This window comes from Mycoplasma feriruminatoris, from assembly GCF_000327395.2.
Classification (GTDB): Bacteria; Bacillota_I; Bacilli_A; order Mycoplasmatales; family Mycoplasmataceae; genus Mycoplasma; species Mycoplasma feriruminatoris.
Window position 1 is genome coordinate 1 of record NZ_CP091032.1, and the last position, 230,686, is coordinate 230,686.

Here is a 230,686-nt window from a genome sequence, read left to right on the forward strand (position 1 = left end):
ATGAACGTAAACGATATTTTAAAAGAACTTAAACTTAGTTTAATGGTTAACAAAAATATTGATGAATCAGTTTATAACGACTATATAAAAACAATTAATATTTATAAAAAAGGTTTTAATGATTATATTGTTGTTGTTAAATCACAATTTGGTTTATTAGCTATTAAACAATTTAGACAAACTATTGAAAATGAGATAAAAAACATTTTAAAAGAAGATGTTAATGTTAGTTTTACATACGAACAAGAGTATAAAAAACAACTAGAAAAAACAGAAATAATTAATAAAGATCACTCAGATATTATTAATAAAAAAGTTAAAAAAATTAATGAAAATACTTTTGAAAACTTTGTAATTGGATCAAGTAATGAACAAGCTTTTATAGCAGTTCAAACAGTAAGTAAAAACCCTGGAGTTACTTATAATCCACTGTTTATTTATGGTGAGTCTGGAATGGGTAAAACTCACTTATTAAAAGCTGCAAAAAACTATATAGAAACTAACTTTTCTGATTTAAAAGTAGGTTATATGAGTGGTGATGAATTTGCTAGAAAAGCTGTTGATATATTACAAAAAACTCATAAAGAAATAGAACAATTTAAAAATGAAATATCTCAAAATGATGTGTTGATTATTGATGATGTACAGTTTTTAAGTTATAAAGAAAAAACTAATGAAATATTTTTTACTATTTTTAATAACTTTATTGAAAATGATAAACAATTGTTTTTTTCAAGCGATAAATCACCAGAATTATTAAATGGTTTTGATAATAGATTAATTACTAGATTTAATATGGGGCTAAGTATTGCTATTCAAAAACTAGATAATAAAACAGCTACAGCAATTATTAAAAAAGAAATTAAAAATCAAAACATAAAAGCCGAAGTTACTAGTGAAGCAATTAATTTTATATCTAATTATTATTCTGATGATGTTAGAAAAATTAAAGGTAGTGTTTCAAGATTAAATTTTTGATCTCAACAAAATCCAGAAGAAAAAATAATTACTATTGAAATTGTTAGTGATTTGTTTAGAGATATTCCAACTTCTAAATTAGGTATATTAAATGTTAAAAAAATTAAAGAAGTTGTTAGTGAAAAATATGGTATTTCAGTTAATGCAATTGATGGAAAAGCTAGAAGTAAGTCAATTGTAACAGCAAGACATATAGCTATGTATCTAACAAAAGAGATTTTAAATCACACTTTAGCTCAAATTGGAGAAGAATTTGGTGGTAGAGACCATACAACAGTTATTAATGCTGAAAGAAAAATTGAAAGTATGTTAAAAAAAGACAAACAATTAAAAAAGACTGTTGATATTTTGAAGAATAAAATTTTAACAAAATAATAAAAAATCTTTATTAATTTAGGTTTTTGTAAGTTATCCACAAATTAACTTCATACTAATAATAATTTAGAAATAATATTAGAAATAGTAATATAATACAATCTCTTATTTATATAAAATAAACTTAGAGAAAAAAGGAGTAGTTATGAATTTTTCAATAAATAGAATGGTTTTGTTAGACAGTTTATCAAAAGCAGCTAAAGTTATTGATCCTAAAAATGTTAATCCTAGTTTAGCTGGTATTTATTTAAATGTTTTTTCTGATCAAATTAATATAATTGCAACAAGTGGTATTCTTTCATTTAAAAGTATTTTAAATAATCAGAACTCAGATTTAGAAGTTAGACAAGAAGGAAAAGTGTTATTAAAACCTAAGTATGTTTTAGAAATGTTAAGAAGACTAGATGATGAGTTTGTAGATTTTTATATGGTTGAAGATAATGAATTAATTATTAAAACTGATAATTCAGATTTTAGTGTTGGGGTTTTAAATTCTGAAGATTATCCTTTAATTGGGTTTAGAGAAAAAGGAATTGAGTTTAACTTAAATCCAAAAGAAGTTAAAAAAACAATTTACCAAGTTTTTGTTTCAATGAATGGAAATAATAAAAAATTAATTCTTACAGGGTTAAATTTAAAACTAAATAATAATCAAGCGATTTTTTCAACAACTGATTCATTTAGAATTAGTCAAAAGGTTTTAGAAATAGAAAATGATAACAACGAAACTATTGATATAACTATTCCTTTTAAAACTGCTTTAGAACTACCTAAGCTTTTAGATAATGCTGAAAATTTAAAAATAATAATTGTTGAAGGATATATTACATTTATAATTGATAATGTTATTTTTCAATCTAATTTAATTGATGGAAAATTCCCAAATGTTCAAATTGCTTTTCCAACAAGATTTGAAACTGTTATTACAGTTAAACAAAGATCAATTTTAAAAGTTTTATCAAGATTTGATTTAGTAGCTGATGATGGACTACCTGCTATTGTAAATATTAAAGTTAATGAAGATAAAATTGAGTTTAAGACTTTTATTTCAGAAGTTGGTAAGTATGAAGAAGACTTTGATGATTTTGTAATTGAGGGAAATAAAAATCTATCAATTAGTTTTAATACAAGATTTTTAATTGATGCTATTAAGACTTTAGATGAAGATAAAATTGAACTAAAATTGATTAATTCAACTAAACCAATTGTTATAAATAATGCTTATGATGAACAATTAAAACAAGTTATTCTTCCAACATTTTTATCAAATTAATCCACTTAGTGGATTTTTATTTGTAAAAGATAAAATAATATTATGAAAACAATAAAACAAATTATAATTGTAGAGGGTAAATCAGATACAGATAAGTTAAAAAAGATTTATGGTAATGATTTAAAAACAATTCAAACAAAAGGGTTAAGTTTAAACAAAAAGACTTTAGAAATGATAAAAGAACTTAACAATAAAACTGGTGTAATTATATTTACTGATCCTGATGGAGCTGGTAAGAAAATAAGACAAACTATTATTGATTATTTAGATAATAAAGTTTTAAATGCTTTTATTAGTAAAGATGATATTAATAAAAATAGTAAGAAAATAGGTATAGCTGAAGCTAGTGATCAAGCTATTAAAAAGGCTTTAGATAATTTAATTAGTTATGATAAAAATAATAATTCTTTAAGTTGATCTGATTATGTAAATAATGATTTTTATTTAAAAGAAAATAGAATAATTATTTGTAAATATTTTAATTTTGATGAAAATATAAGCTCTAAAACTTTATTTAAGTGATTAAATTGAATGAACATTTCTATTAATGATATTAAAAAAATAATAGGTGAATAATGAAAGCTAAAAAATACTATGGGCAGAACTTTATATCAGATTCTAATTTGATTAATAGAATAGTTGATGTTTTAGATCAAAATAAAGATCAATTAATTATAGAAATAGGACCTGGAAAAGGTGCTTTAACAAAAGAGTTAGTTAAAAGATTTAATAAAGTTGTAGTTATTGAAATTGATCAAGATATGGTAGAAATTTTAAAAACTAAGTTTGATAATCCTAATTTAGAAATTATTCAAGCTGATGTTTTAGAAATTAATTTAACTGATCTTATTAGTAAGTATGATTTTAAAAATGTAAGTCTTATTTCAAATACACCATATTATATAACTAGTGAAATTTTATTTAAGACTTTACAAATAAGTAGTTTGTTACAAAAAGCTGTTTTTATGCTACAAAAAGAAGTAGCTTTAAGAATTTGTAGTAATAAAAATGAAAATAATTATAATAATTTATCAATTGCTTGTCAGTTTTATAGTCAAAGAAACTTTGAGTTTATTGTAAATAAAAAGATGTTTTATCCAATTCCTAAAGTAGATTCAGCAATTATTAGTCTTACTTTTAATGATTTATATAAAAATAAAATTAATGATGATAAGAAGTTTATTGAGTTTGTAAGATTACTTTTTAATAATAAAAGAAAAACAATTTTAAATAATTTAGCTAAAATTACTAATAACAAAAATAAAGCATTAGAATATTTAAATACTACAAATATAAGTAGTAATTTACGACCTGAACAACTAGATATAGATGAATATATAAATTTATTTAACCTAATTTATGATAATGAATTTTAAATTTATATAATCAAAATGTATATAAAAAAACTAATAAAATACGGAGAGTTTATGGCTATGATTAAAGATTTTAACAATCAAGAAGTTAGCTTAGATGATCTAGGTCAAAGTGCGATAAAATCAGATAAACCAAAACCCAAAGTTCAATTTTTAATGCGTTTTTCTTTAGTGTTTTCTAATATTTTTTCTCACATTTTTTTAGGTATATTAATAGTTATTACTGTTTTATTTTCTGGTCTTAGATATACTTATTACACTTATAAAGTTGATTTAATTAGTAACGCTGATAAGATAAAACCTTCTATTCCTAAGTTAAAAGAAGTTTATGATGAAGCTTTAGAAATAGTTGAAGAAATCAAAAGAGAAACAGATAGAAATTCAAAAGACAGTTTACTAAACAAGATTGATGAAGTTAAGGTACTAGTTAAAGAAGTTACTGATTTTGCTAATGAATTTAATGATAAAAGTAAAAAAGTTGAGCCAAAAGTAAAAGAAGTAATTGAAGATGGAAAACAAGTGACTACCCATTTGGATCAAATAACTAAAGAACTTCAAAAATTACAACAAACAGGAAATGGAGCTGTTTCAAGAGTGAGAAGAGACCTTTCTAGTTCTCTTAATAATATTGGTGGATTAATAGGTAGTGTTAACAATGATCTAAATTCAATCAATAGCTCAATTTCAAAAATAACAATGTTAGCTAACAAATTGTCTGATGAAGGCAAAAAAATAACTGCTAATGTTGAAATTATTAAAAAAGAAGTAGAGTACTTTTCAAAGAAAAGTGAAACTCCTTTAAAAGATATAGATAAGATAAAAGATATTTATAATAGAAAACTTCCAATTTTTGAAAGAAATAATAAAAAACTACAGGAAATCTGAAACAAGTTAATGGGTATTTTTAACCAATTTACTGTTAAAGAAACTCAAAGAGATTATTATGATTTTGTGTTATATATTTTAATTTTCTTAATGATTGACTCATTGATTATATTAGTACTTACTTATATGAGTATGATAAGTAAAACTATGAAAAAAATATTCCTATTCTACATATTTGGAATATTAAGTTTTAATCCATTTGTATGAGTTTCAGTAGTTATAAGTTTCTTTTCAAGACCTATAAAAAATAGAAAAAATAAATTTAGTTAAAAATAGGTATTGCAATAATTAAAAAGAGTGTTATATTAAATATTGTAAAAAGATATTTGGGTATCTTTTTACAAAAAAAACTTAGTTCGCAAACTTTTTTCTTTAATATGAAATTAGAGTGCCATAAAATAGGTCGTACTCAAGCCCATCGATTAATTTCAATTTAAAGAATTCTATTCAATTTATAAATACTTTCGGCCCTGTGTTTTTTAACAAAATACAGGGTTTTTTATTTGCTTTTTAATCTAAGGTTTTAGTTAAAAATAAGGGTGTTTTTAAGGTATAATTATATTATTGTAAAAGAGCTTTTTAGTGTGCAAAATTACTGAGAGGGTGAAATAGATGTCACATGAATATAGTGCAGAATCGATTAAAGTTTTAAAAGGTTTAGAAGCTGTTAGAACACGTCCTGGAATGTATATTGGTTCTACTTCAAAAACAGGTTTACATCATTTAGTTTGAGAAATTTTAGATAACTCTATTGATGAAGCTATGGCTGGGTATGCAAACTTAATTAATGTAACAATTACAAAAGATAACGAAGTAATAGTTCAAGATAACGGGAGAGGAATTCCTGTTGGAATTAATTCAGATACAAATAAATCAGCTTTAAGTTTAGTTTTTACTCAATTACATGCTGGAGGTAAGTTTGATTCAGAAACTTATAAGATTTCTGGAGGACTTCATGGAGTTGGGGCTAGTGTTGTTAACGCTTTATCTTTATTTGTTGAAGTTGATGTTTATAGAGATAATACTCATTATCATCAATTATTTAGTGAAGGTGGAACTAAAGAATCAGCATTAGAACAATTAGGACATACTGAATTACAAGGAACAAAAGTTAAATTTAAACCTGATCCTGAAATTTTTAAAGAAACTGTAATTTTTGATTATGAAATTATTAAAAATAAAGTTAAACAATTAGCCTTTTTAAACAAAGGGTTAAAAATTACTTTAACTGATGAAAGAATTGAAAAAACAGTTGAATATTTATTTGTAAATGGAATTTTAGATTACATTAAAGAAAAAAATGAAACTAAAAATAAAATAAATCCTAATATCTTTTATGTTGATTCAAAATATGAAGATATTGAAGTTGAAATGGCTCTTCAATATAATTCTGATTATCAAGAAAACATTATTACTTTTGTAAATAACATTAATACTCATGAAGGTGGAACTCATGAAGATGGCTTAAAGCAAGCTTTAATTAGAGATATTAATAGATATGCTGATACAGTTATAAAAAACACTAAATCTCCTTCTAAATTCTCTTGAGATGATATTAAAGAAGGTATGATGTGTATTTTATCTGTAAGACATACAGATCCACAATATGAGGGACAAACTAAAACTAAACTTTCTAATCCTGATGCAAAAGAAGCAGTAAACATAATTATTGGTAATGCGTTTGAAGAATTTTTATTAAAATCTCCAGAAGATGCAAAAGCAATTTTAGATAAAAACGTTAATGCTCAAAAAGCAAGAATTGCTGCTCAAAAAGCAAGAGAAGAAACAAGAAGAAAATCTGCATTAGATTCATTTTCATTACCAGGTAAATTAGCTGATTGTGAAACTAAAGATTCAAGTATTGCTGAACTTTATTTAGTCGAAGGAGATTCAGCTGGTGGTAGTGCAAAAACTGGAAGAAATAGAAAATTCCAAGCTATTTTACCTTTAAGAGGTAAGGTTTTAAATGTTGAAAGAGTAACTGAAGCTAGAGCTTTTTCAAATAATGAAATTAAATCAATTATTACAGCTGTTGGTACTGGAATTAAAGAAGAATTAGATCTATCTAAATTAAGATATAAAAAGATAGTTATTATGACTGATGCTGATGTTGATGGTGCTCACATTAGAACATTATTATTAACTTTCTTTTATAGATATATGAAACCATTGGTTGCAAATGGTCATATTTATATTGCTCAACCTCCTTTATATAAAATTGAAGCTGGTAAAAAAATAGCTTATGCATATACTGATGCTCAATTAGATGAATTAAAAAACAATGAATTTAATAATTTAAAATACACAATTCAACGTTATAAAGGTTTAGGAGAAATGGATCCACTACAATTATGAGAAACAACAATGGATCCACAACAAAGAACGATGTTACAAATCTCTCTTGAAGATGCAACTTTAGCTAATGAAGTATTTTCAGATTTAATGGGTGAAGATCCAGAATTAAGAAAAAATTATATTCAAGATAATGCTAAATTTGTTGAAAATATAGACTTTTAGGAAGGTAGAAAATTATGAATAATGAAAATAACAACAATGATTCTTTAAATGAAAATCAAGATCATTATCATGGTAAGATTTCTCCTATTGATATTTCAACAGAAGTTAGAAAAGATTTCTTAGAATATGCAATGAGTGTTATTGTAAGTCGTGCTCTACCTGATTTAAAAGATGGATTAAAACCTGTTCATAGACGCATTATTTATGCTATGAATGATTTAGGAATTACAAGTGATAAACCACATAAAAAATCAGCTCGTATAGTTGGAGAAGTAATTGGTAAGTATCACCCACATGGAGATAGTGCTGTTTATGAAACAATGGTAAGAATGGCTCAAGATTTTTCTTATCGTTATCCTTTAATTGATGGACATGGTAACTTTGGATCAATTGATGGTGATGGTGCTGCTGCTATGCGTTATACTGAAGCAAGATTAGCAAAAATATCAAATTATCTTATTAAAGATATTGATATGGATACTGTACCATTTATTGATAATTATGATGCAAGTGAACGTGAACCGGCTTATTTAACTGGTTATTTACCAAACCTTTTAGTTAATGGAACTATGGGTATTGCAGTTGGTATGGCAACTTCAATTCCACCACACAACTTAAAAGAAGTAGTAAGTGCGATTAATGCTTATATTGATAATAATGATATTAGTATTGATGAAATACTAAATGATCATATTTTAGGTCCTGATTTTCCAACTGGAGCATTAATGACTAATGGGTCAAAAATGCGAGAAGGTTATAAAACAGGACGTGGTAGTGTTATTATTAGAGCAAAAATTGATTTTGAAGAAAATAAAAAACACGATAGATTTGTAGTTACTGAAATTCCTTATCAAACTAATAAAGCTAAAATTATTGAAAAAATAGCTGAGCTAGTTAAAGATAAAACTATTGAAGGAATTTTTGATATTAGAGATGAATCTAATTATGAAGGAATTAGAATTATTATTGAATTAAAAAAAGATGCAAATCCTGATGTAGTATTATCAAAACTTTATAAATATACTGCACTACAATCTAGTTTTTCAATTAATTTATTAACTTTAAATAATAATTTACCTGTTTTATTAGATTTAAAAACTATTATTAAAAACTATGTTGAGTTTCAAATTAGTGTAATTATTAAACGTTCTTTATTTGAAAAAAATAAATTAACTAAACGTTATCATATTTTAGAAGCTTTACATATTGCTTTAGATAATGTTGATGATGTAATTCATATTATCAAAAACTCTAAAACAAGTGAAGAAGCAAAAATAGAATTAACTAATAAATATAATTTTGATGAAGAACAAAATAAAGCTATTTTAGATATGCGTCTACAAAGATTAGTTGGTTTAGAAAGAGATAAAATCACTTTAGAAATGACTAATATAAAAGAACGATTAGCTTATTTAGATATTTTAATTAATACAAAAGAAGAACAAAATAATGTATTAAAAAACCAATTAAATGAAATAGCTGATAAGTTTGGAGATAATAGAAGAACAGAATTAATTGATGAAGAATTAATTAATATTGAAGATGAAGAATTAATTCCTGATCTAAAATGAATGATTTTATTATCTCAAGATGGATATATTAGAAGAGTTAATCCAGATGAATTTAGAATTCAAAAACGTGGTGGGCGTGGAGTTAGTGTAAACTCAGAACCAAGCGATCCTATTGATATTGCTACAATGGGAAAAGCTAAAGATTGAGTGTTATTCTTTACAAATTCTGGAAAAGTTTATAGAACTAAATTATATAACATTAGAAGCTATTCAAGAACAGCTAGAGGATTACCAATAGTTAACTTTTTAAATGATCTAACTAATGAAGATAAAATTACAGCAATTCTACCATTAAGAAATAATAAAGAAAAATTCAATTATCTAACTTTTGTTACTCAAAAAGGAATGATTAAAAGAACTAAGATTTCTGAATTTGAAAACATTAATAGAAATGGTAAAAAAGCTATTAATTTAAGAGAAAATGATCAATTAGTTTCAGTATTTGCAACAACTGGATCTGATACTGTGTTTATTGCAAATGAATCAGGAAAAGTAATTAGAATTAAAGAAAGTATTGTTAATCCACAATCAAGACTTGGTTCTGGAGTTAGAGCTTTAAAACTAGAAGATGATGATGTTGTAGTTGGAGCAATTAGTTCATTTAAATTAACTCATATTACTACTGTTTCAAATAAAGGTTTATTTAAAAAGACACCAATTGATGATTATAGAATTAGTGGAAGAAATGGTAAAGGAATTAAAGTAATGAACTTAAACCAAAGAACTGGTAAGTTCAAAGCTATAATTGGAGCTAGAGAAACTGATTTAATTATGATTATTTCAAGTGATGGTAACTTAATTAAAACTAAAGTTTCAAACATTCCTTCACTTTCAAGAAATGCTTCAGGAGTAAAAGCAATTAGATTAGCTGATAGTCAAGAAATTAATGCTATTACTTTAGAATACCGTAAACACGGATTAGAAAATGAAGATTTTGAAGAAGATTAAAATATAATAACAAAAAACCGAATCTTATAGAATTCGGTTTTTTTATTATTATTAAGTTTATTTATTTTAAGCTATCTTTTTTGCTTTATCAAAAGGTATACCAACTGCTGCTGGGGCTCTTGATGTTTTACTAAACACAACCATAGCTACTATTGTTAGAACAAATGGTAAAGTGTTAAATAGAGTTGAAACTGCTTGAATAGTTTTGTTAGTTGAAAGAGTTCCAATTTGTTGACCTAGTGCAAATAGTCATGAAAAGATAATTGATCCAATTACAATAAAACTAATTCTTCATTGTCCAAATATCATAATTGCAATTCCTAAAAATCCATAACCTAACATATTTCCACTAAATAAACCACCACCACTAACAACTGTTACAACAAATACTCCACCACCAATTCCAGCTAAAAATCCTGATAAAATTACAGCTACATATCTATATTTAGTTACACTGATTCCAGCTGCATCGATTGCGTTTGGGTTTTCTCCAACCATTGCATATCTCATACCTTGTTTAGTGTATTTAAAGAATATAAATATAGTGATTGCTAAAATGATTGCTATAACTGTTCAAATCGGTAACATACTTGCTACTAGTTGAGTTTTACCATTAACTGTTGAAGTTATACGAATAACATCTATTGATGAATATCCACTTGCAATAACTTGAGATTGTTTACCAAATCAGTTTGAAGTTGATAAGAATATACCTAAACCTAAAGTTAAAATGTTAATTGCTGTTCCTGAAATAATTTGATTTGCTTTTAAAGTAATTGATGGAAATGCATGTAATAATGCAAATGCTCCTGTAATTACTCCAGCTAGTAAAACTATTGGTATTTGAGTGTAATTACTTTTTGGATCATTTGTTGTTATATAAGTTCCTAGAATTGAAACAACTAATGCTCCAATAATCATCATACCTTCAACTGCAATATTAACTACTCCTGCTTTTTCACTTACAAGTGATGATAAAGAAGCAAATAATAACACACCAACTAAAGCTAATGCTCAAGTTAAAATACTAGTATTAAATAAAATTCCCATTTATTTAACCTCCTTTAACATTGTATTTTCTAAATTTAGAATTTTTAAATTAGTTTGTTCTTTTAAAGATTTTTCTAAATTAAATAATTGTTCTAAATCAGATAATGTTTTTTTAGGTGCTTTATTGATTTGTTCTTGATAATTAGTTTTATCATCATTTACGATTTGTTTAGCTTTAGTAATTCTATTTTTATAATCACTAATTAATTCTTGTTCTTCAGCTCTTGTAGTTACATAAGCAATTTCTTTTTTAAGATTAGTTATTAGTTTAAAACAAGTTAAACTAATTTTTGATTTTTGTTTGATGTGTTCTGGTGCATCATAAACACTAATGATATTAGTTGTAAAGATATCATCTATTTTAGAACTAATTTCTAATGCTTTATTTAAAGTTTGTTTGTTAGATTGAATAGCTTGTTTGTTTAGGTTTAGATCTAAATTATCTTTAATTAAAGTTTTTAAATCATTTAATAAAACAACGGCTTTATTAACATCATCTTGAGAATGATTCATATCAATTAATTCTAAATGTTTTTGTTTTAAAATAAGTGCATCTTTTTTAGCTTGACTAAAGTTTTGTTGTTCTTCAGCTCAATAAGTATTATATTGATCTAAAATAGCTTGTAGTTTAGTTTGTTCTTGTCTAGCTAAAGCTTTTTGTTCTTTATACTTAGCTTTTTGTTCTAAGATTTTAGCATTAGCTTGTTTTTTAATAGTTTTAATTTGTTCTTTTAATTGTTTGATTTTTTCTAGTTGTTCAGAATGATTAATATTATTTGAAGTTTGATTTAAACTAGAAATTTGTTTATCTAGTTTAATATCAGATTTAATGTTTTTAATTTGTTCTTTTAACTGAGCAACAGTTTTTAATTTATTTGCTTTGATTTCAATAATGTGATTATGAGAATCAAATTTATAAGTAAGAATTCCGATTTCACTTTCTTTAAACATTTTAATCTCTTGAATTCTTAATTTATGAGCATCTTTTATTTTTTTAATGTTTGTTTGATATTTGTTTAAAATGTTTGAACTAGCTTGTTTGATTTTATATTTATGATCTGCTAATTCTAAGTCAAGTTCACGTAATGTTTGAATGTAGTTAGAACCTAGTTGGTTAACTTGTTTATTTAAATGAGTTTTTAATCCATCAACATTAAGTGTAGTTTTGTCTTGATTAATGAATTTTTTGATTTCTTGAATTTTAGTTTGAATTGTTATTATAGATTGTTTGATATCTTTTTTTAGTTCTAGTTTAATATTTTTTCTACCATTTCAAAATAAGTGTGGTTTTGAGATTTTGTTTGTAACTTGATTTTGAGTAATGTAGTTTTCATATTTGTCATTAACTTGTTGTTTGTAGTCTTTTGTAAAGATTAAAAAGATTTTTTTAAGTTTAAGTTTAAAAGCATAAAGTTGTAGTTTTCAAACAATTTGTTTATTAACTTTTGAAGTGTATAAATAGTATTTATTTTTTAATAACTCTCAAGGTTTAAAGGCAATAAACACTGAAACAATAGCTGTAAAGTAGATTAAAATACCTGAGATTAAACCACTAATCTGAGTTGAAATACTATAAAGTGATGAAATAGGACCTCCACCAGTTTTAATAATTGCTCATAATCAACCTATAACAATAATTCCTATTGGATTATTAAAAGCAACTAGTGAAACTGCAATTGCATCAAATCCTAAAGTAGGTAAACTATTTGAAGCAAAGAAGTTGTTTGGTGCAACTGTGAACATTGAAATAAATCCAGCAATTCCAGCAACAGCTCCTGATAATGTTAATGAAGTAATGATTTGTCTTTTAACATTAATTCCAATATATTTTGATCCAGTTAATGATGAACCAACTGCCTTTAATTTAAATCCTAAAACTGTTTTTGAAAATAGTACTCAAATCACAACTACACAAACTAAAGCAATTAATAATGGAATAACTACTGTATTTGATCCAATGCTTAATTGATCTGATGGAATGTTTTTTGAAGTATAAGATAGACTTGATGAAAAGTCTTTGAATTGTCCAAAAACTCATTTAAAGATATAAAACACTGATCAATTTAATAATATAGTTGAAACTACTTCATGAATATTAAATAAGGCTTTTAAAATACCTGCAATAAAAGCAACAAATGCTGCTGATATTACACAAACTATAAGCATTAAAATAATCATTAAAGGACTAACTGAACTAGCATTATTTCCTGCTATTGCAAAAAACACAATTGTTGAAACACTTGTTGCAGCTAGTATTTGACCAGGAGCTCCAATGTTAAATACTCCTGATTTAAAAGCAATTGCCATTGATAAACCAGCAACAATATATACAGCCATTCAGTTTAGACTAATTTGATAAAAGTTTTTATCAAAATTAATTCCAAATAAAAGCCCAAAATATGTGAATGGATTAATTCTTAAAAATGATAAGAAAATTCCTGAAACTATAAATCCTATTAAAATTGAAAATATTGAACCTTTAATGAATTTTAATTTTGTTTTTGTAGAATCTGAACTAAATAAATATTTTGTTTTTTTAGATAATGTTCAACATGTTTTAGATTGCATCTACTTTCATCTCCTTTCTAGTTTTTGTGCTTTTTGTTGTTTTTGTAGTTTTACTGCTTTCTTTTGGTTTAGTTGTTTTTGTAGATTTTGATTTTGAACTAGTTGATTTTGAACTAGTTGATTTTGTACTAGTGGTTTTTGATTTTTCAGATTTTGATTTAGTTGTTTTAGTTGAACTTGCTTTTGGTTCTTTTGATTCTTTTGGTTCATTTGATTCTTTAGCTTTTTTAATTTGTTCTAAAGTTTGACCTGTCATTAAAGCACCAATTTCTTCTTTTTTAGCGTTTTTGGCAGGTAGTTCACCAATTAGTTTTCCATCATTAATAACAACAATTCTATCTGCTAAAGCAATTACTTCATTTAGATCATAAGAAACTAGTAAAATACCTCTACCTTTTTCTTTTTCACTTAAAATGTGAGAATGAACGTTTTCTATTGCTCCAACATCAAGTCCTCTAGTAGGTTGAACAACCACTAATAAATTATGATCTTTTTTAATTTCTCTACCTACAATAGCTTTTTGTTGGTTTCCACCAGATAATCCTCTTGCTATAGCTGTTCCATTTCTAGAACCTCTAATATCAAACTCTTTAATAATTAATTGAGCATATCTTGAGATTGCTTTTTTGTTTATAAATCCAAGTGAAGAAAATGGTTTTTTATCAATTTCTTGACTTACAATATTTTCTTCAACTGAAAAATCTAATAACAACCCATATTTATGACGATCTTCAGGAATATGAGCTAACCCCATATCATATCTTGTTTTAATACTACTATTAACGATATTAATTTTGTTATAAATAATACCACCTGAAACTGGTTTAACTAGTCCTGTAATTGCTTGAACTAATTCGTGTTGACCGTTTCCTTCAACTCCAGCAATTGCTACAATTTCTCCAGGTCTTACTTTAACATTAAAAGTTTCTAGTCCATAAACTTTATGATTAGTATCTTTTTTAACTGTTAAATTAATAACATCTAAAACAGGTTCTTCAGATAATGGTTTTTCATATGTGTTTTTTACTTCAACAAGTTTTCTACCAACCATAGCTTCAGCAATTTCATTTCCTGTAACTGTTGAAACATCTAGATCGATAATCTTTTTACCTAATCTTATAACTGTAGCAACATTTGCAACTTGTTTAATTTCATCCATTTTATGAGAAATAAAAATTATGGTTTTTCCTGCTTTTTGCAAGTTTTTCATAATTTGTAAAAGGCTTTGAATTTGTTGAGGAGTAAGAACAGCAGTGGGTTCGTCAAAAACTAAAATATCAGCTTTTCTATATAAAACTTTTAAAATTTCTACACGTTGTTGTAATCCAACTGAAATATCTTGAATTTTTGCATCTAGATCAACATATAGATCATATTTTTTCATTATTTCAATTAACTCAGCACGCATCTTAGTTTTGTTTAAAAATATATTAGATTTAGTTTGTTCAACACCTAAAATAATATTTTCTAAAACTGTATTAACTTCAACTAGTTTAAAATGTTGGTGAACCATTCCAATACCTAATTTATTTGCTTTAATTGGATTTGAAATTACTTCTTCTTTTCCATTAACTTTAATTGTTCCAGAAGTTGGTTGGTATAAACCAAATAGAATTGACATTAATGTAGATTTACCTGCACCATTTTCACCAACCAAAGCGTGAATATCACCTTTTTTAACTTTGATTGTTATATCATCATTAGCAACTATAGCACCATTTAAAAATGTTTTAGTAATGTTTTGCATTTCAATAGCATAATCAATTTGTTTTTCTATGTTCATAGTTATGCTCCTTATTTTTTAGTTGATTGAATCAACATTTCTCAATAATTTTTAATTCCTGCAATTCCATTACTACTTAATGTTAATTTTTCTCATTCTTCATCTTTAACACTTTTACTAATCAAATCTAGCGCTTTGTCTAATGATGTTTTTGTTAGATATTCTTTATATGTTTTCCCTGATTCATCTAGTGCTTTTTTAAGATCTTCTTCAATTAAATCCCCTTTACCTTTTGAATAGTCAACTGATTCAATAGCTAAGTTAGCTGCATTTGTTAATGAACCGTTAACTTTTTCAACACTTCATTTAGTATCAGCTTTTCTTGATGATGAAATTGATCAATCTGGTTGTTCTCCAACTAGAGTTTTTCCGTCCTTAACTTCTGATTTATGTTTTGATTCATATTTTTTGTCATCAACAACTGCTTTTTGTAAAGATCTAGCTCTATTTAAAGCATAAATTGAAGCTGAAACAATATTTTTCTTAGCGCTTGTAAGAAATCTAAATTCATTTCCTTGTTTTGATGAACCAACACTTGTTACTTGATCAGTATCAACTCCAATTACAAAAGGTTTATGACCAGTTGCTTCTAGAACATCATTAATTTGAGGTCCTGCAACTGGGAAAATAATATCAGCTTGGTTCTTAACTAAAGCATCAACAATTCCTGATTTTTTAGCTCCACCAACCTCAAAACTTTTTGAAAATCATGAACTTTCACTAACGTCTTTTAATCCTTCAACTCCTGCTTTTTTTCCTAGATTAGCATAATAAACAGGTTGTAATTTGTATTTAACTTTTTGACCTTTATTGTCTTCTAGTTCAATTTCTTTTCCTGCAAATTTGTTGTTATAAACATGCATTGCAGCAAGTAATCCTCACATATAATTATCAACAGCATTTTTATCTGTAATTCCACCAAACATACCTATTGATATATATTTATTTCCAGCTGTTGATCCTTGTAAAGGCATATCAGTTTTAGAATTTGAAGCACTAAGTGCTTCTTTTGAAAATTCACCACTATTTAAACTAGTCATTTTTGGAAGATTTGCTCACAATATAGCATCTCATCCTGCATTAAATCCAGCTAATTCTGAATTAAATAAAACTGAAATAACGTTATCTTTTTGATATTGAGCATCTAATAAAACAACTGTTTTATTACCAGCTTTTTGCATTCTATCAGCAGCATAATCAACTGCTCCTAAATGACCAAACCCAGCTAGTAAAAAAGCATCAGCTTTTTTATAAATTGCTGTATTATAAGAAGTTCTAAATGCATCAATTGTATGATCGGGCGTTTCAACATAATTATTACTATTTGACTTAGCATACTCATAATCTTCATTTATAAAAGAATGAGTTTTTTCATCTCATTTAGTATGTCCACCAATTGAACTTTTGTAATTAAATTTTCTAGCTGTTAATTCATCTGTAATATTAAAATTACTATGAATTTGAGAACCATATTTAATTACACCTTCTCAAGAACTTTCATTAAAAGTTTTATCTCTAATGTTACCACCATCAGTAACAACTAAAACTTTTTGACCTAAAATTCCTTCAGCAAAAGTTGGAACTTTACATGAAACTACTGCTGAAATAGATCCACTTGTTCCAATTAATGTTGTTAAAATTGTTAAAAGTTTTTTCATTATAACCCCCCTTTATTAATATATTTAAATAAAATTTTATGCAAATATTTTTTAATAACGATTAGTATTCCAATTTTTAAGAAAATTTCTAATTTTAAAACTTTTATGTTATTTTATAAAGCTAAGAAATAGTTTTAAAGCATCAAAAAAATCTCAGAAAATTTCTGAGATTTTATTCTTTAATTCTATTAAATATAACTTTTTTATTTCCTAATTTATTAAATTTAATACCTAAAAAAGTCTTTAGATTACTAAAGTTAATTTCAATATTTTCTAATCCACATTGTTCAATCATATCACTATATGAATCAACTAAAACAGGTTTTAATAAATAAGAAATAATCGCAATGTTTCTTTGTAAAGTAGCTAAAACAGTTTTTAATTCATCAATTTTATTTTCTTTTTCTAGATTTCAAGGTGCTTTAACTTCTATGTATTTATTACATGCATTAGATAGTTCTAAAACATTTTTAATAGCTTCACTAATTTTGTATTGATCCATATTAAAAACGTAATTATCAATTGTTTTAATACCTAAATCAATTAATTCTTGATCGTATTTAACATTATTTAAATCAATAATTCCATCAAAATATTTAGTGATCATATTATTAGTTCGGCTAATTAAATTACCTACGTTATTTGCTAAATGTGCATTAAATGATTCAATAAATAATTCAACGCTAAAATTACCATCTTTTTCAGTTGGTAAATCATTTGCAATATAAAATCTTAAAGCATCAGAAGAATATAATTCAATGATTTTAATTGGATCAACAACATTACCTAAAGACTTACTCATCTTAGTGTTTTTGTTTAAAATTCACCCATGACCTAGTAAGTGAGTAGGTTGTTTTAATCCTAAAGCTTCTAACATAACTGGTCAATAAATTGAGTGAAATCTAATGATCTCTTTTCCAGCTAATTGTAAAATTTCACAATCATCATTTTGTCAGAATTTTTTAAATAACAAATCATCTTCTTGTAGATAACCTAAAGCTGTTATATAGTTACTTAAAGCATCTAATCACACATAAATAACATGTTTTTCATCTTGAGTAATTGGAATTCCTCATTTAAAACTTACTCTAGTTACTGAAAGATCTTTTAACCCAGGTTCAACGAAATTTTTTAACATCTCATTTCTTCTATAATCAGGAATTAAAAATTCAGATTTTAAAACATCTTCAATGAAATGTTGAAATTGACTAACTTTTAAAAAGTAAGTGTCTTCGTTAACTAATTGAGGTTTAGTGTTTGAAATTTTACATAATCCATTTTCATCAATTTGTTCACTTGTTAAAAATTCTTCACAACTAACACAATAAATACCTTCGTATTGACCTTTGTAAATATAACCTTTTTCAAGTAAAATAGTAAAGATTTTTTGAACTGCTTTTTCATGATAATCATCTGTAGTTCTAATAAATTTATCATAATTAATATTTAGTTTAGTTCATAGATCTTTAAAGGCTTGTACTTTTGGTTCTAGATATTGTAAAGGTGTTAGGTTAGCTTCTTTAGCTTTGTTTTCAATTTTTTGTCCGTGTTCATCACTACCTGTTAAAAAGAAAGTTTCATATCCTTGTTCTTTTTTATATCTGTTTAAAATATCAGCTAGTGTTGTTGTATAAGCATGGCCTAGATGTAAATTTCCGCTAGGATAGTATATTGGTGTGGTTATATAAAATTTCTTTGACATATTATCCTTTCATAACTATTATTTTACCAAGAATATTTTTTATATATTTTTATATATTTAAACCTATTTAAAATATATTGTAAAAAAATAATATTTAAAGTAAAAAAATTAAGTTTTTTTGATAATTTATGCACTAATTCTAGATAGTTTTATTGTGTTGTTATAATATTGTGAGAAAAATTGTAGGTACTGTTATGAAAAAAGCAACTAAATTATTATTATCTATTTTACCTATTTCATCTATTGGTTTTTTAAGTGTAGTTTCTTGTTCAACTACTAAGAAACCTGATAATCAAAACAAACCAAACAACAATAATCCTAATCCAAATAATTCAAGCAGTGGTAATCAAACAAATCCAAATGATTCAACTGCTCCAAACGAAAATAATACCCCATCTCAACCAGAAAATCAACCTAATAATGGTGAAAATGGAACAAATATTGATCCAAAAAAACCTGAAGAACCAAAAGGTGATGATCCAAACGCACATAATTATCAACCACCAGCAGATCAACCTACAGAACATAGAGTAGACTTTTCTGATTTAGAAAAATTATCAAAAGAAATCTCTTTTGAAAACTTTACTTTTTATAAAAATAAAGATGCGAAAACCGCTTGAAACGAATTGTTAGTAAATCAAGAAAGATCGTTTAAAGAGGTTATTTTTAACAAAAATCTTGATATATTGAGTAAATATAAAATTAACTTTGAATCTGATTTTTCAAATGTAATATTTGCTCAAGAAAAAGGAACAATTGATAATGTTAAAATTAAATTTACTAAAGAAAAAGAATCTAAAATAAAAGTATTTATTTTTACTGGTTTTAAAAAAATAACAAATGAGTCTAAAGATAAAATCAACAACAAAGATAACTACATAAAAGCTAAAACTACATTAGATAAAAGAATAACTGCAGTATATCCTTCGTTACTAGCAAATATGTTATTATACGTAGAAGATAGTAAAAAGTATGAAGAGATTCAATTAAGTAGAAATTCTATAAATTTTGATGAGTTAAAAAATAAAAATACCGATCTATTTGAAAATGATTTTATTGGTTTTAATATAGGAACTAAAGAATTTCTTTTTGAATATAATGAGAAAGATAGAGAAAAATATAAAGATAAAATAGTTGCAGCTAAATATGATGATATCAATGGTGAACTTGGAGTAGAAGTAGAAATCACAAATAGAAAAGAATCAAATATAACAGAGCCATTAATAAAAAAGACTTTTAGCTTCCCCCGCTACCTTAAACACGGACTAAAAATTTTCAATATTATAACAGGATTGTTTTCTGAATTGTACAGGAGACAATCCTTTTAATTTTTCTTTTATTCTTATATTGTTGAACCAATAAATATATTTATGTATTGCTTTAGTTAAATCTTCTATTGAATTGTATTTCTCACCATAATAAATTTCTTGTTTTAATAAACCAAAAAAATTTTCTATAATAGCATTATCTAAGCAATTACCTTTTCTAGACATACTTTGTATTATGTTATTTTCTTCTAGCGTACTTACTCAACTCATGTGCTGATAATGAAATCCTTGATCAGAATGAATTACTAAACCATTTGTATTTTTAACCTTCTTAAGCGCTTTTTTTAGCATTGAATTAGTTAGGTTTAAGTTAGGTCTAGATTGAATTGAATATGAAATAATTTCACTGTTATAAAGATCAATAATTGGTGACAGATATAGTTTTTGACCATTAACTTTAAACTCTGTTACATCAGTACATCAAACTCTGTTTGCTTTTGTTGAAGAAAAATTTCTTTTTAAAACATTGTCTGCGATTTTCCCAACAGTTCCTTTATAAGAACTATATCTTCTGTTCTTTGTTCTAAATTTGACACACTGAATACCAAGTTCTTTAGTTAGCCTTAAAATTTTTTTGTGATTCACAATATATCCCATTGATTTTAAGGTCATTTTAGCCGTCTATAGCCATATCTTTCAAATGATTTGTTGAATATATCAACAATTATATTTTTAATTCCATATCCTTATCTATTGAATTTTCTAATTTCTTTTTCATTCATAAAAGAGGATTTAGGTAATTTTGCTATTTTTAAAAGAATAGAAACTTTAGCTTTTTTGTGAGTTTTAGCATTTCTAAAATTACTTTTGTTTTTCCTTGTTGATTCTTCTTCTGTCAACAAGGTGTTTAACTTTTCAGAATTCAACCTCTAATTTGTAGTATTCAACTTCTTCTTCTAATTGTTTTATTCTATCTTCATTATTAGTTGTTATTTTTGTTTTCTTTTTTTTAACTGGTTTTTCTTAGAGTTTTTCATAATTTTTTAGGTCTTCCTATATTATTATTTAACCCTAAAATTCCATTTTCTTTATACTTTTAACTCAACCAGCTATAGTTGATGAATGTATAATATTAAATTTTTTTGCAATTTCCCTGTATGATTCTTTAGTTTTAAGTTTATATAATACTATTTCTTGTTTTGCTTCCAAACTATAATGAGGTTTTGTTTTCTTGTGGGTAAGCGCTTCTATTCCAAACATTTCATATTTGTAAATTCAACCCTTTAAAGTATTAGCCGAGACATTATGCCTGTCTGCCAAATAGGTGCTATTTTTAACATTAAGTCTTTTAGCTTCTTTGACAATTTTTAATTTTTTTTCTAAGCTTCATTTAGTATATAAAACCCCACTTCCTGGATTTTTAGTCCGGAATATGGGGTTCGGGGGACTTTAAAGGGTTTAGAAAAGCTGACTTTGCTAATCAAAACAATAATGTTTTATCTTTATCATTACTACCAAATGATTTAAAAGAAATTTCTAATAAAGAGCCTTTAAAATCTACTATTGATTCTATTTTAATGTCAAAACAAACAGATAGAAAAATTCCTCTTTTTGATAATGGTGGATTAAAAAACTTGTTGTTTAGGAAAATAATAGTAAATATTGAAGATAATAAGAATCACATATATAGAGGAACACAAACATTGAAATTAGCTTTTAATGATAAATCTAATACAAATAAAACAATTGTCGCTTTTAATGATGGGACATCTCTATATCCATTACACACTAGAATTAACAAAGACTCAATTAAAGATATATTCATAACAGTTTCAAACGAAGACAAACAAAACAAATTAAAAATTGAATTTACAGTTAATATGCCTATATATGCTTCTACAATGAGTGATTTAACATCACACTCATTAAGTAAAGAGAAGATATTAAAATATAATATTACTGCAATTAGCAAAATTAATTAAATTAAGAGATAGCTATGAAAAAAATAACTAAATTATTATTATCTATTTTACCTATTTTGTCTATTGTTTCTTTAAGTGTTATATCTTGTTCTACTACTAATGGTGCAGATAAAAAACCAGACAATAGAGTAAATAATGAACCTAAAAAGGATCCTGAAAATCCAAGATCTGATCGCAAACCAGAGGACAATCACTCAAGTAAACCTGACGGTGCTCCCAAAGAACCAGAAAATAAAAATCCAGATAAACCCGAGAAAGATTCTGATAAAACCCCTAAAAAGCCTGACTCGCCTGGACATAAAGAAGAAAAAGAACCCTTTAAACCAAAACCAGAAGAAAAACCTCAAAAAGATGAACCCGGAAAGTCTGAAGATATTTTTTCAGATTTAGATGGAATAAAAAAAGAAATTTCTTTTAAAACAATCTCTTTTTATACTCAAAGGGATTCTAGAACTGCACTTGTTGATTTGCAAAAAGATCCTTCTATAATAGATACTATTTTTTCTAAGGATTATAAAGTTATATATGAAAAGTACTATATTCAATTTTTAACTAATAGTGGCGAAATGCCTAATATTCAAAAAGGATTAATAGAAAAAGTAAAGCTTAAATTTACCAACAAAAAGGTTGGAAAATCTAAAACACTAGATTTTACTTTTATTGGGTTTAAGCCATTAGATACTACAAATAATAAGAAGAATAATAAGGAAAATTATCTAAAACAAAGAGATAAAGTAGTTGGATTATCTGGTTTATTCCCTTCATTAGTTGCATACATGTTACTATATAGTCAAAACCCTAATGAATATAAAAATCTAATGGAAACTAATAACGCGATTAATTTTGAAGAATTAGTAAACGGCAACTCTAATTTATTTGTGGATCCAAATTTAATACTTAATGCAGCAGCTATCAAATCTTTATTGTTCGAATATGATAATGAATTAGGAAAACTTTATAAAGAAGAAATTGCAAGAGTTAGTTATGATGACTATAATGGTATTTTAGGTGTTGATGTAAAAATAGAAAATAGAGAATATAACGATAAAACTAATAACGAGCCCTCTATTAATAAGAAGTTTACTTTTACTGGTTTTAGAAAAGTTAATGTAGATGAACCAAATAAAAGTGTTTTTTCGATATTTTTACCACAAAATAAATTTAGAGAATTGTTAGCTAAACCCCCTTTAAAAACTAGAACACAAGATATTAAAAAGAAAAACGAATTAAACAAAAAACTTTTAATAGATAATAGGATTAGCGAATATTTAAAACAACAGATATTCAATAATTTATTGGTTGGTATAAATGATAATGAACTTAAGGTGTATAATTCAAGTTCTACATTAAGTTTACATACTAATAAGGATTATAGTTCAATTTTAGGTTTAATAGGTAATATGTCAATATACCCTTTCCATACTATACTTACAAAAGATTCAATTAAGGAAATGTATCTTTTGGTTACTAAAGATCAAGAAAAATATATGGCCGAAATAGAATTTGAATTTCATATTCCTATTTTCGCTTCTTACAATACCGACTTGAAATCTCATATAACAAGTGGTGAAAACAAAACTTTAGTATTAAAGGTTTCAACAAATGCATCTATAGATTAGTAATCCATCAAAAAACCTAGACTACATCTAGGTTTTTTGTCTTTATTTATTATTTTTTAAATATTCTAATCCATTTAAATAACTTAATAAAAGAGTGTCGTGTTTTAAACTATGAGTTTTTGCATAATCTAGAACAGTTAAAATTCTTTCGTTTTTACTTAATTTTAATTCACTATTTCTAGTTAATCTTTTAAGATCATCTTTTATAAAAGTGTTATTTAACCTTTTAATTATTTGGTTTTTATAATCGTTTAATTCATCTAAACTAACATTATATTTATGATTTAAAACTAAAATAACTTCATTTAAATAATTATTAACAAACTCTTTAACTTTAGTATTTTGTAAAGCTTGATAAACATATAGATACTTATCAGTACTAAAGTTTTTAAAAACAAACCAAGCTATAGAACAATGTAATCCATTTAACATATAGATCTTTTTTGCTATTTGAACATCAAAATTAGTTGTATAAGTTAAATTACGTATCTGTTTAAAATCAACTGGTCATTGTAGTTGATCAACAATTCATAAATAATAATCTTCACATTCTAAATAGTCATTTAGAATGTTTTTATTACTAACTATTCTATCAACTAAAACATCAACAAAATAAATATTAGAAGTTAAACTAGTAAAGTTAGTTTTAAATAAGCTACTAACTCTAATTCCATTTTCACAACACATAATGATTAATTTTTGATTATTTTTAATTTTATAATCAATTAATTCTTGAACATAAGAAACAATATATTTTAGGTTTTTAACACCAATTGAAATAGTTAGTAAACTAACTGTATCTCATTTATTCTTATAATTTAAAAAATCATCTAATAGTCAAGCTGAAATGTTATTTATATGTATGTTTTTATTATCTGAAGTATGTATTTTAATTAGTTTTTGTTCATTTATTTTGTTAACAATTTGTATGTTGTTATCAACAAAATAAATGTGATCAACAATAGATTTTAAAATTGGAGCAATAAACCCACAACCGATGTTTCCTGCTCCAAAGTGTATTAAATTCATCTATTTTCTTTTAGTGCTTTTTAATCATTTAACATAAACAAAATCTAGTAATTGAATTGTAAGTTGAGCTTTAATTGAATTAATACTTCATAGTTCTGACTCATCAGTTTGAAAATATAAATATTTATCAAATAAATTAATCATTGAACTTTGTTTTGGCCCAATTCCTATAATTTTTACTTTATTATTTAGTGATTCAGCTATTTTTTTGATGTATTCATTTTCACCAGATATTGTAATTAAAATTACTAAATCATCAGGTTTAATAATGTTTAAATAAGTTTTTATAGAAATATAATCTGATTCACTGATTGCATCTTTTTGATATCAACGTAAACGTTGAATAAAGTTTTTTGAAACATTATAAGAAAGATTAAAAGCAAATAAATATACTTTATTAGCTTTATTAATTAAATTAACAACTTCATTAATTGGTTGATTTTTTAAATTAATTTGTTGTTGTTTAATTGAGTTTAAAAGTATTTCAAAATAATCATTATAAAACTTATTTTTATCATCAATTCTTGAACTAATTGGAATTAATTCATTATCTATAATAATTGAATTAGAAATATCATTTAATCTAAATTTCAATTCATTAAAACCTTTTAAGTTCAACTTTTCAGCAAATCTTGTGATTTTATTTGGGCTCGTATTACATTCTTTAGAGATTGTTGTTATTGTTAAATTCTTAATATTTGCATAGTTTTTTAATAAGTAAGTACCAATATTTTTATAATCTTGACTACAGTCAGTTTGAATGAAATCTTTAATTTTTGTTAACAAATCTATACTCATGTAATCACCTTTATTGATACTTATTATTAATTATTCTTTTGTACTAAAATCTATAATTTTTTCTATTGTTGGATTTTTTAATAAATCATTAAATAAATCATCATTCATAGCATTAATTGCGATCTTTTGTAAAACATCGATCTGATCTTCTTGTTTTAATGCTAAACCTATTACTAATTGTACTTCAGAATCATCTCAAATAAGTGGTTTTTGTAAGTGTAAAACAATAATTAAAGAACTTTTCAAACTTAACATACCTTCATAAGTTCCATGAGGTATTGCAATTCTACTACCAATATTAAAAGAACAGGCTTCTTCTCTTTTATCAATTGAATCAATGTATTCTAAACTAACGTTTTGTTGTTTAAAAAGTTCTTTTAAATAACTTAAACATTCTTGTTTAGAATTAAATTCTTGGTTTAAATATATGTTTTTTGTTTCTATCATTACATTACTTGACCTCCTGTAATGTTAATAGATTGACCAGTACAATAACTAGCTTTATCTGAAATATAAAATAATAAAACATTTAATACATCATCAAACATACAACCTCTTTTTAAAGGAACTTTATTAATATAGTATTGTTTAACTTCTTCTTGTTTTATATTTAATTTTTTTGCATATTCTGGAATTAAACTCTCAAACATTTCTGAATCTAAAAGATTACCTAACATTAATGAATTAACTCTAATATTATGTTCAGCTAAATCTAAAGCAAGACTTTGAGTTAAACCAACTCCACCAAATTTAGCTGCTGAATAACCTGAATTAAATTTTGAACCAACTCTTCCTGATTTTGAATTGATTTGAATAATATTTCCTTTAGTATTGTTTTTAATCATTATTCTTGCTGCTTGTCTTGCTGTTAAAAAATACCCATCTAAATTAATCTTGATACTAGTAATAAAATCTTGATATTCAAATGAAGTAATTTTTGCTGATTTTGCTCATCCTGCATTATAAACTAGTGTATCAATTGTTTGATATTTAGCTTCTATTTGATCAAAAACATTAATTACATCATTTTCATTAGTTAAATCACATACATATGTATCAATTTGATTATTTTCTGATTTTAATTCTTCAAGCTTTTCTTTATTTACATCTAAAACAACAACTTGATAATTATTTTTATCAAGACCTAGTGCTAAGAATTTACCTAAACTTTTTGCTCCCCCTGCAACAATAGCAACTTTTTTCATTATTTTTCTTCTCCAACTTTATTTTGTTGTTTATTTTCTATTAGTTTGTATAACTCATCATAAGTATTTTTACCAATAAATTGTTCAACAGGATAAACATGAGCACTTGGGGCTTTTTGTTGTGCAAAGTCTTTAAAACTTTTCATAGTTACAATTACATCATATTCATCTTTTAGATCTTTAACTGCTATATTTGTAACTTCTATATCGTAATTATTATTGTTAACTCATTTTCTGATTAATCCAGCAGCCATTGCAGATGAACCTACTCCTGCTTCACAAGCAACAACTATTTTTTTAATATTTGGATTAATCTTTACTTCTTGATTTGTAGTAATGTTACTAAATTCAATACCTTCATCAGTAATCTTAAATCCTTGATCTGATTCTGATTGTAAATGTTTTCTATCTTTTAATAGTAATAAAACACTAATACCAAATGCAATTAATGTACCAACAACAAATGCTAATAAATTAATTAATAATGCATGAGTTCCATTTGATAAAGCAATTAGTGAAATTAAACTACCTGGACTTGGAGTTCCAATAGTTCCACCACCTAAATAAGAAGTAATAAATTGTGCACCAACTACTCCTAACATTGTAGCTAATAACATTTTTGGTTTTTTAATAATAAACACAAAATATACTTCGTGAATTCCACCGATTGTGTGAATTAATGAACTTGCAGTTGCATTATATCTATCTTCTCTTTTTGTAAAAATAATATAAGCTAGTAATAAACCTAATCCAGGTCCTGGATTTGGATCATATAAGAAAAAGATTGATCTAGGATTTGCAACTCCATTATTTTTTTGAATTTGAATTTCATTATATCCAATAGGACCTAATACACCGTGATTTAAAGCATTATTTAAAAATGATACTTTAATTGGTTCAGTAAAGAACCCTAATAGTGGAGCTACTCATTTGTTGTCTCCAAATAATTTAATTATTGAGATCATTACAAAAGTGATTCCCCACATTATTCAACCTCAACCTCAAAATACAACTAAACCTAAAACTATAGCATAAATTGCTAACCCAAAGTTTTTAACTAACATTTCTAAACCTGGATTAATTTTATGAAGATACAATTTTTCTACTTTTTTTAAAAATAGTGCTGATAAAGGTCCAACGATCATAGCACCAATAAATTGATTAGGTGAACCTGGATGAACTCATTTATCTCCTACTTGTTGAACAATATATTTTCCATAAATAAAATCAGTACCAGTAATTGTAGCAACGATAATAAAAGTTGCTATCATTCCACCTCTTAAACCATAAACCAATCTACCACCATTAAATGCAATTAATATTGGTAGAAGTCATTTAATTCCTGGCTCAACTAATCTACCTAGCATTGGAGCATCGAATCAACCTAATTTCTTATTATGATCAAAATCATATAAAAACATAGCTGTTCAAAGTCCTCAAGCTAGTAGAACACCAATTGCTGGCATAATCATTCCAGCCATAAAAGAACCAGTTTTTTGAATTTTAAGCTTAAATTTATTAGCTCATTCTTTATGTGTCATCTGAACTTTTGTATTCATCAATAATTTGCCTCCTATTATTATATTAACGCTATTTGTAAATATTTACAATATGTTGTAAATATTTACTTAGGCAAGTATTGAGAAAAAGAAATGATCTTTTTAACTGCTATTCCTGATATATTGTAAATATATCAGGATAGAGATATAGCAGTTTATTTATTAATCGAATTTTACCCCAAAAAAAATTTTAAAAAATATATAGCATATTTTAAAAACCTGTGATAAACTAAAATTGCTGGAAACAGCAAGCTTAGATATAAAATCTTTGTTTTTTAAAAGTTATTATATTTATTTAGCTAAATCTGATTTATTAGACATAAAAAAGCTGCCCTTCTATCAGGCAGCTTTTTTATTTGTATTTATTAAATTAAATTATTCAATTACGTATGGTAATAAAGCCATTTGACGAGCTCTTTTAATTGCTAAAGCTAATTGTCTTTGATCTTTTGGAGAAGTACCTGTAATTCTTCTTGGTAAAATTTGACCATTAGGTGAGATGAATTTTTTTAATAATTCAACATCTTTATAATCGATGTATTTAATATTGTTTTTTTGGAAAAAATTAACTTTTTTTCTTTTTTTAATTTTTTTAACTTGCATGAAAATATCCCTTTCTACTTATTCTCATAAAATTGAAAGTTCATCATCATCTGAAACTACTAAATCATCAAATGATGAATCACTATTTTGTTGAACATGTTGGTTAGGTGTTGTATCGTTTTGTTCAGTTACTAGAGCATTTCTATTTTTAGCTGGTTCTAAGAAATTAACTCTTTCAGCTAGTACATTTACAATAGTTTCATATCTACCATCAGGTGTTTGATTATTTCTAGTTGTAATTCTTCCTTCAACTGAAATTAAACTACCTTTAGATAGAAACTTAACCATATTTTCAGCAGTTTTATCAAAAGCAGAACAAGGTATATAATTTGTTTTTTCTTCTCTACTTGAATATTCTGAAACAGCTACAGTAAAAAAAACAAATTTAGACCCGTTTTTAGCTACTCTTAATTCTAAATCTCTTGTAATTCTACCTACCAAGTTTACTCTGTTCATAATTTTCCTTAATTATTTGCTTTCTTTTGTAGCAGCTTCTTCTCTTTTAATAAATGGCTTTCTAAAGTTTTTCTTTTCACGTTGTTCTTCTTCATATTTAGTCATATCTGTTTTTGAAAGAACAACTGATTGTTCGTAATTTTGGATGTTTTGTGTATTTAAAACTAATGTTCTAACTACATTTTTATCAATTTTAGCAACACGTTCAAATTCTTTAACAGCTTGAGTAGTTGCTTCAACGATAACTACATGATAGTAACCCTTTTTTTTGTGATTAATTTCATAAGTGAAATCTAATAATCCTAAATCACTAGCTTCTAGGATTTGTCCACCTTCAGCTAAAATTGCATCTAATTTAGTTACTAATTCTTTTGTATCTTTAACATCTTGATCCAAAATATACATTACTTCGTATTTTTTAATCATTGAGATTATTCCTCCTTATGGTCTTTTGGGCTTAAATAGCCAAGGAGCTAATTACTTTAAATTAACTCATATGAATTATATAAAAAACATACTACTAATACAACTTAAAAACATAAACAAGTAATATATTATAACTAAAATAATTTATTTAGAAAATAAAAAATATCAGATATTATCTGATATTTAATTAATTATTAATAAATAACTATTTATTTGTGATTGTAACATTAAAAGCTTCTAGCCCTTTTATTGTTTTATTTAATTCATATGTTACTTTTTGACCTTGTTCTAAAGTCTTATAACCATTTATATTAATGTTTGCAAAATAAACAAATACATCTTTATTATCAGAATCATTTGTTATAAAGCCAAACCCTTTTTCATCGTTAAATCATTTAACTATACCAGTGTTCATATTACCTCCAATCTAAATTATTAATAGATTGAGTAATACAAAATCTTTTTTAATAATAGTTCTATTATACATTAAATAATTATTTATACTAGTAATAAAATATAAGTTAGATTATTAATAATTAATAACAAAATAATAATATTAACTATAAAATAACAATAGGAGGTAAAACATGAGTAAAGTTCTTGTTTTAAAAACAACTGTTCAAGCAGACGAAGTATCAAATTCTGTTGCTTTAACTAATAGATTTTTAGAAGAATATAAAAAATTCAACCCAGATGATGAAATCATTATTGTTGATTTAAATAAAGATGAAGTAGGAACTAGTATTTTAACTTCTGAAACATTTTCAACTTTTTATCAACAAGAAGTTACTAAAAAATATATTAATTTATTAAAAAGCGTAGATAAACTAGTTATTGCTTGTCCAATGTATAACTTTTCTACTCCAGTGACTTTAAAATCATTTATTGATCACGTTTCAGTAGCTAATGAAACATTTTCATACAAATATTCTAAAAAAGGAGATGCAATTGGTTTAATTACTAATTTAAAAGCTCAAATTTTAGGAGTTCAAGGTGCACCATTAGGATGATATCCTTGAGGTCAACATACTCAATATGTTGAAGGAGCAATGAGATTTTTAGGAATCGAATTTAATAAAACTGTTTTATTAGCAGGAGTAAAAGTAGCTCCATTATTACAATTAACTCCAGAACAAAGAGTTGAAACAATTATTGATGAAGTTATACAAGCTGCTAAAACTTTTTAATAAGTAAACAAAAATGCACCAAGTGGTGCATTTTTTTATTATTAAGCTCATTCAATTGTTTGTGGATCAGCTGGATGAGGATTGTGTTCTAAATTATCAATAATTCCGTTTTTAATATGAATTACAGTGTTTGCAATTTTAGCGATGTTTGGGTTATGAGTAACTACAATAACAGTTGTTTTATATTCTTTATTAACTTTAACTAAAATTTCTAGAACTTTACGTCCCATTTCTTCATCTAAAGCCCCAGTTGGTTCATCAGCAAATAAAATATCAGGGTTTTTAGCTAGAGCTCTTGCTATTGAAACACGTTGTTGTTGTCCTCCTGACATTTGGTGAGGATATTTATGCATTTGTTCTTTCATACCAATTGTTTCAAAAATTTCTTCAATTGACATTCCGTTTTTTTTGTTTGAAAGATTTTCTCCAACTTCAGCATTTTCTTTAGCAGTTAAATTAGTTAATAAGTTATATTGTTGAAACACAAACCCAACAGTTCTTCTTCTAAATTTAGTCATATGAGAATCTTTTAATAAAGAAAGATTTGAACCTAAAACAAAAACATCACCCTGACTAGCTTTATCTAGTCCTGAAATGATATTTAAAAAAGTAGTTTTTCCTGATCCAGATGGTCCTAAAATAACAATGAAATCAGATTTATCTAACTTAATATCAATTCCTTTTAAAACAGGAGTTTCTAAATCACCAGTAATATAAGACTTTTGAACATTTTTTAATTCAATAATGTGTTTGTTTAAGTCTGGTTTATAGTTTTGAGTTGTGATTATATGTCCTTTGTTTAAAATGTCTTTTGAGTACTTATTAGTTAGTTGTTTTTGAAGTTTTTGTTTTTGTTTTAACCCTTTGATTCCTGGTTCAAATTTTTGATCATTTGGAATAATTATAAATTCTCTTTGACTATCATCTATTTGATCATTTGATTCAATTTTTACAGTTTTAACTTTTTTAACTCTTTTAGGTTTTTCTATTTCTTCATAATCTACATTAGATTTACTAATAGGTTGGATCTGTTCAATGTTAATAGACACGTCTGTATTTTTTTTGTCTTTAGCCATAATTACCCTCTTATAAAAACAATAATTCTAATAGATTTTAACATAATTTAGTTTAATAATGTTAGTACGTCTGGTATCTGTATATTGTATTTTTTATTACAAAAATCACAAACAACTTCAACAGGTTTATTATCTTTAATAATATCTTTTAAATCATCTTGATTTAAAAGATTTAATGTAAATAGTACTTTTTGATATGAACAAGTACATTCAAAACTAATAGTTGATTGATCTAAAATAATTGCATCTTCAGCTATTTCTTTAACAACAGCATAATAGTTAGTAGATTTGACTAATACATCTTTTACATAACTAGTATTACCTAGTTTTTCTGAAATATATTCTAAATCTAAATTAGTATGATCTGGAAGCATTTCAACTAACATACCAACTACTTTTTTAATTTGCAAGTTATCATCAAATTTAACTTCAGTTGTAATAAATGATTTAGTTTGATTTGATTGATTAAAATATTTCATAAAATCATAATCAATATTTCCATATTCAATTTCAACATTTGAAACATATGGTTCTTTTAAATTTAAATCTCTACTTACTAATAAATTACCTTGATCTGAAGCAATTAGTTTAGTTATTTGATCTAGATCTTTATTATTAAAATCAGTGATATTTACATTTTTATTTTGCACATAAGCTCTAATTTTACTATCATGATATTCAGCTATCATAGTTTTAATTAAAGAACTTGGCGCTGTTCAATTTACATAAGTTTTTTCTTTGTTTTTAAATTGCATACCAATTAAAGCTGAACAACAAATAAACTTTGCAAAAACCATGTTTGCTAGTACATTTGATTGTTGTAAATCTGTAATTTCTTTTATAGTTTCAGAAAGATCAACAATTGAAACTCTTAAGTTATGCTTATTACTAATTGCTCTTATTTTTAGATCCATAAAACACCTTCTAACTAATTAATTATACCAAAACCACAATATTGGCTTATATAAAATAAAAAGTGTTTATAAACTAGTTTTTAATAAAATTTAATTTAATGATATTAAACAAAAAAGCAGCTTATGCTGCTTTGTAATTTAAAGCTATAATTCTATTAATTTTTCAATAAGGATTATTTTTATTTTTTAATAGTCTAACTTCAAATCTGTTTCCTAATTGTTTTGATCTATTAGTATTTGAAACTTTTAATCTTATTAATTCATAATTAATTTCATTGTCATTACTATTAAGTTCTTTAGTAGATCAAGCGTTTTTATTATAATATTGTTCAGCTATTTGTTCTTCTCGTTTTTTAAGTTCTATATCTTTTTTATCTAAAAAGTAATTAAAGACATTTAAAATACCAACTGCATCTTTTTTATTTTCAATTGATAAATTATAGTTAGGATCATTTGAAGTTAAACCACCAAATAAAGTACCAATCACATAACCAATAGAATCTTTTAAATATGAAGATTTATCAGGATTAATTCCTAATAACATATGTAGTGGTGAATAAGATAAATCATCTTTTAGTTTAGATCTATATAGACTAACAGGTTTATTTGATCCATTGATATAAAGTTCAATTTTATCTCAATTATAATAAGATTCTCTAGGTCTATATTTGATTGCATTAGCTCCAGTATCACTACTATTATCGTGAGTATCAAAACCATAAGCTAATGCTTTTAATACAGTTTTAGTTTGATCTTTTTTTGGATCATAATCAAATAAGAAGTTAAGATCGCTTTGTTCTTTTTTATAACGAACACTAACTCTTATTGTTAAAGCTGAAAGAATTTTTCCTAAACTTGAAATGTTAATAGCAACAATTTTATCAGGATTTTTAGATGAATACTCACTTAGGTATTTACCTAAAGTTTCTAGAAGTTGAGTAATAGTTTGATTGTTCATTTTTTCTAATCCAAAATGTTTTAATAACAACTCTGGAATAGTTATTTTAATATCTCTAATTTTTGAAATGTTTTTAAATTTTTCGATTTTTTGAGATACATTTTTTATTTTCAACATTCATTTATTTTTAATTTCATCTAGTGATTCTAATTTCTCATTTTTAGTAGCTATTCTAATTAAAGGTAGAAAAGGATTATCTTTATTTTTAGAGTCTTGAAGAACAAAATCAATTCACTTTTCAGCAATATCTGTTGTAACATCTCCACTATATAAACTATCTAATAAATTAACTTTTATTTTTCTTGGTTTTTCATATAGTTTTAAATGATTGATTAGTTTTTCTAGATATGATGAAAATTCAGTTTTTACATTTTCTTCTTTAGATATAAATTTATATTTTTGAAGAGTTTGAGAAACTTTTTTAATTTTGTTTAATGTTGGGTCAATTTTACTTTTTGCAAAAAATCTAATAGTATTTGTTAAAAAACTTCCTTCATAGGGTAATTCTAAAAGATCATATATTGAATTTAATCCAAAAACTTTACGATAAAAAGGACCAGTGATAATTAAATTTATTATTGTTTGGTCTCCCAAAAAGTCTTTAAACATCTTTACTAAATCAGATAAACTTTTTGAAGCTATTGATAAATCAAGATCGTTGATATCTTTTAAAAGAAAAATATTTTTTAATTGACTAATTATGTTTTGTTGAGAATTTTCTAAAGATTCTTTAATCTTTTTAATAATAGTTAGTAATTTAGGTATTAAACCATCATTACCAAAAAACTTAGCTTTAATAGTTATCATAGCTCAAAAACCACCTGATGTAATAATGGCTGTACCATTTTCAAAACTTACATTTCATTTTCCTAAAGGTTGGCCTGTTTCATTAAGTTTTGTTTTTATCGTGTCTATTATTTTATATTCTAGTGTTTCTCGAATATATTGATCATTAATAGATAATTCAGCAAATTTAATAAGAGTTCCTAAAGAATTTATAATAGTTGATAACTTACTTTCAAGTCAATTAACTATATCAATTATTAAGTTTCCAACCCCATTTTTTGAAACAATATTATCAGGATTAAAAATTTTGTTTTCATCAAATCTTTTAAAAATAAATTCATAAAATCTTTTAAAACTATTTTTGTCTTTTAACACTTTTGCTATACCATTAAACAAAATATTTAGATCAAGTTTATTTTGAGTTAGTGCTAAAAATTTATTATTATCGGCTTTTAATTTTAACAATTCACTTGGATTTTTAATTTCAGTATGAATTGTATAATATAGTCCAAAGAAAATTTCTGAATATATATAAGTTGTTAAATAAGGTGTTGCTTTTTTTAAAAGTTCAACCGCTTTTTGTTTAATTTTTTCAATGTTTTTAGGATTAAAAACATTTTGTATTTTGGTAAAGATTTGTTTTATATTTTGGGTTTGATTTTCAAAATCACCTAACTCTGCAATTACTTGACTTATAGAATCTAAACCTAGTTCAGCTAATAGTTTATCTAGTGCTTCAGGTATTTTATCAGCATCAGTTTCACTTTCAAACTCTTGATTATTTGAAATTACTGCAGCTATTTGATTAATGTTTTTAGTTAAAGCCTGGTTTACTGTTAGATCTTTATAATAATCTTTTTCTAAATCAGCTGGTGTTAAAACTTTTGCTAAAAAACTTAAAATATTTTTATTATTTTCAATAACATCAGCAAAACTATTTAAACCATTTTTATATTTTATAAAGTTAGGATCATCTCTATCATGTAAGATTGTATTTTGTAAAAAAGACAAACCTAAAGAAGCTAAACTTGGAGCAAATCCATTTAAAAATCTTTCTAAAGACTTACTTATAGTTAGTAAAAAATTAATGTTTTGTGGAGTAATTTCTCCTTTTGAATGCTCAATATCTTTTAACTTATTATTATCTTTATTATCTTTATATTGTATTTGTAAATTGTCATCTAATATGTCACTACTTAAACCAAAATAAGTTTTTCATAGATCTGAAATAGTATCTGTTGTTGTAGTTTTACTATTATTTGGTCTTCATACAAAATTATTATCAAATTCATCTAGTATTGGTTTTTTACCTATTTTTTGATTTAAATAATCTTCATTAAGATTTTCTGTTTCTTTTAAAATTCTAGATTCAACAGCATAAGAACTTGCTTTTATATAATTTTCAACTTTGTGAACTACTTTTTGTTTATTTGACTCTACATAGCTTTTTGAAAAAATTCCAAAACTACTAAAAAATAGAGCAAAAACTGAAAGTATAATTACTCACCACTTGTTATTTTTAAAAAACTTTAACATTATAGTCACCTTGCAATTAACTCCAACTTCATACAAAGTACTAATTAAACATTCATAAACTTACTATGATTAATATAACACAATTTTTATTTTTTGAAAGTATAGACAAAAAAAGCAGCTTATGCTGCTTTATAATCTACTGCTATAATTTGAGTAATTTCTCAATAAGAAGAATGTTTCTTTTTAGCTAATTTTACTTTAAAACGACTTCCTAATTGTTTTGATTCTTGAGTTTTTGAAGATTTTAATCTTATTAATTCGTAATTAATTTCATCTTCACTACTATTTATAACTTTAGTTTCTCAAGCATCTTTATCATAGTATTGAGTTGCAATTTGATCTTCATGTTTTTTAAGTTCTTTATCTTTTTGATCTAGAACATAGTTAAATACATTTAAAATACCAGTAGCATCATTTTTGTTTTCAATTGATAAATTATAATTTGGATCAGTTGTGTTTAGACCACCAAATAAACTACCAATAGCATAACCTATTGAACCTTTAAAATAAGTAGTTTTATCAGGATTAATTCCTATTAGCATATGTAGTGGTGAATAGGAAAATTCTTCTTTTAGATTAGTTCTATCTAGAATATAAGGTTTATCAAATCCATTGATGTAGAAATAGATTTTATCTCAGTTATAGTAAGACTGATCTTTTCTATTTAAAGTAGAATCACGTCCTACATCACTACTATTATCATGACTATCAAAACCATCAGCTAGTGCTTTTAATACAGTTTTAGATTTGTCTTGTTTTGTGTTTTTGTTGTATAAGAAATTATTTTTTGAAAGTTCTTTTTTAAATTCAACACCAACTTTAACTGTTAAAGCATAAAGCATCATTCCAATACTTGAAATATTAAATCCAATTACTTTATTAGGATTTGCTTTTAAATAATCTTTTATATAATTACTTAATCCTTCTAGAAGTTCAGTAATGTTTAGTCCATCTAAACTTTGTAATCCAAATTGTTCTACTAATTCTTTTGGTAATTGTAGTTTTATATTTCTAATTTTTGAAATGTTTGAATAGTTATCTATTTTTTTAGCAAGATCAGAAACCTTAGAAGTTCATTGATTTTTAATCTGTTCTAATTTTTCTAATTTGTCACTTTTATTAATTGCTCTTAAAATAGGTAGTATTGGATTATCTTCTTTGGTTATATCTTTAGTTAAGAAATTGATTCATTTAGAAATAAAATCACTAATTATATTTCCTTCATAAAGACTATCTAAAAGGTTGAAGTTAAGTAGGTCATTGTTTTCATAAGTGGCTAGATGTTTTGAAAGGTTTTCTAGATATTGTGGGAATTGTTCTTTTAACTTTTCTGGTTCTTTTATAAATCCATAGGTTTTTAATGATTCTAAGAACGCTTTTATTTTGTCTAATACGGGTTGTAAATCTTTTCCTGCATATTTCTGAACCAAACTATTTAAAAATTCTTTGTTATAAGGCAAAGTTATAAAGTCATAAATAGTTTTAATTTCTAGATCTCCAATAAGTCCTTTAGCAAGACTTATATAAACATTTTTGTCATTTTTTAGAAAAGCATTCAGATTATTTACTAATTCTACAAAAGGAGAAAGTGTAAATTTTTTATTGGTATTTAAATATAAAGTATTTTTAATATATTTAAAAAATTCTTCAAATGCATAGTTTATAGAACTGTTAAAGGATTTTAAGATATTAATTAGATTATTAATTAGCCCTGTTTTCCCGAAAAAATCTGCTTTCAATTGCAATGGAGTTCTTAATGGTATAAAACCAAGATATATTTTTAGTGATACCTCTAGTTCATCTTTATTGAAATTAACTATTCAAGAACCCACGCTAATTTTAGGTAATTTACTTTTTATAAATTCAACCAGCTTTTCTTTTATAGTTTTTTGAATATTAGCATCATTTAACGCTAGTTCAGCAAATCTAATAATTGTACTTAAGGTATTTGAAACATTATATAACTTCTTTTCTAATCAATTAATTAGATCGTATAATAAGCTATCAGTACCAGTATCAGTACCTAATGTATTTATATTATTAAATATCTTATTTTGATCAAATCTTTTAAAAATGAAATCATATAGTCTTTCAAAATCTTTTTTATTTTTTAATACTTTTACAAGTCCATCTACTAAAACATTTAAATCTAATTTATTTTTAGTAAATGCTATAAATACACTATCATCAACTTTTTGTTTTAATAAATCTTCAGGATTTTTCAGATCACTATTAGCTACATAATACAATCCAAAAAATAGTTCTGAATATAAATAAGTAGCTAAATGAGGTGTAATTTTGTTTAATATTTCTAAACTTTTTTGTTTAAGTTTAGTAAATGTACCGTTGTTAAATAAATTTTTGATTTTTGGAAAAATCTCACTTATTTTTTCAGCTTTAAAATTTTTAAAATCAATGTCACTAAATATATTAGTAATTGAATCTAGTTCTAAATCAACAAGTAATTTGTCTAGTGCTTCAGGTAATTTATCTACATCAGTTTGACTAGCAAAATCCTTATTATTTGTAATTACTGAAGCTAATTTATTAATGTTTTTTGTTATAGCTTGTTTTACTGTTAAATTTTTATAGTAATTTTCATCTAAATTAGCTGGTGTTAAAACTTTTCCTAAATAATTAAAAGTCTCTCTATTATCTTCAATAGCATTAGCAACACTAGTTATTCCACTTTTATATTTTTCAAAGTTAGGATCATCTCTATGTTGTAAAACTGTACTTTGTAAAAAAGATATACCTAAAGAAGCTAAACTTGGAGCAAATCCATTTAAAAACTTTTCTAAAGATTTACTTATAGTTAGTAAAAAATCAATGTTTTTTGGAGTAATTTCTCCTTTTGATGATTTGATATTTTCAAGTTTATTATTATTTTGATATTGAATTTGTAAATCTTTTCTCAATACATTATCAGTTGAACCAAAATAGGTTTTTCACAAATCTGAAATAGTGTCTAATGATGTAGTTTTATTATTGTTAGGTTGTCAAATAAAATTATTGTTAAATTCATTTAATAAGGTTTTTTTACCTATTTTTTGATTTAAATAATCTTCATTAAGGTTTTCTGTTTCTTTTAAAATTCTAGATTGAACAGCATAAGAACTTGCTTTTATATAATTTTCAACTTTGTTAACTACTTTTTGTTTATTTGAATCTACAAAGCTTTTTGCAAAAATTCCAAAACTGCTTAAAAAAACAGCAAATACAGAAATTATAGCTACTCATCATTTATTATTTTTTATAAACTTTAACATATTGATTTACCTATCAAGTTAACTAAAAGTTATAATTGTATTAATAAAATACATTTTATTATAATATTATATTATTATGGTTTACTATGTTTATTATCACATAGTTTTTAGCTTTTAATAATTAGCAATAGGAAAGAAGTTGTTATGAAAAATCTATATCTAATGTTAAAGCAAGGAGTAAAGTGAATTTTAAAGTTCAAACTTCAATTAGTGGTTATTGTGGTTTTAACTTTCATTGCTTCAAGCATTCTAACAATTTCTTTTACTACTAATAAAAGATTAACTTCTGCTTATGACCAAGTTGTTAATAATCAAAAATCTCCAAAATTTGATACAACATATCAAATAACTGTAGGAAGTAAGGCTAAACCTCAAAAAGGCGATCCTTTATTTATTCCTATTTTTGATTTTGTAAATAAACAATATACTGGTTTTAAAGATGAAGGTTATGATAATTTTAACTTAACTTTTAATGATATTTATGGAGAAAAAAATCTTTTAACAATAGCAACAAGTTCTAAGGAATTTAAAGATGCTTGAGCAATTAAAAAAGATATTTTTGTTTATAAAGAAAATCCTGATGATAGAAAACAAATAGCAAAAGATCAAGAAAAATTTGATTTTGCAATAAACGATGCACTTTTTAATACAATGGCTGATTTATTATCTAAAAATGATCCAGCTATTAGAGATACAGTAATTGGAAGATATACCAAAGCTAATCCAAGTTGATATAAACATTTTTATGATAGTTCAAAAAATATTAAAAGTAATTGAGCAAATTTTATTAAAGATAAGAATAAAATAGAGAGTTTAAAAAAGACTAATTCTGATGATTTAAAAACCTATTTTTATTCATATTATGCTTTTGAATCTCTTTCACAATATTTCTTTAAAACAATTCAAACATTTGCTCAAAATAAAGACAGTGAGTTAAGCCAACAGGCAGGAAATGATGAAAATAATGCTCACAAATTTTTCTATGAATTTTTATTTGGTAAACCTTTTGATGAAGATAAAAAACATTCTTATAAAGAAGAATACATTGCAACTAATGAAAATGCCTATACTTTAACTTTTAATTCATCAGTTCCAACTAGTGAATTTCAAAAAATGAAATTCTTGATTAAAGTTATAAACAAAAATGATAAAAAACAAGATCAAAACTTCTTTAATGAGTTAGTTAAACAAGGGTTCAAAGGTATTTTAAGACCACTTCAAGTTACTTATAGTGATGATGGTAATGAAACTGATATTAAAGATGTAATTCAATATAGTGAAACTCAAGAATTAAGAGGATTTGTTTCAAATTCAAATATTTATTCTCAAGATGTAAAAGAATTACCTGAAATTTTTAAAAACAATAGTTTTGTAGATATTTTAGCTATGAATGCTGATCCATTTGCAAATATTGGTGAAAAATCAATTAATTTTTATACAAGTAAAGCTAATGAACTTGAAACTACAGTTGCATTAGATTTTCCAATTACAGCAGCATTTCTAACTCATCATAATTTAACAGCACAAGCTAATGGATATGATTTATATATAAGACCTGAAACTATATTTAATGATCCAATTACTAAAAAAACTTTTAGAATTGTTGATATTACTAATAAGAATTTTACTAATTACATAATATTAGATGGACAAGTTCCAACTAGTGCTAGTGAAATTACAGTAAGTAAACAATTTGCAAAAGCTAATAAAATTGAGATTGGAGATCGTTTAACTTTAGGTAATGCCAAGGCATTAATTGTTACAGGATATGCTGTTGATACTTATTCATTTTTCCCAACTTCAGATCCAAATGTACCTTTACCAAAATCTGATTCTGGTGGGTTAATTTATGCTGATTTTTCAACAATTAATCAAATTTTAGGAGATGGAAATTCAGCAACAGCAAACGATCAAACTGCAACATTTAATTTCTTTTTAATTAAAAAGAAAGATGCACTACATATAAATAATGTGTTTTATGATCATTTTTCAGTAGCAAATAAAATTAGAGATAACATTTTAGCAAAACAAAAAGGTTCTGAAATTCAAACATTTTATCAAAGTCAAGATTTTAGTAATTCTTGATATTCATTAAACTGAACTTTATATCAAAAAATTACATTTTGATATTCACTAGCAACTTTTCTAACGGCTAGTTTAATTGCTTTGGTTTCTGCACTAGCTGTATTTGTTGGAGTTATTAAATCAATTCAAGCTAATTCAAAACAAATTGGTATTTTAAAAGCAAATGGAGCTTCAAGTGCTACTATTTCTTGATCATATGTTTCTTATGCTGTGATTTTAGTATTTATAGCAATTCCATTAGGTTGAATGGCTGGAACAATGCTTCAAGTTCCATTTGTAGCTATTTTTAAAGATTATTTTAGTTTTCAAACAAATGTATTAACTTATGATTGATATGCTCCATTAACAGCTGTTATGATATTTGGAGTTTTAATTGGAGTATTTTCATTCTTAGTTGCTTTATTTCATATTAAAAAACCAGTTTTAGATATTATTAAAAGTTCTAAAAAATGATCAAAACCTAAAGCTACAGATTGATTACATAAACATATTTTTAAAAAACCTAGATTTGCTACTTTATTGATGTTAAAACTAACTGAATCTGGTAAAAAACCATTTAGTTTATTATTAGTATTAATATTTGTTGGAACTTTATTTGTTTCAGCAGGAATTGCAATTCCTAGTGTTACTAAGTATGCAAAAGATAATTATTTTAAAAAAGTAAATTATGATAATCAATATGAAATTTATAATAGTTTAGCAAATAGTCCTTTAGGAAAAGATACATTTAACTTTTGAAATGGTCATGAAGAAATTGATAATACTTATAAACTAGCAAAAGATGTATCTGGAAATATTAACTATTATGAAGATCCAAATAGTTATACTTTATCAAACCAAAACTCATCAGTTTTACCTGAACTAATTTATAAGATTAATAGTGATCAAAATAATAATGCTGAAATTCTAACTCCTTATAAATCATTTATTAAAGAATATACTAAAACTGGAGTTTCAGATCTATATAAAAACTTATTAGATTGAGCTTCATATCAAATTGGGATTTCTAATGGTAAAAGTATTTCAATTGGTACTATAGAACAGCTTTATTCTTATATATTAAATGATGCTGATTTAAACCAACGTTTTAAATCAGATATAGATAAAATTAAAGAAACTAATCTTGTTACCCAACCTTTAACTCAATTTGTTGGACAACTTTTACAAATAATTTTTAAAGACAAAGTGCAAACTACTGGTGAGTGAAAAGAAAAGATTTTAAATTTAATTTTAGGATATTCTCCTTCATTTATTAAATCTTATCTAACTAGTGATTCTAGAAAAACTCAACTTTCATTTGGTTGACAAAAACAAACTATAATTCCTAAAAAAGATCAATTAGCAACTATTTTTAAACCTAAATCAAATAATAAAGTTGCTGATTATAGTATTTTAGGTTTAGATAAAAATCAACAATCTTATAAACTTTCTGATAAACAAAAAGAAAAACTATTTTTACCAACTAATAAAGTTCAACAAATATATCAAATTATTAATAATCCTCATGCTTTAAACTTTAGAGATGTTTATTTAAATGATAAATTTAAGCTTTATGATAGTAAAACTAATACTTTAACTATTCCAACTATTGTTAATAAAAACTTGAATTATAAGTTAAGTAAATATGGAGATAGTATTATTTCTAATTTATCTTCAAATAGTGTTCAACTATCATATAAAACAAGAAATGGTGATTTTAATGCATTACCAAAACAAGCTTGATTATATGATGATAGTGATTATTTAAAAACTAAATATGTTAATAAACATGAAAAATGAGAAGATAAACCAATTCAAATGGTCAATCATCATAATAATTATTCTTCTTATGGATATGAAATAGTTCATCAAGGAGATAAAGATATTCATTATTATTTAAATCCTTATAATTTAGATGTTAATAAGTTTACTCAAAGACAAGTAATAGATATTTGATCAGATAAAAATAAAGAAAATAAACTAGTTGCAAAACAACATGACAACATAGTTGATGAATCTCCTTTATTTGGTGATTTTGTAGTTAATAATGATGGACAAATTATTAAATCATTTATTAGACCATATTATCAATTAAGAAACTTATTGTTATTTATTCCTATAACTGATAAAGTTAGTTGAGAAGATTTTGCTTTATATGCAAGTGGTTGAGATAGTTCAACTGAACACGGTTTAGATATAAAAAAAGTTATTGCTGATTTAGATAAAAATGATCCTAATACTAGAAATTATAGATATCCAGCACTTAAAAAACTTAAAGCTCATTTAGTTCCAAAATCAGTTAGACAAGCATGACATTCTGTATTAAAAACAAGTGGTTTAGCTTCTGATTATCTAGTGATTAGACCTTATGATTTTTCTATTCAACAAGAAAAATGAGCAAATCATCGTTATGAATATTTTATTTTAGATAATAACACTAAAGAAATTCTTGGAGTTAACCCACCTTCAGCTGATAAATCAATTCCAAATATTTTATTAAACTCAGTTCCACATTTTTATAGAAGAGCTGTTGGAAAAAGAAAAAGTATTCCAGCAATTATTCAACTACATGATAAAGATGTTAGATATGTAAATAGGAATTTAAAAATCAAATTAAAAAAAGTTGATGATATTGATATTTATGGAAAAGCTTATGCGTTAGTTGATTCTGATTTAGCTAATATGTTATATGGATTTGATATAAGTAGATCAATTAATTATGATTATCGTCCATTTGATACTTCAAAAATCATTACAAAAGGTGAGCTATTTAATACTTATAAAACTACAAATTGACAAAAAGTAAATACAAAAGATCCTTGAAAACAAGCGTTTATTAATCAAAATGATACGTTTAGTTATTCACCTCATTACTACTATAATACGATCTTTTCAAATTCTAGTGAACCTTTAATTATCACTAGTTCAGTGTCATTGATTTCTGAACAAAGAATAGGATTAGCTATTTTAGATTTAATGAATTTAAGTGATTATAAAGCTGGAATTGTTGATGTTGATTTTACTTTTGAAACTAAACAATTATTAAATCAAATTGCAAAAACAGCTATTTATATTGCAGTTATTATAATTACAGCTATTATGTTGTGTGCTTCATTATTGATTATGCTAATTACAGATATTTATATTTCTCAATATAAATCATTTATGATAATGTTGCGATCAATGGGATATACAAATACTCAAGTAATGTTTTATACACTTGGAATAGCTACGATATTTAGTTTATTAATTTCATTCTTTACAACAATAATTGTTTTTAGTAGTACAACAATAATTGATAAAGTGTTTAGTGCAAATGGATTTTCAATACCAATTGGAGTTTATTGAATATCAGTTGTAATATGTATTTTATTAATTTTAGTATCATTCTTTACTTCTTTATGAGTTTCAACAAAAAGAGTAAGAAATGCTGAACCAAGTACTATGTTAAGTGAAGTTGATGAATAGAAATATATTATTAAAAATCAAATGCTTTAGTGTGCATTTGATTTTTTTATACTAATTTTCTAGTTTTTAGTTGTTATAAAAATTTAGAAAATGTGAAATTATATAATTTTAATATATGGTAGATTGCTAAATTAAGACATGATGTATCAGATGAAGCTATATGATAAAAATACTAACTTATTTAAATGTTTAATTAGATATTTTATGTCTAAATTTAAAGTACCTAATTAAACAGGAGAATATATGAAAGTTATATTTTTTGGGGTAAGAGAATCAGAAATTGAATTTTTTGAAAAACTAAAAAATAAATACAACTACGAATTAACACTAGTACAAGGAACTTTAACACTAGATAGAATTGATTTAGTTAAAAATCATAATTGTGTTGTTGTTAGAGGTGCTGATAAACTAGATAGAGTTTTATTAGAAAAACTAAAAGAACTAAATGTTGAATATGTATTTACTAGAACTGTTGGGTTTGATCATATTGATATACCAGCAGGTCATGAACTAGGATTTAAAATGGCTAGAGTAGCTTCTTATTCACCAACTGCTATAGCTGAATTAGCATTTAGTTTAGCTCATAGTTTATCTAGAAAATCAGCTTATTGAGCTTATCAATCAGTTAATAAAAACTTTAAAATGGATCAATATGGATTTTCTAAAGAGTTAAAAAATAGTGTTGTTGGAATCATTGGAACTGGTCGTATTGGATATGAAGCAGCTAAAATGTTTAAAGCTTTTGGATGTGAAGTTTTAGGTTATGATATTAAACCAAATGATAGTTTAAGTGATGTTATTAAATATGTTGATTTAGATTATTTATTAGCTAATGCAGATATTATAAGTTTTCATATGCCTTATATTAAAGGTCAAAATGACAAAATGATTAATAAAGAATTGATTGATAAAATGAAAGATAAAGCTATTTTAGTTAATACTTCACGTGGTCAAATTCAAGATGAACAAGCTATTTTAGATGCTATTAAATCTAATAAATTAGCTGCTGTTGGATTAGATGTTTGAAATACTGAAAAAGATTATTTATTTAAGAAATTAGACAGTATTGAAGATCCTATTATTAAAGAATTATTAGAACTATATCCAAGAGTTTTAATAACACCTCACATTGGTTCATATACTGATGAAGCAGCATCAAATATGATCGAATATTCACTAGATAATTTAAATGAATATTTAACAACAAATGATTGTAAAAATAAGTTATAGAATAGTTGGTAAAAATATATGAATGGTGTTAAAGAAGCATTTTTACAAACTATGACTAATCAAAAACTATGAGGAGCAATTATTGCTACAATAGTTACTATTTTACTAAGTTATGGTTTAACAAAAGCAAATATTTTAAAAAAAGAATGAAAAGCAGGATTAGTAAAAGTAGTTATGACAATAGCAGTACCAGCACTTGTTTTAACTGGATTTATGAAAACTGCAAATATTAAACAACTACAAGAACAAGGTGTTATTTTAGGTATTTCATTTGCTTTTTATATTGTTTTAAATTTAATAGCATTTTTATGGTCTAAATATGCACCAAATTTAGCTAAAAAATCAGCAGAAATGATTCAAGATAATAAGGCATTAAATTCAGATGGGTCAATGAGTCAGAATCGTGCTTTAATTATGTGAATGATGATTATTTTTGGATCAACTACATTTTTTGGATTTCCAATTATTCAAGCAATTTATCCAAAATCAGGATTTATAGCAGCAAACATTTGAAATATTGCTTATAGAGTATTTTTATATTCATTTTGTTTTATGTTAATATCTGGAGTTAAATGATCAAAAGCAAACTTTAAAGATGCAATGAAAAAGACATTTGTTAACCCTATAGTTATTTGTACATTCTTAGGATTAATATTATGATTAACAACTTTAATTCCAAACCAAAGTTATGGATTAAACTTTAAATATGTAGAAAAAGGTGTTGCTTGATTTGAATTTGAAAAAACTCTTCCACTAGTTCACACAACATTTTCAAAACTAGGTGCTTTAGCTGCTCCTATTACTTGAATTGCAATTGGTATAACTTTAGCTAGTTCAAACTTTAAAAAAGCAGTTAAAGATAAATGAGTATGAATCTTTAGTATTCAAAAATTAGTAATATTGCCTTTATTTGTATTTTTAATTTTCTTAGGATTAAATCAAGCTGGATTAGTTTCAAAAGAAGTGGGTGTTTCAATGGTAATACTTGCAGCAACTCCTCCAGCAACAGTTGTAATTCTATATGCTATTCAATATAAAATGCATGAAGAATTTGCAGCTCAATGTTCAACATTAACAACATTATTAGCAGTTATTATGTTACCTTTATGAGTGGTAATTAGTAGTATAGCTTTTATATAAAAAAAATAATTATTTTAAAAGTGAAGTTAAAAAACTTCACTTTTTTTGTTGTTAATTTTAGTTGTGTTAATTGAATATGATTGTTGTAAAATATTACTAATTGTTAAAAGGATGTGTGTGTATGAAGAAATTGTTATCAGTTTTAAGTAGTGCACTTCTAGCTATTTCTACTTCTATTTTTTTAATTGCTTGCAAGTCAAAAGACACTAGTGATCAGCAAGTAAATAAAACAAATGATACACATAAGGAAATAGATCATAAAGATGAATCAAAAAATAATTCAGATAAAGATCGAGATAAAAACTCAAAAGATAATCCTACTAGATCTAATAAAAATTCAAATGGTAATGATTTTGGAAAAGATAAACCACCAAAAGATCAATCTGATCAAGAATTAAATGATGATGTTGTTGAAGCCATTCCTGAAGAGAATGAAACTGATCACGAATTAAGAGATATCACTTTAAAAGATAATTCGGGTAAAGAAATTAAAGGAAGAGAGATTACTAAATTAGGTTTTTATAAAACAAAAGATGGTAAGTTTGGATTGCAACAAGTACAACCCGATGTTATAAAAGTTCCTTCAAAATTACCTAGTTATTTTACTATTTTAAAAGGTGCATTTTATCGCAGCGAAAGCTCTTATATTCAAGGTATTGAATCTTGAGATACTTCTAGAATTACAGATATGAACGCATTGTTTGAAGATGCTGAGAATTTTAATCAAGATATAAGTAAATGAGATGTATCGTCAGTTCAAGATATAGAAGACATGTTTAAAGGGGCAAAATCTTTTAATCAAAATTTAAGTAGCTGAACATTTAAAGATTCTGTAAAACATAAAGATTTTGCTAAAAGTTCGGGCATTGTGAATAACAAAGAAAAATGACCTAAAAACTTAAAAAAAACAATAATTAATGTTTAATTGTTAACCGTTTTAAAGAACCATAGGTTCTTTTTTTGTCGAATTTGGTAAACTTTTTTTGTTGTTTTTTCCTAATTTGGTAAACTTTTTCTGCCAATTTTCCCTAATTTGGTAAACTTTTTTTGTCGTTTTTTCCTAATTTGGTAAACTTTTTCTGCCAATTTTCCCTAATTTGGTAAACTTTTTTTGTCAATTTTGTCGAATTTGGTAAAGTTTTTACTTTAAATCTTGTAAACTTTTTTAATTAAATTTGGTAAAAATAATACTAAGGAGAGCTCGGAATTATGAATAAAGAAAAGTATAAACCTAGAATAATGGACAAAATAATATCATCATATTTTGATGTTGCGAGTTCTATTTGTATTGAAGGAATAAAGTGATGTGGTAAAACTACAACAGCTAAAAGAATTTCTAAAAGTCAGTTTTATATAGGATTAGAAGAAAAAAATTCTTCTAATAAAGAGCTCGCTATAATAAATCCTAAATTTGTTTTAGATGGTAAAACTCCTAGACTTATTGATGAATGGCAAAATGTACCTGCACTTTGAGAAGCAATAAGATGAGAAGTAGATTTAAGATCAAAAAAAAACCAATTTATTTTAACGGGTTCATCAACTCTAAAACGTAAAAAAGTTTTACATAATAAAGCAGAAAGAATTGTGACATTAAAAATGAGCACTATGAGTTTATTTGAATCAAATGATTCTGAAGGCTTGATATCTATAAATGAACTTTTATTAAATAATATAGAAACAAGATTTGTTGAAAGCTTAACATATGAACAATTAGCTTATCTTATTGTTAGAGGTGGGTGACCAGAAAATTTAGATTCTAATAGTAGTAATTGTCATGAGTTACCTAAAAAATACATTAATAAAATTCTAGAAGAAAAATCAGCAGAACAAAACATTAAGTACAACTTTAAAATTTCTAAGTTAATTCTAAAATCATTAGCTAGAAATTTTTCAACAACAATTAGTGAGCGTTCAATAATAACAGATATTTTAAAAAATGAAAATAAAACTATCTCAAGACCAACACTAGCTAAATATATAGAATTCTTAAACCGCTTATTTTTATTTGATAACCTAAAACCTTATCATCTTGAAAAATCAAAAATAAGAACAAAATGATTAGAAAAAAGATACTTTAGTGATCCATCTTTAGTTTGTGCATTATTAGATTTAACAGCTGAAGAATTAGAAGACAACTTTGCTTTATATCAAGTGTTATTTAAATCATTAGTAATAAGAGATTTAAAAGTTTATGCACAAGCTAATGAAGCAAAAGTCTTTCATTATGAAGATTATTTAAATAACAAATTAGATGTTGTTATTGAATTTAAAAACGGTAGTTGATGTGCAGTAGATATAATTCTTGGTTGAAGTCAATTAAATACAGCTGCTAGAAAATTAAATAAAACAGTTGCTTCTATAACAAAACACAATCCTAAACCACCAGTTAACAAATGCATAATAGTTGGATTTGGTAATATAGTTTATAAAAGAGAAGAAGATGGAATTATAGTTATTCCAATTAATGCATTAAAAGATTAATAAAACATTAAAAAACCAAGACTTAAAATGTCTTGGTTTTTTGTTATATTAATTATTTATCTTTATTTTCTTCTTTAATATCATTAATATCTAAATCAATGATTTTTCCAGAATTTATTTTTTCTTGTTCTTCTTTATATTTTTCTTTTTCATAAATTACAGCTTCAGGTAATTTATTGTTTTTATTAATGTAATCAATTTGTTCAGCGGTAATTGTTTCTAAAACTCTTAATGATTCAGCTAATAATTCTAAAGTTTCCATATTTTCACTAATTACTTTAATAGCTAATTTATATGATTCTTCTAGAATTTTTTCAACTTCAGCATCAATTTTAGCAGCAGTTTTTTCTGAATAACTACCTTCAGTTTTTCCATAAGCTTCATCAGCCATAGTTAAGAATTTAGTTATTCCTAAATCTGACATACCAAATTGCATTACCATTCTTCTAGCAATAGCTGTAGCTTTATCAAAATCATCATGAGCTCCAGTTGTAACTTTATCTTTACCAAATTTAATTTCTTCAGCAGCACGACCACCTAAATATCCAGCAATCATAGCATATAGATCAGATTTTGATGAGAATAAAGTTTCATCTTTTGGAGTCATAATAGTATAACCACCAGCATTACCACGAGGAATAATTGTAACTTTTTGTACTTTTGAAGCACTTTCAAGTTTTAATCCAATTAAAGCATGACCTGATTCATGATAAGAAACAATTTCTTTGTCATGCATTGTCATTGCACGTGATTTTTTAGCAGGACCACCAACAACTCTATCAATAGCTTCATCGATTTCATTAATACCAATAACAGTTTTACCTTCTCTAACCATTAAAATAGCAGCTTCGTTTAAAACGTTTTCAAGTTGGGCTCCTGAAAATCCTGGAGTTCTTTCAGCAATTCTATGTCAATCAATTGATGGATCAATTTTTTTGTTTCTTGCATGTAGTTTTAAAATTTGTTCACGTTCTTTAATATCTGGTAGAGAAACTTGAATAACTCTATCAAAACGACCTGGTCTTAATAAAGCAGGATCTAGTACATCAACACGGTTAGTTGCAGCCATTACAATAATTCCTGAATTAGTTTCAAATCCATCTAATTCAACTAGTAATTGGTTTAAAGTTTGTTCATTTGTTCCAGTTCCAATTGCTGAATTACGTTTTCTACCAACAGCATCAATTTCGTCAATAAAAATAATTGCAGGAGCAGCTTTTTTAGCTTCATTAAACATTTCTCTAACTCTGCTTGCACCAACCCCAACAAACATTTCTTCAAATTCTGAACCAGCTATAGAAAAGAAAGAAACATTAGCTTCACCAGCAACAGCTTTTGCTAGTAAAGTTTTACCTGTTCCAGGAGGGCCTTCCATTAAAACTCCTTTTGGAGCTCTAGCACCAGCTGAAGCATATTTTGCAGGTTGTTTTAGATAGTCAACTAGTTCTACTAATTCAGATTTTTCTTCTTCAATACCAGCAACATCACTAAATTTAACATTAGATTTTTCTCTACGTGCTCTATTTTTACCCATTCCAAATAGACCATTAGCACCAGCTCCGGCACCTCCACCTTTAGCCATGAAGTAAAATAAACCAATGTAGAATAAAATTAAAATTAACATTGGTAATAATGATGAAAGTAATGAGAATCAAGATGATTCAGTATAACGAGTAGTATTAGAATGTCATACAAAGTTTTTAAAGGCTTCACTATAACTATTAATAGCAAATGAGTTAGTATTAACAGTAAATTTAGTTCAACCACTTCCATTGTTATATCATCCAGTGATTACTTCAATACCTTGGATATTATTACGTTGTAAAACAACATTATTAAAAGATTTACCTTGAGTAAATAAATTATTAAGTTGTTCAATAGTTAAATTTTGAGTAGTTCCTCTAGAAGTTATACTAATAACTGATAGTAAAATTATAAAACCTACTATTAGAATTATTCAAAACCAAAACGTAGATTTTCTCTTCTTTTTGTTCATCTGTTTCTCCAGTCTATTTAATGTCCATAATATTTAATATTATCACATTGATGAGTAAATAATGACGGCTTTATCATTGTAGTTTTTAAATTAGTATTTTCTATGATATTATATTATTGGTAAGACGTAGGGATTGAAGAATATCTTAATCGTATGCACTATAAAGTGTAGAGTACGGGCACCCCTATGCTGGAAGGAGACTATGTCTCCTTTTTTTAAAGGTGTGAATATATGACTTATTATTTAAATTTTTATCTTGATGAAAGTGGAAATGCAATTTCTGATTTTTTTGTTGTAGGTGGATTTTATTTAAATGATTCAGAGTATCAAAATATTCAAATTAGTGAATCTAAAATTAAGTCAAATATTTTAAAAACAGAAAAATCAATTAGAGATTATAGAAATAATTTTGAAAAAGATCTTAAAGCTTATGATCTTAAAAAAGAAGTTAAATGAAATAATTTATCTTTAAGTAATAAAAAAGCATTATCATCAAAAATTAGATTTAATAATCAAACTAATGTTGCAATGATTAGTAGTTTAAAAAACTGAAATTCAAAGCATAGTAAAGAAATTAATTTAGATGCTATTTATAATATGATGGTTAAAAATCTAATTGAAAGAACTATTAAATCTATTTCAAGTAAAAGTGTTATTAAAAACCAAGATATTTTAAATATTAAAGTTTATATTGATCAAAGAAAAACTATGATTAAAACTAATAAAAGACAAAAACTAGAAACTTTAGAAGGTTATTTAAAAACCTCATTTTTTTGAGAGTTAAACTTTAAAGAGATTTTAGTTAAAGTTATACAATTAGAATCAACTTCTTATCCTTTAATTAGATATGCTGATTATTTTGTTGGTAGTGTTGCTAGTATGTGCAACTTTTTAAATCACTCAACTAGATCTTGATATCAAGAAGCTGATGTAGTTTTTGAACAAATGCATAAAAAAGTACCTTGCATTTGTAACCAAGCAATTATTAAACAATCTAATGTTATTGAACAACTAGTTGGTTTTTGTCAAAATCACAATCATGTTAGAGAACAAAAAACTAATAATGTTTTTTAATTTTATTTAAAATAACTTTATCTTTTATGTTAAATACAACTGGAGAAAAAAACCTAGTTTTATAACTAATTTTTCTTTCTATAAAAAACCTATTAGTTTTTTTATTTTTAATTGTTGTAATTGATTTGTAATAATCATAATCATTACTAATTACATAACTAAAGTTTCTTTCTTTTAAAATGATCTGTTCAATTTCTTTAATATTTTTAAAACTAGTTTGATTAATTAAATCATCTATATTGTTAATAGTTATAGTTTTAACTTCTAATAAACTATTTTTTATAATAAATAACTTGTTATAGTCTTTAATTAAACTATGATCATTAAGATTAATTTTTCAATAGCCTTTATTTGAACTAACTAGTCTTTTTGCAATTTCACTAATAGTTTTATTACTTCTATTAAGCAATAAATTTTCTTTATTAACTAATTTAAAATATTGATAAATAATTCTTTTAATACAATCATCATCTAATAAGAAAAGATCTTTATTTAAAATTAATTCATTATCTATAATATTTTCATTTAAATAGTTATCAACTATTTTTTTTATGTTTTTTAAACTATCATTAGCTTTATTGATTTGATTTTTTATTTTAGTAAAGCTATTTTCATTTAAAGTTGCTCTAATTTTATTTCTTTGATATTTAGTATCACTATTAGTTGAATCAATAGCATAACTAATTTTATTAGTATGTAAATAGTTAAGAATTTCAGATTTTTTAACATCTAATAAAGGACGATAAACTACTAGATCTTTATACATACTAACTGTTCTTAACCCATAATAATCAACTAAATTATTTCTTTGTAATTGTAGTAAATAAGTTTCAATTAGATCATTTAAATTATGAGCAACTAGTAGATTGTAGATATTATATTTTTTAGCTATTTTATTAAAAAAATCATAACGTTTTTCTCTAGCTCAAGATTCAAAATTTTCTTTTAATAAATCGTAGTTTTTTTGTACATTTAATAACTCTAGTTTTAAATTAAATTTTTTACATAAATCAGAAACTATTTTTTGATCTATATTCGAATCAGATCTAAAGTTATAGTTAACATGACAAACTACTAAATTATTTGGATCAATGATTTTTATAACATTACATAATAAAAAAACACTATCAGGTCCACCTGATACTGCGATTAAATATTTTTCAAATTTATTTATATTAGATAAGTTCATAATTATTCAATTTTTAAAGTTTTAATTACCTTTTCAAAACGTTTAGGATCGTTAGTTAATATTCTATTAAATATAACTTGAACAACATATAGTAAAGAAAAGTTCGCTGAGTGTTTAATTTTTTGTAGTGGATCATCATCACTAACTGCATATTTAACTCAATAATCACAAACACTAGAATATTTATTTGCTTTATTCATTGAAATTAAACCTATTCTTGAACCATTCTTTTTTAGTTGTGAAATTGCTTGAAAAGTTAAATTGTTTTCTGCAAAATGAGAAACTACAATAAACACTCAAGCAGAATCAGATATTTTTGTAAAGTAATCTAGATCTTCTTGTTGATTAATAATAACTGGAGGAATTCCAATTAAATTCATTTTTTCAGCAAGTTCAGTAACAGCGTGATTAACACTATTATCATAAGAAATTAAAGCAACAGTTTTAGTGTTATAAATAGCTCTAACTAGTTTATCAACTTCGTTAATATCAATTAAAGCATCAGTTGCAATTATTGCGTTATTTATTTCATCAAATTTGGTGATTTTTTTATTTTTATCTAAAGATGTATTTTTGATTTGTTCTTCTTGTTGATTTAAATAAACTCTTAATAAAGTTTGAAGTTCACTAAATCCTGAAATATCTAAATATTTTTGACAAAAACGAGTTATTGTTGCTGGAGAAGTGAATGTAAGTTGTGCTACTTTTGAAATTGTTGAATTTGTAATTAATTCTATATTATTTAAAATTACTCTACTAGTAACACCAATTGTACTAGTTTTTTCTTTTGATAGTTGATCAAGTTTTAATATTAATTTTGTAACATCCATATACTTATTCTTTCTAATTGAATTATATAATACTTACTAAGATTTAATTAACTAGTCGTGAAAGTATTTTAACAATTCATCAGTATAAGTTTCATCATCATTATGTGTAATTAAAGTAGGTAATATCTCCATTCCTTCATTTCCTTGATAAATTCCATCAATTAAAATCATTTTTGCATTATCAGTTTTTTTAGATTGAATTAGTCTTAATCTTTTTGGATAAATATTGTATTTATAAAATAAATTAATAATTTCACTTAGTCTTTCACTTCTATGAACAATAGTAAAATTACCACCATTTTTTAAACATCTAGCTGCACTTTTGATTATTTGTTCTAGACTAATTAATAATTCATGTCTAGCGTTTGCTATTTCTATTGATGCTTCTTTTAATTTGGGATTATTAGTTGTTTTAAAAAATGGAGGATTACATACAACTAAGTCAAATTCTTGGTTATGTAATTTACTAAATTCTTTTATATCAGCATGAATGATTTCTATTTGATCTTCTAAGTTGTTTAATTTTATATTTTCTTTTGCAATTTCAACAGCTTGAGCTTGAATTTCAACACCCGTTATTTTTGCTTTTGTGTATTTAGATAAAATTAAAGGAATCACTGCATTATTAGTTCCAAAGTCACAAATCTTTTTTTTCTTACTGTTTAAATTACAAAATCTAGCTACTAAAACACTATCTAAAGTAAAATTAAACATTTTATTGTGTTGATATAATTTTCTATTTTTATATCCTAATAAATCATTTAAAACTTTCATTAAATTTGTTCTACAATTCTAATTAAATAATTATCAATTACAATACTAGTTATTGGTAAAAACTTTAAATCATCTAGTATTTCTAAAGTTGGAGAAATTAAATTAGTAAACTTATAAACAATTGTTCTATTATAAGCATCATCTATCATTTTAACTAATTCTGATTTATCCATTGATTTCATTTCTTTATTAAACAATAAGATTTCATCTTTATTTTTTGATAATAATAATTCTTCAAAACGATTAAGTTTATCATCTAAATTAATCTCATTATCAATATTAATTAACTGACAACGAGATCAAATAGTATTAATAATTTCACTATAGTTATTAGTTAATAAAATTCCATAAGTATTAATAGGTGGTTCTTCTAAAAATTTTAATAAAGAATTTGCTGCAGTTTGTTTTAAGTTTTGAGCATTTTTAATTATAAAAAACTTAATGTTTTGTTTTCCAGTTGCAGATAGTGACATTTTATTAATTAGATCTAATACTTCTTGATTTGTAATATTTAAATTATTTCCAATTGTTAATATATCAATATGAGTATTATTTTTGATTTGTTCTTTTAGTTTATTAAAATCAAGATTATCTAAATTTTTACTAAATGCATAATAAATAATTTGATCAACTACATCTAAACTAATTTGTTCATTTTTACAATTTAAAATAATGTTAGAAAATAAATTATTATTATCAATAAGTTTTTTTAAACGATTAATTACTTGTTCTTTTTTCATTATCTTTAAGCTTTTCTAAAATTATTTTAATAGCTTGATCATAGACTTGATCAATATCTTTATTGGCATCAATTACTTTAATACGTTCAGGGTTATTTTTAACTAGTTCTAAATATCCTTGATAAACTTTTTGTTTAAAATCACTTTGTTCTTTATCTAAACGGTTTTTTGAATTTTCTCCTCTTATTTTCATTCTTTTTTCAGCTTCACTAAAAGAAACATCAAAAAATAAAGTTAGATCAGGTAAACAGTCTTTTAAAACTATTTGTTGAACTTGATTAACTAAATTAACTCCAATGTTTCTAGCACTTCCTTGATAAGCACTAGTTGAATCAATAAAACGATCTGAAATAACAATAATATTTTTTTGTAAAGCTGGTTTAATTACTTTTTGTAAATGCTGATTTCTTGAAGCTATAAATAATAAGGCTTCAGTTCAAGCATCCATATTTTGATTTTTATTATCTAAAATGATTTGTCTGATTTGTTCAGCAATCATTTCTCCACCAGGTTCTCTTGTAACTAGAACTTGATAATTTAATCTTTCTAATTCTTCTTTTACTTTTAATAATGCTGTAGTTTTACCACTACCATCCATTCCTTCAAACGTAATAAACATTTTTATTCTCCATATTTTTTTCTATTGATAAATGCACTTTGTAAAGTAAATTCATCCATATAATCTAAACTAGCTCCCATTGGAATACCTTTAGCTAATCTTGTGATTTTTATGTTTTTTGTACTTAGTAATTTGTATAAATAATTAGCAGTTAGTTCTCCTTCAAAAGTTGAGTTTAAAGCTAATATTATTTCAGTATTATCATTAATTCTTTTAAAAATAGAACTAATGTTTAATTTATCAAATGTGATGTTTTTATTAAGATTAATTTCACCATTTAAAATATGATAAACACCTTTATATTTATTTGTACTTTCTATGTTTTTAGCATCTAAAATTGTTGCAACTATACAAATTGTGTTTTGATTTCTATTATCTAAACTACATACTAAACATTTATTATTTTCACTTAAATATCCACATATTTTACAAATTGAAATTAATTGATTAGCTTTATTTAATTGGTTAACAAATTCATTTAATTTATCTTTATTTAATAATAAATCTACTAATAATCTTTCTGATGTTTTTTTAGTTAATCCTTGATTAGTTCTAATTGAATTAATAATTTCATCAAATATATTTTCAGACATTTTAATCACCTATCATAAAGTCATCATTAAATAGATCTTTAGCTTTATTAATTAAATCTTCATCAACTTCATTATCAATTGTTAAATATTTTTCTTTTAGTTTATTTATATTAATTTCTTGATATTTAGATAATTTGTTTTTAATTTTTAGATCTAAAAATATAGTTTTAATTTCATCTCATTTCATTTTATCAATAGCAAAAATTAAATAAGGTTTTTTAAATCAATGATAAATTGCTTGTAAAACATTTTTATCTAACATTGAATCATTAATTAAATTTGCATGTGTTTTAGTTTGAGTTTTTAAAACAATTAAATCATTAGTTAAAGAAATAACTTTACTATCTAAAAGCATAAATAATTTTGAAGCTTGATCAGTATTTATTAATTTATCATTATGATTTTCAAATAGATCCTCTAGTTGTTGTTCAATATTATTAATTTGAGCTTTATAGTTTTTAGTTTCAATTAAAATACTAATTAAATCTTCATTTAAAAGCATTCTAACTTTACTATCAATTGCTTGAGAAACATGAATATTAAACTTAGATTTTAACTCACTTAAAGTTGAACAAATTTCTGTTGGTTCACTTTGTTCTTGTTGAAAATCAAATTCATTAGTTAAAGTGTTTTCTGGTTCATCAAAACTAGTTTTTATCACTTCTTGTTGAATAAAAGTTTGATTACTAGTTTGAGAATCAATAGATTCTTCAATTATGAATTGATCATTAAAATCGTTGTTTGAAATTGAAAAATCATCATCAAAAGGATTAAAGTCAGGATGAGTTGTATTCTGATCATCTACTTCTTGTTTTTCATATTTTGGTTTAACAACTTCAAATTCTTCAGGGATTTGGAACTCTTTTGTTTTCTTAGTCTCAATTGTAGTTGTAGTTGTGTTTGTTGTTGTAGTTTTTTGTTGATTATTATTTGAGTTAATTGTTTTTAATAAGCTTAATAATAAGTAGTTAAAACTAATATTAGCAGCCTTTGTTTTAAAATAAGCTTCAGCTAAATTATCAGATAGTAAAAATAAATTATCTACATTAATCAAATCAAATTGTTTAACTTCTTCTACTTCTAATATATTTAAAAATTCAGAGTTTTTAGTTAATTTATATTCAATAATTTCTTTTAAAATTTCAATTAAACCTAGTGCAAAAACATCTCAGTTCATCCCTTGGTCATTTGCTTTTTGAAAATATGAAATTATAAAGTTAGTATCATTATTTAAAGATTGTTTTATTACTTGTAATTGCTCTTGTTTTGTTGCAATTAAAAAAATTGATTTTAAATTATCAATAGTAATTAGATTATCAGTAGCTAACATTAATTGTTCTAAAATGTTAATTGCATCTCTTAAAGAACCTTCAGATAAATAAAAAATTTCATCTAAAACTTGTTTTTCAATTTGATAATTTTCTTGACTAGCTATATATTCTAAACGGTTTTTTAAAGAGTTTTTATCAATTTTTGTAAAGTTAAATATTTGACATCTAGATAAAATGGTTTGAGGGATTTTATTAAATTCAGTAGTTGCTAGAATAAAAACAGCATAAACAGGAGGTTCTTCTAAAGTTTTTAATAATGCATTAAAAGCTTGTTTAGTTAACATATGAACTTCATCAATAATATAAACTTTATATTTACTGTTTAATGGTAATGTTGAAACTGAGTTTTTAATTTCTCTAATTTCATCAACACCATTATTTGAAGCAGCATCAATTTCAATAATATCAATTGATTGATTTTCATTTGCTAATTTACAATTACTACAATTTTCACAAGCTTTAGAACCATTTAAATTTAAGCAATTAATAGTTTTTGCAAAAATTCTAGCTACACTAGTTTTTCCAGTACCTCTTTGTCCAGAAAATAATAATGCGTGATTAATTCTATTATCTTTTATTTGTTTTTCTAATATTTCTTTAATGTTATTATGACCAGCAACGCTATTAAAATCTTTTGGTCTATATGTTCTGTATAAAGATTGTTTATTTGTATTCATTTGACCCTCCAACTAATATAATTTTATCTTATATTAGTATTCTATTAGATAAACAAATACTAGTAGTTAATATTAGAAAATTAATATTTATCTTTTAGTAATAAAAAAATCGTTAAGTAATTTAATGTATTGTTCTTGTTTATTGTGGTTTTTTATTTGAATTAAATTTAAAGTTTGATCATTAATACTATAATTGTTTGAAATTCCAAATTTATAACTATCTACAAGATAATAAATAGTTTTAATCTTTACTTGTTTTATTGCTGAATAACACATCATACAAGGTTCAAGAGTTGTTATTAGTTTATATTCAGATAAATTAAAAGTATTTAATTGATTAATTAGTTTATTGATTACATTAATTTCAGCATGTTGAGAAATATCTTTATTTTTATATCTTGTATTAATATCTAAACTAACAATATTATTATTTTTATCAATAATACAACTACAAACTGGAATATCATTATAAGTTAATGCTTTTTTAGATTCATTAATCATTAGATCTAATATGTTATTAAAATCATTCATAATTTTTTACCAAATAAAAAACCGCAATACAGAACACTTTTCCTTATAGCTGCTACCTTCCGGTCCTAACTCGTTCAGATGTTATTCTTATCGCGGCTTTATAATTATATTATATTTTTAATTGTTATTCAATTAAGTGTACTTTAATCTTTATAATCTCCTAATAAAACATAATCAACACGTTTTATTGCTTGTAAATCTTTTCCACCAGCATAAGAAATTGATGATTGTAGATCTTCAGTCATTTCTTTTAAAGTATCAAAAATACTTCCTCTGATTTTAATTAATTCTTTTTTACCTTCAACATAACGTTTTTCACTTTTATTATATTCACTAGCTGAACCATAGTACTCTTTATAGATACAATTATCAACTACAACTTCTTTTCCAGGTGATTCTTTGTGAGCTGCAAATAAACTTCCAATCATACAAAAACTAGCACCCATTCTAATTGATTTTGCAATATCTCCATGAACTCTTAATCCACCATCAGCAATAATAGGTTTTGATGCAGTTTTTGCACAATATCTAAGAGCTGATAATTGTCATCCACCAGTTCCAAATCCTGTTTTAAGTTTTGTAATACATACTTTTCCAGGACCAATTCCAACTTTAGTTGCATCAGCTCCTCATAGTTCTAAATCTCTAACTGCTTTTGGAGTTGCTACATTTCCTGCAATTATAAAAACATCATTTTTCATTTTTTCTCTAATATAACTAATCATATTTTTAACACTTAAAGCATGACCGTGAGCTATATCAATTGTTATATAATCTGGAATTAAATTTTGTTCTACCATTTGATCTACTAATTTATATTCATCTGGTTTTACACCTAAAGAAATAGAAGTTATTAAATTCTTTTCTTTCATATTTTTAATGAATTTTATTTGATCAACATTAAATCTATGCATTACATAAAAATAACCATTTTTAGCTAATTGTTCAGCTAATTCTTCGTTAATAATTGTTGCCATATTAGCAGGAACTACAGGTAATTTAAAAGTGTGTTTTCCTAAAGTTGCAGATGTGTTGCATTCTTTTCTTGAACTAACAACACACATTTCAGGAATCAGTTGCACATCATCATAATCAAAAGTCTTCATAAAATACTCCTTTAAAAAATATATTATAAACAATTGAATCAATTGTAGTTAAATAACCATAATAAAAACGGCTTAGCCGTTTATTTAAACCTTAATAACTTATTTAGAAATTATTATTCTATTTACATTTTTTGATCTTTTAAAAACATTTTTATTTAAACCAATACCTAACCCACAAATAGCAATTGCTAGTAAAGTTAAACCTGCTCCAATACTAATTGCTATTTGTTGAGATTTTTCTAATTTATGAACATTATCTTTACTTTTTGATTCGTTAATTAAATTAATGATTTTTGAAGGATCATTATGTTTAAAATAAGTAACATCAGCACCAATAGATTTAAATAATGCTTCATATTCTTTTAGTTTTGCTTCTGTTTTTTGTTTGTATTCTAATAAGTTATTAGTTTTAGTATATTCTTTGTCATAAAGTTCTTTATAATCTAATAACTCATTTTTAAGTTTTAGATAATCTTTTAGTTTAGCTAAAAGTTCTTTATTTTCTTCTAGTGTTTTGTTGTGATCAGTAAATTCCTGATTTAACTCTTCTTTTAGTTCTATTAGTTCTTTTTTAAGTTTTTCAATTTCTTCTTTAGCTTTTTTTAATTCTGTACTTTCTGAAGATTCCATTTTCAAAACAATATTATTGTCTTGATTATTATTTGTTAAATAAACACCTGTAATAATTGTTGAAATTAATAAAAAATTAAGACCCAATATATTAAATAATTTCTTCATTATTTAACCCTCACACATTTTAGTATCTTATTACGAATTTATTATATTAATGATTTTTATATATTACAATGTGTTTTAAATTAGTATTAGACAATAAAAAAAGAAGTATAAAACTTCTTTATGCAATAATTGTGAAATTATCAGCTTTCTTTTCTGCAAGTGTACCTTTTTTAAGAATAATTCTAATAAAGTCAACGATTAATAAAATACCAACAGTTAAGAAACGTAATAATCAGAATAAAAGTCTTCATAATGCAAGTCTTCCCATTCTATTACTACTATATTTAGTACCTGTTAGTCTCATTCCTCAAGATGGACTACCTTTGAAAAATAAAATAATAAAAATAATTAAGTAAATACCTAAAGTAAATACTAATGCAAGAGAGTCAACAAGATTTCTAAAGACTCTTCTTCAAAAACCAGCTATTTTCATATTTGTCCTTCTATTTTTTATTTTTTTTACTGTCTAATATTAAGTATATTGAATTTAGTTTTTAATAAAAGATATAAAAATAAAAAACATAGTAGTTTACACAAGTTTATGGATTTAAATTAATAGTTTTTAAGTTATCTTGTTTTAATTTATCTATTAAACCATCAATTATTTTAGGAGCTTTGTTATTTGAATAATCATTACTTAATGAGTTAAATAAAACAACTCCATTAGTTTGAACACGCACAGGTAGGGTGAATGTTTGATCTTGATATTGAAATAAAGGAATTGAAATGTATTTAGAATTAGGAACATCTTCAACTTCAGTATTTAATATTCCAATAACATTAAATGATGAATCAATTACCATTGAGCCTGATGCACCTTGCTTTAAAGCAATTTGACCAAAAGGAATGTTTGTATATAATGTTGAAAATTGATCAGCAATTGTTAGTTTCATTCCGTGTTCATTGTCAATGAATGGCTTTTCGTATTTTTCTCATTCTTTATTTAGTGAGTTATATTCCATATTTTTTAGTTTGTCATATTTTAATCAGATATCTCTAAAATAAATATCTTCTAAAATTTTTCTTTGACTTGAAACTATTCCACCTTCAGATTTAAGACCTCTAAATTGAGTTCTTCTATAGAATGGATTTCAATGTTTTGGATAACCTGCATAAAATTGAGTTTGTAAAGGACTAAATTTATTTTTATTAAATTTTATATATCAATCTTTTTCTTCCTTTTTACCAATAACTTCAGCTAAACTTGGAAGGAGTTTTTTTAGTCTTTCTTTTTCAATTTTCAATCTTAGAGTTACAAAATCAGCACCCGAATTATTTGTTTTAGAAAAGTATCCATCATCTACTAGGTATTTTGACATTTTATTAGAATTTTTGAAATAAAAATTACTAGTGTTATATCTAGGTATATAGTATGGAGCAGTTAGATATTGAGAATAAATCTCAAAAGCATCAACAGACTTACCTGCATCAACATCAGTTTCTACTAAACCTTCTTTATTATCAATTTTTTCTGTTCTATTTGCTTTTAAATAGATTTTCATTTGTCTATTATCATCAGTATTTTTTGTATCTTTTCCATCATAAAAACCTACTGGAAATTCTTTTCATTTATCATCAATTTTGTTATTAAATATACTTTTATCAAATGTATTTCTAAGATTAAAAACGTGAATATTTGTAGCTAATAAAAGTTCATAATTTTCTTTATCATTATCGTTTTTAATTCGATCTATAACTCAAGCAGTTCCTGAAGCATTAGCAAAATTTAATCTTTTAATTTCAGCAAAAGTTTTTTCATCTCTTTCAATAACTCATTGTTTAACATTAATTTCTAATTGAAAACTACGATCGTGAATATATTTAAAAAAATCATCATTAGTTTTTAATGCATTATTTTTATCTTTAGTAACTTTATAGTAATACTTATTATCTTTTGTAGTAATTAGTAATTCAAAAGTACCATTAATATCATCGTGTTTTGATTTTAAAGAAGTTATATCATTTAGGTTAAACATTTTTTCTAAAGAACTAAAACTAGCATAAGAAAGTAATTGACTTAAATTAGATGGTAAAAAACCAAAAGGATTTGTTTTTATTAAGTTAGTAAAATCAAAAGTTTGTTCAGCTAAATCTTTAATTTCTTCATCTTTTAATTCTTCTAATTTTTGTTGTTTTATTGAATAAGAAAGTGGGATGTTTGGATTATAAAATTTAGTTCTATCAACTTTATTATTTCCAATGTTTCCATACTCTCCAAGTTTAGAAGCAAATTCTCAATATTGTTGATTGTATTCTTTGTGATCATTAAAAGTAAAATCAATATTATTATTTGTTAAAAATTTATTAAATTCTTTTTCTGATTTTATAAAATCTTTAGTTTTTTTATGGATCTCGTATGGGTTAGATTTTAGTAAATCATTAATATCTAAAAAATGTGAATTATATAAATTAGCATATTCAGATTGATTATTTTGATCTTGTTGATTATTTGAATTATTTTGATTATTTTCTCTATTATCATTATTATTTTGTTCTGGTTTATTAGAAGTTGTTCTACTACAAGATATTGTTAAAATAGTTGGAAAAACAATAGAATTTAGTAATAGTAAGAATTTAAGTTTACTAGTAAATTTATTCATATAAGAACTCTCCAATTTACAATTTAATTTTATCAAGTTTTTATAAATTTAAAGTAATTATTTTTTTAAAAAATGAAATAATTTTGACAAAATAAAAACCTTAATAAAATTAAGGTTTAATTACAAATAAATTATCATAAGTTATAGTAGAATTTAAAACTTACTAGTCGTTCTTTTTTAGATATTCTAAAAGATCACAAACGTGTTCAATATGATCAACATTTCTAAATTCTTTTAATAAGTTTAATTGGTTATCTAAAATGAATGTTGAACGTTCATATTTAACAAATGGTTGATCATCTAATGTAATTGTTTCACTTGTTAAATTAAATTCATTTACTAGATCTTTATTTAGATCTGAAAGTAGTAAAAAGCTTAAATTTTGTTCACAACAAAACTCATCGTTTTTAGTAGGTTCATCTTGACTAACACCAACAACATTAAATCCTAATTCTTTAAATTCATCTAAATGTTTTTGGTATTCTATAACTTCTAACGTACATAAAGAGGTTTTAGCTTTAGGATAAAAAAAGATAACAAGACCCTTTTGTCCAACTAAGCTGTTTAATTCTACTAAGTTATTTTTATGATCTGTTAATTGATAATTTCTCATAACTTCCTCCTTTGACCATAAGAATATTTTAGTCCTTTTTTTAAAAAATGCTAATCTAAAATATTTAATCAGTGTTTTATATAATTTAAGTATAGAAATTAACAAAATTTTAAGAATAAAAAATATTAAATTTAATCGAATTTAAATGTTGAATTATTATTTAAAAATTAGTTAAAAATTTTAGTGATTTAATAATAAAATCACAAATAAACTTGTACACATAATAAGTTACAAATTTTTTATTAAAATTACTTATTGTAATAGATAATATATTGTGCTATGTTATTATAGTTTTAGAAAGAGTGTAATATATGTTTAGAAAGATTTTTAAAATACTTATTTCTTTAGTTTTAGCAGCTATTATTATTTTGATTGGAATTATTGTTTTAGGATTTTCTATGCAAAAAGCCGATCTAAACTTCTTACAAAGAGCAACTGAAGTTCTTAAAAACACTAGTACTATGGATCTATTAAAACTAAATTTATCAACTATACAACAAAAAATTGGAGTTGCATTAGTTATTTATGTAGGACCTCTAATCTTTATAACTGGGTTTATTTGAAACTTCTTTAGATTATTATCTACTATATTTAAAAAATAAAATAAGATAAAATAAATTAATGAATAAAATAAAATTAATTATCAATTGAATATCTTATTTTAAAAGTATTAAATACATAGTTTTAACAGCAATATTGTCAAGCTTATTAACAGTTATAGCCTTAACCACTTCTATGATTCAAATAGCAGGAACTGCTTTGTTTCAAGTTGCAGATGGGCTGTTTTTGAGTTTGACTTTTTTTATTCCAGGACCTATGATGTTAGTTGCTGGATGTGTTTATGCAATGATTTTTGATCTAGTATCTGGAGCTGCTTTTTATGTTCCAATTTCAATTATTATTCATATATTAATGTTTGTTTGTGTTAAGTTATTAATACATAGATTACCATTTTATTTAAATATAATGATTAGTGAATTATTTATATTTTTATATGTTTTATATGCTTATGTAATTAATTATTATTCAAATTCTAGTGATGTTAGTCAAGCAAATATTAAAGCTGTTATATCTTTAGTTACTGATTTTATTCAATATTTAGTTTCAGTAATTTCAGCAATATTCTTATATAATGTATTTAATACTCAAAGTTTTTTAAACCTATTTAAAAAATTAGATATTGATATTTATAAAAGAAATCAAACCTCATATTAGATATGAGGTTTTTATATGGTTTTTAATATTTAATAAGCTTTTTGTAATTTTAAATTTGATTTATATCAAGTGATAAAATAAAACCGTAAATGCCAATCTTAAATAATATGACATTTTATTATAAATTTGTTTGATTAAGGAGAATAATATGAAAATAGGATTACCTAAAGAAATTAAACAAAATGAAAATCGTGTTGGTATTACTCCTATGGGAGTTGTTGAATTAGTTAGAAATAATCATGAAGTTTTAGTTGAATCAGGAGCTGGATTAGGTAGTGGTTTTAGTGATTTAGAATATCAAAAAGCAGGAGCAAAAATCACTACAAATGTAGAAGAAGTTTGAAAACAAGAAATGATTGTTAAAGTTAAAGAACCTTTAAAATCAGAATACAAATATTTTTATGAAAATCAAATTATCTTTACTTATTTTCATTTAGCAGGATTAAAAGATTTAACTAAAGAATTAATTAAAAATAAAGTTATTGCTATTGCTTATGAAACTGTACAAACTATAGATAAAGCTTTACCATTATTACGTCCAATGAGTGAAGTTGCTGGAAGAATGGCAGTTATTATTGCTTCAAATTTATTATTAAAAAACACAGAAAAAGATGCTTTAGGAATACTTACTAGTGGAACTCCTGGAACTCCAAAAGCTAACTTTACAATTATTGGTGGAGGAGTTGCTGGATCTTCAGCTTTAAGATTAGCAATAGCTATGGAAGCTAATGTTACTATAATTGAATATAATGAAAATAGAATTAGACAATTATATGAAACATATGGAAATAAAGCTAATATATTAAAATCAAATTATGCAAACATAGCAAAAGCTGTTAAAGAAAGTGATGTAGTTATTTCAACTGTATTAATTCCTGGTAAATTAGCTCCAAAATTAGTAACAACAGAAATGGTTAAAACAATGAAACCAAATAGTGTTATTATTGATGTTGCTATTGATCAAGGTGGAAGTGTTGAAACTGTTGATCATATAAGTTCACATGCTGATCCTACTTTTATAAGACATAATGTTATTCATTATTCAGTTCCAAATATTCCTGGAGCAGTTCCAAGAACTTCAACAATTGCATTAACTAATGCTACACTTACTTATGTAGTTGAAATCGCTTCAAAAGGTTGAAAACAAGCTATTTTAGATAATAGTGCATTAAAATTAGGTGTTCAAACAGTTAATGGTAAATTGGTTTATAAAAATGTTGCAGATTCATTAAATATGATGTACACAGAAATAGATAAAGCAATATAATAAAAGACAAAAATCTAGCAAAATTGCTAGATTTTTATATCTATTTTTTAATTTAAATATAATAAATTGTTTTAGTCAAGGTTTGACTTTTTATACTATTAATTCTATTATGTTAGTAGTGTGTTGAGTTTATGTAATAATTTTGTTTAGTAATAAAACTATTTAATTACTATTTAATTTCTAATAATTTAATCAATATGTTTATTATCTAATTACTGTTAATTCAACGTTTATACAATGTATTTATCGAAGTTTATTTAATTTATTTAAAAATTAGATTCAATGTTTATAAAATAACTTATCAAAAAAAATGTTAAAATAAATATTTCTTAGGTTATAATATTAGGAAAACTAAAAAGGAGATAGAGAATGAAAAAATATTTTTGTAATTTAAAAACAAGTATTAGTCAAAACAAAAAACAATACTTAATTAGGTTAGGTTGTTTACTAATTGGATTGTATTTGTTTTCATTATCAATTGCTTTATATGTGCCAACAGCAGCAGGAGCAAGCCACGTAGATTTTACAAACTTTAGTATATTAGCATTGTTTAAAGATTGAGCAAAAGTTAATGGTCAAGAAGTACCAGGGTTAGTTGCAGCAACTAATTATAAATTAGCCCTATTGTCATTATATGGATTCTTATTACTAGTTTCAGTTGTGTTTCTAGTTTTATCAATTATTAGAGAATACAGAGTAACAAAAGATAAAAAACTATGATTACAATTAATACCACTAATTGTTTTAGATATGATAATTAACGTTGGATTATCATATGTAATCGATGGTCAAATCGAAATGTTAAAAGTAATTAAATATTTAGATTGAATGTTTAGTCAAACAACAGCTTACCAATATAGAACAATATTTTTCACAATAGCATTTGTTTTATATATTGCTGGATTAACATTTTGAATTCACTCAGGTTGATTATTAGGATCATATAACTCAATCAACACAAACTTTATGAGATTAACTAAATTACCATTTAATGTTTCAAGAGTATTAATGGATGTATTAATTATTGTTCCTGGGGTTATTATGTTTTTAGTAAATCCTATATCTTGAGATATTAAAGCTAAATTCTTGTTAAACTATGTAAATATTGGTACTATAGGGTTCTTATTCTTAGCAGGACCATTATTAGGAAAAACATTAGGATTACTTAATAAAATTACAAAAATATATCAATAATTAAAAACAAGCCTATGGCTTGTTTTTTTGTTTTGATAATTACTTATAATATAATTAGTGTTACAAAAGGAGTTTTTTATAATGCTAGACATTAATTATATTGAACAGAATCTTGATGAAGTAATCAAACGATTAAATATGCGTAATCAACAAGATTATAGTGCAGATCTAAAATATGCAGTAGAAAAAAATCTTAAAAGAAAAGAAATATTAGTTAAATCTGAAGCATTAAAATCTAAAAAAAATCAATTATCAAAAGAAATAGGAATTTTAATAAAAGATAAAAAAATTGAACAATCTGAACAAGCTAAAGCCGAAGTTGTTAGTTTAAATGAACAGATTATTAAATTAGATGAAGAATTAAGAATTGTAAATGATCAAATTTTAGAAAAATTATCATACATTCCTAATTTACCTCATAAAGATATTTACTTTGGTAAAAGTGATGAAGATAATGTAGAAATTAGAAAAACAAAACACGACCCTTTATTAGTTCATTCAACTCCTCACTGAGAAATTGCAACAAAATTAGGTTTAGTTGATTTTGAAAAAGGAGTTAAATTAAGTGGTTCAAGATTTTTAGTTTATACTGGATTAGGTTCAAAATTAGTTAGAGCTGTTGCTGATGTTTTATTAAAAAGACATGAAAAATATGGGTACAAAGAAATTTTTTGTCCTTTAATAGTTAATAGAAGTGCAATGTTAGGAACTGGACAACTTCCAAAATTTAGTGAAGATATGTATCAAGTTGGAGATCAATATTTAATTCCAACAAGTGAAGTTCCCTTAACCAATTTACATGCTAATGAGATTTTATCTTATGATGTTTTACCTTTAAAATATACTTCATTTACTCAATGTTTTAGACAAGAAGCAGGAAGTGCTGGAAGAGATACTAAAGGAATGATCAGATTACACCAATTTAATAAAGTTGAATTAGTAAAAATTGTTCATCCTGATGAATCAATGAATGAGTTAGAGCTATTAGTAAAAGACGCTGAAGATGTTTTAAATATGTTTGATCTACCTTATAGAGTTGTTGAGTTATGTAGTGGAGATATTGGGTTTAGTTCAACTAAAACTTATGATTTAGAAGTGTGATTCCCTGAACAAAACAAATATCGTGAAATTTCATCATGTTCAAATTGTACTGATTTTCAAGCAAGAAATATGCAAACAAGATTTAAAGATAAAGATTCAAAAGTTAGATTAGTTCATACATTAAATGGAAGTGGAGTTGCAATTGATAGATTGATTGCAGCTATTTTAGAAAATTATTGAGATGGTGAAAAATTAGTTTTACCAACAGTTTTAAGACCATATTTTGATAACAAAGAATTTTTAAAATAAAGTTCAAACAATTTTAAGTTTTGAACTTTTTGTATTTATCATTATTTTATTTATTTTTTAATTTGTAATAAAATTACATAGAAAAAAGGAATAATTATTATGCCAATTATTAAGTTTAGTGGTTTAGAAAAAGAACAAGTAAATGAGTTTTCTAAAAGTATTGAAAAAATTGCAGAACTAGTAAAAGCAGATCCAAAAAACATTTTTGTTATTTGAGAAAATTCTCAAGTTTTTGTAACAGAACCAAGTGTTAATCCAATTTATGTAACAGTTGAATGAATGTCAAGACCAGATAAAGAACAACTATTAGCTGATTTTATTGTTGATTATTTTAAAGATTATTCACAAAAAGTTTGAGTGTTCTTTACTGATGTAAATTCAAAACTATATGCACATAGAAAAAAACTGGGTTAAGATGAAAATTAGAGACATACAAATAGATGGTAAAGTAGTTCAAGGGCCAATGGCTGGAGTTAGTAACGAAGCTTTTAGAATTATTTCAAAACAACATGGGGCTAGTTTAGTTTATGCTGAAATGGTTTCAGTTGCTGGAATGGTTCATGATAATAAAAAAACTCTTGACATGTTAAATGTTAATAAAATTGAACACCCAATGAGTATGCAAATTTTTGGAAATAATGTTGAAGAATTTATAAAAGCAACTAAATGAATAGAAGAAAATGTTGATTGTGACATTATTGATCTAAACTTAGGTTGTCCAGCACCAAAAGTTGCTATACGTTCACAAAGTGGCTCAGCTTTATTAAAAACACCTGAATTAATTTATGAAATCGTAAAAAATGTTGTTTTAAATACTAGTAAACCAGTTACTGCTAAGATTCGTTTAGGTTGAGATAAAAATAGTGTTAATGCTGTTGAAGTTGCTAAGTTAATTGAAAAAGCAGGAGCTAGTGCAATTGCAGTTCACGCTAGAACTAGAAGTGATTTTTATACAGGTCATGCTGATTGAGAAAAAATTAAAGAAGTAAAACAAGCTGTCAATATTCCAGTAATTGGTAATGGTGATGTTGTTGATGCTAAATCAGCTAAAAAAATGCTAGATGAAACTGGGTGTGATGCTGTTATGGTTTCTAGAGCTTGCCAAGGTAATCCTTGAATTTTTGATCAAATTAATCATTATTTACAAACAGGAAAAGAACTAGAAAAACCTAGTTTTGAGGAATGAAAATCAACAGTTTTACTACATTTAGATTTATTAGTTAAACTAAAAACTGAAGCAATTGCTATTAAAGAATTTAGAAAACATTTAACTTGATATTTAGATGTACTAAATAATAAGCCATTAACAAAAATCTTAAAAGAAAAAGCTAATAAAATAGAAACTATTAAAGATGTAGAAGATATTATCAAGGAGTATAAAGAAGATTAAATATGTTAGATGATAGAAAATTTAGTGAACAAGAGTTAGTCAGAAGAAATAAACATAAAAGTTTAGTTGAACAAAATAAAGATCCATATAAAATTACAAATTGAAAAAGAAACACTACATTATTAAAACTAAATGAACAATACAAAGATTATAGTAAAGAAGATTTATTAAATTTAAATCAAGAACAAGTAGTTGTTGCTGGAAGAATTAAATTATATAGAGAAGCTGGGAAGAAAGCTGCTTTTGTTAATATTGATGATCAAGATTCAAGTATTCAATTATATGTAAGATTAGATGAAATAGGACAAGAAGCTTTTGAAGATTTTAGAAATCTAGATCTTGGAGATATTATTGGAGTTAAAGGAATCATGATGAGAACTGATCATGGTGAACTTTCAATTAGATGTAAAGAAGTTGTTTTATTATCTAAAGCTTTAAGACCATTACCAGATAAACATGCTGGAATTCAAGATATAGAAGAAAAATACCGTAGAAGATATGTTGATCTAATTATGAATCATGATGTTAGAAAAACATTTCAAGCTAGAACTAAAATTATAAGAACTTTACAAAACTTTTTAGATAATAAAGGTTATATGGAAGTTGAAACTCCTATTTTACACTCACTAAGAGGTGGAGCTACAGCAAAACCATTTATTACTCATTATAATGTTTTAGATACTGATGTTTATTTAAGAATAGCTACTGAATTACACTTAAAACGTTTAATTGTTGGTGGATTTGAAGGGGTTTATGAAATAGGTCGTATTTTTAGAAATGAAGGTATGAGTACTAGACATAATCCTGAATTTACAAGTATCGAGTTATATGTTGCTTATGAAGATATGTTCTTTTTAATGGATCTAACAGAAGAAATCTTTAGAGTATGTAATGCTGCAGTTAATTCAAGTTCAATAATTGAATATAATAATGTAAAAATTGATTTATCAAAACCATTTAAAAGATTACATATGGTAGATGGTATCAAACAAGTTACAGGTGTTGATTTTTGACAAGAAATGACTGTACAACAAGCTTTAGAACTTGCTAAAAAACATAAAATTCATGTTGAAAAACACCAAGAAACAGTTGGCTATATAATTAATTTATTTTATGAAGAATTTGTTGAATCAACTATCGTTGAACCAACATTTGTTTATGGTCATCCAAAAGAAATCTCACCACTTGCAAAATCTAATCCAAAAGATCCAAGATTTACTGATAGATTTGAATTATTTATTATTGGAAGAGAATATGCTAATGCGTTTAGTGAGTTAAATGATCCAATTGATCAATACGAAAGATTTAAAGCTCAAATTGAAGAAGAGTCTAAAGGTAATGATGAAGCTAATGATATGGATATTGACTTTATTGAAGCTTTAGAACACGCAATGCCACCAACTGCTGGAATTGGTATTGGAATAGATAGATTAGTAATGCTTTTAACTAATTCTGAATCAATTAAAGATGTATTATTATTCCCACAAATGAAACCAAGAGAATAATTAAGTAGAACTAAAATGTTCTACTTTTTTATTTGTATAAATTTAATAATAAAAAAACCAACTGTTAAAATAGTTGGCTTAATATTAATCAATTAATTTTTTTAATTGGTCAGGAGTAGCAAATCCTATGTGTTTATTTACTTGATTTCCATTATCAAAAGTTATTAATGTAGGAATTGACATTATTCTAAATTCTTCAGCAACTTGACGATTCAAATCAACATCAACATCTAGAATTTTAACACCATCAACTTTTTTTGCAAAATCGTGTAAAATTGGGGCTAACATTTTGCAAGGTCCACATCAAGTAGCATTAAAATCTACAAGTACTTTTCCTTCTTTGATTTCGTTATCAAATTGTTCTTTTGAAGTAATTTTAATTATATCTGCCATTATAATATCTCCTAGTCTACACTTAAAATTTTATCACAAATATATCTTGCAACACCATCTTTATCATTTGTGTAATCAGTAATATCATCTGCTATTTCTTTTAATTCAATTATTCCATTTTTCATCGCAACACCTGTTGTACAAGCTTTTAATAATGAAAAATCGTTTGGCCCATCACCAAATCCATATGAGTGAGTAGTTTTTTCATCAAGATTTAAGTATTTCATTACTTGAGCTACTCCACAACCTTTATCTACACCTTTAACTGAAATATCAAACACCCTATTGTTATAACTATCTACTTTATAACTATCTGAATAATTGTTCATTAAATATTTATATTCATTAAGATTTTCTTCTGGTGTAGCTTTACTATTTGTAACTATATAAAAATGAGTTATTGGTTCATCAATTTGATCTGGAGAATCAACTGAAATGTATTTTAATCCCATTACTTGATGAGCTCAATATTTACTATTTTTACCTTCAGCAAAAACATAGCAACAATTTGGAGAATAAAAAATCATCTTAGCAAAGAATTTATTATGATATCTATTAAACATTTCTTTAATAAATTCTTTAGGTAATGTTTGATCAAAAATAAGTCTATCAGTTTTATAATCATAAATTTGAGCACCATTACTTGCAACAATAATTCCTTTAAACTTATCAATTTGTAATAAGCTAGCTTTTTGTTTTAAATCTTTAATTGTTCTAGCAGTGATTGGAACTAAATATATTCCTTGGTTGTATAATTTTTCAACAACTTCGATAGTCTTTGGTGAAAAAATGTAATCATCATGTAATAATGTACCATCTAAGTCTGAAAAAATAATAATATTTTTCTTATCCATTTTATTCCTCCTTTGCTTTTTAATAATTATACCTAGAAATTACTAAATAAATATTCTATAGTATTTTAATCTTATTTCAAGTATATATTAAAAAAGAACCACTAGGGTTCTTAAAACTGGCAGCTTGCTATTTTCTCACATAAGTAATATCTTCACCGTAATAGAGCTTAACTTCTGTGTTCGGCATGGGAACAGGTGTGACCTCTATGCTATAACCACCAGATTGTTTTTTTGATTGTTCTTTGAAAACTGATTATTAGCTTGAAATGTAGTTAAAATTGCATTTTCTAAAATTCACTCGATCTATTAGTAATGGTTAGCTTAATGCCTCACAGCACTTACACATCCATCCTATCAACCATGTGGTCTACATGGGATCTTACATCTAAAAGAATGGGAAAATTCATCTTAAAGGAGGCTTCTCGCTTAGATGCCTTCAGCGATTATCCTTTCTGCACATAGCTACCCTGCTGTGCCACTGGCGTGACAACAGGAGCACCAGGGGTGCATCCATTCCGGTCCTCTCGTACTAGGAACAGCTCTTTTCAATTTTCCAACGCCCACAACAGATAGGGACCAAACTGTCTCACGACGTTCTGAACCCAGCTCGCGTACCGCTTTAATGGGCGAACAGCCCAACCCTTGGAACCGACTACAGCTCCAGGATGCGATGAGCCGACATCGAGGTGCCAAACCTCCCCGTCGATGTGAACTCTTGGGGGAGATAAGCCTGTTATCCCCGGGGTAACTTTTATCCGTTGAGCGACGGCCCTTCCACACGGGACCGCCGGATCACTAAGTCCTACTTTCGTATCTGTTCGACTTGTAAGTCTCGCAGTTAAGCATCCTTCTACCTTTGCGCTCTATGTATGATTTCCAACCATACTGAGGATACCTTTGAGCGCCTCCGTTACTTTTTGGGAGGCGACCGCCCCAGTCAAACTACCCACCAGACACTGTCCTTAATCTAGATAATAGATCCAAGTTAGAAATCCAATATAACGAGGGTGGTATTCCAAGGTTGACTCCTCTAGAACTAGCGTCCTAGTCTCATAGTCTCCCACCTATCCTCTACACGTCATACCAAATTTCAATATCAAGTTATAGTAAAGCTCCACGGGGTCTTTCCGTCTAGTTGCGGGTAACCGGCATCTTCACCGGTACTAAAATTTCACCGAGTCTGCAGCCGAGACAGCGAAGGGATCATTACACCTTTCGTGCGGGTCAGAATTTACCTGACAAGGAATTTCGCTACCTTAGGACCGTTATAGTTACGGCCGCCGTTCACCGGGGCTTCAATTCAAAGCTTCGCTTGCGCTGACTTCTCCTTTTAACCTTCCGGCACTGGGCAGGTGTCACCCCCTATACATCGTCTTGCGACTTAGCAGAGAGCTGTGTTTTTGTTAAACAGTTGCCCCTCCCTCTTCACTGCGGCTCATCATAGATGAGCACTCCTTCTTCCGAAGTTACGGAGTTATTTTGCAGAGTTCCTTAGCTACAGTTATCTCGCTTGCCTTAGGATTTTCTCCTTGACCACGTGTGTTCGTTCTAGGTACAGGCAGTTAATTATTAAGTTAGAAGCTTTTCTTGGAAGCATGGAGTCATATACTTCGTTACTAGGCGAACCGTTCACTCCCCTATTTTCACACTTCAATGTTAATACAATGCGGATTTGCCAACATTGCCATCTTTGTGCTTAGCCCGGGACATCCAGCACCCGGGATATACTATCCTTCTTCGTCACTCCATCACTAATTAACTGGTACAGGAATATCAACCTGTTGTCCATCGACTACGCTTGTCAGCCTCGCCTTAGGTCCTGACTAACCCTGGGTGGACGAACCTTGCCCAGGAAACCTTGGTCAAACGGCATGGAAGATTCTCACTTCCAAACGTTACTCATGCCGGCATAATCACTTCTAAACACTCCACCAGTCTTTACAGTCTGACTTCATTGTATTTAGAACGCTCCCCTACCACTGTATTTACATACAATCCGTAGCTTCGGTGGTAAACTTAAGCCCCGGTACATTTTCGGCGCAGAATCACTCGACTAGTGAGCTGTTACGCACTCTTTAAATGATGGCTGCTTCTAAGCCAACATCCTAGCTGTCTGTGCAGTTCCACATCCTTACACACTTAGTTTACACTTAGGGACCTTAGCTGACGATCTGGGCTGTTTCCCTCACGAGCATGGACCTTATCACCCATGTTCTGACTGCTGTGCACAAATTATGGCATTCGGAGTTTAATTCTAATCAGTACCGCTAGGTGCAGCCATCATAGATTCAGTGCTCTACCTCCATAACAATTCACACAACGCTATCCTTAAAGATATATCGGGGAGAACTAGCTATCTCCAGGTTCGATTGGAATTTCACCGCTAGCCACAAGTCATCCAAAGTCTTTTCAACGAATACTGGTTCGGTCCTCCATTAGGTTTTACCCTAACTTCAACCTGCTCATGGCTAGATCACCTGGTTTCGTGTCTACTACTGCATACTAAACGCCCTATTAAGGCTCGCTTTCACTACGGCTCCATTTATATCAACTTAACCTTGCATGCAATAGTAACTCGCCGGCTCTTTCTACAAAAAGCACGGTATCACCCATTAACGGGCTCTACCTTCTTGTAAGCATATGGTTTCAGGGACTATTTCACTCCCCTTTCGGGGTGCTTTTCACCTTTCCCTCACGGTACTGGTTCACTATCGGTAAAATGGTAGTATTTAGGCTTACCAAGTGGTCTTGGCAGATTCCGACAAAATTTCACGTGTTTCGCCGTACTCAGGATACTTCTTTGAGATCATTACATTTCATATACGGGGCTATCACCCTCTATGGCGCTACTTCCCAGTAGCTTCTATTATATAATGATTTTCTAACTCGAACAAAAGTCCTACAACCCCACCCCGTAGGATGGTTTGGCCTGTTCCGCGTTCGCTCGCCGCTACTAACAGAATCATTATTATTTTCTTTTCCTCTAGGTACTAAGATGTTTCAGTTCCCTAGGTTCCCTTCATATAAGCTATGTATTCACTTATAGACAATATGAGATAAATCATATTAGGTTTCCCCATTCGGAAATTCCGGGATCGAAGCTCACTTCCAGCTCCCCCAGACTTATCGCAGGTAGTCACGTCCTTCTTCGGCTCCATTTTCCAAGGCATTCACCATATGCTCTTACTATTTTTTAGAAAATCTTTCTAGCAATTTGTAACTCAATTAATTTTAGTTAATTGTTTTGATGTCATTACGAAATAAAAAAAATCGTAATAATTATCTAATTATAAATATGTTGTTATAATCAGAAAATTGCATTTCATCTAATATTCAGTTTTCAAAGAACAATCTATTTTTAGAGATGTTTGACGATCTCTGAAAACTAAATAGAATTAAATAGTCAGTATAATAAATATCTCCATAGAAAGGAGGTGATCCATCCGCACGTTCCCGTACGGATACCTTGTTACGACTTCACCCCAATCGCTAGTCCTACCTTAGGAAGCGCTCTCCTTGCGGTTAAGCTACCTACTTCTGGTATTACCAACTCTCATGGTGTGACGGGCGGTGTGTACAAGACCCGAGAACGTATTCACCGCGACATAGCTGATTCGCGATTACTAGTGATTCCGGCTTCATGAAGTCGAGTTGCAGACTTCAATCCGAACTGAGACTGGTTTTTTGAGATTAGCTCCCCTTCACAGGATTGCAACTCTTTGTACCAGCCATTGTAGCACGTGTGTAGCCCAGGACATAAGGGGCATGATGATTTGACGTCATCCCCACCTTCCTCTAGCTTACACTAGCAGTCTCGTTAGAGTTCTCAACTTAATGTTAGTAACTAACGACAAGGGTTGCGTTCGTTGCGGGACTTAACCCAACACCTCACGGCACGAACTGACGACAACCATGCACCACCTGTCTCAATGTTAACCTCTACTATATTTCTATAGCTTTGCACTGGATGTCAAGCCCTGGTAAGGTTCTTCGTGTTGCTTCGAATTAAACCACATGCTCCACCACTTGTGCGGGTCCCCGTCAATTCCTTTGAGTTTCACTCTTGCGAGCATACTACTCAGGCGGAGTACTTAATGCGTTAGCTGCAGCGCTGAGTTTCCCCAACACTTAGTACTCATCGTTTACGGCGTGGACTACTAGGGTATCTAATCCTATTTGCTCCCCACGCTTTCGTGCCTCAGCGTCAATAACAAGCCAGTAAGCCGCTTTCGCCACAGGTGTTCTTCCATATATCTACGCATTTCACCGCTACACATGGAATTCCGCTTACCTCTCTTGCATTCTAGTAAAACAGTTTTCAAGGCGAACCGGAGTTGAGCTCCGGACTTTAACCTCAAACTTGCTAAACCGCCTACGCACCCTATACGCCCAATAAATCCGGATAACGCTTGCCACCTATGTATTACCGCGGCTGCTGGCACATAGTTAGCCGTGGCTTTCTGGTAAGGTACTGTCAAGATAAAGTCATTTCCTACTTTATTTTTTCTTCCCTTACAACAGAGCTTTACAACCCGAAGGCCGTCATCACTCACGCGGCATTGCTTCATCAGACTTTCGTCCATTGTGAAAAATTCCCTACTGCTGCCTCCCGTAGGAGTCTGGGCCGTATCTCAGTCCCAATGTGGCCGATCAACCTCTCAGTTCGGCTACGTATCATCGCCTAGGTGGGCTATTATCTCACCTACTAGCTAATACGCCGCATCCCCATCTCATAGTGAACCAAACGGTTCTTTTGATCTTTTCTCATGCGATAATAAGATCTACATGCGGTATTATCTTTCGTTTCCAAAAGTTATCCCCCGCTATAAGGTAGGTTAGATACGTGTTACTCACCCGTTCGCCACTGAAGTGCAAGCACTTCCGTTCGACTTGCATGTATTAGGCATGCCGCCAGCGTTTATCCTGAGCCAGGATCAAACTCTCATTTTAAAAATTGTTAAATAAAAGCGATTCTGACTATTTTTATTGTTATAAGTTTTTTTATTACTCAAATAAATCTTTTGACAAGATTTGTACAATAATTATTCTATTTAGTTTTCAAAGATCGTCATCGCTAAGATATTTATATCTTAGTCATACAATATAGAGTATATAATTATTTAAATTTTTTTGCAATAATTAACTACTCTTTTTTTAACTTTTTTATTTTTTAAAATCAATTGTTGATTTTTCAAATAAAAAACCAGAAATATCTGGTTGTTTTCAAAATAATGGTGGGGAATAAGGGACTTGAACCCTTACGTCAAAGACGCTAGATCCTAAGTCTAGTGCGTCTGCCAATTCCGCCAATTCCCCAATGGTGACTCGTCGGGGATTCGAACCCCGGACCCACTGGTTAAAAGCCAGTTGCTCTACCTGCTGAGCTAACGAGTCACAATTGCCTATATAATAATAGCATTCTTATATTTTAATTTCAATTAAACTAATTAAGAATTTATTTATATATTAAATAAAAAAAATTAACTTTAGTTAAAAAATAATAAAAATTAATAAAATTAGCTTTTTTAAACAAATAAGTTAAGAAATTTTTAAAAAATAGTACTTTTTAGATTCATTTTTTCTAATACCAAAATGAGGATTAGATATGAAAGCTACAAAGTTATTTATTATTGATTTTTATAACTTCTTAATTTTAAAACATTATTTTTTATTGTTTTTATTATTAAGTATTTGTATGAGTACTAGTTTTATACTAAGTAAAAATATTAATTATTTAATTCTAGCTATTTTCTTTTTTAGTTTAACTATTATTTTAAATTATAAAAATACTTTAACAATAGTTTTAATCTTTATATCAATTAATTTAATATTTGTAATCTATATGTTTTGATTTAAACAAACTGATTTAACTTATTTAAATAACAAAACTTTAATAAGTAAAGTAATTGATAAAAAAACTAACTATGCAATTTTACAATATAAAAACATTAAGTTCTATATAAATGACTTTAATAATAATTTTTTATTAGACCAAACTATACAAATATCTGGAGTATTTAACAAACTAGAAAGTAACACTAGTTTTTATCAATTTGACTTTTTTAATTATTTAAATAAACAATTTATAGATTTTGAACTAACTAATTATAAAGTAGAAAAAATAAGTAATGGTATTAGAAGTAATTTGTTTATTACTAATTATTTTTATACAAATAAACTTGCTAGTATGTTTTTATTTGAAACAATTGATAGATCTACTAAGTTAGGTGAATTAATAAAAGATCTTAATTTAGGATTTTTAGTAGTTATTAGTAGTTATAATATTAGTTTTTTTACTAAGTTTTTTTATAAATTAAATGCTAAGTATAAATGAACAAATGTTATTACTTATTTATTTTATTTAATAGTATTTTTATTATCTTATTTATCTAATTTTTCTTATGCTAGTTTAAGAATAGTTATCTTTTTTATAGTTAGTTTATATTTTAAGTATTTTAAAAAATCAAGCTTGTTAGTTTTTAAAAGGTTTATTACTTTACTAGTTTGTTTTGCAATTACTCCTAGTTTTTTAACATCTAGTGCAGTTATTTTTGTAATTATTAGTTTTATGTTTTATTATGATCAAATATTTAAAAATAAGTTTATAGATTTAATATTTAGATCATTAATTTTTACTTTTTATTTTATTCCAATACAGATCTTTTATTTTTATAGTTTTAGTATTGTTGTTCAAAGTTTATTAATTATTTTAAGACCTTTATTTAGTTTTTTATATTTTAGTATTTTTATATGAGTTTGATTTGATCATAATTATTTAACTAATTTATTAATTAAGTTATTTGAGTTTATTAAAACAATTAATTTTAATTTTAATATTGGTTATGTTAATGTAGGCTTATTAATATTAGTTTATTTAGCAATTTTAATTATTATTAAATATAACTTTAAATCAATATTAAGTTGAATTAATTTATTAGTTATTCTTTTATTAAGTTATTTAGTTAGTTGGTTAATTAAACCTAGTGTGTTTTTAGTAATGCTAAATGTAGGAAACGGTAACTGTTTTGTTTTTCACGACAAGTTTAAAAACACAACAATTATAAATGATTGTGGAGTTGGAAAAGGTTTTTCTAAAAACTTAGGTTATGAGTTTTTAAAATATTTTGGAATTAATCATGTTGATTTAATTATTGTTTCTCATAATCATGCTGATCATTATAATGGAATTGATGCTATTAAAAAAAATATCAAAGTATATGAAACAATAACTTATAATAATTTCTTACCTTTTAAAAGTATTTCTAATGTAAATATGTACTTTTTTTGAAATAACTTAGAAAATGAAAATGATAAATCTTTAGTTTATTTATTTGAATATAGAAACATAAGAATTTTATTTACAGGAGATGTTGAAAAAAAAGCTGAAAATCTTTTAGTAAATAATGATTATTTTAAGTACGTAATTAATTTAAAACCAATAGATATTTTACAAGTACCACATCACGGTTCTAATACTAGTTCAACTAATGAATTTATTAATTTAATAAAACCTAAATATGGATTAATTTCAGGAAATAAAAGAACTTATAATTTCCCAAGAATCCAAACTCTAGAAACCTTATACAAATATAATGTTAAATATTTTATCAGTCAAACTGATGGAAATACTTTTTATAATTTTTTAACTAATAGTTTTTGATTTGAAAAATAAAACCTGGATTTTTAAATAACCCAGGTTTTTTATTAATAATCTAAATTTCAAAGTTTGATAATTCTAGTTTGTTTAGTAAATAAAACAGTTTTTTTATAATCTTTTTTTAGTGATTTTAATAAATCTTTTATACTTATTAATTTAGCTTTTTGATCTTCTAATAATTGGTTTAATTTATTTGAATCAGTTTGAGTTTTAAGTTGTGATTCTAAACTTTTAATTTCATTTTTTAAATCAACTAGTTGTGTGTCTAGTTCAAGTTTAGAGTTTAAATAATTAGTTTTAGCAGTTTTTAAATAATTCTTAGATTGATTATTAATGTTATTAACTAATAATTTTCTATTATTTTTAAACTCTTTAATATATTGTTTATGTATTTTAATTAGCTCTTTATATTTTTGATTAACTAAAGTTTTATCATTATAGTCAATATCAATATTTAGATTTTTTAAAAAGATAACTTTTTTAGAGATATGTTTATCGTCTAACTTATCTAAACTTATTTTACTTTTTACATAACTATTAAAAGCATTGGCTTGTTGATAGTTCATAGTTTGTTCTTTTTTAAATAGTTTTAAAGTAGCTTTGTAAGTTGCAAAACAATAGTGTTGATATTTATTAATTAGTCAATCAATTCATCTAGGATTTTTATTTTCTAAAAACTTTACTCTTAATGTATTTGAAATACTTTCAACAATTAAAGTAAAAATAATTAATCCAAATACTAAAGCACCAAATTCAGAATACAAACCTTCTTCAAAATAACCTTTTATAAGTTTTCCTAAAGTTCCAGCTCCAACTACTCCTAAAGTTGCAACTTCTTTAAAGTTAATTTCAAAACGATAAATAATATAAGAAATTATTTCATTTTGAGTTTGAGAAAATATTCCATATCTAAACACTTGAAATTTATTTAATCCTAAAGCTTTTAATTGGTTAACTATTTTAAAGTTAATTGTTTCATAAACTTCTCTATAGTATTTTGTAAGCATTCCAATTGTTCCAACAGCTAAAGCTAATGATCCAGCAAATGGACCTATACCAACTGCAAAAACAAAGATATAAGCATACATATAAGTTGGAATTGCTCTAATTAAAGTAGTTAAACATAAAATTGGTTTTGCAATAATTGGATGAACTATTTTTGATGAACTTAATAATCCTAGTATGTAAGCAAAAACTGCTCCAATTACTGTACCTAAAATAGCGATTGTTAAAGTTTCTCAAAGAATATACATAACTGAATATGATTGAGCTGTTTTGTTTGTTGAACTAAGTGGATTAGCATAATATAAAGATTCTCAGTTAATATTTAAAATACCTAAAACCTTTTCATTTGCTAATTTAACTGATGAACCACTTGCTAATGAAAAATTAACATCTTTAATCAAGAAAATAAATAAGAATAGAATAATTGCAAAAAACACAATTCTTTTAATATATGTTTTTGGCATCTTTTTTAACACTGATTCAGGTGTTAGTGTTTTTTTGAATTTTTCAGTTTCAATTTTTATTGTATTTTCAACTTGAGCTTTGATTTGTTCTCTAACAATTAAACATTCATTTGCAATTTTAGTTTTAGTGATTTTATCGATTCTAACTAAATGATCTACAAAATCAACTTTTACAAATAAACTTTCTTTATTTTCTTTAAATAATTTTTTGTATTTTTCTTTATCGTTTTTAACATCAAGTTTATATTGTTTTTTAAACTCATATATTAATTTTTTCTTTTGTAATTTTAAAACTTCAAGTTCTTTTATATCAGTTGTGTTTGCTATTTTTTCATTGATTTGTTTTGTAAGAATGTAATTAATATAAAATTGAACATTACTTAGTCTATCAATGTTTTTATAAGGTTTTTGAATTTTATTTATTAGTTTTTTTTCTAATAAAAAGTCTTTTTCTTCGATTATGTAATTTCTAATTAAAAAGATAAATAATTCAATTAATAGAATAGTTATAGCAAAAATTGTTAGTAAGAATCCTGATTTATTAAATTCAGAAGAATCTAAAGTTGATCTAATTAAATCTCCATAACTATCTAACCCAGTAACAATAGCAATAACTGAAAAGTAACGAATATTAGTTTCTAAAGTATATAAAGAAATTGAAAGTAAATTAGTTGAGATTTGTGGAAGCACAGCTTTTTTAAATGACTGAAATTTATTAGCTCCAGTAGCTTGCATTGTTGTAAATACTTTTGTATCAATTTGTTCTATTTTTTCATAAAACAATTTACCTGCTACTGAAAATGAAAAGAAGATAATTCCGATTACTGATGATCCATAACCTGTTAAAAAATAACCAGCTATAATCATAGCCATTGCAAAACTTGGAATTGTTCTAAAGATTGCTAAAAATCCTCTAGAAATGTTATTTACATATCTATTTGAAACAATACTTCTTGATGCTAGTACTGAAAAAGGAAGACATAGAATAATTCCTAAAAAAGTACCAACAAAAGCAAGTTTAATTGTTTGTCCTAGATTATAAAAACTAGTTTCTAAAAAAGAATTTGGCAACCCGTGTTTTTGTGTTCAATCATTAAAATCTCATTTAAAAAAATCACCAAAAAGATTAGTTAGTTTATCAAAATTTCCAAAAAACTCGTCTCATCTTTCTTCAGCTAAAGCAAAACCTAAAATTACAAAAATTATTATTCCAATAGTAAAACTAATTGCAAAAACTCTTTTAGGTGGTTTTGTATAATGATTATCTATTTTAAATAAATTTCTGTCTTTAATTATTTTTCTATTAAGCATAATCTATTCTCCATAGATTCTTTTCATTGCATCAGCATCTAATTTACTTGGAACATCATCAAAAACAATTTCCCCATTATTTAATCCAATAACTCTTGTTGCATATTTTTTTGCAAGATCAACATGGTGGATGTTGATTAACACAGTAATTCCATCTTTTTTATTAATGTTTTTAAAATCTTTCATTACTTGATTTGCAAGAATTGGATCTAAAGCAGAAACTGGTTCATCTGCAATGATTAAAAACGGTTGCTGAGCTAAAGTTCTAGCAAGTGCCACACGTTGTTGTTGACCACCACTCAAATTATCAGCTCTTATGTATGCATAATCTAACAGACTTAATTTATTTAAAGAATTTAAAGCAATTAATTTATCTTCTCTTTTAAATAATCCAAGAATTTTATAAATTCCTTTTTGACTACTTACTCTTGCATTTAAAACATTTTGAATAACTGTTTTATTTGGTATGTTGTTATATTCTTGAGACATTAAACCAATTTTTTGTCTAAGTTTTTGAAGTTTTTTTCCTCTAGTTTTAGTTACTTCATAGTGTTCTTTTGTTTTATCAAAATCAATGATAATTTCACCTGAAGAAATATCATTTATTTTATTAATAGTTTTTAGTAGTGTAGTTTTTCCAGCTCCAGATAAACCAATAACAGCTACTAATTCACCACTATTAATTTCTAAATTTATATTTTTTAAAACTTGTTTACCATTAGGTCAAACTTTGTTTACATTATTAAAAAGTATCATTATTTACCAATTTCTATCAATTAATATTTTTTACCAATTTCTTTATTGATTCAATATTTACATTAGATTTTGAAATTTCTTGATCTATTTCTTTTCCAGGAACTATATATCTTTCATGGTTATAGATTTTAAAGACTTTTTTAGCTTCAGAATTTTCATTAATCAAATCAACAAATGATTGTCTTACATCTTCTAATAGTTGTTTGTCTTTAAATACTGATTTATTAGATTTTGAATATGAAATACCGTCATTATAAATTGATTGTGAAGCTCCAATAACCATTGAATTTTCAAATATTTCTTTTTCTTTATTACGTTCTTTTTTTACTTCTTCAGGAGTTTTACCATCAGTTTGTCTATCTCTAAAACGAATATCTGAGAATCCAAAAGTAATTGCATATGGACTGCTTTCTGGTTTTGCGTCCTTATCACCTATAGCTGTAGCAGAATCTGTAAAAGATAAGGCTTTTACAAGTCTTCTATCTGTATCTTTTTCAGTTAGCATTTTAGTTATTTCCTGTTCATTTAATCCTACAAAATTTTTAAGTCATAAAATTGGGTATAAAAATCCAGAACTTGAGGTTTTAGATTTACCAATTCCAATTTTAACCTTTGGATTTTGTATTAATTTTTTAAGAAGATTTTGGTATTTTCTTGCATTACCATTTCCGTTGCCATTCTTAAATAGACTCTCTATAGTTTCATAATAGTTTTTCCCACTAAACTCACTATCATTTTCAACTTTAATTGATTTCAAAATTGGAATATTTGCAAAAACATATGATCTATAGTAGCCCGCAGGATTTGATGAATCATACATTTTCTTTGAATATCCATCTTTATCATCTGTAGGTTTTGCAGCTTCTACAGCTTTTTTATAATTTTTAACTAAATTAAATGCAACTTCATTGCTAATTTCAGCAATTGCTTTGTTATTGTCAAATTTTTGATCAGTTCCCTTAAAATCTTCAAGTGTTGTTTCAGGAGTTACTCCAGATCTACCAGCAGTTAATAAAACACCTAATTTATTATAAGTTCCATCTGATTGTTTTTCACCTCTATAGGTTGAATAAGTGTTTATAGGTAAAAAACCAATATCTTCATTACCATTAGCTAAAGATTGACCAGCGATTTCATAGTTTTGACTAGTTGTTACTTTAACACGTTTAGTAAATTTAGAACCTCTTTTATCTGCTTTTTTCTTTAGCTCTTCTGTTAATAACTTTTCTAGTGAAGCTGTTGTTGATTCAACATCAGTTTGATTTTGTGATGGAACGAACACAACTCTTAACTCGTTATTTCTTTTACCACAAGCAACAGTAACTACAGTAGCACTAGTAGCTAGCAAGCTTATTCCTATCAACGATATTAATTTTTTCATAATATTATTCTCTTTCTTTGTTTTTTATTTACAAACTAAATTGATTATTAGTTAGTAAGATATTTAGTTACATAATTTATTATATAAGAATTAAAATGGCCAAAATACTAATAAAAGGCTCTTTATAAAACCTATTAAAACATAAAATAAATTTCACAATATAAAAATATTTTTACTTTGAATAAGGTATTTATGCTTTATTTTTTAATATTTTGTGCTTAGAGTTATAAAAATTAGAGAATAAAAACAAATGCAACAGTGATTTGGTTTAGTGTTGCATTTGTTAATTAAAAATTAAAATAATAAGTTTTTAGGTGTTCTTGGGAATGGAATTACATCTCTAATGTTTGAAGCACCAGTAATATACATAATCAATCTTTCAAATCCTAAACCAAATCCAGCTGATTTGTAGTATCCATATAACCTTAAATTGTTATATCATTCTAATTGATCAATATCAATATTTACTTCATTACATCTTTTAATTAATTTTTCATAATTATCTTCACGTTGACTTCCACCAACTAATTCACCAATTCCAGGAACTAATAAGTCAACAGCAGCAACTGTTTTATTATCTGGGTTTTGTTTCATGTAAAATGCTTTAATTTCTTTTGGATAATCAGTTACAAAAGTTGGAGTTTTGTTTACTTGTTCACAAATATATCTTTCATGTTCGGTTCCTAAATCTAATCCAAATTCAATATCTGAAACTTCAAATTTGTGACCATCAGCAACAGCTTGTTTTAAAATTTCAATAGCTTGAGTATATGTTGTAACTTTAAATTCTGAATTTCTAACATTATTTAATTTATCAATTAATCCATTTTCTAAATGTTCATTACAGAATTCTAATTCTCTTCTATTGTGTTTAAATATGTAATTAATAATATATTTAACCATATCTTGAATTAGTAAGATATTATCTTTTAAATCAGCAAAAGCAACTTCAGGTTCTATCATTCAAAATTCAGCAGCATGTTTTGCAGTATTTGAATTTTCAGCTCTAAAAGTAGGACCAAATGTATAAACTTTTTTAAATGCTTGAGCAAAAGCTTCAGCGTGTAATTGACCAGAAACTGTTAAGCTTGCTTTTTTTCCAAAAAAGTCTTTTTCATAATCTGCATCTTCTCTAGTTGTTACTAGAAAAGCTTCTCCTGCACCTTCAGCATCATTTGAAGTAATAATTGGTGAATGTACATAAACAAAGTTTCTTTCATTAAAGAATTTATGAATAGCATAAGCAGCTGAAGATCTAATTTTAAAAATGGCATTAAAAGTTTTTGTTTTAGCTCTTAAGTGAGCAATTTCTCTTAAATATTCAGTTGTGTGTTCTTTTTTTTGCAATGGATAATCTTCAATTGCTTGATCAATAAGTTCGATACTATCTGCTTGTAATTCGAATTTTTGTTGTTTTTCTGGAGTTAAAACAACTCTTCCAATTACTTTAACAATTGAACTTACTCTTGCTTGAAGCGCTTGTTCATATCCATTAGTTTTAGTTTTATAAACTACTTGTAAATCAGTAAAAGTAGTTCCATCATTTAAAATCATAAATGAAACAAATTTACCTTGTCTGTTTGATCTTACTCTACCTATAATTTCAACTTCTTGATCAATTAGTTCAGAATGTTGTTCAAATATTTGTTTGATTTCCATAATATCTCCTAATTTAATATGTATTTTTCTATAAATTGTCCAACTCCACCATTAATGTTTGTATCAGTGATATATTTGGCTTTTTGTTTAATTTCATCAACAGCATTACCAACAGCAACACTATTTGGAATTTCTTCAAACATTGTTATATCATTCATATTATCACCAAATACTACAACATCATTAATATCAACATTTAATATTTCAGCCATTTTTTTAATAGCTGTTCCTTTAGTTGCTGTAATATTTGTAAATTCATAAATTGGAATAGTTTCAATATGATTTCTCATACTTGTTAAATAATTATCTAATTTTTCAGCTTTAAATCAGTCTTCAAAAATTTTATTTTTTTCTTGTGGAACAAAAATCATAATTTGAACTGGATCAATAAAATTAAAGTTTCCATCAACTGAACATATAGTTTTATTAAATCTTTCAAATCAATTTCTTTTGATCATACTTTCAACTTCAAAAGGTATATTATTTCAATAAATATCTGCAGGAGTTGCTGTAAAAACAACTGTACAAATATTTAGTTCAGTTAATTTTTTAACCATTTTATTAACAATAGCGTTATCAATTTTATTAACATAAACAGGTTCAAAATTACTAATTTTTGAAATTAAAGCCCCATTAGCTAAAACAACTAAATCAACGTGCTTTCCTATATCAAATAAATCTGCTCTTGGTTTTGCTGATTTATAAGGCTGACCAGTTGCAATTGTTACATGGATATTTTTATCAATTGCTTTTTGTAAAATTGGTTTATCAATATCATTTGCTAGTTTTCCATGATGTAGAACAGTACCATCTAGATCTGTAACAATTAGCTTAATATTTTTTAACATTTACTACTCCTTAGTCTTTGTAAAAAAATGTTGAAATTTCATTTTTTTCGTTAAAGTTATTTAAGATGATTTTATCAGTAATACCCATCTTTTCTAATGCTATGCTTGTTTTAATATCATCTTTAATAATTTTGTTTTCAAACTTTAAAATTCTATAAATATTTTGATAATAATGCTCTTTTAAACTTAAACAATGTTTAGAAGTTTCATATATTAAAATCTCATCATTTAAATTAAATTTTTTCCTATTTAAATACAGTCTTATTGAATCATTATGAGATGTAATTTTATCTTCAATTGAGTGAATAAATAAAATAGGAATTTTTGCTGGAATAATATGTTGCTTTTCATATTTATTAAACAAATTCATATTATTTCAATCAGATAATGTAATATCTTTTTGTTTTTTTAAAATTTGTTTAATTATATGAATGTCATATTTTTTTGAAAAAAATCTTTGTATTGTTAATTTTTGTAATTGATGTAATAAAGAACTAATACTTGCATAAGTACTATCACTAATAATAAATTTAACTTTACTTTCTTCTAAAAACTTTTGTTTTGTTAAAGTTAAATAGTTAATTACAAAAGCTCCCATGCTCATTCCAACTAAACCTATAGCTTGAATTTTTTCAGTTTTATTTAAATAATCGATTGCTGCAATTAGATCTTTACTTTCTAATAGACCCATTGTTACAAAAGGTGTTTCTTCTGAATCACCGTGATTTCTAAAATCATAAACTAAAACATTATATCCAAGTTCAATAAAAGCTTTAGATCAATATAAACTTCAATATTTATCACCTAAAAATCAGTGGCTAACAATAATTCATTTTTTAGAATTATGATCAGTTATATATTTAAGTGCTGAAATTGTTATACTATCACTAGTTTTAAATTTAATTGGAATTAAGTTATCATTGATTCTAAATTCTAGTTCTTTATGTTTAAAAAATGATCTCATAATCTTATTCATTTTATTGATTTCAGGATTCATATAAATATGCTTTTTAGATTGAGATTTTTTAAAAGAAACTGAACTTTCTAATAACTTAGAAAACTTAGAAAATGAAACGTTTATCGATCGAAATATCTTATTACCAGTTTTTTTAATAAGAGCTCTTTTTTGTTTAGATGTCATAATAATCTTTCTTTTAAATTATTATAGTTCTTTATTTTTTAAAAGAATTTTTTCGTATGCTAATTTAGCAATCATTGCAGCATTATCAGTACAATAACTCATTTTAGGAACAAATGTATTTTTAATATTATATTTTTGACCTAAGTTTAAAATTATTTTTCTAATTTCACTATTAGCACTTACTCCACCAGCTACTGTTAAAGTTTTTGGATTAAATTCTTTAATAGCTTTTTCTAATTTTTTTTCAATAATACTTGTTGCTGTATATTGAAAACTTGCTGCAAAATCTTCTAAATTAATTTCTTGATTTTTTTGATTTAAATTATGAATCAAATTAATACATGCAGTTTTTAATCCAGAATAAGAAAAATCATAAGTATTATCATCTTTTAAAATAGGTAATAAATAAGCATCTTTATTTCCTTTAGCTGCTAATTTATCTAAAATAGGACCACCAGGATAACTTAATCCTAAAACTCTAGCTACTTTGTCATAACACTCACCAATTGCATCATCTCTAGTTGAACCAATGATTTTAAAATCATCTGCTGAATTAATTAATTCAATTTGAGTATGACCACCAGAAACTACCATTGCTAAAACTGGATAAACAAACTCATTTTCAATAGCAGCACCAAATATATGACCTTGAATATGATCTAAAGCTAATAATGGTTTATTAATATATAAACTAATAGTTTCAGCTACTAATTTTCCAACAATTAATGATCCAATCAAACCTGGAGATTTAGTATAAGCTACATAATCAATATCTTCTATTTTTAAATTAGCTTGGCTTAATGCTGCTTTTAAAACTCAATTAAAATTTTGAACATGTAATCTTGCTGCTAATTCAGGAACTACTCCACCAAACATTTGATGATCTTTTATTTGTGAAGAAATAACATTAGTTAGAATTTTATTATTATCTATAACTGAAACTGAAAATTCATCACAGCTTGACTCAATAGCTAAAATTTTCATTTTTCTCCTTTTTAAAACTATTTAAAGACCATAAAAAAATAAAAATAATAAAAAAAGAATACTCTAGTTAAAGTTATGAAATTTTGAGTAATCTTGTTTTTATTATTTTTTCTTTTCTTTGTTATTAATACTATCTCTAACTTGTCCTGTTGTTCTGTGAATAATTACTGAACCTTGGCGTTTTTTTGTTAGTTCATTAGCATAAGCAATGGCTTCTTTTTGTGTGTCAAATAATTTAGTAGGACGTGAGTTTCCTACACCTTTTACTTGTCATTTACCATCATATGGTGTCACATGATAAACTGTTGCTTGTTGTTTTTCAGCCATATATCTCCTTTATTTTTTTATTAATATATATTTTATTTTACTATACAGTCTTTTTAAATACTTTATTTTTTAGTGCAATTTATTTGACAATGAGTATAAAATTGTTCATATTTATTTTATTGTTTGTCAATTACAAGTTTATGACTATAAAACTTATGAATTTAAATAATATAATTAAGTAGAGAAAAGAGATGATTTTATGTTAGTAAATGATACTATAGTTGCTCCAGCTACAAATATTTCAACACAAGCAATTGCTTTAATTAGAGTTAGTGGATCTGATGCTTTTTTAATTGTTAATAAGTTAATTAAAGATAAAAAACTAGAAGAAAAAAGAGGTTTATTTTTAAGAAAATTATATTTTGAAAATGAATTAATTGATGAAGTAGTTTTATCTTGTTTTGTTTGTCCTAATTCTTTTACTGGTGAAAATGTTGTTGAAATTGCTTGTCATGGAGGAATTTTAAACACTAATAGAATCATCAATATTTTAATTCAATCTGGAGCTAGAATGGCTTTAAGAGGAGAATTTAGTCAACGCTCTTTTTTAAATGGAAAAATAGATTTAATTCAAGCTGAAGGAATCAATAATTTAATTCATGCTAAAAATGAATTAGCTTTAAAAATTGGTGTTGCTAATATGAGTGGATCGAATAATAAAGCAATTATTGAATTAAAAGATAATTTATTAGATATTATTAGCCGTATTCAAGTTTCAATTGATTATCCTGATTATGATGATGTTGAAGGATCAAGTATAGAAGATCTAACTAAATTATTAGAAGTGATTAATGATCAAATTAATAAACTTTTAATAAGATCTAAAATGGCTTTTAAAAACTCTGAAGGTATAAAAACTGCAATTATTGGTCAAACTAATGTTGGAAAATCATCAATTTTAAATGCTTTGATTAATGAAGATAAAGCAATTGTTACAGATATTCCTGGAACTACTAGAGATATAGTTGAAGGACAAATTAATTTAGAAAATGTTAGTTTAAATTTAATTGATACAGCAGGAATTAGAAAGACTAGTGATGTTGTTGAAAATTTAGGAATTATAAAATCTAAAAATTTAATTAATGAAGCAGATCTAGTTTTGTTTGTTGTTAATAATGAAAATATTAATGATTCTGATAATCAAGAAATTTTTGAACTATTAAAAAATAAAACTTATATTTTAATTGTTAATAAAGCTGAAAATTTAACTAAAACTCAAAAAACTGATTTAGAAAAAAAATATGAAAATATTGTATTTACTAGTGCTATAAATCATGATATTGATCAATTAGTTACAAAAATTAATCAAATGTATTTAAATGAAGAAATTAGTAAAAATGATGAATTAATTTTAATTGGATTAAACCAAATTACTTTAGTTGAACAAATTAAAAATAAACTTTCAACAGCTTTAGGTGTAATTAAATCAGGTATGCCAATTGATATAGTTAATGTTGATTTATATGATGCTTGAAATTTATTAAATGAACTAATTGGTGTTGAATATGAAGATGAAATTATTGATAACATCTTTAGAAAATATTGTTTAGGTAAATAAAAAAAATCAACCTATAAAGGTTGATAAATATTATTTTATGGATTGAAAAACTAAGCACTCATTAAGCGTGACTTTTCTCTAGCAGCTTTATTATCTTTAAAGATTCCTTTTTTTAAACCTTTATCTACTAAACTTACTGCATGATTAACTAATTCAGCTTTATTTGCATCATCATTAGATTTTGCATTTAAAGCTTTTTTAATAGCAGTTTTGATTTCTGATTTAAATGCTTTATTTGCTAATCTTGATTTTTCATTAGTTAAAACACGTTTTTCTTGAGATTTGATATTTGCCATTTTTTCAACTCCTTTTATAAACAATAATTTATAATACAAAAATAAGTATAACAAAATTTAAGTCAATTTAAAAAAATATTAGTTTAAATGGGTAGATTATTATAATACATTTTTAAAAATTCTTAGAAATTGTTAGTATCTAATTTTAATTATCCTAGTTTTTCAATAGATTTAAATAAATTACTAATTCCAGATTTAGTAATTTCATAACCTAAATTATTCATTTCTTCAACTAGTTCGTTGTATGAATAATCAGGAAATTTTAACCTTAAATTAGCTAAAACTTGAGCTTTTTTACTTAGCAAATGAAACTGATTTGTTTGTTTTAAATAATTAATAGTTTCTATTTGTTTTTGACCTGTAACTAAAGTTTTTGTTTGATTTGAGATATCAAAATTATTAACTCTATTTATACTATTATAAACATCTCTTGAAATACGTTCGTTTTCAAATTCCATAACAGAACTTGAAGCATCAATTAATTTTAAAAAATCAGATACCATAATTGATTTTTTAATATAACAAATAAAACGATTTGCATTTCTTTCTAATAGTTTAAATTTAAAACCTAAATCATTAGTTAAATTAATAAAATAAGTGGCATCAATTTTAGTTTTAAATTGTAAGTCTAAATGATAGTTACTAGTTTTTGGTGAATTTACTGATCCAATGGCAGTAAAGATTCCAGCAATATAAGCTCTTAGTATTGAAGTTTTGTCTTTAACATCACTACTTACTTTAAAACCATAAACTTTTTGATTATTTTGATCATAAATTCTTAACTTTTGTAAAAAACTATTAATATCTCCAATTAAAGTTAAAACAAAATTTTTATGTTTTTTTAATACTTGAGATTGAATAATTGAAATTTCAACTTGACCTTCAAAAAGCTGTCTACAAAAACTTAATAAAGTTCTAGCTATTTTATTACTAATTGTTGAAAATCTGATTTTAGAAGTATTATTAGAAAAAATTATATCAGAGCTATATCTAATAAAACCTGAAAGATAAGCTAGTTTTTGTTCTTCATTAAAACTATGCATTACTATTTCTTCTTTTACTTCTAAAGCAAATGACATAATTTTCACCTTCTAATTTGATTTTCTTACTTTAAAGTAATCAACTTCGTACAATCAACCTGGTTTTCTAAATAATCTACAAAATACAAGTTGAGAACAAACAATTCCAACAAAACCAATAACAACTGATAATCCTACAATAGCTAATGATAAATCCTTATTATTTGAAATAAATAGATTGTCATTTGATCTAGTTAATTCTAAGACATATCTAACAACATTTCATAACATAAAATAACTAAACATAGCTACCCCACTTCTTGTAATAGGATAATTATTTTTATTATTTAAATCTAATAAAACTTGATTAGTTTGTCATTTTTTAACAATAAAGTTTTTATTTGAAGAATTTATTTTTTCAGCTTTTAATTTAAATTCTTCAACAGCATCAGGTTTAGTGTTATTTTCTAAAGCTTGTTTTCAAGCGTCTTTTCTACTTATTTTTTGATCACTTGATTTAATTCAAGGTTTGAAAAATTGAACAAAACTAAATAAATTATCAATTTTAATTACATTATTATTAGCATCCATTGGTTTTGAAAATACTTTATAAATATTAGGAATAATAAAAGTAATTACAATTCAGCAAATAAGTAATAGTATTGATTCATAGAAAAATATTGGAGAAAGTAATACTAAATTTCCATATTCTAAACTAACACCATTAATTGTTGTAGAAGATCCAGTATAAACTGATAGAGAGTTTTTTAGAATAATATCAGGTAGTCATAATGGTCTTGAATGATTTTGTAAAAAAGCACCAAATAATTGATCAATAGTTGCATCATTATAATTTGATGGTATTGAATCAGCTATTTTTACAACAGGATGACCTAAAACTTCATGGTTAAAAAAGTTTCCTCATCTTCCAACTACTTGACCTAATAAAATATTTGGAATAATTGCATCTCCATAAACTAATAAAGAAATTTTAGTTCTTCTTCCAACAATGTAAAAAAAGATTAATCCTACAAAACTTCCAGCAAAAACACCACCATGAATTGCTAGTCCACCTTCTCAAAATGCAAATCTTTCAAAAAATGAGATATCTTGATCAATTTTTCCAAAAAATGAAGCACCAAATAATGAAGAAGGAATGATAAAAATTACTGAAAGTGATAAGTCGTTTATTGATAATCCTTTTTTATAAAAGTTAAATAAACTAAATCCAATAGCTAACATCATTCCAAGTGTCATGGTAAGAGAATATATTCTTATTTTTCCATATTCTGGTTTTATATTGTTATAAGTTAAAGAAGTGTGATTGCTATTTGATGGATCAGAAAATGAGTTTCCATCAATTCAGTTTTGTCTTAAAAGTGAAGTTGTTAAAATTAAAAATAAAGTTATACAAAATCCAAATAACAATCATAAACTAGTAGCAATAATTGTTCTTTTATCATTAGCTAATTTTAACTTAAATTTATCAATTAATTTGTTTGTCTTTTTTTCATTCATAAAATCACCTTACTTTACTTCTTGAACATATTCAACTGCCATTTGTCCAGCAATAGCACCATCACCACATGCAATAGCAATTTGACGTAATGGAACATCTCTAACATCACCAGCAACAAATAAACCTTTGATTTGTGTTTCCATTTTATCATTTGTTGGAATATAACCTTTTTCATTTTCAATACATAAATGTTTTACTGAATCAATTAAAGGAGTTGATCCAATGTATGGGAAAATCGCACTTACAATTAATTCTTTTTCTCCATTAGGTGTTGTTATAGTAAGTGATTCAACTTTATCAGTTCCATGAATTTCTTTTACTTGAGATTTTAATAAAAATTCAACATTACTTTGAGCTTTTAATTTAGCAACTTTATTAGCATCAGCTCTAAAAACATCTCTTCTAACAATTAAATAAACTTTATCAACTAATTGAGATAAATACATAGCTTCTTGAACAGCAGAATATCCTCCACCAACAACAGCAACTGGTTTATTTTTATAAAAAGCCCCATCACAAACTGCACAATAACTTACACCTTTACCATACAATTCTTCTTCACCTTTAATACCTAATTTATTTTCTAAAGTACCTGTTGCTAAAATTACTGAATAAGCTTTTTTAACTTCATTATTTGTTAAAGTAACTTCAAAAATATTATCAGAATTTTTAAAAATACTTTCAACTCCAACAAACTCAACACTAGCATTTAAACTTAAAGCTTGAAGATACATTTTAGAAGCTAATTCAGGTCCTTGGATTGTTTCAAATCCAGGATAGTTTTCAATTAAATCAGTTTTAATTAGTTTTCCACCTGGAGCTGAGTGTTCATAAATAATTGTTTTTAAACCTGCTCTTGCTGTATAAATTGCACTAGTTAAACCAGCAGGCCCACTTCCAACTATAATAACATCATAAATTTCATTAGTAAGATTTTTCATACAACCATCCTATCTGTCTTCATTTATATGGAGAAATAAATTGCGTTAATAATATTATAAAGATTCCACTTAGTAAAATTATACTTAAAATTATAAAATTAATTGTTCTATGATTTTGAATAAATAGTTCATGATTTTGTCTAAATGTTTCTAAAATAATTCTAATAATTAAATAACCTAAAACATAACAACCAGTTAAAACACCACTTCTAATAACTTTAAACTGATTTGGATTATTTAATTTTTCTATATCTTTGCTAAAAACATTAACATTAAAAAATAAGTTTCAAAAACCATATTTTTGATAGTAATTATTTTTACTATTGATAAATAAATCTTTGTTTTTTTTAAGTTCTTGGGTTTTTAAAATAACTGCTTTTTGATACTCTATAGAGTATTTATTTAAATTGTTTAACTTAAATTTATATTTTTTATTAATTAAATCTAATTGGTGTTTGTAATTAGATTTTATGTTTTTATAATTTGATCTATCTTTTTGTTTTAAATTGTTAAACTCATCTATTTTATTTTCTAATAATTCAACTTGTTTATGATCTGGTTCATAATAATAAAATGCTTTATTTCAAGCTTGATAAAATGAAAGTTTTAACATAACTACATTTTGATTATCAAGATTAACTAACACTTTTTTATATTTAATTGGAACAATACTATTAAAGTTAATGATTTGATCTTCATTTAAATATTTATATTGTTTATTAAATCAACCAGGATAAGCTTTAGGTTCTAGATCTCAAGGTTTAGGGTGATTAATTCATCTAGTTAAATTATTAATAACAAACATAATAATTAATCATAAAAAGAAATTAGCTATTGATTCATATAAAAATAAAGGTTGATGATAAGTAATTTTTTGATTTAAAACATCTTTAATAGTTTGATTATTATGATTAACAAAGTTTTGTACTTCACTTCAAGTATTTGAATTAAAATCTCATCAATTATGATGACTAATTAATAGATCTGTTGGATTATTTATATGGTGAAAATCAATAAAATTAGGAAAGTAAAATAAGTTATTTTTAATAGATTCAGGTAATCAAAACAAACTATTATAATCAACGATTTGACCTAAAATCTCATGATTATAAAAATTTCCTCATCTTCCAATTACTTGACCTAGTAAAATATTTGGAATAATACAATCAGCATAAACTCATAAAGAAATCATTGTAGTTTTTGAGCGTTTTAAAAACCATCCAATTCCTGCTAGAATTCCAAATAATAAAGAACCAAATAAAGACATTCCCGGTTCTCAGAAAAAAAAGATTCTATATCAGGTATTTAGATGTTGATAAAAAGGTAAAAATGCTTTTCCAAAAATTGTAGCTCCAAGTATACCAAAAGGAACTATTATAAAAATAGAAATTTCAAATTCTTTAAGTGGTATAGCTTTTAATTTTAAACAAATAATACTAGCTATAATCACACTTGAAATTCCTAAAAACATAAAAATTGGATAAGCTGGAATTAATTGAAAAAATGATCTAGCTAAAGATGGATCACCATTTTGTTTTATTCATTCAAAATAAGTAGTTGACATTATAATCTTTCTATTTTTTAGAACTTAAAAATTCTTTTGTTCTCTTGTGAATTACATCAAAGACATCTTCAAATTGTTTTGATTTATTAATTTTAAACTGTGCAACAGCAGATTCAATAATATTTACTAAACTTCTACCTGCACTAACTGGAATTTGAATATGTTCTATTTCAACATTAAGAATTTTAGTTTTTCCTCAATCATTTCCTAATCGATCACTATTATCTACATTTTGTTCTTTATATTCAACTAATTCAATTACTAATTCAACTGGACTTTCATTCATAATTGCTTGATATCCATTTGACTTAACAATATCAAAAATCCCAATTCCTCTAATTTCAATAAGGTTTTTTAAGATTGGATGCACTCTTCCAATAATCTTATTTGATTTGTTAGTTAAAATAATTCGATCATCACCAACAAATAAGTGGTTATGCTTAATTAATTCTAAACATAACTCTGATTTTCCAATTCCAGATTTACCTTTAATTAAAACTCCAGTTCCAAAAATATTCATCAAAGCAGCATGAACTTCAGTAGATGGTGAAAAATAGATATCATAAATATCTTGAATTTTTTGAACTAATTGCACTGTAATTGGTTCATCGCTTCTTAATAATGGAAAATCTAATTTTTTTGCAACATCAATTAAAGTTTTATCTTTAAATTTGTTTGTAATTATTAAAACTGGAATACCACATGTCATTAATTGTGTGTATTTTCTAATTTTAGTTTTTTCATCAAATTGTAACATGTACCCATTTTCTTTAGTAGACATTAAAGTAGCACGTCATTCACTTTGGTCTTTAAATGGTTTTAAATAATCAGCTAATTCTAATCCAGCTCTATTTACACCATAACTTTTAATCTCTGTATCTAATTTATCTTCACCTGAAATAATTTCAAATTTTAAATTATCAGTTAAGTCTTTTATGGTAAATTTTTCCATATTAACTCCTTTTAAACGTTACTATAATTTTACTATATTAATGTTTAAACATAAAAAAAGTGCTTAGTAAGCACTTTTATAAATTAGAATAAAACTGTATCATTTCTTAAAATTCATTGTTTGTTTTTTGAGTTTAAATCTTTTTTAATTAGTATATAAATTACTCTTATAGAAGTATAAGTTAACAAAGGATATAGAACTAATTCAACTGGATAAACTATAAATTTAGTTACACTATAAGCAACAGCTAAACTAGGTCCTCCAACTGTTGCAAAACTAATTGGATGGATTATAAAAATCACTATGAATAAACCTATTGCATAAGCTCAAATCATTAATCAAACTCAGTGTTTATTGTTTTTAAAAATAAATACTAATGATCCTAAAAATCCTAATAAGCATTTTGCAAAAACAAATCCAATATGTCATCCACCAGCCCCAACTATCATTGTTCCAATTAAATCAGTTGCAATTCCTGCTAGTATTCCTGCAAGTGGACCAAAAATCATTCCTATTAAAAAGTTAACAAAATAACCTAAAGTAATTCTTGATCCTAAAATTTGTAAAAAGTTTCTATTTACAACATAAGATAAAATTACACTTAATGCTACTAAAGTACCAATTATTGTAATGTTTTTAATAGTAAATGTTTTTAACTTAAAACCTTCCATTCATAAACCTAAAATTCATAAACCAATTAATAAAACACCAAAAACAACAGTTGTTATTAAATATACAGAAAGACTGTTCATTTCCATTTCAGCACCTTCTTTTTAATTATCGTTGTTATTTAAAAAATTATATACAAGAGGTATAAAGTATAAACTTCCACATATAATTATATTTTTTGTATTGTTATTTAAGAATCTTTTTCAATCTTTTATTTTATTTTTATGATCAATATCTTTTATAGATCATGATTTTATAAAATTAAATTCACATATATATACCTCTTTAAAGTTTTGATCCAGTAATTCTAATGATTTTAAATATTCTTTTGTATTAATACTTGCATATAATACAATAAACTCTTTATTTAATGCTTTAACTGATTGAATTAATTTTTTAATTCCATCAACATTATGAGCTCCATCAATAATAATATGATTTGGATAAGTTCTAAGTGTTGTAAATCTACCTAAGGGTGGTTCTAATTTAAAAATATCAGTATCAAAAATATTTAGATATTCTAAAACTTTTTTAACTAAACCTTTATTTGCTTTTTGATAAATAATTTGATCATCATATAAATCTGTATAAATTAATTCAACATTTTTATTAATTAATTGCTCATTAATTTTATCTTTATATTTTAAATTATCATAACTTATAAAAAGTTTAGTATTTGGTTTTGCTATATTAATTTTATTATAAATTATTTCATCAATACTATTACCTAAAAGATCCATATGATCAAAAGAAATTGAAGTACATAAACTAAATAATTGGTTAGTTAAAAAACTAGTTGTATCTTTAACTCCACCAATTCCAGCTTCACAAACTACAATATCTACATTTTGATCTTTAAAATATAAAATCATAATTAAAGTTCAAATCTCAAAAAAATGTAGTTGATATTTTTTAATTAGATAATCAATTTTATTTAAATAATTAATTAGATCATTATCACTAATTGGTTGGTTGTTAATTTGAATTCTTTCGTTTTGATATAAAAAAGCAGGAGAAATGAATAAACCGACTTTTTTATATTTTTTTAATAAACCTTTTGATAAATAAAATGAAATAGAACCTTTACCATTTGTACCAACTACATTAATTACTTTTAAACTTTTTTCAGGATGATTTAGTTCAGTTAAAACTTTATCAAAAACAACTTCTCTATTAGGTCTTTGATTAATTGGAAATAATTCTTGATCAACACTAATCATTAATTATATAGTCCTTTAGATATTTTGCTGTATAAGAAGTTGGATGATTAATTACTTGTTCTGGAGTTCCTGTAACTACAACATTTCCTCCATACTCTCCACCATCAGGTCCTAAATCAATAACATAATCTGAAACTTTAATAAAGTCTAAATTATGTTCAATACATAAAACTGTATTTCCTAAATCAACTAATTTATTTAAAACACCAATCAATCTTTTAACATCATCAACATGTAATCCTGTTGTTGGTTCATCTAATAAAAACATAGTATTTCCGGTTTGTTTTTTTAATAAATAAGTTGAAAGTTTAATTCTTTGAGATTCACCACCAGAAAGTGTTGTTGCATTTTGTCCTAATTTAATATAACCTAATCCAACTTCTAAAATTGTTTCTAGTTTTTGTTTAATTTGTGGAATATTTTCAAAAAACACATAAGCTTCATTAATACTCATATTTAAAACATCAGCAATTGATTTATTTTTATATTTAACTGTTAATGTTTCATCATTATATCTTTTACCTTCACAAATTTCACAAACTACTTCAACACTTGGCATAAATTGCATTGAAATTGTTATAACTCCATCACCTTGGCAATGTTCACATCTACCACCTGGAACATTAAATGAAAATCTACCTTTTTTATATCCTCTAATTTTTGCTTCAGGTAAATTAGTAAATAGATCTCTAATATCATCAAAAACTGAAGTATAAGTTGCTGGATTAGATCTTGGAGTTTTTCCGATTGGTTCTTGAGAAATATAAATAGCTTTATTAATGTTTTCAACACCTTTAATTTCTTTAACTTTTCCCATTGGTAAATATTCTTTTGATAAATTATTATGAATACCTTTATAAACAATATCTTCTAATAAAGTAGATTTTCCAGAACCACTAACTCCTGTAATAGTTATGAATTTATTTAATGGAATTGTTACATTAATATTTTTTAAATTATTTTCACTAGCACCAATAATTTCAATTTTTTTACCATTACCACCACGTCTAGTTTTAGGAACCATAATAGCTTCTTTTCTAGATAAATATCGCCCTGTTATAGTATCTGATTTTAAAATATCTTGATAAACTCCACTAAAAGTTACTTCTCCACCAAACTCACCTGCTCTAGGACCAATATCTACTATTCAATCACTTGCTTTCATTGTATCTTCATCATGTTCAACAACAATTAAAGTATTTCCTAGATCTCTTAAATGCTTTAAAGTTTTAATTAATTTATCATTATCTTTTTGATGCAATCCAATTGATGGTTCATCTAAAACGTATAAAATTCCAGTTAGTTGTGATCCAATTTGTTTTGCTAGTCTAATTCTTTGAGATTCTCCACCAGAAAGTGTTGTAGCTGTTCTTGATAAGTTTAAATACCCTAATCCTACTTCATTTAAAAAGTTAGTTCTTGAAATAATTTCATCTAAAACTAGTTTTGCAATTGTTGCTTGAGTTTGAGTTAAATTAATATTTAATAAAAAATCTAATTGATCAGAAATACTCATATTAGTGTAGTCAAAAATAGATTTTTCGTTAATTTTTACTGATAATGCAATATCGTTTAATCTGCTTCCTTTACATTGTTTGCATTCTTTTGAAGACATGAATTTTGCATATCATTTTCTTGCTTCTTCAGATTTTGATTCAAAATATCTTCTTTTAATTAAAGCGGCATTTCCTTCAATAAAATCGTATTTTTCATACTTGTTATTATTTTCAGTAACAATCTTAATATCAATTTCTCGGTCACTTCCTCATAAAATAATGTCTCTTTGTTTTTGAGTTAAATTTTTTAAAGGAGTGTTTAAGTCAATATAGTAATAATCACACAAAATTCTAAACTTTTGTCATTCAATATTTTTTGTGTGCATAAAGTTTTTATAATAAACTACACCACCTTGATTAATTGATAAATTAAGATCAGGAAGTATTAAATTAATATCTGGTTCTAAACTAACACCTAACCCATTACATAATTCACAAGCACCTAATGGAGCGTTAAATGAAAATAATCTAGGTTCTAGTTCTGGAACTACAAAATCACAAACTTTACATGAAAAAGAAGTTGAAAATAGTTTTTCAGACTTATTAGAATTAGGATAAACTATTTTAATTAAATTATTTGAATATTTTAACCCCATTTCAACAGCCATAAATATTCTTGAATTAATTTCATCAGTGTTATGATAAATAATTCTATCAACAACAATATCTATATTATGTCTTTGGTTTTTTTCTAAAATAATTTGATCATCTAACATTCTTAATTGATCATCAACAACAACTCTAATAAATCCATCATTTCTTAGCTTTTCTAAAGTATCAATATGAGTTCCTTTTTTATCTCTTATAACTGGAGATAATATATGGATTTGCTCATTATCAGTAGTTGATTGTTTAATGTTTTCAACAATTTCTTTAATACTTACTGCTTTAATTTCTCCATGATTATTAATACAATAGGGTTGACCTATTCTTGCATATAATAAACGTAAATAATCATAAATTTCAGTAACAGTTCCAACAGTTGATCTTGGGTTATGACTTGTAGTTTTTTGATCAATTGAAATAGCAGGAGATAAACCTTCAATAGAATCAACATCAGGTTTTTCATTACCACCTAAAAATTGTCTTGCATACGCTGAAAGTGATTCAATATATCTTCTTCTTCCTTCTTGATAAATTGTTGAAAAAGCTAAAGAAGATTTTCCAGATCCACTTAAACCAGTAAATACAATTAATTTATTTTTAGGTATTTCTAAATCAATATTTTTTAAATTATGTTCTCTAGCACCTTTTATTATTATTTTATCTGTTGACATGTTATCTCCTAATTTGAGTTTTTCTCATTTTCAAGCTCAATAATTGTATCTCTTAAAACAGTGGCTCTTTCAAAGTCAAGATCTTTTGCTGCTTGTAACATTTCTTGACGTAAATTATCAATAGTTTGTTGAATAGTTTGAACTTTTTGTTTTTTATCTTTAATTTTTTTAGCTTTAGCTAATGTTTTTTTAGTTTGTTCACTTAGTATTGATTCAGTAATTGCTTTTGAAATTGTTTTTGGAATAATATTATGTTCTTGATTGTATTTTTGTTGAATCTCACGTCTTCTGTTAGTTTCTTTAATTGCTTCATTCATTGCTTGACTAATAGTATCAGCATACATTATTGCTTTACCATTAACATTTCTAGCAACTCTTCCTATTGTTTGAATTAAAGAACGATAGTTTCTTAAAAATCCTTGTTTATCAGCATCTAAAATACATACTAAACTAACTTCAGGTAAATCTAATCCTTCTCTTAATAAGTTAACTCCAACAACAACATCATAAACTCCTTTTCTTAGATCATTTAAAATCTCACTACGTTCTAGAGTTTTTAATTCTGAGTGTAAATAAGCTACTTTAATATTTTTTTCTTGTAAAAAAGCAGTTAAATCTTCACTCATTCTAATTGTTAAAGTTGTGATAAATACGCGTTCATTTTGTAATTTTCTTAAATGAATTTCATTAATAATATCATCAATTTGATTAGTTGTACTTCTAACTTCAATTTGTGGATCTAATAGTCCAGTTGGACGAATAATTTGTTGAACAACATTATTTTTAACTAATTCTAATTCATAATCTCCAGGTGTTGCTGATGTATAAATTACTTGTTTAATTAAACTATTAAATTCATTAAAATCTAAAGGACGATTATCTAAAGCTGAAGGTAATCTAAAACCATATTCAACTAATGTTTGTTTTCTTGATCTATCGGTGTTATACATTCCTCTAATTTGAGGAAGTGTAATGTGTGATTCATCAATTATAGTTAAAAAATCATCATGAAAATAATCTAATAAACAATATGGTCTTTGACCAGGAGCTCTAAAATCTAAATGAGAAGAATAGTTTTCAATACCACTGCAAAAACCAAATTCTTCAAGTGATTCTAAATCATATTTAGTTCTTTGTTCTAATCTTTGCGCTTCTAAAAGTTTATTTTGTGATTGTAATTCAGCTAGTCTTTGAACTAGTTCATTTCTTATATTATTACAAATTGTTTTTAGTTTATCTTGTGGAGTTATATATGATTGAGCAGGATGAATTGTTACAACTGTAATACTATCTAGTATTGAATTTGTAATTGTATTTAAAGTATGAATACTTTCAATTTCATCATCAAATAATGAAATTCTAAACATAATATTATTTACTCATCCAGGAACAATCTTAATAACATCACCTTTAGCTGAAAAACTTCCTAATTGATTTTCAATATCATTTCTAGTATATCCAGATCTTACTAATCAAGTTAGTAATTCATTTTTTTTGATTTTTTGACCAATTTTTAATTCAATAAATGCTGATGAATATTCTAATGGATTTTGTAAAGCAAATAAAGCTGCAACACTAGCTACAACTATAGTATCATTTCTTGTTAATAAAGCATTTGATGCACTTAAACGCATCATATCTAATTCCATATTTTGTCTAGAATCTTTATCAATATATAAATCTTTTGATGGAATATAAGCTTCTGGTTGGAAAAAATCGAAGTTTGAAACAAAATATTCAACTCTATTTTCTGGAAACATTTCTTTTAACTCATAATAAAGTTGCATTGCTAAAGTTTTATTATGTGCAATTACTAGAGCTTGTTTATTATGTTTTGCTATTATATTTGCTATTGTAAAAGTTTTACCAGTACCAGTTGCTCCTAATAAAACTTGATGTTTTTTATTTTCCAAAATACCTTTATTTAATTGTTCAATTGCTTGAGCTTGATCTCCTGAAGGTTTATATTTGGTTACTAGTTTATATTTATTATTTTGTATAAACATTAGTTCACCTCCATAACAAAAACCCAGAATTTACTTCTGGTTTTTTTGTCTATCTACTTTTTATTGTATCACTATAGTTATACTACTATAGTTATTCATTATTTTTACTATATATTAACGTATTAATGTATTAATAATAAGTTAGATATGATTTTTGTTATTGTGTGAACAACAATTACTACTGCATTTATTTATTTGATAATTTATTTAAAATATTTTTAATAATAAGTTGTTTTAAATTATCATATTGATTTTGTTTAGACTCATCATAAATATCGTCAATTTTTTGAATAACAGTTAAAAAATCAAGCTCATCTATATTTTGAAATTCATTAGTATTTAACCCGACATTTAAAACCTTTTTAAAATTTTCAAAACTATAAGTTTTATTTTCATTATTGAAAATTAGATCATTAATTAGTGTATTAATTTTAGCTAATAAACAAATATATTGAAAATCTTTATCTACATAATGAGTATGGTTTTTAGGATGAGCCATTAAAAAGTGTTGATCTGGAGTTAAGACTATTAAATTTTCTAAATAATTTGCAATTTCTTGAAACTCAGATTCAGAAAAAATATGATGAGCTTGAGTTGCTTTGATATTATTTATAGATGGTTCAATATTATTTATATTAATTTCAGATAGTGAATTATGAAATTTTTCATTATACTCTTTAACTAATCTTTTAGCTTTTTGAATACTATATTTTGTATATGCATTCATTCTTTGTATAAGTTCAACTTCATATTCTTTTCTACTTAAAGATTTAGCTTTTTGAGTTTTTAGATCTCTAAAATTAAAATTGTTATATCTTAGATCAGATAAAGTAATAGCATTATTTGAAAGAAACCCTCGTTTAGTACCTAACTTTTTTAATTTATATGAAATCGGATTTATAACTTTAGTAAATATTCTACTACACTCTCTTTTATTATTAATTGCTGTATTAGTGATTGTAAAATCTATAAATTTTGTTTTTAAATTAATAAAAGAATCTTTATTTTGTAATGTATAAAAATTTTCAAATTCTTTTCATAAATCACTATCTTTTAATACTTTAACAATATAAACATACAAAAACTCAACAGCTTGAGTTTCTCTAAAAGCTATGTTTTTTAGTATTTCTAAATTGTTTATATAATAATAATTTTTATTATTAATTTTTTTAGATCCCAATATTTTAGAATATTCTAATAATTTTATTGGTTGTGAAAAATATTTATCATATTCATTTTTAGATTTAGATTTTGGATCTGGTTTTGAAAATATTTGAATAACATTATTAACGGCATAATCACTATATCAAATATCACGAATAGTAAATTGATTATTATTTTTACAATACTCAACAATGCAATCAGCAACTAAACTTAAAACATCAAAAGTACACTTTTGATCAATTTATCTAGCATTTTTAGTTTTTCTAATATCATAATCATATTGATTAACAAACTCTTGATAAATATTCATTTTAAATTTCCTTATTAATTCCAAATCAAAAAACACTTAGATTATCAATGTTTAATGAACGTGTTTGGTAATTTCTAGCTATTGTATAAAAATCTCTAAACTCTTTACTTGAAATATATTCTAATTGCTTTTGAGTTATTTTATAATCAGATTTATTTTTTAATATAGCAATAGAACCATTAGTAATATAACCTTTTTGTTTTTTTAATAATCTAGGTTTATAAGTCATATTAGGTGTTAAATACACATTATCATTATCTAAATAATCAAATACAGCTAGATTTTTTGCAATGCTTTTATCTATATAACTATCATAATCTTTTAAATTAACAATCTCTGTTCCAGTATCATTTATATTTCTTGATTTTAAGACTCTAATTTTATTTACACCACTAGAGTTTTCTAGATATTTATTAGTAATCTGGCGATCTCTAAAAACACTAAAAACATCAAAAATTAATTTACTAGATACATCATCAAAAAAGTGATTTCTATAAATTACTCAATAAGGTAACTTATCATCAAAAATATAATTTCTATCTTGATATATTTCAATGTTTTTAACTATTGATTTGATAAGTACTTTATTTTGTTTAGTTATACAAGTAGTTAAATTAATTGTTTCAATTAAAATATCTTTAAAGCCCATTTCATTAAAATCTATAATTGAACTAATTAAATCTTTTAATTTCAAGCGTGTTTGACTAAATTCTTTAATACTTAAAAAGTTTTTAGGAACTATAAAAGAAACATTATCAGAATTATTTATTGATTTTTCTAAAAATAAACCAACTACATTTGTTAGTGTTTGGCTATATGAATTATGTTGAGTATATTTTTTTAATTCAGTTGAGCTTAGTTTACCAAAAGGTGGATTACCAATAATTAAATCAAATTTGATATTAAAATCTGTAGTTAAATAATCACTATTAATAAAGTGTATTTCTACATTATTTGGAACATTATCTTTGTTAAATAGTAATTTTAAAATTTCAATATTATTTGAATTAATATCAACAACATAAAGGTTTATTTTTTCAATTTGCTCATATTTTTTAAAGATCAAATTTAAAAAACTACCTGCTCCTGCACTTGGTTCTAAAACATTTATTTCTTTTTTATTAATTTCAGGTAATACTGAATAAATATGATTTAAAAGTATAGCAGGTGTAAAAAAAGCTGCGTGTTGTTCTTTAAATGAATTTGCTGATTCAATAATTCTAACTAAACTAGAAAAACAAATATCTTTTTTATTGTTATTAATAAACTCTATTAAATTATTAAGATTATCTAATTTATTTACTTTAATTAAATGTTCAAGTTCTTTGTTAGTCATTTTCTTTTGAAGCAAATATCTTTTAATATTAAACGCAATTTGTCTAAAAATTTCAGTTGGTACAGCTTCACCAATACTTTGTCTTATATTTAATTCTTCTTTTTTTGAAAGTTTTTGTTTTTGTTCTTGAGTTAATTTATTTAATTCTTCTAAACTAAGATTTAATCACTTAAATTCAAAAGGAATAGTCATTAATTTCATTAATTCACGAATTGAAAAAACTCTATTTTGATTAGGATGAATAGTATTTTGACTTGCTAACTGATCACTTCTTGTATGAATACAAGGCCCAACTTTTTCAAATGATTGTCTTTTGTACTTATCACCATTTTTTGATTTATTAATAACAATTTTTCCATTAATTATTTTATGAGGTTTTTTACTATCTAATAGATTATCAAAAGCAGATTCGTTTTCCTTTAAATCTTTTATTCATTCTTTCATATGAATAGGATAAGTTCTAAAACTGTGATAAAAATCATCTGGATCATATTCAGCTCACTTTAGTTCTTTTAAATCTCCTATTACTTCTTTTAAGGTCTTTTCTTTTTGAAATGATGGAAATAACTCAAAAGTTGAAATGTATGAAGATTCATTTTTATCAACTCCAATTACTAAAGTTCTTGTTCTTGAAGAATTTGAACCATAGTTTTTAAAATTTAAAACTTTATGTTCTATTGCATAGTTATTTGACAGTTGATTTGTAATCATTTCTCCAATACTAATAACCTTGTCATTATAAACACAACCAGTTTTTCAAAAAGCTGAAACATTTTCAAAAATAAAAAATCTAGGTTGAATTTGTTTAATCATTTCAACACTTTGAACAATTAAACTGTTTCTATTAATTTCATCAACTTTTTTCTTATCATTAGCAACACTCATTCCTTAACAAGGTGGAGTAGCAATTATTACGTCAACTTTGTCATTGCCTAATTTTTTTCACAAATTAATTTCGTTATAAATCAAGTCTTTAGTTTCTTTTAGAGTTATATCTCCTTTTATATAACCTGAATTGTATTTACATTTATTATTTAACTTTTGAATATTTAATCTTTTTTCTAATAATTCATTAGTTGCAATACATTCAAAGTCTTCTAGTTTAAAACCATAACATCCAACTCCAGCAGATGAAAATAATGATATATATGTAGGTTTGTTATTAATCATATTTCTTCTCCTAGATTTGTTTTGATGAGTTAATTATAACATTTTGGTATTTATAAATAGTTAGCTTTATGATAGGTTAACCATATTTTTTATATTAAAAAATCCTCTATAAAGAGGATATGTTTTAAGCTTCAACTAATTGTAAATGACCCTTTTTAATATCGTATTTCTTTCAAAATCCTAATATTAAACTCATTACAATAGTTCCTATTAAAATTGCAAGAACAAATAAAGCGATTCCCATACCTTTAGCAACACTAGCTTGGCTAAATAATTCAGAATTTAATAATGGAAAAACAAATATACCACCATGAGGAGCTGGTAAAGTAATTTTAAATGCTCCAACTAACAAACCAGTTACAAAACCACCACTTAAAGCTGAAACTGAAATATGTTTAGGATCAGTTACCATAAATGGTATTGCTCCTTCACTTATGAAAAATGAACCCATTAATCAGTTTGCTTTAGCTGCATCACGTTCTTTTGAAGTTCAAACCTTTTTAAATAAAACTGTACATAAAGCAATTCCTAATGGTGGAATCATTCCTCCAGCCATTGAAGCTGCCATAATGTTTGTAAATATAGGTTCATGTCCAAATGCTCCACTTACTGAAGCTGTTCCTAAAACATAGGCAATCTTGTTAATAGGACCACCCATATCAACACACATCATAAACCCAATAATAGCTCCTAAAATAATTAATAAATTATTTTTAGCCATATAAGTTAGTCCTAATTTAATACCATATAATAAGTATCCTAATGGTATATTTAACACAAACATAGTTATAGCAATTCCTAATAAAGATAAAATTGGAATAAATACTATATCTCTTACACCATGAAATGGCTTTTTAAATTTTTGCATACCTTTTGTTAGACCAAAAACAATAAGAGCTGCCAAATAACCACCAACCATTGCACCAATAAACCCTGAGCTAGTTGGTAAATCTTTAGGTAAAATTTTTGTTCATAACCCACTTCAAGAACCAACTGTTCCATAAGCAAAACTACTAGTGTTATCCGCTAATAAACCAGCAACAACCCCAGGCATTAAACCTTGTGGTCCTACAATTGCATAAGCAATATATCCACCAAGTATTGGAACCATCATCATCATTGCAGTTTTTCCAGCTGCTGCAAATCAACCTGAAACTTGATTAACTGTTCCAAAATCTCCTTTAGCATTTCCATTACCTAAAATAAAGTCTAATAAAAATGCGATCCCTAAAACTATACCACCAGCAACAACAAAAGGTAGCATTCTAGAAACTCCACCTAATAAGTTACCTTTAAAATCTTTAAATTTCTTTAAACTTAATTCTCCAATATTTGAATCATCATTTTTAACATTTTTGATTTCTTTTAGTTTTGGATGATTTTCAAAGTTTGAAATTAATTCTTTTCCATTATAAATAGCATCTTTTGTGCTTGTGTCAATAACTTTACAATTATTAAATCTTGACATTCCTTCAATGGCTTTATCGTGAGCAAGAATAATAACTTTAGCATTTTTAATTTCATCTTCAGTTAAGCGGTTTTCGATTCCTCTTCTTCCTTGAGTTTCGATCTTAACACTTAAATTTAAACTCTTAGCATATTCTACTAACTTATCACTAGTTAAATATGTATGAGCTATTCCTGTAGGACAAGCAGTTATTCCAACTACATCAAAATACTTGTTTTCTTCTTTTTGTTCTTCTTTATTTTCTTTGTTTATTTCTTTTTTCATATCATCATCTGAAAAAAGTTCAATTAATTGATCAAAATTATCTATTTGTTTTAATTGTTCTAATACATTATCATCTAATAGTTTAGAAGAAAGACCAGCAATAGCATCCATATGATCATTAGTATCACTATCATTTGTAGCAATCATAAAAATTAAATCAACTAATTGGTTATCATTAGAATTTCATTTAATCGGAGTTTTTAAACTCATAAAACAAATTGTTGGTTTTAAAACTACTGAGTTTAAAGCATGAGGTATAGCTACATTATTACCAATAGCAGTTGATTCTTGATTTTCTCTTGTTTTAATTGCATTTAAAAACACAGTCTTTTTACTAATAATCTTTTCTTCTTTTAATTTAGAAGCTAAAAAATCAATTATTTGTGTTTTAGTTTTAAATTCTTGTTTAAAAAAAGAAGTATTTTGATTAAACAATTCTTTTATTTGCATAACTACCTTTCTATTTTTTAAAGTTTAGTAATTTTAATAGTAAAGTTTAAATAATTGCTTAAATTATTAACTTTCAATTAGTTCTAAGTCTGAAGTTGAAGCAAATTTGTAAAATGATCTAGAATGTTTTTTAGATTTATCAACTAATCCATAAGCTATATTTGAGTTTTTAATTACTTGAATTTTTAATTGAGCATGTTCATCACTAGTTGTATAAATATTATTTTCATCATCAATAGCATTAATTCCTATAAAACTTGCATCAAAAGCATAATTTTTTAAATCATTAATAGCTTGATAACCTAAAATAGAACTAGTAACAGGATCATATTTGCCACCAATTAAATAAATATCTTTATGATCATTTTGAGCTAATTCTTGAACATTTAAAAATGAATTAGTAACAATTTTTAAACGCAGATCTGGATTTAAAATTTTTGCTAAATAATAAGCAGTTGAACCAGAATCTAAAAAAATACAAGTTCTTGGTCTAATTTTTTTTAAAGCTTTTAAAGCGATTAATTGTTTAGCTTGAACATTTATAATAAGCTTGTTATCTAAATAATCTTCAACAATCAAACTAGTTTTATTTGATCTTACTTCACCATGGGTTTTAATAATTTTGTGTCTAAACTCTAGTTCTTTAAGATATCTTCTTAAAGAGGTTAAGGGGATATTCAAACTAGTAGATAATTTATCTACAGAAATTATTTCTTCTTTTTCTATTATTTTTAATATTTCTTTATATCTTTGTTCTCTTATCATAAAATCCCTCGCTTTTATTATAACTATGAATTGTTAAAATAAACCAGAAAACTCCACATACAACCAATATGAACCAATATTAGTTTATTTGTTTAATTTTTAATATTTACTTATTTTTTGTTAAATTTATTATGAGAAAGAAATTATTATGTTTTATTATTCAACACACTCTGTTTTAATTCAAATTAATAAAGAAAATGATTACTATTTGATTGGTGATCAAAAGTATTTACAAGTTCCAAGTTATGTTTTAAATAGTTTATATACTTCAGCTAATTGAAATAGAGCTTTAAAGTATTATTGTTTAAAAGGTGATTTAATTGGTTATTATATGTTAAAGGTTGATATTTATTTAGACTTTAAAACTAATTCATTAAACCTTTTAACTAAAAATAGTTTTTTTAATCAAATAATTAATCAAACAAGATTTCAAACTGAATTTATTCAAAAAGTTTTAGATCATAAACACAGACATCGATTAGTTTTAAACGATAACATAAACATAGATGAACAATTTATTGATGATCATAATCCTATAATTTTTCAAGATATTTTAAGAATGCAATCTATAGATCGATTTTTAATAACTGATCAAATTGATTTAGATAAATATAAATTCAAAGATCTTTTTGTATTATCAGATAAATTTGAATTTGTTATTACTAATAAAAACCAAAGAATTTATAAAATACCAAGAACTTTACTAAACATTGATACTAAACCTATTTTTATTGATCTAACTAACTATAAAGCTTATTTAAACACTACTTTAAATTGGTCACATCAAATTGTTTTAGAAATAGAATATGAAGATTTTATTAACATTAATAATCTAAAAAATCAGTTAATAGAACTTTTTAAAACTAACTTTAAAACTAATTCAAATTGACATTTATATAACTTAACTTTAGATCAAATCTATCTAGTTCTTGCTATTAAAGAGGTTTTTGAAAATAACTCTTTTGTAGTTTCTATAAAACTATTAGAAGATACTTTTAAAAAATTACTTATAAACTACTTTTTTATTATCTTTAGATCAAAAGAACTAATTAGTCTTTTAAAAACTTATATTAAAACTGATGAAGATAATTTAATTTTTAATAACTTAATAAATAGGTATAATAAATAACTCTCATAATAAAATAAGAATTTAATAATAATTTGATATAAAACTTATTAACTCATACTTACCATTTTTCCTTTCATAATAGTATTAGAAATAAATTTTAAAAAGTGACCAAAAATTTTAAAATTTTTTTTAATTTATAGAATTGATGCCTATTTTACACATTAAATTATTTTATTAGATCTCAAATGATTCAATTTATAGAACTACTTTTAGTAGTTCTTTTTAATATAAAAAAGATATTTATTTTGATTACTTTCTGATAAACTTTTTAAAATTAATCACAATATTTTCTTTTTATTAAAAAGTTATTTAAATTATTTATTAATAATAATTCTAGTTTTTTATTAAAGTATGAAAATATAGATTCAAATAAGTACAATAATATAAGTATTAATACTTGTTTTTTATATTGATGATGGAGTTGTTATGAGTTATTATTATAGACACAATTTTAGTTTTAGTTATCATGGTCTGCAAAGAGCTAAAGAAAGACTTAAACTAAAAGATAAAAAAGATTATGAAGTAAAAGAAATCTGTTTAGAACATATTAGAAATTCAACTAAAAGTTTTATGTCTGGTAATGAAATCTATATTTCAGCTTCTAATACTAATATCTTTTTTGTTGTTAATAAAACAAATAACTTAATAATAACAGTTACTGAAATTTCAGCTGAAAAACAACTTAGAATGCATGGTATATAAAATGATAATTGGTATTTATGGAAAAATTGGATCAGGAAAAACTTATATTTCAAATAAGTTTGTAGAATTTCATCCTGAATTTAAAATAATTGATGCTGATGTTGTTAGTAAAAAACTTTTATTAGATGAAAATATTAAATCTAAATTATTTGAAATTGATAATAACATCATAAAAGAAAACAAAGTTGATAAAAAGTATTTAAGAAAAAAACTCTTTACTAATAAAAAATTAAAAAAGCAAATAGATAATTTGTTATGACCACTAATTAGTGAACAAATACAACTTGAAATTTCAAACAACCCAAATACTAGCTTTATAATTGAAGCTGCTTTATTATTTGAATTAAATTTAACTAATTTAGATTTAATAGTTAAAGTTAAATCTAGTTTTTTAAAATCTTTAATTAGAGTTTTAAAAAGAGATAAAACTAGCATTAGAGATATTTTAAGAATTAGAAGAAGTCAAAATAAATCAATTAAAAGAAAAAAACCTGATCTAGTTATTAGCAAGTTTTACCAATTAGAATTATACATACAAAAAAATAGGTTACTTTCATAGAAAATAACCTATTTTTTTAATTCTTTTCAAGCTATATTTACTAGTTTATCAATTTGATCTTCATTTCAAATTTTATAATTGTTTTCTTTTTTAATAATATATGCTAAATATTCAATATTTTGTTTTTTGTTTCCTAGAATTGGAGAATAATCTAAGTTAATAACATCAAAATTATTGCTATTAGCATAACTAATTACTTTTAAAATAGCTTGTTTATGATCTAGTTTAGAATTAATTCTACCGTTTTTAATTTGATTTGGTTGTGATTCAAATTGAGGTTTTATTAAAAACACACCAGTTGTATTTAATTCAACTATATCTTTTAAAGGTATTAGAATTTTTTCAACTGATATAAAACTAACATCACAACACACAAAATCAATATTTTCTAAAAAGTCTTGTTTTTGAGCATTTCTAAAATTATATTGACTCATATTAATTACTTTTAAATTATTTAAAAGTAATGAGTGTAATTGGTTAGTTCCAACATCAACTGCATAAACTAATCTAGCGTTATTTTCTAAACAACATTGAGTAAAACCACCAGTTGAAGCACCAATATCTAAACAAACTTTATTAGTTAAATCGATTTTTCATTTATTTATAGCTTTTTCTAGTTTTTCATAAGCTCTTGAAACATGTTCTAATTTTGTTGATCTAATCTCAACAACATCACTAATATCTACTAAAAAACTAGGTTTAGTTATGTTTATATTATTTACATAAACATCTTTTTTATTAACTATATGTTCTTTTGCTTTGCTTCTAGATTCAGTTAAATTGTTTTTATAGATATATTCATCTAATCTTTGTTTCATTTTAATCTTTAAATTCTTCTAACTCATCATCTTCTATTACTTTATTAACTTGACCTTTATATTGAGTTAGTAGTTCTTTAGCTAGTTTAATTTTTTTAATGTTTTGTTCAAAAATTTGCATAGCATCTTCAATTGAAATATCATTACTTGATAATTTTTTAGTATCTTCTTTAATTTCAGATATTAATTGATCATAGTTTTTATTTTGATTGCTCATTAGCTTTTACCTCTTTTATAGTTACTAATAGTTTACTATCAGATAGAAAAACTTTTAGATCTTCATTTATTTTTACTTGTTTATATGATGTTATTTTTTGATCATTTAAATTAGTAATTATACTAAACCCATTTTCTAAAGGTTTTAAAGGATTTAATAGTTCAACTTTATTTTCAAGTGATTTAAAATCAGATTCTTCTAATCTTATTATGCTATTAATTAAGCCTTTAAAAGTAGAAACCATAAAGTTAAAATCAGTTATTTGTTCTTTTAAATAATCAGATATTTTTTGTCTATTAGTATTTAAATAGCTATTTATTGATTTATCATTTATATCAATAATTTTTTTAATTGATTGAAAAACAAAGTGCTTTTTATCATCTAAATTATCAATTAATCCATTAATTTTAGTTTGAATTAAATTTGGATTATGACTACTTAATTGATTAAGCTGTAAATATTGATTATTTAAATGACTGTTTATAATTTTATTTTGTTCACTTTTAACACTAGTTAATTTGTCTTTTAGTTTTTCTAATCTATTTAGTATTAATAAATTAGAAGTTTTATAATAGTTCTTTAATTGATTTTTAATTTCATCAATGTTTTTACTTACAAGTTCTGCTGCAGCAGTTGGAGTTGCTGCTCTAATATCAGCAACATAATCTGATAATGTAACATCAGGTTCATGACCAACAGCACTAATTATAGGAATTTTACTATCTTTAATTGCTTGTAATAAATCTAGTTCATTAAAAGCTCAAAGATCTTCATAACTTCCTCCACCTCTTCCAACAATTAAAGCATCTAATTTAATTTTAAAATTATTAGCCTGTTTAATTTTATTTGCAATATCACTTGAGGCTTGATTACCTTGAACTTGAGCAGCAAATAAATAAATATTAATTAAAGGTAATCTTCTTTTAATTGTTGTAATTATATCTTTAATTGCAGCTCCACTATCAGCTGTAATAATTCCAACGTTTTTTATAAATTCAGGAAGTGGTTTTTTTAAACTAGGATCAAATCAACCAGCTTGTTCTAATTGTTTATATCTTTGTTCATAAAGTTTTTGTAAATCACCAATACCATCAATTTTAATATCACTTACTTCAAAACTAACTCTTCCAGTTGGTATATAATATGTTATTCTTCCATAACAAATAATTTGTACACCATCTTTAAGATTTAATGATTCTATTTTTGAAGTATTTCATTTTCACATCATGCAATTAATAGCAGCATTTTGATCTTTTATTGAAAAATAAATATGACCTGATTTATTAAATGTTAAGTTAGATAACTCACCTTTTACATAAATATATTTGAAGTTATCTTGACTTTCGATTAAAGATTTTAAATTTTCATTTAGTTGTTGAACTGTTAAAATTGCTTCCATTATTTATTAAATTTATCTAATACTGCATTAACAAATTTATAGTCAAAATCAGGTTCAACATCTTTTATATAATTAACCATTTCATTAATAGTTACTGGTTTTGGAGTATCAGTATATAAAATCTCATAAACTCCAACTATTAAAATAGCTCTAATTAGTGCAGGAATTCTATCTCATTTTCAATTTGAAGAAATATTTAATTTAATTTGTTTTATAAGTTCAATTTGTTTATCAGCAATTTGATTAGTTAGTAATGATAATTGTTCATTATTAAACTCTTGAACATCATCTAAAATATCTTGATGAATATAATCTATACTAGCATTTATTAATTGATATTTATAAAAGGCTTGGATCAGTAGTTTTCTTTTTTTAGAAAGACTTATTTGAGTTTCCATAATAGCTCCTTTTATCTAGTGGTTGCAGGTGCAGGTGCGGGTGCAGGCGCAGCTGGGGTAGGTGTTGCAGCTGGTGTAGTTGTAGAACTAGAAGAATTATTAGTTGAAGTTTTTATTATCTTTGTAATTATTTTTTTATCAGTTTTATTAGGTTCGTTAGCATCAAATTCAAAATTATTAAATACATCTAAGAAATTGATTTTAGTAAATTCTGTTTTAAATACTTTTTCTAATCTCTTGTACAATTCATCTTTTTGATTCTTAGTTATATAGTCATAAATATGTTTACTTCTAGTAGTGTATGAAAAACTAGGTTGAGTTGTAACTATTCCTGATTCAGAATTAAAGTATTTAACAGCATTTGCTAAATAAAGTGATAATTCTTTTATTACATTATTAAAGAATTCAGTTTCCTTAAGGTTTTCTTTATTACTATTTGGTCGATTATTAGTTCTATCGTTTAGAAGTGTAGAAATTTCTGATAATGGTTTTCTTAAAACTTCAACAATACTTTTTTGATTAGCTAATTTTAGATTTTCAGGCTTTTCAAAAAGATCTAAATGTAGATTTTCATCTTTTATAACTTCATTACCTGAACTGATTTCAGGTAATAATTCAACTTCTAATTTTTCACTTTCCCTAGTATCATTATTATATTTAAATACTAAAAATACAGTTTTTAATCCTTTATCTAGCTTATCAACATTTTCTTTATTTATTTCTTCATACCCTAAAACATTAACAGCACTTGGTTCTACTTTTTTATAAAAAATCATTGAAGAGTACTCTAGCTGAGTTCAAGCTTTTTGTTGATTTTTAGTAAAGTTATTAACAGCTAATGCTTTTAATCTTTCTATAGCGTACTTACCATTAGTATTGTTTTGTGTAGTTGTTCCGTTTCCTGATGCTCCACTATTTGTTGCTGCTGTTGAATTATTTATTACTCTACCACTTGCTAATCCACTATCTAATATTTCTTTTAATTCAGTTCTACTAATAAATGCTTGATTATTTTTAAATACACCAACATTTTTAATTGATGTTATATCATCAAAGTTTTTTTCAACTTGAACTTTTGGAGTACAACTTATTGCAAATAAACTAGGTGTAACAATAAATGAAAAACCTGTTATTATTGATAATAATTTCTTCATATAATTCCTTTCTAGAACTATAACCTATTTGTAAAAGTCTTATTTAATAAATCTTCTATTTCTATTTTATAAGGAGCGTTTTTATCTATAAAAGGAGTTTCTAAAATTTTTGAAATATTAGAAAAATCTTTATCAAACACTACATTAACTAAATTATCAAAACCAATATATCCATAACCAATATTTGCATGACGATCTTTATGAGAACTTATCATATTTTTTGAATCATTTAAATGAATACATAAAACTTTATCTAAACTAAAATTGTTTTTTATTTGATTTTTAAAATCTTCTCATTTACTTAAATCATAACCAGCATCATGTAAATGACAAGTATCTAAACAAACTCCAATTTTATCTTTATTTTTAACATTATCTAAAATGTATTTAAAATCTTCTAATTTAGAACAAACTTCAGTACCTTTACCACTCATAGTTTCTAATGCAATTTTTACATTAGTTTGATGATAACTTACTATATCTAAAGCTTTAATAACTTGATTTAAAGAATCTTTATAATTACCAGTTGTATAAGATCCAGGATGTAAAACTAAAGTTGGTATTTTAATTTCTTCACATCTTTTAACTTCTTGAATTAAAAAATCTACACTAAATTTTCATTTGTTTTCATCAACACTATTTGCAATATTAATAATGTATGGAGCGTGTACTATTAAATCTTTTGCATTAATTTTATAACTATTCATTAATTCATGCATTTGATCTATATATAAGTGTTTAGTTGAAGTTCTTAATGTACTTTGTGGTGGTCCTGTAAAGATCATAAAAGTATTTGCTTTATAACTTATAGCTTCATTAACACTTCCAACTAAATAGTTATTTTGTCTATTCATACTTACATGACAACCTAGTAATACTTTATCCATTATATTTCTCCAATCTTTTTAAACATTCGTTTTTATCATTATTTAATAATGCTTTTAGTTGATCTAAACTTTCTATTTTTTGATTATCTCTAATATAATCTAGTAGTTCAAAAGTAATTTTACTATTGTAAATATCACTACTAAAATTAAAGATATAAGTTTCAAAAACTTTTAAATTATTTCTATTGATTCAATGATCTCCCATACCATATTTAATAATTTGATCATCTATAGTTACTTTTACTAAATAAACACCATTTTTAATTACTAAACTAGTATTAGTTAAAATATTTGCTGTTGGAAAACCAATAGTTCTTCCTAAATGATTACAATGAGTTACAATTCCAGAAAATGTGTAATTAAATCCAGCTATTTTATTAAACTTTTTTACATCAGCATTAATTAAAGCTTGTTTAGCTTGATTAATATCTAATAAATCATCTTCTATAATAGTATTAGAAAAAAAATTTAAAAGATGATCTATTTTTGTAAAACTTTTTGTAATATGTACTTTAGAAAATTGATATTTATTAACTAATTGATCAATATTTATGTTTTTTAGATCTATAAACTTATAATTTTGAGATTTAAAGATTTCTAATTGGTCTTTTGAACAAATATAATCAAAATCATTTTCATCTAAACTATATCCAAAAATAATTAATTGATCTTTATTAAATTTATTTAAAAGTTTAGTTGTTATATACTTAAAATCACAAAATAAAGCAATAATTTGATTATTCATTTTTAAGCTCCTATTTATAATTTTAAAGCATAAAATAAAAAAGACTTAAAAGTCTTTTTTGTGTTTTTCAAAAATGGTGCCTGATGTGGGAATCGAACCCACAACCCACTGATTAAGAGTCAGTTGCTCTGCCAGTTGCGCTAATCAGACATATAATTAAATTATATACATTTTAAATATAATTTAATTAAAATATTGTTTATAACTATTTATTTAGCTTATTAGTTTTTAATTTTCTTATTATTATAAAGTTAATTAATCCTAATATAACAGTAATACTTATAATTACTAAAACAATTCATATTGTGTTTTTAGAGTTCTTAGTTTCTAATAAAAAATGAACTATAATTTTTTGATCTGAATTTTTTAATGATATTTCAGCTGAATTATTTGTGATTTTATCAACAACTAGATCATCTCAATTAATTTGAATATCAGGATTTTTGTTTTTTAAAGCAGTTAGAATTTGATCTTTATCATTTTTATTTAATTTATCTAAATTTAAGTTTTTAACATCACTTAAATTAGTAGTAGTTTTTTCTAATAAATTAATTTCAAAGTCATTTTTATCTGGTTCAATTAAACTTAACATATTAATTTTATTAGCAGGTTGAATCACAGTTAAAGGTCTAGTTATACTAGATTTTTTATTTATTGTATTAAGATCAATTAGATAATGAGTGATTTTGTTTGGTTTAGTAGAATTAGTTGAAGGTTTTAAAGTGCTACTAGTTTTTTTAACTAGTTCAGGTTGTTTTTCAACTTCATTAGCTTTTTTAATTAAATTTAAAAGAGTTTTGGGTTGATAAATAACTTCAGAGTTTTTATAAACATCAGCATCTAGTTGTACATCTGGAGTAACTCCAAATTCAAGTGATTCAAAATTATCATTAGTAAATACATTATTACTACTTAATTGAATAATATCTCCAGTTGGTAAAACATAATAATTAATTGAACTAGCTCCACCAAAAGTCTTATAACCAATTATTTTAGCTAATTTATTATCTTTTATAATTTGAGGAAAAATATTACCTGCTGAAAAAGAATAAGGTGAAGTTAAAATATAGTAATTAAAATCATATTTATTATATTTTGATTTAATAGTTTCAACCTTTTTTTCTTTTGTTAAAGGATTATAAGAATAGACATTAAAAGGTTGATCAGTTAAAAAACCTAAAATTTCAAAAGCACTTCCAATGTATCCTCCACCGTTTTGAGTTAAGTTGAAAACAATGTTTTTTACATTTTTACTTTTTGCTTGATCTAAACTTTTTTTGATCATTTCAGCACTGTTTTCTTCAAACTTTTTAAACGAAATTACTGAAGTATCATCACTAATTAATTCATTTTGATAATCAATTTTATTAGGATCATTTTTAGCTAATAAATTTAAAATTTCAACTCTGTTTTTAATTCTTTTTTGATCACTAAACATTATTTTATGAAAATCTCTATTCTTATCATAATATCCATCTAAAACATAAGCTGAATGTGGATCATCTAATTCATTAATTATTTGTTTTGTTGCTAAATAATGTTCATGACTAGATTCTGATAAAATTTGTTTTTCATACTTTTTAAAATAGTCTTTATAAGACTTATTATTTTCTAACTTAATACCATAATAATTATCAAATAAAAATGCTAAATATTCATATTGAAATTTTTTTAAACCTATAGGAATATTTGTTTGATTATTTTTATCAGATTGTTTTAAATAAAAAGTTCCAGGAAAACTTAGTGCTTCATAAAACTTAAAAATTTTAAAGTCTTGGCCATTAAAATAAGTTTGAATATTTGATTCACTTAAAAACACTTGGTTAAGTAAAATTGCTGGTAGATATAAATCATTTTGATCTTTTAAAATATCAATATTATATTTAGATAAATCAATTTCAAATTGAGTAGTATTATTTTTGTTTTGTTCTTTTTCAAATGTAATTTTTAAATCTTCTTCTGCTCTTTTATTATTTTTTAAAATTTTATTAAATATCTTGTTATTTGAAATAGTAATCTTTTTTGTTAAATAATTAAATTCAATAAAAAAGTTATTATCATCTTTTAATTTAATAGTTGTTTTATTATCTTTAAAACTATGTTCTAGATTTGAATAATTAATAATTGAATCTATACTTTTTAAAAACTGATTAATTGAAGTATAAAAAACATCGTTATGTAAAAAAGCTTGGATCTTTTTATTAGAACTAGTTTTAATAGTTAAATCATCTAAATTAAATTCTTGAGTTTTTATTTGAGTATTAGTAGAATTATTAACTAAAATAGGTGAGGTATTTAAAAGAGTTGGAGATAGAAATAAACTTGATAATATAGCTGTAATTTTCATAATGTTTAAACCAGTTTTATTATATTAAAACTACAGTTTGATTTTTAAAATTCTTCTAATAATTTGTATATATAACTTTATTAGTTTAAAATGATATAGCTTAATAAATAATAGAGTTTATTAATAAAAATAATGTTATTATTAATATTTAGTGTTAATTTTTAAAAAAATGAACTTGACTATACAAAAAGTAAGTAGAATTAAACACAAATAAAAAATTGATATTATAATATTTGTGTTTTTAATATGTATTTTTATATTTATTAATACTTTTATATACAAAGAAAAAAACTAATTAGAACTATAAGGATTATATGATCAACTACCAGCTAAACACTACTACAACTGTATTTTTTTACATTACTTTAGTTATTGGAATTATTTTTATGCTACTTTTATCTTCTGACTGATTATTTTTTATGTTTGCATTCATTAAAAATAAAAAGAAATTAGATAAATATAAACCTAAAAAAAATAGATCATTTGCAATAGTTATTCCAGCACATAATGAATCAGGTGTTGTTGGACAATTAATTGATAGTCTTAAAGCTCAAAAATATGATGGAGTTATTGATATTTATTTAGTTGCAGATAATTGTACAGATAATAGAAAAACTTATAATGTTGGTATTGAAAAAAACGTTATAGTTTTACAAAGATTTCATAAAACTTTAAAAGGTGGAAACTTTGCTATTCAACACGGTTTAAGATACATTAGAGATAATAATCTATTAGATAAATATGATTGTTTTTGCTCTTTTGATGCTGATAATTTATTAGATCAAAACTGAGTTTATGAAGTTAATAAAGCATATGATTTTTATTCAGATATTCAAGTTGTAACAACTTATAGAAACTCAAAAAACTATGCTGATAACTGAATTTCTAGTGCTTATTCAATTCAATTTTTAAAAGAATCAGATGTTATTAATAAAGGAAGAGCTACTTTAAATCATGCTTCTTATATTAATGGAACTGGGTTTTCTTTTACTAAAGAAATTTTAGAAAAAACTAATTGATGAGACTTTAACTCACTAAGTCATGATATTGAATTTACTCAATGATTGATGCTAAATAATATTAAAACTGGCTATACAGAAAATGCTTGTTTTTATGATGAACAACCAATAGATTTTAAAAGTTCTTGAAAACAAAGAATGAGATGATGTGTTGGATTTAAACAAGTTTGAAATATTTATAAATCTCAAATGATCAAAAATATGTTTAAATTTAAGATTAATAAGATCAAATTATGAGCTAACTTTACAATGATTTTCCCTGCAATTATTACTTTAGTAGTTAATCTACTTTTCTGATTAGTTACTTTTGGATTAATGGTAGGTAATTATATAGTTAATTATTTAAATAATCCAACTATGTTAGTTGAACAAGTTAATAATTATTTACGTGATTTAATAATTTATTGTACAACTACTCCTTTAGTTATTTTTGGAATTATTTTTATTAACTATTTATTATGAGGATTTATAGTTGTTATTAGAAATAGAAAATCTATTAATGCAACTAAATGACAAAAATTTAAATCAATATTTACTTATCCTTTATTTATGTTGACTTATATTCCAATTTCATTTTTAGCATTATTTAAAAAGACTTATTCAACTACTCCTGTTGCTAGAAAAGCACAAAGTGAACAAAACCAAATACCTTTAAATGCAAAAACAAGCAAGAACTAATAATTAGATTTAACCTTATTATTAAGCACTTGCTTTTTTTATTTGATCATTTTATATTAAAAAAATGTAAGAATTACTTTTTAGTATTTTCTTACATTTTTTAGTTTGTTAATTATCATGAAACAATATCTGTTTTAGCTTTTGTAATTCTTATAACATTAGATTTTAAGGCTTTTTTAAACTTTATATGAAATAGTATTTTAAATAACCTAGAAGCATTTTTTAATAAAAGATCTATTTTATCTCTATTAAAAACTAGTTTAATATTAGCACTAGATAAACCTTTAATATATCCTGGTAAAGCTATTCTAGCTAAAAATAAATGACCTAAATTTAATTTATTTAACTCATCAAGCAGAGCTTTTTCTCCAGCAATTCTTTTAGCGTTTCAAGCACTAGACATTGTGTTATTAGGACGAGAAAATCAGTAAGTACCTATTGTATGAGGTAAAAACTGAACATTAGTTGAATGTAAGTACATTCAAGAATATAAAACATAATCTTGATAAGGAACGTTTTCAATTAAATCTGTACTTTTATAAAAAATATCAGTTTTAAAAATAGTTGAACAAGGAATGATCATTGGTAAAAAAGTTTTTTGTTTTTTTGATAATCACTTAGGGTTTACAATAACACTGTTTTTTCTTTTGTACAAAATCTTTGTTTTAAAAATACCAAGATCAACATCTAGTTTATTAACAACATTAACTAATAAATCAGTAAAGTCTTTTGAGATTTTATCATCAGCATCTAAAATAAATGCGTATTTAGTTTTAATTAATTGGTTGTGTTTAACATAATTAATAACTGAACCTCAATGAGCATTAGATTTAGAATAAATAGAAATATTTTTGTGTTTTTTTAAATAATTATTAGCTATGTTTACTGTGTTATCAGTTGATCCATCGTCAATTATTAAAACATCTAAATATTTTTCACAATCTATGTTTTGATAAATTGAATCTAAACAGTCAGCTAGAAAGTTTTGCATGTTATAACAAGGTATGATTATTGTACAAAGTTTTTTATTCATAAATTTTCCTTTATAGGTAGTATTTAAAATCTTTTACACTTTATTTATTTTACTTAAATTTTTATATGCTTTTAAAAGCAATATTAGTTTTATTATTTATTTAGTTACTTTTATATTAAGAATTTATAAATAAAAAATCAATATCTAGAACTTATAAGTATAGAACTTTATAGTTTTTTGTTTTTAAATTAAAAAAAGCCAATATAAATAAGGCTAACCTTAATATAATGGCTTAGTTTAATTATTGTGTTTAGAAACTTCTTTTTGTTCATTGACTTTGCTAATGATTTTTATTAATTCATTTTTAGTATCTTCTCTATCTAAAGCAAAATCAACAAATGCCTCTAAATAACCTAGTTTATTACCAATATCATATCTTTTACCATCAATGATTTTTGCATAACAATCAACATCACCAATAGTTTTTAAAATAGAATCAGTTAATTCAATTTCTCCAGTTTTTCCTTTAAGTTGTAGATCTAAATACTTAAATATTTCAGGAGTTAAAATATATCTTCCAGCAATTGCAATATTACTTGGAGCTTCTTGTTCTTCTGGTTTTTCAATTACTGAACATACCTTGCAAACGTTATCTTGGCTAGTTTCAGGTTGACAAATTCCATACTTTTTACTATCTTTTTTATCAATTAAAATTGTTCCTAGAATAGTTGAGTGTTTTTCTTCATACAAATCAATTAATTGTTTAATAGCAGGAGTGTTGCATTTAAATAAATCATCACCTAAAAGTACTGCAAAAGGTTCGTTATCTACAAAACCTTTACACAATGAAATTGCATGTCCTAATCCTAGTTGTTCATCTTGCATAATATAGTGAATATCTGCATCAAATTTAGTTTTAATTTGTTCTAGTTCGGCAATTTTTTCTTTATTATATAAAAAGCGTTCTAGTTCGATATTTCTGCTGAAATATTTCATTATTTCGCTTTTTTTATCGTTTAAAACAATCAGAATTTCTTTTACTCCACTATCAACTGCCTCTTTAACAATATATTCAATAGTGGGGGTATCAATTATGGGTAACATTTCTTTTGCCTGAGATTTTGTAAAAGGTAAAAATCTTGTACCAAATCCAGCGCAAGGAATAACGGCTTTTTTAATAGTCATAAATATCTCCTATAAAAAAGAATTTCTTATGTTAATGAATTTTAAGGACTTAAAATACAAATTTTAAAAGGTATATCACCCAAATCCCCTATAAATTCAAAGCAAATTATATATAAATTAATTTTTAAAAAAGAAATATTACACTTTTTTTGAAAATATTTAAAAAATAATTATATCAACTATAGACTTTCTAAATTTGAGAAGTTATTAATTTCTTCTAATAATTTGTCTATATAGATATTTTTTATTTCTAAATCAGTAATTTTTACTTTAATTTTAACTAACTGATTTGCATAATATGGATTTTGTAATTTAGTATTATAAACAATAAAAAAGATAAACATACCAATAAGTGGTATTAATCATCATAATCATAATTTATTTAGAATTTTTCTATGAGTTTGTTTTAGTTCTAATTGATGTTCTTTTATTTTATTTTGATTATTAGTAATTTGATTATTTAATAATTGTTTTAGATCAATTAAAAGTTCATTTAAATCAGTTTTTGATTCTAATTGATTAATTTGTTCTTCTAAAAAAATCATTTTTAAAAAATCTATTTTATTATAATAATTATTATTAAATACTTTTTTAAGTAAAATTAAACCAGAATTATTTTGCATATTTATTGCTCCAATTGTTGTTTAGTTTTATTTATTTTATAATCTTATTAAAGATATGAAAGGATTTTATATGCATTATTTAGGAATAATTATAGCTAGTATAATCGGTTATTTTTTAGGATCAATTTCTTGATCAATAATTATAGTTAAAAAAGTTGGAAATGTTGATATTAGAACTATTGGATCAGGAAATCCCGGAGCTACTAACACAGTAAGAGCTTTAGGAAAAAAATGAGGGTTAGTTGTAGCTACTTTAGATGCTTTAAAAGTAGTTTTTACAGCTATAAGTGCTATTTTATTATCAATGATCCCAAGTGATTTATTTAGTCAAACTAGTTATTTTATTCCTTGTATTTTTGCATTAATTGGACATTGTTATCCAATTTATTACAAATTTAAAGGAGGAAAAGCAGTTAGTTGTTTTTTAGGACTTTTATTTGTAGTTAATATTTTATATTTAATTATCTTTTTAATAGTTTGGTTTATAAGTGTAGCAATTTCAAGAAAAGTTAGTGTTGCTTCAATACTTTCAGCTATAGCTATAATACTTGTAATGTGATTACCTTATTTAAGTGGAGTTACTTATTTTATTTGACAATGAAATGGATTAGAACAATTTAGTGTTGCTTGAAAAAATTATTTATTATTTTCATTACTAAATTCATTTCACTATTGATTATCAAATACTTGAGCTAGTGGAATTTTAGAAGCAAATATTATTGTTTTAATTGGTGGGTTAATTTTAGCTTGAAGACATTCGCAAAATATTCAAAGAATCAGAAACAGAACTGAACCAGATACTTTTCCAAGAAAATGTAAACAGACTAAAAAATAAAAATTAAGTTTTTTATTTTATTGTTTGTTTTTTAATGTGTTTAAGGAGGAATTATGAGTTTAATAGTATTAGAAAATATTACACATCAAAATGGAGAAAAGATTTTATATAAAAATTCTGAAATGAGAATTAATAAAGGTGAACATGTGGCTTTAATTGGTCCTAATGGAGCTGGAAAATCTACTTTATTAAATATTATTGCTCAAAAAATTACTCCAGATCATGGAACTATAGAATGACATCCTAAAGCAAAAATTGGTTATTTAGATCAACACCAAGAAGTTGATCCAAATATTACTAGTGAAGAGTATTTAAAAGATGCATTTAAGTATTTATTTGAAATTGAAGCTAGAATTCATAAAATTTATGAAGATATGGCTATTGAATATAAAGAATCAGATCTTATTAAAGCTTTAGAGTTACAAGATTATTTAACTAGTCATAATTTTGATACTATTGATAAAACTATTGGTAATTTAGTTTCAGGATTAGGTATTAATCCAAATAATATGAAAAAGAAATTATCAGAATTATCTGGTGGTCAACGTGGAAAGATTTTATTAGCTAAGTTGTTATTAAAAAATGATGATTTTATTTTATTAGATGAGCCAACTAACTTTTTAGATATTGAACAAGTTGAATGATTAATTAACTTTTTAAATAACTATGAAAATGCTTTTTTAATGATAAGTCATGATGTTGAGTTTATTAATAGAGTTGCAAAAATCATTTATGCTATTGAAAATCAAAAAATTAATAGATATGTTGGAGATTATAATAAGTATTTAGAATTATCTGCTTTAAAAGCTGATCAATATGATAAAGCAAGAGAATCTCAACAACAACAAATTGCAAAATTAAAAGATTATATTGCTAGAAATGCCGCTAGATTTTCAACTGCTAAAAGTGCACAATCACGTCAAAAACAACTAGATAAAATGGATGTTTTAGATGAAAGAAAAAAACTAGTTAAACCTAAGATGAGTTTTAAATATAAACGTCCAAATTCAGCTATTGTTCTAAAGTCTCAAAATCTTGAAATTGGTTATAATTTTAGTTTAACAGCTCCTTTAACTTTTGAACTACGCGAAGGTCAGAAATGTATTGTTAAAGGATATAATGGAATTGGAAAAACTACATTTTTAAAAACTATTTCAAATCAATTAAAACCAATTAGTGGTTGATGCAAACTTGGTGATGGTGTTGAAGTAAGATATTTTGATCAAGTTGAGAAATTTCATGAATATGAAACTCCAATTTCTTATTTATCAAGTCGCCATACTCAAGTATTAGAACCTGAAATTAGATCAACTCTTTCAAGATTTGGAATTAGATCTGAACTTATGTTAAATCCGATGAGTGATCTTTCAGGAGGAGAACAAACTAAAGTAAGATTAGCTTCACTTAGTTTAGAACCAGCTAGTTTATTAATTTTAGATGAACCTACTAATCATATTGATGTATTAGCAAAAGAATCATTACTTGAAGCAATTAGAGAATTTGAAGGTACTGTTTTAATTACAACTCACGATATTAACTTTGAAACTAATTGAGCTGATAAAGTATTAAACTTTGAAGATTTAGTTGAATAAAAAACGAGAAATTAATTTCTCGTTTTTTTAATCCATTCTTAAAAATAATCTTTCAGCATTATTTTTAGTATTTTCAGCAATAATACTATCTGAAACTTTTTTGATTTTAGCAATATGTTTTACAATTAGTGGCAAATATTTAGGATAATTTAATCCTTTTTTATATGGAGCTGGTGGAAGATAAGGAGAATTTGTTTCAACTATTAGCCTATTTAAAGTAACACCTTTAACAACTTCTTCTAATTCTTTTTCATGAGTAACTGCTGAGTCAAATGAAATATAAAATCCTAATTGCATAAATTTTTCTGCTCATTCTAAAGGACCTCTATAAGCGTGAATTACTCCTTTTGTAACTTTTTTTTCTTTAAAGATTTTATAAGCAATTTCATAAACTCTAAAGTGATTCATAGCATCTCTTAAATGCACAACTATAGGTAGATCTAGTTTTAAAGCAATATCGATTTGTTTTTTAAACCCTATAATTTGTTCTTTTTCATATTTGTTAGTTTCAAAAAAATCTAAACCTATTTCACCAATTCCAACAACTTTATTTGAATTAGCTAGTTGTTCAATACTTTCAAAAGCTTGATCTGCATATAAATGAATTTGACTAGGATGAATTCCAACTACAGCAAAAACATTTGGATCTAAATTAGCTTGAAATACAGCAGTTTTTGATGATTTAACATCATATCCAACATTATTAATATATTTAACTCCACTTCTTTTTGCTTCAATTACTATTTCATTAGAGGTCATATCAATTTCCATAAACCTACTATCATTTAAATGACAGTGTGTGTCATATAATCCTGATATATTCATAAAATCATCTCTTTTCTTAATATAAATTATATATTTTTAAAAAATTGTTTTTACTAACAAACGTTTATTAAACATACTAAAATTTATTTATTTTTTATTTAGTTACTAATTAAAATCACTATTTTTTTTTGACTATATAATAATTAATGAACGAGGATTGAATAGAAAGTGATATTAAAAGGAGAAAATATGTCACACCCATTTACAGTTGATGAAATTAAACAAATTCATCAAGAAATTTCTAAAATTATTCATTATACACCTTTACATTATGCAGATAAATTATCAGCTTTAACTGGTAATAATGTTTATTTAAAATTAGAAAATTTACAAAAAACTGGTAGCTTTAAACTAAGAGGAGCAACTAATAAAATTAACAAACTAACTGATGAAGAAAAAAAACATGGAATTATTGCTGCAAGTGCTGGAAATCACGCGCAAGGTGTAGCTTATGCAGCAACTAATTTAGGTTTAAAATCAACTATTGTTATGCCTGAAAATGCTCCTGTTGCAAAAATTCAAGCAACTGAAAAATATGGTGGTAAAGTAGTTTTATCAGGTAGATATTTTGATGATGCCTTAGCTAAAGCAATGGAAATTAAAGAAAAAGAAAATTTAACTTTAATTCATGCATTTGATGATATTGAAATTATTAAAGGTCAAGCAACAATTGCATATGAAATAGATCAACAAATTAAAAATATTGATTATTGTTTAGTACCAATTGGTGGTGGTGGATTAATGAGTGGAATTTCTGCTTATTTAAAACAAGTTAATCCAAATATAAAAATGATTGGTGTTGAAGCAGCTAATGTTAATTCATACCAACAAGCAAAAGCTTTAAATAAACCAGTAATGATCGAATCAAAACCATCAATTGCTGATGGTATTGCTGTTAAAAAAGTTAGTGATTTAACTTTTAGTATTTTAAATCAATATGTTGATGATGTTGTAGTTGTAAGTGAAGAAGAAATTGCTGAAGCAATGTTGTTTTTAATGGAAAATTGTAAGTTTGTAACTGAAGGTTCAGGAGCTGTTACTGCTGCAGCTTTAATGTTTGATAAATTAAATATTAAAAATCAAAACAAAACAGTAGTTGGGTTAGTAAGTGGTGGAAATATTGATATTGCAATGGTTGGAAATATTATTAATAAAGCTTTAATTAAAACTAATAGAAGATTAGTATTATCAGTAAATATTCCATCAGATAATAAAGAAATATTAAATGTAATTAATATTATTAATTCTTGTGGAGCTAAGATTTTTAAAATTAAAACTAATAGAGATATTATGTATTTAGAATTAAATGAAATACATACAACATTTATAATAGATTTATCAAATCCAGATCAACAACAACAAATAATAGATAAAATTAGTAAAGCTAATTACAATATCACAAGTATTACAGATTAATTTCTAAAATAATATAGTTTAAAAAGTATCTTTAGTTTATACTAAAAAAGATACTTTTTTATTTTTAAAAGTATACTAATTTTAGAAAATTTGGATTTAAAGAAATTAAAATTCAATTATTATAAAATTAATATAGCAACAAAAGTTTTATTAAATGTCTAATTTTTGTTGTTAATAACTTAGACTATTTGTCTATTTAACAATTTTAGGCTAATTTATGGAATTACAGAAACAAAAAAATAAATCGTTAATAACATTGATTATTTTTTGAATTCTAGTTGGTATAACAACAACTCTTGTTTATAACTTAGAGTGATTTATTCAAAAAGTAGTTATATTCAATGGTGGTTTACAAGCTGATCTTAATGTAGGAAAAGCAATGATTGATGATAAATTATCTATTGTTTTTAGTGATTATAATATTAAAACAATTGATGATTTTTATACTAAATTACAAGAAGTAATAAATCAAGAAAACCACATAATAACAAAATACTACAATATTAATATTAATAGTGCTTTTAAAAAAGAAGGATTATTATTTTCAGCAGCTGCTTTAATAGCTTCATTTATTTCAGGACCTATTTTAGTATATGCAATTACTAAGAAAAAAACATACAAGTTCTTTATTCTACCTTTATTATTAGGATTATCTATAATGATGTTTTTCATAATGCCAGTAATTTCATCAGTACTATTATTAGCTACTGTGTTTACTCCATTATTTGGAATGTTTTATTCTTATAGAACTGCTTTAGATTCATGAGCTACTTCAGTTGCACGTAAAACTAATGTAAAAATTTCATTTGTCCGTGGATTTTATGAAGTAGGAGCAGGATTAGCTTCAGTTGGTCTTACTCAATTACTTTTACATTTAAATTATTTTAAAAGAACAATTAGTTGAGCTGATGCTACTCCATATTATGTAGTTGGTGCTTTTTATGTAATTTTAACTATCTTTTTATGATTATTTATGCCAGATAATATTTTTGACAAACTTCACGTAAAACAAGAAAGAGTTAGTCAAGAAAAATATGAAGAAGTTAAACAAGCAAATATACTTAATCAAGAACTAACTTTAAAACAAATCGTTTTAAATAAAAACTTTATTATTGGATTAATATTCTTTTTAATTGTAATTGGTACAGTACAAGCTTTTGGTTCAATTTGAGTTAATACTGTTGAAAACTTTACTTCAACAACAAAATCATTAAACTCTCCTCAACACATTGGATATCAAAAAGCCTTTTCAATACCAGTGCAATTGCTTTTATCATATGTAATATTACAAGTTATTACAAAAATTAGATTAAAACGCTTCTTATTATGAGCAGCAATTTTAGCAACAATTAGTTGATTTGGAATTGGAACAATTGTATATATTGTAAAACCAGCAAATCCAATTATTACTAGTTTAATTGGTGGAATAGGTGGAGCTATTACTGGAACTTTAGCTGTTGCTTTAGGTTATGAATTTGTTTCAAGAGTTACAACAATTAATACTCGTCCAGCAACATTTGTTGTATTTAATTCAATTACTTATGGTTTTGGTGGAATTATTTTTGTTGGTGTTAATACATTTTTATCAAAAGTTCCTGTTTTTGGACTAAGTGGAACTGGTGGATATTGAGTTTGATTAATCTGTGGATTTTCTTGTTTATTTGCTATTCTACTATTAATCTTTTTCTTTAAAGAACCTAAATTTATTACAAGAGAAATTGATGATAAAACTTTTAATAAACACTTATTAGTACCATCACATCATAATCCTGATGAAAGTAAAACTACTAAAAAATAATAGGAAATAAAATTATGATTTTATCTTTATATGTATGATCACAAATTAAAAAGAAACTAGCTAGAAAAGTTAGTTATCAAGATTCATTAGATTTTGAATATCAAATTGCAAATGAAAACGGTTATAGTTTTGATCATTTAGATTTATCAGGTTTTGATAAAGAATATAAAACAATTAATACTAGATTTGGTGATTTAAAACTTTTTAAACATGGTACTGGAGATACTGTAATAATTTATTGTCATGGTATTTTATCAAATAATAGAAATGCTATTAAGTTTTTAGATTATTGTTATTCTAGAAATATCACTTTAATTAGTTATGATAATTTTGGTTGAGGTGAATCAGATAAATTTGGAAAATGTACTTTAGGAGTTAAAGAAGCAGATCTATTAAAAGATGTAATTGATTTTGTAAAACAAGTTCTAAAACCTAAAAAACTAGTTGTTTATGGTGAATCTATGGGTGGAGGAACAGTTTATAGTTTTATAGGTAAATATGGTAATAAAATAGCTGATAAGTTTATTGTTGATGCAGGATATAATTCATTTTTAGATATTGCTATTCAATCTGGATTTAAAAAAGTCTGATATTTTATTTACCTAGCTTATTTATTCTTACCAATATTATTTAAAATTTCTCATTATCCAGTTAGAAGTTTTATTAAAAAACAAGACTTTAAAAATTTAGATAATGTTTTACATTTACAAAGTACAGCTGATAGTTTAGTTGATTATAAACATTTTAAAAAACATTTTAAATATTTAAAAAACAAACACGTTTATTCAAAAGGTATTCGTCATTGTATGGGAATTGATTATTTAAGAGATGAACATTACAAAGTTTTAGATAGTTGAATAAAAGTAAAAAAAGTAACTAAAAAATAAAAAAGTAATAATAATTAAATCAATATTAGACATTAAATTTATAGAATAAAAAATCAAGTGCATTATAAAAGTACTTGATTTTTTTATATTAAGTACAGTGTTTTAAAACTATTTAAATTCTTCTAATATGAAGATAAATTTTAGTTATAGTTTAAACTTTATATTTGAAAATAAAAAGATAATAATTTTTTTGTAAAAGTTAAGTTTATAAATTTGATAAGCGCAAAATTATAATGTACTAATGCCAAAGGCAAGTATTAATAATTATCAAATTATAGGTGTGAATATATGAAAAAATTATTAACAGTATTAGGTTCTTTAATGATTAGTGCAAGTGGAGCTAGTCTAGTTGTTGCATGTAATAAACCTACAACAAATACCACCCAACCTACAAACAACACAAATACTCCAACAACACCAAGTGGTTCAATGAACAATAATGAAGGTCAACCAAAACCTACACCACGTCCTTATTCAAAAAGTGAATGAGATAACATTTTTAAATACAGTATAACTGGTTGAGATATTGAAAGTCATACAGAAAAACAACCCAAACAACCTGAAACTAAATTACCAAAATTTCCTAAACAAAATCTAGAAGTTGTAACTTATAGTAAAAAAGAAGTTTTAGATAATAGTAGTTTTCATAAAACTATTAAAACTAAAGTAGCTGAATTATTAAAAATTGATGCTAAAACTTTAACAGTTGTTGATGTTTATTATGATGAACAATCTGGAGAAGCTAATGTTAAATCAACATTGTATTCAGATGTTTTAAAAGTTAAATTTGTTGTAAAAACTCAACCAAATAAACCTATACTAGTAGGTTCTTATACTAGAAGTCAAATTTTAGATCATACTAGTTTTTATAAATCTATTAAAACTAACTTAGCTAAAGAATTTAAGATTAGTGAAATGGATATAAAAATTATTGGTATATATTATGATGGTAAAACAGGTGGTGGAGTTGCTAAATCTCCAAGAACTAATCTAATAAAATTTGAATTTAAAGTACTAGCAGAAAATAAAACAACTGTAGTAAAAGATCTAAACGTTGGTGAATATACAAAAAATGAAATTTTAGATAATTCTAATTTTTACAAAAAAGTTAAAAAAATCTTAGCTAAAAAACTAAATATAGACGAATCTAAAATTACAATTTCAGATGTTACTTATGAAGATAAATCTGGAGAAGGAACCATTAGATCTACTCAACTTGATAAAGAATTAAAATTCACTTTTACTTTAAAATAAAACTTTTTTAACAATTTCTTTTATAACTAATTTAAATCAATATAAAATATTTATCAGTCACAACTCCAATTGCACGCAAGGAGTTGTGGCTTTTTTTATTTAAATTAGAATAATCAATTTCTTTTAAAAATAACTTTTGGTAATAAAAATTGCAATTTATTAGAATGATAAAATTAAGTTAATGAAGATATGTCTAATAAAATATGAAAAAATTACTATTTAGTCTTTTAATAACTTTAATCCCAACTCTAACTTTAACTAGTTGTTCTGCACCTTTTAAACCTTCTAATAATCCAATAAATAATGAAAATAAAAAAGATGAAGATATAAAACCAGCAACCACTTTTACATATAACAACATCACTTATAATTTGATCCAAGAAGATACTATAGATCCTAATAACATTTATTATGCTAGTGAAGTTTTTGAAAATGATGCACAACAATTTAAATCATATATTCCTGATTATAAGAAATACTTTTATGGATATTATGGAAATCCACCTAAAAAATATTGACCTGATTTAACTGCTAATTTTTTTAACTACCCAACTCTAGCTAAACTTAGTCAATTTATTAGAAATTTAGAACATTATAATGTAATTAATTCAGATAAATCATCATTTATGTTAAAAGATAAAAAATCTGATGAACGAATTTCTGCTCAAGAATATAATCAACTTGTTACTAAAATTTTAGAAATTTTAAAAAACCAAAAATATTTAATTACAACTATTAATGATGAAGAAATCAGAGATCGTGAAACACCTACAACAAAGGTATCTGACCGAAAGAAACAAACATTAGAAAATATTAGAAGATCTATGAAGTTTGTTGATGAAGAACAAGAAAAAATAGAGTGGGCAAAAATCACTTATAAGACCAAATTAAGCGGTTTTATAACTAAGTCTATTGCTGAAATTTCGTTTGAAGATAGTAAAGCCACAGCAGTTATTCATAATGTTACAAAAAAAATACCAACTGGTTTATGAAAATATAGTAGAATTTTTGATTTTACTGGTAACTTCAAAAATGAGTATTTCTTACAAAGAGAGTTTTTTGAAAAATCATCTAAATTTGATAGAAGTAAAGACCATTTACATAGTGACATTTTTGATTATGCTTATAGAAACAAAATTAAGGTTTATGCAATGCAAAAAGACTTATGAAATATGCTAATTGCATATTTAGAGTTTCAAAAGACAATCACTAATCAAACTAGTGTTCAGGATGAAAACTTGAGTTTAGAAAAGAATTTTGGAAAAGATGAAATTCTAAAAACTCTTGGTATATTTGAAGATAAATTATTAGAATATATGAAATTATCTCAACTTCTAGGTTGAGCAGTTGACCCACAAGAAGAAAAGGAATTTAACTTCCAACTATTTCCAGGAAGTTCTAATTATGAAGACTATCAAACTGATTATAGACAAGCTTATCTATGAGCTTATAATCAATATCATGAAATTGTTCAACCATTAAAAATAGGTTTATTTTCAATAGAAAGTTTAGCAAAAACAAAATTTGAAGATATTTTCAAGAACCCTGAACTAGCAAAATATTATGATTTAATTTGAGCTAACCTTAAATTAGTAAATAATGTTGAAAAACCTCATCTATTAGACACAAACGAAGTCAAAACTAAGTTTGACAAAATTATTGCTTATTACAGTAAAACATTTAATTGAAAATATAAAAACTAAATTTAATATAAAACAATAAAAACCAACTTATTTTAAACAAGTTGGTTTTTTAAACCCTAAATCTATCTAACAAATTAGAAAATTTGTAAGTGTTAAAATTATAAAAAAGAATACTTAGGAGATTATATGAAAAGTTATTTAAAAGAAGAATTATTAAAAGCAAGAAAAAATCATTATGCTGTTCCTGCTTTTAATTTTGATAATTTAGAAATAATGAAAGCCATTGTTTATGCTTGTGAAGAATTAAGATCTCCTGTGATTTTAATGATCACTGAATCATCTGCAAAAAACATTAAAAAAGAACTAGTAATAGCTTGTTGTAATGCGCTTATAAATAGTGTTTCTATACCTGTAGTTTTACATTGAGATCACGGTTATGATATGGATTTAATTAAATGAGCTTGTGATAATAACTTTTCATCAGTTATGTTAGATGCTTCATTAGATGATTTTAATACTAATGTAAATAAGACTATAGAAATAGTTAAGTATGCTAGATCTAAAAATGTAGAAGTTGAATCTGAAATTGGTCATGTTGGTGGTAAAGAAGATGATATGGATTCAAATATAAATAGATATACTAGTGTTGATGATGCGATTAAATTTAATGAACTAACAAAAGTTGATGCTTTAGCAATAGCAATTGGAACAAGCCATGGAGTTTTTAAAAGTTCACCTAATTTAAATTTTGATCGTATAAAACAAATAGGAAACGCAATAAATACACCTTTAGTTTTACATGGTTCAAGTGGACTATGTGAAAATGATTTAAAAAAAGCAATAAAAGCTGGTATTTGTAAAATAAACATTGGAACTGATTTAAAACTAAGTTATATAAACAGTGTAAAACAATGATTTAAAGAAAATCCAAATAGTTATGATATAAGAAAACTTAATGATTTTGTAATAAAAGAAGTTCAAAAAATAGTTAAACAAAAAGTTTTAATTTTAGGATCTAATAATAGAGTTTAGTTAAGAAAATAAATTGTTTAAGAATAAAATATAGTTGTATATTTAGTGTATTAAATGTACAAAGGAGGTGTTTTATTTGAAAATAATCATTTTTGATAAAGTTGAAGATCTACAAAAATATTGTGCTGAGTTGTTTATAGATCAAGTAGTAAAAAATCCTAGTGCAAAAATAGGTTTTGCAACAGGAGTTAGTCCGATTGATTGTTATAAATTAATAATAAAATACTCAAAACAAAATAATATTTCTTGAAAAAATGTAACTACATTTAATTTAGATGAATTTGTAAATATAAGTAAAGATCATAAACAAGCTTTTATTAGACAAATGAAAGACAACCTATTTGATCATTTAGATATTGATCCTAAAAACATTAATATTTTAGATTGTCAAACTAGTGATCCAGAAAAAGAATGTAAAAGATATGAACAATTAATTAGAAGTGTAAATGGTATTGATTTTCAATATATTAGTTTAGGAATTAATGGTCATATGGCTTATAATGAACCAAACACTAGTTTTAATACAGATACTCATGTTGTAAAACTAACTGATGAAACTATTTTAGATATGGTTAATAAAAAGAAATTTAATTCAATAGATGATTGTCCTAGATATGCAATGACTATGGGAATTCAAACTTTATTAAACTGAACTAAAAAGGCAATTATGGTTTCATATGGTCAACATAAAGCTTTAGTTACTAAAAAAATGATTGAAGAACATCCAAATGAACAAATTACAGCTTCTTTTTTACAATTACATAAAGATTGTACTTTTATACTTGATAAAACTGCAGCTAGTTTACTAGATAAAAAATATTTAGAAATAGCAGAAAGGAGATAATCCATGACTCATTTAAAAAAAGCTAAAAACGAAAATAGTTTTTATAGTAGTTTTTTAAATGCACTACAACGTTTAGGTAAAACTTTAATGTTTCCAATTGCTGTTTTACCAATTGCTGCTTTATTAGCTAGATTTGGAGCTTTAATTCAAGATCCATTAGCTAATGGAGGTCAAAATATTTCTGAAATTCAGAAGTTTATTGGATTAATTATAGCTACTCCTGGACAAATTGTTTTTGATAATTTAGCAATTATTTTTGCTATAGGTATTAGTTTTGGTTTAGCAAAAGATAACCGTGGAGAAGTAGCTCTAGTTGGTGGAATTGTTTGATTTGGAATGACTGCTTTATTAAAAGAAGGTTTAATTCCAACGTTTATTTGAAAAAATGTTTTAACTTCAGATCAATTACTAATAAAACGTGGTGATCAAATGGTTCCAGCAACTCAATTGCTATACTTTTTAAAAGGAAATACTGTTAAATATCAATTAGATTCAGGTGTTGTTGGTGGTATTACAGTTGGATGCTTAGTAGCATTAATTTATAACAAATATAAAGATGTTACTTTACCACAAGCTCTTTCATTTTTTGGTGGAAGAAGATTTATTCCAATGTTAGGTGTTTTAATGATTGTTCCTTTAGGTTTTGTGTTTGCAATTATTTGACCTTGAGCACAATTTGCTTTAATTAAAATTGGAACTAGTTTATCACAAGCAAATGGTTTTGCAAAAGGTTTTGCAGTTGGAACATATGGATTTTTAAATAGAATTGTTCAACCATTTGGATTGCATCATATTTTAAATACATTTGTATGATTCCAATTACCTATTCAAGGTACTTTATTATCTGATGGTTCACAAACTATTATTAATGGTGATATTCCTGCATTTCAAAAAGGACTTATTGGATCAGGGTTATTTACTTCTGGATTCTTTCCTTTATTCTTAGGTGGTTTACCAGGTGTTGCATTAGCTTTAATTCTAGTTTCAGATAAAGATAAGAAAAAACAAATGACTGCTTTTTATGGTGGTGCTGCTTTTGTTGCTTGAGTTACTGGAATTGATGAACCTTTAATTTTTAACTTTATATTTATTTCTCCAGTTTTATATGTATTAAATGCATTATTTACAGGTATTTTTTACATGTTTGTAACTTGATCTCAAATTGCATTAGGAATTGGATTTAGTGCTGGATTTATTGATTATGTTGTATCATTTTGAACTTCATGACAAATTTCAACAAAAATTGGATGATATGCTAATCCATTATGAATTTGAGTATTTGCTTTAGCTATGTTTGGTTTATACTTTACTACATTTTACTTTTTAATTAAAAAACTAAATATTCCTACTCCAGGAAGAGAAAATCAATTAGGAATTAAAATTCAAGAAGTTAATCAAAAAACAACTGAAAACAAAGTTGAAAATAAAGCAAACAAATATCAAATAATGGCTGAAAAAATTATTGATATTGTTGGAAAAGAAAATATAGAAATAGTTGATAGTTGTTCAACAAGATTAAGACTAACTGTTAAAGATAATTCACAAGCTAAAATAGATGATAATAAAATTAAACAAACTGGAGCTTTTGGAGTTGTTAGATTAGGTAAAAATAATTATCAAATAATTATTGGAACTGATGTTGAACATGTTGCAGATAAAGTTAAAGAAATTTTAAAATTAGTTTAATTAATAATAAAAAAGTTCAGGAATCTCCCCCGAACTTTTATTTTGTTTTATTGTTATAGATTTGTTGTAATTTAAAAAAAACCTTAAAATTAATTAAAGTAGTATAATCAAAAAGTTATTTATGTTATTTAAGGAGATTTAAAAGATATTATGTCATATAGACTACGTTATGCACCATCACCAACTGGATTTTTACATATAGGAAATACTAGAACAGCTTTAATGGATTATTTATTTGCAAAACATTATAATGGTTCATTTATTGTTAGAATTGAAGATACTGATTTAGCAAGAAATGTAGATGGAGCTATTGAATCTCAATTTGAAAATTTAAACTGATTAGGAATTTATGCTGATGAATCTATTTTTAATCCTGGAGATCAAAAATACGGTAAATACATACAATCTGAAAAATTTGATAGATATAAACAATTAGCACTACAATTAGTTGAACAAAACAAAGCTTATAGATGTTTTTGTACTAGTGAAGAACTAGAACAAGATTATGAAGCACAAACTAGTAAAGGAATTATTGCTACTAAATATTCTCAAAAATGTTTATCATTATCACAAGAACAAATTCAAAAAAACTTAAAAGATAATAAAGAATTTTCAATTAGATTTAAAGTTCCACAAAACACAACTTGAACAATTAATGATATTGTTAGAGGTGATGTTAGCTTTGAATCAAAAGATCTAGGTGATTTTGTAATTTTAAAATCTAATGGTGTAGCTACTTATAATTTTGCAGTTGTAATTGATGATTATGATATGCAAATAACTCACGTTTTAAGAGGAGAAGAACATATTTCAAATACTCCAAGACAAATGATGATTTATGATGCATTTAATTGAACTTATCCTAAGTTTGGTCATTTAACTTTAATTGTTGATAATACTGGTAAGAAGTTATCAAAAAGAAGTGGTAATGCTTTATTTTTTATAGAACAATACAAAAACCAAGGTTATTTACCTCAAGCTATTTTTAACTATATTGCTTTATTAGGTTGATCTCCATCAAGTGAACAAGAAATTTTATCAAAAGAAGAATTAATTAAAATTTTTGATGAAAAACGTTTTAGTAAATCTCCATCAACTTTTGATATGGTAAAAATGAAATGAATTAATTCAGTTTATATGAAAAAACTTGATGATGATAAGTATTTAGAATTTGTTAAATCATTTATAGATAAAACTAGATTTGATATTTCTAATAAATCTGATCAATGATTAAATCATTTATTATTACTATATAAAAAAGAACTAGAATTTGCTAGTCAAATTAATGATCATTTAGATTTATTTTTTAATAAAACTGTAGTTGATAACAACACATTAGATATATTAAACAATCTAACTAATTACAAACAAGTAGTAGAAGTATTTAAAGAACAAATTAATAATTTAACTGATTGAAACATTGATAATATTAAACAAATAATTAAAACTACTTCTACTTTAACAAATACTAAAGGTAAAGATTTATTTATGCCAATTAGAATATTTGCAACTAAATCTGAACACGGTCCAAGTTTAGCTGATGTTATATTTTTATTAGGAAAAACTACAGTTTTAAATAATATTAATGATCTAGAAAGATAGTTATGTATTTAAAAGTAATTAGAGATAATGTGCATGGAGATATTTATTTTGATGATCCAATTTATTTTGAATTAATAAATACTTATGAAATGCAAAGATTAAGAAGAGTTTTACAATTAGCTGGAACTCAATTAGCTTATCCTAGTGCAACACATACACGTTTTAGTCACTGTATTGGAACTTATTATATTTTAAAAGAGTTTTTTAAAAATAAAGCTTTTATAAAAATTAGTAGCTTTGAACAAAAACTAGTAAAAATCGCAGGTTTATTACATGATATTGGTCATGGAGCTTTTTCACATACTTTTGAAAAAATTACTCATAAAAATCACGAACAATACACTGTTGAAATCATTTTAAATAAAAAAGGAAATATTTATCCAATTTTAAAAAAACATCATATTAATCCACAAGATATTGTAGATATTATTAATGGTACTTATAAAAATAAAATTATTAATTTATTAGTAAGTTCTCAAATTGATGCTGATAGATTTGATTATTTAAAAAGAGATTCTATTAGTTGTGGTGTTGATTATGCTATGTTAGATTTTAAATGAATGATTAGAAATGCTTTTATTATTGATCAAAAAATTGTATTTCCTAGAAAAACTATTTATGCAATTGAATCATATTTACTAGGTAGATATCATATGTATCAACAAGTTTATAATCATAAAACATCAATTATTTTTGATGCTATGTTTATTAGTTGATTTACTAGAGTTATTGATTTATTTAATCAAAACTACCAATTTAAAGACAAAAGAATTGTTGACCTTTTTTCAGACCTATTCTATAATAAAGATATTAGTTTAGAGGCTTATTTAAAAATTGATGACTTTTTAATGTTTGATATTTTTAAAAATTGTAGTAGTGAGTCTGATGAGATTTTAAAAGATCTATCAAATAGACTAACTAATCGAAAATTATTTACTATTAGAGATGATAATTTAGTAGATAAAACTACTTTAATCAAAAAATTAAACGATTTAAATTTAGATCCTAAGTACTATTTATTAGAAACTGAGCTTAAAACTTTAAGTGTGTATAATCCTGTAATTAAAGATAATAAAGATGAAAATATTTACTTATATGATAGTAATAATCACCAAGTTCATGAGCTAAGTTTTTATAGTAAAATAGTGAAATTTTTCATAAAAACTAATAGTCAAAAAAAAGTGAAAAAAATTATTTTTCCAAAAGAAATAGTGTAGAATATCTAATTGTGTAGGTGAAATTATGTCAAAAGTTAGAAATCTAGATTTAGTGTATTCATATTTACAAAGTACTAAAACACCTTCAAGTTTAAACGAAATTTGAAAGTCAATATCAAAAGATATAATCAGTCAAAAAAAAGATGAAATCTCTGTAATTGCTGATTTATATGGAGACATGGTTCTAGATAATAGATTTGCTTTAACAACTGATAATTTATGAGCTTTAAGTTCAAATTCATCAGTTGAAAACATTAAAAAACAATATGATGATTTTATCAACTCTTCAGATCATAAACATAAATATGATGACTCAGATGAAGAACTAACAATCGATGATGAAATGTTATTAGATGAAGATTATGATAACGATGACTTTACTCGTGAGTTAGATGATTTTGACGAAGATTTTGATGACACTGACCAAACATATATAGATGACGAAGATGAATATAATCGATAATTAAAAGGTTGTAAAACTAAGTTTTTATGACCTTTTTATTTTAATTAATTGCTTATAATTATTTACAATATATATAAAGGAGAATAAAAGATGGCAAAGTTTATTTTTGTAACTGGTGGAGTGGTTTCAGGTTTAGGAAAAGGAATTACAGCTAGTTCAATTGGTGCTTTATTAAAAGCTAGTGGATTAAAAGTATTTATGCAAAAATTTGATCCATATTTAAATGTTGATCCAGGAACAATGTCTCCATATCAACATGGTGAAGTTTTTGTTACAAAAGATGGTGGAGAAACTGATTTAGATCTTGGACATTACGAACGTTTTATTGATGAAGAATTAACTAAAGTATCTTCAACAACTTCAGGAAAAATCTATTTATCTGTAATTAAAGGTGAAAGAAAAGGAGATACTAGTGGTAAAACTATTCAAGTAGTTCCTCATATTACTGATGCTATTAAAAATAAAGTTTATCAAGCAGCAGAACAATCAAAAGCTGATGTAATTATTTCTGAAATTGGTGGAACAGTTGGAGATATTGAATCTCAACCTTTTATTGAAGCTATTAGACAAATAAGATTAGAACAAGGTAAAGAAAATGTAATGTTTGTTCATGTAGTTTTATTATTATGATTAGCAGCTTCAAAAGAATATAAAACTAAACCTATTCAAAACTCAGTAAAAGCAATGGCTAGTTTAGGAATTCAACCAGATGTTATAGTATGTAGAAGTGAAAATAGTTCACCAAAAGAAATTAAAGAAAAAGTTTCTCTATTTTGTAATGTTCCAACTAAAAATATTATTGATGCAATTGATCAAGATTCAATTTATAGAGTACCACTAGCTTTAGCAAAACAAAATCTTCATAAAATCATTATTGACCAATTAGAATTAAAAGCTAATGAGATTGATTTAAGTTTATGAAAGAAATTTAATAAAAAAATTGATTCATCTATTCAAGAAATTGAAATTAGTTTTGTTGGTAAATATATTGAACTTCAAGATGCTTATTTATCAGTTTTAGAATCATTAAAAATAGCTGGTTGAGAATTTAATAAAAAAATTAAAATTAGATGAATTCAAGCAGATAAATTAGATGAATCAAATTACAAAGAAGTTTTAAAAAATAGTCAAGGTATTTTAGTTCCAGGTGGATTTGGTAAAAGAGGAATTGAAGGAATGATGTTAGCTAGTCGATATGCTAGAGAAAATGATATTCCTTATTTAGGTATTTGTTTAGGAATGCAAATAGCTACAATTTCAATTGCAAGAGATCTATTAGGTTGATCTGATGCTGATTCAACTGAATTTAATAAAAATACTACTCATCCTATTTTTGATTATATTAAAGGTATTGATAGAGATAATATTGGTGGAACTTTAAGATTAGGTACAATGGAAACTAAATTAGAAAAAAATTCATTAGTAGCTAAGTTATATAATTCAGATATTGCACTTGAAAGACATAGACATAGATATGAATTTAATAATATTTATAAAAAAGATCTAGAAAGTGTTGGATTAAGATTTTCTGGTATTTATGAAGAAAAGAATTTAGTTGAAGTTGTTGAAATGCCAAGTTTAAAATTCTTTGTTGCTAGTCAGTTTCATCCTGAGTTTACTTCACGTCCAAATAAACCTACTCCTTTATTTAAAGGATTTATTAAAGCGATTGTTGATAATAATAAGTAAAATTTTAATAATTAAACCTAGGCTCACATTTAATTGTGAGTTTTTTATTTTTAGGTATTGTAAATTGTAATTATGTATGTTATATATGAGTTGTAAATAGTTATAACGTGGGTGTAAACTATGAAAAAGTTAATGATTGCAATAGTATCATTCTTATTTTTTATATTGTCTATTTTCAATATATATTTTTTAACAATAAATAATAATGAAGTAATTTTTTATAACAATTCACAAGAAAAAAAAGAATCAAAACCACATGAATATGGATCAAATAATAAAGAAATAAAAACAATAGGTTATTTTAAAAAAGATGGGAAAATAACCATAAGACCTATTCCTTGATATGTAGAAAAGGTTTCTTCAGAATTGCCAACTGAAATTGAAAGTTTGTATGGAGCTTTTTCAAATAGATTCGATCATCATGGGAAAGTAACTGGATTTGAAAATTGAAACACAGAAAATATAACTGATATGAGTTATGTTTTTTTCAATAATCATACTGTTGATGTAGATTTGTCAAAGTGAAAAACAGATAAAGTGACAAATATGAATGGTATGTTTAAAAACGCAACAAAATTTAATAATGGTGGAAAATCACTAAATTGAAAAACTGATTCTGTGACTTCTATGGAATCTATGTTTGATGGTGCTAAGAGTTTTAAACAGAATTTGACTGGTTGAAATGTTGATAAAGTTACTAAAAATAGAAACTTTTCAAGAGGTAGTGGATTATCTGGCGAAGAGAATAAATTGCCTAAATGAAAAATAACTGAAGAATCTGATCCAATAGAAAAAAAAGAAGAGAAAAAAGAACCTAAAGTCATTATTCATCCATCACCAACTCCAAAACCAAAAGTTAATATACCATTAACTAAAATAATAACCCCTGCTACAAAATCAACTTCATCACCAAAAACAACACCAAAACCGAACTCTGGTCTAGTTATTCCAAAATCAACAATGACGCAATCAAATCAAACATCTAAAAAGCTTTCAACTCCTGCAATTGTTGGTATTGTTATTGGAACTCAGGCTATTTTAACTTCACTAGCAGTTGGTATACCTTATACAATTAAAAGATTTAAAAAGTAAATTTAATTACATAAAAGAGTTTCAAATATGAAAAAATACTTATTATTAATAATCTTCAAATTAATTGTTTTCCCCTTTGTTTTTTTATTAGTTGTAAATTATAAAAATTTTTATAATTATTACTATCAAATGAAACAAGAACAAAAACAAGTAAAAGAACAGAATCACGAGTATAATCCAACCGATAAAAGTGAAATTACAAAAATAGGTTTTTATGAAAGAGATAATAAAGTCACTATTAAGCAAATACCTTGATATGTAAAAAAGGTACCTGATAAATTACCTGATGAAATAGTTAGCTTATATCGAGGATTCGCCCATAGATACAAAGATCATGGCGAATTAGTTGGATTTGAAAAATGAGATACAAAAAACATTACGGATATGAGTTATGCGTTTTATGATAATCAAACTGTTAATGTAGATTTGTCAAAATGAAATACCAACAAGGTAAAAAATATGAATGGTATGTTTAAAAACGCAATTAAATTTAACAATGGTGGAAAACCGCTTGATTGAAAAACTGATTCTGTAACTTCTATGGAATCTATGTTTGATGGAGCGACTAATTTTAGTCAAAGTCTAAAAGACTGAAATGTAAATAATGTCATTAGCAATAAGAATTTTTCAAGAGGAAGTGCTATTTTTGAACACAAGGATAAAAAACCTGCTTGAAAAAATGAAGAAACAAATGATTCAGTAGAGAAGAAAATCGAAAATAAAGAACCCAAAGTAATTACTCACCCATCACCATCAAGACCAAAAGTAACTATACCATTAACTAAAATAATAACCCCTGCTACAAAATCAACTTCATCACCAAAAACAACACCAAAACCTAACTCTAATCTAGTCATTCCAAAATCAACAATGACTCAATCAAACCAATCATCTAAAAAACTTTCAACTCCTGCAATTGTTGGTATTGTTATTGGAACTCAAGCTGTTTTAACTTCTTTAGGATTTGGTATACCTTATATAATTAAAAGATTTAAAAAGTAATTTAAGCCTAGTATTTACTAGTTTTTTTTAATTTTTATTAATAAAATAAAAAACAATTTCTTTAGATTTACTAATTATGAACTTATATGTTGGCATTAAAACATTAGAAAATGATAATATTAAAATAGATTTATAAAAAGGAAGTAATAGTAGAATGCCAAAGTTATACCACAAAAAATTAGTTAATGCTAAACAAATGGTTAGTGATGCACATAAGAACAAATATGCAATCGGTCACTTTAATATTAATAACTTAGAATGAACAAAAGCAATTTTAGAAGCTGCTGAAGCATCTCATACACCAGTAATTATAGCTACAAGTGAAGGAGCTATTAAATACATGGGTGGTGTTAATACTGTTGTTGGAATGGTTAATGGATTATTAGATTATCTAAACATTACAGTTCCAGTTGCTTTACATTTAGATCACGGACAATCATTAGAAATGGCTAAAAAATGTATTTTAGCAGGATATTCATCTGTAATGTTTGATGGTTCACATTTCCCATATGAAGAAAATCTAAAAATGACTAAAGAACTAATTGAATTTGCTAATGAATATGAAGTTTCAGTTGAAGCTGAAATTGGTTCAATTGGTGGAGAAGAAGATGGAGTAATTGGACAAGGTGAATTAGGAGATCCAATGCAAGCAGAAGAATTTTCAAAAACTGGAATTAGTATGCTAGCTGCTGGAATTGGAAACATTCATGGTAAATATCCATCATGATGACAATCTCTTTCATTTGATACTTTAGAAAGTCTACAAAAAGCTTGCAAAATGCCAATGGTATTACATGGTGGATCAGGAATTCCTCAAGAACAAGTTAAAAAAGCAATTTCAATGGGAATTGCAAAAATTAATGTTAATACTGAATTACAATTAGCATTTAGAGATGCAACTAGAAAATATGTTGAAGAAGAAAAAGATCTTGATGATGCTAAAAAAGGCTTTGATCCACGTAAGTTATTAAAACCTGGATATGAAGCTTTAAAAACTACATTCTTAGAATTAACAAGTTGATTTGGTTGCCAAGGAAAAGCAAAATAATTAATAAAAATAGATTAAATGGATTATTTAAGAATAATCCATTTTTTAATTGATATTCATATTCTAAAAAACTAATTTAAAAGACTCACTTTTGTGAGTCCTATTTGCTTAGTTATTGTTTTTACATTTTAACTTGTTGTACTTGCATTTGAGCCATTTTTTTATCTTTATTGTTTAGATAAATTAATAAAGCACCAGCAGCAAATCCAACTAAACTAATTACAACTATAATTATCATTAAAATTTGATAAGCAAATTGGTTGTTATATCCACCTTTTACTAGTGGATCAGCTACTTTATATTTTGCAATTAGAACTGCTTGTAATTGTTGGAATCAAGCGTCTGGAGTAAATGCAACAACACTTACTATTCCAACAGCTGAAGCATAGTGTTTTCTATCAATTCCAATTTCAAATAAAGTTGCTCATCTATTAGTTACTAAGCCTCAACATAAAGCACCTAAACATAAGAAAAATGTATAAACAATTACTCTTACTGTTCACAAGTATCATTTAGGAGCTTGATTTACTATTCAACCAACTTTAAATCCAGGTAATAGTAAAACAGTTGTAACTAAAAATGTACCTATTAAAATACCAGTCATTAAGAATTTTACATACTTACCAGTTTTATCAGCAATCTTACCAGCAGGAGCTGAAAAAATAAATCTAAATAGATAAGTTCTTAATAGCCCACCAATAAACACAGCAATTGCTGCAACTTGTAGTGAAACTTCAAGATATGATACTAAAATAGATAGTCCCATTTGATACATATAAACACCCATAACAACAAGTGATACTAATCAAATTTTTACATTTTTTAAAATTCCAAAAACGTCTTTAATGTTAAATGAAGCGTTTTCTTGTTTTTCTGATTTATCTTCTTTTACTGTAAAAATTAATAAAATAACAGTTAGTGCAATTAAACCACAAAACATGTAAATCATAATTGAGAAGTTTCATACACTTGGTGTTGAAATGTTTTTTCCTGCAAATAATGGAGTTAAAACAAAGAATAAAATATATCCAATAGAAACTAAAACTGTTCCTGCAAATCCATTAAAACTACCATGTATTCCGTTTAAAATACCATTTTGTTCAGGTTTACCTTGTTGTGATAATAGTTTTCATAATGGAGCTCAGAAAATTATTTTTGCAAAAGCTCAAATTGAATAAATAATACATAGTTGAATAAAACGAGATTCAACTCCTACTTGATTTAAAACTGGTCCATTAACTCCTTGAACTAAAGCTCCCCCAGCTGTTAAACCAATTGAACCATATCAAGCTCCAGATACTCCAAATGTAGCTAAACCTATAATAGTTAATCACTTAACACTTAGTTTATCTCCTAATATTGATCCAAAAAAATAAATCGCTAAAGAAATATAACCATAAATCGCACTAGCTTGAGATAAATGTTCAGTTTTTACTCCTAAATATAAACTAATTACTTCAGAACTCATAACGTTTCTTAAATAAGAAGGAAAGATAAAAACTAATGTATCTGATATTGCTAGTAGCAAAATAACAAATAATGTTTTTTTATCAAAAGTTTTAAAAGTTTTATTTATAAAATTTGTGAAAGGATTAGGCTTTTTTGTATCTGTCATATAATACATACCTTTCTTGGTGAATTTAATTTATATAAGTCACCTATTATAATTGTAGTTCATCTAAAAAGGTTAAAAATAAAGATGAATATATTTTCAAAATATGAATTTATTTGCTAGTTCAAGTTTTTATAATACCAATGGAATAAAATTATAATGTAGGACTATAAAACTAGTCTTATACAATATAGAAAGGAATACGTTGTGTTTAAAGAAAAGATATCAAAATTTGTTAAAGAAAATTTTGTTTTATTCATTCTAGCATTAGCAGATGTTGCTATTATGGCTATTCCGTTTTATATGGATAATTTTATTCCTAACATGAACTTAAACTTTAAATTAAACCAAGCAGACTATTCACAAGCACAAGCTGTTTATGGTTTTGTTGCCTTACCTTGTTATCTATTAGGATCATATTTAGGTGATAAGTTTAGTGCAAAAAAATTAGTAATTATTGGTGTATTAATTACTGGTGCATTAGGAGTTTGATACGTTTTAGTACCTATCATTCCTATTATAGCTGGTAATAAAAGTGCAACTTTAGAAGGTAGCTTATTAGTTGCTACAAAAGCACAACTTTACATTATTTTTGGTGGTTTTGCTTTTGCTACTTGTGCATTGTTCTGAGCCCCATTATGAAAACTTGTTAAAAATCAAAATACTGAACATTTACCAGAAGAATTAAAAGAAAAACAAGTTGGTAAAAATAATGGTATGCAAGGAGCATTAAATGGTCTTATTGGACTTACAATTGCTTTGTTTGGTACTTTACTATTAGCTTTACAAGATCAACACAAGCTAGGTACAATTGGTGGAGAACATGGAATTAGTGTGGCATTTTTCATTCTAATTTCTATTTATGCTGGGTTAATCATAGTTTCAGCGGTTCTAGCAATGATCTTTATTAAAGAACCAAAAACTGAAGAACCATTGTCATTTTCAATTAAGGCAATGACAAATGTTTTAAAACAAAAAAATATTTACTTACTATCTATTTTAGTTTTAGGTGTATATATGTTACAAATGGGGTTATCTTCATATGTTAACTATATGCGTAATATCTTTTATGTTCCAGCTGTAGCTGTTATGATCATTGGTATTTTTAGAACCTATGTAATGCGTTTTATGATATCTGGATGATTTGGAAGATTTGCAGATAAACAAAAATCATACATTCCATTAATTCTTATTGGATTATTTATTGGTATGGTTTTAATTACAGTTGGTATTTTACTACCTGGATTTTCAGATGGCTATCCAAATGAAGAATCAATTAAAAAAGCTTCTGGAGTTGTTTTACAAGTTGCAGCTTGTTTTAACTTAATTCTAATGGGAGCTGTTACTTGAGCTGTTGTTACAATTAGATGATCTCCAATTGGAACAGATTTAAAAGTTCAAAACGATAGTTATGCAGCTGCTGTAAATATCGTAAGTGTTATTGCCTTTACTCCAGATGCATTCTTTAAACAAATAAGATCAGCAATTGAAGCAAAACACCACATGACAGTTAATGGTATTCAAGTTGCAGATAAATTAGGTAACCAATTAATTTTATTAGTTGTAGTTATTTTTGGTCTTATTGGATTATTATCTGGTATTGCTTTATACTTCTCACTAAAAGCAGATAAGAAAAAAATGATGTTATTAAATAAATAAAATTTCTATATTAAAAACAAATAATAAAAATAAAAATATTAATAAATTAATAAATAATAATAATAATAATAAACAATAATCTTAAATATTCTTTTTATAAATAAAAGAGAGGTGAAGATAATGATTTTAGTAGCACACCGTGGTTTTAGAGGACTTTATGGAGAAAACCGTGAATATGACTTTAAAAACGCACTAACAATTTGTAAAGCTGTTGAATTTGACATTAGATTAACAAAAGATGACAAAATTATCATCTTCCATGATCATCACTTTAGAAGAATTGGAAATTTAAACAGAGGTGTTAAAACTTTAATTTATGAAGAAATTACAAAAATTCCTTACTTTGTTGAAAATCCATTAGCAACTCCAATTCTATTTGAAGTATTTATGGATAGATATTTAGATCAATATAAAATGATTAATGTTGAAATCAAACCAGATCATTATACTGAAGAAGAATTAGACATTATCTTTAATTCAATCAAAAAATATTGTAATAAAGGTGTTGAAATAATAGTTTCATCATTTAGTCCAGTTGTATTAAAAGAAATTTTAAAAAGAAAAGAAAACTACTTTAAATCAGGATATCTATTTGAAAAAATGTCTCAATTTGATGTTGAATTAGGTAAAAAATTTGACTTTTTACACCCACCAATTACATTATTAAAAAAACAAGTTAACTGTGAATTATTTAAAAAACTAAATATTCCATTAAATGTTTGAACATTTAAAAAAATGTCTGATGTTGAAATCATTGACAAAATGTATAAAGATTTAATTAATGGTTATATTTCAGATTATCCTGATTTATATCCAAAAATGTAATCAACTAGTTAATAGATAATAATAGCAAATTATTAAAATTTGCTATTATTTTTTTATTATTGATATTTTTATTTTTACTATAATAAATCTTTATTTTTAACGTTTTTATTGTATACTTTATTAGTAAATTAATATCATAATGATAACATAGCAAGGAGAATAACTATGCCAAAAATTGATATTCAACCAAAGTACTTTGATCAAGCTAAATTTATTTGTACTACTTGTTCAAGTGAATGAGTTTGTGGAACTTCAAAAGGTGAAGAAGTAAGAGTTGATGTTTGTTCAAATTGTCATCCCTACTACACTGGAGCTCAAACTTATACAAACGTTGCTGGACGTGTTGAACAATTCAAATCAAAATTTGCTAAAAGAGATTCAATTAAAGCACAAGCTGAAAAACAATCTAAAGCTCAAAAAGCAAAAAATCAAGAAAACAAATAATTTAAGGTCTTTAGGACCTTTTTTATTTGTCAAATCTATTAAAATAATAGTAGTGTGTATATCTAAGTGGAGGTTAATTTTATGTCATATAAGATCAAAGAATTAACTTTTCGTTCTAAAAAAGCAACCTTAAATAAAGTTGATTTAGTTGTTGATGATGGTCAAATTGTTGATATTGTTATTGATAATAAAGAACAAATGAACTTTTTTAAAAAAGTTTTATTAGGTAAAAAGAAAAATAATTCAGGTAGATTTCAAATAGATGATTTTGATATTATTAATAGAGCATACACTAGAAAACATGTTGAGTTCATTAAACGTGATACTTGGTTTCAACGTACAATTCCAAGTAAATGAATTTTAGTGCTTTCTTTATTATTTGATCAAAGCTTTTTAAGAAGTGCAGCAGATAAATATATTGAAAAAAAATATGAATACTTATCATTAGTTGCAAGCAAAGGTGAAGCTAATGATAAAAGATTACGTCAAAACATTGATAATTTAATTTCCAAACATATTAATACAAAAATTAGAGAAGAACAAAAAGCATTAAATAGTGCAATAAGTGAACAAAAAAAACGTAATCAAGAAAAGTTTTTAGCTATTCCTGAACAATGACCAATTCAAATAAGATTACTTTATAAAGCAAGAGAAAACTTAGAAGCTGAAATTAGAACGGCTACTTTAATGTTAATGTTTCAACAAAATTTATGAGATAACATTTATACATTAAATGAACTTAGAGATAATTGTAGTTGTGAATATAATGCTAAACATTCATCAAATAAAAGATTAAAAAAGAATTGAAAAAAATTTGCTTATAAACAAACATATTATGCTGTTAATAAACAACTAAGAGTAATTAGTACAAAAATTGCTGATCTAAGAATTAGTATTTTTAGTAAAAAAAGAAAGTTAAATCAATTTGATCATCAAATATGATTTGAATTTAAAAAATATTTCAAGTCATTATTAGCTTTAGAAGAATATAAATCAAAAAAAAGATTTACATGAACCGAACAAGATGAAATGAGAAAATATTTTTTAGACTGAAGAAATGCTAATGAAAATTCTTTAAATGAAATTGAAAAAAACCAAAGAGAATTATTTATTGATCCAATTAGACAAACAACACAAGCACTAGGTGGAGAAATTAACTTTTTAATTCATCAATATCACGAAAGAGTTTTATCAGATGAATTAGAATATTTAGAAAAACATAGATTTGCAATGCAAAAAAAACAAAAGAAAAAAGAAATCAAAAGTGTTTTTAAACAAGCTGTTGAGCAAATGTCAACTAGTGTTGATAAGTACAATATTAAATTTGAATGATTTGTTAAAAGTAGTGTTAAGTATTTATCATTAAACATTGTTTATCTTAAGATTTTAAAAGCAATTAATTTAAAGAAAAAAAATATTATTTTTTCAAATATTACAAAACATTTATCAGAAAAAGAGCTATTACAATTATTAGAAACTATTAAACGTATTCAAGAAAACCATCCTTTTATGACATTTATTTTTTTAAATGACTCAATAAGTGATGTATATAATTTAGATAAAAATATTTATTTTGTTAACAACAAACTTGAATTAAAAGAACTATCAACTACTGATATTTTTGATATTTTATTAAAAAGACAAGAAAATAATATAAACAAAATTAGTTATAAAAAGATTAGTGAAAATCAAATTAAAATTTTAAATGATTCATTATGAGTACTAACTAATTATGATTTAAACAATTCTGGATTTATTAGTTTTAATCCATTAAAAATTTCACCAGATATTAATAATTCTTCTGATTTACTTTTAGAAGTTAAAATTATTAAGTCTAAAAAGTTTATAGATAAATCTATGTGATGTGGAATTACTAATGACAAGCAAAAAATTTATTTTTATGATAAAAAAGAATCTTATATGGAAAATGATGTAGCATTAATTGCTATAAATAAAAATGCGATTAGTAATGTTAATTAAAGGAGTTATATGTTAGATCAAAAAAAATCTAAACTATTATTAGATAAAATTAATCAATATCAAAATATTATTATTGCTAAACACAAACAACCTGATTGAGATGCACAAGGTAGTGCTATTGGGTTAGCTAACATTATTAATGATAATTTCAAAAATAAAACTATTTATGTAGTTGGAGATCGTATTAGTGATGATGATAGTTTTTTAATTGATGAATCTAATTTAAGTGATGAATTTATTAAAAGTAGTTTAATTATTACAGTTGATACAGCTACAAAAAAAAGAGTAGATTTTGATAGATTTGATTTGTGTAAAGATAGTTTTAAAGTTGATCATCATATAAATGTTGAAAATTATTGTAATAATGATTTAATTGATGATACTAGTATAGCAAATACTCAAGTAGTAAGTTTATGAGCTATAGAAAATAATTTGTTTATTTCAAAAACTGCTGCTCATAATCTATATTTAGGTTTACTAACTGATTCAAATAGATTTTTATATGATAAAACTAATGCTGTTACTTTTTATGTTGCAAGTAGATTATTACAAGCTGGAGCTGATCTAAAAAAAGCAAACGATTTTTTATATGTTTCAGATTTAAAACTAAGACAATGAATGATGTATAGTTTTTCTAAAATGAAATTAACTGATTCTGGAATTGCTTATATTGTTTTATTAGATGATGATTTAAAAGATTGAAATCTAGAGTATGAAGAAATTAAATTAGCTTTATCTGTAATGAGTGGAGTTAAAGAAATTAAAATTTGATTTACAATAATACAAGTAGACGATATTTTAAAAGTTTCACTAAGAAGTAGAGATTATGCTATTGATAAAATAGCAAATAAGTATAATGGAGGAGGACATAAGTTAGCTAGTGGAGCTGAAATTAATTCATTAGATCAAATTAATGATTTAATTAATGATTTAGAACAATTAATTAAAGGAGAATAATAATATGACTGATTTAGATATTAATGAAATAGAAGCTTACAACACTAAAAAAATGGGTTGGATTGAATTAATCACAGGTTGTATGTTTGCTGGAAAAACTGAAGAATTTATAAGACGTTTAAGAGTTTTAAGTTATGCTAAAAAGAAAGTATTAGCTTTTAAACCAAGTATTGATAATAGATATTCAGTTGAAAACATTACTTCACATTCAGGAAGTAAATTAGATTCTTATTTAGTTAAATCAAGTGATGAAATTAAACAAATAGTTAATAAAGAAAATCAAATTCAACAAGTTGATGTAATTGGAATTGATGAAGTACAATTCTTTGATGAAAATGTTGTTGATGTGATTGAAGAATTAGCCGATCAAGGAATTATTGTAATTGTTAATGGATTAGACAAAGATTTTAGAGGTCTGCCATTTAAAAACGTAGATAAATTACTAGTAAAAGCCGAGTTTGTTACAAAACTAAGAGCAAGATGTCATTTGTGTGGAAGTTTTGCAAACAGATCTCAAAGAATAGTGAATGGAAAACCTGCTTTATGAGATTCACCACTAATACTAGTTGATGGAAAAGAAAGTTATGAAGCAAGGTGTAGAAATTGTTTTATAGCTCCTAAAAAGGAAGTGTAATTATGAATGCTAAAACATATGAAGCATTAGAAACAATGCAAAAAAGATTAGTTCAAATTCAAAAAGATCTAGAAGATGAAAATACTTTAAAAGATATTAAAAAATTTACTGAACTAAACAAAGAAAAAGCAAGTTTAGAAGAAGTTGTTGAAAAGTTTGTTGAATATAAACAAGCTGAAAATCAAATTAAAGAAGCAAAACATATTTTAGAAAATGAAAAAGATCAAGAACTAATTGAACTTGCAAAAATTGAATTAGATGAAAATTATTCTAAAACCGAATCACTACAAAAAGTGATTGAAGAATTATTATTACCAAAAGATCCAAATGATGATAAAAACGTTATTGTTGAAATCAGAGGAGCTGCTGGTGGTGATGAAGCTAATATTTTTGCAGGTGATCTTTTAAGAATGTATAAACTTTATGCTGAAACACAAAATTGAAAAATCAATATTTTAGAAGCTAGCTTAGGTGAAGCTGGTGGATATAGTCAAGTTGTGTTTATGATTAAAGGTGATAGAGTTTATTCTAAATTAAAATTTGAATCTGGTGCTCATAGAGTACAACGTGTGCCAAAAACTGAAGCAAAAGGAAGAATTCAAACTTCAACTGCAACTGTTGCTGTTTTACCTGAAATGAGTGAAGTTGAAATTGATATTAAACCAGGTGATTTAAGAATTGATACTTATAGAGCTTCTGGTGCTGGTGGTCAACACGTTAATACAACTGATTCAGCAGTAAGAATTACACATATACCAACTGGAATTGTTGTAACTAGTCAAGACGGAAGAAGTCAACACGATAATAAAGATGTAGCGATGACAATGTTAAGAGCAAAAGTTTATGAAGCTGAAGTTGAAAAACAACAAGCTCAAGCTGATGCAACTAGAAAAAATGCTGTAGGAACTGGTGCTAGATCTGAAAAAATTAGAACTTATAATTACCCACAAAACCGTGTAACTGATCATAGAGTTGGCTTAACTTTAAATAAATTAGATCAAGTTATGGAAGGTAATATTGATGAATTTATTATTGCTTTAATCAATGAAGAACAACGTCAAAAAGTAGCACAACAATTAGAAGAAAATAATGAATAAGACTATTTTTAATGTTTTAAAACAAATACAACAAACTAACATCAGCTTAAACAAGGCTGATGTTTATCATATTTTAGAACATATTTTAAATAAAGATTATCAATGAATAATTAGTAATTTAGACTATTTACTAACAAAAAGACAAGTTTATAAATTAGATCAAATCTTAGAATTATTAAAACAAAATTATCCATTAGCTTATATTTTAAAAAGTAAGTATTTTTATTCATATAAGTTTTTTGTAAATAAAGATGTTTTAATTCCTAGAAATGAATCTGAATTAATGATTGATTATGCTAGTGAATTTATTAAAAATAATGATGATTTATTAATTGTTGATCTATGCACTGGTAGTGGGTGTTTAGGTATAAGTTGTGCTTTATTAAATCAAAAAAATAAAGTAATTTTAACTGATATATCTTATAAAGCTTTAAAAGTAGCTAATAAAAATATTAAGAAATTTAATTTAACTAATACTAGTTGTTTATCTGGTAATTTTATTGATGTTTTAATTAAAAATAATTTAAAAGCAAATCTAATAATTTGTAATCCCCCATATATTGATATAAATGATAAAAACCTAGATAAAGACGTAGTTAATTTTGAGCCAAACATTGCTTTATTTGCACCAAACAACGGTTTATATTTTTATGAAGTTTTAATTAAAAATATAGATAAAATAGTTGATACTAACAAAAACTTTTTAATAGTTTTAGAATTTGGATGATTACAAAAAGACTCAATTGAGCAATTATTAGTTAATAATTGTTTAAAATATAAGTATGAATTTAAAAAAGATTACAATGGTTATTGAAGAAATTTAATTATTAAAAATTTTTAAGGATGAATATGTATAAAAACAAGAACTTTAAAATTAAGATAATAAATAATAAATTTTCAATGAGAATTAAAGATATTGATCCAAAAGTTGAACAAAAAAATTCTTCAATTTATTTAAGATCAATTTTAGGATTAATAGTTTTTTTATTAGCTTTATTACCTTTTTATGCTTATTTACATTTAATTTTTAAACATGAATCTTTAAGTTTTTATTTTGCAAATTATCACATTATTTCAAAGTATTTAAACCTACCAAGTAAATCTCAAATCTGAGGTCTTGCAATTAGTGCTTTAGTAACAATGGTGATTGTAATAACGATGTTTATCAGTTTTAAAGCATTAGTAAGTTTGTCAAATAATAAAAGATATAAACAAACGATTATTGCTTTGATTATTATTTTTGGAATTTTAACTATTTTATTTCAGGGAATTTCTCAATATTTTTATGGGTATTTTCAAGACTTTTTTAACTATCAAGTAATTACTGGATTAGAAAATAAAATTAGTGATTTTAAAAAAATAACAACCCAATTTATAGAATTTGAAAAAAACACAAGCAGTATTTATAACTGAATTGATGTTAATAATATTTGATGAATTATTTTTGTACAAATCTTTTTAATGTTTGTTACAAGTATTTCACTACAAAACATAACTTTTTTTGAATATGAAGAAAATACTGAAGACAGATACATTAATTATTTTGTTCAAAAAAACAAAGTAATTAATCATACTAGAATTAAATTATATGTAAATAATATATTTTCTTTTACAGATAAAACTTTATCTAATTGATTAATTGTTTTAGTATTAATGATTTGTTTTCCAATATTAATTTATATAGTTTCAATTTCAACAAGAGGTAGTGAAAAGTCTTTAATTTATTGAACACACCAACTACCTAATTTATTAAAAGATTATCAAAATTGAAACACAATATTTGATCAATATAAAAATCAATTAAATCTAAATAAAAGTAGTCCTTTATTAATACTATCTTTTCCAATTATTTTTTTAGGGATTGTTTTATCAACTGTATTATTTTTATTAACTATTTCAATTAGAGCTCAAAAATCATCACAATTAGTTTTAAGAACTAAGTTTATATTATTATCTATTTTAATGTTTTTATTAATATTAAGTGTTTTTATTTCTCAACTAGAATTACATAAACTTTTAGTTTCTTGAAATACTTATAAAGATGATCAAATTATTGGATCTACATACATACAAAACATTAAAAAAATCACAGGAAATAAAGTATTTAATAATATTGATCAAAAGTTATTCTTTTTAAATCATATTGATAAAAAAATTACTTCAATCTTTAATGATCGTTACATTATAAGTGTATGTACTACTTTTTTAGTAGTTCCAACTATTACTGGATTTTGTATTATTTTAAAAGGAATGTTAGACAAAAGACTAGCAATAGATTTTGTAAGAAATGAATTTAAAAATAAGAAATTATTTAGAAAATAGGATTTTATTATGTTAACAGATATAAAAATAAATAAAGCTATAGAGTTATTAAAAAATAATCAAATCATAATTTTACCAACTGATACAATCTATGGACTTTCAGCAGTTTATAGTTTAGAAAATCAAATTAGAGTAAATCAAGTAAAAAATGCTGATATTACTAAACCTTTAATTGTTTTAATTTCTAGTTTAGATCAATTAGATAATTTAGATATTACTGATTTAAGTGATAAAGATTATTTATTAAATGATGAACCTACAACTGTTATTTTTAAAACTAAAAGTTCAAGTATGGGTATAAGATTAGTTAAAAGAGATGATATTAAAAAAATAATAAATACAGTTGGTCCAATTATTTCAACAAGTGTTAATTTACATAATAATAAACATTTAACTAAAGAAGTTGATTTAATTAATTTTAATCAAAATATAGAAGTGTTTTTTGACAATGAATTAAATAATAAACCTTCAAAAATCTATAGTAGTATATTAAAAAAATATTTAAGATAAAAGATTTTTATACCATATTAATAAATAAAAATCTATAGGTTTTTAACAATTAGGTAATTCTAAAAACTATAAAATTGTGATATATTTATATTGAATAAAAAGGAACTAAAGCATATGAACTCACATAGTTTAGTATTTAACTACAGAGATAATAAACACTTTTTACAAGAGATGCACACAATCATTAAAAAAAGAGGGCCAAAGACTTTTGAAGAGTGAATGGTTAATAATAATTTTGATTCAGCTTATATTCCAGTAACTATTGTTAATGAAAGAAATGGTGTATTAGCAGTTAGTGGTTTTATTAAAAGTAAGGCAATCATTAATAAAACTGTTTTAAATACCATTTTACTAACTAATACATTTACAAAATCAAAAGAAAGCAATCCTATGATGGTTGATGAACTAATCAAAGGCGTTGTTACAAAATATGAAAATATTTCAGATTTTATTTATACTTTTTCAAATGTAGAAAATGATGAAGTTTTAATAAGAAATGGTTTTAAAAAAATTAAAGAATATACTTATTTTATGCAATGAGATCCTAACAAAGAAGCAAAATTAAGTGTTTTAAAAAGATTAGATTTAGATACTAATCAAGCTGATTTTGAATTTGTTAAAGATGAATTATTTCATAGTAGTAAAAACAATTCTTTATTTTATATTAGAGAAGATGGGGCTCTACCGATTTATAGTTTATTAAAGTACTATAGAAACAATGTTTTTTATATTACTAATTTAGATGCTATTGTTATTTTTTCAATTAATAATAAAACATTCCAATTAATTGGGTTGTATTCAAAAAACGAAATTGATGTTTTAGAACTTTTAGATGCAATTGTACCTAAAGGCATTTCATTAATTGAGTTTTACTTTGTACCAAACATTAAAAACAAATTTGTTGTTAAAGAATTAAGAAAAGTTTTAGTTGCTGATTGTCAACATAGATCATTTTTATATGTAAGACAAAGCACAACTAATTTAGAAGCTTCAAAATTTGTTATTCCTTTATTAAACAGATTAAAATAGCTATTAAATATTAATAATTAAATAGGCTTATAAAATAAAGCCTATTTTTTTATAAAATAAAAGTAATTTAGGAAAAAAGAAAATGAAGAAAAAAATTGTTAAAAAAAACTTAGCTTTAGTTAAAAAGAAAAGACTGTTTTTAGATTTTTTAAAAAATAATAAATTAGAAGATGTTTATTTAAAAAATCATGACTTTAATAAAAAATCAAATATTTTATTAAATAATTTTATTATTATTTTAAAAATTCATAACTTAAATTATAAAAATTATTGGGCAAATATTTCTTTTATGAATTTTTGTATTTATTATCTTTATCACAAATTTTATAAAAGTTTATCTGATCAAAAACTAGATCAAATTAATAAAACAATTAATAAAATAGCTAAAAATAGAAAATATAATAGTTTAGAAATTAATTATGAAAAACAATTAATTGATATTGCTAAACAATATGAATTTAAGTTTTCAAATGAGTTTATAAATACTTATTTTAATAATCATCAAATTTATAATTATATTAGTAATAGTTTTAGTTTAATGTTTGAAGATGATAAAAAGACTTTTGCTTATAGTTATTGTTATTGATTAATTTTATTTATTTATATTAAAAAATATTTAAGTTTAGAATTAGAAAATAAATATTCTTATAGTTTGTTTAATTTAGAAATGATTTGTAATGATCATTATATTAAAAACATAAGACAATTAACTTTAAATTACTTTAATCTTTTAATTATTAAAAACAATAAATGAATTAGTAAATTAGATGTTAAAAGGAATAAAAAATAATGAAAAAACCAGTAGTAACAGTTTTATCTTTAATTTTTATGTTTGGATTAACAATTTTTGGTTTATTGTTGTTAAACATTTACTTTTTTACTTGACCTTTAATTGGTTTTGCAATATTTCACTTTTTATCTTGAATCTGAGCTTTTATAGTTTTAGCTGATAAAAAAAGAAGATTTGAAACAAGAATTAGATGATTTTGTTTTATTGTTGTAGTTCCTATTATAGGAGTTTTATCTTATTTATTTTTTGGTAGATCTTATAAATATAAAATTACAAAAAACTACAAGTTTTTAGAAATCCAAAATAAACATTTAGAAAATGAATTAGAACAAATTGATCAAATTTTAGTTACAAAAATACCTCAATTTAAACGTGCTTTTAAAACAGCTTCTATTTCTCAAACAAACAACATTTTTTTAAACAGTGAAGTTGAGTTTTTAGAAAATGGTAATCAATTATTTTTAAATTTATTTAGAGATATTAAAAATGCTAAACATTATATTTTATTAAATTTTTATATTTTTAAAGATGGTAAATTATTAGATCAATTAACTAATTTATTAATTAAAAAGTTAAAAGAAAATGTTAAAGTATTTATTATTTATGATTTTGCAGGAAGTTATACTTTATTTGAAGAAGCTAGAATTAAGTTAGTAAAATATGGATGTCAAATAGTTAGTTATGCTCCAGTGAGATTTCCATTTATTAAATGAACTGCAAATTATAGAGATCATAGAAAAGATGTTGTTATTGATAATAAGATCGGATATATTGGTGGAATTAATATTGGTGATGAATATGTTAATTTAGATAATAAGTTTGGTTATTGAAATGATTGTTCTTTAAGAATTACAGGTAATGCTGTTAGTGAAATTCAACGTATTTTTATTAGTGATTATGATTTTTATAAACCAAGTTTTAAAAAAAGTTCAATTAAAGATCAATTAGATTTAAATAATGTTTATCCAATTAAAACAAAAGATCAATTAGTTCAAATTGTTTCAAGTGGTCCAAATCATGAAGAACCAATTCATTTATCTATTTTTACTAATTTAATTAACTCAGCACAAAAAAGAATTTGAATTTCAACACCTTATTTTATACCACCTCAAGAAATTAGAACAGCTCTAATTAATGCTGCTAATTCTAAATTAGATGTAAGAATTTTAATTCCAGGTTTAACTGATAAAGCTTTTTTATTAGATCAAACAAAACAATGAACTAGAGAATTATATAAAGCTGGTGTTAAGATTTATTCTATTAATAATGTGTTTAATCATAATAAGACTTATATTTTTGATGATGAAATTAGTTTTATAGGTTCAACAAATCTTGATTTTAGAGCTTTATTTGCTGATCAACAAACAATGGGATTAATTTATTCTAAAAAACTAAATAAAACTATTTCTAAAAAGTTTGAACAAGATTTTAAAAATAGTTATTTATATGATCATTTACCAAATAAAAACATTAATTGATTTAGAAAATTAGTTATTAAAATCTATAATATTATTCAACCTTTACTTTAAAAATTTGATGTTTTTAATAGTATTAAAAATTATTTTTTTATTCTTATGATTTTATTGAATTTAATTTATTTTTGTATATAATTTAAAACGTGTTAATTCAATACACTCGGAAATGTGAAAGGAGGAAAACAAATGCCAACAATTAACCAATTAGTTAAAGTTAACCGTAAAGCAAAAACATGAAAAACTAAAGCTCCAGCCTTAAACAGAGGGATTAATACTTTAATTAAAAAAGTTACTAAAATTGCATCACCTCAAAAACGTGGAGTATGTACGCGTGTTGCAACAATGACACCTAAAAAACCTAACTCAGCCTTACGTAAATACGCTCGTGTTAGATTAACAAATGGAATGGAAGTTAATGCATATATTCCAGGAGAAGGACACAACTTACAAGAACACAGTGTTGTTTTAATTCGTGGTGGACGTGTTAAAGACTTACCTGGGGTTAGATATCACGTAATTAGAGGTACTTTAGATACTCAAGGTGTAGCAAAACGTTCTCAAGGACGTTCACTATATGGAGTAAAAAGACCTAAAGTTAAAAAATAATAAACCTAATTAATAAGTGTGTATGTGAATTAAAAAGACACATTAAAAGTAGCATATTTATATTAAAAAGAAAGGAGTTATTACCATGCGTAAAAATAGAGCAGAAAAAAGAGATGTTTTAGCAGATCCAATTTATAATTCTAAATTAGTTACTCGTGCAATTAATAAAATTATGTTAGATGGTAAAAGAGGAATTGCTCAGTCAATTATTTATGATGCATTTAATATAATTAAAGAAAAAACTAATAAAGAACCAATTGAAGTATTTAATAAAGCTATTGAAAATATTAAACCTCACTTAGAATTAAAAGTTCGTCGTATTGGAGGAGCTAACTATCAAGTTCCTGTTGAAGTTTCAGCTGAAAGACAAATTACATTAGCATTACGTTGATTAATTAATTATGCAAGATTAAGAAACGAAAAAGTTATGACAATCAAATTAGCTAATGAAATTATTGATGCATCAAATAATATTGGTGGATCAGTTAAAAAACGTGAAGATACTCATAAAATGGCAGAAGCAAATAAAGCATTTGCTCATTACCGTTGATAATTAGAATAGAAAGGAAAATTAGCAAATGGCTAGAGAATACAGTTTATTAAATACTCGTAATATTGGTATTATGGCTCATATTGATGCTGGTAAAACTACTACTACTGAACGTATTTTATTTCATACTGGAAAAATTCATAAAATAGGTGAAACACACGAAGGTGCTTCACAAATGGACTGAATGGCTCAAGAGCAAGAACGTGGGATTACTATTACATCTGCTGCTACAACTGCATTCTGAAAAGACACAAGATTTAACATCATTGATACTCCAGGTCACGTGGACTTTACTGTTGAAGTTGAACGTTCATTAAGAGTTTTAGATGGTGCTGTTGCTGTTTTAGATGGTCAATCTGGTGTTGAACCACAAACTGAAACTGTTTGAAGACAAGCAACAAATTATAGAGTTCCTCGTATTGTTTTTGTTAATAAAATGGATAAAACAGGTGCTGATTTTATTTATTCAGTAAAAACTATTGGTGATAGATTAGGAGCTAAAGCTGCTCCAATTCAATTACCAATTGGTGCTGAAGAAAACTTCACAGGAATTATTGATTTAGTTGAAATGAAAGCTTATGAGTTTGATGGAAAACCTGAAGAAAATTACAAAGAAATCGAAATTCCAGCTAACTTATTAGATCAAGCTAAAGAATTAAGAGCACACTTAGTTGAAGTTGCTGTTGAATATGATGAAGAATTATTAATGAAATTCTTAGATGGTCAAGAAATTAGTATACCTGAACTAAAATCTGCAATTAGAAAAGGTGTAATTAATGCTGACTTTTTCCCAGTATTAGCAGGATCAGCATTTAAAAACAAAGGTGTTAAATTATTATTAGACGCTGTTGTTGATTACTTACCATCACCACTAGATATTCCATCAATTAAAGGAATTTTACCAACTGGTGAAGAAGTTGAAAGACATGCTGATGATCAAGAACCATTTTCAGCACTAGCTTTCAAAGTTATGACTGACCCATTTGTTGGAAAATTAACATTCTTTAGAGTATATTCAGGAATTTTAACTAAAGGTAGTTATGTATTAAACTCAACTAAACAACAAAAAGAACGTGTTGGACGTATTTTACAAATGCACGCAAACAACCGTACTGAAATTGAAGAAGTTTATTCAGGAGATATTGCTGCAGCTGTTGGGTTAAAAAATACTACAACTGGTGACACTTTATGTGATGAAAAAAATGAAATCATTTTAGAATCAATGGTGTTCCCTGAACCTGTTATCCAATTAGCATTAGAACCAAAAACTAAAGCTGACCAAGAAAAAATGAGTATTGCTTTATCAAAATTAGCTGAAGAAGATCCAACTTTTAGAACTTATACTGATGATGAAACTGGACAAACAATTATTGCTGGTATGGGTGAATTACACTTAGATATTATTGTTGACCGTATGAAACGTGAATTTAACGTAGCAACTAATGTTGGTGCTCCACAAGTTTCATATCGTGAAACTATTAAATTACCAGGAAGAGCTGAAGGTAAATACATCAAACAATCTGGAGGACGTGGTTCATATGGACATGTTGTTCTTGAATTTGAACCAAACAAAGACAAAGGATTTGAATGAGTTGATAAAATTACTGGAGGACGTGTTTCAAAAGAATACATCAACGCAGCTCGCGTAGGTTTAGAAAACGCTTTAAGAAACGGAGTTATAGCAGGATATCCAATGATTGATGTTAAAGCAACAATCGTTGATGGATCAATGCATGAAGTTGACTCAAATGAAATGGCATATAAAATTGCTGCTTCAATGGCTTTAAAAGAAGCTTCAAGAAAAATGAACCCTGTTGTTTTAGAACCAATTATGAACGTTGAAGTAACAGTTCCAGATGAATATTATGGAGATGTTATGGGAAATATTTCTTCAAAACGTGGAATGATTGAAGGTTCAGAACAAAGAGGAAATGCTCAAACAATTAAATCTAAAGTACCATTAACTGAAATGTTTGGATACGCTACTGAATTACGTTCATTTACTCAAGGACGTGGAAATTACACTATGATATTTAGTCATTATGCAGAAGCTCCAAAGGCAATTGCAGATGAAATTATCAAAAAATCAGGTAAATAATTTTTTTGAATTAAGTATTTAAAAAGTGTAAAATATATAATAGTATAACCGCCCCAAAAAGGGGCAGACAAAATAGTAGAAATACATCTATTATTCTTGATTTGTATAGAAATTTTAAGGAGAAAAAAACATGGCAAAAGAACAATTTGACCGTAGTTTACCTCACGTTAATATTGGAACAATTGGACACGTTGATCATGGTAAAACTACATTAACTGCTGCAATTACTAAAGTTTTATCTGAACAAGGTAACGCAGAATTCAAAGATTATGCAAATATTGATAATGCCCCAGAAGAAAGAGAACGTGGTATTACAATTAACACTGCACACGTTGAATACAAAACTGCTAATAGACACTATGCACACGTAGATTGCCCAGGTCACGCTGACTATGTTAAAAACATGATTACTGGAGCTGCACAAATGGATGGAGCTATTCTAGTTGTTGCTGCAACTGATGGACCAATGCCTCAAACTAGAGAACACATTCTATTATCAAGACAAGTTGGAGTTCCAAAAATCGTTGTTTTCTTAAACAAATGTGATATGGTTGAAGACGATGAAATGATCGATCTAGTTGAAATGGAAATTAGAGATCTATTAACTGAATACGACTTTGATGGAGAAGGAGCACCAGTTATTAGAGGTTCAGCTTTAGGAGCATTAAATGGTGATCCAAAATGAACTGGAGCAATTAATGAATTAATGGCTGCAGTTGATGAATACATCCCAACTCCACAAAGAGATGCTGACAAAACTTTCTTAATGCCAGTTGAAGACGTATTTACAATTACTGGACGTGGAACTGTTGCAACTGGACGTGTTGAACGTGGAACTGTAAAAGTAAACGAAGAAGTTGAAATCATTGGATTAAAAGAAGAACCAACTAAAACAGTTGTTACTGGATTAGAAATGTTCAGAAAATTACTTGACTTTGCTGTAGCTGGAGATAATGTTGGAGCATTACTACGTGGTGTTGACAGACATTCAGTTGAACGTGGACAAGTTTTAGCAAAACCAGGAACTATTAAACCACATACTGTATTAAAAGCATCAGTTTATGCATTAACTCAAGAAGAAGGTGGACGTCACAAACCATTCTTTAACAAATACCGTCCTCAATTCTACTTCCGTACAACTGACGTTACTGGAGAAGTTACTTTACCAGAAGGAACTGATATGGTAATGCCTGGTGATAATGTTGAAATGGAAATTCAATTAATTAAACCAGTTGCTGTTGAAGAAGGAACTAAGTTCTCTATTCGTGAAGGTGGAAGAACAATTGGTGCTGGAACAGTTATTTCAATTGTAAAATAATTTATTTAATAATTTCAAAAGAACTAGGGTACATCTAGTTCTTTTTTTATTTTCTAAAATTGATTTTTTTAACTTGTTATAAAATAAAAAATAATTTTTTCTATATAAAATATATTCGTGTATAGAAAGGTAAAAAGAATGAAAAAATTACTAGATTTTAGAAAAGCTAAAGAGAGTAACTTACACGAATTTTTTTCAAAATTTGCTAAATCTATTTTGACATTTGTTGCTCTTTTACCTGCAGCTGGACTAACTATTATTTTAGGTAAAATAATAGGTCCTTTAGGGTTAGGGCAAATTAAAGCTTCTGCTAAAGTTTTTAACCAAATTGGTGGTGTTATTGAAACTGTTGGTTGATCAGCTTTTACTCATATGGGTTTATTGTTTGCTGTTGCTATTGGTGGAACTTGAGCTAAAAATAGATATGGTGGATCATTTGCAGCTGCATTTGCCTACTTTATCTTATTAGCTGTTGGTTCTTCAATGTTTATAACAAGAACAACAAAAGATGGAGAATTACAATTCTTAAACTACATTTTAGGTAGATGAGAAAAACACTCACTATTTTTCAGCAGCCAAGAAGGTGTTATGTCAATTAGATATGATGCAATTGGTGGAATTATAATGGGATTTGTTGGAGCTACTATTTATAACAAATACTACAACTTTAACAAATTACCTCAAGCATTATCATTTTTCAATGGTGCAAGATTTGTTCCTTTTATGGTAATTATTATTGTATTACCAGTTTCAGTTGGTATTGGATTAGTTTGACCATTATTTCAAACTGTAATTAACCATTTAGGAAACTTCTTTGCAAAAGAACAAAAACTAAAATTCTTAGCTCCATTCTTATATGGAACTTCAGAAAGATTATTATTACCATTTGGATTACACCACATGATTACAATTCCTATGAATTATAGTCAATTGGGTGGAAATGTTGATTTTACAAGTGCTACTCAATTTACTAACACAACACCTGAAAAAGCAGAAGTTATTGCAAAATTTTTCCAAAGTTTTGAAAATAAAGAAGCTTTACAAGCACAAGGACAAGAAAAAATTTGATTAAGCTGAATTACTGCATTAGGTAATGTAAAAAGTGGATGAGCAGATTATGCTAAAACACATAATAACGTTAACGGTTTAACTATGCAACAAGCTTATGAAATTGTTTTAGATTCAGTTGTACCAGTTAGATTTAAAGTTGGACAAATGATTACTTCATCAGGATCATTAGTTGGTGCTGGGTTAGGTATGGCATTTGCAATTCCTAAAGAAAAAAGAGCTAAATATTCTTCAATTTATTTCTCAGGATTAGCAGCATGTCTATTAACTGGAGTTACTGAACCAATTGAATTTATTTTCATGTTCTCTGCTCCATTATTATATGTTTTACATGCAGTTTTAACTGGAATAGCATTTGGAATTAGTGACTTTATTCCAATGAAAATTCATGCATTTGGTGGAATTGAAACTTTAGTAAAATATCTATTTGTATTTGGTCCTACTTCAATTAGTGGAATTGGATTAAAAGGTATTTTATGAATTCAAGGACTATGATTATTATTAGTAACAATAGCATTTGGTGGAATTTATTTTGCAGTATTTTACTTCTTTACTAAGAAATTCAAACCAGCAATTCCTGGATTTACTAATGATGAACCAACTACAACAAGTGAAGAAAAACAAGAAACTCAACAAGTCAAAAAAGAAGAAATGAAATCTGATGAAACTATTAATACAATAGTTAATTTATTGGGTGGATTAGATAATTTAGATGATGTTGATGCATGTATGACTAGATTAAGAGTTAAAGTTAAAGATAAAGCTAAAGTTGATAATAAATTTAAAGAATTAACTGGAGCTGTTGGAGTTTTAAATAAAGGTACTTCACTTCAAATAGTTTATGGTCCAAAAGCTGATATTTATAAAGGTGAAATTTTAGAATTACTAGAAAGAAATAAAGATGCCAAAGCCAAATAATATTACTAGTGAAATGTTAGAATATTCATTTCCTATAAAACAAAGAATTTTTGATCCAAAAAATGAATATTGAATAACTACTAAAGTTTCAGATTTATGAACTAGTAATAATACTTTATTTATTGAAATTACTTTTTCAAATTTACAAAAAGCAACATTTCAAATTCAACTTTTTGAATCTAATATTATTAATTTAAAACTTTCACAAAGATCAATTACTAATTTATTTAATGAGCATTTAAATCCTAATTTAAAACAACAAAAAATTAGTTTTACTAGAACTGATAAAGAAGTTATTATTGATTTAGAAAATAATGAAAAATTAATTTTTAATGTTAATCCATTTGTATTAAAAATAGTTGATAGTAATAATAATATTAAAACTAGAACAACACTAAGAAGTGGATATCAATTTTTTGAAGGATTTATTAATCCTAATCTAGGAATTGAAATTAATAAAAACAAAGAACAAAGATTTTTTATGTCATTTGATATAGAAAATGATGAAAAATTCTATGGTCTTGGTGAAAAATTTAGACCTTTTTTAAAAAATGGAGTTGAATCAGTAATTTGAAATACTGATAATTCTTGTGTAACTAATAATGATCTAGCTTATAATGGATTGCCTTTATTATATTCAACAAATAATTGAGGATTTTTAGTTAATACAAGTAGTAAAACTACATTTGAAATAGGCTCACCAACAACTGATATTCTATCTTTTAAAGTTGATCAAGATTATTTAGATTTATACTTATTTTCAAATCAAAGTTTAAAAGAATTAGTTTCTAGTTATACTTTATTAACTAATAGAATTTCAAAAGTTCCAGATATTGGATATGGAGTTTGATTAAATAGACTTTATTATCATAATTATGAAGAATTATTTGAAGCTATTAGTAAAGTAAAAGAATTAAATTATCCATTAGATGTAATTACTTTAGATCCAAAATGATTAAAAAATAGATATACAAAAAGTTGTAATTTTGAATATAATACTGATGCATTTGGTGATTTTAAAAAACTATTTTCTGATGTTAAGAAAAATGGTTTAGAGATGTGTTTTTGAATTAATCCATATATTCAAAATGATGGATTAGAAAATTCAAAATATCTATTTGAAAATGATTTATTAGTAAAATCAGTTAACGGAAGTTATGCTCACGTTTGAACAGGAACAGAAACTTATCAAGAAAACAACTATATAATTGATTTTACAAACCCAAAAGCTTATAACTGATATAAAGATCAAATTAAAAAACTATTTAAATTAGGTTTAAGATTTGTAAAACCAGATTATGGAGATGGCTTACCAGAAGATGCTATTTTATATAATGGTTATAAAGCAAAAGATTTCAAACAATATTTTATGTATTTATATGTTAAATGTTGTTATGAAGCTGGTGAAGAATTTTTTGGAACTGGTAGAAATGTTGTAGTAAGTCGTCCAGGTTATATTGGAACTCAGAAATTTGTTGGTAAATGATCTGGAGATAGTATTACAAGTTTTAGTGATCTAAAAAATCATCTACAAGCTGGTTTATCTTTAAGTTTAGCTGGTGAAATAGTGTGAGGAACTGATATTGGTGGATTTGTACAATCTAGTGATTTTAGTTTAGACTTATATAATCGTTGAACTCAATTTGGAATGTTAAACACATTTTCAAGATATCATGCACTTGGTAAAAGAGAACCTTGAAGATTTGATAAAAACACATTAGATAATTCAATTAAATGAGCAAAATTCAAAAAAACTTTACTACCTGAGTTTAAAGTTTGAGAACATGTTTCAATTACTAAAGGTTTACCAATTTTAAGACCTATGGTATTAGAAAATCAGAATAATAAAATTGCTAGATTAATTGATGATCAATACTATATTGGAGAAAATATTTTAATATGTCCTATATTAAAACAAAACTCAACTAATAGAGATGTGTTTTTACCAGAAGGTAATTGATATAGATTAGATGATAAATCAAAAGTATATCAAGGAAATAGTTTATATAATTTTGACGTAGCTTGAGATGATATTTTAATATTTGTTAAAAATAATTCAGCTATTTTAAGATTTGATAATGGTAGTTATAACTTTAAAGATATTAAAGATCAAACTATTGTTGTTGATATTTATGGAAAAGTTGAAAATTTAGAATATCAATTTGAAATAGATGAAATTACAAATAAACTATTTATTAAAAATAACCAAGTTTCATATGATTCAAAACATAAGTTCATTATTAAATAAAACAAAACTGAACAATTTTATTTAGATAATTGTTCAGTTTTTTTATTATGTGTTTAAAGGTGTAAAATTATATATTAGTATTAAAACCAACACATTTAATATTAATTATTAGATATCTTTAAGTGTTATTATATATTTGAGAATTAAAGGAGATATATATGATTAAATTTAATGACAAACAAGAAGAACTAACATTAGTTTGTTTAACTGAAGTTAATGATAAACCATATGTAGTAGATGCTGATTTATCAACTTCATTTATTAGTGAAGATAAAAAAATCTACATGGTAATTAAAAAAGATAATAAATGTTTAAAAACAAAAATTAGAAATGCTTTTAAAAAATTTGTTTCAACTAATAAATTTAATATAAACGTTGATGTTGATTCATTTTTAGTATTTTTTGATAAATGTGGATGCAAAAAAGATGCTATTGAAGCTATTTATGAATCAATTGCTTTTGAAACATTTGATAAAGTAAGTTATAAAAAAGATACTAAACCAAATGAAGTAGTATATAACTTATTAACTAGTGAAGATGTTAAAGAATTAGAACACAAAGAAGCAATTAAAATGGAATTTGTAAACTTTGCAAGAACTTTACAAGACACTCCACCAAACATTGCAACAAGTGAATATTTAGCAAACCAAGTTGTTAAAAAAGCTAGTGAAATTGAAGGTTTAAAAGTAACTGTTTTAGGTAAAAAAGAAGCTACTGAACTAGGAATGAACTTATTTTTAGGAGTTAATGCTGGATCACCATATCAACCACAAGCTGTTGTTTTAGAATATGTTGGAGATGCAAATGAACCTAAAAAAGCATTAGTTGGAAAAGGAATTACTTTTGATAGTGGTGGGTATAACTTAAAACCATCAAGTGCTATGGAAGGTATGAAATTTGATATGTCAGGAGCTGCTATTATGTTATCAACTGTAATGGCATTAGCTAAAATGAAAGCTAAAGTTAATATAGTTGGAATTGGTATGTTTACTGATAATAGAATTGGATCAACTGCTACTTTACCTCAATCAGTATTAAAATCAATGAATGGATTAACTGTTGAAATTGATAATACTGATGCTGAAGGAAGATTAGTTTTAGCTGATGGAATTACTTATGTAATTAGAGAAAAACAAGCAACTGAAGTTTGAGAAGCATCAACTTTAACTGGAGCTATGGTAATTGCTTTAGGAAGCTATGCAACTGGAGTATTTACAAATTGTGATAAAAGATGAGAAATGATTTCAAATGCTTCACACAAAACTAGTGAAAGAGTATGAAGAATGCCTATCTTTGATGAACATTTAGAAAAAGTTAAATCAGATAGTGTAAATGCAGATTTAACTAATGCTGCTAAAGGAAGAGAAGCAGGAAGTTCAACTGCTGCTGCCTTTTTAAATGCCTTTGCTGAAGAAAAACCATTTGTTCACTTTGATATTGCTGGAACTGCTGATAAAGCTGGTAGAGGTCAAGCTGTTCTAGTAAGAACATTATTTGAAATCTTTAACAGATAATTAAAATTTAATTTTTAGTAATAAAAAGAGCAACTTTATTAAGGTTGCTCTTTTTTAGTTTTATTAAATAAAAAATCCTATTTTTTAAAATAGGATTTAATAAATGACTTATTGTTTTACATCGTCATATATAATTTCTCAAACAACTTGTTTGACGGGTTGCTCTCCTAACAGCTCGTATGACTCATGAATTGCTTCTTCTCATTTTGGATTGATTTCTCTATTTGTATATAGAGTCATGATTGTATCTCCAGCATTAACATAAGCACCATATTCTTTATCAAAATAAATTCCAGCAGCATGATCAATAGTATCTGTTTTTTTGAATCTTCCAGCACCCATTTCAATTAAAATCAATCCAATTTCTTCTGCTCTTTTATATCTAATATATCCACTATTAGTTGCTTTAATTTCTAGTTTATTTTTGCAAGTAAAGTGTTTATCGTAGTTTTCTAAAACACTTCAATCTCCACCTTGAGCAATTACAAAGTCTTTTAGATAATGAGCAGCTTCTTTAGATTTTAATTTTCTTAAAACATCTTGTTTTGCTGTTTCTAAATCAGTAAATAAATTTGCTTGTAATAAAGTAATTCCAACTAATGTTGCTAATAATTCGTTAAAGTCTTTAGGACCATTTCCATTTAATGTTTCTCAAGCTTCTTTAACTTCAATAGCATTTCCCATTGCTCTTCCTAATGGTTTATTCATATTAGTTAAAACTACAGCAACTTTTCTATTATATTGTTTTCCAACTTCAATCATACGTTGAGCTAAATCTCTAGCATCTTCGATTGTTGTCATAAATGCACCATTACCAGTTTTAACATCTAATATTAAACCATCATTTTCAACAATTAATTTTTTACTCATAATTGAAGCAACAATTAAAGGCATTGAGTCAATTGTACCTGTTACATCTCTTAATGCATAAATCTTTTTATCAGCTGGAACAATGTTATCTGATTGAGCAATAATACTCATATTTGCTTTATTAATTACATCAACAAACTCATCATTTGTAACTTCTGATTTTCATCCAGGAAATGATTCTAATTTATCAACTGTTCCCCCAGTTTTTCCTAAACCTCTTCCAGATAATTTACATAATTTAATTCCATAACTAGCAACTAATGGACCATAAACTAAACTAGTTTTATCACCAACTCCACCAGTTGAGTGTTTATCTGCTTTAAAACCTTCAACCTTACTTAAATCATATCTATCTCCAGATTCAATATATGCTTTAGTTAGATAAGCAGTTTCTCTAGCTGTCATATCTGTAAAATAAGTAGCCATACAAAAACTAGCCATTTGATAATCTGTTATTTCACCTTTTGTATAACTGTTAATTAATCAAGAAATTTCTTCTTGACTTAATTCAATATTATGTTTCTTTTTTTCTATAATATCTGTAAATGTAAACATGGTATGCACCAACTTTCTATGTATCTATTTCTTATTATACTTAGAAAATTGATATTATTTCGAACTTTAATTTTTTGACAATTTTAGTATTGGGTTTTAAAATAGTAAAATATTTAACGAGTGCTATAATAACTATACAGTAAATAACGTTAATAAAAGGAGTAAGAAAATGAGTTTTAACAAATTAGATCAAACTTATTTAAATTGAATAAATCATCCTAATTTAGATCAAGAATTAAAAGAACTATTAAATAAAGCAGATGATAATGAACTAAATGCCGCTTTTAATTTAGAATTAAAATTTGGTACAGCTGGAATTAGAGGAATATTAGGAGCTGGTCCTGGTAGATTTAATGTTTATACTATTAAAAAAGTAACTATTGCTTATGCTAAATTATTACAATCTAAATATAGTTATGATTTAAATAAAGGTGTTGTTATTGGTCATGATAATAGACACAATTCTAAAAAATTTGCTCAACTAGTTGCAAATATTTTAACAAGTTTTAACATTAAAGCCTATTTATTTAAAAATAATGATTTACAACCCACTCCAGTTGTTAGTTTTGCAACTAAAGCTTTAAATTGCATTGGTGGAGTTGTAATTACAGCTTCTCATAATCCTGCTGAATATAATGGATATAAAATTTATGATCCATATGGTTGTCAGTTAATGCCAAATGATACTGATGTTATTGCTGAAGAAATGAATAAAATAGAAAATATTTTAGATTGAACATTTGAACCAAACAATAATTTATTAGAAATTGTTGATCAAACTATTATTGATAAATATTTTGAAATGATTCAAAATTTAGAATTTTATAAAAACCAACAAGAAAGTAAATCTAAATTAAAAATCATTTATTCAGCTGTAAATGGAACAGGTAGTTTATATACTCCAATTGTTTTAAAACAATCAGGATATGAAGTTATAGAAGTTCAAGAACATAGTTTTGAAGATGAAACTTTTAAAAATGTAGTTAACCCAAATCCTGAATTTGATCCTGCTTGAAAAATTCCTTTACAATATGCTAAAAAATACGATGCAGATATTATTATTTTAAATGATCCTGATGCTGATAGATTTGGTATGGCTATTAAGCATAATAATGAATTTGTTAGATTAAATGGTAATCAAACTGGAGCTATTTTAATTGATTGAAAATTAAGTAATTTAAAACGTTTAAATAAATTACCAAAAAATCCAGCTTTATATTCTAGTTTTGTTACAAGTGATCTTGGTGATAGAATTGCTAGTGAAACTTATAATTCAGTAGTAGTTAAAACTTTAACTGGATTTAAATGAATGGGTCAAGAAATGTTAAAAGAACCTTTAAATGGGTTAAACTTTGTGTTTGCTTATGAAGAAAGTTATGGTTATGTAATTGACGATTCAACTAGAGATAAAGATGGTATTCAAGCATCAATTACAGCTGCTGAAGCTTGTTGATATTATAAAAATCAAAATCTAACTTTAGTTGATTATTTAAACCAATTATATGAAAAGTATGGATATTATTACACAACTACTTTTAATTTAAACTTTAAACCAGAAGAAAAAGATTCTAAAATAGCTCCAATTATGAAGTTATTAAGAACTACAGGAATTAATCAAATTAATAATTTAAAAGTAATTAAAATCGAAGATTATATTAATGGTTTATATAATATGCCATCTGAAGATTTAATAAAAATTTATCTAGAAGATAAATCTTGAATTGCAATAAGACCATCAGGAACTGAACCTAAATTAAAAATTTATTTTGTTATAGTTGATTCTTCATTACAAAAAGCTGAAAATAAAGCTGAAATGATCTATAAAGAATTAAAAACAATTTTAAATATATAAAGGTAATTATGGAAATTAAATTAAATAAATATATTGATCATACACTTTTAAAACCCGATGCAACTAAACAAGAAATTATTAATTTATGTAACCAAGCTATAGAATATGATTTTATGTCAGTTTGCATTAATCCTTGTTGAACTAGTTTTTGTAAAGATTTATTAAAATCAAGTGATGTAAAAATTACAAATGTAATTGGTTTTCCATTAGGAGCTAATAAAACTGAAACTAAAGTTTTTGAAACAAAACAAGCAATTTTAGATGGTGCTGATGAAATTGATATGGTTATTAATATTTCAGCATTAAAAAATAAAGATTATCAATTAGTTTTAGATGATATGATTCAAGTTAAAAAACAAGCTAAAGATCATGTTGTTAAAGCAATTATTGAAACTTGTTTATTAACAAAAGATGAAATTATAAAAGCTTGTGAATTAGTTGTTAAAGCTAATATTGATTTTGTTAAAACTTCAACAGGATTTAGCAAATCTGGAGCTAATATTGATGATGTTAAATTAATGTTTGAAGTTGTTAAAAATAAAGCTAAAGTTAAAGCATCTGGTGGTATTAGAACTTATAGTGATGCAATTAATATGATTAATGCTGGAGCTAGTAGGTTAGGAACTAGTGGATCAGTTGAAATAATGCTAAAACAAGAAAATAAAAACAATTATTAGTAGTAAAAATTATAAATAATAAACCTCATATTCTTGACTAAAATCAAAAATATGAGGTTTTTTTAATTCTTTAATTTACTATTAATTTCAACTTCGAGTTTTTTTAGTGTTTCAAAGATTTCTTCTATTGATGGAATATGCCCATAAAACATATTTTTCATATCTATATAATCTTTTTTAACTTGCTCTATTCTAAAATTATCTGGTATTAGTCTTAATTTTCATCAGGTTTATTACATACAGAGTGTAAAATAAGTGCTTTTTCTCAAAAAGTTCTTTCGGGATTAATTGTTCTTATGGTTGAATATTCTTTAAACACATCTGGATATACTTGAGAAATTAAAGGTTTAATTTTTACGTGTTCAGCAGGAGTTCATTTACCAAGACACCCTATTTCTAGTTTTATTTTGTTAAATAAATAATTTGGTTCAAAAAGTAGAGGATATTTACATAAAACACTATTTGGATCATTTGGATCAATCCAAAATTCTAAATTAAATTCTTTTAGATCTTCATTTAGTACTTTAACAAATTCATCTTTTAAAAAAGTTGTTACTTTTTCATTCATTTCAAGATTAAATTTGTTTTGACCACTTTTTGATCTTTGTATATAAGGTTCATCATCTTGATAGCCAAAAAGCCTTCAATCCAAAATTAAATCAATATCTTCTGAAAATCTTTTAATTAAATTAAAGCATTTCGAAAGTGAAGTTCCTCCTTTAAAAGTAAATGAATTAGATCAACGGTTTTGGTTAAAAATGTAGTCTAATAAGAAACTGATTCAGTAATCTTTTTCAACAACTTCTTCTGATAATTTCATCTTAGTAGCTGCGTTTGTTATTAAAATTCTTAATTCAGAATCAGTTTTTACATAAAATTTATTCATTTTATCCCTCACAAATTTGTTTTATATAATCATAAATTCACACAGTTGTGCGTTTGGATTCATTTAATAAATTTTGTTTTTCATTAGAAGATAAATTATCTCTAATTATACTAATATCTTTTTTAGTTAATTTATCTTTACCAATTTCTTTAATAGCTTGAATAACAACCTTTGTTTTTAAAGACATATTTGAAATTTCTTTATTATTAACTTTTTTGAATTGTATTTCTCTTTGTTGAACTTTAAAAGTTTTATTTTTTCCATTAGAAACATAGGCCATTTTAGCCGGAACTTGAGTTGATAGACCTAATATATTTAAACAAGCAATACCAAAGGGAGCAATTTCTCAATTATATTTTCTTGCAATAGAAAATGCTAGTTCATTAACTGTAAACATTTCATATTCTTGGATAAGTTCGCTAAAGGAAGGATTGTAGTAAAAGCCATTCATAATTCTTTTAATTTTGTCTTCTTCTACTAATTTGTTTAAAGTTCTTCTAACAGTTTCATTAGAAGCTATATCTAAAAAATCTTGACTAATAAAAACTTTGCCAGGTCTAAAATCATCTATCCTATTTTGTATTTGTGATATATAAGACATAAAATATTATTCCCTCCTTTCCCAAAAATTATATCATATTTGGGATAAATTAAACAAAACAAAAAGACTAGCACTATAGCTAGTCTTTAAAATAAAATATTATTTTTTAATTATGATCAATCATTGATTCTAATTCCATATCTTCTGGAATTTGAATGTTCATTAAATCTAAAATAGTTGGAGCTATCTTAGCTATTGCTGGATCGTTTTGTTTTAATTTAATGTTTTTATCAGTAATTATAATTGGAACTAGTGAAGTTGTATGTTTTTTATTTACTTGACCGTCTTTATCTATCATAATTTCAGCATTTCCATGATCTGCTGTAATTACCATAATACCGTTATGTTTTAAAACAAATTCATCATGAATACGTTTTAATTGATTATCTAGAGTTTTACATGCAATTTCAGTTGCTTTATTATTTCCAGTATGACCAACCATATCACAATTTGCAAAGTTTAAAACAATTAAATCAAATTCATCTTTTTTAACTTCTTCTAAAAGTTTATCTGTAATTTCAACAGCTGACATTTCTGGTTTTAAATCATAAGTTGCAACTTTAGCTGAAGGTATTAAATCAATGTATGCATTTTTTAAAGTAATCTCATCATTTGTTGCTAAACCGTTTTTAAAATAGTCATTTCCTCCATCAAAAAAGAAAGTTACGTGAGCTATTTTTTCAGTTTCAGCTATTCTTAATTGTTTTAAACCTAATTTAGATAAATACTGACCTAAAGTGTTTTCTAGTGGTTTTGGAGGATAAGCAATATATGGTGAAGTAACACTATCTGAATATTTCATCATAGAAACAAATCTAATTTTATCTCCAATAAATTCAGTATCACTAAATGCTTTATCAGATCAAGCTATATAGTTTTTATTAGTTAAAATTGAAGAAATTTGAATTGCTCTATCAGGACGGAAATTAGTCATAATAATTGCATCATTTGCTTTTAAATTACCATTTAAATCATTTTTATTAAATGCTGGAATAATCATTTCATCATCACGATCATTATCATATTCATGTTTAATATAATCTAAAATATCATCAAATGAATTTACATCTTTTCTAGTAACTAAAGCATTAAAAGCAATACGTGAACGATCAAATCTCTTATCACGATCCATTGCATAATATCTTCCACTAATTGATGAAATTACTCCAATATTATTATTTTGCTTAATTATATCTAATAGATCTTTTATAAAATCATAAGCTAATTTAGGTTTAGTATCTCTTCCATCAGTTATTAAATCAAATTTAATATTTACTAACCCATAATTAATAGCAGCTTTATAAATAGCTATCATATGATCAAAATGAGAATGCACTCCACCATTTGAAAATAACCCTATTAAATGTAAAGCACTATTATTATTTTTAACATATTCAAAAGTATCTATAATTTCTTTGTTTTTTGCAATATTATTAGTTTTAGTTTCGTGATTTAGTTTTGCTAAAGATTCTAAATTAATTCTTCCTGCTCCTAAATGAATATGTCCAACTTCTGAGTTACCCATTTGATTATCTGGTAAACCTACTCATTTTCCTGAAGCATGAGCTTTGACTCAAGGATAAGTTTGTTTTAATTGTTTTACAAATGACATATCTGCATTATCAACAGCATTTCCTTTATCTGGTTCACTTATACCTCAACCATCTAGAATTGCTAGTAAAATCGGTCTTTGTACTTTCATTTTTATTCTCCTAGTATGTAGTGTTTAATAAATTCTTCAACTGCACCTTGTTCTGCTGTTTTATCAATATAAATGTTTGCTATTTTTTTAATTTCATCAACTGAGTTTTTAATAGCTACTTTATATCCTACGTGATTTATCATTTCTCAATCATTCATTCCATCACCAATTGCAGCAATGTTTTTTAAATCAATATTAAAATAGTTTGAAAATCACTCAACAGCAAGTTTTTTATTAACGTGTTTTTTATTAATTTCAGCTAGTTTTTGATCGTTTGTAGCTACATTGAATTCTAATTTATTTATTAAAATATCATAAAACTCTTTATTTGCATCAAAACCTAAAAGTTTGAAGAATTTAAAATCAAAATTATCTTTTACATCTTTATATTCAAGAATTTGACCATCAAAAAAAGCTGTTTCAAAATGATAATCATTTGGGTTATTAGTTCATTTATTAGTAATTACAGTTTTAAGATCATCAACATATCCTCAAATCTTAATATCACTATTTTTATATTCATCACTAGTTACTAAATCAAATACTTTTTTAGCTTGTTCTGATTCAATAACATTTGATAATAAAATTTGATTTTGGCTTAGATCATAAATACAAGCAGCATTATATCCTGCAATTAATTGATGTTCAACTAATAAACCATGATCTTTTAAACTATTTAGTTTTGCTAATACAGGTCTACCTGTTACAAAAACTACTTTAATTCCTTTTTGTATAACTTTTTTTAAAGGTTCAATATTTTGTTTAATAATAGGACCCATTTTATGATAACTAGTCCCATCCATATCTAGTATTAATAATTTAACATCTATTTTATTCATTATAGTTAACTAGACCTAAATAATCATTAGCTAATAAAGAAGCTCCTCCAACTAAAGCTCCATCGATATTTGGCATTTTTAAATATTCTTGAATGTTTGATGGTTTAACACTTCCACCATACTGAATAACTATTTGATCAGCTGTATTTTGATCATAAATATTTGCTAAATTCATTCTAATTTGTTTACATACTTCTTCAGCATCTAAACTTGTTGCAGTTTTTCCAGTTCCAATTGCTCAAATTGGTTCATAAGCAATAATTGCTTTAATTGCATCTTCTTTTTTAATATCTTTAAATGCTATATTAATTTGATTATTAACAAATTCAATTGTTTTATTTTCTTCTTTAGTTAATAAACTTTCACCACAACAAATAATTGGAGTTATATTATTTTCTAATAATGCTTTAGCTTTTTTATTAATATCTAAATCAGTTTCTTTAAACATTTCTCTTCTTTCAGAATGCCCAATAATTACATATTCAACTCCAATTTCTTTTAACATTGGAATTGAAATTTCTCCAGTATAAGCACCTTTAGGTTCAAAATGAACGTTTTGAGCAGCTATTTTAATGTTTTTTGCTAACTTAATTCCAGTTTGTAACATTACATAAGGAACAGCTAGTCCTGCAATAATATTTGAATTATTTATTTTACTATCAACTTGGTATAAAAAATCTTCTAAACTTTTATTAGTCCCATTCATTTTTCAATTACCAAAAATTACTTTCTTTTTCATATTTATATACCTTTCAGATTAAATGCCTATATAATTATATATTTTTAAAAAGTTAATAAATATAAATAATATTAATAAGATATTAAAAAAAGCTAACTTAGTTAGCTTTTTTCTTAGTTAATTTGCTAGCTGCATTTTTATCAATAATTATTGTTACATCATTATGATTTTGTAATATTGAACAAGGTCAATTTGGTGTAATTTTATCTTCTATTAAATGAAAAATAGCATCAGCTTTATTAATTCCAGTTGCTAGTAATAAAATTTTTCTAGCATTCATTATTGATTTTAAACCCATAGAAATTGCTTTAGTTGGAACAAGTTCTATTGAATCAAAAAAACGAGAATTTGCTTTAATAGTTGATTGTGTTAGATCAACAATTTGAGTTAATGAATCAAAACTAGTATTTGGTTCATTAAACCCAATGTGACCATTAATTCCAAGTCCTAAAAGTTGTAAATCAATTCCATTAAATTTTTTAATTAGTTCATCATATTGTTGAGGATTATTATAAAAACTAGCATTAGGTATATAACAATTATTTTTATTTATATCAATAAAATTAAACAATTGATGATCCATAAAATAGTGATAAGATTGATCGTTATTTGGATCTATATCTTTATATTCATCTAAGTTAAAAGCAGTGATATTTTTAAAACTAATTTCTTTATCTTGATACATTTTAATTAGTTGTTGATATGTTTTTATTGGTGTTGATCCAGTAGCTAAACCCAATACACTATTAGGTTTATTTTTAATTTGATCACTAATAATTTTTGCACTAGTTATTGCAACTTGATCTTCATTTTCTAAAATTATTACTTTCATAATTACTACTCCAAAAGCTTAAAATATAAAGTAATTATATACTTAATAAAATTTAGATATAAAAAAAGTAGTCTTGCGACTACTGGATTTTTTTACTTTCAAGTGGTGGTCGTGGACGGAATTGAACCGCCGACACGCAGAGCTTCAGTCTGCTGCTCTACCGACTGAGCTACACGACCATAAAATGGCGACCCCAACGGGACTCGAACCCGTGATCTCCTCCGTGACAGGGAGGCGCGATAACCAACTTCGCTATGGGGCCATTGGTTGCGGGGGCAGGACTCGAACCTGCGGCCTCCGGGTTATGAGCCCGGCGAGCTACCAACTGCTCTACCCCGCGTTTGTTTTTAAATTCTTAATAAATGGCGGAAGATGAGGGATTCGAACCCCCGCTCGGGTTTCCCCGACTCTCGGTTTTCAAGACCGATCCCTTCAGCCGGACTTGGGTAATCTTCCGTACTACCATTATTCATACTAAAATATTTTTATTTCAATATGGTGGACCTTATTGGACTTGAACCAATGACCGTCCGGTTATGAGCCGGATGCTCTAACCAACTGAGCTAAAGGTCCATAATAATAAATATGGTAGCGGGGGAGAGAGTTGAACTCTCGACCTTTCGGGTATGAACCGAACGCTCTAACCATCTGAGCTACCCCGCCATAATGGTGGACCCTAACGGGATCGAACCGTCGACCCCCTGCGTGCAAGGCAGGTGCTCTCCCAGCTGAGCTAAGGGCCCATTATTATAATGGTCGGGAAGACAGGATTCGAACCTGCGACCCTTCGGTCCCAAACCGAATGCTCTACCAAACTGAGCCACTTCCCGAATAGTTGTTATTATATATATAAAGATAATAACAATTTTATTTTCTAAATGGTGCGCCCGGAGGGACTCGAACCCCCAACCTTTTGATCCGTAGTCAAGCGATCTATCCAATTGATCTACGGGCGCATATAAAAATTTATGTCTGTTATTATCTTATCATATTAAATGACTTTATTATTATAGATAATATATTACAAATTTACAATATAAATAAGTAAAAAAAATAATAATTTTTAAAAATCTCTAGTAACTTAAAAAACTAAACTAAAGACATTTATAAATTATAAATCTTTAATTTAGTTTTATACTAATTATTCTTATTTTTAGAAAAACTAAAAGTAGGAACATCTTTTATTTCATTAAAGTTATTTTTAATAACTTCATCTGTAATACCCATTTTTAATAAAGCTATTTTAGTAGCATCATTATCTTTAATAATTTTATTTTCAAACATTAAAGTTCTATAAATAGTTTGATAATAATGTTCTTTAAAAGAAAAACAATGATTACATCAATTATAAATTAAAAGCTCATCATCATTATTATAAATAGATCTATTAACAAATAATCTAAATGAATCAGTATGAGAAGTTATTTGATCATTACATCCATGTATAAATAAAGTAGAACAATTAGCTGGAGTCATTTTTTTATCTTCATACAAGCTAAATAAGTTTAATTCATCTTGGTTATGATTAGTTGCTAAATTTTGTAAATCTATAGTTTTATTAATAATTTTTCTAGCTAGTTTTCTACTTATAAAAAGTCTTAGTCTTTCTTTTCAATTTTTATATAATAGTGATTCAATTGATCCATAAGTTGAATCACTTATTATAAATTTAGTATTTGCTTTATCTAGTAATTCTTTATTATTAATAGCTACATAATTACATACATAAGCACCCATGCTCATACCAAATAACCCAAGTATTTGAACATCTTCGCTAATAAGTAAATAATTAATTGCACTAATTAAATCTATACTTTCAAATAAACCCATACTAATTACTTCAGTTTGATCTGAATCTCCATGATTTCTAAAATCAAAAGATAAAATGTTATAACCAAGTTCTATAAAAGCTTTAGTATGTATTAAACCTAAATATTTGTGTCCTGCAAATCAATGACAACTAATAATTCATTTTTTACTATCTTTATTTGTAATGTATTTAATTGCTTTAATTTTTAGATTATCACTAGTTAAAAAACTAACGTTTTGTATTTTACTATCATCAGTTATCATTAACTCTTCTTTTTTATAATAGTATTTCATGATTTTATTTAGCTTATTAATATCATCAATTTTACTAATATAACGAAGTTTTTTATTTGGTTTAAATATAGTTAAATTACCTGCTAGTCAGTAAATAAATTTAAAAGGTTTTTTAATAGTTTTAAAAATTTTTTTACCTAGTCTTTTTTTAAAAGACTCTCTTTTTTTCTTTTTCATAGAATTATTTTAGTATTATTTTTTATTTGTTAATAGTATTAATTTTAATAGTTTAATTAGATTATTTTAAATTAATAAATAATTATACCAGTTTTTTTTTTTTTTTTTAGATTTGATTTAAATTGATGAGTGTATATAATGTGTTGTGATGTAAAAATAATAAGTAAGTAGAGAGTGAAATAATGAAAAAATTATTAACTATTTTAACTAGTACTAGTGCTGTGTTTTTAATAACAGCTGGTGTTATGTTAGTTAATAGAAATAATGGGGATAATAATAAGATTAATTATAATAGTAAAGGAAAAAAAGTTGAACATCAGTTTGCAGACAACAAGACTAAAAAGAAAATAACAAAAATAGGGTATTACTATAAAGATGGAAAGGCAATAATAAGTCAAATTCCGCCAACTGTTGAAGTAGTTGCAGCAGATTTACCTGAAGAAATAACAAGTTTAAGAAATGCTTTTTACGGAAATAGACAAGGTGTTCGTTTTGAAAAACAATGAGATACTAAAAACATAACTGATATGAGTAGTGTTTTTTATGATGCTAATTGAATAAATGATTCTAGCATAAAAAAATGAAATACTTCAAAAGTAACTGATATGAGTAAAATGTTTAAAAAAGCAAAAAGTTTTAATCAAGATATTTCAAGTTGGGATGTTTCTAATGTTAAAAATTTTGAAGGTATGTTTGATGATGCATCTGAGTTTAATAATGGAAATAAACCTTTAAAATGAGAAGGCAAGCTAAATAAAGCTGAAAATATGAAAAGTATGTTTAACAAAGCTTCTGATTTTAAACATAGTTTAGATAGTTGAATACTGACAAAAAAAGTGAATTATAAAAATTTTGGATTAGAAGAAAAAAGACAACCAAAATGATTTACTGAACCACTAGTTCAAACCCCACCTAGTACACCACTTATTCGTTCTGATGAATCTTCAAATTTATCTTCACAAGGATCTGGTTCGAATTCTGTTGGTAACTCAGATAATATAATTTCAGATATTATTATGAATCCACCGGTTAATAACCAAGAAAATTCTGCTGAAAAAATTGAAGAAAAACAATCGGGAAATGAGATTAAAAAAAGTGAAACTGAAGTTTCTATAGTAGATTCAAAAAATAACGATTTAGAAAATGAAACATTATTAAAAGATAAAAAATCCAATCAATCAAATGAGTTTACTCAGCCAAAAGAAAATAAAAACAATGTATATAAAATACCTTCTTTTAAACAAAAACCTAACATTATATTAAAATCAAACTCATCAAATGCAGCAGTTATTGCTGGAGCAGTTTCAGGCACATTTTCACTTTTAGGAATTGGTGCTGGAGCTGGATATTATTATCGTAAAAATCTAAAGAACTTTTATTTAAAATCAGCAGATAAAATGAAACCGGTTTATGCTAAAACAAAGGATGGTTTAAAAGAATTTTATAATAAAGCAAAAACTAAAATTAAAAGTAAATTATCTAAGATTAAGTCTAAAAAATAATAAAAAATGTAATATGAATAAAGTGCAGTATTATCTAGCTAGATAACCTGCTTTTTTGTGTTTCTTCTCCTTAAATTAAAAATTTATCGTTGACACATTTTTTATATTCTATATAATGAAAAGGCATAATTTTTATAATTAAAAAGAAAACAATTAAATAAGAGAGTGAATTTATGAGAAAAAAACTACTCATGTTTATGAGCCTGAATACTATGCTTTTAGCAATATCAGCAATTTCAATGATGAGTAATTTTAATAATGAGAATCAAAAAATAAATTATAAGGCTATAAGTTGAATAAAAAGACATACAAAATCTGGTAATAAATTGACCAGTATTGGTTATTACAAATCTGGAAATAATTATATAATAGAGCAAATACCGCCAACTATTTCAGTAATTGCTGCAGAATTACCAGAACAAATTACAAGTTTAAGGAATGCTTTTTATGGCAATAAACAACATATTCGTTGAGAAAAGCCATGAGACACAAAAAATATTACTGATATGAGTGGTATGTTTTATGATGCAATTTGATTAAATGACGAAAGTATAAAAAAATGAGATACTTCAAAAGTAACAGATATGAGTAGAATGTTTCATAAAGCAAAGAAATTTAATCAAGACTTATCAAGTTGAAATGTTTCAAATGTAAGAAATTTCCAAAGTATGTTTGAAGAAGCAAATGAGTTTAATAATGGTAATAAGCCATTAGATTGAGGAGAAAAACTTAAAAATGCTAAGGATATGAGCAAAATGTTTAAGAATACTCCAGAATTTAAGCAAAATTTAAATAATTGATTAATGAAAACTGAAGTTAATAAAAATGATTTTGGCTTAGATACAAATTTACATCCAATGTGATATGTTAAACCACAAGCACAACCTCCTGCAACTTCAGGTTCAGCGTCAAGTAATTCTGATATATCTACTAGATCAGATGATTCTAATCCTTTAATTTCTAGCGATAATAATGTAATGCCAGATAATGAAACATCAATTATAAAACCTAATTCACTTGTAGAACAACCACCTGTCAATTCAGCACCAAAAGATAAACCAGATACACTTAGTGGAAAACTTAACTTAGATAATGAAATTCCTAAGGAAGAAAAAATAGAACAACCTAAGAATGAAAATGAAAGTTCTACGAAAAATAAAGAAGATGATCATAAAAGTGATAAAAATCTTTACAAGATTCCAAGTTATAGACCTAACACTGTATTAAAATCAAACTCATCAAATGCAGCAGTTATTGCTGGAGCTGTTTTAGGAACTTTTTCACTTTTAGGAATTGGTGCTGGAGCTGGATATTATTATCGTAAAAATCTAAAGAACTTTTATTTAAAATCAGCAGATAAAATGAAACCGGTTTATGTTAAAACAAAGGGTGGTTTAAAGGAATTCTATAATAAGTCAAAAACTAAAATTAAAGATAGACTATCTAAGATCAAGTCTAAAAAATAATAAAAAATATAATATGAATAAAATGCAGTATTATCTAACTAGATAACCTGCTTTTTTTTATACTCAAAACCTTTTATTAAAGCTTTGGGTTTCAATAGCATAAAGACTTTATGAAATTTGGTATTGACACGGTTTTTATAATCTATATAATCGAAATGCATAATTTACATACTTAAAAAAGTAAGTTAGAAAGTAAAGTAATGAAGAAATTATTAACCATTTTAATTATTAATAGTGCTACATTTTTAATTTCATCAGGTTTTGTGTTATTTAGTAATATTAATAAAAATTATGAAATAAATTATAATATGTCAAATAGTTTAGCCGATCACAAATTGGAAGGCTCAGGTTTTTGAAAAAAACTTACTAAAATTGGTTATTATAGAGATGGGAAAAACATTAGAATAAAAACTATTCCTCCAACTGTTACAGAAATTGCTGCTCAATTACCTAGTGAAATTAATAGTTTAAAAAATGCATTTGTTGGTAATAGACAAAATGTTAAATGAACAGTTGCTTGAGATACTTCAAATATAATTGATATGTCAGGTGTTTTTATTAATAATGGATACATTAATGATCCAAGCATAAAGAATTGAAATACATCTAAAGTAACTGATATGAGTAAAATGTTTTATGGTACTAAATCTTTTAATCAAGATATATCAAAATGAGACGTTTCAAAAGTAACAAATTTTGAAGAAATGTTTAATAAAGCAGAAGGATTTAGTCATAATTTACAAGAATGAAATGTAAGTCCTAATGTTAAGAATAATAAGTTTGGATTAGATAAAACAAAGCAACCTAAGTGAACTTTTATTGAACCTGAAAAACCTATCAACAATACACCATTGTCTAGAATTGACAATAAAGTATTAAAAGAAAATGAAATACCAAATAATGATCATAAAATATCTAAACAACCAACAGACAACCTTTATAAAATACCATTAGCTAGAACAAATACTATAAAACTATCTAAATCATCTAACACTGGAGCTATTGTTGGATCTATTTTAGGTACTTTTACTATTCTAGGAATTGGTGCTGGAGTTGGATATTATTATCGTAGTCCTTTAAAAAACTCATTCTTTAAATCAAAAGACTGAATAAAAGACAAACTATCTAAAATTAAATCTAAATAACAAAAATGCAGAAATAATATAATTTCTGCATTTTTTATTATCTATTTACTTGAACAACAATTATTTTCTTTTTTATAAGCAATTACTTCAATTTCAATCAAAGCATCTTTTGGAAGAGCTGCTACTTGAAAAGCACTTCTAGCAGGTTTATGATCTTTAAAAAAATCTTCATAAATACTATTTACTAATGAAAAATCTTTAATATCTTTTAATAAAACTAAAGTTTTAACTACATCAGTTTTTTCATATTCTGCTTGTTTTAAAATTTCATAAATATTATTTAAACATCTTTTAGTTTGTAATTCTATATTATTTTCTAAAACCATAGTTTGAGGGTCTAATCCTAATTGACCAGATAAATATAAAGTACCATTACAAATTTGAACAGCTTGACTGTATGGGCCAATAGCTTTTGGGGCTTTATTAGTACTAATTATTTTCATATTAACCTCCTAATTTAATTTTAAACATATTTTTAATTTATTAATTAATTGCTTTAATTCACTTCTAGGACAAGCAATATTTATTCTAAATCAATCAGTTTGACTAGTATAAAAATCTTGTGCTAGATTAATAATTAAATTGTTTTGTTTTAAGTTATTTTTAAATTCTTCTACACTTATATGATTAAACTTAATTCATACTAAATAAGTTGCTTTTAGATCTATATAATCTAGTTCTTTATATAGATCTAAAAGATGAGTTTTTAAATACATATAGTTATTAAAAACATATTCTTTAAACTCTTTTACTCATATTAAAACATCATCACTAGTATAAGCACTTATTAAAGCTTGTTGATAAAAACTATTAAATAAACCAAACCCATTAATTAAATATTGTTGTTTTATTTTATCTAGTATTTCTTTATTTTTACTAATTAAATAAGAACCTTTTAATCCAGCTAAGTTAAACATTTTATTTGGTGAACTAACTACAACATAGTTATTATTTTTAATATCAAATTCTAATAAAGAATAAAATTTATCTTTTAAAACAATATCACCATGTACTTCATCACTAACTATAATTACATTATATTTACTACAAATATCAATGATTTTTAAAAGATCTTGTTTAGTTCAAACTACTCCTGAAGGATTGTGTGGAGAACATAAAATAAACATTTTTACATTATAAGTTTTTATTTTATTTTCAAAGTCAATAAAATCAATTTCATAATTATGATCTTTATAAACTAATGGGTTATCTATTATGTTTCTATTATTTAGTTGTATAGTAGTTTGAAAAGGTTTATAAACTGGAGATTGAATTAAAATATTATCATTTACATTACTTAGTGTTTGAATAGCTTGAATTAAAGCACTAATAGTTCCATGACCTAAAATAATTTGATCAGTTTCTAAATTAATATTATGTAAGTTTTTATATCAAGTTTTAATGGCATCTAAGCTTTTTTCAATACTACAAGTATAACTATAAGAAGCTTGTTTTGCTCTTTTAATTATTGTATTAGTTATAATTTGTGGAGTTTTAAAGTTAGTATCAGCTATAGAATAGTTTAAAAAATTATTATAATTATTTAATTCATATGATTGTTTAATATTATCTTTGCATCATCTTCTTTCATGAGTTTTAGATCTATTAAAGCTTTTATTAAAATTTTTTATTAAACTTTTAGACATCTTTTCACCTCAATCTAATTATAAAATTTCATTTTTTAGTTAGTTAAAGCTTTTATAAATAAACTAAAATTCTACCTAGTAATTAAAATTAATGATTTTGTTATAATTAAAATAATTAGAAATAGGAGTTTTTATGTATAAATTAATCGCTATTGATATTGATGGAACAGTTTATTCTAGAAAACATGGAATTCATGAACTAACTAAATTAGCTTTAAAAAAAGCAAAAGATAAAGGTATAAAAATTGTTATAGCAACTGGAAGAACTATAACTACAACTAGATTTATTGCAAATCAATTAGATCTTTTAAATACTTCTATACCTTTTATTGGTCAAAATGGTGGTCAAGTTTTTAGTTATGAAAAAGATGGTAGTGTCAAGATTAGATATACAAAAAACTTTACAGATAAACAAGTTGATCAAATCTTTAGTTTAATTAAACAACATAAAGCTCATGCTTTTTGTTATACAATTGATGAAAATATTGCTTATAAAAACAAAGGTCTTTCAGTGTTTTTTTGATGAATGAAAAAAAGAGCTCAAAGACAAGTTAAGATTTATAGTCCTTATAAAAAATTAGAATCAAAAATCACTAAATATATTTGTTTTGGAAAAAAGCAAAATATGAGAGAAATGAGAAAAAAAATTGAAGATTTAGGTTTTAGTGCTTTTTCTTTTAGTTATGTTACAAATGCAAAAGAAAATATAGAAATTAATCCAATTGGTGTTAATAAAGGTTATGGATTAGAATATGTTGCAAAAGAATTAAATATAAAACCTGAAGAAATTTTATTTTTTGGTGATGGAGAAAATGATTTAGAAGCAATCAAGTTTGCAGGAAAAGGTGTTGCTATGAAAAATGCAAAACTTGATATTGTTAAAAATGCAGCTGATGATATAACTAGTTTAACTGCAGATCAAGGTGGAGTTGGAGAATATATTTTTAAACACGTTTTAAAAGAAGAAATACCAAAAGAGTTTAATATAGATAATTAGTTTTTTAGCACTTATTTTTTAAAATATTTGAATTATTATAATTTATTTTATTATTTAATCTATTAAAGTATAATTAAAACAAATAAGGGTGCTGTAAAAGGCTGAGATTATACCTATTAGCAGATCATGGTAATTCATGCGTGGCTAGATTTTTTACAGGTTATGCCCTTTATTTAAAATAATAGGCATAACCTTTTATTTTTCCCTTATTTTAAAAAGGAGATAAATATGTACACAAACAAGTTAAAAGTAGCTTTAGGAACAATGCTATCAGCAGTTTCTATAGCTTCAATTGGTTCATTTGTTGTTGCTTGTCAAAATCCTACTGATAAATGAGATACAACTATTACAATCAACAATGCTTGAGTTAATGATGGGTTTTTAAAAAAAATCGATGAAAATGGAAAAGTTGTTTCAGAAGGTGAATTGAGTAACAAATTTCTTCAATTATTAGGTGAAAGATTTAACGAATTAAAAAATAAAGATGAAGAAACTAAAAAATTTAAAGATGTTAAATTTGAAATAAAAGTTGATGATGATAAGAAAAGCTATTTTTCAAAATTAGAAAAAAACGATAGAGATAATGATGTTTATATTGCTAACTATTCATACTATCTAAATAATGTTTGAGATGCTAGTGCAAAATCTTTAAAAAAAGACTTGCCATTTAAATTAGTTTCACAAGCAGCCACTTTAAGATTTAGTTGACAGTCAGATGACAATACTTTTTATAAGGATGGAAAATCAGATGATTCATTGCGTAAACTAGCAGAAGAAAATAATAAAAAATGAACTGAATATGGTGAATACCCTGATTGATATGCTAAAGAAAAAGAAAATAGTGGAACAAAATTAGAATTTGATGGTTCAAAATACACTAATTTTTATAAAAAAGATGAATTAACTTATGTATACCGTGGTGCCGTTCTAATTGCAGGAAAAGAAGAACAACGTAAAAAAATAATTGGTCAATGAGAAAACAAAAATTGAGACGAATTTATTAAAAATGGTATTGTTTTTGAAAAAACAAGTAGTGCCGGAGCATATAAATATCAAGTAGCATTATTTGCACGCCACTTTGGTAAAACTATAGAAGAAATTAAAAATGATCTTGAAAAAAATCCTGCATATCAAAAATTTATAATCAAAGGTAAAGGGTCTTCTGCAGCTAAACAATTAGGAAAAAAACAAAATAATTCAGATGTTACACCTCTAATTGGATTTGATGATGAAGGTTCATACAACTGAACTAGATCTAAAGAAAAGGGAGAAAAATTTAAACCAACTGATTTTGTATCAAGTATAAAAACAATGACAATGACAATGTCAATGAGCGGAAAAGCTATGATGACTGCTGCATCCACTTCTACTGCAACCACCCCTGCTGCTCCAGTTACAAATGGTATGCAAGATAAAAATGGTTCAATAATTAGAACTTTAACAATGACAAATCCTGCTGGTTATGATGTTGTTTTAGCAAGAAAAGGTTTATCAGACAAACAAGTTGAACTTCTTTCAAAAGCATTAAATTCATTAACATTAACTGAAAATACTTATGGTATTTATACAGGATATAATAAATTTATGCCATTAAATATGGACTTATTTGAAACATTAGTAAAATTACAAGTTCAAGCTGAATCAACACAAGATTTAGTAAAACAAATTCCTGCTATTGAAAAACAAAAATAATAATATAGATGAATAAAGTTATAGATTTAAAAGAAATATCAATTCAATATAATAATAAAAGCGATATAGTTCTAGAAAACATTAATCTAGATGTTTTTCAAGGCGAACTAGTTGCTATAATTGGTCCATCTGGAGTTGGAAAAAGTACTTTATTTAAAGTAATAGTTAATTCATTAAAACCAGTAAAAGGTCAAGTAAAAGTCTTTGATCAAGACGTTCTAAAATTTAATAAAAAACAAAAAAGAAATTTCATTTCAAAAATAGGTTTTCTAACTCAAACTCCAAATCTTATTTATACAGATAATGTTTATAACAACATTATTAGATCAACTAGTAAATACAAAAATAAATTTTATAAATTTTTTAGCTTATTAACAAGAAAACAAAAAATAGCAATTTTTGAAAAATTAGATGAATTAAACATTTTAGATAAAGCTTTTTTTAAAGTAAGTGAACTATCAGGTGGTCAACAACAACGTGTAGAAATTGCAAAGCTACTAATTAAAGATGTAGAGCTAATTTTAGCTGATGAACCAACAAGTAACTTAGACAAAAAAACTAGTATCGAAGTACTTAAATTACTTAGAAATATCTCAAAACAAAATAAAACTATTTTAGTAAATATTCATGATTTAAGTTTAGTTAAAAGATATTTTGATAGAGTAATTGCAATTAATAATAAAAAAATTGTATTTGATAAACCAACTAAGGATATAAAACAATGGCAATTAGACAGAATAATAAAAAGCCATTTCTAGTTAAAGAATCTAATTTCTTTAGATATCGTTATGTTAATAGAACTACTAATACAAAAACAAGTTGAAAGTTTCACCCAATTTATTTTCATCTTTTAATAATTTTAGTTTTATTACTAGTAGGTTGATGTTTTTATAATCAAGCTAGTTTAATTAATTTTGAAAACTTTTATCAAGTAACTAAAAAGCTGATTTTATTATTTAGATTTGAAAATAAAAACTTTTTAGATACTAGTCGTATTTCAAATGAATATACTAACTTGTTTTTAGATACACTAGGATTATTATGAGTAACGATCAAATTAGCTTTAACAGGTACTTTTATTGGTTTTATATTAGCAATAATTACTAGTTTTTTATCATTTAGTAAAGTAAATAATAAATTTTTATCTTATCTAATAAGTGGATTTATTTTAATTTTAAGAAGTACGCCTGAATTGATCTTTATTACACTAATAACTTCTACTTTTAGAAATGAATTAAGTTTATTATTAGTTTATATTTGATTTACTTGGTTGTGATTACATAAATACTATATTGATATGCTAAACTCATTTGATCTACAAGCATATTACATATCAATTAGTCAAGGTAATTCAAAGTTTAAAGCATTTTTTAAAGAAATCTATCCAAGAATTAAAAATAGAGTAATTGCTTTATTTATCTTTTCTTTTGAATCAAACATTAGATGAGCATCACTTTTAGCAGCTTTAAGTTTACCAGGAATTGGTAGATTAATAGTTTATGGTAGTGAAAACACTGCTCATTTTGACCAACTAGGTATACCTTTATTAGTATTAATGGGCTTTATATTGTTCTTAGAGCTTTTAAACTACTTGTTTAAAAAGTATCTAGTTGAAGCTAGATCAAAAGTTTATAAACAAAAAAATGAAACTAAATTAGAATACTATACACGTTTATCTAAAAAACTAAACTTTAATAAAATAATTATTAGTTTAATTTTTATTAGTTTAACTATTATTAGTATTATTACTTTTATAAAAATTCCAATTTATTTATTTAACTTAGATTATGTTAAATCGTTTTTTAAAGACTTATTAAATCCTAATTTTGCTAGTTTTAGTATCTTTAATAAAAATATTGAAAATAACCCTGTTCTTTTAATTTGAAACTCACTGCAATTTACAATTGTAAGTATGTTTATTTGTATTGTTATTACACTTATAGGTATTAGATTACAATCATTAAAGTTAAATAATTTATTTGTTGTAATCATTTTTAGAAGTTTAAATGTATTAATTAGATTAATACCAACTATAGTTTATTTTTATGTATTTAATCCAGTATTTAGTAATGTTTTAACATTAGTAATTATTGTTGTAAGTTTACATCAAGCTTCAAGTAAAGCAAAACAGCTAGTTGAAGTAGTTGATAATTTAAATATTCAAATTATTAATAATTTAAAAATACAAGGATATAGTAATAATCAAATATTTTTAAAGTATGTCTTGCCTGCAATTAAAATTGAATTTATCTCATTGTCAATTTTTTATTTCGAACTTATATTTAGAGCATCAATTACTTATTATATTTTAGCTAGTGATAAATTATATATTGGTCATTTAATTACTAAGTATTTAGATACTAGAGCATTTTATCCAAGATTAGCGATGAGTTACTTATGAATTGGTACATTTGCTATATTAGCTATTAATTTAATAGCAAGATATGTTAATAAAAAAATTAGAAACTAGATATTTTAATAAACTATAATTTTAAATAATAGTAAAAATTCCCTTAGATTTTAAGGGAATTTTTTATTTTGTTTAAATAGTTATTACAAATTATTTTAATGCTTAGTTTTATTGAAATTTCATAAGTATAAGAGCTAATTTAGTCGGATAAATTTAACCATTTTATGCTATTTGCTTGCATATATATATATATATCATTAACTCTATAGGTAATATGGAGGTTTTTTGCTGTGGAAAATAAAATTAAAGATAGCAAAAATTCTCTACTAAATGAAAAACTAATATCTAAATATGTAGTTTGAGCTTTATATGATGATGCTGAAAGTAGTTATCAAAAAGCGATTAAAAAATACTTTGATAATGAATTTATTGTCTATTCAATCGGAATAAATGATCCTAATAAAATAAAGTTTAAAGAATCAGAAAACTATAAATATAAACAGATTGATCTATCTTTACTTAACTTTAACTTGATAAATCAATTAAAAGAATTAGAAAAACCAGACATTATTCTAGCTTCTCCACCTTGTGAGAGTTGAAGCGGAGCTGATTGTGGTGGTAAAATGTTTGCTAAAATATCTACTTCTTCAAAAAAAGTTGAAAGTGATACTTCAGTTTGAGAGATAAGAAATAAAAAATACTATGATGAATATAATAAAACTGCTCATCCTGTTAAAAGAAGATTATTTTTACAAAAAGAAGTTGGTAGAATACTAGGAATTAGTACAATTGGAGCTACTATTCACATAATACAAACATTTAAGCCTAAAGTTTGAGTTATAGAAAACCCAGCAACAAGTAAAACTTGAGAATTTCAAAAACACCATTGAGATTTTCATGAGAACTTTTTTGAAAATAAAACTTATTACTCATCTTATGATATTGATTTTTCTTTAAAACCAACCATTTTTAAAAGTAATATAAAGCTTGACTTATTAAAGTCTAGAAACAAAGGAAATAATGATCATATGGCAAGGGGAAGTTATTCAAAAAGAAGTTCAATTCCAAGTGAATTAGTTAAAGATATTATTGTTCAAATAAAAATGAAGTTAAATAAAAGCAAATAATTATGGAATTTAAAGAAATTGTAAAAAATGCTGTGTTTCACAAGGTTGGAACTAATGCTAATTCTTATTTGAAAACGTTTAAAGACAAATATACTAAAACTAATTCATTTTTTACTTCTCCAAGTAATAATACTAATAATAAAATTTATGTTTATGATGAAAATGAGAAAATAATAGATGCCTTTAAAAGTCACTCTACTTATGATCAATTTTGTTTAACTTTATGTGCTTTTGGTTATATTGAAAATGTAAATGGTACTTATAGAATAATTAAAAAAGAATTAACAAACAAAGAAATTATAGACAATATGTTTTTAAAAAGTTCTAATAAAGATATTTCTATACTTAGACAAAGTAGAATAATTACATTTCTATTTAATTTAAATATTATTAACAAAAATAATCATGAAGATTTTGAATTAAAAGGTAAAAGAAGTTCTGGTGTAGAACTTAAAAATTTGATCGTTGAAACTTCATCTTGAGAAAAACAAATTTGTATGGATATTGACTTAATAATTTATTGTCTAGAAAAAATAAAGACTTATGACTTCCCCCCCGCTACCTTAAACACGGACTAAAAATTTTCAATATTATAACAGGATTGTTTTCTGAATTGTACAGGAGACAATCCTTTTAATTTTTCTTTTATTCTTATATTGTTGAACCAATAAATATATTTATGTATTGCTTTAGTTAAATCTTCTATTGAATTGTATTTCTCACCATAATAAATTTCTTGTTTTAATAAACCAAAAAAATTTTCTATAATAGCATTATCTAAGCAATTACCTTTTCTAGACATACTTTGTATTATGTTATTTTCTTCTAGCGTACTTACTCAACTCATGTGCTGATAATGAAATCCTTGATCAGAATGAATTACTAAACCATTTGTATTTTTAACCTTCTTAAGCGCTTTTTTTAGCATTGAATTAGTTAGGTTTAAGTTAGGTCTAGATTGAATTGAATATGAAATAATTTCACTGTTATAAAGATCAATAATTGGTGACAGATATAGTTTTTGACCATTAACTTTAAACTCTGTTACATCAGTACATCAAACTCTGTTTGCTTTTGTTGAAGAAAAATTTCTTTTAAAACATTGTCTGCGATTTTCCCAACAGTTCCTTTATAAGAACTATATCTTCTGTTCTTTGTTCTAAATTTGACACACTGAATACCAAGTTCTTTAGTTAGCCTTAAAATTTTTTTGTGATTCACAACATATCCCATTGATTTTAAGGTCATTTTTAGCCGTCTATAGCCATATCTTTCAAATGATTTGTTGAATATATCAACAATTATATTTTTAATTCCATATCCTTATCTATTGAATTTTCTAATTTCTTTTTCATTCATAAAAAGAGGATTTAGGTAATTTTGCTATTTTTAAAAGAATAGAAACTTTAGCTTTTTTGTGAGTTTTTAGCATTTCTAAAATTACTTTTGTTTTTTCCTTGTTGATTCTTCTTCTGTCAACAAGGTGTTTAACTTTTTTCAGAATTCAACCTCTAATTTGTAGTATTCAACTTCTTCTTCTAATTGTTTTATTCTATCTTCATTATTAGTTGTTATTTTTGTTTTCTTTTTTTTAACTGGTTTTTTCTTAGAGTTTTTCATAATTTTTTAGGTCTTCCTATATTATTATTTAACCCTAAAATTCCATTTTCTTTATACTTTTTAACTCAACCAGCTATAGTTGATGAATGTATAATATTAAATTTTTTTGCAACTTCCCTGTATGATTCTTTAGTTTTAAGTTTATATAATACTATTTCTTGTTTTGCTTCCAAACTATAATGAGGTTTTGTTTTCTTGTGGGTAAGCGCTTCTATTCCAAACATTTCATATTTGTAAATTCAACCCTTTAAAGTATTAGCCGAGACATTATGCCTGTCTGCCAAATAGGTGCTATTTTTAACATTAAGTCTTTTAGCTTCTTTGACAATTTTTAATTTTTTTTCTAAGCTTCATTTAGCCATATAAAAACCCCACTTCCTGGATTTTTAGTCCGGAATATGGGGTTCGGGGGACTTTATTAAAAAGGAAAATGATTATGCAAAATAATTCAATAACTATTTTAGCTAGAACTATTAAGCAAATGTTCTCATATTTAGAAATAATAGAGATACCTTCATATCAAAGAGAATATTGTTGAAGTAAAGAAAATATTGTTTCACTTTTAAATGACTTATTAGAAAGAAATAAAGATAAGCGTCAACATTTTTTTGGAACTATTACTGAATCAACTGAACCAACTGATGTTAATAATCCAAATATCTTAAAACATAGAATTATTGATGGACAACAAAGACTAACTACCTCACTTTTATTAATTCATTTTCTTAATAGACAAATAATTATAAACTCTAATAATTTAGAAGAATCTGTTTTTAAAAAAGAAGAATTAAAATTAAAAGAATTTAATTTTGAAAAATACTCAGATGAACCAGACGAAGACAGCTTAAAAATTTCACAAGACATTAATAAAATTATTGCCTTTTATACAGGAAATGAACCTAATAGTGATGAAATAAATTTTAAATATAAAAAAATAGAAGAAAACTATAATATTATAAGAAATTTTTTAATCCCTAAAAATTATAAGGTTGATGAGTATAGAAGTTTACTTGATACTTTTTTAAATAATTTTGTGTTTTCTTCATTACTATATCCTGTTAAAGATCCTTTTGAAGAAATGACAATTTTTGAAAATCTGAATTCCAAAGGAGCTCTTTTAGATGATCTAGATTTGATAAAAAATTTCATAATGTTAGTTGATCAAAATAAAAAACCATCAGAAAATCTAATGCAATATGATAGATATGTTAGAAATATTGTTGGGTCAAAAGTAAAGGAAAGTAAAGTAGATAAAACCATCAAAGATTTTTTTACTGTCTTTTTAAAATGATATTTAAAAAACAAATTTAATGATTATCCATCATATGAAATTTATAAGAATTTTAAAAAATACCTAGAACTAAAAAAAGAAAAAAATATAAGTCTAACTGATAGTTTAAAAGAACTAAAAAAATATCTTCTTTTATATTTAACTATTACTAATCCAGAAAAAGATAGTCATATAGGAAATAATTTATGAATAAGAGTAATTGAGCAAAAAAATGTTTATATTAGTTTATTATTTGCTTTATTTACTAAATTTTCAAAATTTGATAACAATAGTGAAGAATGACCTGTAGAATCAATAATCATTGATTATATGAAAGTGTTTTCTTGTCATATCATCAAATTATTAGCCTATCAAGGAACAGGACAATCACTTACTGAATTTTGCTTATGATTTGAAAAACAAATAGTTCAAAATGAAGAAATGACTGTTCAAAAATTATCTAATATCTTAAAAGATAACAGCAATACTGAAAAACATAATTTTGCTAAAACACCTGACTATCAACAAGTTAAAGAGTCACTTTTACATATTAAAGATACAACTAAATGAGTTTCAAAAAGTGTTATTGATGTTGTACAAACTACTATTTTAAACAGAAGTAATGAAAATATTAGTCATACTAAAAAAACAACCTTAGAACATATAATGCCTCAAAAATTAAGTAGTGAATGAATCCAATATTTATCAGATAATGAAAACATAACAGAACAAGAAGTTAGAAATAAGCATGAATTTTATTTAAATCAAATTGGTAATTTGTGTTTTATTGATCTTGGTAAAAATTCAGAATTAAAAAACTATTCATTTGATCATAAAAAATCTAAAGTTTATCGTATGGCTTCAGCCCCACTAATTAACGGAAATGTATTTTTACAAGAATATAAAATTGAACCAATTACTTCATATAATAAGTGAGGATTTGAAGAAATTCAAAAAAGAAGTGAACAAATTGTTGATGCATTTATGAAAATTATTGATTAATAATATTTGAAACATTTTTAAATGTTTTTCTTAAAAAATTTGTGTTCTGCTTACTAGAATATAGAACTAAACCTGAAGAAGAAATGACAATTTTTGAAGACCTAAACTCTAAAGGAAAACCTTTAAGTGATTTTGACCTTATAAAAAATTTTTTAATATCACATAATACTCCAGGTTATTCAACAGAAAAAAACTAGATAAATTTCAGAAAAAAATAACTGACTTTTTAAAACACAAATTAGATAAAAAAGACGAGGGTAAAACTGAGGAATATATAGAAGATTTTTTAAATAATTACTTACGTTTTAAATGGTGTAAAATGGATAAAACAAAGAACAATAATGATTCTTTATTTTATAAATTTAGCAAATCAACTAAACGTTATGCATTATTTAAATACTTTAAAGATTTTGTTTTTAATCATTTAGAACAAAAAATAACAACTAAAGAAACTTATAAAAAATTCATACAACAACTAAATGGCTTTTTACAATTGTACATAAAATTAAAATTTCCAGAAAATTTTAATGATATTGGTTCAAATGAATGGCTTATAGCAATTAGAAATAAAGATATTCACTTTCCTTTAGTGTTTTATTTATATGATAAATATTATTCTCTTCAAGCATATAAATGAGAAGAGCAAGATAAAAGTTCTAAAGCAAATGTTATTAAATACATAAAAGTATTTTCATCACATATTATTAAAGTTATTAGTGTTCATAAAGATAGTCGTTTATCATTATTTGATTTAACATATGAATTTATTGATATGATAAAACACAATAAAAAACCTGAAGAAATAAAAATATGACTTGAAAGTCAGTCTAATGATAATTCAACTCGTGATGGAGTAATTTTTAACACTCCATCAAAAAAAGATTTTTTAGATTCTTGCAAAGCCCAAATAACAACTCCATGAATATCATATTCTCTTGCTTATATAATTCAAATATCATTAGAAAAAGAAAAAAACATTATGACAACATTATGGGAGACAAAATTATACCAACTGTTGAACACATTATGCCTCAAAACTTAAGTAAGGATTGAATAGAAGATTTGAAAAATATTACTAATAATCAAGAAGATATTAATGAGAAACATAAAGAGTATCTTAATCAAATAGGTAACTTAGTATATATAAATTCTGATTCAAACTCATCACTAGGTAATGATTCTTTTCAAATAAAAAAAAGTAGTTATAAAGATTCAAAATGAAGAATACTTAATGGTAGTTATTTAGATAAACTCGAAAAGAAAAATGTTATGTCAGTTTCTAATTATGACAATTGAGATTTTGAAATTATTGAAAAAAACTGAAGTACTTAGTGAATATGTTTATAACATAATGGAAGATCTAAACTTTTTATAGCAATAGCTAAAGCTATTGCTTTTTATTTTTAATAAAGAAATAAATAAGTTTTCTAATTAATTTATTTATTTATTTATAATAAAAAAGAAAGGTTAATATGATACAAAAAAATACACCAGGAGAAGCGTTAAGAACGTTTTTTAACCCAACAGTTTTTGGTTTTGAAATTCTAGCTGTGTTTTTATTAGTATTTTTAGTTCTAACATTTAAACTAATAGCAATACTATTAAAAAAACAACATAATAAAATCTTTTTATCAACAAGTTTTACAATAGCTACAAGTTTGGCTTTCTTTTTACCATTTGCATTTGCTTCAATTGGAGCAAAAACTACAATAGCACCGTTTTTAAACCCTTTAATTGTCTTTTTTAGAGCTGTGTTTATAGGGTTTGGAAAATCAGGTCAAGAAAATAATCAACTTGTGGGACATTTTTTATATAATGGTATTTTTTATATATTATCTGCACAATTAATTGGAGTTATTTTAAGCATAGTAATGTTTTATTTGCTATTTTATAGTATTAAAAAAACTAATAGTAAAAAAATAGAATATCAGTTTTTAAATAATTTAACTTTTAGAGAGTTTTTTAAAAGTTCTTCTGATTTAACAATAATAGGTTTTAGTATTAAAGAATTTGTTTTTATTACATTATTAATATCGGTTCTACCTTTTATATCAGCAATTGATATAGCTATTTATAGATTTGATCAATTTGCAATTATATTAATAGAATTGTTGTTTATTTGAACTATATTATTTATTTCTTCATTTTTTGAATTCTTTTCATTTCATTTAGCATTTCCATTTATAGATATTATCTTTAAAACAGTAGATATTATTTTTAAAAAATCACCAAGTTCTTTAGATATAAAACAATATTTATTTGAATTATTAAGATTTTTCTTAGTAGTAGTGTTTTCAATAATTATTCCTATAATTATAGGATTTATTAGCATACTAATTAAAATGAAAACTGGAGTAGTTGTTTCAGTAGCATAGGAGATTTTATGATAAATAAAAAACACTATAAGAAATTAATTCTTCCAATATTTTGTATTCTACCAGTAGTTTCAACTTCTATTGTTATAGGATGTAAAACAGTTCAAAATGAACAAGGAATTTATAAAATATTTGATTTTGAAAAAGAAAATCAAATAAACATATTATCTGAAATCAATGAATATTTTGAAAAAAATGATCACAATCAAGAATTAGTAAGTTTTGTTAACAAAGAATCACATAAATATATAACTTTAGATAGTTTAATGAAAAATAATTATGCTGCTAAATACGTTAAGTTTGATAAAGATAAATTTAAACAAATTATTAAAGAAAGATTTAATCTTTCAGATGCTTATTTAAACAAATTACAAATAGAAGTTGATTACACTAATATTGATAGAGATTATGGTAATAACTTTGATATTGTTTTTCCAGTTAGAATAAAAAGAGAACTAGAAAATCATAAAAAAGCTAGTTATGCATCTGGTTTATTTAGTGAACAAATAATTAAATTTAGATTAAAAAATGTAAAAAGTTCAGTTCAAGAAGCTTTTTCGGGCGAAGAATTAAAAGATATTTTTAATAAATTAAAAGAACTTAAATATGATAACTTTACAGCTACAGTTAAAAACAATATTTTTGATGAACTTAAAAAGCAAGCTAATCTATGAGGAATTAATGAATTAAATTCAACTCAAATATCAAGTATGTTTGATATTAAAACACCAGAATTTGATAATTTAAAATCTCAAAATTCTAATTTTACTTTTAAAAGCACAATTTTTGGAGTTGATTTTAGTGATAAAAATTTAGCACTAGATGAAGGTTATTTAAAAGTAAGATTTGCTGTTAAAGAAGGTTTTGATTCAACTGAAAAAACTAAAAAAATAAATGAGCTTCAAACTAAAATTAAGAAATTAGCTATAGAAAAAGAGAAATTAGAAAAAAATAACAAAACTGGATCAATAACTGAAACTAATAAGCAACAAATTGAAAAATTAGTTGAAGAAATTAAGAAAAAATCTTTGGAACTAAGAAAAGTTCAAGAAAAAGCATTACCAGCTGAAGCAGGAATCACTAAATTAATAAAATTCAAATTTGATTTAAATGATGAATTTTGAAAAAACATTAAACTAAATGAAGTTATTAGAGTTGATACTATTAAATATGGAATTTCTAATACTGATTTTTCTTCATTAACTAAAAGCAATTTACTAATTAAAATTTTTAATAAAGATGTTAAAAATGTTGATATTAAAAAAATAGAAAAATCATCTGATTTTAGAAATGCAAAATTAGTTTTAGATGTTTTATTAAAAGATAATAAAAAATTAGAATTAAATAAAAAAATTGGGGTTGGTAACTATAGTTTATTATATGCAAATGACTTTACTAAAAATAATATACAAGCTCCATATTTTACAACTGAAAGATTAACTCAAGAAAATTTACAATCAGTAAATAAAGACTTTTTTAGACAATTTGATTCTAAATTATTTTCTGGTGGGTATGCTTCATCAAGAGGATTTTATGCTCCTAAAATAACAACTCCAATATTTATGCATATTGGAGAAGATTATGTTGCTAATGATTTTCAACCTGTTTTAATGCCATATGATGGTGAGGTTATAGGAGCTTATGAGTTAACTACAAAAGTTCCATTTACTGGGGTTGGAACAGTTGTTGTTGTTAAAATAAAAGTTTCTGATTTAGACTGAACTCCTAAAGAAAAAGAAATTTATCTAAACGATAATAAAGATCATATTTATATGTCATTTTTACATTTAGATGCTCAAAGAACTTTAAATAATCAAAATTTAGGATGATCATCAGAAACAGTTGAATTAGGAAGTTCAAGAACAATTCAAGTTGTTAGAAGTGTTACACCAGATTCACCTCAAAAAGTATCAAAAAATACTGTTATAGGTTATTTAGGTAACAATGCTTCTAATGGTGGTTGAATGAGTCATGCTCATATTAATCTATATACAAATAGACCTAGTTATCTATCTGAAAACTACTTTTCAACTAAGGCTTCTCAAGGATTACCTGAACAAAGAATTAAACAATATCATCAAAAAATTAATGGTAAAGAAACTTGAAGACAATTTGGAAATATTGGTTTACACCAATATCCAGGAAAACCACCTTTTACTATAAACGAAGTTGATCCTATTACTGGTATAGAAAAAATAGGTAGTGATAAAAAACCGATCTCAATACAAAATGAATTAGCTTTATTTTTACCAAACTTAAGTATGGGTTTATTTGAAAAAAGATTAGGTTATGCTAACCCTAATCTAGTATATAAACTAAGAGATAATAGAACTGTATCATTTAGTGTAAAAGAGGTTAATAAATTAACATAATAACTAAAAACAGATCTTATGATTTGTTTTTTATTTTTTAAATATAAAAAATATTAAAAAATGTTATTCTCAAATATTAGTTTTTTTCAAGTATTAAAATTTAGTTAGTAAATTATTTACTAATTTTATTCCTATAACTATAGGTCTTTTAAAAATACTAATTAAGATTAAAAACTAAAGTTATTTTAGTTTTTTAGGAGATATTATGATAAAAAAGAAGTTATTTATTCCTTTACTATCAACACTAGTAATTATTCCTGCACTAGCTGTAGTTTCTTGTAAAAATCCAATGTCTAATACTCAAAACTTAAAAGAAAAAATTTATTTAAACTATAGTTTAAAAACTGAAAATGAGAAAAAAGAATTTGAAAACTATAATCAAATTAATATGTTAAGTGAAATTAATCAATATTTTACTAAACACGATCATAGCGATGAATTAGTTAAATTCACAACACCAGGTGCATCTGGAGAAACTGTTGAATTTAACAATATAATGAAAAATAACTATGCATCAAAATATATGAAATTTGATGAAGTTAAATTTAAAGAAATTATTAAAGATAAATTTAATTTATCTGATAGTTTTTTAAATAGATTAAAATTTGAAGTTGATTATACTAATATATCAAGAGATTATGGAAATAACTTTGATATTATTTTTCCTATTAGAGTTAAATTACCACTTATAAGTCATAATAATTTTAAATATCAAGATGGTTTATTTATAGAACAAACTTTTAATTTTAAAGTTAAAAATGTAAAAGCAAGTGCTGTAGAAAAAATAGACGTTGAAAAAATTAAACCGATTTTTAACAAATTAGTTGAACTAAAAAATAAAAATAATTTTTCTATTAAAACTAAACAAGTAACTGAAGAAATCAAAAGCCTAGTTAACGAATGAGGAATTCACGAATTAAATTCAACGCAATTAAGTTCATTATTTGATCTTAAAACTGAAGAATTTGATATTTTATCAAAAGATAAAGATTCAAAAATTGAGTTTAAAAAGACTATTACAGATGTTGATCTAAGTGATCCTAGTCTATCTATTAATGAAGGTTTTTTAAAAGTAAGATTAGCAGTAAAAGATAATAGTGATAAAAACCCTACTGAAGCTGGTGTTACAGTTTGAGTTAAATTCGAATTTGATAAAAAAGATCCATTTTGAAAACAATTAAAATTAGATGAATCAATTAAAGTTAATACAGTTAAATTTACTGAAACTAATACTGATTTTACTCAGTTAAATAAATCAAATTTATTAGTAAAATCTCAATCAAAATTTATAAAAGAAATAAATGTTGAATCAATTGATAAAACTTCAGATTATAGAAACTCAGGTTTACTTTTAAAAGTTCTAACTGATGAATCAGAAAATAATGTAGTTAAATTACACAAAAAAATCGGAGTAGGTAAATATACAGATTTATATACTAGTGAATTTACAAAAAACAATATTCAAGCTCCTAACTTTGCAACTGAAAAATTAACCCAAGAAAATTTAAAAAGTATTAATAAAGATTTCTTTAAACAATTTGATTCAGAACTATTTTCTGGAGGATATGCTAGATCTAGAGGATTTTATGGAGAAAAAGTAAAAACTCCTAAATTTATGCACATAGGTGAAGATTATATTGCTAATGATTTCCAACCTGTTGTCATGCCATATGATGGAGAAATTATTGCTGCTTATGAATTAACAACAAATGTACCTTTTGAAAGTGTAGGAACAGTGTTAGTTGCTAAAATTCCAGTTGATAACTTATCATGATCTCCTAAAGAAAAAGAAATTTATTTAAATGATAATAAAAATCATATTTATGTTTCATTCTTACATTTAGATGCTCAAAGAACATTAAATAATGCAACTCTAGGATGAAGTGCTGAAACTGCACAATTAGGAGACAAAAGAACAGTAAAAGTTGTAAAAAGTGTCACTCCTCAAAATCCTAAAAAAGTTTCAAAAGGTACAGTTATTGGTTATTTAGGTAACAACGCATCTAATGGTGGTTGAATGAGTCATGCTCATATTAATCTATATACAAATAGACCTAGTTACCTATCTGAAAATTACTTTTCTTCTAAAACAACTAGAGCTCCACTTGATGATAAAAGAGTTCAAATTTATACTGCTAATATTTCAAATAAAACATTTTCTCAAATTGGTAATATTGGAGTTGAATTTGGAATTGATGGACAAGTTTATAAAGTAGATCCTAAAACTGGTAAAGAAGATAAGTCAATGAAGTTAGATGAAATTCCTTTATATCTACCTAGATTAAGTATGTTAGGATTTGAAAAAACTAAAGGTTATGCTAACCCTAACTTAATGTATAAATTAAGAGATGATAGAACAGTTTCATTTAGTGTAAAAGAAGTCAATAAATTATAATAATTGATAAAAACAAATCTTAGGATTTGTTTTTTATTTAAAGTTAATAAAATTATGTTTTTTATATTAAAATAAAAACAATATAAAATAGGGAGTAAAAAATATGAATAAAGTGATTTATTTAGCTGGTGGTTGTTTTTGAGGAGTAGAAGCTTATTTTTCTAAATTAAAAGGTGTAATTGATGCTGAAAGTGGTTATGCTAATGGGCTTAGTGAAAAAACTAAATACTATAGTTTATCAAAAACTATGCATGCTGAAACAGTTAAAGTTACTTATGATCCAAATCAAATATCACTAGAAGAATTATTAGTACATTATTTTAGAATCATTCATCCAGATTCATTAAATAAACAAGGAAATGATGTTGGAACACAATATAGAACTGGTGTTTATTATACTGATATAAATGATAGAAAAGTTATTGAATTAGTATTTATTGAATATAAAAAACAATATGATGAATTTTATGTAGAATTAGAAGAATTAAAAAACTATATGACTGCTGAAGATTATCATCAAGACTATTTAGAAAAAAACCCAACAGGTTATTGCCATATTAATTTAAATGTAGATTTTAATTTATCAGAAAAAGAAAAAGAATTTGTTAATTTAATTAGAAAAGAATTAGCTTTAGATGAATTAAGCTTAAATGTTTTAAAATACTCAGCAACAGAAAGACCACATACTTCAGAATTTAATGATGAACATAGAAAAGGTATTTATGTTGAAAAAATCACTGGAGAAGTGTTATTTGCATCAAATACTAAGTTTAATGCTGGTTGTGGATGACCAAGTTTTGCTGCACCAATTAATAGTAAAGCTGTAGAATATAAAGCTGATTATTCTCATAATATGCATAGAGTTGAAGTTAGATCAAAAACTGGTGATAACCATTTAGGTCATGTTTTTAATGATGGACCAAAAGAAATGGGTGGATTAAGATATTGTATTAATGGAGCTGCTATTGAATTTATTCCTTTAGAAGAAATGGATGCTAAAGGTTATAGTGAATATAAAAAATTATTAGACTAGTTTTTAATTTGAATGTTAATATAATTTTGTAATAAAAATACGAATTTTAATTCGTATTTTTTGTCTTTAAGAAAGGATATAAAATGAAGCACTTATTAAAAATAATAAGTAGTTTAACTATACTAAGTACTGGTGTTTTAGCAGTTAGTTGTACTCGTAGAATAGATAATAATAAAGATATAAAAAATAATATTAGTAGAGATAATAAAGACAAAAATAATGGTCTTAATAATAAAAATGATAATTTAGACAGTATGGTTCAAGATGAACCAAATTCTAGTGAGCCTAAAGAAGATCCTAGTGCTACTCAACCTAAAGTAGAAATTAATGTTAGTGAAGAAGAAAAGCAAGAAATGATAAGTGCTTTGGAAAAGGTTTTTAAGGATCAAGAAGAAGCCTTTGGTAGTTTTCATACGTATGGTGAAGTTTTAGAACAAATAAAGGTTTATTTAAATGATAATAAGATTAAACACCTAGAACATTTAAGATTAACAAATAAGGATGATGAAAATAAAAATTTAGTAGTTGATAACAATGGAAATTTAAATAAAATAAAAATTTCCTTTTTCGACAAGGAAACTATTTTTACTCCTAAAAAAGTTTTAAAAGATAAAGTTATAGACAAGTATGATAGTTCGAAGACCCAATTATTACAAATTGGATATGAATATCAAGATGTTTTAAAGAATGTAAAAATAAAACAAATAGACAAAAAAACTAAAAAAGTTCCTTTACATTTACCTTTAAAAATCACTTCACTAGATAATGCATTTAGAGGTTCTGAGGTTAGCCATATTGAAAATTTAGATAAATGAAAAATAACTAATGTAAGATATTTAACTGAAACATTTAGTGATACAACAAATTTTGATCAGGACATTAATAATTGAGATGTTTCAAATGTATTTGATATGACAAATATGTTTGCCGGAGCAAAAAAATTTAATAAAAGTCTTAACTCTTGAAACACAGCAAACACCAAAATAATGAAAGGAATATTTTGAGATGCTGAGAGTTTTAATGGTAATATATCTAAATGGAATGTAAAAAAAGTTGAAGATATGTCAAGTATGTTTAGTGGTGCTACTAATTTTAATCAAGATCTATCAAAATGAGATACTTCTAATGTGGAAAGTATGGAAGGGATGTTTAGCAATACAATATTATTTAATTCAAATATTTCTAGTTGAAATGTATCTAGTGTTGCGTCAATGAAACAAATGTTTCAAAACTCAAAAGGATTTAAGCATAGTCTAAGTTCTTGAAAACCATCAAAAGTAACTATTGCAAATGATTTTAGAAAGGGATCTGAAACAAATATTCCAGATCAAAATCTACCAAAATTCTCAGAAGAAGTACTGAAAACAATTAAAATCAAATAATTTTATTCAAATTTTTTCTAAAAATGTAGCTCATACCAACAGAATATATACCATTTTCTACCATAGAAAATTATTAGACTAGTTTTTTAATTTGAATGTTAATATAATTGTGTAATAAAAATACGAATTAAATTCGTATTTTTTGTCTTTAAGAAAGGATATAAAATGAAGCACTTATTAAAAATAATAAGTAGTTTAACTATACTAAGTACTGGTGTTTTAGCAGTTAGTTGTGCTCGTAAAGTAGATAGTAATAAAGATATAAAAAATAATATTAGTAAAGATAATAAAGACAAGAATAAAAAACCAGAAAATATGTCTAAAGATGCTCCTGAAGCGTTACCTAAAATAGAAATACCAGAATATGAAAAAAAGGCAGCTATTGATACATTAAGAAAAGTGTTTAAACAACAAGAAGATGCTTTTGGAACTTTTCACACATATCAAGATGTTGTTGATCAGTTAAAAGTGTATTTAGGTGATTATAATGTTAAACATTTAGAATATTTAAAATTAGCTGATGAATCTGAAAAGAATATTAATCTTAAAATGGATAATGAACATAAAGCGATTAACAACATAAAATTAGATTATTTTGGCAAACAAATAACACTTACTCCAAATACGGTTTTAGAAAACAAAGTTCAAACTAAATATAACGAAAGCGGTAATGAAATAACACAAATTGGTTATGAATTGGAAACAATAGTAAAAAATATTAAATTAACAAGAGTTAATAAAAGTACAATAAAAGTACCTTTGCATTTACCATTAAAAATCAACTCTTTAAATGAATCATTCAAGGATTTAGAATCAACTAAAATAGATAATTTAAATAAATGAGATACAAAAAATATAAAATTTTTAACAAAAACTTTTGAAAATGCTAAAAATTTTGACCAAAGTCTTAATTCTTGAAACGTTTCTAATGTTATTGATATGACCGAAGCTTTTGCTGGGGCTTTAAAATTTAATCAAAATCTAAATTCTTGAGATATATCCAATGTTACAACAATGAAAGGTGTTTTTTGAGAGGCAGAAAGTTTTAATGGAAACGTTTCTGACTGAAATACAAAAAATGTAGAAGATATGGAAGTTATGTTTTCAGGTGCTAAGAAATTTAACCAGGATTTATCAAGATGAGATGTATCAAAAGTTGAGAATATGAAAGGTATGTTTAGTAAAACAGATACATTTAATAGTAATATATCAAATTGAAATACACAAAAAGTGGCATCTATGGAGCAAATGTTTGAAAATGCAAAAGCATTTAACCAAGATTTAACTAATTGAAATGTTAAAAAAGTAAATCATGCAGAAAAATTTGCAAATGGTGGCGAAAAGAATTTTACTGAAAAACATCAACCTAAATTTGAATCTCATACTGCAAAATAAGACAATATAAATATTATTTTAATTACTAATGTAATTTTTTATCACAATACTATTTTTTATTTAATAAATCACTAAAAATGAAACTTATAAGCAACAAAATAAGTTTCATTTTTTAATTTTTAAATAGTGTAAAATATAAATAGTATAAGAAAGTTGGTGTAAAAATGCTAGTGTCTTTTATAATTGCTTCACAAGCACATTTAGATAGATTAAAAACAACTATTGATTCTATAAAACATCAAACTAATAGCTCACACCAGACTATTATTATAAGTGATTCTAAAAACATAGATAGTACTAAAAGACAATATATAAAAGAGATTTTTGATAATTCAACTAACATTATTTTAAGTGAAAATAATATTCCACAAGATACAGCTAGTGATTGAAATTTAGCAATGAAACTAGTTTCATCAAAATATGTTGTTTTTGTAAAAGAAGGAGATTTTTTATATCCTAATTTTGTTGAAGAAATTCAAAAAGTATCAGACAAACATAATCCTGATTTAATTGAATTTAATCAAAACTATAATGGTTTAATTGAAGACCAAATTTCATATAACTTATTAGAAGGTAATAAATTATATGATTTAAATAAAGATTATGAAGTTTTTGCTTATATTCAAAGACTTATTTATACTAAAGTTTTTAAAGTAGATATTATTAGACAAAATAATTTAACTTTTAGAAGAAAAGTAAGATTTGATCTTTTATTTACTTATAAATTCTTATCTAATTCTAATACTTGTTATATTCTTGATGATCATTTATCATTACATAGAATTTCAGTAATGAAATATTCAGCTTTTGATTTATTAAGACAATGACCACATATTATTAATCACTTTAGACAAATTAATAAATATAAGTTTTTAAGTGATCAATTAACTTATGCTCATTATTATCAAACTTGTTATAAGTTTTTAGATTTAATTGAAAAATATAACAACCCTGTTTTATATAAAAAAGCCTTGAATTTTGTTGAAAACAAAGTGCAAAATAAAGTAAATAAATTTGTTAATAAAAATAAAGTCTTTTTAGAAAATAAAGACTTAGGATTTAATCAAAGAATGAATGATTTTGAGCGTTTTATATACAGTGAACTTAAAAAAGTAAGATAATGAATAACTTTTTAATTACTAGTAAAACAACTGAATTTAAACTAGAAAATAATAACTTTAAATTAGCTAGTTTATGAAAAGTTTTTTTTGCTAGACTTTTTGATTTATTAATTTGCTCAATTCCACTAATTATAATGTCAATATTTTGAAAAACTAAAACTGGTGATATTATAAGTTTGATCACTAAGTATTTAGTGTCTTTTTTATGGTCTTTTTTTTACTTTATTGTTTTAAGTTATTTGTTAAAAGGTAATAGTGTTTGTAAAAAACTTTTTAAAATTGAATTAAAAAGTTTAACTAGTAATAAGATCAAATTTAAACAAGTTTTAATTAGAGAAATTTGATTTATTTTTATACCTTTATTTATCGGATTTATTTTTACTTTAATATTTGCTTTTTTACTGCCAACTAGTTATTTAAAATCTCAAGCTTGAAGAATTTCTTTATCTTTAATTGTTTATCAAATTGGATTAGTTATAGTTTTATTTTGATTTTTAGGATTAATGATTTCAATTAGACTACAAACTAATCATCAATCTTTTATTGATATAAAACTAAAATTATTAGTAGTTGAAAAACAAAAAATAATAGAAAATAAACAAGATAATTCAAATCATATTTTAACTAGAAATGATAAACACATTTCTTTAAATGAACAACCAGGTAACTTTGATTTAGAATTTATAGATGAGTTAAAACAAAACTTAGATAATGATAATTTAGATGATAATAAATAGAATAGATTGGTGAAAAAATGTCAGTAGATAATTTGTTAGATTTATTAAATCCTCAACAACTAGCAGCAGTCTTAAATATAGATAAACCAGTAAGAATTATTGCTGGAGCTGGTAGTGGAAAAACTAGAGTAATTACAACTAAAATTGCTTATTTGATTGAAAAACAACATATAGATCCAAGTAGAATCTTAGCTGTAACTTTTACAAATAAAGCTGCTAAAGAAATGAAAGAGCGTGTTTTACAAATCACAAATAATGAAAATAAATCTCCTTTTATTTCTACTTTTCATGCTTGATGTTCTAAAGTTTTAAGAATTGATGGAAAACATATTGGGTTAAAAGATAAGTTTTTAATTATTGATAGTGATGATCAAAAAAGAATAATTAAAAATGCTATAAAAGAATCAAATATAGAATTAAGTGAAAATGATAAAAAGACTTTTGATAAAAAAATTCTTTATAAAATTAAACAATGAAAAGAAGAATCAGTAGATCCAAGTGAAGCAATTTTAAGTGCTACAAATCAGTTTGATAAAAACTTTGCAACTATTTATAGATTGTATCAAAATACACTTTTAGAAAATAATTCTATTGATTTTGATGATTTACAAATTTATGTTTATCAATTATTTAAAAACAATGAAGATATTTTAAATAAATGAAAAAACAGCTATGATTACGTACTAGTTGATGAGTTTCAAGATACTAATGATATTCAATTTAGTTTAATTAAATTTTTAACAATTAATACTAATCATTTAACTGTAGTTGGTGATCCAGATCAAACTATTTATTCTTGAAGAGGAGCTAAATTAGATATTATTTTAAACTTTAATAAAACATATACTAATGCTATTAGTATTGTTTTAAATCAAAATTATAGATCAACAAAACAAATTCTAGATATTTCAAATAGCTTTATTAAAAACAACAAGCATAGAGAACAAAAAGAGATTTTTACAAACAATAAATCAGGTAAAAAAGTTGTTTTAAAAGAATGCAAAACTAGAGTTAGTGAAGCTAGTTATGTTGCATCTAAAATTAAAGAACTAATAAAACAAGGTTATCATTATAAAGATATTTTTATTCTATATAGAATGAATGCTTGATCTCAAGATTTTGAAAAAGAACTAACTAATAAAAAAATCCCTTTTCAATTAATTGGTGGAATTAAGTTTAGAGAAAGAAAAGTAATTAAAGATGCTATGGCGTTTTTAAAAATGATATCTATTAAAGATAAACTATCTTGCCAAAGGGTTTTAAGTTTATTACCAAAAATTGGAAATATGACAATTGAAAAAATTATTAATTTTGCAACTGTAAATGAACTAAGCATTTTTGATTTAATTACAAATGAAAATAAAGATTTATTACATACAATTACTAAAAATTTAGATGAACTAGTTGAGGTGTTTAAAAAAGCTCATGAGTTGTATTTAGATAATACAAACATTGAAGAAATTTTAAAATATTTATTGACTCAATCAGGATATGAAGATAAATTAAAAATTAAAAATCAGCAAGATGATTTAGATAATATTAATGCTTTATATGATCAATTAAAAAGATTTGATGATGAATTTGATCCTAAATATTATGGTGAAGAAAATAAATTAATTGCTTTTTTACAAGAAGAAGCTTTAACTAGTGATATTGATGAAGCTGAACAAATTGATAAAGTTTCTTTATTAACTATACATGCTGCAAAAGGATTAGAAAATAAAGTTGTGTTTATTGTTGGATTAAATAAAGATATTTTTCCATCAAGATTATCAGAAACAAAAATTAATGAATTAGAAGAAGAAAGACGAGCTTTATATGTTGCTTTAACTAGAGCAAAAGAAGAACTATTTTTAACTTATGTTAAAGGTGATTATTCATACATTAGTCAATCTGAATTAAAACCAAGTAAGTTTATAAATGAACTTGATAAAGATTTATATGATTTTGAATCTAGTTTTTTAGATGATCAAATTCATGATTCAAATTCTTATACTTATACACCAAGTAGAATTAATGACACTTTAAAACAACATAATTTATATAATGTTGGAGATCAAGTAGTTCACACATTATTTGGTAAAGGAATAGTAACTAAAATCATAAATGATCAACTACAAATTTCTTTTAATGATTCTAGTTATGGAGTTATGATGATAGCGGCCAATAATTCGGCATTAAGTAAGTTATAATATTTTGATATGGTATAAATAAGAATGGTATAATATTATTGTTAAATTTTAGGAGGATAAAAATAATGGCAAAGTTTTCAGCTATTATTACAGACAAAGTAGGTTTACATGCTAGACCAGCTTCAGTTTTAGCTAAAGAAGCTTCAAAATTTAGTTCACACATTACAATTATGGCTGGTGAAAAACAAGGTAATTTAAAATCAATTATGAACGTAATGGCAATGGCTATTAAAACTGGAACTGAAGTAACTATTCAAGCTGATGGAAATGATGAAGAACAAGCTATTCAAGCAATCAAACAAACCATGATTGACACAGCTTTAATTCAAGGATAATTTAATTTAAAAACAACCATCAAGGTTGTTTTCTTTATTAATAGAAACTGTTTTATTATGATTAAAAAATTTAGTATTAAAGAAACTAATGTCGATCAAAAATTTCCATTTGATTTTAAATTTTATAAACCTAAAATTGAAGGTATGATTATTTTATTTTCACTAGTAGTTTTACCTTTAATTACTGTAATTTTTTTAAATGTTTTTAAAAAACAATTAAATTTAAGTGATGATAGAATTGGACTAATTTTTCAACTTTCAAGTATTGTATTTACTATTACTGGTGGATTAATTTTTTGAACAAGAAACCCATTGAGTTTTTGAAAATCTGGAGTAGGAATTTTATTTGCCTTTCCAATATTTTTACAATTATTTGGGATATTTTTTGCTTTATTAGCTAATTCATTTAATGTCTTAAAAGGTAATGGTATTTGATCTAATGTCTATAATTCTTTAATTCAGATTATTGCTGAAATTTTAGTAATTATTTTTGCTTTTAAAAAGATTGAAAATTTAAAAAACAAAGTTAAGCAAACCTTAAAAGAAAATAAAAGATTTTTAATACCAGTAGCATTAGTATTTGCACTAATTGCTTTTATTGTTGGTAATACTTTATATGGAATTATTGTTTCTAAATTAGGTTTAAATCTAGGTGAATCAGAAAATCAAAAAGGATTAGTGTCTCCATTTCAAAGTGAAGGTATTGGTAAATATGTTTATATGGTTTTATTTATCATTTTAACTGTATTTGTTGCTCCTTTATGTGAAGAAATAATAGCAAGACAAGCACTATTTACAGGTGTTTCAAATAAATTTTTATCAATTATTACTTCTAGTTTATATTTTGGAATTTTACATATTTCAAGTGGTGATGTTTATAACATGACTCCATACGTTTTAGGTGGGTTATTCTTTTCACTAGCTTTTAGTTTTTCTAAAGGTAATTTAACTTATTCGTGATTTTCACATTCAATTTATAATTCAATTACTGTAGTTATACTTATTGCTAATTTATACATAAAATAATATGAACAAATTTGTTGTTAATAAAAATGACGAAAATCAAAGTTTGTTTAAGTTTTTAAAAAAGACTTTTAAAACTACTCCTATATGTGTGATTTATAAATGAATTAGAAATAAGTCAATTAAAATAAACTCTAAAAGAGTTAATGATAAAAATTATTTATTAAAACTTAATGATATTATTGAAGTTTATGATTCAAATAAACCAATAATTAGAGATCAATTTAAATATATTAGTAACACTAATTTAGATATAGTTTATGAAGATAAAAATATTTTAATAGTTAATAAACCTAATAATTTAGAAATACATTCTTTATATAATGATTGTTTAGATAATATGGTCAAATCATATTTAGTAGATAAAAAAGAATATGATATTTATCAAGAAAACTCATTTGTAGTTTCTCATGTTCATAGATTAGATAAACTAACTAGTGGTTTAGTAATTTATGCTAAAAATAAAATTAGTTCAACTATTTTAACTAATGCTTTTAAAAATAAAGATCAAATAGAAAAATATTATTATGCTCTTACTAGTAATGATTGAACTCTAGATGATTATTTAATTGTAAATGGTTATATTAACTATAATAGTGATATTAAAAAAGCTGATTTTAGTTTAAGTGAAAAAAATAATTATAAATATTGTCAAACCGAGTTTAAACTAATTAATAAAAACTTAATTTTAGTAAAATTAATAACAGGTAAAAAACACCAAATTAGAAGTATTTTAAGTTTTTATAACAACCCTGTTTTAAATGATTTTAGATATAATGGTAAAAAAATAAATGATTTAAAAATGATTTATTTAGCTGCTTTTAAAATTAAATTTAAAAACTTAGAAAAGCCATTAGATTATTTAAATAACAAAGAGTTTATAAAAAACCCAAAATGAATTAGTGAAAGGTAATTATGCAAACAAGTGCTAGTAAAACAACTACTAATACTACTGTAAAAACTACTTCAGCTATAAGTGGTGTTTTTAGTGCTTTAGTAAGTATTATTACTTCAATTACTAATATGATTATTCAGTTTTTATTAATTTACTGAGTATTACAAAGTTTTGGAACTGAAATTAGTGGGTTTGTTAGAATTTCAATTTCACTTTCAATAATTGGTGGAACTGCTGAAGGGGCTTTAGCTTTATCAACTGTTTTAATGTTAGCTGAACCTTTAAGTAAAAAAGACTGAATTACAGTTAATGAAATTTATTCAACTGCAAAAAGAAACTATAGAAATAAAATTGGTTCTGGATTAATTTTAATTTTAATTTTATCTATTTTATATCCATTACAAATTGCAATTTCTCCACTAATTACTAGTGGTCAACCAGTTAAATGAGGTATTGATTTTACAACTCCTTTATCAAAGACTCATTCTAGTTTAAAATTTTGAGAATTAAGTATAATCTTTTTAATTTTAGGATTTAAACAAACTATAACAGCTGGGTTATTAGGTGTTTATGAAAACATAATGCAAGCTGATCAAAAAAATGCTACTAAAAAATTAGTAATTTTATTTAGTGACATTGTATTTTATGGATCATTTTTTTTAGGATTAAATTCTTATATTTCTTTAAATGATAAATATACTCCAGTTTTATTATTTATACCATTCATTTTTTATCCATTCATAAGAGGTTTTTTGATTAAGTGATATGTTAGTTCAAAATATCCACAATTAAAGTTTTATAGTGATTTTAATAATTTAAGCTTAATTAGAAGATCAGTAAAAATTTATTGATCATCAATTGGTCAATCGATTTTAACTAATAGTGATTTAATTATTATCTTTTTAGCACTAGGTTCAATTGGGTTGAAAGTTTCTTCTTTAATTTCTTTATACATGGTTGTTGCTATTAACTTAAGAATAATTATGACTTCTTTAGTAACTTCTTTTAAAGAGTATTTTCAAAGTGTAATTATTAAAAATGGTCGATTAGATTGAGAAACTTATTCAAACTATGAGTTTTATACTTATATAGTTGGTGTATTTTCATTTCTTATAACAAGTATAATGACTCCATATATAGTTACTGGTATTTTTGCAAAAATCATATTACATGATGTTGATACATCAGGATTAAGTAAAAACACTATTGAATTTATAATATTTAGTACTCCTTTTTCATCATTATTTGGAGCAACAACAGGTTTAATTGTTTTATTAGAATCAAAAATTACTTTAATTCATGCAAAAGGAATGCATAGAACAATTGCAAAACCACTTAACATAATTGCTTTTAGCTTTTTTATTACTAGTTTTATAACAACATTATTATTAAATCGTTTTATTAGTAATGTTGATAGTAAGATTAGTTGAGTAATAATTGTATTTTATGGATTTAAGATTTTCTTTTTAATAGTTGCTTATTTATATTTATGAGTCTTTTCTTGAGATAAATTAGTTTATAATGCTAAGTTTAATAGAATTATTCCAAACTTATTTTTCTTATTTATGTCTTGTTTTTTAATAATAGCAGTTTTAGTTTCGACTTATAACAGTAAAATAATAAGAGTTGATTTAAATGAAAAAGTACCAGTGGATTTAACTTATATTCTAGCTGGTGTTATTTTAATATTTATTTTAAGTATCTTTATATTTACTTTTATTTTTGTTTATAACCTAGCGTTTAAAAATACATCATTATTTAGATGACTTTTCTATAGTTTACCAATCATTAAAAGAATTACTAAACAAAAACAAGAGAAAGCAAAACAAGATTTATTTAAAAAAGAAAATATTAAAATAGATCAGTTGTTATTAAAACAAGAAGATATCTTTAAAGCAATGTATGGATTTAAAGATAATAAAGTTATTGATCAAAAAGAATTTGAAAAATATTCAAAATATAAATCTAAACCAAAGACTTATATTTTAACAAGTAATGATATAAATAAAGATGATACGGAGTATTAGAATATGTCAAAAGATCAAGTTCTGTTAAGAATTAATCAATTAAAAGAACAATTAAATTTATGATCAAAACAATATTATGTTGATGATAATCCAACTGTTGATGATACTGAATATGATCTAGCTTTAAAAGAATTAATTAGTTTAGAAAATTTATATCCTGAATTTATAACATTAGATTCACCAAGTCAAAAAGTTGGTGGAATGGTTAGTGAAAAATTTGAAAAAGTTAGTCATAAAACTCCAATGTTAAGTTTAGGAAACGTTTTTAGTTTTGAAGAATTTTTAGATTTTAATACTCAAGTAAGTAAAGTTTCAAATACTTTAAATAATGAATATGTAGCTGAATTAAAAATTGATGGTTTATCAATTTCTTTAGTTTATGAAAATGGAAGTTTAATTACAGCTGCTACTAGAGGAAATGGAATAGTTGGTGAAGATGTTACTATTAATGTAAAAACAATTAAATCAATTCCTTTACAAATTAGTAAAAAAGAACGTGTTGAAGTAAGAGGAGAAGTCTTTTTATCAAAAGCTGAATTTGAAAAAATTAATCAAAAAAGACTTTTAAATAACGAAGATTTATTTGCAAATCCAAGAAATGCTGCTGCTGGAACTTTAAGACAGTTAGATTCAAAAATTGTAGCTAATAGAAATCTTGATGCTTTTTTATATTATTACATTAGTGATGATTCTAATAATTTATCTCAATATGAATCAATTTTAAAATTAAACCAATTAGGTTTTAAAACTAATAAAGAAACTAAGTTGTGTAAGAATTTAGATGAAATTCAAGCATATATAAACAAATATACTGATTTAAAAAATGATTTAGATTATCAAATTGATGGAATTGTTTTTAAGATTAATGATAAAAGTCTACAAAACAGTTTAGGTTTTACTAGTAAAATTCCAAAATGAGCAATAGCTTATAAATTCCCAGCTGAAATTAAACAAACTAAATTATTAGATATATTTGCAACAGTTGGAAGAACTGGAAAAATTACTTATAATGCCAAACTAGAACCTGTATCTTTAATGGGAGCTACAATTAGTGCAGCTACTTTAAATAATGCTGAATATATTAAAACAAAAGATTTAAGAATTAATAGTGTAGTTAAAATTAAAAAAGCAGGAGATGTTATTCCTGAAGTTATTGAAGCAATTAAAGATGATAAGTTTTATGAATTAGAAAAATTTAAACCTGATTTATATTGTCCAAATTGTCATTCCTTATTAGAAAAAAATGAAGATGAAGTTGATCAATTTTGTATAAATTCAAATTGTTCTATGAAAATATTAAGAGCATTACAACATTTTAGTAGTCGTGAAGCTATGAATATTGTAAGTCTTGGTGATAGAAGTTTAGAGATTTTATTTAATTTAAATATTATTAAAACTATTTCAGATATATATCGATTAGAAGATCATAAAGAACGAATTTTAGAAATTGAAAACTTTGGATTAAAAAGTTATTTAAATTTAATTGATTCAATTAATCAATCAAAAAATAACTCATTTGAAAAAGTTTTATTTGGTTTAGGAATAAGACATATTGGAAGTAAAACTGCAAAAATACTAGCTAAACAATATCAAAACATAGATAATTTAATGAACGCTAGTTATGATGAATTAGTGCAAATTAATTCAATTGGATCATCTTTAGCTTTATCTATTATTGATTGATTTAAAATACCAGATAATATCAATTTAATTAATGAATTAAAATCTTTTAATGTTAATTTTAAATATTTAGGAGTAAAAATTAATTTAGATTCAATTATTGCAAATAAATCATTTGTAATTACAGGTACTTTATCTCGTCCTAGAGAAGAATTTAAAACACTTATTGAAAATAATGCAGGTAAAGTAATTGGATCAATTTCTAAAAAAACTGATTATTTATTAGCTGGTGATAATGTCGGTTCTAAACTAGAAAAAGCTAAAAAATTAGGTGTTAAAATTATAGATGAACAACAATTTTTTGATTTATTAGAATCAATGAAAGGATAATATGTCAAAGTTTAGTAAAGAGTTTTGAAAAGAGTTAGCTAATGATTTTATGTTTGAATTAAATGAAACTGAACTTGAAAATTTAATTGGTGTTGAAGATAAACTTTTTGATGATTTTAAAAAAATAACAAGTATTGATACAACAGGAGTTGAACCAACTTTTTATACAGTTGATCAGATTCATTCTTATTTAAGAGAAGATGAACCAATTACTACTGATTGTCAAAAACAAATTTTAGAAAACGCACCAAGTAAACATGATGATTACATCACAATAGCAAGGGTGGTTAAATAATGCAAGATTATAGAAAAAAAAGTATTTTTGAAATTCATAAAGATTTAGTAGATAAAAAATATACTGTTTTAGATCTAACTAAAGAAGTTTTAAAGAATTTAAAATACGAACTTGATTCTAATGCAATTAATTATTTAGCTGAAATTCATGCTTTAAAACAAGCTAAAAAAGTTGATGAAAACTTTGATAATAATAATTTGTTGTGCGGTATTCCATATATTTGTAAAGATAATTTTTCAACAAAAGATATTCCAACTACAGCTTCATCAAAAATTTTAGAAAATTATATTCCAAATTACTCAGCAGATTTAGTTGATTCACTAGATAAAAATCAAACAATTTTAGTTGGAAAATCTGCTTTAGATGAACTTGGAATGGGTGGAACTGGGTTATTATCATGTAATGGTAAAATTACAAATCCATGAGATAAAAATCGTATAGTTGGTGGTTCTAGTTCTGGGTCTGCTTATTTAGTTGCAAAAGGTTTAGTACCATTTGCAACAGGAACTGATACTGGTGATTCAATTAGAAAACCTGCAAGTTATAATGGGATTGTTGGATTTAAACCAACTTATGGAGTAATTTCAAGATATGGGCTATTACCATATGCTCCAAGTTTAGATACAGCTGGATTTTTTACAAGAAATGTTGATGATATGGCAGTATTATGTGATGCTAGTTATAGAAATGATGAGCGTGATTTTGCATCAACTACAGCTGATCATGTTGATTTTTTAAAACAAATTAATGACTTTTCAAATATTAAAACTTTTGGATATATAACTTCTGTAATTGAAAATTTAGATCAAGAACATAAAACTCATTACTATACATTATTTGAAACATTAAAAAATAAAGGTTATGAAATTAAGGCTTTAGATTTTAGACAAGATCTATTAGAAGCAGTTTTACCAGTTTATTTAATGATTGCAAATAGTGAAAGTGTTTCAACTAACTCATGTTTAGATGGAATTAAATATGGAAAAAGAGTTGAAGGAAATGACTATACACAAATAATGATTAATTCAAGAACTAATGGATTTGGTGAAATTGTAAGAAGAAGATTTGCAATTGGTTCACTAGTTTTAAAAGGTGAAAATCAAAAAAAATATTTAATACAGGCAAAAAAAGTTAGAACTTTAATTAATCGTGATTTTCATGCTTTATTTGATCAAGTTGATGTTTTATTATTACCATCATCACTAAGCATTGCTCCACTAATTGAAGATATTAATAATCCAAATAAAAAATCTGCTGATAAAGATTTTATAGATAATATTTTAGTTTTAGCCAACTTTACTGGTAGTCCTTCAATTACTATTCCATTTTTTAAAACTAAAAATATGCCAGTTGGAATTAATATAACAACAAAAGTTAAAACTGATTTACTAACATTACAAGCAGCTAAACTATTAGAAAATATTATTGGAATTAAAAACCAAATTGTAGAGGATTAATATGCAAAATTTTGAAATTATTATTGGAGTTGAAAATCACGTTGAATTAAAAACTAATTCAAAAATGTTTTCACCAACTAAAGTTAGTTATGGACAAACTCCAAATACTTTAGCAAATGAAATTGACCTAGCATATCCTGGAACTTTACCAAGTGTAAATAAAAAAGGAGTAGAACTAGCAATTTTAGCTTGTAATGCTTTAAATATGCAAATTGATACTCTACTAACTTTTGATCGTAAAAATTATTTTTATCCTGATTTAACTAAAGGTTTTCAAATCACTCAACAATTTAATCCAATTGGAAGAAACGGTTCTTTAGAAATAACTTTAGAAAATGGAAGTAAAAAAGTTGTTGAAATTGAACGTTTACATATTGAAGAAGATACAGCCAAACAAATTCATAAAGATAATCTAACTTATCTTGACTATAATAGATCAGGAGTTGGGTTAGTTGAAATTGTTACAAAACCAGTTTTAAGAAGTGCTGAAGAAGCTTGTTTATATGTTGAAAAATTAAGAGAAATTTTATTATTTTTAAATGTTAGTGATGTAAAAATGAATGAAGGTTCATTAAGAACTGATCTAAATATTTCACTAAGACCATATGGTAGTGATAAGTTTTCTCATAAAGTAGAAATAAAAAACTTAAACTCTATTTCAAATATTAAAAAAGCAGTTGAATTTGAAATTAATAGACAAAAAGAAATTTTATTAAAAAATGAAATTGTTGATCAACAAACTAGAAGATTTGATGATCAAACTAATTCAACTATTTTAATGAGAAGTAAAATTGATAGTATTGATTATAGATACTTTACTGAACCAAATATTTTTCCAATTCAACTAGAACAAAAATGAGTCGAAAAAATTATTGCAAATTCACCTGAACTAGCTGATCAAAAACGTATTAGATATGTAAACAAATTAGGTTTAACTAGTGAAGATGCCAATATTATTTTAACTAGTTTAGAAATGACTAACTTTTTTGAACAAACTATTAAATTAACTACAAATTATAATAAAGTAGCTAAAATGTTAATTTCTGAAATTCAAGCTAAACTAAATCTAGAAAATAAGACTATTGATCAAATAAAATTAAGTCCAAATAATCTTGCTAGTGTAATTAATTTAATTGATAAAAATATTATTTCATCAAAACAAACTAAAGTAATTATGCCTATAATCTTAGATTCTAATGATGAATCAGTTGAACAAATTGTTGAAAGATTAAATTTAAAACTAATTACAGATAAAGATCAAATTAGTAATTTATTAGTTGATATTATTAATCAAAATAAAGAATTATTAACTCAATATACTACTCGTCCTGAAAGAGTAATTAAAACAATTATGGGTCAATTAATGAAAATTACTAATGGTAATGTTGATCCTGAAATTGCAAATGAAATTGTAATTAAAGAAATTGAAAAAAACTTATAATATAACAAAAAATGGGCAATGCCCATTTTTTTATTGATCTTGAGTTAAAAGACTTGAGTTAGTTTCTTCATCAATCATTCCTTGAATTTTTTCAGCTAAACTGTTAATTATTGTAGTTCTTGCAAATACTACAATATGATCTCCTTCTTTTAATTCAGTATAATCATCTGGTAATAAAATCTTACCTTTTCTTCTAATTTGAATAATATTAAAATCTTTATTTGTTGATAATCCAACTTGTTGTATGTTTTTATTAAATAAATCAGGGTTTTTAACTTCTAAAGTTGAAGAGACAAATTCATCATCAATTGAATGTACTTCAATATCAAAATCAATATTAAAAATAACTCTAGTTGCAGTGATTTCTCCAGCAATTTTATTAGGAACAATAATTTGGTTTTCAGTTAAACCTAAAGCTAGTAAAACTCTTCTATAATTATCATCTTTTGCTTTAACTGTTATGTTATTACATTTTAAATCTAATAAGTTTAAAACAGTTACAAGTGATGATTCTAATTCGTTTTCAATCCCAACAATTACTCAATCATATGATTGAATTCCTTTTTTTGCTAAAGCTACTTTATTAGTTGTATCAATTACAATTCCTTCAACTGTATCAAATTCAGATAAGTATAAATTTAAACGTCTTTCATCTATATCAAATACAGTTACAGATTGACGTTTTTGTACTAAAGTTTCAATAACAGATAATGTGAAGTTAGAAACACCAATAATTGCAAAGTTTTGTTTTCTTGCCATAATTTATCCCTTCTTAACTAATTAAATTATACATTTTTATCAAAATGATATAATAATATAATGAAAAGAGGTGGATTTATGTTTTTTAAGAAAAAAAATACTAAAAAACCTAAGTTAAAATTCACTTCAAAGCTTTTTAAAAAATCTTCAAATTTTAATGAAGAAAAGTATAAATTTTTCCGATTAGTTAAAGATATTTGACCACTTTCTAAAACTTCAGGAAAGATTTTTTTAATTTATGTAGCAATTATTTTATTAGGTGGATTATTATTATCAATTCCTAATTTTTCACTAACTAAACATGGAGAAAAATATAATTGAGATTTTTTAACTGGTATTTTTATTGCTTCTTCTGGGTTTAGTGATACAGGATTAACTGTTTTAGATGTTTCTCATTCTTATACTTTTTGAGGTCAGTTTATTTTATTATTATTAATTGAATTTGGTGGTATTGGAGTTTTAACTTTTAAAATAGTTTTATTTTTAATTATTAATAAAAAGATATCAATTTCAGATACTATTGTTGCTCAGTCAGAAAGAGGAAGTGCTACAACTAGTTTAACTATTGATTTAATTAAAGATGGATTTATTTGACTTACTTCAGTTCAAGTGATTTCAGCTTTTATTTTATTCTTTTTATTCTTTTTTAATGAACCATCAAAAAACCCAAGTTTAGAAGTAGTTTCACCTTATCATGATTTTTGAAAGTCATTATGATTTGCTGTTTTTCATTCAACTAGTGCTGTAAATAATGCTGGTTTTGATATTATTTCACCTAACTCATTACAACCTTATAATGTAGATAATCATAGAGTTTATGCTATTCAAATGATTTTTATGCTTGAATGAATTATTGGTGGGTTAGGTTATCCTACTTTTCATGATATTAAACGTAAATTAAAAGCTAGAAAAACTAAAGAAAAAATCAATTTTAGTTTATTTACTAAAATTAATTTCTGAGTGTATTTAGTATTATTTATTTTTGGTCCACTAGCTGTATTTACAACAGAATATTCAAATTATAATCACTCATTAATTTTTCATTATTTTGATGAGAACTTTAACATATTAAATGCTAAATCAAATACAGTTGTGTTTATGGACATTTTATTTAATACAACTGCTTCAAGAAATGCTGGATTTTCAACAATTGATATTTCTACTTTTAATTCTGGATCAAAAGCAATTTTATCAATATTAATGTTTATTGGTTCAGCTCCAAGTTCAACTGCTGGAGGAATCAGAACTACAACTTTTGGAATATTAATTTTATCAACCTTAACAATTATTAAAAATCAAAAGTTCACTAGTGCGTTTAGAAAAACAATACCAAGTGAAACAGTTAATAGAAGTTATGTTGCTTTCTTTATTTCTACGTTTTTAATTTTTGTTGCTTTATTTGTTATTTATGTTGATTCAAATAGTGTTTTTCATACTTTAAAAAATCATAATAGTGCTTCAATTAATACTATTTTATTAATTACTAGTGCTTTTGGTACTGTTGGATTAAGTCCTTTAGCTCATTTTCAAATGTATCAATTAGGGATAATTACTAAGTTATCAATTATTTTAATTATGTTTATTGGTCAATTAGGAGTTTCAAATACTTTATTAATCTTTTTAAAACCTGCAAGAGATAAAGCTTATAAATATCTTGAAGAAGATATAACTATAGGATAGGTGATAATATGGTTATTTTAGATGGTAAGTTGGTTTCTAAAAACAGAAAAGAACTAGTAAAACAACAAATAGATATTTATTTAAATAAAGGATATAGAAAACCTAAATTAGTTGTAATTTTAATTGGAAATGATCAAGCAAGTGAATTATATGTTTCAAATAAAATTAAAGCTTGTAATTTAGTTGGAATTGATTCTTTATTATTAAGATTTGATGAAAATATTACAAGTACAATGTTATCTAATCAAATTAATCAATTGAATAATGATGATAATGTTGATGCGATTTT

General features: G+C 24.9%; 180 protein-coding genes, 12 tRNA genes, 3 rRNA genes, 1 other RNA gene and 5 pseudogenes (1 of these 201 cut by a window edge). 102 read left to right on the forward strand and 99 right to left on the reverse strand.

Annotated elements, in window-relative coordinates:
• The 7 genes from dnaA (at position 1) to gyrA (ending at position 9,920) form a co-directional block, all read left to right on the forward strand.
• Positions 1-1,353 carry a chromosomal replication initiator protein DnaA gene (gene dnaA, locus D500_RS00005; protein ID WP_008363407.1) on the forward strand — a complete coding sequence of 451 codons (1,353 nt, stop codon included), beginning with the start codon at positions 1-3 and terminating at the stop codon, positions 1,351-1,353.
• A 145-nt stretch (positions 1,354-1,498) separates the two neighbouring features.
• On the forward strand, positions 1,499-2,626 hold the full coding sequence (locus D500_RS00010; RefSeq protein WP_008363409.1) for a DNA polymerase III subunit beta: 1,128 nt from the start codon (positions 1,499-1,501) through the stop codon (positions 2,624-2,626).
• 42 nt (positions 2,627-2,668) lie between these two features.
• Positions 2,669-3,202 (forward strand): ribonuclease M5, encoded by a 534-nt coding sequence (gene rnmV, locus D500_RS00015; protein ID WP_008363410.1) that lies wholly within the window; start codon positions 2,669-2,671, stop codon positions 3,200-3,202.
• Positions 3,202-4,002 carry a 16S rRNA (adenine(1518)-N(6)/adenine(1519)-N(6))-dimethyltransferase RsmA gene (gene rsmA / locus D500_RS00020; RefSeq protein ID WP_008363412.1) on the forward strand — a complete coding sequence of 267 codons (801 nt, stop codon included), beginning with the start codon at positions 3,202-3,204 and terminating at the stop codon, positions 4,000-4,002. Before rnmV ends, rsmA begins: the two co-directional genes overlap by 1 nt.
• Positions 4,003-4,059: 57 nt before the next feature.
• Positions 4,060-5,154 carry a synaptonemal complex protein 1 gene (locus D500_RS00025; RefSeq protein ID WP_008363414.1) on the forward strand — a complete coding sequence of 365 codons (1,095 nt, stop codon included), beginning with the start codon at positions 4,060-4,062 and terminating at the stop codon, positions 5,152-5,154.
• Positions 5,155-5,496: 342 nt separating this feature from the next.
• Entirely contained in the window at positions 5,497-7,401 is a 1,905-nt protein-coding gene (gene gyrB, locus D500_RS00030; protein ID WP_008363416.1) for a DNA topoisomerase (ATP-hydrolyzing) subunit B, read from the forward strand.
• Between the two features lie 14 nt (positions 7,402-7,415).
• Positions 7,416-9,920: a DNA gyrase subunit A gene (gene gyrA / locus D500_RS00035; protein ID WP_008363418.1), complete on the forward strand. Its 2,505-nt coding sequence runs from the start codon at positions 7,416-7,418 to the stop codon at positions 9,918-9,920.
• Between the two features lie 66 nt (positions 9,921-9,986).
• Here gyrA and D500_RS00040 read toward each other — a convergent pair whose 3' ends face one another.
• The 5 genes from D500_RS00040 to metG all read right to left on the reverse strand — a co-directional run bounded on the left by D500_RS00040 (position 9,987) and on the right by metG (position 18,681).
• Positions 9,987-10,970, reverse strand: coding sequence for an ABC transporter permease (locus D500_RS00040; RefSeq protein ID WP_239759453.1), 984 nt, complete (start codon positions 10,968-10,970; stop codon positions 9,987-9,989).
• The gene (locus tag D500_RS00045) at positions 10,971-13,538 is read right to left on the reverse strand and encodes an ABC transporter permease subunit (protein ID WP_008363422.1); all 2,568 of its coding nucleotides are present in this window, start codon (positions 13,536-13,538) and stop codon (positions 10,971-10,973) included.
• Positions 13,528-15,321 carry an ABC transporter ATP-binding protein gene (locus D500_RS00050; RefSeq protein WP_008363425.1) on the reverse strand — a complete coding sequence of 598 codons (1,794 nt, stop codon included), beginning with the start codon at positions 15,319-15,321 and terminating at the stop codon, positions 13,528-13,530. Before D500_RS00050 ends, D500_RS00045 begins: the two co-directional genes overlap by 11 nt.
• An 11-nt stretch (positions 15,322-15,332) precedes the next feature.
• Positions 15,333-16,979, reverse strand: coding sequence for a BMP family ABC transporter substrate-binding protein (locus D500_RS00055; RefSeq protein WP_008363427.1), 1,647 nt, complete (start codon positions 16,977-16,979; stop codon positions 15,333-15,335).
• A 172-nt stretch (positions 16,980-17,151) separates the two neighbouring features.
• The gene (metG, locus tag D500_RS00060; protein ID WP_008363429.1) at positions 17,152-18,681 is read right to left on the reverse strand and encodes a methionine--tRNA ligase; all 1,530 of its coding nucleotides are present in this window, start codon (positions 18,679-18,681) and stop codon (positions 17,152-17,154) included.
• A 194-nt stretch (positions 18,682-18,875) separates the two neighbouring features.
• On the opposite strand from metG, the pseudogene D500_RS00065 reads away from it, so the two are divergent.
• Positions 18,876-19,925, forward strand: a pseudogene (locus D500_RS00065) (LppA family lipoprotein); the annotation flags it as partial.
• A gap of 21 nt (positions 19,926-19,946) precedes the next feature.
• On the opposite strand, the pseudogene D500_RS00070 reads toward D500_RS00065, so the two are convergent.
• A pseudogene (locus tag D500_RS00070) lies at positions 19,947-21,350 on the reverse strand (IS3 family transposase).
• A 44-nt stretch (positions 21,351-21,394) separates the two neighbouring features.
• Between D500_RS00070 and D500_RS00075 the strand changes: the two are divergent.
• Both D500_RS00075 and D500_RS00080 read left to right on the forward strand, forming a co-directional pair.
• Positions 21,395-21,931 (forward strand): annotated as a pseudogene (locus D500_RS00075) (LppA-related lipoprotein); the annotation flags it as partial.
• Positions 21,932-21,945: 14 nt separating this feature from the next.
• A complete protein-coding gene (locus D500_RS00080) occupies positions 21,946-23,550 on the forward strand; it encodes an LppA family lipoprotein (RefSeq protein WP_008362765.1) in 1,605 nt (534 codons plus the stop codon).
• A 42-nt stretch (positions 23,551-23,592) separates the two neighbouring features.
• Here the strand turns inward: D500_RS00080 and D500_RS00085 are convergent, their stop codons facing one another.
• From D500_RS00085 to D500_RS00125, 9 genes are all read right to left on the reverse strand, one after another.
• A complete protein-coding gene (locus D500_RS00085) occupies positions 23,593-24,579 on the reverse strand; it encodes a mannitol dehydrogenase family protein (RefSeq protein WP_008362763.1) in 987 nt (328 codons plus the stop codon).
• Positions 24,580-25,377 (reverse strand): MurR/RpiR family transcriptional regulator, encoded by a 798-nt coding sequence (locus D500_RS00090; RefSeq protein ID WP_008362761.1) that lies wholly within the window; start codon positions 25,375-25,377, stop codon positions 24,580-24,582. It abuts the gene before it with no gap.
• Positions 25,378-25,407: 30 nt separating this feature from the next.
• Positions 25,408-25,824: a PTS sugar transporter subunit IIA gene (locus D500_RS00095; protein WP_008362759.1), complete on the reverse strand. Its 417-nt coding sequence runs from the start codon at positions 25,822-25,824 to the stop codon at positions 25,408-25,410.
• On the reverse strand, positions 25,824-26,582 hold the full coding sequence (srlD, locus tag D500_RS00100) for a sorbitol-6-phosphate dehydrogenase (RefSeq protein WP_008362757.1): 759 nt from the start codon (positions 26,580-26,582) through the stop codon (positions 25,824-25,826). The genes D500_RS00095 and srlD overlap by 1 nt, the downstream gene beginning before the upstream one ends.
• A complete protein-coding gene (locus D500_RS00105; RefSeq protein ID WP_008362756.1) occupies positions 26,582-28,141 on the reverse strand; it encodes a PTS transporter subunit EIIC in 1,560 nt (519 codons plus the stop codon). The genes srlD and D500_RS00105 overlap by 1 nt, the downstream gene beginning before the upstream one ends.
• 375 nt (positions 28,142-28,516) lie before the next feature.
• Positions 28,517-28,744 carry a 30S ribosomal protein S18 gene (gene rpsR, locus D500_RS00110; RefSeq protein WP_008362754.1) on the reverse strand — a complete coding sequence of 76 codons (228 nt, stop codon included), beginning with the start codon at positions 28,742-28,744 and terminating at the stop codon, positions 28,517-28,519.
• An 18-nt stretch (positions 28,745-28,762) separates the two neighbouring features.
• The gene (locus tag D500_RS00115) at positions 28,763-29,200 is read right to left on the reverse strand and encodes a single-stranded DNA-binding protein (protein ID WP_008362750.1); all 438 of its coding nucleotides are present in this window, start codon (positions 29,198-29,200) and stop codon (positions 28,763-28,765) included.
• 12 nt (positions 29,201-29,212) lie between these two features.
• The gene (gene rpsF / locus D500_RS00120; RefSeq protein ID WP_008362749.1) at positions 29,213-29,626 is read right to left on the reverse strand and encodes a 30S ribosomal protein S6; all 414 of its coding nucleotides are present in this window, start codon (positions 29,624-29,626) and stop codon (positions 29,213-29,215) included.
• Between the two features lie 205 nt (positions 29,627-29,831).
• On the reverse strand, positions 29,832-30,041 hold the full coding sequence (locus tag D500_RS00125; protein ID WP_008362747.1) for a cold-shock protein: 210 nt from the start codon (positions 30,039-30,041) through the stop codon (positions 29,832-29,834).
• A 172-nt stretch (positions 30,042-30,213) separates the two neighbouring features.
• On the opposite strand from D500_RS00125, the gene D500_RS00130 reads away from it, so the two are divergent.
• Positions 30,214-30,813 carry an FMN-dependent NADH-azoreductase gene (locus tag D500_RS00130; RefSeq protein ID WP_008362744.1) on the forward strand — a complete coding sequence of 200 codons (600 nt, stop codon included), beginning with the start codon at positions 30,214-30,216 and terminating at the stop codon, positions 30,811-30,813.
• A gap of 41 nt (positions 30,814-30,854) precedes the next feature.
• Here the strand turns inward: D500_RS00130 and D500_RS00135 are convergent, their stop codons facing one another.
• The 4 genes from D500_RS00135 to D500_RS00150 all read right to left on the reverse strand — a co-directional run bounded on the left by D500_RS00135 (position 30,855) and on the right by D500_RS00150 (position 39,352).
• Positions 30,855-31,889, reverse strand: a complete 1,035-nt coding sequence (locus tag D500_RS00135; protein WP_008362741.1) for an ABC transporter ATP-binding protein — start codon at positions 31,887-31,889, stop codon at positions 30,855-30,857.
• Between the two features lie 47 nt (positions 31,890-31,936).
• Positions 31,937-32,803, reverse strand: coding sequence for an Hsp33 family molecular chaperone HslO (locus D500_RS00140; protein WP_008362738.1), 867 nt, complete (start codon positions 32,801-32,803; stop codon positions 31,937-31,939).
• A 121-nt stretch (positions 32,804-32,924) separates the two neighbouring features.
• Complete coding sequence (locus D500_RS00145) at positions 32,925-36,083, reverse strand: STREFT protein (protein ID WP_008362736.1); 3,159 nt, start codon at positions 36,081-36,083, stop codon at positions 32,925-32,927.
• Between the two features lie 119 nt (positions 36,084-36,202).
• Positions 36,203-39,352, reverse strand: a complete 3,150-nt coding sequence (locus D500_RS00150) for an STREFT protein (RefSeq protein ID WP_008362734.1) — start codon at positions 39,350-39,352, stop codon at positions 36,203-36,205.
• Between the two features lie 144 nt (positions 39,353-39,496).
• On the opposite strand from D500_RS00150, the gene D500_RS00155 reads away from it, so the two are divergent.
• From D500_RS00155 to D500_RS00175, 5 genes are all read left to right on the forward strand, one after another.
• A complete protein-coding gene (locus tag D500_RS00155; RefSeq protein ID WP_008362731.1) occupies positions 39,497-44,884 on the forward strand; it encodes an ABC transporter permease in 5,388 nt (1,795 codons plus the stop codon).
• Between the two features lie 243 nt (positions 44,885-45,127).
• Positions 45,128-46,114: a 2-hydroxyacid dehydrogenase gene (locus D500_RS00160; protein ID WP_008362730.1), complete on the forward strand. Its 987-nt coding sequence runs from the start codon at positions 45,128-45,130 to the stop codon at positions 46,112-46,114.
• Between the two features lie 18 nt (positions 46,115-46,132).
• A complete protein-coding gene (locus D500_RS00165) occupies positions 46,133-47,254 on the forward strand; it encodes an AEC family transporter (RefSeq protein WP_008362728.1) in 1,122 nt (373 codons plus the stop codon).
• A gap of 121 nt (positions 47,255-47,375) precedes the next feature.
• Positions 47,376-48,179 (forward strand): BspA family leucine-rich repeat surface protein, encoded by an 804-nt coding sequence (locus tag D500_RS00170; RefSeq protein WP_008362727.1) that lies wholly within the window; start codon positions 47,376-47,378, stop codon positions 48,177-48,179.
• A gap of 284 nt (positions 48,180-48,463) precedes the next feature.
• A complete protein-coding gene (locus D500_RS00175) occupies positions 48,464-49,735 on the forward strand; it encodes an ATP-binding protein (protein ID WP_008363235.1) in 1,272 nt (423 codons plus the stop codon).
• A gap of 52 nt (positions 49,736-49,787) precedes the next feature.
• Here the strand turns inward: D500_RS00175 and ftsH are convergent, their stop codons facing one another.
• Complete coding sequence (ftsH, locus tag D500_RS00180) at positions 49,788-51,731, reverse strand: ATP-dependent zinc metalloprotease FtsH (RefSeq protein WP_008363233.1); 1,944 nt, start codon at positions 51,729-51,731, stop codon at positions 49,788-49,790.
• A gap of 231 nt (positions 51,732-51,962) precedes the next feature.
• On the opposite strand from ftsH, the gene D500_RS00185 reads away from it, so the two are divergent.
• Entirely contained in the window at positions 51,963-52,805 is an 843-nt protein-coding gene (locus tag D500_RS00185) for a DUF3800 domain-containing protein (protein ID WP_008363231.1), read from the forward strand.
• Here D500_RS00185 and tilS read toward each other — a convergent pair.
• The 14 genes from tilS to D500_RS00255 all read right to left on the reverse strand — a co-directional run bounded on the left by tilS (position 52,789) and on the right by D500_RS00255 (position 65,146).
• Positions 52,789-53,994 (reverse strand): tRNA lysidine(34) synthetase TilS, encoded by a 1,206-nt coding sequence (gene tilS / locus D500_RS00190; RefSeq protein ID WP_008363229.1) that lies wholly within the window; start codon positions 53,992-53,994, stop codon positions 52,789-52,791. The genes D500_RS00185 and tilS overlap by 17 nt on opposite strands.
• 2 nt (positions 53,995-53,996) lie before the next feature.
• Positions 53,997-54,824, reverse strand: a complete 828-nt coding sequence (locus D500_RS00195; protein ID WP_008363226.1) for a MurR/RpiR family transcriptional regulator — start codon at positions 54,822-54,824, stop codon at positions 53,997-53,999.
• A gap of 51 nt (positions 54,825-54,875) precedes the next feature.
• On the reverse strand, positions 54,876-55,598 hold the full coding sequence (locus D500_RS00200) for a tRNA1(Val) (adenine(37)-N6)-methyltransferase (protein WP_008363225.1): 723 nt from the start codon (positions 55,596-55,598) through the stop codon (positions 54,876-54,878).
• Positions 55,598-56,338 (reverse strand): DNA polymerase III, delta subunit, encoded by a 741-nt coding sequence (locus D500_RS00205; protein WP_008363223.1) that lies wholly within the window; start codon positions 56,336-56,338, stop codon positions 55,598-55,600. The genes D500_RS00200 and D500_RS00205 overlap by 1 nt, the downstream gene beginning before the upstream one ends.
• Complete coding sequence (tmk, locus tag D500_RS00210; protein ID WP_008363220.1) at positions 56,316-56,957, reverse strand: dTMP kinase; 642 nt, start codon at positions 56,955-56,957, stop codon at positions 56,316-56,318. Before tmk ends, D500_RS00205 begins: the two co-directional genes overlap by 23 nt.
• Before the next feature lie 2 nt (positions 56,958-56,959).
• Positions 56,960-57,550: a recombination mediator RecR gene (recR, locus tag D500_RS00215; protein WP_008363219.1), complete on the reverse strand. Its 591-nt coding sequence runs from the start codon at positions 57,548-57,550 to the stop codon at positions 56,960-56,962.
• A 1-nt stretch (position 57,551) separates the two neighbouring features.
• A complete protein-coding gene (gene dnaX, locus D500_RS00220) occupies positions 57,552-59,558 on the reverse strand; it encodes a DNA polymerase III subunit gamma/tau (RefSeq protein WP_008363217.1) in 2,007 nt (668 codons plus the stop codon).
• Between the two features lie 87 nt (positions 59,559-59,645).
• Complete coding sequence (locus D500_RS00225) at positions 59,646-60,089, reverse strand: nucleoside deaminase (RefSeq protein WP_008363215.1); 444 nt, start codon at positions 60,087-60,089, stop codon at positions 59,646-59,648.
• 8 nt (positions 60,090-60,097) lie between these two features.
• Positions 60,098-60,193, reverse strand: an RNA gene (gene ffs, locus D500_RS00230) — signal recognition particle sRNA small type.
• A gap of 39 nt (positions 60,194-60,232) precedes the next feature.
• Positions 60,233-61,195, reverse strand: a complete 963-nt coding sequence (locus D500_RS00235; protein WP_008363213.1) for a GMP reductase — start codon at positions 61,193-61,195, stop codon at positions 60,233-60,235.
• 99 nt (positions 61,196-61,294) lie between these two features.
• Positions 61,295-61,933 (reverse strand): hypothetical protein, encoded by a 639-nt coding sequence (locus D500_RS00240; RefSeq protein ID WP_008363211.1) that lies wholly within the window; start codon positions 61,931-61,933, stop codon positions 61,295-61,297.
• A gap of 118 nt (positions 61,934-62,051) precedes the next feature.
• Positions 62,052-62,366 carry a hypothetical protein gene (locus tag D500_RS00245; RefSeq protein WP_008363207.1) on the reverse strand — a complete coding sequence of 105 codons (315 nt, stop codon included), beginning with the start codon at positions 62,364-62,366 and terminating at the stop codon, positions 62,052-62,054.
• A gap of 106 nt (positions 62,367-62,472) precedes the next feature.
• Positions 62,473-64,533 carry an MAG2960 family serine endopeptidase lipoprotein gene (locus D500_RS00250; protein ID WP_008363206.1) on the reverse strand — a complete coding sequence of 687 codons (2,061 nt, stop codon included), beginning with the start codon at positions 64,531-64,533 and terminating at the stop codon, positions 62,473-62,475.
• 163 nt (positions 64,534-64,696) lie between these two features.
• Entirely contained in the window at positions 64,697-65,146 is a 450-nt protein-coding gene (locus D500_RS00255) for a peroxiredoxin (RefSeq protein WP_008363203.1), read from the reverse strand.
• Positions 65,147-65,457: 311 nt separating this feature from the next.
• Here D500_RS00255 and D500_RS00260 point away from each other — a divergent pair, with 311 nt between their 5' ends.
• From D500_RS00260 to lysS, 8 genes are all read left to right on the forward strand, one after another.
• Entirely contained in the window at positions 65,458-65,748 is a 291-nt protein-coding gene (locus D500_RS00260) for a hypothetical protein (RefSeq protein WP_008363201.1), read from the forward strand.
• Between the two features lie 19 nt (positions 65,749-65,767).
• On the forward strand, positions 65,768-66,361 hold the full coding sequence (locus tag D500_RS00265; protein ID WP_008363199.1) for an ECF transporter S component family protein: 594 nt from the start codon (positions 65,768-65,770) through the stop codon (positions 66,359-66,361).
• 148 nt (positions 66,362-66,509) lie between these two features.
• The gene (ald, locus tag D500_RS00270) at positions 66,510-67,628 is read left to right on the forward strand and encodes an alanine dehydrogenase (RefSeq protein WP_008363197.1); all 1,119 of its coding nucleotides are present in this window, start codon (positions 66,510-66,512) and stop codon (positions 67,626-67,628) included.
• Positions 67,629-67,997: 369 nt separating this feature from the next.
• Positions 67,998-68,822 (forward strand): SPE_1075/MLC_0560 family membrane protein, encoded by an 825-nt coding sequence (locus tag D500_RS00275; RefSeq protein WP_008363195.1) that lies wholly within the window; start codon positions 67,998-68,000, stop codon positions 68,820-68,822.
• Positions 68,823-68,903: 81 nt separating this feature from the next.
• Positions 68,904-70,172 (forward strand): serine--tRNA ligase, encoded by a 1,269-nt coding sequence (gene serS / locus D500_RS00280; RefSeq protein ID WP_008363193.1) that lies wholly within the window; start codon positions 68,904-68,906, stop codon positions 70,170-70,172.
• Between the two features lie 99 nt (positions 70,173-70,271).
• Positions 70,272-70,586 carry a DUF1904 family protein gene (locus tag D500_RS00285; RefSeq protein ID WP_008363191.1) on the forward strand — a complete coding sequence of 105 codons (315 nt, stop codon included), beginning with the start codon at positions 70,272-70,274 and terminating at the stop codon, positions 70,584-70,586.
• A 1-nt stretch (position 70,587) separates the two neighbouring features.
• Positions 70,588-71,562, forward strand: coding sequence for a tRNA dihydrouridine synthase DusB (dusB, locus tag D500_RS00290; protein WP_008363189.1), 975 nt, complete (start codon positions 70,588-70,590; stop codon positions 71,560-71,562).
• A gap of 2 nt (positions 71,563-71,564) precedes the next feature.
• Complete coding sequence (gene lysS / locus D500_RS00295; protein WP_008363186.1) at positions 71,565-73,067, forward strand: lysine--tRNA ligase; 1,503 nt, start codon at positions 71,565-71,567, stop codon at positions 73,065-73,067.
• Between the two features lie 84 nt (positions 73,068-73,151).
• Here lysS and trxA read toward each other — a convergent pair whose 3' ends face one another.
• The 7 genes from trxA to D500_RS00330 form a co-directional block, all read right to left on the reverse strand.
• Positions 73,152-73,460: a thioredoxin gene (gene trxA, locus D500_RS00300; RefSeq protein WP_008363184.1), complete on the reverse strand. Its 309-nt coding sequence runs from the start codon at positions 73,458-73,460 to the stop codon at positions 73,152-73,154.
• 11 nt (positions 73,461-73,471) lie between these two features.
• Positions 73,472-74,314, reverse strand: coding sequence for a Cof-type HAD-IIB family hydrolase (locus D500_RS00305; RefSeq protein ID WP_008363181.1), 843 nt, complete (start codon positions 74,312-74,314; stop codon positions 73,472-73,474).
• 114 nt (positions 74,315-74,428) lie between these two features.
• Positions 74,429-74,537, reverse strand: a 5S ribosomal RNA gene (gene rrf, locus D500_RS00310).
• 62 nt (positions 74,538-74,599) lie between these two features.
• Positions 74,600-77,511 (reverse strand): 23S ribosomal RNA (locus D500_RS00315).
• A gap of 230 nt (positions 77,512-77,741) precedes the next feature.
• A 16S ribosomal RNA gene (locus tag D500_RS00320) occupies positions 77,742-79,264 on the reverse strand.
• Together the 16S, 23S and 5S rRNA genes with 2 tRNA genes alongside form the textbook arrangement of a ribosomal RNA operon.
• A 282-nt stretch (positions 79,265-79,546) precedes the next feature.
• A tRNA-Leu gene (locus D500_RS00325) sits at positions 79,547-79,630 on the reverse strand.
• Between the two features lie 2 nt (positions 79,631-79,632).
• Positions 79,633-79,708, reverse strand: a tRNA-Lys gene (locus D500_RS00330).
• Positions 79,709-79,919: 211 nt separating this feature from the next.
• Here D500_RS00330 and D500_RS00335 point away from each other — a divergent pair.
• Positions 79,920-81,986, forward strand: coding sequence for a ComEC/Rec2 family competence protein (locus D500_RS00335; RefSeq protein ID WP_008362885.1), 2,067 nt, complete (start codon positions 79,920-79,922; stop codon positions 81,984-81,986).
• A gap of 32 nt (positions 81,987-82,018) precedes the next feature.
• Here the strand turns inward: D500_RS00335 and D500_RS00340 are convergent, their stop codons facing one another.
• The 8 genes from D500_RS00340 to D500_RS00375 form a co-directional block, all read right to left on the reverse strand.
• Positions 82,019-84,751 (reverse strand): PhnE/PtxC family ABC transporter permease, encoded by a 2,733-nt coding sequence (locus D500_RS00340; protein WP_008362889.1) that lies wholly within the window; start codon positions 84,749-84,751, stop codon positions 82,019-82,021.
• A gap of 3 nt (positions 84,752-84,754) precedes the next feature.
• A complete protein-coding gene (gene phnC, locus D500_RS00345) occupies positions 84,755-85,507 on the reverse strand; it encodes a phosphonate ABC transporter ATP-binding protein (RefSeq protein ID WP_008362891.1) in 753 nt (250 codons plus the stop codon).
• A gap of 13 nt (positions 85,508-85,520) precedes the next feature.
• Positions 85,521-86,888: a substrate-binding domain-containing protein gene (locus D500_RS00350; protein ID WP_008362893.1), complete on the reverse strand. Its 1,368-nt coding sequence runs from the start codon at positions 86,886-86,888 to the stop codon at positions 85,521-85,523.
• A 294-nt stretch (positions 86,889-87,182) separates the two neighbouring features.
• A complete protein-coding gene (gene asnS / locus D500_RS00355; RefSeq protein WP_008362895.1) occupies positions 87,183-88,547 on the reverse strand; it encodes an asparagine--tRNA ligase in 1,365 nt (454 codons plus the stop codon).
• Positions 88,548-88,555: 8 nt separating this feature from the next.
• Positions 88,556-89,395, reverse strand: a complete 840-nt coding sequence (locus D500_RS00360) for a Cof-type HAD-IIB family hydrolase (RefSeq protein ID WP_008362897.1) — start codon at positions 89,393-89,395, stop codon at positions 88,556-88,558.
• Between the two features lie 10 nt (positions 89,396-89,405).
• Complete coding sequence (locus D500_RS00365; protein ID WP_008362899.1) at positions 89,406-90,536, reverse strand: alpha/beta hydrolase; 1,131 nt, start codon at positions 90,534-90,536, stop codon at positions 89,406-89,408.
• A 21-nt stretch (positions 90,537-90,557) separates the two neighbouring features.
• Complete coding sequence (gene tsaD / locus D500_RS00370; protein WP_008362902.1) at positions 90,558-91,520, reverse strand: tRNA (adenosine(37)-N6)-threonylcarbamoyltransferase complex transferase subunit TsaD; 963 nt, start codon at positions 91,518-91,520, stop codon at positions 90,558-90,560.
• A 102-nt stretch (positions 91,521-91,622) separates the two neighbouring features.
• Positions 91,623-91,847 carry a DUF2188 domain-containing protein gene (locus tag D500_RS00375; protein WP_008362904.1) on the reverse strand — a complete coding sequence of 75 codons (225 nt, stop codon included), beginning with the start codon at positions 91,845-91,847 and terminating at the stop codon, positions 91,623-91,625.
• Between the two features lie 199 nt (positions 91,848-92,046).
• Between D500_RS00375 and mnmE the strand changes: the two genes are divergently transcribed.
• Complete coding sequence (gene mnmE, locus D500_RS00380) at positions 92,047-93,405, forward strand: tRNA uridine-5-carboxymethylaminomethyl(34) synthesis GTPase MnmE (protein WP_008362906.1); 1,359 nt, start codon at positions 92,047-92,049, stop codon at positions 93,403-93,405.
• Positions 93,406-93,455: 50 nt separating this feature from the next.
• On the opposite strand, the gene rpsT is transcribed toward mnmE, so the two are convergent.
• The 15 genes and pseudogenes from rpsT to D500_RS00455 all read right to left on the reverse strand — a co-directional run bounded on the left by rpsT (position 93,456) and on the right by D500_RS00455 (position 113,351).
• Positions 93,456-93,701 (reverse strand): 30S ribosomal protein S20, encoded by a 246-nt coding sequence (rpsT, locus tag D500_RS00385; RefSeq protein ID WP_008362910.1) that lies wholly within the window; start codon positions 93,699-93,701, stop codon positions 93,456-93,458.
• A 149-nt stretch (positions 93,702-93,850) separates the two neighbouring features.
• Complete coding sequence (gene whiA, locus D500_RS00390; protein WP_008362911.1) at positions 93,851-94,780, reverse strand: DNA-binding protein WhiA; 930 nt, start codon at positions 94,778-94,780, stop codon at positions 93,851-93,853.
• A 12-nt stretch (positions 94,781-94,792) separates the two neighbouring features.
• The gene (locus D500_RS00395; protein WP_008362912.1) at positions 94,793-96,238 is read right to left on the reverse strand and encodes a prolipoprotein diacylglyceryl transferase family protein; all 1,446 of its coding nucleotides are present in this window, start codon (positions 96,236-96,238) and stop codon (positions 94,793-94,795) included.
• Between the two features lie 9 nt (positions 96,239-96,247).
• Positions 96,248-97,180 carry a thioredoxin-disulfide reductase gene (trxB, locus tag D500_RS00400; RefSeq protein ID WP_008362913.1) on the reverse strand — a complete coding sequence of 311 codons (933 nt, stop codon included), beginning with the start codon at positions 97,178-97,180 and terminating at the stop codon, positions 96,248-96,250.
• Positions 97,164-98,744 carry a prolipoprotein diacylglyceryl transferase family protein gene (locus D500_RS00405; RefSeq protein ID WP_008362914.1) on the reverse strand — a complete coding sequence of 527 codons (1,581 nt, stop codon included), beginning with the start codon at positions 98,742-98,744 and terminating at the stop codon, positions 97,164-97,166. Before D500_RS00405 ends, trxB begins: the two co-directional genes overlap by 17 nt.
• 10 nt (positions 98,745-98,754) lie before the next feature.
• Positions 98,755-99,696 carry an HPr(Ser) kinase/phosphatase gene (gene hprK / locus D500_RS00410; RefSeq protein ID WP_008362915.1) on the reverse strand — a complete coding sequence of 314 codons (942 nt, stop codon included), beginning with the start codon at positions 99,694-99,696 and terminating at the stop codon, positions 98,755-98,757.
• Between the two features lie 83 nt (positions 99,697-99,779).
• Complete coding sequence (locus tag D500_RS00415) at positions 99,780-100,454, reverse strand: folate family ECF transporter S component (RefSeq protein WP_008362916.1); 675 nt, start codon at positions 100,452-100,454, stop codon at positions 99,780-99,782.
• A gap of 15 nt (positions 100,455-100,469) precedes the next feature.
• Positions 100,470-101,585, reverse strand: a complete 1,116-nt coding sequence (locus tag D500_RS00420) for a Mur ligase family protein (protein ID WP_008362917.1) — start codon at positions 101,583-101,585, stop codon at positions 100,470-100,472.
• The gene (gene uvrA / locus D500_RS00425) at positions 101,578-104,418 is read right to left on the reverse strand and encodes an excinuclease ABC subunit UvrA (RefSeq protein ID WP_008362918.1); all 2,841 of its coding nucleotides are present in this window, start codon (positions 104,416-104,418) and stop codon (positions 101,578-101,580) included. Before uvrA ends, D500_RS00420 begins: the two co-directional genes overlap by 8 nt.
• Before the next feature lie 8 nt (positions 104,419-104,426).
• A complete protein-coding gene (uvrB, locus tag D500_RS00430; protein WP_008362919.1) occupies positions 104,427-106,424 on the reverse strand; it encodes an excinuclease ABC subunit UvrB in 1,998 nt (665 codons plus the stop codon).
• A gap of 187 nt (positions 106,425-106,611) precedes the next feature.
• On the reverse strand, positions 106,612-107,604 hold the full coding sequence (locus D500_RS00435) for a hypothetical protein (protein WP_008362920.1): 993 nt from the start codon (positions 107,602-107,604) through the stop codon (positions 106,612-106,614).
• Positions 107,605-107,899: 295 nt separating this feature from the next.
• A complete protein-coding gene (locus tag D500_RS00440; protein WP_230197100.1) occupies positions 107,900-109,234 on the reverse strand; it encodes an Eco57I restriction-modification methylase domain-containing protein in 1,335 nt (444 codons plus the stop codon).
• A gap of 81 nt (positions 109,235-109,315) precedes the next feature.
• Positions 109,316-110,404 (reverse strand): annotated as a pseudogene (locus D500_RS00445) (DNA cytosine methyltransferase); the annotation flags it as partial.
• A gap of 124 nt (positions 110,405-110,528) precedes the next feature.
• Positions 110,529-112,586 carry a PTS fructose transporter subunit IIABC gene (locus D500_RS00450; RefSeq protein ID WP_008362923.1) on the reverse strand — a complete coding sequence of 686 codons (2,058 nt, stop codon included), beginning with the start codon at positions 112,584-112,586 and terminating at the stop codon, positions 110,529-110,531.
• A gap of 66 nt (positions 112,587-112,652) precedes the next feature.
• Positions 112,653-113,351: a DeoR/GlpR family DNA-binding transcription regulator gene (locus D500_RS00455; RefSeq protein ID WP_008362924.1), complete on the reverse strand. Its 699-nt coding sequence runs from the start codon at positions 113,349-113,351 to the stop codon at positions 112,653-112,655.
• A 148-nt stretch (positions 113,352-113,499) separates the two neighbouring features.
• On the opposite strand from D500_RS00455, the gene D500_RS00460 reads away from it, so the two are divergent.
• The 3 genes from D500_RS00460 to coaE all read left to right on the forward strand — a co-directional run bounded on the left by D500_RS00460 (position 113,500) and on the right by coaE (position 115,741).
• The gene (locus D500_RS00460; RefSeq protein ID WP_008362925.1) at positions 113,500-114,480 is read left to right on the forward strand and encodes a hypothetical protein; all 981 of its coding nucleotides are present in this window, start codon (positions 113,500-113,502) and stop codon (positions 114,478-114,480) included.
• A 426-nt stretch (positions 114,481-114,906) separates the two neighbouring features.
• Positions 114,907-115,182 (forward strand): hypothetical protein, encoded by a 276-nt coding sequence (locus D500_RS00465; RefSeq protein ID WP_008362926.1) that lies wholly within the window; start codon positions 114,907-114,909, stop codon positions 115,180-115,182.
• A gap of 1 nt (position 115,183) precedes the next feature.
• Positions 115,184-115,741, forward strand: coding sequence for a dephospho-CoA kinase (gene coaE / locus D500_RS00470; protein WP_040538467.1), 558 nt, complete (start codon positions 115,184-115,186; stop codon positions 115,739-115,741).
• Between the two features lie 8 nt (positions 115,742-115,749).
• Here coaE and D500_RS00475 read toward each other — a convergent pair whose 3' ends face one another.
• The 9 genes from D500_RS00475 to D500_RS00515 all read right to left on the reverse strand — a co-directional run bounded on the left by D500_RS00475 (position 115,750) and on the right by D500_RS00515 (position 123,706).
• The gene (locus tag D500_RS00475) at positions 115,750-116,559 is read right to left on the reverse strand and encodes a TlyA family RNA methyltransferase (RefSeq protein WP_008362928.1); all 810 of its coding nucleotides are present in this window, start codon (positions 116,557-116,559) and stop codon (positions 115,750-115,752) included.
• A gap of 1 nt (position 116,560) precedes the next feature.
• On the reverse strand, positions 116,561-116,776 hold the full coding sequence (xseB, locus tag D500_RS00480; RefSeq protein WP_008362929.1) for an exodeoxyribonuclease VII small subunit: 216 nt from the start codon (positions 116,774-116,776) through the stop codon (positions 116,561-116,563).
• Positions 116,760-118,175, reverse strand: a complete 1,416-nt coding sequence (gene xseA / locus D500_RS00485; RefSeq protein ID WP_008362930.1) for an exodeoxyribonuclease VII large subunit — start codon at positions 118,173-118,175, stop codon at positions 116,760-116,762. Before xseA ends, xseB begins: the two co-directional genes overlap by 17 nt.
• Positions 118,175-118,573: a transcription antitermination factor NusB gene (nusB, locus tag D500_RS00490; RefSeq protein WP_008362932.1), complete on the reverse strand. Its 399-nt coding sequence runs from the start codon at positions 118,571-118,573 to the stop codon at positions 118,175-118,177. Before nusB ends, xseA begins: the two co-directional genes overlap by 1 nt.
• An 11-nt stretch (positions 118,574-118,584) precedes the next feature.
• Positions 118,585-119,727, reverse strand: coding sequence for a lipoprotein (locus tag D500_RS00495; RefSeq protein ID WP_008362935.1), 1,143 nt, complete (start codon positions 119,725-119,727; stop codon positions 118,585-118,587).
• A 17-nt stretch (positions 119,728-119,744) separates the two neighbouring features.
• The gene (locus D500_RS00500; RefSeq protein ID WP_008362937.1) at positions 119,745-120,614 is read right to left on the reverse strand and encodes a deoxyribonuclease IV; all 870 of its coding nucleotides are present in this window, start codon (positions 120,612-120,614) and stop codon (positions 119,745-119,747) included.
• Positions 120,607-121,359: a riboflavin kinase gene (locus tag D500_RS00505; protein ID WP_008362940.1), complete on the reverse strand. Its 753-nt coding sequence runs from the start codon at positions 121,357-121,359 to the stop codon at positions 120,607-120,609. Before D500_RS00505 ends, D500_RS00500 begins: the two co-directional genes overlap by 8 nt.
• Positions 121,360-121,433: 74 nt before the next feature.
• Positions 121,434-121,509 (reverse strand) — tRNA-Lys (locus D500_RS00510).
• Positions 121,510-121,564: 55 nt separating this feature from the next.
• Entirely contained in the window at positions 121,565-123,706 is a 2,142-nt protein-coding gene (locus D500_RS00515; protein WP_008362942.1) for a S41 family peptidase, read from the reverse strand.
• 314 nt (positions 123,707-124,020) lie between these two features.
• Here D500_RS00515 and D500_RS00520 point away from each other — a divergent pair, with 314 nt between their 5' ends.
• A complete protein-coding gene (locus tag D500_RS00520) occupies positions 124,021-125,403 on the forward strand; it encodes a glycosyltransferase family 2 protein (RefSeq protein WP_239759455.1) in 1,383 nt (460 codons plus the stop codon).
• A 112-nt stretch (positions 125,404-125,515) separates the two neighbouring features.
• Here the strand turns inward: D500_RS00520 and D500_RS00525 are convergent, their stop codons facing one another.
• The 3 genes from D500_RS00525 to D500_RS00535 form a co-directional block, all read right to left on the reverse strand.
• Positions 125,516-126,436 (reverse strand): glycosyltransferase family 2 protein, encoded by a 921-nt coding sequence (locus tag D500_RS00525; RefSeq protein WP_008363383.1) that lies wholly within the window; start codon positions 126,434-126,436, stop codon positions 125,516-125,518.
• A 237-nt stretch (positions 126,437-126,673) separates the two neighbouring features.
• A complete protein-coding gene (locus tag D500_RS00530; RefSeq protein WP_008363382.1) occupies positions 126,674-127,561 on the reverse strand; it encodes a UTP--glucose-1-phosphate uridylyltransferase in 888 nt (295 codons plus the stop codon).
• 179 nt (positions 127,562-127,740) lie between these two features.
• The gene (locus D500_RS00535) at positions 127,741-128,184 is read right to left on the reverse strand and encodes a hypothetical protein (protein ID WP_008363380.1); all 444 of its coding nucleotides are present in this window, start codon (positions 128,182-128,184) and stop codon (positions 127,741-127,743) included.
• 55 nt (positions 128,185-128,239) lie between these two features.
• Between D500_RS00535 and plsY the strand changes: the two genes are divergently transcribed.
• Positions 128,240-129,019, forward strand: coding sequence for a glycerol-3-phosphate 1-O-acyltransferase PlsY (gene plsY / locus D500_RS00540; RefSeq protein WP_154645048.1), 780 nt, complete (start codon positions 128,240-128,242; stop codon positions 129,017-129,019).
• A gap of 53 nt (positions 129,020-129,072) precedes the next feature.
• Complete coding sequence (locus D500_RS00545; protein WP_008363376.1) at positions 129,073-130,611, forward strand: ABC-F family ATP-binding cassette domain-containing protein; 1,539 nt, start codon at positions 129,073-129,075, stop codon at positions 130,609-130,611.
• A 27-nt stretch (positions 130,612-130,638) separates the two neighbouring features.
• Here the strand turns inward: D500_RS00545 and D500_RS00550 are convergent, their stop codons facing one another.
• Complete coding sequence (locus D500_RS00550) at positions 130,639-131,436, reverse strand: TatD family hydrolase (RefSeq protein ID WP_008363374.1); 798 nt, start codon at positions 131,434-131,436, stop codon at positions 130,639-130,641.
• Between the two features lie 189 nt (positions 131,437-131,625).
• On the opposite strand from D500_RS00550, the gene ilvA reads away from it, so the two are divergent.
• The 15 genes from ilvA (at position 131,626) to fba (ending at position 150,109) form a co-directional block, all read left to right on the forward strand.
• Entirely contained in the window at positions 131,626-132,852 is a 1,227-nt protein-coding gene (gene ilvA, locus D500_RS00555; protein WP_008363371.1) for a threonine ammonia-lyase, read from the forward strand.
• A gap of 217 nt (positions 132,853-133,069) precedes the next feature.
• The gene (locus tag D500_RS00560) at positions 133,070-134,650 is read left to right on the forward strand and encodes an MFS transporter (protein ID WP_008363369.1); all 1,581 of its coding nucleotides are present in this window, start codon (positions 133,070-133,072) and stop codon (positions 134,648-134,650) included.
• Positions 134,651-134,664: 14 nt separating this feature from the next.
• Positions 134,665-135,537 carry an alpha/beta hydrolase gene (locus D500_RS00565; protein WP_008363367.1) on the forward strand — a complete coding sequence of 291 codons (873 nt, stop codon included), beginning with the start codon at positions 134,665-134,667 and terminating at the stop codon, positions 135,535-135,537.
• Positions 135,538-135,825: 288 nt separating this feature from the next.
• Positions 135,826-136,791, forward strand: coding sequence for a lipoprotein (locus D500_RS00570; protein ID WP_008363366.1), 966 nt, complete (start codon positions 135,826-135,828; stop codon positions 136,789-136,791).
• A gap of 203 nt (positions 136,792-136,994) precedes the next feature.
• Positions 136,995-138,494, forward strand: a complete 1,500-nt coding sequence (locus tag D500_RS00575; RefSeq protein ID WP_008363364.1) for an MAG3960 family lipoprotein — start codon at positions 136,995-136,997, stop codon at positions 138,492-138,494.
• Positions 138,495-138,620: 126 nt separating this feature from the next.
• Positions 138,621-139,466: a class II fructose-bisphosphate aldolase gene (locus D500_RS00580; RefSeq protein WP_239759456.1), complete on the forward strand. Its 846-nt coding sequence runs from the start codon at positions 138,621-138,623 to the stop codon at positions 139,464-139,466.
• A 67-nt stretch (positions 139,467-139,533) separates the two neighbouring features.
• Positions 139,534-140,310, forward strand: coding sequence for a glucosamine-6-phosphate deaminase (locus tag D500_RS00585; RefSeq protein ID WP_154645038.1), 777 nt, complete (start codon positions 139,534-139,536; stop codon positions 140,308-140,310).
• Positions 140,311-140,313: 3 nt separating this feature from the next.
• Positions 140,314-141,996: a PTS transporter subunit EIIC gene (locus D500_RS00590; protein ID WP_008363169.1), complete on the forward strand. Its 1,683-nt coding sequence runs from the start codon at positions 140,314-140,316 to the stop codon at positions 141,994-141,996.
• A 150-nt stretch (positions 141,997-142,146) separates the two neighbouring features.
• On the forward strand, positions 142,147-143,598 hold the full coding sequence (gene gltX / locus D500_RS00595) for a glutamate--tRNA ligase (protein WP_008363167.1): 1,452 nt from the start codon (positions 142,147-142,149) through the stop codon (positions 143,596-143,598).
• A gap of 2 nt (positions 143,599-143,600) precedes the next feature.
• Positions 143,601-144,815: an HD domain-containing protein gene (locus tag D500_RS00600; RefSeq protein ID WP_008363165.1), complete on the forward strand. Its 1,215-nt coding sequence runs from the start codon at positions 143,601-143,603 to the stop codon at positions 144,813-144,815.
• A gap of 25 nt (positions 144,816-144,840) precedes the next feature.
• Positions 144,841-145,278, forward strand: coding sequence for a DNA-directed RNA polymerase subunit delta (rpoE, locus tag D500_RS00605; protein WP_008363162.1), 438 nt, complete (start codon positions 144,841-144,843; stop codon positions 145,276-145,278).
• 90 nt (positions 145,279-145,368) lie between these two features.
• Positions 145,369-146,967, forward strand: coding sequence for a CTP synthase (locus D500_RS00610; protein ID WP_008363161.1), 1,599 nt, complete (start codon positions 145,369-145,371; stop codon positions 146,965-146,967).
• A 120-nt stretch (positions 146,968-147,087) separates the two neighbouring features.
• Positions 147,088-148,059, forward strand: a complete 972-nt coding sequence (locus tag D500_RS00615; RefSeq protein WP_239759457.1) for a DUF285 domain-containing protein — start codon at positions 147,088-147,090, stop codon at positions 148,057-148,059.
• A gap of 27 nt (positions 148,060-148,086) precedes the next feature.
• Entirely contained in the window at positions 148,087-149,061 is a 975-nt protein-coding gene (locus tag D500_RS00620; protein WP_239759458.1) for a DUF285 domain-containing protein, read from the forward strand.
• A 154-nt stretch (positions 149,062-149,215) separates the two neighbouring features.
• Positions 149,216-150,109 carry a class II fructose-1,6-bisphosphate aldolase gene (fba, locus tag D500_RS00625; protein WP_008362366.1) on the forward strand — a complete coding sequence of 298 codons (894 nt, stop codon included), beginning with the start codon at positions 149,216-149,218 and terminating at the stop codon, positions 150,107-150,109.
• Positions 150,110-150,230: 121 nt separating this feature from the next.
• On the opposite strand, the gene D500_RS00630 is transcribed toward fba, so the two are convergent.
• Positions 150,231-151,724 carry an MFS transporter gene (locus tag D500_RS00630; protein WP_008362367.1) on the reverse strand — a complete coding sequence of 498 codons (1,494 nt, stop codon included), beginning with the start codon at positions 151,722-151,724 and terminating at the stop codon, positions 150,231-150,233.
• A 204-nt stretch (positions 151,725-151,928) separates the two neighbouring features.
• Here D500_RS00630 and D500_RS00635 point away from each other — a divergent pair, with 204 nt between their 5' ends.
• The 20 genes from D500_RS00635 (at position 151,929) to D500_RS00730 (ending at position 175,763) form a co-directional block, all read left to right on the forward strand.
• Positions 151,929-153,380 (forward strand): MFS transporter, encoded by a 1,452-nt coding sequence (locus D500_RS00635; RefSeq protein WP_008362368.1) that lies wholly within the window; start codon positions 151,929-151,931, stop codon positions 153,378-153,380.
• A gap of 120 nt (positions 153,381-153,500) precedes the next feature.
• The gene (locus D500_RS00640; protein ID WP_008362369.1) at positions 153,501-154,205 is read left to right on the forward strand and encodes a glycerophosphodiester phosphodiesterase; all 705 of its coding nucleotides are present in this window, start codon (positions 153,501-153,503) and stop codon (positions 154,203-154,205) included.
• A gap of 165 nt (positions 154,206-154,370) precedes the next feature.
• The gene (gene rpmE, locus D500_RS00645; protein WP_008362370.1) at positions 154,371-154,649 is read left to right on the forward strand and encodes a 50S ribosomal protein L31; all 279 of its coding nucleotides are present in this window, start codon (positions 154,371-154,373) and stop codon (positions 154,647-154,649) included.
• 81 nt (positions 154,650-154,730) lie between these two features.
• Entirely contained in the window at positions 154,731-156,629 is a 1,899-nt protein-coding gene (locus D500_RS00650; protein WP_008362371.1) for a hypothetical protein, read from the forward strand.
• 9 nt (positions 156,630-156,638) lie between these two features.
• On the forward strand, positions 156,639-157,586 hold the full coding sequence (locus D500_RS00655) for a DHH family phosphoesterase (RefSeq protein WP_008362374.1): 948 nt from the start codon (positions 156,639-156,641) through the stop codon (positions 157,584-157,586).
• Between the two features lie 4 nt (positions 157,587-157,590).
• Positions 157,591-158,220 (forward strand): thymidine kinase, encoded by a 630-nt coding sequence (locus D500_RS00660; RefSeq protein WP_008362376.1) that lies wholly within the window; start codon positions 157,591-157,593, stop codon positions 158,218-158,220.
• A gap of 2 nt (positions 158,221-158,222) precedes the next feature.
• The gene (prfA, locus tag D500_RS00665) at positions 158,223-159,317 is read left to right on the forward strand and encodes a peptide chain release factor 1 (RefSeq protein ID WP_008362377.1); all 1,095 of its coding nucleotides are present in this window, start codon (positions 158,223-158,225) and stop codon (positions 159,315-159,317) included.
• Complete coding sequence (prmC, locus tag D500_RS00670) at positions 159,310-160,158, forward strand: peptide chain release factor N(5)-glutamine methyltransferase (RefSeq protein ID WP_008362379.1); 849 nt, start codon at positions 159,310-159,312, stop codon at positions 160,156-160,158. Before prfA ends, prmC begins: the two co-directional genes overlap by 8 nt.
• Positions 160,159-160,166: 8 nt before the next feature.
• Positions 160,167-161,639 (forward strand): hypothetical protein, encoded by a 1,473-nt coding sequence (locus D500_RS00675; protein WP_008362380.1) that lies wholly within the window; start codon positions 160,167-160,169, stop codon positions 161,637-161,639.
• Positions 161,640-161,648: 9 nt separating this feature from the next.
• Positions 161,649-162,149 carry an L-threonylcarbamoyladenylate synthase gene (locus tag D500_RS00680; RefSeq protein WP_008362382.1) on the forward strand — a complete coding sequence of 167 codons (501 nt, stop codon included), beginning with the start codon at positions 161,649-161,651 and terminating at the stop codon, positions 162,147-162,149.
• A 114-nt stretch (positions 162,150-162,263) separates the two neighbouring features.
• The gene (locus D500_RS00685; protein ID WP_008362384.1) at positions 162,264-163,178 is read left to right on the forward strand and encodes a hypothetical protein; all 915 of its coding nucleotides are present in this window, start codon (positions 162,264-162,266) and stop codon (positions 163,176-163,178) included.
• Positions 163,179-163,260: 82 nt separating this feature from the next.
• Positions 163,261-163,968, forward strand: a complete 708-nt coding sequence (locus tag D500_RS00690) for a hypothetical protein (protein ID WP_008362386.1) — start codon at positions 163,261-163,263, stop codon at positions 163,966-163,968.
• Positions 163,968-165,497 (forward strand): cardiolipin synthase, encoded by a 1,530-nt coding sequence (cls, locus tag D500_RS00695; RefSeq protein ID WP_008362388.1) that lies wholly within the window; start codon positions 163,968-163,970, stop codon positions 165,495-165,497. The genes D500_RS00690 and cls overlap by 1 nt, the downstream gene beginning before the upstream one ends.
• A 132-nt stretch (positions 165,498-165,629) precedes the next feature.
• On the forward strand, positions 165,630-166,049 hold the full coding sequence (gene rpsL / locus D500_RS00700; protein ID WP_008362393.1) for a 30S ribosomal protein S12: 420 nt from the start codon (positions 165,630-165,632) through the stop codon (positions 166,047-166,049).
• Positions 166,050-166,134: 85 nt separating this feature from the next.
• Positions 166,135-166,602 carry a 30S ribosomal protein S7 gene (gene rpsG, locus D500_RS00705; RefSeq protein ID WP_008362394.1) on the forward strand — a complete coding sequence of 156 codons (468 nt, stop codon included), beginning with the start codon at positions 166,135-166,137 and terminating at the stop codon, positions 166,600-166,602.
• Positions 166,603-166,627: 25 nt separating this feature from the next.
• The gene (gene fusA / locus D500_RS00710) at positions 166,628-168,697 is read left to right on the forward strand and encodes an elongation factor G (RefSeq protein ID WP_008362396.1); all 2,070 of its coding nucleotides are present in this window, start codon (positions 166,628-166,630) and stop codon (positions 168,695-168,697) included.
• Positions 168,698-168,827: 130 nt separating this feature from the next.
• A complete protein-coding gene (gene tuf / locus D500_RS00715; RefSeq protein WP_008362398.1) occupies positions 168,828-170,015 on the forward strand; it encodes an elongation factor Tu in 1,188 nt (395 codons plus the stop codon).
• Positions 170,016-170,153: 138 nt separating this feature from the next.
• Positions 170,154-172,001 (forward strand): PTS transporter subunit EIIC, encoded by a 1,848-nt coding sequence (locus D500_RS00720; RefSeq protein WP_008362400.1) that lies wholly within the window; start codon positions 170,154-170,156, stop codon positions 171,999-172,001.
• A complete protein-coding gene (locus D500_RS00725) occupies positions 171,985-174,249 on the forward strand; it encodes a glycoside hydrolase family 31 protein (RefSeq protein ID WP_008362402.1) in 2,265 nt (754 codons plus the stop codon). Before D500_RS00720 ends, D500_RS00725 begins: the two co-directional genes overlap by 17 nt.
• 158 nt (positions 174,250-174,407) lie before the next feature.
• Positions 174,408-175,763 carry a M17 family metallopeptidase gene (locus D500_RS00730; RefSeq protein WP_239759459.1) on the forward strand — a complete coding sequence of 452 codons (1,356 nt, stop codon included), beginning with the start codon at positions 174,408-174,410 and terminating at the stop codon, positions 175,761-175,763.
• Positions 175,764-175,871: 108 nt separating this feature from the next.
• Here D500_RS00730 and D500_RS00735 read toward each other — a convergent pair whose 3' ends face one another.
• Positions 175,872-177,188: a thymidine phosphorylase gene (locus D500_RS00735; RefSeq protein WP_008363472.1), complete on the reverse strand. Its 1,317-nt coding sequence runs from the start codon at positions 177,186-177,188 to the stop codon at positions 175,872-175,874.
• 169 nt (positions 177,189-177,357) lie between these two features.
• On the opposite strand from D500_RS00735, the gene D500_RS00740 reads away from it, so the two are divergent.
• Together D500_RS00740 and deoC are read left to right on the forward strand one after the other, a co-directional pair.
• A complete protein-coding gene (locus tag D500_RS00740; RefSeq protein ID WP_008363470.1) occupies positions 177,358-179,040 on the forward strand; it encodes a phospho-sugar mutase in 1,683 nt (560 codons plus the stop codon).
• Positions 179,041-179,048: 8 nt separating this feature from the next.
• The gene (deoC, locus tag D500_RS00745; protein ID WP_008363468.1) at positions 179,049-179,717 is read left to right on the forward strand and encodes a deoxyribose-phosphate aldolase; all 669 of its coding nucleotides are present in this window, start codon (positions 179,049-179,051) and stop codon (positions 179,715-179,717) included.
• A gap of 214 nt (positions 179,718-179,931) precedes the next feature.
• On the opposite strand, the gene D500_RS00750 is transcribed toward deoC, so the two are convergent.
• The 16 genes from D500_RS00750 to D500_RS00825 all read right to left on the reverse strand — a co-directional run bounded on the left by D500_RS00750 (position 179,932) and on the right by D500_RS00825 (position 187,596).
• Positions 179,932-180,603 (reverse strand): nucleotidyl transferase AbiEii/AbiGii toxin family protein, encoded by a 672-nt coding sequence (locus tag D500_RS00750; protein ID WP_008363466.1) that lies wholly within the window; start codon positions 180,601-180,603, stop codon positions 179,932-179,934.
• 1 nt (position 180,604) lies between these two features.
• Entirely contained in the window at positions 180,605-181,204 is a 600-nt protein-coding gene (locus D500_RS00755) for a DUF6088 family protein (RefSeq protein ID WP_008363464.1), read from the reverse strand.
• A gap of 106 nt (positions 181,205-181,310) precedes the next feature.
• Complete coding sequence (gene gpmI / locus D500_RS00760; RefSeq protein WP_008363462.1) at positions 181,311-182,906, reverse strand: 2,3-bisphosphoglycerate-independent phosphoglycerate mutase; 1,596 nt, start codon at positions 182,904-182,906, stop codon at positions 181,311-181,313.
• Positions 182,907-182,908: 2 nt separating this feature from the next.
• Complete coding sequence (locus D500_RS00765) at positions 182,909-183,745, reverse strand: HAD-IIB family hydrolase (RefSeq protein ID WP_008363461.1); 837 nt, start codon at positions 183,743-183,745, stop codon at positions 182,909-182,911.
• Positions 183,738-184,484 carry a triose-phosphate isomerase gene (gene tpiA / locus D500_RS00770; protein ID WP_008363459.1) on the reverse strand — a complete coding sequence of 249 codons (747 nt, stop codon included), beginning with the start codon at positions 184,482-184,484 and terminating at the stop codon, positions 183,738-183,740. Before tpiA ends, D500_RS00765 begins: the two co-directional genes overlap by 8 nt.
• A gap of 97 nt (positions 184,485-184,581) precedes the next feature.
• Positions 184,582-185,316 carry a glucosamine-6-phosphate deaminase gene (gene nagB, locus D500_RS00775; RefSeq protein WP_008363456.1) on the reverse strand — a complete coding sequence of 245 codons (735 nt, stop codon included), beginning with the start codon at positions 185,314-185,316 and terminating at the stop codon, positions 184,582-184,584.
• 103 nt (positions 185,317-185,419) lie between these two features.
• A tRNA-Phe gene (locus tag D500_RS00780) sits at positions 185,420-185,495 on the reverse strand.
• A gap of 6 nt (positions 185,496-185,501) precedes the next feature.
• Positions 185,502-185,578 (reverse strand) — tRNA-Asp (locus tag D500_RS00785).
• A gap of 2 nt (positions 185,579-185,580) precedes the next feature.
• A tRNA-Met gene (locus D500_RS00790) sits at positions 185,581-185,656 on the reverse strand.
• A 23-nt stretch (positions 185,657-185,679) separates the two neighbouring features.
• Positions 185,680-185,772 (reverse strand) — tRNA-Ser (locus D500_RS00795).
• A gap of 40 nt (positions 185,773-185,812) precedes the next feature.
• Positions 185,813-185,889, reverse strand: a tRNA-Ile gene (locus D500_RS00800).
• A gap of 13 nt (positions 185,890-185,902) precedes the next feature.
• Positions 185,903-185,979, reverse strand: a tRNA-Met gene (locus D500_RS00805).
• 4 nt (positions 185,980-185,983) lie between these two features.
• A tRNA-Ala gene (locus tag D500_RS00810) sits at positions 185,984-186,059 on the reverse strand.
• A 10-nt stretch (positions 186,060-186,069) separates the two neighbouring features.
• Positions 186,070-186,146 (reverse strand) — tRNA-Pro (locus D500_RS00815).
• Positions 186,147-186,195: 49 nt separating this feature from the next.
• Positions 186,196-186,272 (reverse strand) — tRNA-Arg (locus D500_RS00820).
• A 181-nt stretch (positions 186,273-186,453) separates the two neighbouring features.
• A complete protein-coding gene (locus tag D500_RS00825; RefSeq protein WP_008363454.1) occupies positions 186,454-187,596 on the reverse strand; it encodes an alpha/beta hydrolase in 1,143 nt (380 codons plus the stop codon).
• Positions 187,597-187,778: 182 nt separating this feature from the next.
• Between D500_RS00825 and D500_RS00830 the strand changes: the two genes are divergently transcribed.
• The 3 genes from D500_RS00830 (at position 187,779) to D500_RS00840 (ending at position 191,709) form a co-directional block, all read left to right on the forward strand.
• On the forward strand, positions 187,779-189,098 hold the full coding sequence (locus D500_RS00830; RefSeq protein WP_239759460.1) for a BspA family leucine-rich repeat surface protein: 1,320 nt from the start codon (positions 187,779-187,781) through the stop codon (positions 189,096-189,098).
• Positions 189,099-189,271: 173 nt separating this feature from the next.
• Positions 189,272-190,564, forward strand: a complete 1,293-nt coding sequence (locus tag D500_RS00835; protein WP_239759461.1) for a BspA family leucine-rich repeat surface protein — start codon at positions 189,272-189,274, stop codon at positions 190,562-190,564.
• Between the two features lie 200 nt (positions 190,565-190,764).
• Positions 190,765-191,709 carry a BspA family leucine-rich repeat surface protein gene (locus D500_RS00840; protein WP_008364125.1) on the forward strand — a complete coding sequence of 315 codons (945 nt, stop codon included), beginning with the start codon at positions 190,765-190,767 and terminating at the stop codon, positions 191,707-191,709.
• Between the two features lie 41 nt (positions 191,710-191,750).
• On the opposite strand, the gene D500_RS00845 is transcribed toward D500_RS00840, so the two are convergent.
• Together D500_RS00845 and D500_RS00850 are read right to left on the reverse strand one after the other, a co-directional pair.
• Positions 191,751-192,152 carry a RidA family protein gene (locus D500_RS00845; RefSeq protein WP_008364123.1) on the reverse strand — a complete coding sequence of 134 codons (402 nt, stop codon included), beginning with the start codon at positions 192,150-192,152 and terminating at the stop codon, positions 191,751-191,753.
• Positions 192,153-192,161: 9 nt separating this feature from the next.
• Entirely contained in the window at positions 192,162-193,355 is a 1,194-nt protein-coding gene (locus D500_RS00850) for a MalY/PatB family protein (protein ID WP_008364120.1), read from the reverse strand.
• Positions 193,356-193,488: 133 nt separating this feature from the next.
• Between D500_RS00850 and D500_RS00855 the strand changes: the two genes are divergently transcribed.
• The 6 genes from D500_RS00855 to D500_RS00880 all read left to right on the forward strand — a co-directional run bounded on the left by D500_RS00855 (position 193,489) and on the right by D500_RS00880 (position 200,159).
• Complete coding sequence (locus D500_RS00855) at positions 193,489-194,352, forward strand: HAD family hydrolase (RefSeq protein ID WP_008364119.1); 864 nt, start codon at positions 193,489-193,491, stop codon at positions 194,350-194,352.
• Positions 194,353-194,580: 228 nt separating this feature from the next.
• Complete coding sequence (gene cypl, locus D500_RS00860) at positions 194,581-196,044, forward strand: ABC transporter thiamine pyrophosphate-binding lipoprotein p37/Cypl (protein WP_008364117.1); 1,464 nt, start codon at positions 194,581-194,583, stop codon at positions 196,042-196,044.
• 8 nt (positions 196,045-196,052) lie between these two features.
• On the forward strand, positions 196,053-196,802 hold the full coding sequence (locus tag D500_RS00865) for a phosphonate ABC transporter ATP-binding protein (RefSeq protein ID WP_008364116.1): 750 nt from the start codon (positions 196,053-196,055) through the stop codon (positions 196,800-196,802).
• Entirely contained in the window at positions 196,766-198,514 is a 1,749-nt protein-coding gene (locus D500_RS00870; RefSeq protein ID WP_008364114.1) for an ABC transporter permease subunit, read from the forward strand. Before D500_RS00865 ends, D500_RS00870 begins: the two co-directional genes overlap by 37 nt.
• A 230-nt stretch (positions 198,515-198,744) precedes the next feature.
• Positions 198,745-199,581 carry a hypothetical protein gene (locus D500_RS00875; RefSeq protein WP_008364111.1) on the forward strand — a complete coding sequence of 279 codons (837 nt, stop codon included), beginning with the start codon at positions 198,745-198,747 and terminating at the stop codon, positions 199,579-199,581.
• A gap of 2 nt (positions 199,582-199,583) precedes the next feature.
• Positions 199,584-200,159: a hypothetical protein gene (locus tag D500_RS00880; RefSeq protein ID WP_008364109.1), complete on the forward strand. Its 576-nt coding sequence runs from the start codon at positions 199,584-199,586 to the stop codon at positions 200,157-200,159.
• On the opposite strand, the pseudogene D500_RS00885 reads toward D500_RS00880, so the two are convergent.
• A pseudogene (locus D500_RS00885) lies at positions 200,156-201,563 on the reverse strand (IS3 family transposase). The gene D500_RS00880 and the pseudogene D500_RS00885 overlap by 4 nt on opposite strands.
• A 74-nt stretch (positions 201,564-201,637) precedes the next feature.
• Between D500_RS00885 and D500_RS00890 the strand changes: the two are divergent.
• From D500_RS00890 to gatB, 21 genes are all read left to right on the forward strand, one after another.
• Complete coding sequence (locus D500_RS00890) at positions 201,638-203,473, forward strand: DUF262 domain-containing protein (RefSeq protein WP_008362596.1); 1,836 nt, start codon at positions 201,638-201,640, stop codon at positions 203,471-203,473.
• Positions 203,474-203,514: 41 nt separating this feature from the next.
• Positions 203,515-203,670 carry a hypothetical protein gene (locus D500_RS00895; protein WP_195886724.1) on the forward strand — a complete coding sequence of 52 codons (156 nt, stop codon included), beginning with the start codon at positions 203,515-203,517 and terminating at the stop codon, positions 203,668-203,670.
• Between the two features lie 122 nt (positions 203,671-203,792).
• Entirely contained in the window at positions 203,793-204,515 is a 723-nt protein-coding gene (locus tag D500_RS00900; protein ID WP_008362594.1) for a hypothetical protein, read from the forward strand.
• Positions 204,464-204,805 (forward strand): HNH endonuclease family protein, encoded by a 342-nt coding sequence (locus D500_RS00905; protein WP_008362592.1) that lies wholly within the window; start codon positions 204,464-204,466, stop codon positions 204,803-204,805. The genes D500_RS00900 and D500_RS00905 overlap by 52 nt, the downstream gene beginning before the upstream one ends.
• A 140-nt stretch (positions 204,806-204,945) precedes the next feature.
• Positions 204,946-205,848 (forward strand): MAG4940 family membrane protein, encoded by a 903-nt coding sequence (locus D500_RS00910; protein WP_008362590.1) that lies wholly within the window; start codon positions 204,946-204,948, stop codon positions 205,846-205,848.
• 8 nt (positions 205,849-205,856) lie between these two features.
• Positions 205,857-208,220, forward strand: a complete 2,364-nt coding sequence (locus tag D500_RS00915; RefSeq protein WP_008362588.1) for an MSC_0775 family lipoprotein — start codon at positions 205,857-205,859, stop codon at positions 208,218-208,220.
• A 205-nt stretch (positions 208,221-208,425) separates the two neighbouring features.
• Complete coding sequence (locus D500_RS00920; RefSeq protein ID WP_008362585.1) at positions 208,426-210,615, forward strand: MSC_0775 family lipoprotein; 2,190 nt, start codon at positions 208,426-208,428, stop codon at positions 210,613-210,615.
• Between the two features lie 103 nt (positions 210,616-210,718).
• Positions 210,719-211,648, forward strand: coding sequence for a peptide-methionine (R)-S-oxide reductase MsrB (gene msrB, locus D500_RS00925; RefSeq protein ID WP_008362583.1), 930 nt, complete (start codon positions 210,719-210,721; stop codon positions 211,646-211,648).
• 83 nt (positions 211,649-211,731) lie between these two features.
• Positions 211,732-213,030: a BspA family leucine-rich repeat surface protein gene (locus tag D500_RS00930; protein WP_008362581.1), complete on the forward strand. Its 1,299-nt coding sequence runs from the start codon at positions 211,732-211,734 to the stop codon at positions 213,028-213,030.
• Between the two features lie 165 nt (positions 213,031-213,195).
• Positions 213,196-214,425 (forward strand): BspA family leucine-rich repeat surface protein, encoded by a 1,230-nt coding sequence (locus D500_RS00935; RefSeq protein WP_008362579.1) that lies wholly within the window; start codon positions 213,196-213,198, stop codon positions 214,423-214,425.
• Positions 214,426-214,589: 164 nt separating this feature from the next.
• Complete coding sequence (locus D500_RS00940; RefSeq protein ID WP_008362577.1) at positions 214,590-215,546, forward strand: glycosyltransferase family A protein; 957 nt, start codon at positions 214,590-214,592, stop codon at positions 215,544-215,546.
• Positions 215,546-216,283, forward strand: coding sequence for an RDD family protein (locus D500_RS00945; RefSeq protein ID WP_008362575.1), 738 nt, complete (start codon positions 215,546-215,548; stop codon positions 216,281-216,283). The genes D500_RS00940 and D500_RS00945 overlap by 1 nt, the downstream gene beginning before the upstream one ends.
• Before the next feature lie 17 nt (positions 216,284-216,300).
• Positions 216,301-218,475, forward strand: a complete 2,175-nt coding sequence (locus D500_RS00950) for an ATP-dependent helicase (protein ID WP_008362574.1) — start codon at positions 216,301-216,303, stop codon at positions 218,473-218,475.
• A gap of 65 nt (positions 218,476-218,540) precedes the next feature.
• Positions 218,541-218,810: an HPr family phosphocarrier protein gene (locus D500_RS00955; RefSeq protein ID WP_008362571.1), complete on the forward strand. Its 270-nt coding sequence runs from the start codon at positions 218,541-218,543 to the stop codon at positions 218,808-218,810.
• A 57-nt stretch (positions 218,811-218,867) separates the two neighbouring features.
• The gene (locus D500_RS00960; protein ID WP_008362569.1) at positions 218,868-219,836 is read left to right on the forward strand and encodes a CPBP family intramembrane glutamic endopeptidase; all 969 of its coding nucleotides are present in this window, start codon (positions 218,868-218,870) and stop codon (positions 219,834-219,836) included.
• Between the two features lies 1 nt (position 219,837).
• Entirely contained in the window at positions 219,838-220,746 is a 909-nt protein-coding gene (locus D500_RS00965) for an RluA family pseudouridine synthase (RefSeq protein WP_008362566.1), read from the forward strand.
• Positions 220,747-220,748: 2 nt separating this feature from the next.
• Complete coding sequence (locus D500_RS00970) at positions 220,749-222,755, forward strand: hypothetical protein (protein ID WP_008362564.1); 2,007 nt, start codon at positions 220,749-220,751, stop codon at positions 222,753-222,755.
• 3 nt (positions 222,756-222,758) lie between these two features.
• The gene (ligA, locus tag D500_RS00975) at positions 222,759-224,765 is read left to right on the forward strand and encodes an NAD-dependent DNA ligase LigA (protein ID WP_008362562.1); all 2,007 of its coding nucleotides are present in this window, start codon (positions 222,759-222,761) and stop codon (positions 224,763-224,765) included.
• A 1-nt stretch (position 224,766) separates the two neighbouring features.
• Positions 224,767-225,060: an Asp-tRNA(Asn)/Glu-tRNA(Gln) amidotransferase subunit GatC gene (gene gatC / locus D500_RS00980; RefSeq protein WP_008362560.1), complete on the forward strand. Its 294-nt coding sequence runs from the start codon at positions 224,767-224,769 to the stop codon at positions 225,058-225,060.
• Positions 225,060-226,517 carry an amidase family protein gene (locus tag D500_RS00985; protein ID WP_008362558.1) on the forward strand — a complete coding sequence of 486 codons (1,458 nt, stop codon included), beginning with the start codon at positions 225,060-225,062 and terminating at the stop codon, positions 226,515-226,517. The genes gatC and D500_RS00985 overlap by 1 nt, the downstream gene beginning before the upstream one ends.
• A 1-nt stretch (position 226,518) precedes the next feature.
• Entirely contained in the window at positions 226,519-227,958 is a 1,440-nt protein-coding gene (gene gatB, locus D500_RS00990) for an Asp-tRNA(Asn)/Glu-tRNA(Gln) amidotransferase subunit GatB (protein WP_008362556.1), read from the forward strand.
• A 30-nt stretch (positions 227,959-227,988) separates the two neighbouring features.
• Here the strand turns inward: gatB and D500_RS00995 are convergent, their stop codons facing one another.
• Complete coding sequence (locus D500_RS00995) at positions 227,989-228,717, reverse strand: potassium channel family protein (protein WP_008362554.1); 729 nt, start codon at positions 228,715-228,717, stop codon at positions 227,989-227,991.
• Positions 228,718-228,795: 78 nt separating this feature from the next.
• On the opposite strand from D500_RS00995, the gene D500_RS01000 reads away from it, so the two are divergent.
• Positions 228,796-230,397, forward strand: coding sequence for a potassium transporter TrkG (locus D500_RS01000; RefSeq protein WP_008362553.1), 1,602 nt, complete (start codon positions 228,796-228,798; stop codon positions 230,395-230,397).
• Positions 230,398-230,405: 8 nt separating this feature from the next.
• A protein-coding gene (locus D500_RS01005) for a bifunctional 5,10-methylenetetrahydrofolate dehydrogenase/5,10-methenyltetrahydrofolate cyclohydrolase (protein ID WP_008362551.1) crosses the window boundary here: on the forward strand, positions 230,406-230,686 show its 5' portion. The gene runs 574 nt beyond the window's last position; 281 of the gene's 855 nt are visible here — the first part of the coding sequence; it begins with the start codon at positions 230,406-230,408; its stop codon lies off the right edge, out of view.